This is a genomic window from Curtobacterium sp. 458 (genome assembly GCF_030406605.1).
Taxonomy (GTDB): Bacteria; Actinomycetota; Actinomycetes; order Actinomycetales; family Microbacteriaceae; genus Curtobacterium.
This window is the reverse complement of record NZ_CP129104.1, coordinates 1,350,053-1,513,404: the sequence shown is the minus strand read 5'-3', so window position 1 is coordinate 1,513,404 and position 163,352 is coordinate 1,350,053. Positions and strand designations below refer to the sequence as shown.

Sequence of the window (163,352 nt, the reverse complement as noted above, 5' to 3'; positions counted from 1 at the left end):
CGCGCCGGACGATCCGAACGGAACGGACGGTCACCATCACGACGCGGACGATCAGCACCACCGCGGAACGAGCGATCACCATCACGCTGCGGCCGATCAGATCCACCACGGTACGGACGATCACCGTCGCGCTGCGGCCGGCCAGCACCGCGCGGACCGTCGCCACGAGGCGGGCGCCCGCTGTCAGCACGATCACCGCGCCATGCCGGACGGTCCCCACGCTGGGAGCCGTCGCGGAACGGACGACCGCCCTCGCGACGAGGACCATCGTCACGCTGGCTACCCTCCCGACGCTCGAAGTCGCGCGGACCGGACGACCAGCGGCCACCCTGGCCGCCGTCTCGACGAGGCCCACGGTCTCCGTCTCGACGCGGCCGATCCGAACGGCCTTCGCCGTCTCGTCGCTGTTCGTCGTCGTTCGCCACCGTCGCTCCTCGTCTGCGCGCCCGGTCTCCCGAGCTGTCGTCCGCTGTGTCGTTGTCATTGGGTGCCGGCCTCGAGCACGACACACGCCCAGTCCATCACGAACCGTGCTGCGCGTCGAGGCGAGCGACCGCCACAAACAGAAATGGCCACCGACCCTCGCGAGCCCTGGGTTTCCCCTGTGCTCGACGGAGGGCCGATGGCCACGTCTTTCTTTCACGTTGAGTCCGGCGGCGTCCTACTCTCCCACAAGGTCCCCCTTGCAGTACCATCGGCGCTGAGAGGCTTAGCTTCCGGGTTCGGAATGTGACCGGGCGTTTCCCTCTCGCTATGACCACCGGAACACTTTCGACCCAATCACTGGGAAATCTCGAAAGCTGTTCCGCGCATGCGCGGTGTTCAGTTTCGTGTTCCCGATCGTCTGTCGGGAACCACAAAGTGGACGCGAGCCCCACACCCGAAAGTGTGGGAAATAGTTGTGTTGTCAAGTCTTCGGCTTATTAGTACCGGTCAGCTCCACGGGTCGTTAGTCCCCGCTTCCACATCCGGCCTATCAACCCAGTAGTCTGCTGGGAGCCTCTCACACTCAAGGTGCATGGAAATCTCATCTCGAAGACGGCTTCCCGCTTAGATGCTTTCAGCGGTTATCCGGTCCGAACGTAGCTAATCAGCGGTGCCCTTGGCAGAACAACTGACACACCAGAGGTTCGTCCATCCCGGTCCTCTCGTACTAGGGATAGATCTTCTCAAATTTCCAACGCGCGCAGCGGATAGGGACCGAACTGTCTCACGACGTTCTAAACCCAGCTCGCGTACCGCTTTAATGGGCGAACAGCCCAACCCTTGGGACCTACTCCAGCCCCAGGATGCGACGAGCCGACATCGAGGTGCCAAACCATGCCGTCGATATGGACTCTTGGGCAAGATCAGCCTGTTATCCCCGAGGTACCTTTTATCCGTTGAGCGACAGCGCTTCCACAAGCCACTGCCGGATCACTAGTCCCGACTTTCGTCCCTGCTCGACCTGTCAGTCTCACAGTCAAGCTCCCTTGTGCACTTACACTCGCCACCTGATTGCCAACCAGGTTGAGGGAACCTTTGGGCGCCTCCGTTACTCTTTGGGAGGCAACCGCCCCAGTTAAACTACCCACCAGGCACTGTCCATGAACCCGATCAGGGTCCTACGTTAGACATCCAGAGTGACCAGAGTGGTATTTCAACAATGACTCCACGAACACTAGCGTGCCCGCTTCACAGTCTCCCACCTATCCTACACAAGCCACACCGAACACCAATACCAAGCTGTAGTAAAGGTCACGGGGTCTTTCCGTCCTGCTGCGCGTAACGAGCATCTTTACTCGTAGTGCAATTTCGCCGAGTTCGCGGTTGAGACAGCTGGGAAGTCGTTACGCCATTCGTGCAGGTCGGAACTTACCCGACAAGGAATTTCGCTACCTTAGGATGGTTATAGTTACCACCGCCGTTTACTGGGGCTTAAATTCAGAGCTTCGCCCAAAGGCTAACCCTTCCTCTTAACCTTCCAGCACCGGGCAGGCGTCAGTCCGTATACATCGTCTTGCGACTTCGCACGGACCTGTGTTTTTAGTAAACAGTCGCTTCCCACTGGTCTCTGCGGCCTTCACCGCTCACGGAGCAAGTCCGGTCACGGTTCCGGCCCCCCTTCTCCCGAAGTTACGGGGGCATTTTGCCGAGTTCCTTAACCACGATTCTCTCGATCTCCTTGGTATTCTCTACCTGACCACCTGAGTCGGTTTCGGGTACGGGCGGCTGCAACCTCGCGTCGATGCTTTTCTCGGCAGCATAGGATCACTGATTTCCCCAAAACGGGTACGCGTCGGATCTCAGGCATACAGACGACGGATTTGCCTATCGTCAGCCCTACATCCTTACACCAGGTTCACCTTACGGATACCATCGCCTGGCTCAGCTACCTTCCTGCGTCACACCTGTTCATACGCTAGCCGCACCAGCATGGGGTCGAGCGTTAGACCGGCCCGCATCACCCCGAAGGGATCCGCTGGTCCGGGTTAGGACTCTTAGCACCACTGGATTAGCTTGGGCGGTTGTTCGCCGGTACGGGAATATCAACCCGTTGTCCATCGACTACGCCTGTCGGCCTCGCCTTAGGTCCCGACTTACCCAGGGCGGATTAACCTGGCCCTGGAACCCTTGGTCTTTCGGAGGACGGGTTTCTCACCCGTCTTTCGCTACTCATGCCTGCATTCTCACTCGTGTAGCGTCCACGGCTGGATTACTCCGCCGCTTCACTCGCCACACGACGCTCTCCTACCACTCCGCACGACTGAACCACGAAGGCTTATCGAGTGTGCGAAATCTACAACTTCGGCGGTGTGCTTGAGCCCCGTTACATTGTCGGCGCGGAATCACTTGACCAGTGAGCTATTACGCACTCTTTCAAGGGTGGCTGCTTCTAAGCCAACCTCCTGGTTGTCTATGCAACTCCACATCCTTTCCCACTTAGCACACGCTTAGGGGCCTTAGTTGGTAGTCTGGGTTGTTTCCCTCTCGACGATGAAGCTTATCCCCCACCGTCTCACTGCTGCGCTCTCACTCACCGGCATTCGGAGTTTGGCTGACGTCAGTAACCTGTTGAGGCCCATCGGCCATCCAGTAGCTCTACCTCCGGCGAGAAACACGCAACGCTGCACCTAAATGCATTTCGGAGAGAACCAGCTATCACGAAGTTTGATTGGCCTTTCACCCCTATCCACAGCTCATCCCCTCCATTTTCAACTGAAGTGGGTTCGGTCCTCCACGACGTCTTACCGTCGCTTCAACCTGGCCATGGATAGATCACTTCGCTTCGGGTCTAGGACATGCGACTCAATCGCCCTATTCAGACTCGCTTTCGCTACGGCTACCCCACACGGGTTAACCTCGCCACATATCGCTAACTCGCAGGCTCATTCTTCAAAAGGCACGCCGTCACCCCTACAAGGAGGCTCCGACGGTTTGTAAGCAAACGGTTTCAGGTACTATTTCACTCCCCTCCCGGGGTACTTTTCACCTTTCCCTCACGGTACTTGTCCGCTATCGGTCATCTGGGAGTATTTAGGCTTATCAGGTGGTCCTGACAGATTCACACGGGATTTCTCGGGCCCCGTGCTACTTGGGATACACATCCGGCCATAACACCATTTCGTCTACGGGGCTGGCACCCACTACGGCCCGGCTTTCAAACCGGTTCGACTATGATGCGCTGTAACCGTCCCAGTCCGGCAGAACTGAGCGACGTGTCCCACAACCCCGACCATGCAACGCCCGCCGGCTATCACACATGATCGGTTTAGCCTCATCCGCTTTCGCTCGCCACTACTCACGGAATCACATGTTGTTTTCTCTTCCTGTGGGTACTGAGATGTTTCACTTCCCCACGTTCCCTCTACCCGCCCTATATATTCAGGCGGGAGTCACCAGGTCGACAAGTCGCCTGGCGGGGTTTCCCCATTCGGAAATCCTCGGCTCACAGCTCGATTATCAGCTCCCCGAGGCTTATCGCAGATTTCTACGTCCTTCTTCGGCTCCAGATGCCAAGGCATCCACCGTTTGCTCTTAGAAACTTGACCACAAAGATTAAAATTGCGATCGACTCGAACAACAACCAACACAAGCCGGTCATCGTCACGAGCGATCTAAGATGCTCGCGTCCACTGTGTAGTTCTCAACATACGATCGGCACCACACTCCCCCAACACTCTCGCGTCAGCTTCATGTGGCCCATCGAAGAACCAGCAACACCCACGACCCGAAGGCCCCGACTGTCACGGCTCAACCCCCGACCAAGCGGCCGGGAAGCCTGGTCCCTCAGGACCCAACAACGTGCACCAGCCACCCCGCCTGCCCACCAACCCGTTCCTGACCAGCCCCGAAGGACCAGCCGTACTGAGATCGGCAGACGCGCCGACGACTGCACTGTCAATGTTCCACCCATGAGCTACCGGCAACCACACTCGGGTTGCATCGGCGCCTGGATCCCTGCGAGCCACGAGGACTGCACGAGACCAGATGCTCCTTAGAAAGGAGGTGATCCAGCCGCACCTTCCGGTACGGCTACCTTGTTACGACTTAGTCCTAATCACCGATCCCACCTTCGACGGCTCCTTCCACAAGGGTTAGGCCACCGGCTTCGGGTGTTACCGACTTTCATGACTTGACGGGCGGTGTGTACAAGGCCCGGGAACGTATTCACCGCAGCGTTGCTGATCTGCGATTACTAGCGACTCCGACTTCATGAGGTCGAGTTGCAGACCTCAATCCGAACTGAGACCGGCTTTTTGGGATTCGCTCCACCTTACGGTATCGCAGCCCTTTGTACCGGCCATTGTAGCATGCGTGAAGCCCAAGACATAAGGGGCATGATGATTTGACGTCATCCCCACCTTCCTCCGAGTTGACCCCGGCAGTCTCCTATGAGTCCCCGCCATAACGCGCTGGCAACATAGAACGAGGGTTGCGCTCGTTGCGGGACTTAACCCAACATCTCACGACACGAGCTGACGACAACCATGCACCACCTGTACACCGACCACAAGGGGGCGACCATCTCTGGCCGTTTCCGGTGTATGTCAAGCCTTGGTAAGGTTCTTCGCGTTGCATCGAATTAATCCGCATGCTCCGCCGCTTGTGCGGGCCCCCGTCAATTCCTTTGAGTTTTAGCCTTGCGGCCGTACTCCCCAGGCGGGGCGCTTAATGCGTTAGCTACGACACAGAAACCGTGGAAAGGTCCCTACATCTAGCGCCCAACGTTTACGGCGTGGACTACCAGGGTATCTAATCCTGTTCGCTCCCCACGCTTTCGCTCCTCAGCGTCAGTTACGGCCCAGAGATCTGCCTTCGCCATCGGTGTTCCTCCTGATATCTGCGCATTCCACCGCTACACCAGGAATTCCAATCTCCCCTACCGCACTCTAGTCTGCCCGTACCCACTGCAAGCCCGAGGTTGAGCCTCGGGATTTCACAGCAGACGCGACAAACCGCCTACGAGCTCTTTACGCCCAATAATTCCGGACAACGCTTGCACCCTACGTATTACCGCGGCTGCTGGCACGTAGTTAGCCGGTGCTTTTTCTGCAGGTACCGTCACTTTCGCTTCTTCCCTACTAAAAGAGGTTTACAACCCGAAGGCCGTCATCCCTCACGCGGCGTTGCTGCATCAGGCTTTCGCCCATTGTGCAATATTCCCCACTGCTGCCTCCCGTAGGAGTCTGGGCCGTGTCTCAGTCCCAGTGTGGCCGGTCACCCTCTCAGGCCGGCTACCCGTCGTCGCCTTGGTGAGCCATTACCTCACCAACAAGCTGATAGGCCGCGAGTCCATCCCCAACCAAAAAATCTTTCCACCACCAGGCCATGCGACCAGTAGTCATATCCAGTATTAGACGTCGTTTCCAACGCTTATCCCAGAGTCAGGGGCAGGTTACTCACGTGTTACTCACCCGTTCGCCACTAATCCACCCAGCAAGCTGGGCTTCATCGTTCGACTTGCATGTGTTAAGCACGCCGCCAGCGTTCGTCCTGAGCCAGGATCAAACTCTCCGTAAAAAATTACCAACCACACCCGAAAGCATGGCCGAGTTGATACTGACAAAAAGAACTGTCAACTGACAATTCTGTCTATCCAAAAGGAATTGTCTCCGAACCGAGCAAGCTCGGCCACGGGGTCAATAAATTGGCATTGACAATGTGCACGCTGTTGAGTTCTCAAGGACCAGACGCACTCCCCACTCGACCCCACGAAGAGGTTTCGCCAGAGAGGCTTTCGATCTTGGTTTGACCACCGGTGTGTCGTCGAACCAGAAGGCCCAGTGGCTCATCCCTGACGGGAGAGAACCGGTGGAGTAGTCATCCTAGGCGTCGAAGCGATCCAGCGCAAGGCCAGTTCTGAACTTCAGTGGAGGATGGTCCCGCTTGAGGCCGGCAGGCTCTGGGCTCTCGCTCCAGCCGCTCCGCCGCACCTTTGGGGTGACGAGTAAGAACTCTACGTGCGGACCGGGGGGAGCGCCAACCGGCCGCACTTCCCGGGCGTGTCGCGTTCTGCAACACCGGCCCCGCAACGCAGCGACGCCCGGCTCCCACAGGGGGAACCGGGCGTCGGCGTGCGCGGGCGATCAGCTGATCGACACACCCGCGAGGGTCTTCTTGCCGCGACGGAGCACGAGCACTCCCCCGCGCAGCGCGAGGTCCGCCACCGGTGCGGTCGGGTCCTCGGCCCGGGCGTTGTTCACGTACACCCCGCCCTGGTCGATCGCTCGCCGGGCCTCGCCGAGGGACTTCACGAGACCGGTCTCGACGAGGGCGCGCGCAACGTCGGCATCGCCGGGCAACGTCGTCGACCCCGGCAGCTCGGCGATCGCGGACCGGAGGGTCTGCTCGTCGAGGGTCGTCAGGTCGCCGTTGCCGAACAGGGCAGCGGCGGCGTCGATCGCGGCCTGGGTCGCCTCGACCCCGTGCACGACCGCGGTCACCTCGAACGCGAGGGTGCGCTGCGCCTCACGGCGGAACGGTTCGTCCGCGACGGCCTGCGCGAGCCGTTCGACCTCGGCCCGCGACAGGAACGTGAACTGCCGGAGGCGCTCGACCACGTCGGCGTCCGAGGTGTTGAGCCAGAACTGGTAGAAGGCGTACGGCGACGTCATCTCCGGGTCGAGCCAGATGGCGTTGCCCTCGCTCTTGCCGAACTTCGTGCCGTCGGAGTTCACGATCAGGGGCGTCCCGAGCGCGTGCACGGCAGCGCCCTCGGTACGCCGGATCAGCTCCGTCCCCGAGGTCAGGTTGCCCCACTGGTCGGAGCCGCCGGTCTGCAGGGTGCACCCGTACTGCCGGAAGAGCTCCCGGTAGTCGAGGCCCTGGAGGATCTGGTAGCTGAACTCGGTGTAGCTGATCCCCGCGTCCGAGTTGAGCCGCGCGGCGACGGCGTCCTTCTTGAGCATCGAGTTGACGCGGAAGTACTTGCCGATGTCCCGTAGGAAGTCGATCGCGGACAGCGGCGCGGTCCAGTCGAGGTTGTTCACCAGGCGGACGCCGTTCTCGCCCTCCGGGCTGAGGAACCGTGACACCTGGGCACGGAGACGGTCGACCCAGTCGGCGACGGTCTCCGGGGTGTTCAGCGTGCGCTCGGCGGTCGGGCGCGGATCGCCGATCAGGCCGGTCGAACCGCCCACGAGCGCGAGCGGCTTGTGCCCCGCCAGCTGGATCCGGCGCAGGGTCAGCAGCTGCAGCAGGTTGCCGCAGTGCAGTGAGGGCGCGGTCGGGTCGAAGCCGCAGTAGTAGGTGATCGGCTCGCCGTCGAGGGCCTCCTTGAGTGCGGTCTCGTCGGTCGAGACGTGCACCAGACCACGCCAGCGCAGTTCGTCCCACACCGAGGCGAAGGTGGGGTCGTTCTGCTGGCGCGTCAGGACATCGAGCGCGGTATCACTGGACACCCGGCCATCGTAGCGGCGGTCACGGACGCGCACGGCAACCGGCCGGGAGGCACGGGTCGCCCCCGCTAGTCGACGGCACCCTTGTGCCGTCGGTACGTCGAGACCGTTGGGTCGCCCGTCAGCCAGAAGCGCCAGGGGAAGCGCACGCCGCCGGCGACGCCGCCGACGCCCGTGCGCGGCCCTCGCGAGATGCGCCGCACGCCTGCGGCGTCCGTCTCCGCCAGGAGTTCCTCGACGACCGCGGCCGGCGGGGCGGAGGCGAGCCGTGCCTCCAGGCCGGGTGCCAGGGTGAGGACGAACGGACCGGACCCGTCCAGGAGCGACGTGCCGTCGTCGGTGCCGAGGACGGCCCCGAGCGCGACGCCGAGGTTCCCGGGTCCGCGCGCCAGAGCCACGTCGGCGGGGCGGAGCCCGCGGCGCTCGCGGGCGGTGGCCAGGCCGTCGATGACCTCGCCGCCACGGAGCAACGAGCCGGCCGACGTGCCCTCGGCGCCGCTGACGACGTTGACGCACGTGTGGATGCCGTACGAGCGGTAGGCGTAGAGCGTGCCCGGCGGGCCGAAGAGGTGGCGGTTGCGCTGGGTCATGCCGCGGTGTCCGTGGGAGCCCGGATCGGTCGGGCCGTGGTATGCCTCCACCTCGCTGATGCGGATCGCGACGCCGCGGCCGGCGATGGTCGCGCTGAGCAGGGCCGGGGCGGAGATCGGAGCGGGCTCGGCGAGCAGTGCCCGCAGCGCGTCGGTCATCGGGTGAAGGGGGCGCCCTCCGCCAGCTCGCGGACGCGCTGGGTCAGGGACGTGAGCTGCTCCGCCACGCGGTCCGGTGCGGTGCCGCCGGCGCCCGTGCGGGAGGCAACGCTGCCCTCGATCGTGAGGACCGAGCGGACCTCGGGCGTGAGGTGCTCCGACACGGACCGGTACTCGTCGTCGGTCGGGTCGTCGAGCTCGATGCCGCGCTCCTCGCAGTGGCGGACGAGGGCGCCGGAGACCTCGTGGGCGTCGCGGAAGGGCACGCCCTGCCGGACGAGCCACTCGGCGACGTCGGTCGCGAGCGAGAAGCCCTGTGGCGCGAGCTCGGCCATCCGCTCGGTGTCGAAGGTCAGCGTCGCGATCATGCCGGTGAACGCCGGGAGCAGGACCTCGAGCTGCTCGACGGAGTCGAACACGGGCTCCTTGTCCTCCTGCAGGTCACGGTTGTACGCGAGCGGCAGGCCCTTGAACGTCGCGAGCAGGCCGGTGAGGTTGCCGAGGAGCCGCCCGGACTTGCCGCGCGCGAGCTCGGCGATGTCCGGGTTCTTCTTCTGCGGCATGATGCTCGACCCCGTCGAGAACGCGTCGTGCAACCGGACGAAGCCGAACTCCTTCGTGTTCCAGAGGATGACCTCCTCCGCCAGGCGCGAGACGTCGATGCCGATCTGGGCGAGGACGAACGCGAACTCCGCCACGACGTCACGGCCGGCGGTCGCGTCGATCGAGTTCTCGGCCGGCCGGGCGAACCCCAGTTCGTGCGCGATCGCCGTCGGGTCGAGTCCGAGCGAGCTGCCGGCGAGGGCACCGGCGCCGTACGGGCTCACGCCCGCGCGGGCCGACCAGTCGCGGAGCCGCTCGAGGTCACGCACGAGCGGCCAGGCGTGCGCGAGCAGGTGGTGCGCGAGGAGCACGGGCTGCGCGTGCTGGAGGTGCGTGCGGCCCGGCATGATCGCACCGGGGTGCTCGTTCGCCTGCTGGCTGAGGGCGTCCACGAGATCGATCACGAGGTGGCCGATGCGCCGGCCGTGGTCGAGCATGTGCATGCGTCCGAGCGTGGCGATCTGGTCGTTGCGGCTCCGGCCGGCGCGGAGCTTCCCGCCGAGTTCCGGACCGAGGTCGGCGATGAGCAGCCGTTCGAGCGCGCCGTGGACGTCCTCGTCGGAGTCGTCCGGCTGCAGCTCACCCGTCGCGTGCGCGTCGGCCAGGCGGTCGAGGCCGGCGAGCATGCGCTCCAGCTCGTCCTCGGTCAGGTAGCCCGCGGCCTGCAGTGCCCGCGCGTGGGCACGGGACCCGGCGATGTCGTAGGGCGCGAGCTGCCAGTCGAAGTGCGTCGACTTCGAGAGGGCGGCCAGCTCGGCGCTCGGGCCGTCCGCGAAGCGGCCGCCCCAGAGGGCGCCGGTGTTGGTGGCGTCGGTCTTGGCGTGCGGGGCTGCGTCGGTCATGTCGTCCTGCGTCGTGTGGGTTCGTTCTGGGTGGTGCGTCCGTGGGAGGCGACCGGCGGGTCGGACGCAGGTCGTGCCTCCGGGCCGGTGGTGGGACGGGGTCGGCCGGCGGTGGGGCGGGACCAGCTGGTCCCGCCCCACCGGGATCGCCTAGTTGGCGGCGTCGCGCCGGGCCGAGATCTTCGACGGCAGCGACCACAGCTCGATGAAGCCCTTCGAGAGGGACTGGTCGAACGTGTCGCCCGTGTCGTAGGTCGCGAGGTCGAAGTCGTAGAGGCTCTGCTCCGACTTCCGGCCCGTGACCGTCGCCCGACCACCGTGCAGCTGCAGGCGGATGTCGCCCGACACGTGCTGCTGGGTGTGGTCGATGAACGCGTCCAGGCTGCGCTTCAGGCCGCCGAACCACAGGCCGTCGTAGACCAGGTCGGCCCACTCCGACTCGATGCCGCGCTTGTAGCGGTTCACGTCGCGCTCGAGGGTCAGGCTCTCGAGCTCCTCGTGCGCGGCGATGAGGGCCATCGCCGCGGGGGCCTCGTAGACCTCGCGCGACTTGATGCCGACGAGGCGGTCCTCGACGACGTCGATGCGGCCGACGCCGTGCTTGCCGGCGAGGGCGTTGAGCTCCTGCACGATGCGGAGGACGCTGAAGCGCTGGCCGTCGATCGCGACCGGCACACCCTGCTCGAACGTGATCGTGACCTCGTCGGCGTCACGCGGGACCGAGGGGTCCTGCGTGTACGAGTAGAGGTCCTCGATGGGGGCGTTCCACGGGTCCTCGAGGAAGCCGGTCTCGACCGCGCGGCCCCAGACGTTCTGGTCGACCGAGTACGGCGACTTCTTCGACTGCTCGATGGGGAGGTTGTGCTCGTTCGCGTAGACGATCGCCTTGTCGCGGGTGAGCGCGAGGTCGCGGACGGGCGCGACGCTCGTCAGGTCGGGCGCGATCGCGGCGACGGCGGCCTCGAAGCGGACCTGGTCGTTGCCCTTGCCGGTGCAGCCGTGCGCGACGCTGTCGGCACCGAGCTGCTTCGCGGTGAGGGCGAGGTGCTTCGCGATGAGCGGGCGGCTCAGCGCGGACACGAGCGGGTAGCGCTTCTGGTAGAGCGCGTTCGCCTTGAGGGCGGGCACGAGGTAGTCGTCGGCGAACTCGTCCTTCGCGTCGACGACGACCGACTCCACCGCGCCGCAGTCGAGCGCGCGCTGACGGATGGCGTCCATGTCCTCGCCGCCCTGGCCGACGTCGACCGCCAGCGCGACGACGTCCTTGCCGGTGGCGTCCTTGAGCCAGCCGATGCCGACGGAGGTGTCGAGGCCTCCGGAGTACGCCAGTACGACGCGGTCTGCCATGTGGTTTCTCCTTGGGGGTGGGGGTGTCAGTTGGTGGGAGCCGCGGCCGGTTCGACCGTGTTCGCGGCCGCGGCCGGTTCGACCGTGTTCGCGGCCGCGGCCGGTTCGGCCGCGTTCGCGGCCAGGAGCCAGGCGAGGAGCGCCTTCTGGGCGTGGAGACGGTTCTCCGCCTCGTCCCAGATGATGCTGCGCGGGCCGTCGATGACCTCCGCCGTGACCTCGAAGCCACGGTCGGCGGGCAGGCAGTGCATGAACACGGCGTCGTCGGCCGCGTGCGCCATCAGCTCGTCGTCCACGCGGTAGCCGGCGAAGGTGTCGAGGCGCGCCTGCTTCTCGTCCTCCTTGCCCATCGAGACCCAGGTGTCGGTGACGACGACGTCTGCACCGGCGACGGCAGCGACCGGGTCGGAGACGACGAGGACGGAGCCGCCCGTGATCGCGGCGCGCTGCTCGGCGTCCGACACGACCGACGCTGCGGGCGCGAAGGACTCCGGCGCGGCCACGCGGACGTGCATGCCCGCGGTCGCCCCGGCCAGCAGGTACGACTGCGCCATGTTGCTCGCGCCGTCACCGACGAACGCCACGGTCTGGCCCGCGAGCGTGCCGCGGTGCTCGCGGATGGTGAGGAGGTCGGCGAGGAGCTGGCAGGGGTGGAAGTCGTCGGACAGGGCGTTCACCACGGGGACACGGGTGCCGTCGGCCATCTCCTCGAGACCCGACTGGGCGTACGTGCGCCAGACGATCGCGGACACCATGCGCTCGAGGACGCGTGCCGTGTCCGACGGGGTCTCCTTGCCGCCGAGCTGGCTGTTCGCCGTCGTGATGACGAGCGGGCTGCCGCCGAGGTCGGAGATGCCCACGTGGAACGACACACGCGTGCGGGTGGAGGACTTGTCGAAGATGACCGCCACGGACTGCGGCCCGGCGAGGGGCTTCGCGGCCCAGCGGTCGGCCTTCATCTGCGCCGCGAGGTCGAGGATCGCGGACTGCTCGGCCTGGCTCAGGTCGTCGTCGCGGAGGAAGTGGCGGGTCATGCGGGGGTCTCCTGGTCGGCGGTGCCCTGCTCGGCCGCGACGGCGGCCAGGCTCTCTCCGAGGATCGACACGAACTCGTCGATCTCGGCGTCGGACACGACGAGCGGCGGCGCGATGCGCAGACTCGACTCGTTCGGGGCGTTGATGATGAGGCCACGGTCGAGCGCGGCCTGGTTGACGGCGGGGCCGACCGGACCGGTCAGCCCGACGCCGATGAGCAGGCCCGTGCCCCGGACCTCCTGCACGAGCGGCGAACCGATCGACGCGATGCCCGCACGGATCCGCTCGCCCTTCGTCACCGCACCGGCGACGAGGTCCGCACGCTCGATCTCCTCGAGCACGGCGTTCGCGACACGGGTGCCGAGCGGGTTGCCGCCGAACGTCGAACCGTGCTGGCCGGCCGAGAAGAGGTCGGACGCCCAGCCGAACGTGACGAGGGCGCCGATCGGGAAGCCGCCGGCGATGCCCTTCGCGATGGTGATCGCGTCGGGGGTGAAGCCGTGCCCCTGGTAGGTGAACCAGTTGCCCGTGCGACCGACACCGGTCTGGATCTCGTCGAGGATGAGCAGCGCGCCGTGCGCCTCGGTCAGGCGGCGTGCCGCGAGCAGGAAGCCCTCGGGCAGGTCCACCACACCGGCCTCGCCCTTGATCGGCTCGAGGATGAGCGCAGCGACGTGGTCGTCGAACGCGGACTCGAGCGCCTCGACGTTGGAGTCGACGTGCTCGACACCCGGGACCATCGGCAGGAAGTCCTGCTGCAGCGCGGGCTTGCCGGTGAGTGCGAGCGCGCCCATGGTCCGGCCGTGGAAGCCCTGCTTCAGTGCGAGGATCCGGGTCTTGCTCCCGTCCGCGCCCTTGTTCAGGCGCGCGAGCTTGAACGCGGCCTCGTTCGCTTCGGCGCCCGAGTTGCCGAAGTACACGCGACCGGCGTCCCCGGCACCCGTGATGCGCTTCAGGCGCTCGGCGAGCTCGAGCTGCGGCGGCGTCGCGAAGTAGTTCGAGACGTGCACGAGCTTCGCGGCCTGGTCGGCGACGGCCTCCACGAGTGCGGGGTGCGCGTGCCCGAGCGAGTTCACCGCGATGCCGGCGAGGAAGTCGAGGTACTCGTTGCCGTCGACGTCCCACACCCGACAGCCCTCGCCACGCTCGAGCATGATCTTCGGCGGGGTCAGGGATCGCATGAGCGACGCCCCGAACCGGTCGTTCCAGGTCTCGGTCTGCGTCTCGGTGCTCACTACTGCTGTCCCTTCTCGGTCGCGCTGGCCACGTGCTGGCCGGTGCTGCTGTCGATCGACGGTGACGCGACGCGTCGGCCGATCTCGGCGTGGGTCATCTGGTTCTCGGTGCGACGGCTCGGGTCCGGGATCACCTCGGTGCCCGCGCCGCGGAGCGTGAAGACCTCGAGCAGGATCGAGTGCGGGATGCGGCCGTCGATGATCGTCGCCCCGCCGACCCCGCCGACCACGGCGTCGAGGCACGCGGTCATCTTCGGGATCATCCCCGACTCGAGCGACGGCAGGAGCTCGCGGAGTTCCTCGACCGCGATGAGGTCGACGACGGAGTCGCGGTCCGGCCAGTTCCGGTACAACCCGGGGACGTCCGTGAGCATCATCAGCTTCGCGGCCTTGAGTGCGATGGCGAGCGCACCAGCGGCGGCGTCCGCGTTCACGTTGAGCGCCTGGTCCGGGTGGGCGTCGTCGATCGCGATGCTCGAGACGACCGGGATCCGGCCGGCCTCGATCGCGGCGAGGACGCCGGACGGGTCGACGTGCGTGATGTCGCCCACGTGGCCGAGGTCGAAGTGCTCGCCGTCGACGACGACGCCCTTCTTCTCGCCCGTGAACAGGGAACCGCCGTCGCCGAACACGCCGACCGCGAGGCCGTCGCCGTGCTCGTTCATGAGCTCGACGATCTCGCGGTTGACCTCGCCGGCCAGGACGTCACGGACGACGGTGATCGCCTCGGTGGTGGTGACGCGGTACCCGCCGCGGAACTCGGACTCGATGCCCTGCTCCTTGAGCGCAGCCGAGATCTGCGGCCCGCCGCCGTGCACGACGACCGGGTGCAACCCCGCGTAGCGCAGGTACACCATGTCCTCGGCGAAGGCCCGCTTGAGGTCCTCGTTGATCATCGCGTTGCCGCCGAACTTGACGACGACGACCTTGCCCGAGAACCGCTTCAGCCAGGGCAGGGACTCGATGAGCGTCGCGGCCTTGACGGCGGCGAGCTCGTGCTCTTCTTCCTTGGTGAGGTCGTGGTCGCTCATCAGCTGGAGTACGCGCTGTTCTCGTGGACGTAGTCGTGCGTCAGGTCGTTCGTCAGGATCGTCGCCGCGTGCGGCCCCACCCCGAGGTCGATGAGCACGTGGGTCTCCCGGCCGATCAGGTCGACGGAGTCGCTCGGCTCGTCCGGCGCGCCCGCGTGGCACACCCGGACACCGTTCATGCTCACGTCGACCGCGTACGGGTCGAAGTCGGCGTCGGTCGTGCCGATGGCCGCGAGCACCCGGCCCCAGTTGGGGTCGTTGCCGAACACGGCAGCCTTGAAGAGGTTGTTCCGCGCGACGCTGCGGCCGACGGTGACGGCGTCGTCCTCGCTCGCGGCGCCGACGACCTCGATCGCGATGTCGTGGCTCGCGCCCTCGGCGTCCTGCTGCAGCTGCTTCGCGAGGTCGGCGCAGACCGCGGTCAGCGCCTCTTGGAAGTCGCCGACCTCCGGGGTGGTCCCGCTCGCCCCGGAGGACATCAGGACCACGGTGTCGTTCGTCGACATGCAGCCGTCCGAGTCGACGCGGTCGAAGGTCACGCGGGTGGCCGCGCGGAGCGCCTGGTCGAGTTCGTCAGCGGGCAGCAGGGCGTCCGTGGTGATGACGACGAGCATCGTCGCGAGGCCGGGCGCGAGCATCCCGGCGCCCTTCGCCATGCCGCCGACGGTCCAGCCGTCCTCGGTCACGACCGACTGCTTCGGCTTCGTGTCGGTCGTCATGATGGCCGTGGCCGCGTCGTGTCCGCCCGTCGGGGACAGCGCCGCGGACGCGAGGTCGACGCCCTTCAGGACGTTGTCACGGAAGGTCTGGTCGCCGACCCCGATGAGGCCGGTCGAGCAGACGACGACGTCCCCTGCGCCGAGGCCCAGGGAACCGGCGACCGCCTCGGCGGTGAGGTGGGTCGTCTGGAAGCCGAACGGACCCGTGAAGCAGTTCGCGCCTCCCGAGTTGAGGACGACCGCCCGGGCGACACCGTCGCCGACCACCTGGCGCGACCAGATGACGGGGTGCGCCTGGGCGCGGTTGCTCGTGAAGACGGCGGCGACCGCCGCCTCGGGGCCGTCGTTGACGACGAGCGCCACGTCCGGCTTGCCGCTCGCCTTGAGACCGGCGGTCACGCCGGCGGCGCGGAAGCCCGCGGCCGCGGTGACGCCCTGTCCGGACGACCCTGCCTGGAGGCCCGGCTCGGTTCCGACAGGCTGACCTGCGTCGTGCTGGTTCGCGTCGGTCACGGTGCGACTCCGTCCACGCTGAGGCCGAGGGTCTCGGGGAAGCCCAGGGCGATGTTGGTGGACTGGACCGCTGCCCCGGCGGTGCCCTTCGCGAGGTTGTCGAGCGCGCTCACCGCGACGACGCGACCGGCTGCTTCGTCGACGGCGATGCCGACGAGGCACGTGTTCGCCCCGATCGTGTCGGCGACCCGCGGGAACTCGCCCTCGGGCAGGAGGTGCACGAACGGCTCGTCGGCGTACGCCTGCTCCCACGCGAGCCGTACGTCACGGGCACTGACCCCGGGCGCGAGCTTCGCCGTCGTCGTCGCGAGGATCCCGCGGGACATCGGGACGAGCACCGGGGTGAACGAGATCGTCACGTCCGAGGCGCCGGCGACCTGCAGGTTCTGCTGGATCTCCGGGATGTGCCGGTGCTTCCCCCCGACCTGGTAGGCGCTCGCGGAGCCCATGATCTCGGAGCCGAGGTACGTCGTCGCGAGCTTCTTGCCGGCACCGCTCGGCCCGACGGCGAGCACCGCGACGATGTCGTCCGACTCGACGAGCCCGGCCTGGATGCCCGGCTGGATCCCGAGCGTCACTGCGGTGACGTTGCACCCCGGGACCGCGATCCGCTTCGTGCCGGCCAGTTCCGTGCGCTGCCGGCCCTGGGAGGCGATGTCGTCCTCGTCGCGCCACTCCTCCGCGGAGCCGGGCGCGGGTGCCGCGTGCAGGAGTTCCGGGAGCCCGTACGTCCACGCACCGAACCAGTCGCCGCCGTAGAAGGCCTCCCACGCCGCCGGGTCCGTCAGCCGGTGGTCAGCGCCGCAGTCGACGACGAGGGTGTCGTCGTCGAGCTCGGCGGTGATCGCCCCGGACTGCCCGTGTGGCAGGGCGAGGAACACCACGTCGTGTCCGCGGAGGTTCTCGGCCGTCGTCTCCGCGAGCGTCAGGTGCGCCAGCGAGCGCAGGTGCGGCTGCGTGGCGATGAGCGGCAGTCCGGCGTTCGAGAACGCGGTCACCGTCCTGACGTCGAACTCGGGATGGGCGGAGAGCACGCGCAGGAGCTCACCGCCCGCGTAGCCGGAGGCTCCCGCCACGGCGACGGATACGGACATGGGATTCCACCTTTGGGTCGGACTGGTCGTCGAGAGAGTCGGAGGCGGCGGCCCCGGGCGGTGATCCTGTGGATCAGTCGCGCAGGGTCGCCCCGAATCGCTCGCCGGCACGTCGGACAGCGCCGTCACGGGCCTCGGAGGCCTCGGCAGCGGTCAGCGTGCGGTCCGTGGCGCGGAAGCGCAGCGCGAACGTCAGGGACTTCTGTCCCTCGCTCACGCCGGTGCCCCGGTAGTCGTCCACGAGCCGAGCATACTCCAACAGCTCCCCGGCACCAGAGCGGACGACGTCGAGGACGTCACCGGCCGGAACGTCCGCGTCGACCACGAGGGAGAGGTCCTGCGTCGCCGCCGGGTAGGACTCGATCGGGGCGACCGACACGAGCTCCGGGGCCGTCGCGACCAGGGCGTCGAGGTCGAGCTCGAGCACGGCGACCACGCGGGGCAGCACCGCGGCCTCGCTCAGCTCCGGCAGCAACTCGCCAGCGATGCCCACGACGGAGTCGCCGACGAGGAGCGACGCCGCGCGCCCCGGGTGCAGCGACGGGTGGGTCGACTGCGCCACGGTCAGGTCGACGCCGACGGCCCAGGCGACCTCGCGTGCCGCGTCGAGCGCATCTGCGATCCCGTACGGCTCCGCTGCGGTGCCCGGCTGCTTCGGGACCCGGTTGCCCGTGAGGAGCGCGGAGACGTGGAACGGCTGCGCCGGCAGGGACGCGTCGAGGGCGGCGAGGGTCTCGCGGTCCGGCAGCGCGGCGCCCGCGGGGACGTCGACGGTGCCGAGCTCGTGCCCGTCCGTCGGGAGGAAGACCCGGGAGGTCTCGTACACCGCGACGTCGACGAGTCCGCGAGACACGTTGCGCCGTGCGACGTCGACGAGCGCCGGCAGACCGCTGCGACGGAGTCGGTTCTGCTCGCTGTCGAGGGCGTTGGCGAGCACGACGCTCGGGCCGCCGTCGCCGTCGATGCCCGGGTAGGCGTCCTGCGTGGCGGCCGAGACGAACGGTGCGGTGACGACCTCGACCAGGCCGGCGGCGGCCAGGGCGTTCGCGACCCGGCGACGAGCCTGCTGGTGGCCGGTGAGTCCGCGGCCGGGCGGGGCGACGGGCAGGACGCTCGGGATGCGGCCGTAGCCGACGATCCGGGCGATCTCCTCGACCAGGGTGGTGTCGTCGCCGAGGTCCGGGCGCCAGGTGGGCGGCGTGACCGCGAGCAGATCGCCGTCGACCTCGACCGTGGCGCCGATCGCACGCAGGGTGTCGATGACCTCGGCGTCGGTGTACTCCACGCCGATCAGCTCGGCCGGGCGCCCGATCCGCATCGCGATGGTCGGTCGGGGCGTCGTGTCGACGAGGGTCGAGCCGAGCGGGTCCGCGCTGCCCCCGGCGAGCTCGACGAGGAGGTCCACGGCGCGGTTCGCGGCCGCCTCGGACACGAGCGGGTCGACGCCGCGCTCGAAGCGCCGGGACGCCTCGCTCGGGAGCTTGTGGCGACGAGCGGTCCGGGCGATCGACACCTGGTCGAACACGGCAGCCTCGAGGAGGACGTCGGTGGTCGTGTCGGAGATCTCCGTCCGGGTACCGCCCATGACGCCGGCGAGCCCGACCGGACCGTCGCCGTCGGTGATGACGAGGTCCTCCGGGTCGAGCTTCCGCGTGACGTCGTCGAGCGTGACGAGGGTCTCCCCCGCGTGCGCACGCCGGACGCCGAGCCCGCCGACGACCTTCGCGAGGTCGTACCCGTGCAGCGGCTGGCCGAGCTCGAACATCACGTAGTTCGTGACGTCGACCGGCAGAGAGATCGAGCGGACGCCGGCGAGTGCCAGGCGCGACACCATCCACGCCGGTGTCTTCACGGTCGGGTCGATGCCGCGGACGACCCGGGTCACGAAGGTCGTCGCGCCCTGACGGCCACGGATCGGCGCCTGGTCGTCGATGGCCACCGGGAAGCCCTCGGCGGAGCGGGGCGTCACGCGGTCGACCGGGTCGTGGAACGAGGCCCCGGTGGCGTGCGCGTACTCGCGGGCGACTCCGCGCATGCTCATGGCGTAGCCGCGGTCCGGGGTGACGTTGATCTCGACCGCGGCGTCGTCGAGGCCGAGCAGGGCGATGGCGTCCGCTCCGACCTCGGGCTCCATCCCGAGGTCGGCGAAGCGCAGGATGCCGTCGTGCTCGTCGCCGAGGCCGAGCTCACGCGCCGAGGCGATCATGCCGTCGGACACGTGGCCGTACGTCTTGCGGGCGGCGATCGGGAACGGGCCGGGCAGCACGGCGCCGGGCAGCGTCACGACGACGAGGTCACCGGCGACGAAGTTGTGCGCGCCGCAGACGATGCCGCGGGGCTCCGGCTCGCCGACGTCCACCTGGCACCAGTTGATCGTCTTGCCGTTCTTCTGCGGCTCCGGCTCGAGCGACAGCACCCGGCCGACCACGATCGGGCCGGTCAGGTCGTAGGTGTGGACGTCCTCTTCCTCGAAGCCCACCGACACGAGCGCCGCGTGGACGTGCTCGAGGGTGGCGTCTTCGGGGAGGTCGACCGACTCACCGAGCCAACGGAGTGGGACGCGCATCAGACCACCGTTCCGAACTGCTGCGAGAAGCGGATGTCGCCCTCGAGGAAGTCACGCATGTCGTTCAGGCCGTTGCGGAACTGCAGCGTCCGCTCGATGCCCATGCCGAACGCGAAGCCCTGGTACTCGTCCGGGTCGATGCCGGCGGCGCGCAGGACGTTCGGGTTGACCATGCCGCAGCCGCCCCACTCGACCCACCGGGCGCCACCCTTGGCGTTCGGCTGCCAGACGTCCATCTCGGCGCTCGGCTCGGTGAACGGGAAGTAGTTCGGGCGGAGACGGATCTGCGCCTCGGCGCCGAACATCTGCCGGGCGAAGTGCTCGAGCGTGCCGCGCAGGTGCGCCATCGTCAGGCCCTTGTCGATCGCGATGCCCTCGACCTGGGTGAAGACCGGCAGGTGCGTGGCGTCGAGCTCGTCGGCCCGGTACACGCGCCCGGGCGCGATGACGTACAGCGGCAGGTCTCGGGAGAGCAGGGAGCGGACCTGCACGGGCGACGTGTGCGTCCGCATGAGCAGGTGCCGTTCGACGGGCTCGACGAAGACGGTGTCGGCCATCGCTCGGGCCGGGTGGTCCTGGTCGAAGTTCAGCGCGTCGAAGTTGAACCACTCGTGCTCGAGCTCGGGGCCCTCCGCGACCTCCCACCCCATGCCGACGAAGATGTCCGCGACGGCGTCGTTCAGGAGCGACAGCGGATGACGCGACCCCGGTGTGCGACGCGACGGCAGGGCCGTGACGTCGACCCGCTCGGACTCGAGCCGTGCGCGCTCCTCGGCCTCGGCCAGGATGGACTCCTGCTCGGCGACGGCCTGGTTGACGCGGCCGCGGGCCTGGCCGACGAGCTTGCCCGCCGCGGCCTTCTGCTCCGGCGGCACACTGCGCATCGACGCGTTCATCCGCGCCAACGGCGACTGCTCACCGGTGTGCTCGGCCCTGGCCTGCTTCAGCTCGGCGACGGTCGTCGTGGCCCGGACGGCCGCGAGGGCGGCGTCCACGGCGGCGCTGACGGCCGGTTCGCTGATCTCGAGGTGTTCTGACACGAGGCCCAAGCCTACCGGCCGATGGGATACCGCCGTCCTGTACCTGTCGGACGGTGGAGGGAGACGACGCGTCAGCCGGCTGTGGAGGAAGCAGCCGCGGCCCGCTGCGCGAACGCGCTCTCGTACAGGCACACCGAGGCCGCCGTGGCGAGGTTCATCGACTCCGCCTGCCCGTAGATCGGCACCTTGACGGCACGGTCGACGAGCGCGAGGTCCTCGTCGGTCAGCCCGCGGGCCTCGTTGCCGAAGACCCACGCTGTCGGTCCGTCGAGCATCCCGTCGGCACGGACCTCCGGGAGGTCGTCGCCCGAGACGTCCGCCGCGAGCACCGTGTAGCCGAGGGCCTTCGCCCGCCCGACCGCGTCGGCGAGCGTCACACCGACCGAGACCGGCACGTGGAACAGCGAGCCCGTGGTCGAGCGGACGACCTTCGGGTTGTACGGGTCCACCGAGCGCCCGGTGAGGACGACCGCGTCGGCGCCGGCGGAGTCGGCGGCGCGGATGATCGTGCCGGCGTTGCCGGGGTCCCGCACCTGCTCGAGGATCGCGACCAGTCCGGGGAGGGAGCCCTCCGTCGCGGAGGCGCCACGGGCCTCCAGGCCGTCCGTCGGGTCGACGGGGGCCACGTCGACGGAGGCCGGATCCGGGAAGACCGACCGCACCGACGTCGGGAACTGCTGGCAGACGGCGACGACGCCCTGCGGCGTGACCGTGTCGGCCATGGTGTCGAGCACCTGCTCGGTCACGAACCAGGTGTCGACCGGCGCGTCGTCGAGCGCGTAGCGCGCGGCCGCGGTCGGCGTCACGTAGAGCTCGCGGAGGAGCTCCGGGCGGTACTCGAGCGCCTCCCGGACGGCCTGCGGCCCCTCGAGCAGGAACAGGCCCGTGTCGGCGCGGACGTCCTTCTTGGCGAGGGCGGCCACGGCGCGGACACGGCCGGCCTTCGGGTTCTCGAAGAGATCACTCACGGGCACCAGTCTAGGAACGCACGAAGCCCCCGCTCCGCGGACGGAACGGGGGCTTCGTGGTGCGGCTGGCGTGACTACGCGGCCTTCGGGGCCGAGGTGTCGGCCGGCAGGGCCTTCTTCGCGGTCTCGACGAGCGCCGCGAACGTGTCGGGGTTGTTCACCGCGAGGTCCGCGAGGATGCGACGGTCGACCTCGACGCCGGCCAGGTTCAGACCCTGGATGAGGCGGTTGTAGGTCAGGCCGTTCGCACGCGACGCAGCGTTGATGCGCTGGATCCAGAGGCGACGGAACTCGCCCTTCTTGGCGTGACGGTCGCGGTACGCGTAGACGAGGGAGTGGGTGACCTGCTCCTTGGCCTTGCGGTACAGACGCGAACGCTGACCGCGGTAGCCCTCGGCGCGCTCGAGAACGACGCGGCGCTTCTTGGCGGCGTTGACCGCTCTCTTTACTCGTGCCATTGATCTATTCCTTTACGTTCCGCCGGCTCAGTGGCCGAGAAGCTTCTTGACGTTCTTCGCGTCGGCCTTCGCGAGGACCTGGTCCTCGTTGAGGCGGGCCTTGCGCTTGGCGCTCTTGACCTCGAGGTTGTGACGCATACCGGCCTGCTGCTTCATGATCTTGCCGCTGCCGGTGACCTTGAAGCGCTTCTTCGACCCGGAGTGGGTCTTCTGCTTGGGCATGGAGTGCCTTTCCGTGGGATGGGTGTGGGGAGCCGCGTCGTCGCGGGTTCGGTCGGGGAGACCTACTCGGCCGGAGCGGCCTGCTGCTCGGAAGCGGCGGGGGACTCCTCGCCGTTCTTCGCGGCGTGCTCCGACGCGCGACGCTCGGCCTTCTGTGCAGCACGCTTGGCGTTCTGCTCGCCCTTGACGTCGGACTTGTTCTTCAGCGGAGCGATGATCATCGTCATGTTGCGGCCGTCCTGGGTCGGACGCGACTCGACGACACCGAACTCGGCGATCTCCTCGGCGAACCGCTGCAGGAGGCGGACGCCCTGCTCCGGGCGCGACTGCTCGCGACCGCGGAAGAGGATCATGGCCTTCACCTTGTCGCCACCGAGGAGGAAGCCCTCGGCGCGCTTGCGCTTGGTCTCGTAGTCGTGCTTGTCGATCTTCAGGCGGAACCGGACCTCCTTCAGGTCCGTGTTCACCTGGTTGCGACGCGCTTCCTTGGCCTTCTGCGCAGCCTCGTACTTGAACTTGCCGTAGTCCATGATCTTGGCCACGGGCGGCTTCGAGTTCGGGGCGACCTCGACCAGATCCAGTTCGGCTTCCTGCGCGAGACGCAGGGCCATGGCGATCGGGACAACGCCGACCTGCTCACCCTGGGGGCCGACGAGTCGGACCTCGGGAACGCGGATTCGGTCGTTGGTGCGGGGATCGGTGATGCGGAGCTCCTTCAATCAGGTGGTTGGCCGTCCGGGGCTGTTGCCCTGGACGACGGCACGAGAGAGGAGGTCTGACGCACGGATCGGAACCCGTTGCACCGCCCGACGTCGTCCCTTGCGGGAGGACCTGCCGTGCTCGTGGTGCTGAGCCCGGCGGAGCGATGGGGACCCGGTAGCCTGGTGGTGCACAGCCGCGGGTGGGAGAGACTCCTCTTTCGCAAGACGCCGTTCGAGCCCCCGAGGGCGCACGGACAGCATCTGCCGCGACAGAGTCTAGCAGAGGAGCACCGTGACCGACACCCCGCCGAACGAGCCCACCGGAGCCGACGAGGCGCGTGACATCGCGGAGGTGCCGGCGGTCGAGCTCATCAACACCGTCGCGGTGCACCTGCTCAGCGCCGCGGCCGTGAAGGTCGGGCTGGCCGACGACCCGCAGGAGCAGACCGACCTCGACGAGGCGCGGAAGCTCATCACCGCCCTCGCCGGTCTGGTCACCGCCGCCGCGACGGAGATCGGCGACCACCACGCCCGTCCGCTGCGCGACGGGCTCCGCTCGGTGCAGCTCGCGTTCCGCGAGGCCTCCTCGATCCCGGACGCTCCGGGCAAGGGCCCCGGCGAGAAGTACACCGGCCCCGTCAACTGACGTGACCGGATGACGGCCTGGAGGCCCGTGGCGGCGTCGCCACGGGCCTCCAGGCCGTCAGGTGGGCGCGTCAGCCAGCGCTGCGCGCGCGGACCCGTCAGCCAGCGCTGTGCGCGCGGACCCGTCAGCCAGCGCTGCGCGCGGCCAGCCGCGCGACGGCCGCGAGGGGGATGCCGACCCAGTCCGGCCGGTTGCGGCTCTCGTAGACGACCTCGTAGACGGCCTTGTCGAGCTCGAAGGCGTCGAGGACCTCGCGGTGTGCGCGGAGGTCGCCGCCGGTCCCTTGCTCGTAGCCGGTGAGGAACGCGCTCCGGGCCTCGTGTGCCCAGTCGCCGGTGTCCACCGGGTCGGCATCACGGGCGAGTGCTCCCGCCACGTAGTCGAACGACCGCAGCATGCCCGCGACGTCGCGCAGCGGGACGTCGGGCACCGAGCGCTCGGTGAGCGGACGGAGCGGTTCACCCTCGAAGTCGAGGAACACCCACCCCCGCTCCCCCGGCACCGCGAGCACCTGGCCGAGGTGCAGGTCTCCGTGGACCCGCTGGAGGTCCGGCCACGACGCCTCGGCTGCCCGTGCGTACACGGCACGCACGGCGTCGGCGTGCTCGGCGACCGCCGGCGCCTCGCGTTCGGCCGCGGCGAGGCGGGCGTGCATCGTGGCCAGGGCGTCACGGCGGCGGTCGTCCGTCGCGGGCGTGGTCGGCAGGACCTCCGCGAGCGTGCGGTGCACCTCGGCGAGCGCCGCGCCGAGCCGTGCCGCGTCGTCGGCGAAGGCGACACCGGCGCGGGCGTCGTCGAGCGCCACACGCCAGGCGTCGCGGGTACCGGGGAGGAACTCCTGCGCGACGGCGAGGTGGCCGGTGGCGGTGCCGTCCGGTCGCCCGGTGTCGGGCCAGCTGCGGCGGAGCGCGCCGTAGACCGCCGGCACCCGGGTGCTGCCGGCCGCGGAGAGGGCGAGCTGCGTGGTGACGTCGGGGTTGTCGCCGTGGTGCAGGACGCGGAACACCTTGACGATGACCTGCTCGCCGGCCTCGGTGTCGCAGATCACGGAGGTGTTCGACTGCTCGCCGGACAGCACGCGCGCGGCGGTCACGGTGCCGATCGGGCGGAGCGACTCGGGGTCCGCGTCGATCCGGGCTGCGAGGCCCCTGACCCACTCGAGGTCGGTCGTGGCGTCGGTGAGGGCGCCGTCGCGGACGACGACGGGCGCCTGGTAGAGGACGGCACCGGTCGCGGCGTCGTCGAGGACCAGCCGGGTGTCGTCGTCGGTCGACAGCGTGCGGAGCGTCGGGCCGGCGCCTCCCTTGGCGGCGTACCAGCGCTGTGCGGCGATCCACGGGGCGAGGTCGTGGTCGGCGGGAGCGTCGCTCATGCCGCGGAGGCTACGCGCTCGGCGCTGAGGAGGTGGGGGACGCGGGTGCTCGCGGTGCTCGCGGTGCTCGCGGTGCTCGCGGTGCTCGCGGTGCTCGCGGTGCGAGGATGACTGGGTGCCGCACTACCTCGAGGACCTCGCCGCCGGACAGACCTTCACCACCCCGGGTCGGACGATCACGGAGGCCGACGTCGTGTCGTTCGCCTCGTGGACGAACGACAACAACCAGGTGCACACCGACGTCGAGTTCGCGGCACGCACCCGCTACGGCCAGCGCGTCGTGCACGGACTGCTCGGGACGTCGCTCTGCCTCGGCCTCATCGCGCGGACTGGGGTCTTCGAGGGTTCGGCCGTGGCGCTGCTCGGCATCGACCAGTGGCGGTTCACCGCTCCGGTGTTCATCGGCGACACCGTGACGTGCACGGTGGAGATCCTCTCGACGCGGCTGACGAGTTCGGGGACGACGGGCGTCGTCGAGCGCGCGGTGTCGCTCCGCAACCAGCACGGCGAGGTCGTCCAGCAGGGCCGGATGGACGTCATGGTGCTGACACGGGACGCCGCGATCGCGTGACGAGCGACATGGGGCCCGTCCGTTGCCACACCTCTTTACAACGATGTACGAACGGGTCCAGCATGGACGCATGAGCACGCTCGCCGGCAACGACGCCGCCCCCACTGCCCTCCCCGTCGCGACCGAGCAGGACGGGACGTACCCGCGGCCGCAGCTCCTCCGCCCCGCCTGGGCCGACCTCGACGGCACGTGGTCGTTCCGCAACGACGGGGACGACGCCGCCTGGCGTTCGGGCTTCCCGGACGCCCGGGACATCACTGTGCCGTTCCCGCCGGAGTCGGTCGCGTCCGGGATCGACGAACCGGGCTTCCACCCCGTGGTCTGGTACTCCCGGCAGCTCACCGCAGCCGACCTCGCCGCCGCCGGGTACTCGTCCGCGCAGCCCCGTCTGGTCCTGCACTTCGGAGCCGTCGACCACCGTGCGCGCGTCTGGGTCGACGGGCAGTTCGCCGGCGAGCACGAGGGCGGTCACACGCCCTTCGCGTTCGACGTCACCGACGTGCTGACGGCGGACCCCGACGCCGTGCACACCCTCGTCGTCCGTGCCGAGGACGACCCGCTCGACCTGACGCAGCCCCGTGGCAAGCAGGACTGGCACGAGGAGCCGCACGCGATCTGGTACCGCCGGACCACCGGCATCTGGCAGACCGTGTGGCTCGAGGCCGTGCCGACCGTGTCGATCGCGGCGCTGCGCTGGACGAACGTCGACCACGCCACGGTCCGACTCTCCGTCCGGCTCGCCGGCACCCGTCCCGGCGGCGAGCGCCTCCGCGTCGAGGCGTGGTGGGCCGACGAGCACCTCGCGACCGTCGAGTCCGCGTTGGGCGACGTCGCCTGGTCGAGCGCGATCGACACCGAGTTCGACGTCGTCGTGCCGCTCCCCCGGCAGACGAACGGCCAGGCCGAGGACGAGCTCGTCTGGACGCCCGAGACGCCACGGCTCGTCGACGCGACCGTCACCCTGCTCGACGCAGGCGGCACGGCGACCGACGCGGTCGCGAGCTACTTCGGTGTCCGCACCACCTCCATCGGCCAGGGCGCCTTCCTGCTCAACGGGCACTCGTACGACGTCCGCAGCGTCCTGAACCAGGGCTACTGGCCGGACTCGCACCTCGCCGCCCCGTCCCGCGAGGCCCTCCGGCGCGAGGTCGAGCTCATCAAGGAGCTGGGCTTCAACGCCGCGCGGAACCACCAGAAGGTCGAGGACCCGCGCTTCCTCTGGTGGGCCGACAAGCTCGGACTGCTCGTCTGGGGCGAGCTGCCCGGCGCCTACGCGTTCTCCCCCACGGCGGTGCAGCGGTTGATGCGGGAGTGGATGGACGCCGTCGAGCGCGACGCCTCGCACCCGTCGATCGTGACCTGGGTCCCCGCGAACGAGAGCTGGGGCGTGCAGCACATCGCGGACGACCCGGCTCAGCAGGCGTACGCGCGTGCGCTCGCGGACGTCGCCCGGGCGCTCGACCCCACCCGCCCGGTGATCTCGAACGACGGCTGGGAGCACCCGGCGTCGGACATCCTCTCGGTCCACGACTACGAGGGCGACGGCGCCGTACTGGCCCGCACGTACGCGGACGACGCGGCCCGCACGGCCCTGCTGCGCGGCATGGGTCCGGCCGACCGGCAGATCCTCGTCGGCGGTGCGGTCGACGAGGGGCAGCCCGTGATGCTCACCGAGTTCGGTGGCGTGAACTACCAGCCCGGCGTCCAGCGCGAGGACGGCTGGGGGTACACCTCGGCGTCCGACGGGGACGACTGGATCACGCGCATCACCGGCCTGTACGACGCGATCCGGGCGAGCACGTTCCTCGCCGGCTCCTGCTACACCCAGCTCACCGACACGATGCAGGAGACGAACGGGCTGCTCAACGCCGACCGCACGCCGAAGGTCCCGATCGAGCAGATCCGCCGAGCCGTCACCGGACGCTGACGCGCACCAGCAGGCGGACGGCCGCGTCCGCCTGCTGGTGGCCGACGCTGCTGCGCAGCGTGCGAGGATCGTGCGGTGACCGACGTGGCGGAGACGACCCGTGCCTCCCGGCTGGGTTCCGTCCTGGAGGCGCGCCACAGCGGGTGGTCCGCTCCACTGGTCCTGTGGCTGGCTTCACGGGCGTTCAGCACGCTGCTGCTCGGCTCGCTCTACTGGGTCGCGACCGCGGCCGGGTGGCCGTTCGCGTCGTACCGACGCGACCCGTCGTTCTTCACGTTCTCCGGGTCGTGGGACGCGTCCTTCTACCGGATCATCGCCGAGCGGGGGTACCCGACGGCGATCCCGGTGGACGACGCCGGGCACGTGCTGCCGAACGCGTGGGCGTTCCTGCCGGTGTTCCCGTGGCTCGCCCGCACGGTGGCGCCCGTCGTCGGCGGGTCGTTCTGGGTCGTGGGTGTGCTCGTGGCGACCCTCGCCGGCGCCGGTGCCTGCATGATGCTGTACCGCGTGGTGCGGGCGGTCCGCGGCGACCGGGCCGCGCGGTGGGCGACCGCCCTCTTCGCCTTCGGTCCGACCGGGTTCCTGCTCCAGGTGGCCTACGCGGAGAGTCTGTTCCTCCTGCTGTTGTTCGCCGCGCTGCTCGCGCTCGTGCGCCGACGGTACTGGTGGATCGCGCCCCTCGGGATCGTCGCCGCGTTCACGAAGCCGGGCGTGCTCGCCCTCGCCGTGGCGCTCGCGGTGCACCTCGTCGTGCGGTGGGTGCAGGACGGGCGGGGGTTCCGGTGGCGGGAGCGCGTCGTGGTGGTCGTGTCGGGACTGCTCGTCGCGACCGCGGGGCTCGCGTGGCCGGTGATCGCCTCCGCCGTGACCGGCCGACCGGACGCGTACCTCGACACCGAGCTGTCGTGGTGGGTCGGGTTCGTCGGGCGGCAGCACTTCGCGCCGCTCACACCGTGGTTCACGATGGCGGGCACGTGGCTCGGGCCGGCGGGCATCGTCCTCGTGCTCGTCGTGCTGGCCGCTGCCGTGTGGTTCTGGTGCCGTCGGGACGTCCGGGCCGTGGGCACCGACGTGTGGTCGTTCACGGCCGCGTACGTGCTCTACCTCGTCGCGGTGTTCCTGCCGCAGCAATCACTGCCCCGGCTGCTCATGCCGACGGCGCCGTTGCTCGGGTCGGACGTGTTCGTCGGGACACGGCGCCGTGCTGTGGCGTGGCTCGTGGTCGGCATGTGCCTGCAGCCCGTGGCGGTCGTGCTCCTGTGGTTCCTCGGGTACCCGTAGGCGCGGGCGGCGCGTAGCGCCGGCGCCGGTGGCGGTGGCGGTGGCGGTGCCGGTGCCGGTTGCGTTCGCACAACCGAAGTCATGCCGAACCACGGGCGTCCGCGGCGCGAACCGCCTTTGGTTGTGCGATCGCAGAACGCGCCACCGCGGCCGCGCCACCGCGCCTGCGCCACCGTGCCCGCGGCTACGCGTCGAACGTGTGGAACCAGGCCTTGCCGCCGGGGTGCTGCACCGTGATCATCTCGTCGAGGTCGCGGTAGGGGCCGTCCTGGTTGTGGCTCGCGGACTTGATGCGCACGGTGCCGTCCGGCTCGGTGAAGACCTCGGACACGATCGTGGTGTGGTCGGGCGAGTCGTTGTCGTTCCAGTCGAAGAACACGATGTCGCCGACCTTCACCTTGTCCCGCTCGTCGATCGACCGCTTCGTCAGGCCGAACTCGGCCGCGTGCTCGCTGAGCCACGGGTCCATCGCCGGGCAGTACGTCCACGTGGGCGAGTGCGCGGCGCCGGCGTCGCGGTTGTACCAGTCGTCGCGCTGCTCCCACCCGCGGGCGATCAGGGTCTGACTGACGTAGTTCGCGCAGTCCCCGCCGATCGGGTTCATCGTCCCGTACTCGGCGAGGTTGTAGTCCTTCCAGTACCGCATCGCGTAGGCGAGCTGTCGGTCCGTCGCGGTGAGTGCTGCGTACGCCAGCGACGTCGTCGCGACGGCATCGGCGGCGTCCGGCGTCGGGGCCGCGGTCGGCGTCGGCGCGGCGGTCGCGGAGTCCTGCGTCGCACCGGACTGGCCGTCGTTCGCGCTGCTGCCGTTGCCGTCGGAGGACTGGTTCGCCGAGGGCGACGGCTCGACGGTCTCGGTGAAGAGCGCGACGTCGGCATCGCCGGCGGTGTACATCGCCTGGTGCGGGACCGTGAAGGTGACCTTCCCCGCGGTGGCCCGGACGTCGCGAGCAGCGATACCGCCGACCGTCACGCCCTTGACGACGTCGAGCCCGGTCCCGTGGACGGTGACGGTCACCCCGCCCGCGAGCGGGACCTGCGCGGGCTCGAGCTTCGAGGCGACCGGCTTCGCGGTCGACGAGCCGGTCGTCGGCGCCGACCCGGTCGCGCCCGGCTGCTTCGTCGCCGAGGCCTTCCCCCCGCCGTCCGACGAGCACGCGGCGACCGCGAGACCGACACCGGCGACACCGGCGAGCGAGAACAGGGTGCGGCGCGTGTAGGAGGCAGTCATGACCTCACCAGGGTAGGCGACGACCCCGACGGACGGCCCGGTGCCGCGCGCGACCGGCGGCGAACCGGCATGATCGACCCGCAGCCACCGAACGAGAGGACCCCTCCGCATGCCTGAGAGCCACGACTTCTTCGTCGCCGCCGACCCGGTGACCGCACGTGCCCGCGCACGCGACGCCCTCGTCCACGAGGGCTACACGGTCGACGACGCCGACCAGGGTGGTCTCCGCGCCACCCGCGGCAGCCTCGGACTCACGCTCCTCGTCGGCTCCCTGGCGAACGACCGCACGTTCCACACCCGCCTCGACGTACAGGTCATGGTGACGCAGGACGGCCGGACCGTCGTCCGGCGGCTCCGCGGCTCCGGCCGGTCGATGGTGAAGGGCGGCGCGATCGGGATGGCGCGCGGCAACCGGGCGTTCGAGGAGGCCGCGAACGCGATCCACGCCGTGTTCGCGCAGGCGGGCGTCCTCACGGCGAGCGTCCCCGGCTGACGTCGGGGCGACGGACGGGAGGCACGGCGCGGGTCCGCACCGTGCCCGGCGTCCGTCAGTGCGTCAGCGACACGACCAGTCGCGGTCGATCTGCGACGCCCCGAACGCGGTGACGTACTGGGTCATCGCGACCGTCCCGCCGGCGAAGCCGGCGCTCGAACACGCCGACTGCGCCTGGTCGAGCCGTGCAGGCCCGATGGCGAGCCAGCTCGGGAGACCGCGTGCGGAGCTCGTCGACGGGACCGAACCCATGATCTCCCCGAAGTGGCTGGCGGTGGAGTAGATGCCGACGTTCGTCACGCGCGCATCACGGAGTGCGGCGATCATGCCCTCGAGGGCGGCCAGGTTGTACGTCGTCGTCCTCGTGTGGGACAGCCCGGTCTCGACGTCGAGCCACCACCGGAACTGCGCCGCGTTCGAGACGCCCCGCTTGGTCGATGCCTCGTACGCCCGAGCGAACCCGTACACGTAGGAGCACGCGGTCGTCGTCACGTACTTCGACTGCGGGACACCGCTGGCCTGTGCCCGGCACACCCCGTACGACTTCGGTGTCGGGACGACCTTGCCGTCGTCGAGCGTGTTCGACATCGGCCACTTCGATGCGAGCGTCGCACCCGGGTTCGTGAAGAGCGAGTAGAGCTGCGTCTTCGGCTGCGCCGTTCCCCCCTTCGAACCGGCCGCCCACGCGAGTTGCTGCTGCAGGCAGGGGTTGGTCGTGTTGGCCAGGCTCGCGTTGACGCCGACGATCGCGAACGACTGATCCGTGGGGATGGTCTTCCCGCACTGCGGGTACGACACGTCGACACCGGTCCCCGATCCCGTGCTCCCGTCGATGAAGTACCCGACGACGTCCACGTAGGCGGTCGCCGTCCCCGCCGACACCTTCGCCGACACCTTCCCGCCGGACGCCAGCGGCGCGATGAGCGCGTTGCCGATGGTCTGCCCCTTCGCGTACACCTGCGTCGGCACACTCGAGGCGAGCCCGGCACCGACGACGCGCAGTGACCCGCCGACGCTGCCCTTGCCGACCTTCGCGTTGATGACCGCTGCGACGGCGTTCCGCGGGACGCCGGCCGTCCCGGCGACGGTGACGTTCTTCGCGGTCGTCCCCGCCGCGACGGTGGCGGCGCGGACCGGGGCCGAGGGGACGAACACCGCCCCCGAGGTCGACGGCGAGTAGTACCCGACGACGTCTGCGAGGGCACGCGCGCTCCCCGACGACACCCGCGCCTGCACCGCACCGCCGGAGAGCCGCACCGTGACGGTGTTCGCGACCGTGACGCCCTTCTGGTAGGTCACCGACGCGATGCCGGCGGCGCTGCCCGCGGGCGTGAGGCGGAGCGTGCCCGCGGCGGCCGGGCGCGAGACGTCCGCCTGGAGCACGACGGCCGTGGCGTTCGACGGCACACCTGCCTTCCCGGCCACGACGATCCGGGTCGCCCCGGTGCCGACGGTGCCCGTGAGGACGTTCGTCGGCGCGAGCGGGGTGTAGGTCGACCCGCCGCTGCTCGAGCCGTACCAGCCCGCGACGTCGAGGGCGACGGTCGCGGTGCCGGACGACACCTTCACCTGGGCCTTCCCGCCGACGAGTCCGACGGTGGTGGTACCGGAGATCGATTGCTTCGGGCCGAAGTTCTGGATCGACGGGCTCGCTCCGCTGCCGCCGGGCGCGACGCTCACGTACCCGGACGCGGTCGGTCCGCTGACGGTCGCGGTGAGGACCACCGCGGTCGCGGAGGACGGGATGCCGTTCCGACCGCCGAGCGTGACGCTGGTCGGCGAGGTCCCGACCTTGCCGGACCATGCGCGAGCGGAGGTCACCGGGGTGAACCGTCCGTCGACCGGTGCGGCGGCGGACGCGGTCGGAGCCGGTCCGGCCATGACGCTCCCGGCGATGACCGCGGCGACCGCCCCGATCGCGACGACGACGTTCCTGATGTGCATGTTCCCCCCTCGGCGCTGCAGTGCGCCCCGCGAGTCTAGGGCGACCGGGGCCGACGACACAGCACTGCCGAGGAGAACCTCAGGCAACGACGAAGGGCCACCCGATCGGGTGGCCCTTCGTGTACCTGGTGGAGCTAAGGGGATTCGAACCCCTGACCTTCTCATTGCGAACGAGACGCGCTACCAACTGCGCCATAGCCCCAAGGACTCGTCAACCCTAGCACCACGGTCCGCGTGAACCGAAATCGACCGACCGTGTCCGGGCGTGCCGTGGCAGGGATCAGACCGCGCGGCGTCGACGCATGATGGCGTCGAGGTCGGCCTGCTGGTAGACGTCCTCGTCGATGACGCCCATGCCGGCCCACCGGCTCGGCGGCGCGGGCTCGACGGGCGTCTCGACGGCGGGCTCGGCCGACGCCGAGGACGAGGACGAGACAGCAGACGCGGACGCGGGAGCACGGAGTCCGAGTCGCTCGGCGAGCCGGCCCTGGTCGTGCGAGGACAGCGACGCGGCCGCCTCCTCGACGTCGGGCCGCATGCGCGAGACCGTCGCGAGCGACGGGTCGGTGGCACCGGCCCGGATCGCCGCGGCCTCGGCATCGGCCTCGGCCTTCGCCTCGGCGACGCGCTCCTTGAGCCGCGCAGCGAGTTCGGCGGACGACTCCGGCGAGGCCTTCGGCGCGACGGGACGCTCAACGTAGAGCGGCTTCGGCACGTGGTTCGGGGTCCAGCTCCGGTCGCGCACGGGTTCGGCGGGCGCCTCCGTCGGCAGCGGCGGCGCCGGGTCCGTCCACGCGGTGGTCGGCCGGGAGGCACGGGTCGCGTCCGTCGCGGCGGCTGCGGCACGCGCCTTCCGCGCCTGGGCGACCTGGTGCAGCTGCGCGAGGACCGCGACGGCCCCACCGGCGGCCACGAGCCCGGCGACGGCGATCAGCCAGAGTGCGGGTGCGGCGACGAGGACCACGACGGCGACGACGAGTCCGATCGTGCCGAAGAGCGTCGCGCCGAGCCGGGAGCGACGCATCCGCATCGCCGTCAGGGCCGGCACGTTCGAGGCGCGTTCGAGCACGGGCGCCTGTTCCGCGAGACGGCGGGTGATCTCCCGCTGACGGGCGGCCTCGTGCGCCCGGACGATGGCGGTGCGCTTCGCCTCCTCAGAGCGGGCGACGCGCTGCGCCTCGGCGAGGGACTTCGCGTTCATCTCGACGCGGACCTCGTCGGGGAGCTCGGCGGTCTGCGCGAGGATGCGGAGCGTCTGCTGGAGTCGGATCGCGTTGCGCTCGGTCGCGAGGTACTGGCGCCGCGCTGCCCACGAGGGCACGAGGTAGACGATCCAGAGGACGGCTGCCAGGAGCAGCACGATGCCGCCGCCCCAGGAGCCGATACCTGCCATGCGCCAACGGTAGGGGCGGGGTCGCACGCGGAGCGTGATTGCCGGACGCGTGTTGCGCGTGTCGCGACGGATTCCGTCGGGGCCGAGCCGTGCCTCCAGGCAGGCCGCGTCAGAGGCGGGGCGTCGTGTGGATCGGCAACGCCGCTTCGTCGCGGGCCGACAGGGGCACGCTGCCGGCACCCGGCGGTACCCGGCCCTGGACCCAGCGCTCGAGGACGCCCTCGCGGACCTCCTCGGCGACGAGGGCGAAGCAGAAGTGGTCGCGCCAGTCGCCGTTGATGTGGATGTAGCGGCGGCGGAGCCCCTCGTACCGGAAGCCGAGCTTCTCGACGACGCGGAGGCTCGGCGCGTTCTCCGGACGGATGCAGATCTCGATGCGGTGCACGCCGACCGACCGGAAGCAGTGGTCCACGGCGAGGGCGACCGAGATCGGGGTGACGTTGTGCCCGGCGGCGTCCTCGACGACCCAGTAGCCGATCGAGGCACTCGCGAGTGACCCGTAGGTGATGCCGGACACGTTGAGCTGGCCGACGAACCGGCCGTCGAGCTCCATCGCGAACGGCAGCCCGAGGCCCGCACGTGCATTGGCCTGCAGCGCGCGGATGCTGCCACGGACGTCGGTGGAGACGTGGCCGGAGGGGTTGGTGGCCTCCCACGTCCGCAGCCAACCGCGGTTCGAGGCGAGGGCGACGTCGAGGTCACGGCTGTCCCGGAGCCGGAGCGGCCGGATGGTGACCCGCCCGTGGGACAGGGTCGGGATCGTCGTCATCGCTGTGGTTCCTCCGGATGCGTCGAACGGGCCCGGGGGAACTCCCCCGGACCCGTTCGACGACGGGTCGGCTATTCGCCCGCGTTGAACTCCTTGAGCCAGGACTTGAGGTCCGGCCCGAGGTCTTCGCGGTCCGAGGCGAGCTGCACGATCGCCTTGATGTAGTCGAGTTTGTCACCGGTGTCGTACCGACGTCCACGGAACACGACGCCGTACACGCCACCCGTCCACTCCTCGGCGCCGGCCATCTTCATGAGGGCGTCGGTGAGCTGGATCTCGCCACCCTTGCCGGGCTCCTGCTTCTCGAGGACGTCGAAGACCTCGGGGCGGATGACGTAGCGGCCGATGATGGCGAGGTTCGACGGGGCTTCGCCCTGCGCGGGCTTCTCGACCAGGCCGGTGATCTTCACGACGTCGTCGACGTCGGTCTCCTCGACCGTCGCGATGCCGTACATGTGCGTCTGCGACTCGGGGACCTCGAGGAGGGCGACGATCGTGGCGTTCTTCTGGCCCTGGACCTCGATCATGCGCTTGAGCAGCGGGTCGCGGGCGTCGATGATGTCGTCGCCGAGCAGGACCGCGAAGGGCTCCCGGCCGACGTGCATCTTCGCGCGGAGCACCGCGTGACCGAGGCCGAGCGGGTCGCCCTGGCGGACGTAGTGCATGTCGGCGAGGTCCGTGGACTGGTTCACCTTCTGCAGCTTCTCGTGGTCGCCCTTCTTCTTCAGGGTCTCCTCGAGCTCGGCGACGTGGTCGAAGTGGTTCTCGAGCGCGTTCTTGTTGCGGCCCGTGATCATCAGGACGTCGGTGAGCCCGGCGTCGACGGCCTCCTCCACCACGTACTGGATGGCCGGCTTGTCGACGACCGGGAGCATCTCCTTCGGCATCGCCTTGGTGGCGGGGAGGAAGCGCGTGCCCAGGCCGGCGGCGGGGATCACGGCTTTCGAAATCTGGAAGCCCATGCCTGTGAACGTACCGGACCAGTCCTGGAGGGCACATGTCGTCGCTGTGGAGGACACGGCTTCGCGCGGGCCGCGGCGGGAAGCCGCAAGAGCGGCCTCGGTAGACTCCCGGGCATGATCCCCGACCGAGGTGTCGAGAAGCGTGCGTTGCGGGCGGAGCTCCGGCAGCGGCGACGCACCAGGACCACCACCGAACGCGACGCCGACGCGGCAGCCCTGACCGAGACCCTGCAGCGGTTCGTCGAGGAGCGCCAGGTCGAGTCGCTCGCGCTGTACCTCTCCGCGCCCGACGAGCCCGACGTCCGGCCGTTCCTCGACTGGGCGCACGCGCGGGGCATCCGCGTCCTGCTGCCGATCACCCGCGAGGACGGGCTCCTCGACTGGGCGGTCGGCGACGGCGAGTCGGAGCACGAGGGGCTGTTCGGGATGCCGGAGGTCGTCGGCGAGGTCCTCTCCCCGCTCGCGCTCGGCGACGTCGACGCGATCCTCACCCCGGCCGCCGCGGTCGGACACGACGGGATCCGGATGGGCTGGGGCCGCGGCTACTACGACAAGACCCTCGGGTCCATGGCGAACCGTCCGCCCGTCTATGCTGTGATCTTCGACGCGGAGTACCTCGACGAGGTCCCGCGCGAGGCCCACGACGAACCCGTCGACGGCATCATCACGCCGTCGCGCATCATCACCTTCCGGAGCTAGCGTGCCCACCTACTCGTACCGGTGCACCGAGTGCGACAACGCCTTCGACGTCAAGCAGTCCTTCACGGACGCCGCCCTGACCGAGTGCCCCGTCTGCGGTGGTGCACTCCGCAAGGTGTTCTCGCCGGTCGGTGTGACGTTCAACGGCGGCGGGTTCTACCGGACGGACTCGCGGGCGAAGCCGGCCGGCGGCGGCTCGTCGTCCGGCGCGTCGTCGACTGACAGCGGTTCGTCGTCGAGCGCTCCAGCGAAGTCGGAGCCGAAGAAGACCGAGTCGAAGAAGCCGGCCGCGCCCAGCGCCTCCTGACCTGCGGGCGGGCGCCTCGGTACGGTGGGGGCTCCTCGACCGGAAGGAGGCCCGCGTGAAGGGCTTCAAGGAGTTCCTGCTCCGCGGCAACGTCATCGACCTGGCCGTCGCAGTCGTCATCGGTGCGGCGTTCACCGCGATCGTCACCGTGATCGTGAGCGCGCTCATCAATCCGCTCATCGGTGCGGTCTTCAACGCGTCCTCGCTCGACAACGCGCTCGTCCTGCAGATCCCGACGACGGGGAAGGACCCCGCGGAGCTCAAGTTCGGTGCGGTCCTCGGGGCGATCATCAACTTCGTCATCGTCGCCGCGGTCGTGTACTTCGCGCTCGTGCTGCCGGTGAGCCACCTCAAGAAGGTCGCGTTCGAGCGCGTCAAGAAGAACGAGGAACAGACGCCGCAGGACGTCCCGCCGACGGACGTCGAGGTGCTGCTGGAGATCCGCGACCTGCTCCGTTCCCAGAACGGCGCCGCACTGCCGGCCGGAGGCGGAGCGCACGTGGCACCGTCGGACGCGCCCGAAGGCCCGGGCATCGGCGGATCGACGAAGCTCTAGTCGCGGCGAGGCTCCCACGGAACCTGGTTCCGGACACAGCACCACGCTTTTCCGCAGTGCTGTGTCCGGAACCAGGTTCCCCCGGGGCGCTCAGGCCGCGGCGGCCACCGCGCGGCGCTTGCGGACCATCGCCACGGCGTACTGCGCACCGGCGAGCACGTGCCCGGCGGTGCCGAGGTACACGAACACGAGGGCGACGATCCGGACCCACGGCGCGTTCTCGTCCACGGTGTGCACGGCGGAGAAGAGCAGCACCGGCAGGCCGACGAACAGCAGGGCCGAGCGGATCTTGCCCGTCCAGGTGACGTCGAGGTCCGGGTTGCCGTGGAACAGCACGCTCGAGAGCACGGCGAGCACCAGGTCGACCGCGACGACGACGATCACGACGAACAGGGGCAGCAGCCCGACCAGCACGAGCGAGAGCACGATGGCGATGATCGCGAGGCGGTCGGCGACGGGGTCGATGGCCTTGCCGAGCTTCGAGCCCTGGTCGAAGCGGCGCGCGATGAAGCCGTCGGCCCAGTCGCTGACGCCGATCACGACGAGTGACACGAGCGCCCACCCCGGGTGCCGGGCGACGACGAGCCCCACGAACACCGGGATCAGCAGGAGCCGGAACAGCGTGATGAGGTTCGGCCACGTCTGCCAGTCGGGGCGCTGTCGCGCGGTCTCAGTCATCGCCTCCAAGGCTACCCGGCCTCACCAGTGCGGCGGGACGTCGCGTCGGAGCTGGTCGTCGTTCTCACCGTCGCGGTGCCGCGCCGGCTCCGGCGGGGCGGCCGGCTCGTAGCCCGGCACCGGCTGGGTGGTGACGCGCCTGCGGCGGCGGGTCGCGCCTCCCGGCCGGTCCTCCGTGTCGCGTTCCGGGGACGCTGACCGGTCGGGAGGCACAGCCGTCGACGCGTCGTCGGCTCGCGCCCACGTGCCCACCAGCTGGTCCGTCTCCGGCGTGACCGGACCGGCGGGGCGGGAGGCCCGCCGGGACGGGCTCACCGGCGGGCGGGGCCCGCCGTGAGCACGCCGGGATCGAGATCCGACGTGTTCACCGGCGGGCGGGGATCGGCGGGATGGAGATCTCCTGGGTCGCGCCGCGGTCGACGCCGAGCACCGAGGCCACCGTGTTCGCGACGCGGTCCGGGTCGGAGAACAGCTGGAACGCGTGCACGCGCACGTAGTGCCACCCGAGCCGACGGAGCACCTCGGGCCGGAGCCGCAGCGACTCGCGCAGGGACCCCTTCACGAGCGACGCGTCGGTCTCGATCGTGACGCACACCCCGCCGTGCGCCGCGACGAGCCCGAGCTTGCCGCGGTGTCCGAGCGCGACCGGGATGCCGCGCATCTCGAGTCGGCGGGCGAGGTCGACGAGCAGCGGGTCGGAGTCGTCCGGCACGTACTCGGCGCTCGTGCGGGCGCGGACCTCGGCGAGGATCTCCGCGAGCGCGACGGTGCCGTGACCCATCCGCTCGGCCTCGATGTCGGACGGCTGGAAGCACGTGACGATGACCATCGAGCGGCGGGCACGGGTCATCGCGACCGCGAGCAGGCGCTCCCCGCCCGGCTTGCCGAGCGGACCGAAGTCGCGGAGGACCCGGCCGTGCGGCGTCCGGCCGTAGCCGATCGAGAAGATGACGCGGTCGCGGCTCTGGGCCACCGACTGCTCGAGCGTGGCGACGATGAACGGCTCGGCACGGTCGCCGATGACGAACTCGGTGAGGTCCTTGTGCCCCTGCGCCGCGGTGAGCACGGCCTGCTCGACGCGGACCGCGTGCTTGGCGGAGGCCGTGATGACCATGAGCGACTCGGTCGGACGGGTGCGGGCGTGCTCCATGACGAGCCGCACGACACGGTCCACCTCGGCGTCGACGCTCTCGACCGCTCCGGAGTCGGGGTCCGGCACGGCCTTGCCGTCACTGACGTAGTCGAGTGCGATCGACCCGTGGCCGAGGAACGATCCGGCCCACGGCAGCGACTCGATCCGGCCGCCGTAGAAGCGTCGGTTGACCAGTTCCGCGAGGTCCTCGCCGCCGGCCCGGTACGAGCGGGTGAGCGAGAGCGTCGGGAGGAGCGTCGAGAGCTTCGCGAGCGCGGAGTCGGCGTGGAAGGCGTCGAGCGTCTGCTCGTCGACCTGCAGTGCCCGGTGGTCGGGGTCGACGGCGATGCGGTACGGCGACGGCGTCTGCGTCACCGGGTCGCCGAACACGACGGTCTGGCGGGCACGGCGGACGGCACCGACGGTCTCCGCGATCGTGACGGCACCGGCGTCGACGAGGATCACCGTGTCGAACGGCATCGTGTCCGCGATCTCGGACACCTCGTACGGGCTCGCGAGCCACACGGGCGCGATCGACCGGGACAGGTGCGGTGCGGAGTCCTGCAGCAGACGCGAGGTGATCGCGCCCTCCTTGAGCTGCGTCTTCAGCGCCGTGGCCTCGTCCGGCCAGTCGACGAGCCCGACCTTCCAGTTCTCGGCGAGCTGCCACGCGAGGCCCTGGGACACCCCGGCCGCGTGCGCGTCGTCGACGAGCCGGAAGTCGGCCTCGACCCGGTCGAGCATGTCGGTGTTCGCCCCGAGGAGCGCCCGGTCGGACTCGAGCATCGACTCGAGGGCGGACTGCCACCACGCGAGTTCGAGCTCCGCGGGGACCTGCGTGTCCGGGACGTGCCGGTTCGCGAGGTCGGTGATGAGCGGCTCGAGCTGCAGGTCGCGCAGGGTCTGCATGAGCTCCGTGCGCTCCTGCAGATTGTGCAGGACGTCGGAGTCCTCGGCGAGCCGGGCGATCGTCGGGACGAGCTGGTCGACGGGAAGGTTCGCGAGCTGGTCCTCGCGTGCGGCGCGACCGAGCGGCTCGTCGAGGCGCGCGAGGTCCTCGACGACGTTCGAGAACAGCACCTGGACGTCCGCGATGCCCGTGGGCACCTCGGGGTTCACGCCGGCGGCGACGTACCGCTGCCAGAGCACACGCTGCTGCTGCACGCGGGTCAGTGCCTCGTGCAGGTCGGACACGTGCACGCCGGGGCGGACGTACTCGCGGGCGAGCTTCTTCAGTCGGCGACGGTTGGTCGACGACATCGGTGCGCCCTCGCCCCGGGGAGCGGTCGCGGCGACGAGCTCGGACACCGAACGGTCGAAGACCACGGGCAGGAAGCGGTCGAGCGTGTCCCGGATCTCGGTGAGCAGGCGGAGGTAGATCCCGAGCTCGTTGATCGTCGTGAACTGCCGCATGTGCGTGGTCGCGACGAGGTCGTGCGCGCGGCGGAGCAGCGCGGGCAGCCCGTCGGCGTCGAGGTCCTTCGCGGTCTTGTGCGCCCGCTGCGCGCCGTCGCTGGTGGAGAACTTCGCGCCGTACCAGGGCGAGTCGTCGGGGCCGTAGCGGAACTCGCCGAGGTTGGCCGCGCTGACCATCGTCTCGGCGACCCGGGAGCGCCCCTCGACCATCGACGCGACCGACGACTGCGAGAGCCGTGCGGTCGTCGACGGCGGGACGGGCAGCAGCGAGAGCCGGGAGAGCTCGACGAGGCAGTCGAGCACGGAGACGCCGAACGACGGGTCCACGCGCGTCAGTGCACCGCGGTAGTCGATGAGCACCTTCCGGAGCCGGACGAGCGCGTCGTCGACCTCGCGGAGGTTCGGACGCTTCGCCTTCTCGTTGCGGGCGATCGCGCGGACGACGTCGCGGCGGAGCGTCGACGGCGTGACCGCGACCCCGGGCAGGTGCACCTCGCCGAAGCGGGCGGCGATGCCACGGAGGGTCGCACGCCGGGGGCTCACCACGAGGACGCGCTTGTTCGCCGCGACGAGACCGCCGAGGGCGTTGACGATCGTCTGCGTGCCGCCGGTGCCCGGGAGGGTCTTCACCACGATCGAGTTGCCGGCCGTGATCTGCGCGATCACGTTCTCCTGCTCGTCGTCCGCGTCGAGGAGCAGCGTGTCGGTCTCCGGGCTGCGCTCGTCGGACGGCGTCTGCTCGACGGGCCGGTAGGACTGCTCGACCTGCCACTTCGCGCTCGGGTTGCCGGCGAGGGCGTCGAGCACGGGGTGCGAGAGGTCGCCGGTGTCCTCGACCATGCCGGTCGCGACCTCGGCGAACGTCGAGACGACGAGGCGCGCGTGCACCGAGAAGCCGGGGATGTGCGCGGTGAGCCCGCGGAGCCGGTCGATCACGGGGTTCGGTGTGAAGGAGCCGTCCTGCTGCGCGAGCGCGACGAACGACTGCGCGTCGAGGATGACGCCGTACTGCTCGTGCAGGGCGTCGGCGAGGCCGGGATTGAGCACGGGCTCGCCGAGCAGGCGCACCTCGAAGTCGCGGCCGTGGCGTCGGATCGCGAGCGGACGCAGCAGCACCGGCCCGCGGAAGTGGTCGTCGCCGTGCTTCCAGTCCGCCATCCCGATGCCGAGCTTGACCGCGTCGATGCCGCGCACCGTCGCGAGTTCGGTGCCCTTCGCCTCGACGTGCGCCGCGGCGATGCGGGCCGCACGGAGCGCGACCTCGTCGCGGATGAGGCTCGACAGCAGCGTCGTCTTGCCGGTGATGAACTGTGCGAGGCCGCCGGGGTGCGTCGTCGAGAGCTCGATGCGGGCACGCGGGTGGTCGGAGAAGCGGGTCAGCGGGCTCGTGCCGCCGACACCGGTGAGCTGCTTCCGCCACGCGTCCCACGCGGGCTCCGCCGCGTTGCCGGCCTGGAGGCGCGGGTCACCCAGGCTGATCGCCTGCGGACTCGTCAGCTGCAGCTCCGGCCGCAGGGTGCGGTCCGTCTCGTCGGTCGCGTCCGCACCACGGTCGGGCGCGCTCGACGGTCGCTGTCCGACCGGGGCATGCGACCCGGTCGGACCCGTCGTCTCGTCCTGCTCCTGCTGTCCGTTCCGGGGGCGCGCGTCGGCACCCTCGACGGGGACGTCGTCGTTCACGTCGTCCTCACCGTCGGTCACCCTGTCCGCTCGCCACACATCGGACACTGTAGGCGGAACCGGACCCGTGCTCCTGCAATGAACCGGAGGTTTCCGGATTCGTCGCCCGTGACACGCGGGCTGGAGGTCACGGTGTGGTACCAACGTGGACATGGCCATCGACGACCGAACCGCTCCGCCCGCCCCGACCCCGTCCCGTCGACGGGCGGTGGCGCCGGACATCTCGCGGTCGTGGCTCCTCGTCTCCGGCAACCACGCCGACCGCTTCGACCGGGCGCAGCGATCCCGCGCCGACCAGATCATCCTCGACATCGAGGACGCCGTCGACCCCGCCGCCAAGCCCGCCGCCCGCTCGACCGTGGCCGCCTGGCTGGCCGGGGGCGGCGAGGCCTGGGTCCGGATCAACGACGTCACCACGGACTTCTGGGCCGACGACGTCGAGGAGCTCCGCGGCCTGCCCGGGCTGCAGGGCGTCATGCTCGCGAAGACGGAGTCACCGGCGCAGGTCACCGACACCTGGCACCGGCTCGGCGGACAGATCCCGGTGGTCGCGCTCGTCGAGTCGGCGCTCGGCATCGAGGAGGCGACGTCGATCGCCCGAGCGCAGGGCGCGTTCCGCCTGGCGTTCGGGTCCGGCGACTACCGACGGGACACCGGGACGAGCGCCGACACGCTCGCGATGGCGTACCCGCGGTCGCGACTCGTCGTGGCGTCACGCGTCGGCGGCCTCCCGGGTCCGATCGACGGCCCCACGGTGGGGTCGGCGCACGCCATCCTCCGCGAACAGTCGCAGATCGCGGTGTCGCTCGGGCTCACCGGCAAGCTCTGCCTCGACACCGAGCAGCTGCCCGTCATCAACGAGGTGATCTCGCCGACGCCGACCGACGTCGCGTGGGCGCAGGACTTCCTCGACGACTTCGAGGCCCGCGGCCGCGTCATCCGCGACGGCTCGGACCTGCCGCGCCTCGGCCGGGCGCAGAAGATCCAGAAGCTCGCCCAGGCGTTCGGCGTGGAGGCACGGTAGGACTGGTGCCATGACCTGGTCGAACGTCCCCGGCGGGCAGCCCACCTCCTCCTCCGGCGACGAGCAGCGTGCCGCGGCGTGGGAGCGCGGCGGCACGACGCTGTTCCCGGCCGGACGGGTCGCGGACCGGGTGACGACGATCCTGCTCCTCGCGTTCGGCGCGGTGATGACCGTCGTCACGGCGGTCGTCGGCGTCGTCGCGGTGATCTCGGCGACCGCGACCTGCGACGCCGCCACGGGCTGCTCCCCCGGCGGGTACCTCGGCGGCACCGCGATCGCGGTCGGTGGGGCGTTCGTCGTCGGCGTCGTGACCGTCGTCCTGGCGATCGGGGCGTGGCTGCGCCGCCGGACCTCCTGGTGGATCGCGGCCGTGGGCTTCGTCCTCGCGGTGGCGTGCATCACGTGGGGCGGCGTCGTGTTCGCGCAGGCCGCCGACCACGGCACGGCGTCGTCGTCGGTCGGGACCGCCTGACGGACCGGACCCGGCACGCCGGAGCCGCACCGGGCCTCCCGGCGGTCGTCCGCGGGACGGGCGTAGCGTCCGCGGCATGGTGACCACACGGCGGACCACGGTGGCGGTGGTGGGAGGCGGCCCGGCCGGCGTCGTCCTCGGGTTGCTGCTGGCGCGAGCGGGCATCGCCGTCGAGGTCGTCGAGCGGCACGACGACTTCAACCGCGACTTCCGCGGCGACACCGTGCACGCCTCGACGGTCCGGCTCCTCGACGAGCTGGGTCTCGGCGAGGCGTTCCGGTCCCTGCCGCAGTCGCGTCTCGACGACTTCTCGCTGCCGATGCCCGACGGCTCCCGGCTGCTGCTCGGCGACTTCTCGCGGCTCGCGCCGCCGTACGACCACGTCGCGATGGTGCCGCAGTGGGACCTCCTCGACATGCTCGTCACCGCTGCCCGCGCAGAGCCGTCCTCCACCATCACGATGGGGACGGCCGCGACCGGGGTGATCGTGGAGAACGGGGTCGTCACGGGCGTGCACCTCACTCCCCGCAGCGGCCCCGGCGAGCGCACCGAGCTGCGGGCGGACGTGGTGGTGGCGTGCGACGGCCGTGGCTCGACGGTCCGGGACGCCGCCGGGTTCCGACCGGTGTCGTCGTCCGTGCCGTTCGACACGTGGTGGTTCCGGCTCCCGCGGCGCGACGGCGACACGGCGAGCGCCCTCGTGCCGGCGTTCTCCGAGGCGGACGTCCTGCTCTCGTTCCCCCGCCCGGACTACCACCAGGTCGCGTACTTCGCGCCGAAGGGGTCGGACGCGCGGCTCCGCGCCGAGGGCGTCGAGGCGTTCCGTGCCCGGGTCGCGCGTCTGCGGCCGGACTTCGCGGAGCGGGTCGGGGCGATCGGCTCGATGGACGAGGTGCACGTGCTCGACGTCCGGATGGACCGGCTGCGGCGGTGGTGGCGGTCGGGGCTGCTCTGCATCGGCGACGCCGCGCACGCGATGTCCCCGGCGGGCGGGGTCGGCATCAACCTCGCCGTGCAGGACGCCGTGGCCACGGCGACCGTGCTCGCTCCGGCGCTCCGGGCGGGCCGTTCCGGGGCGGGACTGGACCGGGACCTCGCACGGGTGCAGCGTCGTCGGACGCCGCCCGCGGTGGTCGTGCAGGCGGCGCAGTCGGTGCTGCACCGGGTCGTGTTCGAGCGGGCGTTCGCGGGACGGCTCGGGGACGGGCCGCCGCTGCTGCCCGTGCTCCTCGCCCGGTACGTGCCGCCGGTGCGTGGACTCTACGCACGCGGAGTCGCCTTCGGGCCGCTGCCGGAGCACGCGCCGGCGTGGGCGCGGCGGTAGCCGAGGCGCGGCGGTGCCGGACGGGCGCTCGTGAGGCTGCGGAACGACGTCGGCGCCGTCGCACGACAACGACGGTGTCGTTCCGCCGCGCATGTCGGACGGGAGGCGCGTGGCGGCGCCGCACCGCGCCTCCCGTCCGGAGGTGGGGCGGACCGCACCCGTCGGCTCACGAGCCGCTCGAGAGGTCGTAGAGGGTGACCCCGTCGACGGTCGTCGACGCGAAGTGCGAGGTCACCCACGAGGTGATCTGCTCGGCCGCGTCGCTACCGGAGCTGCTGCTCCCACCGGTCCCGGACCCGGCGATGAACCAGTGCACCTCGCCAGCCGCGACGAGCGCCTCGAACCGCGCAAGGGTCGGTGCAGGATCCGTCCCGTTGTACCCGCCGATCGCCATCACCGGGTCGCCGGTCGCGAGCTGGTACGTCGCGGCGCTGTTCGAGCCCACGGTCGCTGCTGCCCAGGTGAAGTCGTCGGCGTCCTCGGACAGGGCCGACACGACGTCGCCGGACACGTCGGTCGACCCGCCGTTGAGCGACGATCCGCCTCCGCCACCGGCGCCACCGGTCGGACCGTCGGTCCCGGTCGGCGCCTGGCCGCCCTGCGCCGTCGTCCCGCCGTCCGCCGAGCCGTTCTGACCGCTCTGGCCGCTCTGGCTGCTCTGGCCGCTCTGGCTGCTCTGGCTGCTCTGGCCGGCGGGATTCCCCGGGCCACCGGGTCCGGTCTGCCCGCCGCCGTTCACCTGGCCGCCGGTGCCGCCCCGGCCCCCTGCACCACCGGGTCCTCCGGGTCCGCCCTGACCCGACCCGCTGACCTGCGGACCTGCTGACGGCAGCGCGCCGGTGTGACCGACCGTGGTCGTCTGCACCGAGAAGGCCGTCGGCCCGAGCAGGGCCGCGACGAGCACGGCGGCGATGGTCGTGCCCGTGAGGAGCCGGCCACGCGGCGGCAGGAGCGCGAGGACCGTGCCGGCGATCGTGGCGGCGAGCACGACCCATCGGATCCAGGGTTGCCACGACGACACCTCGGAGAGGAGGACGAACCCCCAGACGCCGGAGAGCACCACGACCGAGGCGCTGACGACCCGCCAGGCAACGGCTCGTCGGCGCTGCCACAGGAGTCCGGCTCCGATGCCGACCAGACCCGCGATGTACGGAGCGAGGGCGACCGTGTAGTACGGGTGGAAGATCCCGCCCATGAAGCTGAACACCAGGCCGGTGACCAGCAGCGAGCCACCGAGCACGAGGACCGTCGCGAGCCGCGGGTCACTTCGACGGCGCAGCCCCACGGCCACGAGGGCGACGACGAGGAGGGCGAGTGCCGTGGGCAGGAGCCAGGCGACCTGGGTGGCGAACTCCGAGCCGAACAGGCGGGTGAGGCCGGTCGAGCCCCAGGACCCGGCACCCGTCGTCCCACCCGGCACGACACTGCCGGTCTCGTCGCCGGTGACCCGCCCGAGACCGTTGTAGCCGAAGGTGAGCTCCAGGAAGCTGTTCGTCTGGGACCCGCCGATGTACGGCCGTGACGAGGCCGGGACGAGCTCCACGATCGCGACCCACCACCCCGCCGACACGACGACCGCGGCGGCCGCGGCGAGCAGGTGCCCGATGCGCCGCAGCAGTGGACGCTGCGACGCGACGAGGTAGACCCCGACCAGCGGGGGCAGGACGAGGAACGCCTGCAGCTGCTTCGTCAGGAACGCCAGCCCGATCAGCACCCCGGCCCACACCACCCACCGCATCCGACCGGACTCGACACCGCGCAGCGTCAGCGCGATCGAGCCCACCGTGAGGAGCACGAGCAGGGCGTCCGGGTTGTCGTAGCGGAACATCAGGGTCGCGACGGGAGTCGTCGCGAGGACCGCGCCGGCCACGAGCGCCGCGCCGCCCGAGAAGCGGCGGCGGACGATCCCGTGCAGGATCGCCACCGAGGCGACACCCATCAGCGCCTGCGGCACGAGGATCGCCCACGAGTTCAGACCGAAGAGCCGCACCGAGGTACCGATCACCCACAGGAACGCCGGGGGTTTGTCCACCGTGATGGCGTTCGCCGCGTCCGAGGAACCGTAGAAGAAGGCCTCCCAGCTCTGGCTCCCTGCCTGCACTGCCGCCGAGTAGAACGCGTTCGCCCACCCGTTGACGCCGAGGTTCGTGATGTAGAGGACGCCGGTCACGAGGAGGAGCCCGAGGAACGCCGGACGTTCCCACGCTGCGGTGCCCGCTCGACCGCGGACGAGGCGGTGCAGCCCGGCCCGGATCGCCGAGGCGGGAAGCGCGGACGCAGGGGCGTGTGGTGATCGAGTGGTCATGGATCCAGCGTGCGAGCGGAGCATGCACGGACTCGATGTCCCGGCTGTGGCGGCCCTAAGCGAGGTGCGGCGTGGAAGTCGCGGCCGCGCCGCTCCACCGTTGCACTGCTGGGCGCGACGCGGGCCTCGCGGAGCATGCTGGGGCGATGAAGCAACGAGTCATCGGAGACGTGTCCGTCAGCGCGATCGGTCTCGGCGGCATGCCGATGTCCATCGAGGGCCGACCGGACGAACGGCGCTCGGTCGCCACCATCCACGCCGCACTCGAGGCGGGCGTCACGCTCATCGACACCGCCGATGCGTACCACCTCGCCGCCCACGACGAGGTCGGGCACAACGAATCACTCATCGCCAAGGCCGTCCGGGAGTTCTCCGGCGCCACCGACGACGTCCTCATCGCGACGAAGGGCGGCCACCTCCGTCCGGAGCCCGGCCCGTGGGCGCAGAACGGGCACCCGGAGTACCTCAAGGAGGCGGCGAAGGCGTCCGCGAAGCGGCTCGGTGTCGAGGCGATCGGGCTCTACCAGTTCCACCGGCCGGACCCCGCGGTGCCCTACGCCGAGTCGATCGGGGCCCTCGCGGAACTGCTCGACGAGGGTGTCATCCGGATGGCGGGCATCTCGAACGCCGACCCGGAGCAGATCCGCACGGCGAACGAGGTCCTCGACGGGCGACTGGCCTCGGTGCAGAACCAGTACTCGCCGCGGTTCCGGTCGAGCGAGCCGGAACTCGAGCTCTGCGACGAGCTCGGCATCGCGTTCCTGCCGTGGAGCCCGCTCGGCGGCATCACGAACGCGGCCGACCTCGGGACCGCGTACGAGGACTTCGCGTACGTCGCCCGTGACCGCGGGGTCAGCCCGCAGGTCGTGGCGCTGGCGTGGGAGCTGGCGAAGAGCGACGTCGTCGTCCCGATCCCTGGAGCCTCACGGCCGCAGTCGATCCTCGACTCGGTCACGGCCGTGTCGGTGAAGCTGCGCCCGGAGGAAGTGGCGCGACTCGACGCGTCGCAGGCCGCCGCCTGACACCCTCCGACGCGATGCGCCCGCGCTCCTCACCGGGAGCGCGGGCGCATCGCGTGTGCGGTCGTCCGGTCAGGACGGGCAGTCCGCCGACAGGTCCTTCAGCGTGGCCTGCACCTTCTCCTGCGCGGCGACGGCCTCGGACGAGGTCTGCGACCCCGAGTCCTGGACCGTCTTCACGTAGTCCTTCGCGGCCGAGCTGAACGCCTCGAAGTCCTGCTTGACCTCGTCGTTGGTGACCTTCGGCACGACGGCGTCGAGGCGCGAGGTGAGCCCCTCCACGACCTTCGCGCGGTCCTCGGCGCTGGTCGCGCCGGCCGCGGCCGACGACTGGGACGCGATGTACGACTGCAGCTCGTTCTCGACGAGGGTGCAGGCCTCCTGCTTCGACTGCGCGGGCGCCGCCTGGGTCGGCTTCGTGCTCGCCGCGCTGGACGACTCCGCACCCGAGCCGGCGTCGCCGCCGCCCGAGTCGCCGCCGCCCGAGCAGCCGGCGAGGAGCGTGACGGCGAGGACCGCCGTGGTGATGGTCAGGTACTGCTTGCGCATGGTGGTTCGTCCCCCTTCGATCGCCGCACGCCCCCGTGGGTGCGGGCGAGTCCGAGCGTACCGATCCCACGATGTGCGGTGCCGCGCCGCGAGCCGCGCCGGCTCAGACGGACCGCAGCGGTGCAGCAGCGGCGAGCAGTCCACTGACGAGCGCGTCGATCGCGCCGTCGGCACGGTGGACGTCCTCGTTCCCGACTTCGCGCGCCGCACGGAGCCCGGCGGGCGTCATCAACGACGACCATCGGGTCGTCCGAGCCTCGAGCCCGACCGATCGGTGGTAGTCGTGGTACTTGAACGACGGGGAGCCCGTGCCCGCGGCGCCGAGCGACACGAGTGTCGCCGGTGTCCGCAGCGCGTGCGAGAGGATCACGCCGTGCATCCCCGCGCTCAGGACGTGTTCGGCGGCGCCGATCTCGCGGAGCATCTCGTCGGGAGTCAGGGTCGGGGGGAGGACCCGCACCCCTGTCGACCGGAGCGCACCGATCGCCGACCGGTCCGTGCGGCGAGCGTGCGAGGTGAAGTGCGTGATCAGGACCGTTCCGGAGCGTCGGTCCTGCGGTCGTCCCGGCCGCAGGATCCGCGCGATGAGACCGGGGTCCCCCATCGGCGTCGATGCGTCCAGCCCGAGCGCGCTCCGGGCGAGCGGACCGCGGATCGCGAGGACGCGGTCCCGGAACGTGCTGGCTTCGTCGATGTCGACGTCGGGCGTGTGCAGGCCTGTGCCCCAGATCAGCCCTCGTCCGTTCCTGCTGAGGTAGGGCACCATCGCGCTGCCGATGGCGACGACGTCCTCGCGACCGAGGGGCGCCCACCGCACAGGTCGGCCGAGGACCTCGCGGAGGACCAGGGCGGAGAGCTCGTCGCCGTGGTTCGTGAGCGCCCGCCCTCCCGCGAGACCGAGACGGACCCACGCACCGCCGTGGTCACGCACCTCGTGCGCGAAGACTCGAGGATCGCGGCGGGGTGACCACCAGAACGCGTGGACGGGTCGGGGCACGGTGCCCTCCTCTCGGTCTGTGAAATAAACATATCACGTGCCACGCAACCAGCGCAGCTGCGTCGGTCCGCGTACCGTCGAGGACATGCGAGCGATCAGCCACGACGACGGCACCCTGACCCTGCGCGACCTCCCGGACCCCGAGCCCGGCCCGGGCGAGGTGCTCGTCGAGGTCGCGGCGGCCGGTGTGAACAACGCCGACCGGCAGCAGGTCGCGGGGAACTACCCGCCGCCGGCCGGGGCCTCCCCCGTGCTCGGGCTCGAGGTCTCGGGCACCGTCCGGTCGCTCGGCCCCGACGTCACCGGGTGGTCGGTCGGCGACCGCGTGTGCGCGCTGCTCGCCGGCGGCGGGTACGCGTCGCTCGTGGCCGTCCCGGCGACGCAGCTGCTGCCGGTGCCGGACGCGCTCGACCTCGTGTCCGCTGCCGCGCTCCCCGAGGCCGCCTGCACGGTGTACTCGAACGTGGGGATGCTCGCCGGACTCCGGCCGGGGCAGACCCTCCTCGTGCACGGAGGCACCGGCGGCATGGGGTCGCACGCCGTCGTCTGGGCGACGGCCCTCGGTGCGACGGTGATCACGACGAGCGGGGGTGACCGGAAGGTGCGGGCGTCCCGGGAGCTCGGCGCGGACCTCGCGATCGACCACCGGTCCGAGGACTTCGTCGCGGCCGTCCTCGACTTCACCGACGACCGCGGGGTGGACGTCGTGCTCGACGTGGTCGGGGCGGACTACCTGGCGAAGAACCTCCGGGTGCTCGCGCCGAACGGACACATCGCGGTGATCTCGACGACGAGCGGCCCCAGGGGCGAACTCGACCTCGGCGCGATGATGGCGAAGCGCGCCACGATCAGCGCCACGACGCTGCGCGCCAGACCGCTCGACGAGAAGGCCGCGATCGTCGCCGCGGTCCGCGAGCACGTCTGGCCGTTCGTCGAGGACGGGAGCGTCCGCCCGGTGGTGGACTCGGTGCTGCCACTCACCGAGGCCGGTGAGGCGCACCGACGGATGGCCGACGGCGAGCTCGTCGGGAAGGTCCTGCTGACGCCGTAGCGCGCGAGCCCCGCCGCCGGCCGCGCCGCCCCGCCGAAGTTCGCACCGCACAACCGAAGTCGTCTCGAACCGTGGATTCCCGTGGTTCGAGACGGCTCCGGTTGTGCGCGGACCGTCGACGCCGCACCACGCCCGCGAGTCCGGACCGTGCCGCGCGGCGCGGCGCGGCGCGGCGCGTCAGGCGTGGACGCGGGCCAGGAACTCCACGAGTGCCGGGTGCTCCGGGTGGTCGAGCACGTCGGCCGGAGCTCCCTGCTCGACGACCTCGCCGCGGTGCAGGAACACGATGCGGTCCGCGACCTTCCGCGCGAAGGACATCTCGTGCGTGGTCATCAGGATCGTCGAGCCCTGCCGCTTCAGCTCGGTGACGAGGTCGAGCACCTCGCCCACGAGCATCGGGTCGAGAGCGCTCGTGACCTCGTCGAGCAGGAGCAGTTCAGGGTCGGACGCGATGGCCCGCACGATGGCCACGCGCTGCTGCTGCCCGCCGGACAGCCGGTCCGGGTAGGCACCCGCGAAGTCTGCCAGGCCGATCCGGTCGAGCAGCCGCCGCGCCGTCTCCTCCGCCGTCGCCTTGCCGATGCCGTGCACCTGCCGCGAGGCGAGTGTCACGTTGTCGAGCACGCTCATGTGCGGGAACAGGTTGAACTGCTGGAACACGACGCCGATCCGCGCCCGGGTGGCGTCGACGTCGATCCGCGGGTCAGCGATGTCGGTGCCCTGCAGCAGGACCTCGCCGTCGTCGATGCCCTCGAGCAGGTTCACGGTCTTGAGCAGCGTGGACTTCCCCGAGCCGGACGCCCCGATGACGCAGATGACCTCGTGGCGGTGCACGATGAGGTCGATGCCGCGCAGCACCTCGTGCTCGCCGAACGCCTTGCGGAGGCCGCGCAGTTCCAGGACGGGAGCCGACGTCGGCGGCTCGCGCCGTGCCTCTCCCCGCCGGCTCGGCCGATCTGCCGCTGGCGCGTCAGCTCGGAACCGGCGGCGTGGGCCCTGGCCGTCGACCGGACGGGAGGCACGACCCCTGCCCGCCTCGTTGCCTGCGTTCACACCGTGCCCCCGATCTGCTCGCGCTGCTGCTGCCGCCTGGCGATCGCGTCGGTGACGCGGATCAACGGCAGGCTGATCACCACGAACAGCAGACCGGCGACGAAGTACGGCGTGAAGTTGTAGCTCTCCGCCTGGGCGATCTGGGCCGAGCGCACCGCGTCGACGGCACCGAGGATCGAGACCAGGCCGACGTCCTTCTGCATCGACACGAAGTCGTTCATGAGCGCCGGGGTGACCTTGCGGATCGCCTGCGGCAGCACGACGAGCCGCAGGGTCTTGGCGTGCGAGAGGCCGAGCGACCGGGCGGCGAGGCGCTGCGACGGGTGCACTGCCTCCATGCCGGCGCGGAGCACCTCGGCGATGTACGACGAGTACGTCAGCACGATCGCGATCGTGCCCCAGAACTCGGCGGGGAGTCGGGGGAAGACGCCGAGCCCGGGGATCCCGTAGCCGACGAGGTAGAGCACGATGATGAGCGGCAGGCCACGGAACAGGTCGGTGTACCCGGTCGCGAGCATCCGCAGCGGGAAGAACACCGGGCTGCGGAGGCCCCGGACGACGGCGAGGAGCGTGCCGAACACGGCGACGCCGATCGCGCTGAAGAACAGGATCCGGACGTTCAACCACAGGCCGGCGAGGATCGCGGGGAACGAGTCGACGGCGGTCTGCGGGTCGAAGAACGACTGCTGGACCGCGGCCCACCCGGGGGTGTTCACGACGCCGAAGTACACGACGGCGACGACCACGAGGGTCGACACCACCGACACCGCGATCGACCGGCGTCCGCGCTGCCGACGGTAGAGCCGACGCTCCAGCTCCACCTGGCTCGGCGCGGGTGCGGCGACCGGGGTGCCGGTGCCTGCGGGGGCGGTCACGAGTACTACTTCAGGACGGGCGTGCCGGTCTCCGAGGAGAGCCACTTCGTCTGCAGGCTCTGCAGCGTGCCGTCGTCCTTCAGCGCGGCGAGCGCCTTGTCGACCTTGCTCGTGAGCTCGGAGCCCTTGGGCAGCACGAAACCGAACTGGTCCCCGGCGCCGTCGTCGGGGAACTGTGCCGACACGGTGCCCTTGCCGTCGAGCTGTGCGCCGGCCATGTAGAACGCGGTCGGCAGGTCGGTGACGATGGCGTCGATCTGGCCGGACTTCAGCGCGAGGACCGCGTCGTCGTTCGAGTTGAACACCTGCGGCGTGACGCCGAGGACGTCCTTCACACTCTGGATGCTCGTCGACCCGGTGGCCACGCCGATCGCGTCCTGCTTGAGCGCGCTGATCGTGGTGTCGCCCGCGGCCTTGGAGGACTTCGTCGTCACGACGGCCTGGGTCGTCGTGTAGTACGCGGTGGACATGTCGACGGCCTTCTTGCGCTTGGCGTCGATCGAGAACTGCTGGATGTTGAGGTCCCAGTCCTTCGGACCAGGAGCGATCGCGCTGTCGAAGGTGCTGCGCTTCCAGACGACGTCGGACTTCGCGTAACCCATCTCCTTCGCGACGGCGTACGCGACAGCGGCCTCGAAGCCCTTGCCGGACGCCGGCTTGTTGTCCTCGACCCACGGCGAGTAGGCGGGCTGCCCGGTCGCGATCGTGAGTTTGCCGTCCGTGACGGTCCCGGCGGCGTTGCTGCTGCCGGCCGAGCACGCGGTCAGGGCCAGGGCGGCGACGGCGGCCGTCGCGACGGCGAGGGTGAGGCGGAGGGAACGGGTCACGGGCGGGCCTTCGCTCGAGGGGTGGGGGCGATGCGATCGTACGCGGAACTGGTACACCAGCGCGAGCCGCCGGCGACGCGGACCGTCATGGTCAGCTTCCCGAACGATGCATTCTGGTCGGAGGAATACCGAACGGGAATCGGTGCGAAAGCCGCAACCGAACCTCACGAAACGATCACGACGACATTTCCGGCGCATTCTTCGTGCATGATCGGTCCCGCAGCACGTTGCTCCGGCGGCGGGTGGCGGACAACGGCGTCCGGTGCCCGCCGCCGGCAACGCTGTTCCCCGCCACGATCGGTCGGCTCGGTCCTGCTACTGCTCCTCGGCCAGTCTGAAGTCCTCGAACGAGAAGCCCGGCGACACGAGGCAGCTCAGGAGCACCTCGCCGTCCTGCGGGAGTGTGCGCTGCCAGACACCGCCGCGGACGAAGGCCTGCGCGTCGTTCACCCGGTCACGTCCGGCGTCCGGCCCGAGGGTGATCGTCGCTCCCGGCACCGGTTCGTCACCGTCGCCGCCGAGCTGGAGGTCGACCGAGTCGGGTCCGTGCCACATCCAGATCTCGTCGTTCGCCACCCGGTGCCAGGCCGAGGCCTCGCCGGGCGGGAGCAGGAAGTGGATGAGCGTCGCCGCAGGACGTTCCCCCGCCGGGGTCTGGACGGTCGCGGGCGACGTCCACGTGCGGACGTACCAGCCGCCCTCGGGGTGTGGCTCCATGCCGAGGGCGACGGCGCGCTTCGGGACGTCGAGCCACTCGACGAGCTCGCCGGAGACGGTGCGGCGGGCTGCCATGCCGGGTCGGGGTGCGGTCTCGGTCATGCGGGTTCCTCCTGGTGGGCCGACGACGGGTGGGTCTGCGACGGGTGCGACGACGACGGGTGGGCCGACGACGACGGGTGGGTCTGCGAGGGGTGGGTCTGCGACGGGCGGGTGGGCGGCGGGGTCAGCTGCGGTCCGGCGTGCCCGACGAGTGCGCCGTCGACCGCACGCACCACGCCCCGGACGACGGTCGCGACGGCGCGCCCGGCACCGTCCTCCACGAGCTCGGCGAGTGCGTCCGGGATGGTGCGCGCGTCGACGTCGAACACCGCGAGGTCCGCTCGGGCCCCGACGGCGAGGTGCCCGATCCGGTCCGGACCGACGGCCAGCCCCATCGCGTGCGCGCCGCCGAGGGTCGCCGCGGCGAGCAGCCGCTCGTGCAGGTCGTGCCCGCGGTACCCCTGGGCGCGGGCGATCCGGTGCAGCGCGGTGACGTCAGCCATCAGGTCGAGGGACGGCGACGACGACAGCGAGTCGGTGCCGATCGCGATCGGGCTGCCTTCGCGCAGGTAGTCGGCGACGGGCGGCGGGTCGAGCCCGATCACGGCGTTCGACCGGGGGCAGAGTGCGACGGCCGTGCCCCGGGCCCGGAGCAGCGCCCGGTCGGCGGCCGTCATGTAGACGCCGTGCGCGACGTGGCAGTCCGGACCGAGCACACCGAGGCGATCGACGAAGGAGGTCGCGCTGGCGCCGAACCCGAGGGCCCGCATCGCACGGAACGAGGGCACGTTCGCGAGGTGCCAGTCCGCGCCGTGCCCGACGCCGACGACCCCGTCGAGTCCCGGGACCGGTTCGATCGCCGTGCGCTCCCCCTCGAAGGCCGCCTCGCCGAGGTGCAGGTGCAGGCGGAGTCCGCGTTGCCGGACGATGTCGGGGAGCTCGAGCAGCGGACCGACGTCGAGCGAGTACGGCGCGTGCGGCGACAGTCCGGCGCCCGGGGTGGTGGGGATCCGGGCGAGTTCGGCGAGCACCTGGTCGCGGCCGTGCTCCTGCCATGCCGCGTTCTCCCAGTCCATCACCTCCCAGTAGGCGATGCCGCCGAGCCCGGCGTCCTCGAGTGCGGTCGCCGCCTCGATGTCGGTGACGACGTCCGCGACGCTCGTCGCCCCGGCCAGGAGCGACGCCCGAGCCCCGTCTGCGGCCTCGGCCCGCCAGTCGTGCGGCACCGCGTACTCCGCGTTGAACGCGGCCGCCCAGTCCTCGAATCCCGCGTACTGCCGTCGCCCGACACCGGACATGCCGGTGTACTGCAGGTGCGTGTGCGCGTTGACGAGCCCGGGCAGGAGCGCGCCTCGCCACCGGCGCTCGGTGGTCGGCACGCCGCTCGCGGCGAGCTGGTCGACGACCCACGAGCGGTCCCCCACGTGCAGGATGCGGTCGCCCTGCACGGCGACCGCACCGTCGGCGATGGGCGGCGCGGTCATCGGGACGACGACCCGTGCGGAGTGGACGACGACGCTCACGACGGGTCCCCGAAACGGTGGGTCCGGACGTCGGGCTCGCGGTCCGCCGGATGCTCACCCATCCGGCCGGGAGGCGCGGGTCGGGTCCCGAACGCGGCGAGCGCCGTCCGGGCGGTCGCCTCGTCCACCGCGGGGTCGATCGGCACGACCGAGCGGTCGAGCTCGTCACCGCGCTCCAGGAGCATGCGGACGGCGCCGAGCTGTGCGGCGAAGGACAGGTCCATGATCTCGACGGGGTTGCCCTCGGCGGCCGTCACGTTGATGCACCCGCCGCGGTCGAGCACCACGACGTGGTGGCCGTCCGGGAACGTGAACCGTTCGACGTCGGGCACCTCGGTCGTGGGGGTGGCACCGGCGGCGAGGGCGTCCGTGACGGCGACCTCCTGGTCGACCCCGCCCGCGACCGACACGACCGCGCCCGCTGCCGTCGCCCGGAGGACCTCGAGCGAGAGCGTGTCGCGGACCCCGGTGGCACTCACGACGAGGTCGGCGTCCCGGACGGCGTCGGCGAGCGGAGCGACCACGTGCCCGGCGAAGGCGGCCTGCAGGGCTCGGACCGGGTCGGTCTCGGCGACCACGACGACGAAGCCGAGCGCGCGGAGCACCATCGCGACCCCCTCGCCGACCGGACCGAACCCGGCGACGACGGCCGTGCCTCCCGGGCGGACCCGGTGCGCGCCGGACGGGAGCCGGTCGACCAGGTCGAGCGTCGCGGACACCGTCGACTGCCCGGTGCCGTACCGGTTGTCGAAGAAGGTCTTGGTGCGGGCGTCGTTGACGGCGACCACCGGGATGCCCAGGGTGCCGCGCTCGGCCATGGTGCGGAGCGGCCGGAGTCCGCTCGTGGTCTCCTCGGCCGCGCCGAGCATCACGGGGAGCAGGTCCGGCCGTTCCTGGTGGAGCAGGCGGATGACGTGCGCGCCGTCGTCGAGGACGATGTGCGGCGCCGTGTCGAGCATCGCGAGGGCGAGCGTCTTCTGCTCGACGAGCGACACACCTGCGCGGGCGAACACGGGGAGCCCGGCGGCGCGGAGGACCTCGGCCACGGCGTCGTCGGTCTCGTCGGCGTGGGCGTACACGACGACCTCGGCGCCGGCGTCCCGGAGGAGCAGCGCGAGCACCGCGGTCTTCGGCTCGAGCACCATGGCGACGGCGACGCGGGTGCCGCGCAGCAGCCCTCCGTCCCCGAGCTCGCGCGCCACCGTCCGGGACACCGGCATCCAGCGCCGGGCCCACCGGATGCGGGCCTCGGCGGCCGGGTCGGTCTCGGGGTCGCGGCCGGTCGAGACGAGGAAGACGTCGTCCGACAGCGAGGGGACGCCGAGGACGCCCGGTCGGACGGGGGCGACCGGTCCGAAGGCGTCCTCGTCCACCGCGGGGAGGTACCTCCCGGCGTCGACCACGACGAGCGCGGCGCCGCGGGGACGGTCGGCCTCGCGCTCGACCGCGGGCGTCGTCTCGGCGGGGTCGCCGAGGCACCAGAGCTGGTCGACGGGTTCCTGTTCACCCGCCGGCCGCGCGCCGAGCCCGGTCAGGACCGCGCCGAGGGCCGCGACGTCGGTGGGGTCGCCGCCGACGATGCGGAAGCGCCGCGCGGCGACGAGGAGGTTCGTGGCGGCGGCGAACCGGCGGACGGCTGCGGAGGCCCAGGCGGCCCGGGCGGGGTCGGGTCGCTGCGGCATGGGGACATCGTAGGGCGCGCGGGTGTCGCGCCGGTGCCCGGTGTCAGTGCGCGTGCGGGGGCGGGGTGCGGGTCCAGTCGGACGCGCCCGGTCCCGACGGACCCGACAGCCACGTCGGCGCAGCCGCAGCGTCGGACCGGTCCGACGCTGCGGCCAACGCTCGGTCCTGCCGACGGTGCCGGACGAGCACGGTCACGAGGACCGCCACCCCGATCGCGGTGACGATCGCGAGTCCCACGACGTACAGCGTCGTCGAGAGCGTCGCCACGTCGGCCGGCACGTACCGGCCCCGCGCGGCGGAGAACGGCGTGCCGGTGAACACGAACGCGAGGAGCGTCGCGAGGGTCGAGTTGCTGTCCCACAGCCCGTGGAGCAGCGACACCCCGACGTACGCGACGACGATGCTCCACGACCAGCGGAGCCGGGCCCCACCGCGCGCGGCCCCGAAGAGCACGGCGCCGAGGACCGCGGTCCACAGCACGTGTCCGACCGGGGACAGGATCGCCCGGACGACCTCGGTCTGCAGGAGCGACACGAGGTCGATCCCCCGCGCGGTGATCGCCGCGTTGAACGCGTACCCGGCGGACTCGAACGCCGCGAAGCCCGCGCCGACCGTGGCGCCGAGGAGCGCACCCTGCCGCGCCGTCTTCGGCCGGACCCGCCAGGCGACGACCACGAGCAGCACGCCCTTGACGAACTCCTCGACGAACCCGACCGCGATGTACAGGAGCGCGTCCTGCCGGAGGTTCGCCTCGAGGAGCGACGCCCCGAGGACGCCGAGGATCCCGCCGACGAAGAACGCCGTGACGAGCTGCATCGTGCTGATCGTCCCGGTGACCCGCTCGATGACGAAGAGCACGACGGTGAAGGGGACGAGGAAGCTGCCGAGCAGGATGATCGTCGGCACGAGGTTCGTGTTGCGCGTCAGCACCGTGACGACGATCGTGACGACCCACAGCAGGAAGCCCGCGAGCAGGGTCTTCCACCACCAGCCGTGGCGGTGGTGGGGGTGGACCACGTCGACGGGGAGGCTCATGCTCCGATCGTGCTCCCGTCCGACGGAGCGTGTCCCGGTGTGCGCGGGAATGCACTGCGGCCGTCGAGCGTCGTACCCCACATGGCTGAAGCGACGTTCGACAAGGTGACCATGTTCGGCGCGGACTGGTGCCGCGACTGCCGGCGCTCCAAGGCGCTGCTCGACGGGCTCGGGATCGACTACGACTACGTGGACGTGGAGGCGGACCTGACCGCTGCCGACCGCGCCGAGGCGATCAGCGGGCGGAAGAACATCCCCGTCGTGGTGCTGCCGAACGGCAAGCACTTCGTGGAGCCGTCGGACGCCGAGCTCCGGGGTGAGCTGGAGGCCTCCGGGCTGGTCTGACCGCCCTCGCGAGGGCTCCCTGGGAGGACGCCGAGCGAGCGGGGAGTTGTCTCTGGTGCTGGTCGCACCCGGTACCCGCCGAGTGGACCGACCCCCACACAAGGAGGCACACCGTGTTCGGTCTCATCGTCAGCCTGATCATCATCGGACTCATCGCCGGCGCGATCGCGCGCCTGGTCATCCCCGGCAAGCAGAACATCGGCATCCTGATGACGATCGTCCTCGGGATCGTCGGCTCGTTCGTCGGCGGTTTCCTCGGCTACCTGATCTTCAACCACGACGGGAACGACGGGTTCTTCCAGCCCGCCGGCATCATCGGGTCGATCATCGGGGCCATCATCGTGCTGTTCATCTACACGCGGTTCGCCGGGCGCGGAGCGCGTACCCGCTGACGCGGGAACCGGACGGGAGGCACGGTGCGCGTCGGACGCGCACCGTGCCTCCCGTCTGTTCCCCGGCCGTCAATCCGAGGCAGCGAGCCGCCCCATCTCGGCCACCACGTCACGGAGCCGCGTCGCGAGCTCCGCTCGCGACGACACTACGTACCGGTGCGTCGCCTCGATCACCGCAGCCATGACGAGCGTGACGGCCGTCCGCGCGGTGTCCGCACCGGCCCGTTCGGCGGCGACCTCGGCGACCCGGGCGCGGGTCTCCGACATCCACTGGAGCATCGTCGGGACCATCTCCGGCCGGGCCTGGACGAGCTGCTTCATCCGGCGGCGGTCCTGCGGCAGGGTGACCGTCCGCGCGACGAGGTCGCAGCAGTCCGCGACGAGCGGGCCCGTCCCCGCGAGGAACGCCGCGCGGGCGTCCTCCGGGACCGTCGACGGGCCGAGTCCGAGTGCGGCGTCGCCCTTCGACGGGAAGTAGTTGAAGAACGTGCGGCTCGAGACGCCCGCGGCCGCACAGATCTCCTCGACGGTGACCCCTGCCAGCCCGTGTTGGGTCACGAGCTCGAGCGCGGCACCGTGGATGGCGGCGCGGGTCTGCTGCTTCTTCCGCTCGCGCAGGCCGCACGCGCCGGCGTCCGCTCCGGAGCCGTCCGCGGTCGTGCGGACGGCTCCGGTCGGGTCAGGCGTCCGTACGGTCGCGCTGGACACTGATCGACCCGGTGGTCGGTGCCGTGGGCGAACCCATGGTGTCGGCTGCACGGACCGCCTGGACCTCCAGGTCGTCAGCGGTGCCGGCGGAGTCGGCCTGTTCCTGGAGCGCCGAGCTCTTCCGGAGCGGCGGCGCCTTGAAGAACCAGCTCAGCACGAACGCGAGCAGGATCACGGCGAACCCGACCCAGTACACGGTCACGGCCGAGGCGTTGAACCCGGTCATGAACGGACGGGTGAGTGCCGGGTCCGCACCGTTGAGGTACGACGTGTCGCTCGTCTCGGAACTGCTGCTCGAGCCGCTCGACGACGCCTGGTCCTCGATGGTGCTCGACAGCTTCGGGGTGACCTGGTCGACCCAGTACGAGCGCTGCGAGGCGTCCGCCCAGTCGACGGAGACGGTGCCGTCCTGGACGCTGGCGTGTGCCTTGTCCGCGACCGCGGCGAGGGCCTGCTGCTCGGCGGCCGGGGTGGCCGCGGCGACCTGCTGGTCGATCACGGTCTGCGCCGCCGCTGCGGGCACAGCTCCGGCCGCGACCTGCTGCTGCACGGCCGCCGTCACCTGCTTCGTGACCGCGGCGTCGGCTGCGCTCTTCGCCTGGGTCGATGCGGAGTCGAGCTGCTGCTGCACGTTCTCCTGGAGCGGCTCGACGATCGGGTTCCAGATCTGGTCCATCACGCCCTGGTTCGCCTTCGCCGAGGCGACCGTCGGGTTCAGGGCTGTGTCGAGCGCGGAGGACAGGTTCGACCGGTCCGCCGTGGCGTGCAGGATGTTCGTCGGCATGATCGAGAACAGCACGGAGAGCAGGACCGCGGTGCCGAGCGTGCCACCGATCTGGCGGAAGAACGTCGCCGAGGAGGTCGCCACGCCCATGTCCCGCGGCTGCACCGAGTTCTGCGACGCCAGGGTGATGCTCTGCATGAGCTGGCCGAGACCGAGCCCGATGAGGAACATGCCGATCATGAGGAACCAGAGCGGCTTGTCGATCGTCATGAAGGTCAGCACGACGTACCCGACCGAGACGAGCGCGGTACCGATGACGGGGAAGATCCGGTAGCGGCCGGTCTTCGCGACGATCTGGCCGGAGGCGATCGAGGCGATCATGAGCCCGCCGATCATCGGGAGCGTGGCGAAGCCGGACTCGGTCGGGGTGAGGCCGGTCACGATCTGCAGGTACAGCGGGATGGTGAGCATCGCCCCGAACATCGCGAACCCGACGAGGAAACCGAGGCCGGTCGCCATCGAGAAGACACCGGAGCGGAAGAGCTTGAGCGGGATGATCGCGTCGTCCTTCATGAGCGACTCGATCACCAGGAACGCCACGAGCCCGAGCGCACCGATCACGTAGCAGGCGATGGCGGCCGCGGAGCCCCAGCCCCACGTGCGGCCCTGTTCGGCGACGAGCAGCAGCGGCACGAGCGTCACGATGACCGAGGTGGCGCCCCACCAGTCGATACGCGGCTTCGCCTTGGCGTCGCCGAACTTCGGGAGGTGCAGGAACGCGATCACCATGATGAGCGCGCCGATGCCGATCGGGACGTTCACGAGGAAGACCCAGCGCCAGCCGGTGATCCAGAGGATCTCGTTCGCGCCCGAGAACAGCCCGCCGATGAGCGGTCCGATGACGCTCGAGATGCCGAACACCGCGAGGAAGTAGCCCTGGTACTTCGCGCGCTCACGCGGAGCGAGGATGTCACCCATGATCGCGAGGGGCAGCGACATCAGCGCACCCGCACCGATGCCCTGGAACGCCCGGAAGGCCGCGAGCATGATCATCGACGTCGAGAGAGTCGAGAGCAGCGACCCGAGGATGAACACCGCGATGCCGAAGATGTAGAGCGGCCGGCGGCCGAACACGTCGGAGAGCTTGCCGTAGATCGGCGTCGTGATCGTCGACGCGATGAGGTAGGCGGTCGTGACCCAGGCCTGCTGGTCGAGGCCGTGCAGGTCGTCACCGATCGTGCGGATCGCCGTCCCGACGATCGTCTGGTCGAGCGACGACAGGAACATGCCGGCCATCAGGCCGTAGATGACGAGGAGGATCTGCCGGTGCGACATGATCGGCTCCGCCGGCGTGGCCGCCGGAGCCGACGATCGCCCGCGCTGCACCTCGACCGGTGCGGTGGCAGTGGACATCTGGTTCCCAACTCTCAAACTTGCAGACCGCGCAACTTTACATCAGAGGCATCGTTGCTGGCAATGCATGTTTGCCATCCTGCACTTTTCGTGAACGGCTTCTCAGGTAGCGTGGCCGGATGGGGCGGACGAGCTGGACCGGAGTACCGACGACGCTGCGGGCACGGATCGAGGCGGCCCTCGGCAGTCCGGTCGTCCAGGCGGTGTCGCAACCCTCGGGGTGGTCGCCCGGGAGCGCTGACCGCGTCGTCACGGCTGACGGCCACCGCGCCTTCGTGAAGAGCGTCGCCCGGTCCCGCAACGGCGACAGCGCCGACATGCACCGCCGCGAGGCGCGGGTGATGGCGGCGATCCCACCCGAGGTGCAGGCACCACGGTTGATCGCCGCGTTCGACGAGGTGCACGACGGCGACGACTGGGTCGCGCTCGTGCTCGACGACGTCGACGGCCGACACCCGGGTGGCGACGGCCGCGGTGCTGACACGGCCGCCGTCCTCGACGCCCTCGACACGCTGCCGCTCGCCTCCGGGACGCTGACGGGCCTCCCCCGCATCGCCGACGACCTCCGCGACGAGTTCGCCGCATGGGACCGGATGCTCGTCACCGGGCTGGCCCCGGAGGTCCCGGAGGACGTCGCCGCCGTGGCGGACCTCCTCGCGGCGACGGCGCGCGGTGCCGACCGGCTCGTCGACGGTGACCACCTCGTGCACGCCGACTGCCGGGCCGACAACCTGCTGGTGGACGCGGACGGCCTGGTGTGGGTCGTCGACTGGCCCTGGGCGTCCGTCGGGGCGCACTGGCTCGACCCGCTCACCTACCTCCTCGACACCCTGGTCCGCGGTGAGGACGACGACGTCGACCAGCACCTCGCCGAACACCCGGTCTTCGCCGGGCTGGACGGGTCGACGGTCGACGCCGTGCTCGCGGCGCTCGCAGGGCTGTTCCTCGAGAAGGCGGCGCAGCCGGCACCACCCGCGATGCCGACGATCCGCGACTTCCAGCGGAGCGAGGGCACGGCCGCGGCACGCTGGGTGCTCCGCCGCCGGGCCGTGACCCCGCGCTGACCCGAGGGGGGCGCCCGCGTCCAGGGTCGGCGGAACGCGGAGCGTACCGTCCACGCCATGACCGAAGAGCACGCACACCACCGTCCCGAGGACGACGCCGCGCGCCTCGGGCTCGTCGTCGTCGGCGAGGCCGCCGCACTGCACGCGGGAGACGACGCATCACTCGACGCGAGCGAGCAGAACATCCGCGACACCGTCGACGACCTGGTCGACGAACCCCTGACCGACCGGCAGGAGGAGGTCGTCGAACGCCTCGCCTCGGCGGGCGGCACCCTGACCGCCGGGCTGAGCGGCGCACTGGCCGCGCAGACGGACCGGAGCGTCGACGACGTCCTCGGGGGTGCCGCGCGCAGCGTCGTGTGGCAGCAGCGGCTGTCGCAGGAGCGCGAGGACGCCGGCCGACAGCACGACCGCTCCGACGATGACGGGCGCCGCGAGGACGGTCGCGGCGAGGACTGACCCCGCCGCGCCCGTCGTCGGCCCTTACTCGGCGTCGGCGGCCGCGGTCTCCTGCTCGCGTGCCACCGCGCGCGCTGCGGCCTGACCCGTCGTCGTGCTCTTCACGATGTCGCTCAGCGTGAAGCCGGCGGTCGTCCCGAGGAGTGCGTCGACCTCGCTGAACTGGCTCACGACGCTCTTCGAGAGCGAGCCGGCGCCGTCCGACGACACCACCGTCAGCTTGTCGATGTTGCCCATCGGCGCTGCGAGCTCGCGCGCGATGCTCGGGAGCGTCTCGATCGCCTTGACGCGCAGCACCGCCTCGGAGTGCTGCGCGAGCGCGTCGGCCTGCGCCTTGGTCGCGTCGGCCTCGGCCTGGCCCTTGGCCCGGATCGCGTCGGCCGCTGCCTCGCCCTCGGCGCGCGAGGCGTCGGCGGCGAGCTTGCGGGCCTCGGACTCCGCCTGAGCCTCCGCGGCGACGGCCTCGGCGGAGATGCGACGGGCCTCGGCCTGTGCACGGGCCGTCTCGACCTGGGCACCGGCGGCGGCTTCGGCCTCGAGCCGGGTCTTGCGGGCGTTCGCCTCGGCCACGGCGGTGACCTCGGACTCGAGCTCGGCGCGACGGAGCTCGGCTCGCTTCTGCGCCGTCAGCTGCTCCTGCTCCACGACGCCCTGCGCGGCGCGGGCGTGAGCGAGCGGTCCCGCCGCAGCGGCCTCGGCCGAGGCCCGGTCGGAGTCGAGCTGGAGCGCGGCTCGGCGGATCGCGAGGGCGTTCTCGGCCTCGGCGATCGCCTGGTCCGCGCGGGCACGGGCCTCACGGGCTTCGCGGTCGGCCTGCGCCTCGGCGTTCTCGGCCTCGAGCCGGACACGGGCGCGCTCGGCACGACCGAGGTCGCTGATGTACTCGTTGCGGTCCGAGATGCCCTTGATCTCGAACGAGTCGACGTCGAGGCCCTGGCTGTGCAGGGCGTCCTTCGCGACGTCGAGGACCGCGACCGTCAGCTGGTCGCGGTTGCGGATGATCGTCGAGACGTCGGTCGCGCCGATCGAGGCGCGGAGCGAACCCGACAGGACCTCGCGCGCGAAGTCGTCGATCTTCTTCTCCTGACCGAGGAAACGCTGCGCCGCGGCACGGATGGAGGCGTCCGCCTCGCCCACCTTGACGAGCGCCACCGCCTCGACGTCGATCGTGACGCCGCGGGAGTCCTGCGCGTTGACGTTGATGTCGATCGCCCGCGAGCTCAGCGACAGCTTCGCGACCCGCTCGAAGAACGGGCGGACGAGCACGCCGGCGCCGAGGACGACCTTGATGCCGGACTCGACGGTCTCGGTGCCGTCGGCGTTCTTCACCTTGCGCGACCGCTTGCCGGTGATGATGAGCGCCTCGTCCGCACCGGCGTTGCGGTAGACGAGCTTGGCGTAGACGAGCACGATCACCGCGAGGACGATCACGCCCACGATGACCAGCGGAACGGCGCCGAGTGCGAACAGGACTTCCATGTCTCCCCCTCACGGAAGCCGCCGTCCGGCGGGCGCCGAACCGGGATTCCGCATGTGTTGTTCTGTTCGCTCCAGCCTACCGGGCCGCGCCGACGGACGGGAGGCGCGGTGCGAGCCCGCACCGCGCCTCCCGTCCGTCGGGTGGTGGCGACTACCGCGCGTCGACGGTCGCGCGCCACCAGTCGTCGAAGGGGGTCGCCGGGACGGCGCGCTTGTGCGCGGTCGCGCGGTAGCGCGACTCGATCGCCTCCGCGACCTCGTCCGGCACGTCGTGCCCCTGCAGGTACGCGTCGATCTCCGCGTAGGTGAGCCCGAGGTTCGCCTCGTCGGTCTGTCCGGGCAGGTCGTCGAGCAGGTCCGCGGTCGGTGCCTTCTCGTACAGGCGGGCGGGGGCTCCGAGGAACTCGAGGAGCTGGCGACCCTGGCTCTTCGTCAGGCCGGTCAGCGGGGTGAGGTCCACACCGCCGTCGCCGTACTTCGTGAAGAACCCGGTCACGGCCTCGGCCGCGTGGTCGGTCCCCACGACGAGGAGCCCGCGCTGCCCGGCGACGGCGTACTGGGCGACCATGCGCATCCGGGCCTTCACGTTGCCCTTGACGAAGTCGCTCAGCTCGACGCCGGAGGCAAGGGTGTCCTGGACGACCCCGTCGACACCGTGCTCGATGTTGACCGTGATGCCGGGCTCGGCGCCGATGAACCGCAGGGCGAGCTGCGCGTCCTCTTCGTCGGCCTGCACACGGTACGGCATGCGCACTGTGGTGAAGCTGACGTCGTGGCCCTCGGACCGGAGGGACTCGACGGCGAGCTGCGAGAGCTTGCCGGCGAGGGTGGAGTCCTGTCCGCCGCTGATCGCGAGGAGGTACCCCTTCGCGCCGGTGGTCAGCAGGTAGTCGCGCAGGAACCCGACCCGACGGTCGATCTCCTGCTGCGGGTCGATGGTCGGCTGGACGTCGAGGTCCGCCGCGATCTGGGCTTGGAGTTCACGCACGGAGCCAGTATCCCCCCGTGCGGGCCTCAGCGGACAGGTGTCGCCCGGTCGGGGCGGATGGTGTTGTCGTGGTCGGCACCGATCGCGCACGTGCAGACGACCGACAGGGTCTCGGACGGCGCGTGGGTCAGCCGGAAGCGTTCGACGTGGGGCGGCCCCACGTGGCGGTCGAGCGGGTGGGTGTCGTGGTCGTGCACGGTGCTCCTCATCGGTGGGACGGCGTCGTGCGGCAGGGAGGGTGCCCGCCGATGGTGACGCCGGTGCGGTGGTGACCCGATCACCACCGCACCGGCGTGGGAGGCCGCGACCCGAACGCGCCACCTCCCGGGAGTGCGCGGGTGCCGGCTACCCTGACCGGCACCCGCGCGGGTCACGCGTCGTCTACGCCGTGCGGCGGAGGCGACGAGCGAGGAGCGTGCCGCCACCGGCGGCGAGGAGCAGGCCGGCGATCAGCATGATCGGCAGGAGCTCGGCGCCGGTGTAGGCGAGCGAGCCGCCACCACCGCCGGCACCCGGGCCGACGCCTGCGCCGGGCCCGTCACCGCCCGGACCGCCCGGCGTGCCGGGGGTGCCCGGCTCGGTCGGGTCGGTCGGGTCGGTCGGGTCGACCGGCGCCGCAGCCACGACGAAGGTCACCGAGTCGGGGTCGCTCACGAGCGTGCCGATGGTCTCGACCGCGACGGCCTCGTGGTCACCGACGGCGACGTCCGGGAACGTCACGGTCCAGGTGCCGTCCTCGTCGGTGACCGTGGACTGCGTGCCGTCCTCGTCACCGTCGAGCGTCACGTCGACGTCCGAGCCCGGCTCCGCGGTGCCGCTGACCGGCACGTCCGTGGTGTCGTCCTCGGTCGGCACGGTGGTCTCGGTGCCGTCCTCCGGGTCGGTGATGGCGATGCCGGCGAAGGCGTCGGCCTGCACGGTCGCGGTCGCGATGTCGACCGTCGCCGCGTCGACCGCGGGGAGCAGTTCGATGCGGACGGCACGGACCGTGGTGGCGCCGGTGGCGTCACCGTCCGGGTCGCTGAACGCCGGGGCGGTCTGCGAGTTGATCGTGATCGACACCAACTCGTTGAGTGCGTCGAGCACCGGGTCGAGGGCCGTGACCACGTCCTCGAGCGTGTCGACGAGCGTGTCGACGGTGTCGGACACGAAGTCCTCGGTCACGATGCCGCCGACCGCGGTGGTCAGCGCGGGCAGGAGCGCCGTGTCGACGACTGCCTCGAGACCGGCCGTGAGACCGAGGTCGTCGAGGAGCGCGAGTGCCCCGGTTCCGGTGAGGGTGACCTCGGGGTCGGTCGTCGAGGTGCCGAGGAGCTGGCCGAGGGTCGTGTCGACGGAGATGTCGAGGCCGGCGTCCGCGACGAGGACCGTGGCGTCCGTGCTGACGTCCACGTTCACGGTGGCGACGTCGAGCGCGTCCTGGAGCGCGTCGGTCAGCAGCGCCGGCACCTGGTTCGTCAGGATGTCGGCGATCGCCTCCTCGATCTGCGCGTTGATCGTGTCGCTCGCGAGCAGTCGCGTGTTCGGCGCGAGGTCGTTGAGCGTGTAGAGGTCGTCGAGGTCGATCGAGACCGTGCCGGTCGACAGGTCGATCGTGACGGCGCCCGAGGTGAGCGGGGACGCGGTGATCGACGAGACGGCGGCCGCGAGGTCGACGTCCGCGGTCACGGTGGCCGTGGTGTCACCGACCGCGATGCCCGGGACGGTGTTCAGGACGTCGGTGAGGTCGTCCGTGACCGCGCCGGTCAGCGCCGTCGTGACCCCGCCCGCGCCGAGCGCCGTGTTGAGGGTCGTGCTCGTGGTGCCGAGCGTCGTGTTCAGCTGCCCGACGAGCGCGGCGACCGCCGGGCTCACGACGGACACGTCCGCGCTGGCCACCTGGTAGTCGGTGCTGACGTCGGCACCCTCGAAGGTGCGGGTCGCCTCGGCCCGCGCGGAGAGCGCCCCGAGGTCGACCGATGCGTCGCTGATGACCCCGTCGAGGTCGAGTCCGGCGAGCAGCGGCTGCAGGTCGATGCTCGCGCCGTCGCTGCCGGGAGCGCCGACCTGGATCGCGCCGTCGCCCGTGACCGCCCCGGCCGCGGCGACTGCCCCGGTGGTGGAGGTCGAGGAGTACTGACCCGCGACCCCGACGTCCACGAGGCCGTTGGCCCCGAGGAGCTGGATGCCGCCGGGGACCTGCACACCGAGGCTGTCGAGGACGGTGAGGTCGAGCGGGTTCGACCCGCCGTCGGCGGCGCCGCCGGGAGCGGTCGCGCCGTACGACCCGGCGAGTGCCGCGATCGTGTCGAGGTCGACGGTGCCGCTGCCCGCGAGCAGGCGGCCCTCGGCCTGGGTGACGTCGGTGGCGGCCGCGTTCGCGGGGAGCGCCGCACCGCCGATGATGACCGCGGCCACGGTGGCCGTGGCGCCCGCGCGCAGCGCGAAGCGTGTTGCTGTGGATGGCATTGTGCCTCTTCCTCCGGCGGATCCCTCCGCCGCTGATCCATCCCCGGGGTGGTTGGTCCGGGGATCCGACGAGACCGCTGGTGGGGCGGTCCCGGAGTCACGTGTGCGCGTCGAGCTGCGCGCGGACGGGCTTCAGCGGATCGCGTCACCCCCGTGGATGAAGGGTGGGACGCCGGCGCTCACGCAGGACTGCACGCGTCGTGCGGTCGCGGAGTCGTTCCGGTCCATCCCTGATCCCCCTCGGGTGTGCACGGCATCGCCGTCGTGCTGAGGACTGCACGCGGGTGGTTGACCCGCGCTCCCTGAACAACCTACAAGGAAGCGCCCACACTCTGGCGATACCCCCGTTCGGGGGAGTCCGAGCAACCGTTGACAGTTAGAAGTCAAACAGTTAGAGTTCTGAACATGACGCAGCAGGCACCGCAGTTCGACACGCCGCTCCAGCTCATGCGCTGGATCGGGTGGGCGCAGCGCAAGGCCGCCGAGGAGTGGGTCCGCGACCGCGACCTCACGCAGGAGCAGTCCTTCGTGCTCGGGTACCTGCAGCGTTCGCCCGGCGCGATCCAGCGTGAACTCGCCGAGGTCACCCGGACGAGCGCCGCCAGCGTCTCGAGCCTCCTGCAGGGGCTCGAACGGCGCGGGCTCGTCGAGCGTCGTCCGGACGCCGACAACGCCCGCACCAAACGGGTCCACGCCACCGAGGCGGGAACCGCCCTCATCGCCGGGTTCGAGGACGCCATGTACGCCCTCGACGACGAGATCCTCGCACCGCTGACCCTCGGCGAACGCGCCACCCTGCACGACCTCCTGCGCAAGGTGACCGCAGCCCTCCCGGAGCCCACCCGGTAACGCACCACGCGCCTCCCGGCCGGAGGGCACGCACCACAGCGACGGCGTCCGCCGGCCGCTCTCCCCGTCGCGCCACGACCACGGTCGCCGCGACTCCGCACGCCGTGCCGACGACCGTCGGCGCGCGCTCCGCCCTGCCCAGAAGGAGGCAGCCATGAGCACCACCACCCTCGACCACGGCGACCGCGTCGCCGACCGGAACCGCTGGTACCTGTCCGCGGCCCCCATCGCCCGCGCCCTCGTGCACCTCTGCGTGCCGATGGCTGCCGCGATGGTCGTCAGCGCCGTCTACAACGTCATCAACGCGGGCTTCATCGGCTCGCAGCACGACACCTCGCTGCTCGCCGCGATCACCTTCGGCACCCCGCTCCTCGGCCTGGTCATGGCCGTCGGTGGCGTGTTCGGCGTCGGCGGCAGCGCGCTGATGTCCCGGATGCTCGGCGCCTCCGAGCACGAGCCGGACCGAGCGCAGGACATCAAGCACGTCGCGGCGTTCTCGCTCTGGGGCGCCGTGGTGACCGGAGCCGTGCTCGGCGGCGTCGGACTCCTGCTGCTGCACCCACTCGTCGCCCTGCTCGGTGCCGACGCCCGAGCCGTCCCCGCGACGAGCGCCTACGTCGCCGTGATGCTTGCGTTCGTGCCGGTCCTCGCCGCGTCCTTCGCGCTCGAGCAGATCGTCCGCTCCGAGGGCGCCGCGCGGCAGGCGATGGTCGGGCTCGTGCTGTCGACCCTCGGCAACCTGGTGTTCGACGTGCTCTTCATCCTCGTGCTGCACTGGGGCGTGGCCGGCGCGGCACTCGCGGTCGGTCTCGGCAACCTGGTCGCGATCGGGTACTGGGTGGTCTGGCTGCAGCGGCACAGCGCGAACGTCAGCTTCGCTCCGCGGTGGATCACGCTGCGCGGCGACGTGGTGCGGCCGGTCCTCGGCGTCGGCGCGGGCGAACTGCTGCAGGCCGCGTTCCTCATCGTCACGACGCTCGTCCTGAACAACCTCGCGAGCGCCTACGGCGACGACCCGCTCGCCGCCATGGGCGTCGCGGTCCGCATCGCCCAGGTCCCGGAGTTCCTCGTCATGGGGGTCACGATCGGCGTGCTCCCGCTCCTCGCGTACGCGTTCGGCAAGGGCGATGCGGCCCGACTGCGCTCGGCCCTCCGCGCGGCGGCCATGACGGTGGGAGCGATCGTGCTCGTGTTCTCCGGCACCGTGTTCGTGTTCCGCGAGCAGGTCTTCACGGTCTTCTCGGGTGACCACGCCGTGCTCGCGATCGGCGTGACGATCCTCACGGCGCAGCTGGTCGCGACGATCGTCAACGGGTTCACCGGCCTGCTGACGTCGCTGTTCCAGGCGACCGGGATGGTCGTCCCCGCCATGACGCTCTCCCTGGCGCAGGGCGTGCTGTTCATCCCGATCGTGTTCGTCGGGAACCTGTGGTTCGGGCTCGCCGGGATCATCTGGGCGCTCACCGTGACCGAGGTCCTCGTGTTCGCCGCGGCGCTCGTGCTGTGGGCGGTGTCGCGGGCGCGGATCGCCCGAGGCCTCGCCGAGGGGTCGCCGGAACGCGCGGAGGCGGCGCTCGTCGAGTCGGCCGCCTGAGCGGCTAGTCAGCCGGACCATCGGACGGGAGGCCCGTGGCGGCGCCGCCACGGGCCTCCCGTCCGGTGGTCCCCGATTCAGGCGCGGGGCGCTCCGCCGTTGCGACGGTGGTCCCCACTCGGGGCGCGGGGCGCTCCGCCGTCGTGCAGCTGCGCTCAGCGCAGCGGCGGGAGGGTCGCGACCGAGACGCCGACCGCAGAGGCCACCTCGCGGACGCGCTGGTCGAGTTCCTCGCCGCGCAGGTGCTTCGGGAACCCGAACACCACGCGGTACGCCGGCACGTCGATCCACACCGGTGCTTTCGGGTCACCCGCGAGGACCCGGATCGCGTCGACCCGTCCGAAGGCGTAGCGACCGACGGCCTTCGCGTCGCCGCTCGCCACCGAGACGACCGCGGCGCGGGGGATGCCGACGAGGAGCGTCGGGGTCGAGCCACCCGAGTAGAGGCCGATGCCGTTGCCGTCCGCGACGAGGGTGCCGTACCCGCGCCGGGGTACCGACTCCCGGGGCAGGCCGAGGGCACCCGCCGCCCAGTCGATCTGCTTGCCGAGGTCGCGGCTGACCCGCACCGGGACCAGGCGGGCACCGGGGTGGCGGGCGGCGAGGGCGCGTTCACGGCGCCGGGTGTGCGCGTGGTAGGCGAGGTTGATCACCTCGACGATCACGAAGGCCAGCGCCGCGATCCCGAGGAGGCTCAGGACGATGTCCTCGGTGGACATGCCCTCCTGGTGCTCCCGGTACGCGAGCAGGCCGAAGCGCAGCACAAGGTACCCGCCCAGCACGAGCAGTCCGATCGCGCCCCCGCTGCGGCGTCCGTTGTTCCCCATCGCGCCAGACTAGGGCGACCGGCGCACGCGGCCGCGGTTGCTGCGCACTCCCTCAGTCGCCGCGGACGCGCAGCCCGTCGAGCAGGACACGCACCATCGGGTTCGGCGAGCCGTCGGCTGCGGGTGCCCGGTGGCTGAGGTCGCCGATCGCCTGCAGGAGCTCCACGGCGTCGACGTCGGTGCGGACCTCCCCCGTGGCGATCGCCGCGTCGAGGAGCTCGCGCACGACGTGCCCGAGCCGGTCCACGAAGTACCCCGGCAGCGCGTCGAACGCCGGGTCGCCCGAGTGCAGTGCCGCGGACAGGCCCTGCTTCGTCGCGACGAACCGGGTGAACCGGGTGACCCAGCGGTCGAGGGCCTCCCCCGGCGGGTACTCGGCCCGCAGACGGTCGGCCTCGGCGGCGGTGTCGTCGATCTCCGACGTGAAGACGGCGGCGACGAGGTCCGCGCGCTGCGGGAAGTGCCGGTAGAGCGTGCCGACACCCACGCCGGCCTCGGTAGCGACCTCGCGCACGGGGGCGTCGACCCCGGACCGGGCGAACACCGTCCGGGCTGCCTGCAGGATCGCGTCGACGTTCTGGCGGGCGTCGGCGCGCAGGCGACGCGGTTCGGCGGAAGGCACAACTCACCCCTTGCGTAAGCGGAACAATGTTCCGTATGGTGATCGACATCAGCGGAACGTTGTTCCGGATACGAGACTACAGGAGACCGCCATGCAGTACCGCACCCTCGGACGCACCGGCATCAAGGTGACGCCCTACGCGCTCGGCGCGATGATGCTCGGCCAGTTCGGCAACCCCGACCGCACCGAGGGCATCCGGATCATCCACCGGGCGCTCGACGCCGGCATCAACTTCATCGACACGGCGGACCGCTACGGCGACTCGGAGGAGGTCGTCGGCGAAGCGCTGGCCGGACGACGCGACCAGGTCGTCCTCGCCACGAAGTTCCACGGTCCGGTCGACGACGACGTGAACCACCGTGGAGCGTCTCGGCGGTGGATCGTCGAGGCGGTCGAGCGGTCGCTCCGGAACCTGCGCACCGACCACATCGACCTCTACCAGCTGCACCGCCCGGACCCCGACACGGACATCGACGAGACCCTCTCGGCGCTCACCGACCTCGTCCGGCAGGGCAAGGTCCGCGCGATCGGCAGCTCGTCGATGCGCGGCTCGGAGATCGTCGAGGCGCAGTGGGTGTCCGAGCGCCGCGGGTTCGAGCGGTTCCGCACCGAGCAGCCGAACTACTCGATCCTCGACCGGGAGATCGAGCGCGAGGTCCTGCCCGTCGCGCAGCGGTACGGTATGGGGACGCTCGTCTACAGCCCCCTCGCGGGCGGCTCACTGACCGGGCGGTACCGTGCCGGGCAGTCGAACGACGAGTTCCGGGCGAGCACCGGCATGCGGCACTTCCGCGACGAACGACGACTCGCCGCGATCGAGCAGCTCATCGCGCTCGCCGACGAGACCGGGATCCGGCTCACGCACCTCGCGATGGCGTTCACGATCGCGCACCCGGGCGTGACGTCGGCGATCGCCGGGCCCCGCACGATGGAGCAGCTCGAGGACACCCTGGCCGGGGTGGACGTGGTGCTCTCCGACGAGGTCCTCGACCGGATCGACGCGATCGTCCCGCCGGCCGAGAGCATCGGCGCGATGGACATGGTGTACCGCGGGCCCGAGGTCGGCTCCCCGGCGATGCGCCGCCGCCCCGAGGACGAGCGGGCCGCTGCCTGACGGCGCTGGTGCTCGGTGCTTGGTGCTTGGTGCCCCTGGAGGGACTCGAACCCCCAACCGTTTCCTTAGGACGGAACTGCTCTTCCATTGAGCTACAGAGGCTGGCTGGACCACTCTAGCGGGCGCGACCAGGTGACGGACGGGAGGCGCGGTGCCAGCGGGCACCGCGCCTCCCGTCCGCTCCTGGCTGCGACAGCAGCGCCGCTACGCGGCGACCAGGTACTCGTCCCAGTCCGCCTGCGGACGCTCGATCCCGCGCACGACCCACGAGGCGCCGTGGGGCGCCCTCGGGCGGAAGCGCAGCCGCCACCCCATCTCCTGCGGAGTGCGGTCACCCTTGGTGTTGTTGCACGCCAGGCAGCAGGCGACGAGGTTCTCCCACGAGTCCTGCCCGCCGCGGGACTTCGGCTGGACGTGGTCGATCGTGGTGGCGTGCCGGTCGCAGTAGGCGCAGCGGTTGCCGTCGCGACGGAGGACGCCGCGGCGGGAGACGGGCACGAGTCTGGAGTGCGGGATGCGCACGTACCGGGTGAGGATGATGACGGACGGACGGTCGTACGTCGACGTCGACCCGGTCACCGGGTGGTCGAGGTCGGCGGCGACGATGGCGGCCTTCTGGTTCATGACCAGCACGAGGGCCCGTCGGAACGAGATCACCGCGAGGGGCTCGTAACCGGCGTTGAGGACGAGAGTGCGCATGGTTTCCCTTCCGACGTGCCTGGACGGCTTCCAGGCGGTGCGGGTGCGCCGGACCAGGGCGTCGCGCAGGTGACCGTCGCTCGCGCGCACGGCCCCGGAACCACGAAGAGCACCACCCGGATGGGCAGTGCTCTCGTCATGACGGGGCGTGCTCGTGCACGCAGGCGGTGGTCGACCATATGTCGACGTGCGCGCGCCGACCCATGGTGCGGGTCGTGCGGAACGCTGACATGAGGTCTCCCTGCTCGCAGCCGAAGGGCCGGTGCAGCGTCAGGATACGTCGGAAACCGGCCCGGCACGAGGGTGTGCGGGCCGGTTCCGGCGATGTTCACGGGTTCGACGCGTCCGCGTCGACCGGAGGGAGGGCTCCGGGTCAGATCCCGAAGCGGACGATGTGGTAGTCGCTGGTCCAGATCGGACGGATCGACACGGAGCCGCCGGGCTTCGGCGCGTCCATGATCATGCCGTTGCCCATGTAGAAGCCGTCGTGCGCCTCGTTGTTGAAGATGACGACGTCGCCGGGCTGTGCCTCGGACTCCGGGATCGTGGTGCCGGCCTGGTCCTGCAGGGGCACGGAGTGCGCGAGGTTGATGCCGTACTGCGCGTACACGAACATCACGTAGCCCGAGCAGTCGAACCCGGACGGATCCGCGCCGCCGAACACGTACGGCGTGCCGATGTACTGCTTCGCGGTCGCGACGACGGCGGGCAGTGAGAACGGGGTGTTCGCGGCCGTCGAGGTCGCGACGTAGTCGGCGGCGCTCGGGCCCGAGTACGAGGCGTACTGCGTGGCGGTCGCCGCGCGGGCCTTCTCGGTCGCGGCGGCCTGCTTCGCGGCAGCTGCCGCGGCCTTCGCCTCGGCCTGCTGCGCGGCCTCGGCGTCGAGCGTCGACTGGGCCGTCGCACCGTAGCCGTCGCGGCTGGTGCCGGCGAGGGCGACCGCGTCGGACACGGAGAAGTTCTGCTCGCCGGTCGTGCGGAGCTGGCGCTGGGCGGCGGCAGCGGCGTCCGAGGGCTGCTGGGTCGACGCGAACGCTGCCGGGACCGCCATCGTGCCGAACATGCCGGCGGCGACGGTCAGGACGAGGGGCGCGAGGAACCGGCGCTTGCGGGCGGACGAGCTGGCCTTCGCCTGCTCGGCGCGCTGGGCGGCCTGTGCGGCACGGCGCCCACCGGCGAGCGGTGCGGTCTTCACGGGCTGCGGGGCGGCAGCGCGCGCGGTGCGTCGGGTGGGGAGGGCCGTGGGGGCGTCGGCGGTGTTCGTCGGGTTCGCGGTCTGGTCGTCCGCGGCGGAACCGTTCAGCGTCAAGGGTGGGATCTCCGGCGCCTCGTCACCACGGCCCGGGGCATCGCGACGAGCTGGGGACTCGCCTGACCTGGGCCGTGGAACCCCATCCGTTCGTCATCGTTTCCGATCGAGGCAGGAGACGGGTTCGAGACGTCCTGCCACGGGTTCCCGGGTTCGGTGTCGGCCCGGGGACTCGCACGAGTGTACGTGGCCGTCGTTACCTTGTCGAGATGAAACGGGGACTTTGTAACAGAACGGTAAAGGCGAGCGGACGTCAGGCGTCGCCGCGTTCGATGTACACGTGCTGTGCGACCTCGCTCGGGAGCTCGATGCCCGAGTCCTCGCCGTCGACCCGCACCGCGACGTAGGCGCCCGCGCGCTGCACGCTCGCGACCCGACCGGGCATGACCCCGGCGGTCCGCAGCTGGTGGAGGAGCTCGGGTTCGAACTGCACCGGCTCACCCAGGCGGCGGATCGTGCCCGTCGCGACGGCGTCGGTGCCCTCGGTCGCGGTGACGATGTTCTGCACGCCGTCGAGGAAGCCGCCGGCGTCCGGCCCGCCGATCTCGGCCAGCCCCGGGATCGGGTTGCCGTACGGCGACTCCGTCGGGTTGCCGAGCATCTCGAGCAGCCGGACCTCGACCTGCTCGCTCATCACGTGCTCCCAGCGGCAGGCCTCGTCGTGGACGAACGCCCAGTCGAGCCCGATGACGTCGGAGAGCAGCCGCTCGGCGAGACGGTGCTTGCGCATGACGTGGGTCGCTCGGGAACGCCCCTCGGTCGTGAGCTCGAGGTGGCGGTCGCCGGACACGACGACGAGGCCGTCACGTTCCATGCGGGCGATGGTCTGCGAGACCGTGGGACCCGAGTGACCGAGGCGCTCCGAGATGCGGGCGCGCAGCGGGATGATCGCTTCTTCCTCGAGGTCGAGGATCGTGCGCAGGTACATCTCCGTGGTGTCGACGAGATCGGTCACGGTCCGCCTCTCTGGTCTCAGGTCCCGCCACCCTACTTGTTCGTGGTGACACTGAAGGACCAACACTTGCAAGGGTCAAGGAATGCCCTGGGATACCGCGCCGGTAGGATCGCTCCATGGCAGACATCGTCATCCCGTCCGACCTCCTCCCGACCGACGGACGCTTCGGCTGTGGCCCGTCCAAGATCCGTGGCGCGCAGCTCGAGTCCCTCGTGACGCGCGGGGCGACGATCCTCGGCACCTCCCACCGGCAGAAGCCCGTGAAGGACCTCGTCGGCAGCGTCCGACAGGGCATCGCCGACCTGTTCCAGGTGCCGGACGGCTACGAGGTCGTGCTCGGCAACGGCGGTTCGACCGCGTTCTGGGACGCCGCCGCCTTCGGGCTCGTCGAGCGCCGCGCCGAGAACCTGTCCTTCGGCGAGTTCGGCTCGAAGTTCGCCAAGGCCGTCGCCGCACCGTGGCTCGAGGCGCCGCACGTCATCGAGGCCCCGGGCGGTTCGCTCGCCGCCCTCGAACCGGTCGAGGGCGTCGACGTCTACGCCTACCCGCACAACGAGACCTCGACCGGCGTCATGGCCCCGGTGGTCCGCGCGCAGGGTGACGACGGCGCGCTCACCGTGGTGGACGCCACGAGCGCTGCCGGCGGTGCCGCCTTCGACGTGGCCGCGACCGACGTCTACTACTTCGCGCCCCAGAAGAACTTCGCGTCCGACGGCGGGCTGTGGCTCGCGCTGTTCTCCCCCGCCGCGATCGAGCGGGTTGAGCGCATCGCCGCCTCGGGCCGCTACGTCCCGGAGTTCCTGTCCCTGAAGAACGCGGTCGACAACTCGCGGCTCGACCAGACGCTGAACACCCCGGCACTCGCGACCCTGCTCCTCCTCGACGACCAGGTCCGCTGGATCAACGAGTCGGGCGGCATCGCGTGGGCCGACGCCCGCACGAAGCAGTCCTCCGGGACGATCTACGACTGGGCAGCGTCGGTCGACTTCGCGACGCCGTTCGTGGCGGAGCCGTCGCACCGGTCGCAGGTGGTCGCGACGATCGACCTCGACGACGCGATCGACGCCAAGGCCGTGGCCGCGACGCTCCGCGCGAACGGCATCGTCGACACCGAGCCGTACCGGAAGCTCGGCCGCAACCAGCTCCGGATCGCGACCTTCACGGCGATCGAGCCGGCGGACGTCGCGCAGCTCACCAAGGCGATCGAGTACGTGGTGGGCGAGCTGTCGCGCTGACGCGCTGACGACACACTGGAGGCGCGGTGCCAGCTGGCACCGCGCCTCCCGTTCGTTGCCGGTCGCGTCGCGGACGACGCGCGTCGCGTCAGGACCGGTGGTGGTCCGGGTCGACCTCGCTCACGTCGAGACGGTCGACCTCGAGGTCGTCGTCCGGGTCGACGGGGCGGACGCGCTGCGCGCGTCGCCGGCGTGCGCGCGGCGGCGCGACCGGCTCCGGCTCGGTGTCGTCCTCGTCCGACTCGTCGTCGTCGGAGTCCGCCGCGTCGTCGAGCTCGTCGACGTCCACGCCGTCGAGGTCGTCGTCGTCCGACTCGCTCAGGTCGTCCTCGTCGGTGTCGAAGTCGTCGTCGTCGTCGTCGTCCGATTCATCGTCGTCGGCCTCGTCGTCGTCCGGGTCGTCGTAGTCGGCGTCCTCGTCGTCGTCCGACTCGTCGTCGTCCTCGTCGGACTCGTCGTCGTCCCCGTGGCCGTCCTCGCCCTCCTGCGCGGCGCGGTACTCCGCGAGTCGCTCGGACCAGGGCACCCACTCGGGCGCGACGAGCGAGCCGTCGCCGGGCATGAGCTCGACCTCGAGCACGGTCGGCTCGTCGTCGCCGATCTTCGCGACCGACACCGTCCACCGCCAGCCGGGGTACCCCGGCATCCGGTTGGCGAAGCGGAGCGAGACGACGTCGTCGCCCTCGTCCACGGCGTCGACGAAGGCGCCGACGGTCGAGTCCGGCGTGACCTCGAGCAGGGCGGTGCGCGCGAGGCGCTCGTACTCGTGCGTGGGCATCAGGCGTCCAACTGGTCGGCGACGTGGCGGAGGATCGCGGCGAGGCGCTCCCCGTTCTTCGGGTAACGGCCGTGGCGGAGGTCGCCGCTGATGCGGTCGAGCTCCTTCACGAGGTCCTCGACGATCACGGCCATGTCGTCGGCCGAGCGACGGGACATCTTCGACAGCGACGGCTGCGGGTCGAGGAACCGCACGCTGAGCGCCTGCGACCCCTTCTTGCCCTGGACCACGCCGTACTCGAGTCGCGAACCGGCCTTCACCGTGGTGACGCCGTCCGGCAGCGAGGAGGCGTGCAGGAACACCTGGTCGCCGTCGTCGCCGGTGATGAACCCGAACCCCTTCTGGTCGTCGTAGAACTTGACCTTGCCGGTGGGCATGCGTGGACTCCTCGTGGTCGTGGAACGGCCGTGGTGCGTCGGATATCCTGGGTCGATGGCCAAGCCGACCCGATCCACCGGGACCCCCCGCGACGCAGCGGAGTCCTCGGTGACGTTCAATCGTACCGAACGCGTGCTCGGGTTCATGGTCGGCGGGATCTTCATCGCCGCCTTCCTGTGCCTCGTCGCGGTGATCGTGATGTGGCTGACGGCTCCTGCTGCCGGAGGGTCGATGCCGTGGCCGGTCGTCATGGCGATCCCGCTCGTCGGACTCCCGATCGGCATGCTGCTCCTGTTCGTGCTCCTCGGCGTCGTCTGGACACGCCGGGCCCGCGAGAACCGGACGTCTCACTGAGGACCCGGACCCGGCATCGAGCGGACGGACGATGACGACCACCGCCGACCTCGCCGCCCGACTCCGGGCGATGCCCGACGACGCCCTTGAGCGCCTCGTCGTCGCCCGCCGGCTGCCCGCCGCGTCGCTCGCCGAGAGCGGGCCGCAGCACATCGCGGACTTCTTCGACCTGGCCGAGGCGCTCCGCACGGACGACGCGGTCGACGCCGCGATCGAGCACCTGCCGCGGGCGGCACTCCTCGCCCTCCGCGACGGCGGCGCCACGGACTCGCTGGCGCCTGCGGTCGCGCTCGGCCTCGCCGACACGGACGGCGGCGTCGACGACGCGGTGTCCGCCCGCCTGGCCGCCCACCCGGACCTGGCGGTCGCGGTGGACCAGCCGGGAGGCCCGGCACCAGCCCGCCACGCCGCCCCCGTCGACGACGACACGGCCCGGGCGACGGGCGCCGAGCACGCGTTCGGCACCATGACCGTGCTCGCCGAGCTGCTCCGGGCCGTCGACGCCGGCGAGGTGCGCGAGCTCGTGAAGGGCGGCATCGGCACCCCACTCGCCCGGACGCTCGGCGACCGGCTGGGCACCGACCCCGAGGTCGTCCCCGACCGCCTCAGCCTGCTGCGCCGGACCGGCCTGGCGTCGCTCGAGCGCGGCACGTGGAACGTCTCGGACGATGGTGACGCATGGCTCCTCGCGCCGTGGGCCGAGCGGTGGACCACCCTCACGGGCGCTTGGCGGGACGCGCTCGACCCCGCCGTGCGCGAGGTGCTCGACCTCGCGGGCGCCGACTGGCACGACCTCGTCGCGACGGGGCGCTGGGCGTACCCGGCCGGTGCACGGTGGCTCGACGCCGAACTCCTGACGGTCGCGGGCACGGGGAGTGCGCTCGGCCTCGTGGTCGACGGCGCCCTCACCACCACGGGTGCCGCCCTGCTCGCCGGCGCCACGGACGCGGCCGACCGTGCCGCCGCGGACCTCCCCGACACCGTGCCGGGCGTGTACCTCCAGCACGACCTCACCGTCATCGCGCCCGGGCCGCTCGCCCCGGCGGACGACGCCGAACTCCGTGCCGTCGCGACGCTCGAGGCCCCGGGCCTCGCAGCGCGGTACCGCGTGTCGGAGGAGTCGCTCGCCCGGGCCTTCCGGTCCGGACTCGACCGCGACGCGGTGCTCGGGCGGTTCGAACGGCTCTCGGTGTCGGGCGTGCCCCAACCGCTCGCCTACCTCGTCGACCAGGTCGCCGAGCGCGACGGCAGCATCGTGGTCGACCTCGGTCCGGGCGGCGTCGGCTCGGTCGTCCGGGGCACGGCCGACCAGCTCGACCTGATCGGCGTGGACGCCGAGCTCCGGCAGGTGTCGTGGGAGCGGCCGGACCTCACCACGCTGACCACCCGCTACCCGGCGCAGGTCGTGCACACCGCGCTGCGCGACGCGCGGTACCCGGCCGTGCTGACGACCGCAGCCCAGGCGACCGTGGAGGCCGCGCCTCCCGTCCGCCGCGCAGCGGGACGCGACCCGCAGGAGGCCGCCCGTGCACTCGTGGAGCGCCTCCGGTTGACGACTGAGCGGGCGGAGGGCGAGCCGGAGCAGGAGTGGCTCGGCCGGCAGATCGACCTCGCCGTGCGCGGACGCACGCCGATCCGGCTCACGGTGCGCATGCCGGACGGCTCGGAGCGACCGTTCTCGATCGTCCCGACCTCGGTCGCGGCCGGTCGCGTCCGCGGCAAGGACACGGCGGTGGACGTCGAGCGGACCCTCCCGCTCTCCCTCGTCGTGGCTGTGGAGAGCGACGCCTGATCCACACCCCGGCCCGTGCGCAGGCGGAGCGCCTAGGCTGATCGGTCATGAACGGACCGCTGATCGTGCAGAGCGACCGCACGGTGCTGCTCGAGGTGGCACACCCCGACGCCGAGGACGCGCGCCACGAACTGGCGGTGTTCGCGGAGCTCGAACGTGCCCCGGAGCACGTGCACACCTACCGCATCACGCGGCTCGGTCTGTGGAACGCCCGGGCCGCCGGGCACGATGCCGAGGCGATGATCGACACGCTCGAGCGGTTCGCGAAGTTCCCCGTCCCGCAGAGCGTCACGGTCGACGTCCGCGACACGGTGTCCCGCTACGGCCGGCTCGTCATCCGGCGCGAGGAACGGCCGGACGCACCCGCGATCGCGAACTCCCCCGGCGAAGAACTCGAGCGCCAGCCGATGCTGCTCCTCACCGCAACCGACCCGACGATCCTCGCCGAGGTCACCCGGTCGAAGCGCATCAAGCCGCTCCTGGGCGACCAGCGCTCCCCGGAGGAGATCGAGCTCCAGCCGTGGGCCCGCGGACAGGTCAAGCAGGAGCTCGTGAAGCTCGGCTGGCCGGCGGAGGACCTCGCGGGCTACACGCCGGGTCAGCCGCACGCGATCGACCTCGCGACCGCCGACTGGCACCTCCGGCCGTACCAGGAGCAGGCCGTCGACACCTTCTTCGCGCAGGGCTCGGGCGTCGTCGTGCTCCCCTGTGGTGCCGGCAAGACGCTCGTCGGTGCCGGAGCGATGGCGACCGTCAAGGCGACCACACTCATCCTCGTCACGAACACCGTCTCCGCGCGGCAGTGGCGTGACGAGCTGCTGCGGCGGACCAGCCTGACCGAGGACGAGATCGGCGAGTACTCCGGCTCCGTGAAGGAGATCCGCCCGGTCACGATCGCGACGTACCAGATCCTCACCGCGCGGCGGAAGGGCGAGTACACGCACCTGTCGCTCCTCGACGCGCTCGACTGGGGGCTCATCGTCTACGACGAGGTCCACCTCCTGCCGGCGCCGGTGTTCAAGCTCACGGCCGACCTGCAGGCGCGTCGCCGCCTCGGCCTGACCGCGACGCTCGTGCGCGAGGACGGGCGCGAGGGCGACGTGTTCTCGCTCATCGGGCCGAAGCGCTACGACGCCCCGTGGAAGGAGATCGAGGCGCAGGGCTACATCTCGCCGGCGTCCTGCTACGAGGTCCGCATCGACCTGCCCCACGGCGATCGGCTCGAGTACGCGGCGTCCGGCGACGACGAGCGCTACCGCCTCGCCGCGACGACGCCCGCGAAGACCCCGGTCGTGCGAGAGCTCATCGAGAAGCACCGGGGCGAGCAGATCCTCGTCATCGGGCAGTACATCGACCAGCTCGACGACCTCGCTGCGTCGCTGGACGCCGCCGAGATCACGGGAGCGACGCCCGTCGACGAGCGTGAGCGACTCTTCCAGGCCTTCCGCACGGGCGCGATCGACGTGCTCGTGGTGTCCAAGGTCGCGAACTTCTCGGTCGACCTGCCCGACGCGACCGTGGCGATCCAGGTCTCGGGCTCGTTCGGCTCCCGGCAGGAAGAAGCGCAGCGCCTCGGACGGCTCCTCCGCCCGAACAAGGACGGCCTGCCGGCCTCGTTCTACACCCTCGTCACGCGGGACACCGTCGACCAGGACTTCGCGCAGAACCGGCAGCGGTTCCTCGCCGAGCAGGGCTACTCGTACACCATCCTCGACGCCGACCAGGTGGCGGCCGCCGCGTAGCGGCCTCCTTGCGGGGGTTCCCGAAGGGCGGCCTGGAGGCGCGGTGCCAGCCCGCACCGCGCCTCCAGGCCGTCCCGTGCTCACGCACGCACCGCTCACAGGAAAGCCACAAGGAACAGTCAGAAGATGGGCGCATGAGCGATGGCCCCAAGATCCTGATCGTCGACGACGAACCGAACATCCGCGACCTGCTGACGACCTCCCTGCGCTTCGCCGGTTTCGCCGTGCGTGCCGTGGGCAACGGCGCGCAGGCCATCTCCGCCGTGCTCGAGGAAGAGCCGGACCTCATCATCCTCGACGTCATGCTCCCCGACATGAACGGCTTCGGCGTCACCAAGCGCCTCCGGTCCTCGGGCTACACGTCGCCCATCCTGTTCCTCACCGCCAAGGACGACACCGAGGACAAGATCACCGGCCTCACCGTCGGCGGCGACGACTACGTCACCAAGCCGTTCTCGCTCGACGAGATCGTCGCCCGCATCAAGGCCATCCTTCGTCGCACCATGAACGACGAAGAGGACGCCATCATCCGTGCCGGCGAACTGACGATGGACCAGGACACCCACGAGGTCACCATCGGCGACGCGCAGATCGAGCTCTCCCCGACCGAGTTCAAGCTGCTCCGCTACCTCATGCTCAACCCGAACCGGGTGCTCTCCAAGGCGCAGATCCTCGACCACGTGTGGGAGTACGACTTCAACGGCGACGCGGGCATCGTGGAGTCGTACATCTCGTACCTCCGCCGCAAGCTCGACCAGTACTCGGCCGAGCCGGTCATCCAGACCAAGCGCGGCTTCGGCTACATGCTCAAGGCGGCGAAGGCCTCCTAGACGCAGGTCTTCACGGCGGCCGTCCGGTTTCACCGGGCGGTCGCTGTCTATCGTTGGGGCAGCATGCACACGCGAATGAGCCGCTGGTGGGACGGGATCTCCCTGCGCACCAAGATCACCGGGATCACGGTGCTCCTGGTCGCGCTCGGCCTGCTCGTCGCCGGGCTCGGCACGATGACCGTGCTGTCGACCTACCTGCTCACCCAGCTCGACGACACCGTGAAGCAGACGACGGAGCAGCTCGAGGGCCAGAACATCAGCGACGGCAAGCAGTACTGCGAACTGTCGGTCGTGCTGTCGCAGCGTGCCTACGTCGCCGCCTACAACGCCGACGGCGACCAGATCTGCCAGACGAAGACCAGCAGCCGGCCCGACATCCGGATGCTCGACTTCGCGCAGGCCTCGCAGAGCACGCAGCGGTTCTCGCTCTACGACAGCGCACACGACCACGAGTGGCGCGCGCAGGTCATCCCCGCCGCGCTGCAGAACCGGTCTGACGGCACCACCGAGACCGGGTACGTGCTCGTCGCGGTCTCGAGCGCCGACAACGACCAGACGATCCTCCGCTTCACCGTCATCTTCCTGTTCTTCGGCATCTCGGTGATGCTGCTCGGCGCCATGCTGACCAGGCTCCTCGTGACGGCGACCTTCGACCCCTTGCGCGACGTCGAGGACACCGCTGCGCGCTTCGCCGCCGGGGACTTCAACCAGCGACTCGAGGCGGACACCCCGAACACCGAGGTCGGGCGCCTCAACCGCTCCCTCAACGCCATGCTCGAGCGCATCGACACCGCGTTCGAGGACCGGGAGCGCACGATCGACCAGATGCGCCGGTTCGTCGGTGACGCCTCCCACGAACTCCGGACGCCGCTCGTCTCACTCCGCGGGTACGCCGAGCTGTACCGCATGGGTGCCCTCCGCAAGGAAGAGGACGTCGCCCAGGCCATGGAGCGCATCGAGAAGGAAGCCCAGCGCATGGGGCTCCTCGTGCAGGACCTGCTCCAGCTCGCCCGCATCGACGAGTCGAAGCCGCTCGAGCTCGGCCCGGTCGACCTCGTGTCGATCGCCCGCGACTCCGCGCTCGACACCATGGCGTCCAACCCCGACCGCGAGATCCAGGTGCTCGTCGAGGACAGCGTCACCGGCGAGAGCGTCCCGCAGGCCGTCCGCCCGGCGATGTCCGAGACCGGCGAGGTCCCCGCGTCGCCGACGTCCGCCTCCGCCAACACGACGGGACCGATCGCGTTCTCGCGCCAGACGATCGCCCGGCTCCGTGCCCGTCGCAACCGTGCGATGAGCCTCGACGCCGCGCCGACCGACGAGACCACCCCGCTGCCCACGGTCGTGCTGCCGAAGCGCCCGCCGATCGTCCTCGCCGAGGAGAACAAGATCCGGCAGGTCGTGACGAACCTGATGGGCAACGCGATGCGCTTCACGCCGTCCGACGACCCCATCGAGATCGGCATCGGCGTCGACGAGGAGCGCGGGCTCGCGAACATCGACGTCATCGACCACGGTGAGGGCATCCCGCCGCAGCTCCGCGACAAGATCTTCCAGCGGTTCTGGCGTGCGGACACCTCGCGGGCACGCGACACCGGCGGCTCCGGGCTGGGGCTCGCGATCGTGTCGGGCATCGTGCAGGCACACCACGGGTCGGTCGAGGTGTTCGACACCGAGGGCGGCGGAGCGACCTTCCGCGTGTGGCTCCCCCTGCTCCCCCGCGACTGGGTGCCCCCGGCCCCCGAGGCCGCCCCCGCCCCCTGACCCGCGCGCTCCCGCCCGACGCGCGGTCGCCCCGCCGTGCCGAGGTCACAACACCCCGCAGGCTCACGTCGAGTGGTCACGACGTGTCGTTCTGCCCCGGCCGGAGCGACAAGTCGTGACCGTCCCCCTGCTGGCGTCCGGGGTGTCGTGACCGGCACGGACGAGCGCTCCCCACCCCACACCCTCAAAAGACCACGCCCCTCGCGAGGAACGCCTGCCGCAGTCGTTCGAACAACACTGCAGGCCGAGCGGCGTCCGCGGCCGTCGCGTGGATGACCTTCCAGTCGTTCACGACGAACCCGTTGTCCCGCCGCTGGTCGTGCCGGAAGACGTCACGCTCGCGATGGTGCTCGCCGTCGTACTCGAGCGCAATCCGGAGTCGCGGCCAGGCGAGGTCGACCCTCCCGAGGAACACGCCCTCCCCGTCCCACACCTCGACGTTGAGTTCCGGCTCGGGGAAGCCAGCTTCGACGACAGCGAGGCGCATCCAGGTCTCCATCGGAGACTCAGATCCGATACGGACCCGATCGACAGCGCTCCGGGCGGCGACGGCGTGGGGGCTGCCCGGTCGGATTGCCCGCCGGAGGTCGTCGATCGTGGCCAGTCCCGCTCGCCCGACCAGGTGGTCACCGACCGCGATCAGCGCAGTGCGGTCCAGCAGCCCGGCGCACTCGAACCACGCAGCGGCCGGAGAGCTCAACCGGCGACCGTTCAGGACACGGACGTCCGCCGACACGGCGCGATGCGAGATGACTCCCGGACGCCGCATCCGGAGGGTACCGACGGTCGTCACGTGGACTCGGTGGTCGTCCTGCTCCGCACGGGGCAGCGGCGCACCCCACAGCCGTGCCGCCGTCAGGTGGCTGAAGTGCTGATCGTCACGCATGACGACCGCGATGGCGGACGCGAGATCGTCGAAGCCTGCTGGTGCGCGAACACCGCGCGTCGGCGTCGCGAGGTCCGATCGTCGGAGTCGTTCCCGGTTCACTCCCGCCGCGAGGGCGTCATCGGTACGGAACACAGTCGCCTCGAAGTCGGGCGGGAGTCGCCGAGCACTACGCATCCACCGATGCTGACGGCGCGGCCTCGCTCAGCAGGCGCCAGCCGCTCCGCCTGTGGAGGCAGTCAGATGATCGCAGCCTGTGCAGGAGCCGCGGCCGCGCTCTGACTGCCAGCGGCGGTGATCAAGGGGCACGACTCCCCGTGTCCCCAGCCACTGGCGGTCACGAGAGGTCGCTGCAACCCGACGACACTGACACTTCGTGACCGCTCGCGACAGGACGACGGGGTGTCGTGACCGCACGCGGAAGCCGGCCCGCGCGCGAAGCGCCCCGCACGCGGATGGGCCCCGCACGCGCAGCGTGCGGGGCCCTTCCGGCTACCGGGACTAGAAGTCCATGCCACCCGTGGGGTCGCCGGCCGGCATGGCCGGGGCCTTCTCGGGCTTGTCGGCGACGACGGCCTCGGTCGTGAGGAACAGACCGGCGATCGACGCAGCGTTCTGCAGCGCCGAGCGCGTGACCTTGGCCGGGTCGATGATGCCCGCGGCCACGAGGTCGACGTACTCGCCGGTCGCGGCGTTGAGGCCGTGACCCGACTCGAGCTCGCGGACCTTCGCGGCGACGACGCCCGGCTCGAGACCGGCGTTCAGCGCGATCTGCTTGAGCGGCGCGTCGATGGCGACGCGGACGATGTTCGCACCGGTTGCCTCGTCACCCTCGAGGGAGAGCGACTCGAGCGCGACGGACGCCTGGATGAGCGCGACGCCACCACCGGCGACGATGCCCTCCTCGACGGCAGCCTTCGCGTTGCGGACGGCGTCCTCGATGCGGTGCTTGCGCTCCTTGAGCTCGACCTCGGTCGCGGCACCGGCCTTGATGACGGCCACGCCACCGGCGAGCTTCGCGAGGCGCTCCTGGAGCTTCTCGCGGTCGTAGTCGGAGTCGGTCGCCTCGATCTCGGAGCGGATCTGACGGACGCGGCCCGCGATCTGCTCGTCGTCGCCGGCGCCCTCGATGATCGTGGTCTCGTCCTTGGTGATGATCACCTTGCGGGCCTTGCCCAGCAGGTCGAGCGTCGCGTTCTCGAGCTTGAGGCCGACCTCTTCCGAGATGACCTGGCCGCCGGTGAGGATCGCGATGTCCTGCAGCATGGCCTTGCGGCGGTCGCCGAAGCCCGGGGCCTTGACGGCGACGGACTTGAAGATGCCACGGATCTTGTTCACGACGAGGGTCGCGAGGGCTTCCCCGTCGACGTCCTCGGCGATGATGAGGAGCTGCTTGCCCGCCTGGATCACCTTGTCGACGACCGGGAGCAGGTCCTTGATGTTGGAGATCTTCGAATTGACGATGAGGATGTACGGGTCCTCGAAGACGGCTTCCTGGCGCTCCGGGTCCGTGACGAAGTACTGCGACAGGTAGCCCTTGTCGAAGCGCATGCCCTCGGTGAGCTCGAGCTCGGTGCCGAAGGTGTTCGACTCCTCGACGGTGACGACGCCTTCCTTGCCGACCTTGTCGATCGCCTCGGCGATGAGCTCACCGATGGTGGTGTCGGCGGCCGAGATCGACGCGGTCGCGGCGATCTGGTCCTTGGTCTCGATGTCCTTCGCGTTGGCGAGGAGCTGGTCGGAGACGGCGGCGACGGCCTTCTCGATGCCGCGCTTGAGCGACACGGGGTCGGCACCGGCGGCGACGTTGCGGAGGCCCTCGCGGACGAGCGCCTGGGCGAGCACGGTCGCGGTGGTCGTACCGTCACCGGCGACGTCGTCGGTCTTCTTCGCGACCTCCTTGACGAGCTCGGCGCCGATCTTCTCGTACGGGTCGTCGAGCTCGATCTCCTTGGCGATGGAGACACCGTCGTTCGTGATCGTGGGGGCGCCCCACTTCTTCTCGAGGACGACGTTGCGGCCGCGCGGGCCGAGCGTCACCTTCACGGCGTCGGCCAGGGTGTTCAGGCCGCGCTCGAGGCCACGACGGGCCTCCTCGTCGAAAGCAATGATCTTAGCCATGTGAGTTTCTCGTCCCTCCCGGACGTCGTCATGGGGGTCGTGCTGGCACTCAACGTGAGCGAGTGCCAACGCCGATTCTGGCACTCGCAGGGTGCGAGTGCAACACAGCAGGGAGGCACGGGTCGACTTCCCAGGTCGGGTCCGCTGCGAGCGCACCGGCACGAGCACCACCGACGCACTGCGGGCGCGCACCGGCACGAGCACCACCGACCCACCGCGGGCGCGCCCCCGCGGACACGACGAACGCGCCGCCCCCGAGGGGACGGCGCGTTCCGGTGTGGTTCGGTGACTCAGGCGGGGCGGACCGCCTCGGCCTGCGGACCCTTCGCGCCGGTGCCGACGTCGAACGTGACCGCCTGCCCCTCCTCGAGGACCTTGTAGCCCGACATGTCGATGGCCGAGTAGTGCACGAACACGTCCTGGCCACCCCCATCGACGGTGATGAAGCCGAAGCCCTTCTCGGCGTTGAACCACTTGACCGTTCCGTTGGCCATGATTGTTGCTCCCTGCGGTGGTGCTGCTGCGATCGACGGCGCCGTCGGTGCGACACCTGGCAGTGACTCTTGCGCACGGAGGTCGATCCGACAAGAGGTGTGACGTCGTTTCACGTCCATTCCGTGCAATCGCAACGCGCCGGAAACACGTTCGTCACGAAAACGCACGGAATGCGCTCGGGAATGCCCCTCAACCGGTGTAGTCGGACCCCAGGACGACGCTGACGTCGGCGTTCGGGAAGGCCGTCGACTGCTGCACGGCGGTGGTGCCGAGCGACTTCGCGATGCCCTGCGCGACCGCAGCCGACTCGGCCGAGCGGTAGTACACGATCGTCTGCGTGGTCCCGGTCGTGCCGGCGTCGCCCGTCGAGGTGATCTTCCACCCCGCCCCGGTCAGCGCCGTGCTGGCACGGCCGGCGAGCCCGGTCGTCGTGGTGCCGTTCAGCACGACGACGCTCGTGGTGCCCTGCTGCGCCGGGGTCGCGGCGGACGCACCCGCTCCGGAGCCCGACGACGCGGACGGCGTCGAGGACGGAGACGGCTTCGCGGTCGCGGACGCCGAGGCCGAGGGGGTCGGGGACGAGGCGCCCCCGCCGGAGTCGTTGCCGTCCGAGAGGCCGGTGGTCGCCAGCCCGAGCCCGAGGACGCCGAGGCCGACGAGGACTCCGGTGGCGAGGGCTGCCCATGCGAACACGATCCAGCCGCGGCCCCGACGCTGGGGGCCGCGGTGCGCACCGACGCGCGGGCCGTCGGTGGCGTCGTCGAACCGGTCTCGGGGGAATCTCTCGGTCATCGGTCCTCTTCACGGGGTTCTGGTGCGGCTCCGGGGAGCGCGAAGCTGCGCCCCGCCCGCGCCGTGACGCGGGCGTGCCGGAGTCGTTGCAGTCGGGTGACGAGCTGCGGGTCGTACGCGAGCGCCGCCGGGGAGTCGATCACGCGGTCGAGCACCTGGTAGTACCGGGCCGGCGACATGTCGAACTCGACGCGGATCTCCGCCTCCTTCGTGCGGTCGTGCCGCGCCCGGTCGTGCTCGAAGGCGAGCACGTGCAGGTCGAGCTCGCTGAGCGCGTCTGCGGGGGTGGTGGTCACGACGGTCCGATCACGAGGTGGTGGCGCGAGGCGGGTGGTACGGGTCTCGCACATCGTAGGGGTGCCGCGTCGCCGGACCCTGGCACGCCGCTGGACTGTCGCGAAGCCGGTCACAGGTCCCGGATCCACCGCACCCGGGTCCCGAACGGGTCGCACACCGCGACCGCGACCCCGTCGAGCGAGACGGTCGCGAACGCGTCCGGGTCGTCCCGGTCGACGTCGGCGGGCAGGGTCGCCGCGACACCGTCGAGGATGCCGGTCCGCTCGAGGGCGACCCAGTGCACGCCGCGCTCCGCGAGACGGTCGACGACCCTCTGCCGGTCCGCACCCGGCACGTACACGAGCGTCCCCGTCGTCAGGACCACCGGCTCGCAGCCGTCCGGCAGGTGGTCGAGTGCGCGATCGAGGTCACCTGGAAGGGTCCCCCGCAGTCGGACGGGAGGCACGGCGAGCGCCGCGGACGCCGCCGCACGCATCAGGGCGGTCCGGTCCGTCGCCTCCGGCGGGACCGCTTCGACGAGACGGTCGAACGCCCCTGTCTCGGCCAGGTCGATCGGGTTCGGGTCGAGGGTCACGCGGGCGGCGACGGCGATCGGGCGCGCTGCCGGAGCGGGTACGGCACCGCGGGCCTCGGCGACGAGGTGGAGCACGGGACCGTCGGGGGTCGCGGTGTGCATCCGGACGCGCTCCGACCCGTGCTCGACCAGGGTGAGGTCGAGTGTGACGCGGTCCGGGATCGAGCAGAGCCCCGCCGCGGCTCCCGCGTCGACGAGGCCGAGCGGCTGCGACGACCTCGCGGCGAGCGCCGCGAACAGCGGGACGACCGGCGCGGCCCGGCGCGGGTCGTTTGCCTGCACCGTGGCGGACGGGAGGCGCGCTGCCAGGGCGAGCCGTGCCTCCCGGTCGAGTGCGCGGAGCGCGTCGGGGTCCCGCGGGTCCGCGCCCAGCCGCCGGGCGACCGCGAAGACCAGCTCGGGCTGTCGGCGCTGCTCCGGGACCGAGTCGAGGAGCGCGACGAGCTCGTCGTCGAGCGACCGTGCCCACGCGGCGTAGGACGGGGAGACCCCTTCGATGCGGTCGGCGTAGGCGCGGTAGCGGTCCCGCGTCGTCACGGGCGGTGCATCCCGACGTGGGCGATGCCGGCCTCCACGTACGGCTCCCCGAAGCGGACGAAGCCGTGCCGTTCGTAGAGCCCGGCGACGTACTCCTGCGCGTGCAGGACGAACGGCTCGTGCCCGTGCTCCGCGAGGACCGCCGCGACCAGCCGCCCCGCGATGCCCCGCCCGCGGTGTCGGGGGTCGGTGGCGACCCGGCCGATCACCCACTCCGGCGGGGTGGCGCCGGCCGGGTGGGCCTCGTCCGGAGCGGGTCGGACGAGGCGCAGGTACCCGACGGCTTCGGCGTCCGTTCCGAACCACCAGTGCTCGGTGTCCACATGGCGGTCGCGGCCGTCGAAGTCCTCGGCGGTGACCCGCTGCTCGAGGGCGAAGACGCGGTTCCGGAGCACCACGATGCCGTACAGTTCGTCCGTCGTCAGACGGTCCCAGCGGGCGCGGTGCACGGAATGTTCGGACATCGGCGCGAGTTTACTGAAGGTGGCCGTCCAGCAGCGGCCGAGAGCAGGAGGAAGCAATGGCATACAACGTCGACAAGTCCGACGCCCAGTGGCGCGAGGAGCTCTCCCCGGACCAGTACGCCGTCCTGCGCCAGGCCGGTACCGAGCGCCCGTGGACGGGTGAGCTCCTGGACGAGGAGCGTGCCGGCGTCTACACGTGTGCGGCGTGCGGTGCGGAGCTGTTCAAGAGCGGCACGAAGTTCGACTCCGGCTGTGGCTGGCCGTCGTTCTACGAGTCGGTCCGTCCGGACGCCGTGCAGCTCATCGAGGACAACTCCCTCGGCATGCAGCGCACCGAGGTCCGTTGCGCGAACTGCGGCGGCCACCTGGGGCACGTGTTCCCGGACGGCTTCGGGACCCCGACGGGTGACCGCTACTGCATGAACTCGATCTCGCTGAACTTCTCGGCGTCCGAGTGAGCGCGGACGCGTCCCGGTAGAGTGGGCGCGTCAGCCGGCATGGCGCAATTGGTAGCGCACCGTACTTGTAATACGGGGGTTGCGGGTTCGAGTCCCGCTGCCGGCCCGGATCCCCAGGGGAAGACGGAGGCCCGGGCGACTTGATCGCCCGGGCCTCCGGCGTACGTGGAACACGGATCAGGGGGTGTTCCTCATCGCTCGACGCGGTAACCAGCCGGTCGTGAGAAGAGGATGACACCGCATCGAAACCGAAGTCCACACGTCCGTGCCGATTGCGCGGCTTTCCGCATGGACGTCGCAGCGCGTGGTCAGCGGCCTCCCGTGATGTTGCGGTTCCGCTGCGCCACACCTGCGGTTCCGTACGGGTAGTCGTCGATGCGGGGAGCGCTCGCCTCCGTGAGCGACCGCAGCTCGGCCTCGTCGAGCACGAGGTCGGCGGCGCCGAGGTTGTCCTCGAGCTGCGACACCGTGCGGGCACCGAGGATGACGCTCGTCACTGCGGGCTGCGCGAGGAGCCAGGCGAGCGCGACCTGGGACTTAGACGCCCCGTGCGCGTCGGCGACGACGGACACCGCGTCGAGCACCGCCCAGGTCCGCTCGTCGCCGTTGCGGGCCTCCCACGCCTCCATGCCGCGCTGCGGGTTCTCGCCGAGACGGGTGGCGCCGGTGGGGGCCTCGTCGCGCTGGTACTTCCCGGAGAGCCAACCGCCGGCGAGGGGCGACCAGGGCAGCAGACCGATGCCGGCGTCGAGGCAGGCCGGGACGACCTCGTGCTCGATGTCGCGGACGAGGAGGTTGTACTGCGGCTGCAGCGTGACCGGCGGCGCCCAGCCGTGGCCCTTCGCCTCGTAGACCGCCTTGGTGATCTGGTACCCGAGGTAGTTCGAGAACCCGTAGGAGACGATCTTGCCGGCCGAGACGGCGTCGTCGAGGAAGCGCAGGGTCTCCTCGATCGGGGTGAGGGCGTCCCAGGCGTGCATCTGGTACAGGTCGATCGTCTCGACGCCGAGCCGTTCCAGCGAGGCGTCGAGCGCGCGGGAGAGATGGCGACGGGAGAGCCCGACGTCGTTCGGCCCGTCGCCCTGGGGGAAGCGGCCCTTGGTGGCGAGGACGACCTGCTGCGCCTCGGTGGGGTGGGACTTGAGCCAGCGGCCGATGATCCGCTCGGACTCGTTGCCGGAGTACACGTCGGCGGTGTCGACGAGCGTGCCGCCGGCTGCGACGAACGTGTCGAGCATCTGGTGGGAGGTGGGTTCGTCGGCTTCGCTGCCGAACGTCATGGTGCCGAGGGTCAGCGTCGACACCGATGTCCCGCTGTTGCCGAGGAGTCTGTAGTCCATGGCCGGGACGGTACGCCGGGACCCCTCCGGCAACGAGGACCTGCGAGTACCTGTCAGCGCCCGACGGACAGGTCGCCGGGACGTGCCGTGCCGTCCGCGGCCGCCGCGGTCAGCCCCGCAGGAACGCGATCGCCGCCTGACGGAACGCCCGGGAAGTGGGAGCGTTGAAGTGGTTCCGCCCCGGGATCTCGAAGAACCCGGCGTCCGGTGCCGCCGCGGCGAGCCGCACCGCGCTGTCCTTGATGCCGTCCTCGCTCCCGGCCGCCATGAGGAGCGGCTGCGCCGGCGCGTTCTCCGGCGTCGGGTCGATGCTGTCCCGCATCCCCTCGACCATCGCGACGAGCGCCCGGAGGTCGTTGCCCTCGACGTTCCCGGCCATCGTGAGGTACCCGTTCGTCACCCGGTCCTCGATGGGCGTGCCGTCCGCGAGGTACGCCTTCGCCTGGTCCACGGCGACGCGTCGCATCGGGTCGGCGTCCGGGATCCCGCCGAGGACGGCCCGCGACACCCGGTCGGGCAGCTGTTCGGCGGCGTGCCAGCCGACACGCGCGCCGAGCGAGTAGCCGAGGTACGCGACGTCGTCGAGCAGGTAGGTGTCGATCACACTGACGACGTCCGCGACGAGGAGCTCCATCGAGTACGCGGACGGGTCGTGCGGCTTCGCGGAGGCGCCGTGCCCGCGCTGGTCGAGCGCGACGACGCGGTACCCGGCGCGGAGCAGGTCGCGCGTCCACCCGGAGGCGTGCCAGTTGAGCAGTGCGCCGGAGGCGAAGCCGTGTACCGCGACGACGACGGGTGCGTCCGGGTCGCCGAAGTCGTAGGTCGCGATCGGGAGGCCGTCCGGGGACATCACGGCTCGGGGACGGGGCGCTTCGGGGACGAGTGACATGGCGACCCCAGGCTAGCGGGGCACTGTGGTCGCCATGGACGGGTACGGAGCGGATCAGATCCGGGCGGCGGAGCGGCCGCACCTCGACGCGGGTGAACCCCTCATGCAGCGTGCGGCCGAGGGGCTCGCGCGGGTCGTGTCGGACCTCCTCGACGACCCGGCCGTCCGGCCGGGCGACGGGCCGGGGTCCGTCCTGCTGCTGGTGGGCAGCGGCGACAACGGCGGTGACGCCCTGTTCGCGGGTGCGCGGCTGGCGACGGCCGGGAGGCACGTGTCGGTGCTGCGCGTCGGGTCACGTGTCCACGAGGCGGGCCTGGCAGCGGCGCTGGAGGCCGGGGCGCGCCTCCTGGACGGTCCGGCCGCACCAGCGACGGGCGGGACCGACGCGGGTGCGGCCGACATCCTGCGTGCCGCGGTACCCGACGAGGGCGACCGCCTGGCGGCCGTCGCCGCGGAGGCGGCGTCGGATGCGGACCTCGTGCTCGACGCCATCCTCGGCATCGGGGCCAGCGGTCCCTTGCGATCCCCCGCGCGCGAGGTCGTCGACGCGCTGCGGGAGCTCGCCCGCGACCAGCGGGCTCCGTTCGTCGTCGCGGTCGACGTGCCGAGCGGGATCGACGTCGACACGGGCGGGGTCGCCGACGACCGCGTGCTGCACGCCGACGTCACGGTGACGTTCGGCGGGGTGAAGGCGGGGCTCCTGGTCGGGCCGGCTGCGACGCTCGCCGGGCGCATCGAACTCGTGGACGTCGGGATCGGCGCGGACCTCGCAGCCGTGGAGCCGCTGGTCCGCACCTGATCCCCGGGGTCGGTACCGCCGGTCTCAGTGGTGCCGGTAGAGCTCCGGCTCGGGCAGGCCGTGGTCGGCGCGGATGCTGCGCGCGATGCCCTCGATCGCGACGAGCGCGTCGACGACCATCTCCGCCGTGACCGGGAACGGCATGTTGTGGATGGTCTCGCCGGCCTCGGTCGCGGCCTCGGCGACCGCGCGGAGCTCGTCGGTGTCGTCGACCGTGAGGCCGATCTCGGTGAGGGTGTTCGGCAGCCCGACCTTCGTGGTGAACACGACGAAGTCCTCGATCTCCTGCGCGGGGGCACCCTCGAGGACGAGCTGCGCCACGGTGCCGACGTTGACCTTCTGCCCGTGCGCGAGTCCGTGCGTCTGGGGGGCCGCGGTCAGGCCGTTGTGGATCGCGTGCGCCGCGGCGAGCCCGCCCGACTCGAAGCCGAGGCCGGAGAGGAGCGTGTTCGCCTCGACGACCTTCTCGAGCGCGGGTGTGACGACATGGGCACGGACCGCCTCGATGGCCTGCAGGGCGTTGTCGTGCAGCAGCCGCCAGGAGAGCTCGGCGAGGGCGACGCCGGTCTCGGTCTGGAGCCCGCCCGCCATCGTGTCCGCGTTCGCACGCTTCGCGGCGCGGGCCTCGACCCAGGTCGCGAGCGCGTCGCCGATGCCGGCGACGAGGAACTGCACCGGCGCGTGCGCGACGAGGTTCGTGTCGATGAGCACGAGGTCGGGGTTGTGCGGGAAGAAGCGGTACTCGATGAACTCGCCCTCCTCCGAGTAGATGACGGCGAGGGCCGAGGTGGGGGCGTCCGTGCTCGCCGCGGTCGGGACGCTGACCCAACGGATCTCGGTGAGGTGACCGGCGGCCTTGGCGGCGTCGATCGCACTCCCGCCGCCCACACCGACGACGACGTCGATGTCGTGCTCGCGGATGGCCTCGACGAGGGCGTCGACCGCCGACGGCGTGGCGAAGCGGCCGAACCCGACCCGCTCGACGGGGAGCCCCGCGGCGTCGAACGCGGTGCGCACGGCGTCCTCGACGATCCCCCACACGACGTCGTCGGCGACGATGAGCGGGCGCTTGCCGATCGGCTCCACGAACTCGCCGATCCGGGTGATGGCGTCCTTGCCCTGCACGTAGCGCGCGGGGCTCATGACGGTGCTGACGGGAGTGGCCATGGTGCTGCGTCCTTCCTCGGTGCGACGCCCCGCGATCTGTGCGACACGTGTCGACTGCGGGGCGCTGCCGACGCTACGCGGCCTGCCTCCGCGCGCTGTGACGTGGAGCACGCCCGGTCCGTACATTCGGGGCATGACGTTCAACGACGACTCGCAGCTCTCCGGCGGGAAGGTGAAGCGCCGCGGGCGCACGGCCGCGATCGGCGGCGGCGCCGTGGGCGGCCTCGCGCTCCTCGTCTACATCGTCTCGGCGGTCTCCGGGGTCGACCTCACGGGCGTGCTCGGCGGTGGCGGTGGCCTCACCACGATCCAGCAGGGCGGGGACACCGTCGACGCGGCACCGGAGTGTCGGACCGGACGCGACGCGAACACCTCGGTCGACTGCCGGATGGAGGGCGCTGCCGAATCGCTCGACGCCTACTGGTCCGCCGAGGCACCGCGGCTCGGCATCTCGTACACGACGCCGACCTTCTACCTGTTCCAGGACTCGACGGACACGGGCTGCGGGACGGCGTCGTCGGCGACGGGGCCGTTCTACTGTCCGCCGGACCGGGCGCTCTACGTCGACACGTCCTTCTACGACGAGCTGCAGTCCCGGTACGGCTCGTCCGGGGGTCCGCTCGCGCAGATGTACGTCGTCGCGCACGAGTGGGGCCACCACGTCCAGCAGCTGCAGGGCACGTTCGCCGACACGGACCGCTCGGGCACGGGCGCCTCGTCGGGTAGTGTCCGCGTCGAGCTGCAGGCCGACTGCTACGCCGGCGCGTGGGTCGGCGACGCCGCGACGACGAAGGACGCCGACGGGCGCACGTTCTTCGAGCCGATCACCCGCGCGCAGATCGACGACGCGCTGTCGGCCGCGAGCGCGGTCGGCGACGACAGCATCCAGCGACGCTCCACGGGTTCGGTCGACCCGGACTCGTTCACCCACGGGTCGAGCGAACAGCGGCAGCGCTGGTTCCTCCGCGGCTACCAGCAGGGCGCGACGTCCTGCGACACGTTCAGCGTGCCGGGCAACGCCCTGTAGCGGACCGCGCGTCAGCCGGCGGAGGGCGTGGCCGACGGCGTCCGGGTGGGCGTGGCCGAGGGAGTCGTCGTCGGGGTGGGCGTCGGCGTCGAGTCGGTCGAGCCGGCCGCGCTCAGCACGAACGTGCGGAAGTCGTCGTTCGTGATCGGAGCGGTGAGCTCGTACTGCTGCCCGTTGACGAGGACGAGCGGCGTCCCCGGGAACGACGTGAGGTCGCTGCCCGGGATCTTGCCGTCGGTGACGTCGTTCGTGCGCTCGGTCACCCACCGCGCGTAGGTCTGGTCCTCGATGCAGTCCGCGATCGCGCGCTGGCCGCGCATCCCGTCGACGCTCCGGACGACGCTGACGAGGTCGGCGTCGCTGAGTCCTGCGGTGCCCTCCTGCGGCTGCTCGGCGAACAGGGCCTTGTTGAAGGCGAAGAACTGGTCGGGCGAGCGGTCCGCGACGCACGCGGCGGCGTTCGCGGCTCGGAGCGAGTACTTCGTGCCCTGTGAGCGGTTCGCGAGGATCGCGACGGGGTGGATGTCGACCGTCGCCGCTCCGGACTCGACGAGGCCCTCGATGTAGTCGCCGTTGGCCTTCTCGAACTGGCCGCACGTCGGGCAGAGGTAGTCGATGTAGGTCGTGATGTGCACGGTGCCCGCGCCGTCCGAGGCCGAGGCCGACGGGGTCGAGCCGGCCGTCTGCGCCTCGAGGCCCTCGCCGATCGTGATGCCGCCCTGCGACATGTTCGACGGGCCGGGGCCGGCGGGCTGTGCGGACTGGACGAGCACGAGGGTCACGACCGTCGCCGCGGCGAGGAGCACGACGCCGATGCCGATCTGGATGCCGAGCCGGGCACCGCGCTGGCGACGCTTCTGCTGGGTCCGGTGCTTCTGCGCGCGCTGCCGGGCGGCTTCTCGACGCTCGTTCCGCTCGGCGCGACCGGCAGCTGCCCGCTCGGCACGGGCGTCACCCTCGGGGCGGTTGGTCATCGGTGTGTCGTCCTCCTGATCGGGTGTCCGCGCGCACCGTGCCCCCACTCGGCGGACGGACCCGGCGATTGTAGTGGGCCGCTCTGGGAACCACCCAACCAGCCGAGAGGCACTGGCGCTCCTCGGGGAAGTCGTGTTGTATGAGCATCGATGGTCGACGGCGACCATCCGGGGCCCCCACGGGCAACCGCTTCACTACGGATCGTCCGGCACGTACCTGCCGGTGAAGGAAGGATCGAACGCTCATGGCGTCCGTCACCTACGACAAGGCAACCCGTCTCTACCCCGGAGGCACCCGCCCCGCGGTCGACTCCCTCGACCTGGACGTCGCCGACGGCGAGTTCCTCGTCCTCGTCGGCCCCTCGGGCTGCGGCAAGTCGACCTCGCTCCGCATGCTCGCGGGTCTCGAAGAGGTCAATTCCGGTGCGATCCGCATCGGCGAGCGCGACGTCACCGACGTCCCGCCGAAGGACCGCGACATCGCGATGGTGTTCCAGAACTACGCGCTGTACCCGCACATGACCGTCGCCGAGAACATGGGCTTCGCGCTCAAGATCGCCGGCGTCGGCAAGGAAGAGCGTGCGCAGCGCGTGCAGGAGGCCGCGAAGCTCCTCGACCTCGAGCAGTACCTCGGCCGCAAGCCGAAGGCCCTCTCGGGTGGTCAGCGTCAGCGCGTCGCGATGGGCCGCGCGATCGTCCGTCAGCCGCAGGTGTTCCTCATGGACGAGCCGCTGTCGAACCTCGACGCCAAGCTCCGCGTCCAGACCCGCACCCAGATCGCCTCGCTCCAGCGCCGCCTCGGTGTCACCACGGTCTACGTCACGCACGACCAGACCGAGGCCCTCACCATGGGCGACCGCATCGCGGTGCTCAAGGACGGCATCCTCCAGCAGGTCGGCTCCCCGCGTGACCTGTACGAGAAGCCGAACAACGTGTTCGTCGCCGGCTTCATCGGCTCGCCGGCCATGAACCTCCTCCCGGCCGACGTCGTCGAGGGTGGCATCAAGTTCGGCACGCTGAACCACGCCATCGACCGCGACACCCTGTCGAACGCCCGCTCCGGCAACATCACGGTCGGCATCCGCCCCGAGGACGTCATCGTGTCGACCTCGGGCGAGGGCCTGCCGGTCACGGTGGACGTCGTCGAGGAGCTCGGCGCCGACGGCTACCTCTACGGTCACGCCGACGTGAACGGCCAGCGCACCGACATCGTCGCCCGCGTCGACGGCCGTTCGCACCCGTCGATCGGTGACACGATCGTGATCTCGCCGAAGCAGGGTCACGTGCACGCCTTCGACACCGAGTCGGGCGACCGTCTCGACGACAAGGCCGTCGTCAGCGCGTAACGCTGGAACAGCCGAACAGGAGGCGCGGTGCCAGCTGGCACCGCGCCTCCTGTCTGTCAGACTGCCGGGACGACACCGGCCACCGCACCACCAGGAGCCAACCGTGCCCGACTCCCTGTCCATCACCGCAGCCACCGTCGACCCCGGCCTGCTCGACCTGCCGTGGGACCAGCCGCTCGAGGACTGGCCGGACGACGTGATCGTCGCGCTGCCGAAGGGCATCTCGCGGCACCTCGTGCGCTTCGTGCACCTGAGCGGGTACGTCGCCGCGGTGAAGGAGACCGGCGAAGAGGTGGCGCGCGCCGAGTACGAGATGCTCCGGACCCTGCAGCGCATGGACGTGCCGTGCGTGGACCCGGTCGCGGTCATCACGAACCGCGTCAACGCCGACGGTGAGCCGTTGCACCCCGTCCTCGTCACCCGGCACCTGCGCTTCTCGCTCCCGTACCGCGCGCTCTACTCGCAGACCCTCCGCCCCGAGACCGCGACCCGCCTCGTCGACGCCCTCGCCCTGCTGCTCGTCCGACTGCACGTCATCGGCTTCTACTGGGGCGACGTGTCGCTCTCGAACACCCTCTTCCGTCGCGACGCGGGGGCCTTCGCCGCCTACCTCGTCGACGCCGAGACCGGGAAGCTCTACCCCGGCGGGCTCTCGAACGGGCAGCGCGAGAACGACCTCGAGGTCGCCCGGGTGAACATCGCCGGTGAGCTGCTCGACCTCGAGGCCGGTGGGCGCCTCGACGAGAACGCCGACCCCGTCGACGTGTCGAACCGGATCGTCGCCCAGTACCGCATCCTCTGGAAGGAACTCACGGGCACCGAGCAGTTCGACATCAAGGAGCGGTGGCGCATCAACGACCGGGTCGAGCGGCTGAACGCGCTCGGCTTCGACATCGAGGAGCTCTCGATCCACACGACCGAGGGCGGCTCGCAGGTGCGGATCCAGCCGAAGGTCGTGGACGCCGGACACCACCAGCGCCGACTGCTGCGCCTGACCGGGCTCGACGCGGGCGAGAACCAGGCCCGACGGCTCCTCAACGACCTCGACGCCTACCGCGCGCGGAACGGCCGAGAGGCCCTCGACGAGGAGATGGTCGCGCACGAGTGGGTGTCGCGGGTCTTCGAGCCCGTCGTCCGGTCGATCCCGCGCGACCTCCGCGGACGCCTCGAGCCGGCCGAGGTGTTCCACGAGCTGCTCGAGCACCGCTGGTTCATGTCGCAGGCCGAGGAGCGTGCGGTCTCGCTGCCCGAGGCCACGACCGCGTACATCAACGACGTGCTCCGGCACCGGCGGGACGAGCGGCTCCTCATCAACCCGCCGACGTCCTCGATGACGCTGCCGATCCCGGTGGTCGGGGACGAGGACGCTGACGTCGACGAGGACGTCGAGGACTGGCGCGCGGGCGTCTGACGCGTTCTCCGCTCGGTCACGACACCCCGCCGGGTGGGCACCGACTGGTCACAGACCGTCGCCGACGGTGTCGCGTACCGACGACTCGTGACCACACGACGCCCACCAGCTGACGTGTCCTGACCCTTCAGACCGGCCTCTTCCCGCGCCAGGAGCAGCAATGGTCGCCTCCCCGTCGGGGAGGCGACCATCCCTGCTCGCGGAGAGCGCGCGCTCGGCTACGCGGCGCGACGGCGCCGGGCGACCTCCCACAGGGTGACGCTCGCCGCGATGCCCGCGTTGAGCGACTCCGTCGCCGACGAGATCGGGATCGACACGATGGCGTCGCAGGTCTCGGTGACGAGGCGCGACAGGCCCTTGCCCTCCGAGCCGACGACGATCACGATCGGGCGGTCGGCGAGCTCGAGGCCGTCGAGCTCCACGTCACCGTCGCCGTCGAGCCCGAGGACGAACAGCCCCATCGACTTGAGCGACTTGAGGGTCTGCGTCAGGTTCGGCGCCATCGCGACCGGGGTGCGGGCGGCGGCACCAGCGGAGGTCTTCCACGCCGACGCGGTCACACCCACCGAGCGACGCTGCGGCACGATGACGCCGTGCCCGCCGAAGGCCGCGGTCGACCGGATGATCGCCCCGAGGTTGCGCGGGTCGGTGATGCCGTCGAGCGCGACCATGAGCGGGACCTCGTCCTTGGCGAACGCCCGCTCGACGATGTCCTCGGACACGGCGTACTCGTACGCGGGGACCTTGAGCGCGACGCCCTGGTGGACGCTGTCGTGCCCGGTGATGCGGTCGAGCTCGGGGCGCATCAGTTCGATGATCGGCACACCGCGGTGGTTGGCGAGCGCAAGGATCTCCTTGACGCGGTCGTCGACCTCGATGCGGGACGCGACGTAGAGCGTGGTCGAGGGCGTCTTGGTGCGCAGGGCCTCGAGCACGGAGTTCCGACCGGTGACGAGCTCGGAGTCGTCGCTCTTGCGCTGCGGCGGACGCCCGGACCGCTGCTGCGGAGCGCTCGAGGCACCGTGACGACCACGGGCGGCGTCGAGCCGCTCCTTCGCCGCCTTCCGCTTGCCGGCGGGGTGGTACGGGCGGTCCTCGGCCTTCGGCGTCGGCTTGCGTCCCTCGAGCGCCTGTGCGCCCTGGCCGCCGGAGCCGACCTGCTTGTTGCCCTTGCGGCCCGACCGGACGGCGCCCGGACGGCCCTTCTTGCTCCCGGAAACGTTCTTCATGCTCAGCTCCTGTTCGGCACGGCCGTGGTCAGGCGATGCTCCAGCGTGTACCCGCTGCGGTGTCCTCGATGGTGATGCCCGCGGCGGCGAGGTCGTCACGCACGCGGTCGGCCGTCGCGAAGTCCCGTGCGGCCCGGGCGTCGGCACGCTCCTGCACGAGGCGTTCGACGAGGGCTGCGAGCGGGGCGGCCGAGGTGTCCTGACCGCCGCTCGACCAGTGGGCCGCTCGCGGGTCGATGCCGAGCACCTCCACCATCGCGGCCACCTGATGGTACGCGAGACCGAGCGCGTCCGCATCGTCGGCGTCGAGAGCGGCGTTCCCGGCACGGACCGTCTCGTGCAGCACCCCGAGGGCCTGCGGCACCGAGAGGTCGTCGTCCATCGCCTCGGCGAAGGCGTCCGGCACGCCCGGAGCGTCGTGGAGCTGCACGCCCTCGAGGCGCGGAGCAGCGCGGGACAGGAAGCCGGCGATGCGGTCGTACGCGGCCTCGGCCTCGGCGAGCGAGCCGTCGTGGTGGTCGATCGACGAGCGGTAGTGCGCGGCGCCGAGGAAGTAGCGGACGACCTCGGGACGCGCGGCGGCGAGGAAGTCGGCGGCGAAGATCGAGTTGCCGAGCGACTTCGACATCTTCTGGCCCTCGACGGTCACGAGACCGTTGTGCAGCCAGTACGTCGCGAACGGGTCCCCCGCGGCCGTCGACTGCGCGAGCTCGTTCTCGTGGTGCGGGAAGCGGAGGTCGAGTCCGCCGCCGTGGATGTCGAACGCCGGGCCGAGGTACCGCCGGCTCATCGCCGAGCACTCGATGTGCCAGCCCGGACGGCCGGGACCCCAGGGGCTGTCCCACACCGCGGTGTCGGGCTCGCCGTCCTTCCGGCCCTTCCAGAGCGCGAAGTCCCGGGGGTCGCGCTTGCCACGGGGATCGGCGTCGGCGGCGTCGACCATGTCCTCGCGACGCTGCCGGGTGAGCGCGCCGTACGACGCCCAGCTGCCGGTGTCGAAGTAGACGTCGCCCGAGCCGTCCTGCGCGGCGTACGCGTGCCCGCGCTCGATGAGTCGCTCGATGATCTCGTGCATCTGCGGCACGCTCGCCGTCGCCCGCGGCTCGTACGTCGGCGGGAGGATGCCGAGCGCACGGTACGCCGCGGTGAACTCGAGCTCGACGCGGTAGGCGCGGGCGAACCACTCCTCGTCGGTGCCGGCCGCGAGGTCGAGCACCTTGTCGTCGATGTCCGTGACGTTCCGGACGAGCGTCACCCGGTAGCCGCGGTACGTGAGCCACCGACGCCAGATGTCGTAGACGAGCGCGGAGCGGAGGTGCCCGATGTGCGGCGACGACTGCACCGTGGGGCCACAGACGTAGACGCTCACGTGTCCGTCGACCAGGGGCACGAGGTCGACGACGGCGGCGGCGCGGGAGTCGTGGAGGCGAACGGTCACGCCCCAAGCCTAGGACGCCGGTCTGTCGCGGTCCGTCAGGCCTGCCGGACGACGGCGGTCGCGATCGCCGCGAGCCCCTCGCCCCGACCGGTGAAGCCGAGACCGTCCGTGGTCGTGCCGGACACCGCGACGGGGGCACCCACGACGGCCGCGAGCGCGTCCTGCATCTCCGCACGCCTGGGACCGATCCGCGGTCGGTTGCCGATCACCTGGACCGTGATCGCCGACGGTGCCAACCCCACGGACGCGAGGAGCTCGACCGCACCCCGCACGAAGACGTCCCCGGTGGCTCCGGCGTACCGCGGATCGGACGTGCCGAAGCGTCCGCCGATGTCCCCGAGGCCGCCGGCCGAGAGCAGCGCGTCGCACACCGCGTGCGCGACCGCGTCGCCGTCGCTGTGTCCGGAGAGGCCCGGTTCCCCCGGGAAGTCGAGCAACCCGACCCGGCACGGCGCGGCCGCGTCGAACGCGTGCACGTCGACCCCGAGGCCGATCCGGACGCCCGCCTGCTCGGCACCCGCACGTGCCCGGACGACCGACTCGGCGCGACCGAGGTCCCACGCCGTGGTGATCTTGAAGGCGTCGGCATCACCCGGGACGAACCGGACCGTGCGTCCGGCTGCCTGGAAGACGCCCGCGTCGTCGGTCTCGGAGCGCTCGGACACCGCGTAGGCCTGGCGGAGTGCCGCGAGCGGGAAGCCCTGCGGCGTCTGGACCCCCACGAGCGCCGACCGGTCGACGGTCTCGAGCACGACGTCGCCGTCCACGCGCTTCACGGTGTCCACGACCGGCAGGGCCGGGACGACCCCGTCGCCCGTCGTCGTCACCGCGTCGAAGACCCGCTCGAACTGCGTGGCCGGGGTCAGGCACCGCGCGGCGTCGTGCACGAGCACGACGTCGACCGAGTCGGGCAGCGCTGCCAGACCGGCCTGGACCGACGCGTGGCGATCGGACCCCCCGGGGACGACCGCGGTGTACGCCACCGCCGTGCCCGCGACCGAGGCGACCAACGCACGACACTCGTCGAGGAGCGCCGCCGGGGCGACCACGACGACGAGCGTCGGGGACGCGAGGGTGAACAGCGGCTCGAGCGCCCGCGTCAGCATCACCTGCCCGGCGACGGGGACGAAGGCCTTGGCGGTGCCGATGCCGAGCCGCGTGCCGGACCCTGCCGCGACGACGACGACCGCCCTGCTCACCCCGGAGGGGAGCAGAGCGGTCGCAGTGGTGTCCAGTGCTTCGGACGCGCTAGGAGGCGAGGACCTCGTCGAGGACGGTCGATGCCTTGTCCTCGTCGGTCTTCTCGGCCAGCGCGAGCTCGGAGATCAGGATCTGCCGGGCCTTCGCGAGCATGCGCTTCTCGCCCGCGGAGAGCCCGCGGTCCTGGTCGCGGCGCCAGAGGTCGCGGACGACCTCGGAGACCTTGATGACGTCGCCTGAGGCGAGCTTCTCGAGGTTCGCCTTGTACCGGCGGGACCAGTTGGTGGGTTCCTCGGTGAACGGTGCCCGGAGGACCTCGAACACCTTGTCGAGCCCTTCCTTGCCGATCACGTCGCGCACGCCGACCAGGTCGACGTTGTCCGCCGGGACCTCGATCGTCAGGTCACCCTGCGTCACACGCAGCTTCAGGTAGACCTTTTCCTCGCCCTTGATGACGCGCGTCTTCACTTCAGAGATGGTTGCCGCCCCGTGATGGGGGTAGACCACGGTCTCGCCGACCTCGAATTGCATGTATCAGGCTCCGTTCCGAGACACCCAGTTTACCACAAGGGGTGTTCGGGTAAGGGTGCCCTGGGCACTCGCCCTCCCAGGTGATCGCTAGGATGGGGTCGGACCGTCCGGTCCCCAAACGTGATCTTCCGGAGGAATCTCTTGCGAGCTCGGGTACTCGTGTCCGTCGCCGTTGCGGCAACCATCGCGCTCGGCGCCACCGGGTGCGAGTTCGTCTCGCCGGTCGGCACTGCCGAGATCCAGCAGGTCACCGACGGCGTGAACGCCAAGACGGGTTCGATCGACATCCGGAACGCCCTGCTCATCTCGGACGACGGCGAGAGCGCCCGCTTCATCGGCACGTTCGTGAACAACTCCGACTCCGACGACGCCACGCTCTCGATCGAGGTCGGCGGCGACACCGAGATGATCGACGTCCCGAAGAACTCCCGGGTCGACCTCGCGGCGTCCGGCTCGGCCGCGACGCCCACCCCGACCAAGGGCACCGAGTCCAACGGCGAGGGGACGCAGGGCTCGACCCCGGCGCCCGGCACCGACGTCGTGTTCGACCAGGCCGACGCGAAGCCCGGTTCGCTCGTCAAGGTCTACTTCTCCTACTCCGGTGCCGAGGGTGTCTCGGTGAACGTGCCTGTCCTGACCACCGCGCAGGAGGAGTACGCGACCCTCGCGCCCACCTCGGCGCCGAGCGAGACGTCGGAGCCCTCCGACGCAGCGACCTCGGGCAGCACCGACGAGCCGTCGGGTGACGCGACCACCGAGGCCCCGATCAACCCGTAGCGCCCAGCGCCCGTCACACAGCGCGACCGCCTGGAGGCGCGGAGCCGGTCCCCGAGACCGGCCCCGCGCCTCCAGTGCGTTGCGACCCGGCCGCGGGGCGGACGCGCGCCCTCCGCGTGACGCGGCGCGCTACGCCTCGATGCGGTAGCCGAGACCGCGGACCGTCACGAGGAGCTCCGGCGCGCTCGGCACCCGCTCGATCTTCGACCGGAGGCGCTTGATGTGCACGTCGAGCGTTTTCGTGTCCCCGAAGTAGTCCGAGCCCCACACGCGGTCGATGAGCTGGCCGCGCGTGAGCACCCGACCGGCGTTGCGGAGCAGCAGCTCGAGGAGCTCGAACTCCTTGAGCGGCATCGGCGTCTCCGAGCCGTCGACGGACACCGTGTGACGCTCGACGTCCATGCGGATGCCGCCGACCTGCAGGATGCCCGAGTCCCCCGGGTCGTCCTCGGTCCGACGACGGAGGACGGCGCGGATGCGGGCGAGGAGCTCCCTCGTCGAGTACGGCTTGGTCACGTAGTCGTCGGCGCCCAGCTCGAGCCCGACGACGATGTCCACCTCGGAGTCCTTCGCCGTCAGCATGATGATGGGTGCGTTCGAGCGGGTGCGGATCTGTCGGCAGACCTCGGTGCCGGAGAGCCCCGGCAGCATGAGGTCGAGCAGCACGAGGTCGGGGTTCTCGGCGTCGAACTTCGACAGCGCGGTCACGCCGTCGGCGGCGACGGAGGTCTCGTACCCCTCGCGCTGCAGCAGGAACTCCAGGGGCTCGCTCAGGGCCGGCTCGTCGTCGACGATGAGGATCTTGGTCACGATGGCTGCTCTTCCAGTTGCTCTTCGAGTGCGGTGGTCAGGTCGGTGTCCGCCTCGGGCAGGCGGATGGTGAAGGTCGAGCCCTTGCCGGGCTGCGACCAGACGCGCACGTCGCCGCCGTGGTTGCCGACGACGTGCTTGACGATGGCGAGACCGAGCCCGGTGCCGCCGGTGGCCCGCGACCGCGCGGGGTCGACGCGGTAGAACCGTTCGAACACGCGGTCGAGGTCGGCCTCGGGGATGCCGACGCCCTGGTCGGTGACGGCGATCTCGACGAAGCCCTTCGTGCTCCGGACACCGACGCCGACGCGGGTGTGGTCCGGCGAGTACTTGACGGCGTTGGCGATGAGGTTCGACACCGCCACCTGCAGGAGTCCGGGGTCGCCCATCACGCGGAGCTTCGTCTTCTTCGCGCGGACGATGTCGATGTCCCGGGCGCGGGCCACGACCTCGTTGGCGTCGACGGCCGCCTGCACGATGCGGTCGATCGACGTCTCCTCGCTGGACTCCAGCGCGTCGACCGACTGCAGGCGGGACAGCTCGATGATGTCCTTCGTGAGCGCGCCGAGCCGCTCGGACTCGGTGACGAGCTGCGCGGCGAACTTCCGCACGTGCTCCGGTTCGTCCGCGGCGGCCACGAGGGTCTCGGACAGCAGGCCGATGGCGCCGATCGGGGTCTTCAGCTCGTGCGAGATGTTGGCGACGAAGTCCCGCCGGACCTCGTCGATGCGCCGGCTCTCGGTGAGGTCGTCGGCGGTGACGAGCACGTACCGGTTGCCGAGCTGCGCCGCCCGGAAGCTCAGGTAGCCGATCAGCTCACCGTGCCGACCGCGGGGCAGCTCCATGTCCTCGGAGCCCATCTCCCCGCTCGCGCGCACCCGGTCCACGAGGTCCCGGAGTTCCTTGTGCACGAGCCGTCGGCGCACGACCAACCCGACCGTGAGCGCCTGCGGCGAGGCCGCCACGACGGTGTTCGAGGGGTCGACGACCACGGCGGGGTTGTGCATCGTGGCGATCACCGCGGCGACGCCGTCCGGCAGCGTCCGTTCCGCGACGTCGGCTGCACGGGCCGTGCGCTCGGCGGTGATGATCAGCACCACGACGCCCGCGCCGAAGACCCCGCCGAGGAGCATCGACAGTGGCACGAGCCACGCGTTGTCCATGCCGTCAGTGTAGGGATGGTCATGCCCGGTTCGGACGCCGTTCACCCCGGTTCCGCACGGTTCCGGCCCCGTTCGGTCAGACGTTCAACCGCGCGTCACCGTCCGTTCACCTGGGATGACGACACTCGTCCGGTACCGCAACGAGAGGCACATCCCCCATGCGCGAAGTGTTCCAGCAGGAACTCCAGGACGTCCAGGAGCGACTGACCGAGATCGCCGGGCTCGTCGAGTCCGCCATCACCCGGGCCACCCAGGCCTTCAGCGAGTCCGACGTCGCGCTGGCCGAGGAGGTCATCGCCGACGACGCCAAGATCGACGAGGCCGCGAACAGCCTCGACGAGGTCGCGATCGACATCCTCGCCCGCCAGGCGCCCGTGGCCCGCGACCTCCGCGTCGTCGTCACCGCGCTCCGGGTCAGCTCCTCGCTCGAGCGCATGGGCGACATGGCCGAGCACATCGCGCAGCTCGCGCGGCAGCGCTTCCCCGAGAAGGTCGTGCCGAAGGGCCTCCGCGGCACCTTCAAGAAGATGGGCGCGCACGACGTCGCGATGGCGCAGAAACTCACCCGGCTGCTCGCCACCGAGGACATCGCGCTCTCCGCCGAGATCCGCGACGAGGACGACCAGGTCGACGAGCTGCACGCAAGCGTCTTCGACTTCGTGCTCGGCGAGACCTGGAAGGGCAACCCGATCGACACCGTCGACGCGACCCTGGCCTCGCGGTACCACGAGCGCTTCGCCGACCACGCGGTGTCGATCGCGAAGAAGGTCGAGTACCTGGCGACCGGCGACTGGGCCGGCGCAGCGTCGGTGACGACCTCGCCCGCCTGACGGGCGGTTTTGCGGTCTCCCGGCTCTGACGGGAGGATCGTGGCATGGCTCAGGTCGCGATCGTCGTCAACGGCATGCCCGGTTCGGGCAAGAGCACGGTGGGCGCCGCCCTCGCCGAGGTGCTCGGCTGCCCCTTCCTGTCGAAGGACCGCATCAAGGAACCCCTGGCGGACCTCGCCGGTCCGATGATCGCCTCCCGCGACCTCGGCGGGATCGCCATGGACACCATGTGGTCCATGGCACGGGCCGTCGAGAACGGGGTCGTCCTCGACGCCGTCTGGCTCCCGTCACGTGATCGCGACCTCCTGGAGGCCGGACTCGCCTCCGCCGGGTCGCCGCGCGTCGTCGAGGTGTGGTGCGACGTCGACCGGGCCACCGCCGACGAGCGGCTGCGCGAACGCTACGAGCCGGGCACCCTCCCGGTGCGGCACGACGTGCACGGGGACCTCGCCGCGGTGCTCGCGTTCTGGGACGAGCACGAGGCGACGGCCGGCCCGATCGGGCTGCCCGGCGTGCCGGTCGTGCGGGTCGACACCGCGGAGCCCTACGACGTCGGTGCCCTCGTGCAGGAGATCGCGTCGCACTTCGTCTGACGCACGAACGCCCCGCCCGGGTCCGGCGGGGCGTTCGTCGTCGTGCTGGGTGCTACTTCTTGGCGCCCTGGGCGGCGACGGCGGCGGCACCGGCAGCGGCGGCCTCGGGGTCGAGGTAGTACGAGGGCTTCGTCGGACGGAAGTCGTCGTCGAGCTCGTACACGAGCGGGATGCCCGTCGGGATGTTGAGGCCCGCGATGTCGTCGTCGGAGATGCCGTCGAGGTGCTTCACGAGCGCCCGCAGCGAGTTGCCGTGCGCGGTGACGAGCACCGTCTTGCCCTCGCCGAGGTCCTTCGTGATGTCGGACTCCCAGTACGGCAGCAGCCGGTCGATCACGAGCTTGAGCGACTCGGTCTTCGGCAGCTGGTCGCCGAGGCCGGCGTAGCGGCGGTCACCGGCCTGCGACCACTCGGCGTCGTCGGCGATGGGGGGCGGTGGGACGTCGAACGAGCGGCGCCACTCCATGAACTGCTGCTCGCCGTACTCCTCGAGCGTCTGGGCCTTGTCCTTGCCCTGCAGGTCGCCGTAGTGGCGCTCGTTGAGGCGCCAGTCGCGCTTCACCGGGAGCCAGGCGAGGTCGGCCTCGAGCAGGGCGATGTCCGCCGTCTGGATCGCGCGGGTGAGCAGCGAGGTGTACAGGACGTCGGGGACGATGCCCGACTCGGCGATGAGCTCGCCGGCGCGCTTCGCCTCCTTCTCGCCCAGCTCGCTGAGTCGGACGTCGACCCAACCGGTGAACAGGTTCTTCTGGTTCCAGTCACTGTTGCCGTGACGGAGCAGGACGAGCGTGGAGGTCATGCCCCGAGTCTACCGAGCGGGTGCGCCTCGGTAGCCTGGGGTCCATGCCCATCGGGAACGTGACGCGCGGGACGACCGGGTACAACCGGCTCCGCCGCGTCGACCGGTGGATCGCCGCGCTCCCGGTCCTCCGCCGGACGTCCGACCCGCTCGTGGCCGACGTCGGCTACGGCGCCCGACCGACGACGACGCTCGAGATGCGCGACCGGCTCGCCCGTGTCCGGCCGGACGTCGAGGTCACCGGCATCGAGATCGAGCCGGACCGGGTGGCGCTCGCGAACGCCGGCACCCGCGACGGGGTCACGTTCCGGCTCGGCGGGTTCGAGACCCCGACGCCCGGTGGCCGGCGCCCCGCGGTGATCCGGGCGTTCAACGTCCTGCGGCAGTACGACGAGTCCGCCGTCGTCGACTCGTGGCGGATCATGCAGGACCGTCTGCAGCCGGGTGGCGCGCTCGTCGAGGGCACCTGCAACGAGGTCGGCCGGGTGGCGTCGTGGGTGACGCTCGACGACGTCGCTCCGCGGACCTTCACCGTGTCGCTGCGGCTCGCCGGACTCGACGTGCCGAGCGTCGTGGCCGAGCGGCTGCCGAAGGCCCTCATCCACCGGAACGTGCCCGGCGAGCGCGTCCACGGCTTCCTGCGCGACCTCGACCTGGCGTGGGCGGTCGCGGCGCCGCTCGGCACGTACGGCCCTCGGCAGCGGTGGCTCGCGGCCGTCGGCGGCATGCGGGACCGCGGCTGGCCGGTGCTGCACGGGGTCTCGCGCTGGCGCCTCGGCGAGCTCACCGTCCCGTGGGCGTCCGTCGCCCCGGCCGACGCCTGAGGGGTCGGCGAAACGCGCGCGTTCCGGCACTGCACGCCGTGATCGACAGGTGCGACGTCGGAACGCGCGCGTTTCGTGGAGCAGGACGGGGACGGGAACCGCGGGGCTACGAGCGGCGGACCGCTCCGAGGCGGGGCAGCCGCGGCACGTTCGCCGTCGCTCCGGCGCCCGGGGGCACGATCACCTGCTGCGCCGCGGTCACGACCACGTCGTCGGCGCGCAGCGTCAGCGTCGCGTCGGGGTCGAGGGAGCGCTTGACGACCGCGAGCCCGATCGGCCCGAGCTCGTGGTGCACCGCCGAGGCCGAGAGCCGCCCGACCTCCTTCTCGTCGAGCAGCACGGGCGTCCCGGGTGCCGGCAGCACGGCGTCCGAGCCGTCGAGGTGGAGCAGGACCGCACGACGCGGCGGGTGCCCGAGGTTGTGGACCTTGGCGACCGTCTCCTGTCCGCGGTAGCAGCCCTTCGACAGGTGCACGGCGGAGCGGAGCCAGTCGAGCTCGTGCGGGATCGTCCGCTCGTCGACGTCCGACAGCGACGGACGCCAGGCGGCGATCCGCAGGGCCTCGTAGGCGAGGAGTCCAGCGGCGGCGACGTCGGACGCGGCGATCGCGGCCGCGGTACCGGGGGCGACCACGGCGATCCGGAGGGTCCAGTCGGAGGCGGGGTGTGCCTCCAGGGCGGCGTAGCCCCACCCACCCGGCGAGATCTCGGACCACGGGTCGACCCACTCGACCGCGGCGTCCGCGGGGCCGACGGCCCCGGCGAACCGGCCGAGCGTGACGAAGTCCGCCGACCGGTCGGTGACCTCGACACGCAGCATGAAGCGCATCGAGTCGAGCCACCCGGCGAGGGGTGCTGCGTCGTCGGCCTCGGTGAGCAGCCAGGCCGTCTCGCCGTCGTCGACGACACGGGCGGCGTGCTCCACGCGACCCGAGGCGTCGAGCACGAGGGTCTCGGTGGAGACGCCGGGCCGGAGGCCGGTCAGGAGCTGCGAGGTGATCGAGTTGAGCCAGGACAGCCGGTCGGGACCGGTGACCGTGACGACGCCGAGCCCGAGCTCGACGACCGCTCGGCCGCGCTCGAGCAGCCGCTGCTCGCCGAGCGGGTTGCCGTAGTGCACGGCCACCCCTCGGTCGCCCGCGACGAAGCCCGGCCGCGACGCGAACGGTGTCGTCATCAGTCGACCTTCGCGAGCTGCCCCGAGGCGTGCGAGGTGAGCTCCTGCCCGAGCGCCGCGATGTCCCACGCCCAGAAGAGCTTGCCCTCGACCAGACCGTAGAGGCGCGTGGCCGCCGAGTAGTCCTTCGCGTTCGGGGAGCGCATGACGGCGTCGGTCGCGAGGTCGATCCGGCCCTTGAGGACCCGACCGACGTAGAGCTCGTTCACGCCGGTGGGGTGCACGATCGCGGCCTCGATGTCGAAGCCGTCGGTCGCGTTCCGCAGCGTCTCGACGCTCTGGGTCGTGCCGAACGGGGTCGGTCCGTCGCCGAGCAGCATCGCGGGGCCGCGGTCACCGGGCTCGTGCGGCCGGTCGAGTCGCCAGTAGCCCATCTCGGCAGCGAGCGGCGTGTGCGCGTCGTCGAGCAGCCACGTCGTGGACGAGTAGTTGAGGTAGGGCAGACCGTCGTGGCTGAAGCTCACGCGCTGGCCGAAGTCGTACTTCCGCGGTTCGCCGTCGGGGTCGACCGGGTACTCCACGACACCGGTGCCCTCCCACACGCCGACGAGCCAGGAGAGCGGGACGAGTTCGGGCGCGAGACCCTCGGGCAGTTCGATCAACGCTGACCCTTGAACAGCTTCACGATCACGGTCACCGAGACGAACGCGATCGCGAGCGACGCCAGGCCGAGGAGGCCCACGTAGAAGAGCTCGAGCGCAAGCAGCGAATCCATGCTGCGAGTCTACGCGGACCGGCTCAACGCGCCAGGAGCACCACCGCGGTGACGAGGACGACGACGAAGGCCCCGGACGACGCGATGCTGATCCGCTCGACGAGGCCGTCCTTCGTCGCGGTGATGAGCTGGAGCACGAAGCTCACGAGGACGCAGAGCACGAAGACGAGCAGCAGCCACGCGAAGGAGTCCTTCTGCGCGAGCGTGATCACGAGGACGGCACCGACGACCGCGAGCAGCCACACGGGGAGCACGGACGTCAGATTGAGGCGACGCTGGTCGGCGGGCTGCACGGGCTCGGTCACGCGCCCCATCATGACAGGCGCGGCGACGGGCGTCCGTCAGCGCCGACCGCCCGTCCACCCGTCCACCCGTCCACACCGTCCGCTCGGACGGCGGGCCACTTCCCGAGCATCACTAGGATGTGTCCACGACGTCCCCCACGCCCTGGAGGTCCTGTGGCCCAGCTCCTGGTACTCACCTCTGCCGCGCCCGGCGACGTCCTGCCGAGTCTCGGTCTCCTGAGCCACCGGATCCGCCACGTCCCCGCAGAGGCCGCCCAGCTCGTCAACGCACCCCAGAGCGACCTCGTCTTCGTCGATGCCCGCGTCGACCTCGTCGGCGCGAAGGCCCTCTGCAAGATCCTCGTGACGAGCGGTTCGCCGACCCCCATCGTGCTCGTCGTCACCGAGGGCGGTCTGACCGCGGTGAACAGCGAGTGGAACGTCGACGACGTGGTGCTGGAGACGGCCGGTCCGGCAGAGGTCGACGCGCGCATCCGGCTCGCGGCCGGGCGCGCCGCGAAGCAGCCGGCGAGCACGAAGATCCAGGCCTCCGGCGTCGTCATCGACGAGGCCAGCTACTCCGCGAAGGTGCGCGGTCGGCCACTCGACCTCACCTTCAAGGAGTTCGAGCTCCTCCGGTTCTTCGCGACGCACCCCTCCCGCGTGTTCACGCGCGAGCAGCTGCTCAGCGAGGTGTGGGGCTACGACTACTTCGGCGGCACCCGCACGGTCGACGTGCACGTCCGACGACTCCGCGCGAAGCTCGGCGACCTCGAGTCGCTCATCGGCACGGTCCGGAACGTCGGCTACCGCTTCAACGTCTACGAGGACGAGGCCGACCGGCTGGCAGGCCAGTGACCGTCGCGCTCGACGCGTTCACGGTCGCGGGCGAGCCGCGGCCGTTCTCCGACCAGACCCTGGTCGACGTGCGCGCGGATCGCGCGACGGTGCTCGGCGACGAGCAGGGGGTCGCCGTGGTGCGCGACGGTGAGCTCGAGGTCGCGGTCCGCCTGGAGGCCCGTGGCCGCGGACTCGGGACGGCCCTGGTCACGCAGGCGCTCGCCCTGGGCGGCGGGGCCGCCGCGGGGTCCGGGTCGGCGCCTCGGCTCGCGGAGGCGCCTCGGCTCGCGTGGGCGCACGGGGACCATCCGGCGGCGCGGGCACTCGCGGCGCGGTTCGGCTGGACGACCGTCCGCACGCTCCTGCAGCTCCGCGCGCCGATCCCGTCGGAGGCTCCCGGGCCCGCGGTGCCGGACGGTTGGTCGCTCGCGGCGTTCCGCTCGGGCGACCCGGACGACGAGACCGCCTGGCTCGACCTCAACGCCGCCGCGTTCGCGCACCACCCCGAGCAGGGCCGGATGACGCTCGAGGACCTCCGCGCGCGGGAAGCCGACCCGTGGTTCTCCGGCGACGACCTGCTGCTGCTGCGGGACGACCAGGGACGGCTCGCGGCGTCGTGCTGGATCAAGGTCGAGGACGGCGTCGGGGAGTTCTACGCCGTGGCCGTCCGCCCCGACCTGCAAGGCCGAGGGCTCGGTGGCGTGCTCATGCGTGCCGGCTGGGGGCGTCTGGTCGGGCGGGGGCTCGACGCGGCGGCGCTGTACGTCGAGGGCGACAACGAACCGGCGCTCGCGCTCTACCGCCGGTCGGGGTTCACGCAGCACGCGATCGACGTGCAGTACGCCGCTCCCTGATCCCTGCACGGTGGGTCCGTTCACGCGGCGTTTCCACAGCCGTTACGTGCGGCCCTCGTCGCGGAGGCCGCGGGTGGCAGGATGTGGGCATGGACACCGAACCGCAGCTCGACGGCGACTCCGTCGCACCGGACCTCGACGACTTCGACGAGGTCGTCGAGGTGGAGCACGAGTCGCTGCCCTCGGACCGCTACTTCGACCGTGAGCTCAGCTGGCTCCGGTTCAACCAGCGCGTGCTCGAGCTCGGCGAGGACCGCACGCAGCCCCTGCTGGAGCGGGCGAACTTCCTGGCCATCTTCGCGTCCAACCTCGACGAGTTCTTCATGGTCCGGGTCGCCGGCCTCAAGCGACGCATCGACACCGGGATCGCCGTCCCGACCAACGTCGGCCGTGCGCCGAGCGACGTCCTGCGGGACATCGCCCGCAAGGCGCACGAGCTGCAGGACCGCCACGCGCACGCGTTCATCGACTCGCTCAAGCCGGACCTCGACGCCGCGGGGCTGCACATCGAGCACTGGTCCGACCTCGACGAGGCCGACCGCCTCCGGATGCGCGAGTACTTCAACGAGCAGATCTTCCCGGTGCTCATGCCGCTCGCGGTCGACCCGGCGCACCCGTTCCCGTACATCTCCGGGCTGTCGCTCAACCTCGCGGTGCGGGTGCGGAACCCGAAGTCGCAGCGGCAGGAGTTCGCGCGCCTCAAGGTGCCGCAGAACTTCTCCCGGTTCATCGCACTGCCCGACGACGGGTCCGGGCGCCAGCGGTACATCCCGCTCGAAGACCTCATCGCGAACCACCTCGACGACCTCTTCCCGGGGATGGAGGTGCTCGAGCACCACGTGTTCCGGGTCACCCGCAACGAGGACGTCGAGATCGAGGAGGACGAGGCCGAGAACCTCATCCAGGCCCTCGAGCGCGAGCTCCTCCGCCGTCGGTTCGGCCCGCCGATCCGGCTCGAGATCACCGAGGACATGGACCCGGTGACCCTCGACCTGCTCGTCCGCGAGCTCGACATCACCGAACAAGAGGTCTACCGCCTGCCGTCGCCGCTCGACCTCGGCGGCCTGTTCGAGATCGCGAAGATCGCGCGCCCGGACCTCCACTACCCGAAGCACGTGCCGACGACTCCGGTGCAGTTCCAGCCGGGCGAGCCGAACACCAAGCCCGACCTCTTCGGTGCGATCAAGGCACGGGACGTCCTCGTGCACCACCCGTACGAGTCCTTCGCGACGAGCGTCCAGGCGTTCCTCGAGCAGGCCGCGGCGGACCCGAACGTCCTCGCCATCAAGCAGACGCTGTACCGCACCTCGGGCGACAGCCCCATCGTCGAAGCCCTCATCGACGCGGCCGCAGCGGGCAAGCAGGTCCTCGCGCTCGTCGAGATCAAGGCGCGCTTCGACGAACAGAACAACATCACGTGGGCGCGGAAGCTCGAGAAGGCCGGCGTCCACGTCGTCTACGGCCTCGTCGGGCTGAAGACGCACTCGAAGCTCGTGCTCGTCATCCGGCAGGAGGGCGGGACGCTCAAGCACTACAGCCACATCGGCACGGGCAACTACAACCCGAAGACCTCGCGCATCTACGAGGACATGGGCCTGTTCACGTCGGACGACACCGTGGGCAAGGACCTCACCCGTCTGTTCAACGAGCTGTCCGGCTACGCGATCGAGAAGAAGTTCAAGCGGCTCCTCGTCGCCCCGCTGCACCTCCGCAAGGGGCTCATCAAGCGCATCCAGGCCGAGGCCGACAACGCCAGGGCCGGCAAGCCGTCGGGCATCCGCATCAAGGTGAACTCGATGGTGGACGAGCAGATCATCGACGCGCTCTACCTCGCGAGCCAGGCCGGTGTGCCGGTCGACGTGTGGGTGCGTGGGATCTGCTCGCTCAAGCCGGGGATGGAGGGCGTCAGCGAGACGATCCGCGTCCGCAGCGTCGTCGGGCGCTACCTCGAGCACTCGCGGGCGTTCGCGTTCCACAACGACGGCGACCCGGTGGTCTTCATCGGCTCGGCGGACATGATGCACCGGAACCTCGACCGTCGCGTCGAGGCCCTCGTGCGGCTGTCCGACCCGGCACACGTGACCGAGGTGCAGGACATGTTCGACCTCGCGATGGCCGACGAGACGAGTTCCTGGCACCTGGAGTCCGACGGCGAGTGGACGCGCCACTCGACCGACGCTGACGGGCGCCCGCTGCAGGACGTGCAGAATGTCCTCATGCGCAAGATCTCGGCCCGGAAGCGCTCGACTCGGTGAGCGGCGGTCCCACCGGTCCCGTCGTCGCGGCAGGAGCCGTCGTCTGGCGCGAGCAGGACGGACGGCCGCTGGTGCTGCTGATCCACCGCGGTCACCACAACGACGTCTCCTTCCCGAAGGGCAAGGTGGACCCGGGCGAGAGCGTCCCGACGACCGCCGTCCGCGAGATCGACGAGGAGACCGGCTACCGGGTGCACCTCGGCGCTCCGCTGGGCACCGCCGAGTACGTGCTGCCGAACGGTCGCGACAAGGTCGTGCACTACTGGTCCGCGCGGGTGTCGAACAAGGAGTTCGAGCGCGCCGGCAGGTTCCACCCCAACGACGAAGTCGCCTCGGTCGAGTGGGTGTCGATCGACGACGCCCGCGGCCGGCTCACCTACGACCGGGACGTCGAGATCCTCGACCGCTTCGCCGACCGCGCCGCCGCCGGTGAGCACAAGACGTTCGCGCTCATCGCACTCCGGCACGCCAAGACGGTCCCCGGTTCCGACTGGGACGGTCCGGACGCCACCCGGCCGCTGCTGCCCGTCGGCCGCTCGCAGGCGAAGGCCGTCGCCGCGCCGGTCGCGGCGTTCGGCCCGAAGAAGATCGTGTCGAGCACGGCGGCACGGTGCCTCGCGACCGTCGAGCCGCTCTCCGCACGGACGAAGGTCGGCGTGCAGTCGACACCGGACATCAGCCAGGACGCCCACGACCGCGGCGCCGCGAACGTCAAGGGCGTCGTGCTGCGGCGGATCGACAAGGCGAAGTCGACCGTCCTGTGCTCGCACGGTCCGGTGCTCCCGGACATCATCGCCCGCATCGCCGGTGCGACCGCGGACGGCAGCCGCCACTTCGACCTCCGCCGTGCGGCGATGCTGTCCGTCGGCGACTTCGCCGTGATGCACATCGCCGACGGCAAGCTCGTCGCCGTCGAGACGCACCGCAACACCATCGCCTCGTAGGACCCCGGTCCGAGCCGCACCGACCGGCCGCGTCGCCACCGACGCGGGCGCGGCTGCGGCGATCCGTGCCTCCAGGCCGGTCCCGGAGGCCGCTCCGACACGGCACCGGCGGCCGGGCGGCGCCCATGCGAACGCATGCGCCGCGCCTGGGCGCGGTGACCCGATCCTGCACCCCACCGCGGGTGCGTGTCCGCGTGCCGCGAGCGGGGCAAGGCCTCGTTCACCTGCCGTTCACCCGGGGGCACCTCCCGGGTCATCTGTCGTCCCTACAGTCGCTCCCGGGTCAGCACCGGCCCGCGGGACCAGCAGCGGTCCCACCTGCACTGACATTCCCGAAGGGACCCCTGTGAACATCAAGCGAATCGGCACGGTCGCGGCGATCGCGGTCGTCGGCGCCGTCGCGCTGTCCTCCTGCGCCTCGAACGAAGGCGGCGCGGGCGCTGGCGCCTCCGCCTCGTCGAGCTCGGGCACGGACTACTCGAAGCTCTCCGGCACGCTGACCGGCTCGGGCTCGTCCGCGCAGCAGACCGCACAGGCCACCTGGACCGCCGGGTTCCAGAACGTCGCCTCCGGCGTCACGGTCAACTACTCGCCCGACGGTTCGGGCGCCGGCCGCAAGAACTTCATCTCGGGTGCGGCGGACTTCGCCGGCTCCGACGCCGCGCTCTCCGACGAGGAGCTCTCGGGCACGTTCGCGAACTGCGCCGCGGACTCGAAGGCCATCGACATCCCGGTCTACATCTCCCCGATCGCGATCGCGTACAAGGTCGACGGCGTCAAGGACCTCACCCTCGACGCGAAGACCATCGCGGGCATCTTCTCCGGCAAGATCACCAAGTGGAACGACTCGGAGATCAAGGACCTGAACAAGGACGCCTCGCTCCCCGACGCGAACATCACCGTCGTGCACCGCTCGGACGACTCGGGCACCACCGAGAACTTCTCCGAGTACCTCGACGCGAACGCGAAGGACGTCTGGGGCAAGGAGCCGAGCCAGACCTTCCCGTACCAGGTCGGTGACGCCGCCGCGAAGACCTCGGGTGTCGCGTCCTCGATGGCCAGCGCCTCGAACGCCATCACCTACATCGACGACTCCGGCGCCGGTGACCTCGACAAGGCGAAGCTCATGGTCGGCGACAAGGCCACCGAGATCTCGGCCGACGGTGCCGCCACCGTCGTCGCGGACTCCAAGACCGTCGAGGGCCGCGCGGACAACGACCTCGCGATCGACATCAACCGCACCGACACGGCCGACAACGCGTGGCCGCTCGTCCTCGTCTCCTACGCCATCGCGTGCCAGGAGTACAAGGACTCGGCCAAGGGTGAGCTCGTGAAGGGCTACCTCGACTACGTCGTGTCGAAGGACGCGCAGGACGCCGCCGCGAAGGAGGCCAAGTCGGCGGCCCTGTCGAGCGACCTCTCGGAGAAGGCCGCCAAGGCCGTCGCCTCCATCAAGTAACGCCCTCTGAGCGCCCGGACGCCGGTCCCACCCAACACGACCGGCGTCCGGGCACTCGCCCGTCACGGCACCACCTCCCACCTCCCCGTTCCCCGCCACGGGTGAACCTCCGACAGGAGTCGCATGACGACCGCACCGGCCCGCGAAGGGGCCACCGTCATCCCGAAGCCGAAGGCCGTCGTCCGCGTCGGCGACCGCGTCTTCTCCGCCGCCTCGGTCATCTCCGGCGGCCTCATCCTCTTCGTCCTCGTGCTCGTCGCGGCGTTCCTCGTCTGGCAGAGCACCCCGGCGCTGGTCGCCAAGGCCGGCACCCTGCCGAACGACTCGGCGAACTTCTGGGACTACGTCGGACCGCTCGTCTTCGGCACGGTCTGGTCGGCGCTCATCGCGCTCGTGATCTCCGTCCCGCTCGCGCTCGGGATCGCGCTCTTCATCTCCCACTACGCACCGCGTCGCCTCGCGCCGGTGCTCGGCTACGTCATCGACCTGCTGGCCGCGGTGCCGTCGGTCGTCTACGGCCTGTGGGGCATCGTCGTCCTCGCGCCGTTCGTGAAGCCCTTCTACGCGTTCCTCAACGAGTACCTCGGCTGGTTCCCGCTGTTCTCCGGTCAGGTCACGGGCACCGGCCGCACGATCCTGACCGCCTCGATCGTCCTCGCGGTGATGGCGATCCCGATCATGACCGCCGTGATGCGCGAGATCTTCCTGCAGGCACCGACCCTCAACGAAGAGGCAGCGCTGGCCCTCGGCGCCACCCGCTGGGAGATGATCCGCCTGTCGGTGCTCCCGTTCGCGAAGTCGGGCATCGTCTCCGCGATCATGCTCGGCCTCGGTCGAGCGCTCGGGGAGACGATGGCCGTCGCGCTCGTGCTCTCGGTGTCGACCAACGTCACGTTCCAGGTGCTCACGTCGCTGAACCCGTCGACGATCGCCGCGAACATCGCACTGCAGTTCGCCGAGGCCTCCGGCACCGCCCTGAACGCCCTCGTCGCGTCCGGTCTGGTCCTCTTCGTCATCACCCTGGTCATCAACATGCTCGCGCGGTACATCGTCCGCAAGCGAGTGAGCTGAGAGGTACGACCCGATGTCCCTCGCCCTCCGTCAGTCCGGCATGGCCGGCAACGTCTACGCCAACGGCAAGCTGCACAAGTCGGTGCCGTGGCTGCTCCTCATCGGCTCGTGGGTCGCCCTGATCGCCGTGTTCGCCCTGCTCAACGCCGGCGGCGCGGTCAAGGACTTCAACGTCGTCGCGGCGCTGTTCCTCGGCACGGTCCTGTTCGACGTCCTCATCGTCGTCGTGTCCCGCATCGTCGAGGGCGGGCGCAAGGCCGTCGACCGTCTGGTGACCTCCCTGGTCGTCACCGCGTTCGTGATCGCCGTCCTGCCGCTCGTGTCGCTCCTCTGGACCGTCCTCGCCGACGGGCTCGCCCGGTTCGACGCGCAGTTCTTCTCGTACTCGATGCGCGGCGTCATCTCCGAGGGCGGCGGCGCGGTCCACGCCCTCGTCGGCACGCTCGAGATCACGCTGTTCGCGGCGCTCATCTCGGTGCCGATCGGCCTGCTCACCTCGATCTACCTCGTCGAGTACGGCAAGGGCGCGCTCGCGAAGGGCATCACGTTCTTCGTGGACGTCATGACGGGCATCCCCTCGATCGTCGCCGGCCTCTTCGCCTACTCGCTCTTCGCGCTCTTCCTCGGCCCGGGTGCCCGCTTCGGCCTGGTCGGCTCGATCGCCCTGAGCGTGCTGATGATCCCGATCGTCGTGCGCTCCACCGAGGAGGTCCTGAAGATCGTCCCGATGGAGCTCCGCGAGGCCTCGTACGCGCTCGGCGTGCCGAAGTGGCTGACGATCGTGAAGGTCGTGCTCCCCACGTCGCTCGCCGGCATCACGACCGGTGTCATGCTCTCGATCGCCCGCGTCATCGGCGAGACCGCACCGCTGCTCGTCACCGCCGGGTTCACCGCGTCGATGAACTACGACCTGTTCAAGGACCCGATGATGACCCTGCCGGTGTTCGCGTACACGCAGTACTCGCAGCAGGGCGCCAACCCGGTGCCGTTCGTCGACCGGGCGTGGACGGCCGCGCTGCTCCTCATCCTCATCGTGATGGCGCTCAACCTCCTCGCGCGCTTCATCACCCGCCTCTTCGCCCCCAAGCTCCCCCGCTAGCCCCCGGAAGGTCCACAGTGTCCAAGCGCATCGAGGTCGACGGCCTCAACGTCTACTACTCGAAGTTCAAGGCGGTCGAGGGTGTCGACATCACGATCGAACCCCGCACCGTGACCGCGTTCATCGGCCCGTCCGGCTGCGGCAAGTCCACGTTCCTCCGCACCCTGAACCGCATGCACGAGGTCATCCCCGGCGCCTGGGTCGAGGGCTCGGTCAAGGTCGACGGCGACGACCTCTACGGCGCGGGCGTCGACCCGGTGCTCGTCCGTCGCCAGGTCGGCATGGTGTTCCAGCGCCCGAACCCGTTCCCCACGATGTCGATCAAGGACAACGTGCTCGCCGGGGTGAAGCTCAACAACAAGCGCATCTCGAAGTCCGAGGCCGACGACATCGTCGAGCGCTCCCTGCAGGGCGCGAACCTCTGGAACGAGGTCAAGGACCGCCTCGAGAAGCCCGGCATGGGCCTGTCGGGCGGGCAGCAGCAGCGACTCTGCATCGCCCGGGCGATCGCCGTGCAGCCCGACGTGCTCCTCATGGACGAGCCCTGCTCGGCGCTCGACCCGATCTCGACCCTCGCCATCGAGGACCTCATCGAGGAGCTGAAGAAGGAGTACACGATCGTCATCGTGACCCACAACATGCAGCAGGCATCGCGGGTGTCGGACAAGACGGCGTTCTTCAACATCGCCGGTACCGGGCACCCCGGCAAGCTCATCGAGTACGACGACACCGCGACGATCTTCTCGAACCCGTCCGTCCAGGCCACCGAGGACTACGTCTCCGGCCGCTTCGGATGATCCGCTGACGCGGCCGCACATCTTTCGCGTCGTGCGCACTCGGCCCCGTCGGACCTCGGTCCGGCGGGGCCGTCGGCGGCCCGGGGCGCTGCCCTGGTCGCGCGGTCGCCGTCCCGCCGTGGTCGGCCGGCGCGCTGTGGTCTGGACGCCGCGCTGCGGTCAGGAGGGGCGGACGGGAGGCACGGGTCGCGTCCGGCGCACCCACCTGGGTCCCGCGGGTGGTCGCCCTGGCCCGCGGTGCCGGACCTGGCACGGGTCGGCCGGCTCCGTGCGCGTGCAGGGATCGACGAAGCACTCGTCGATCGACGAGTGCTTCGTCGCAGTCACGACGCGGCAGCGCATGCGCGTACACGGGACGACGAAGCACGTGTCGATCGACACGTGCCTCGTCGGGACGCGCGCGTTTCGCGGAGGGAGGGAGGGAGGGGGAAGCCCGCTACGCGTCGAGCGGGACCGCGGCGATCGGGGTCGTCGTCGGCTGCTTCGACCCGCCCGCCGGCTCGACCGTGATGCCCACGGTGACGCCGTCCCGGACCTTGCCGGACAGCACCGCGGAGTGCACCCCGTCGGCGTACTGGTCCATCAGCCCAGCGGACGTGATCGATCCGCCGGCAGCCTTCGAGTCGATGTACCAGAGCTCGTAGGTCTTGCCCTTCGGTGCCGCCTCGACGCCGTCGAGGATGACCGCCGACTTGCCGAGGTCCTGCGACCAGACGACCGTGGCCGTCCCGCCGCCCTGCACGGGAGTCGAGCTCCGCTGGAAGTCGGACGCCGCGTAGATCCCGTCGAGGACGCTGGTGCTCTGCGAGGTCCCCGGCCGCGACTCGTCGCCCGGGTTCAGCACACCGCCGACGCCGAGCCCGACGCCGAGGAACACCACCGCGACGGCGGCAGCGGCGGACAGGGCGGCTGCCGGACGCTGGAACCACCGGCGGCGAGCCGCGGTCTCCGCCGGACCCGACACCGAGGCGGACGCGGGCGACGGGGCGGAGGCGGGTCGCGCCTCCAGGCCGGCGTCGGACGACGCAGGATCGGACGCCGCAGCGGCGGACGCGGCAGGAACGGAAGCAGCAGGAGCCAGCGGAGCCGCCTGCGGCGTGTTCTGGATCTGCGCCATGAGCGACGCCTTGAGTGACGCCGGCGGCTCGATCGGGGCGGTCGAGTACGCGAGCTGCAGCGCGGTCTCGCGCAGCGAGTCGGTCTCGGACCGGAGTTCGGGGGAGGACGCGAGGGCGACCTCCACCTGGGTGCGCTCGTCGTCGGACAGCGCATCGAGGGCGTACGAGCCGGTCAGCGTGGACGGGTCGTCGTGTCGTTCGGTCATGAGGTCACCCCCATCTCGTCTCGGAGTCGGATCATCCCGTCACGGAGACGGGTCTTGACGGTGCCGATCGGGACACCCAGTTGTTCGGCCATCTCGCTGTGCGAGAAGCCTCCGTAGTACGCGAGCTGCACCGCCTGGCGCTGGAACTCGGTGAGCTTCGCCAACGCTCGGCTCACCCGCTCGTGCTCGATGCGGATCTCCACCGACTCCGACACCTGGTCGAACCCTGCCTCGAAGTCGCGGATGCCGATGCGGGTGTCGCGGTCGTGCGAGGCCTGCGATGCCCGGATCCGGTCGACCGCTCTGCGGTGCGCCATCGTGAGCACCCAGCTCGCCGCGGAGCCCCGCACCTGGTCGAACCGTGCGGCCTGCTGCCAGACCTCGAGGAAGACCTCTTGGGTGACCTCTTCGGACTGCGCACGGTCCTTCAGCAACCGGGTCACGAGGCCGAGCACCCGCCCGGACAGTTCGTCGTACAGGTCGGAGAAGGCCGCCTGGTCGCCGTTCGCAACCCTGGTGAGGAGTTCATCGGGCGACGGCGGCGCCGGCTCGGCAGAGCCCCAGCGCTTCGTGTCGCGTTCCACGAGAGCAAGCATCGCAGGTTTCCCCCCTCTCTGTGCGTGGGGTGCTGCGGGTGTCCAGGACTCACGCAGCTCTTCGGGTGTGGTGGTGCTCGTTCTGAGCGAGGGGCCCGCGTGACCCGCAGGGAATTGACCGACTGGTGTCGGACCGGGTCGCACGGGACCCCTCGCCGTGGTGAGGTCAGGGCCTCGCCACGGTGATGATTCGGTGCCCTCGTCCGGTCGGATTGGAGGACTGCTCGGGCACCTCCGCGGGCGCGCCCGGACGGATCCGTGTCCTCCCTGCGAGAACGGATTCGACGCGTCCAGGGGTCGTTTCGTAGAGTGGTCGTCGCCGGGCCGCAGCAAGCCCCGGGCTCCAAATATCGCCGCTTCGAGCGGCCTCGCGCCGAGAGGCGCTTCTGCGGCTCGGCTTCATCCTCTCCACTGGCTCTGGTCGGCCTGGAGGCGCGGGTCGCCTCGGTCGGCTGGCTCCCGCCCGGCGGGTCGACCGTCAGTCGAGGCTGTCGCGGCGCCAGAGCGCCGCCGCCTCCGTCAGGTCGGCCGCGAGCTCGGTGAGCCGGAGCGCCCGGGTCGTCAGCTCGCTCGCGCGGTCCGCAGCGGTGAGGTCGGACTCGTCCGCCACCGCCGTCGCACCGGCCGCCGTGAGCCGGCAGAACGCAGCGCCGCGGTCGAGCGCCACCGCGAGGTCGCCGGTGTACAGGCCGTGCAGGATGCGGTCCGCGAGGGTCAGGATCTCCGCGGGCCCCGTCGGCTGCTCGGCGCCGGCGACCGCCTGGTCGATCGTGCCGATCCGTTCCGTGCCACGGGCGAAGAGGTACGCGATCTCCTCCGGCGCCTGACGGATGACCGTCCGGACGAGGTAGATCCGCCAGAGCGCCCCCGGCAGCGTGTGCGCCCCCACCCGCGCCCAGAGCTCGGCGATCGCGTCGATGCCGTGCACGTCCGTGTAGGTCACGAGGCGCTCCACGACCGCCGGGTCCGGATCTTGGCGCACGCGGTGCAGCAGGGCGTTCGCGGTCTCGTGCGCGACGCGGTTCACCACCGCCGGGTCCTCCCCGCCCTGGATCGCGGCGAACTCGGCATCGGTGAAGTGGACGGGACGGTGGTGATCGCGAGGCACCGCGACAGTGTAGGCGCGGCCACCGACGCAGCACGTCCCCCGTTCGCCGAGAACGCAACGGGCCGCTCGCGCGTACGGTTGTCCGGCAGGGAGGCACCCCTCCCGGACGTGAAGGAGAGGACCCTCATGAACGCCCTGCTCATCATCCTGGCCGTCATCGCGGTCATCCTGCTGTTCGTCGGTGGCTTCGCCGCCAGCCTGAAGTTCCTGCTGTGGGTCGGCATCGTGCTGCTCGTCATCGCGCTCGTCATGTGGCTGCTGCGGACCCTGACCGGACGCCGGAGCTGACGCGCTCGTTTCTCGACCGGAGGCCCTCACCCGCTAGCCTTGCGGGTGAGGGCCTCTAGCTCAGTTGGTAGAGCACCGGACTTTTAATCCGAGGGTCGTGGGTTCGAGCCCCACGGGGCCCACCTCAGAAGCGATCGGGGTACAAACCCTCCACAGCTGACTCTTGTCCGTTCCACGGCACAGTTCAGTCCGCGTTCAGCGAGCTGTTGGGTGGGCGCCGATAGTGTCGTTCCCGGATCCGAGCACCGGGTCCTGCACGACAGCACCACCAGCGAACGAACGGGGTACACCGTGATCGAGCCCATCGAAGCCACGCACACCAGCGCCGACGGCGCGCGCCGCATCGTCGAGCTCGCAGCAGCCACCCACACGACCATGAGCGACGAACTGCTCCTCGACACGCTCCGCCGCAACGCGAAGGTGTCGACGCGCCACATCCGCGAGGACTTCGTCGAGGTCGCCACCGCCACCACCGTCCTCGGCTACGTGTGCCGACAGCGCTCCGAGTACATCGCCCTCCGCGGCGACGACCCGGCCTGGGCGCAGGAGGTCGGCCGGTACGGCACCGAGGCCCTCGCGGTCGAGGCGCTCCGCATGCGCCGCGCCTGACCTGCCGCAGAACACACGAAGGCCGCCCCGATCGGGGCGGCCTTCGTCGTGCGGCAGGGCAGAGGTGCGGCTCAGGACCAGACGCGGCGGATGCCCCAGGTGCCGGTCCAGGTCTCGTCGGGCTCGAGCCAGCGCAGGCCCTCCCCCGAGTTGAGCGCGTTCGCGGGCGCGGTCATCGGCTCGACGGCCACGGCCAGACCGGTGCCGTCGCCCCGGGGGAACGTCCGGGAGGTGAACACCTGCACGTACGGGAACGACTCGTCCTGCCAGAGCTCGACGCCGTCGCCCTCCGGGCCGTGCAGCGTCGTGCGCCGGACGCCGTGCTCGTCGGCCGCGATGTCCGTGTAGGCGGTGTCGAGGTCCGAGTCGCCCGCGCGACGCCCGGCGCGGAGGTCGGAATCGGTGCCGGTGACGTCGAACGACCCGTCGGGCACCTTCTGCTCGTTCGTCGAGAAGGCCGTGGCGCCGTCGAGCGTCACGACGAGGTCCTCGGCGGGGGTGTCGCCGGCGCGGAGGTACGGGTGCGCGCCGACGGCGAAGGGCGCCCGGACGCCGGAGCGGTTCGTGATCGTGTGGGTGACGCGGATGCCGTCGTCGACGAGTTCGTGGTGCACACGGGTCTCGAGGGTGAACGGCCAGCCGTGCTGCGGGTGGATCGTGGCCTCCTGCTCGATCGACGACTCCGTCTGCGTCACGGTCCGGTACGGCGCGAAGCGGAGCAGCCCGTGCGAGGCGTTGCCGTACTTCGGCTCGGAGACGTCGAGCTGCTGGACGGCGCCGTCGAGTTCCCACCGACCGCCGGCGACCCGGTTCGGCCACGGCACGAGCACGATGCCGTCGGCTCCCGGCGGGGCCTGGTCCGCACCGAACGGCTCGGTGAGGTCGAACCCGGCGACGCGGAGCTCGCGGATGCCCGCGGCGACCTCGGTCACGACGGCCTCGACGACGCCGTCCGGTCCGGCGTGGCGGAGGTGGTACTGGCCTCCGGTGGGGGCTGCTGCGGTCATGGCGGGCTGGTCCTTCCTGGGAACGCGGGTGGAACCCGTACTGCGGTGCTTCAGCGCTCGTCGGCGACGACGACCTCGACCCCGGCCGCGCGCACGGCGTCGACCAGGTCCGCCGGGGCCTCGGCCGTCACGACGACGTCGACGTCCTCGAGCGCACGGACGACCCCGATGTGGGCCCGGCCGAACTTCGACCCGTCCGCGACCACGACCGTACGCCGTGCCGTCGCGGCGAGCATCCGCTTCGTCTCGGTCTCGGGGAGGTTGACGTTCGTCAGGCCGTGCTCGACGTCGACGCCCGTGCCGCCGAGGAACGCGACGTCGGCGGCGATCATCGGGACCACGGTGTTGTTGAACGGTGCGACGAGCGAGTGCTGCAGCGGTCGGAGCGTCCCGCCGGTGACGATGACGGTGAAGCGCGGGACGGCGGGTTCGAGGGCGAGTGCCGTCGTCAGGGAGTTCGTCACCACGGTCACGTCGACCAGGTCCGTCCGTGCCACCAGGGCGGACGCCACCGCTGCGGGTGTGGTGCCGACGTCGAGCACGACGCACTCGCCGGAGCGCACGAGCGCGGCCGCGGAGCGGCCGATCGCTGCCTTCGCGACCTGGTGCTCGACCGCGGTCTCCTCGAGCGGGCGCTCGCCCGAACCGGCCACGAGACGGACCGCACCGCCGTGCACCCGCCGGATCCGTGCCTCCAGGTCGAGGGTGGCGAGGTCCTGTCGGACCGTCACCTCGCTCGTGCCGAGGGCCGCTGCCAGGGCGGCCGTCCGGACGAGCCCGGGTGCCCCCTCGACGATGGCGACGATGCGGTCCTGGCGGAGGGGCGCCGGGAGCGCGCCGTCGAGGAAGAGGTCGTCGTCGGTCACGTGCTCAGTTTCGTCCGCTTCCGTCTGCTTTCGCAACACTTCGGATCACGCTAGGCTGCTCCGGTGATCACCAAGCGCGCGACGAAGCTCGCGGACGGCCGCGACCTCTTCTACTTCGACGACGCCGACTCGACCCTGCCCGCCGAGCGGAGCATCGACCAGCGCGTCCTCGACCCCCGGCCGGACACGGCCCGGATGCGTCAGGACGTCCTCACGGGCGAGTGGGTGTCGATCGCGGCGAGCCGGCAGAACCGCGTGTTCCTGCCGCCGGCCGACCAGGACCCGCTGGCGCCGCAGAGCCCGGCGAACCCCTCCGAGATCCCGAGCGTGTACGACGTCGCGGTGTTCGAGAACCGTTCGCCGTCGTTCGGGCCGATGCTCGCCGGGCCGGGCGGCGCCGAGGACGCCCCGCCGTCGCTCGACGCCCTGACCGAGGTCGGGCTCAACCGCCAGTTCCGCAGCGTCGGACGCTGCGAGGTCGTGTGCTTCTCCCCCGCCACCGAGGGCTCCTACGCGTCGATCTCCGAGTCGCGTGCCCGCACCGTGGTCGAGGCGTGGGCGGACCGAACCGCAGCACTGTCCGAGCTGCCCGGCATCCAACAGGTGTTCCCGTTCGAGAACCGGGGCGAGGCGATCGGCGTCACGCTGCACCACCCGCACGGGCAGATCTACGCCTACCCGTACGTCACGCCGCGCACCCAGCGACTCCTGGCCTCGATCGAGCGCTTCGGGCCGGACCTGTTCGAGCAGCACCTCGCGAACGAGCGGGCGTCCGACCGGGTCGTCCTCGCCGGCGAGCACTTCACCGCCTTCGTGCCGTTCGCGGCGCGCTGGCCGATCGAGATCCACATGCTCCCGCACCGCCACGTGCCCGACTTCGCCGGGCTCACCGACGCCGAGAAGGACGAGCTGGCGCACATGCACCTCCGGCTGACGCGCGGGATCGACGAGCTCTACGGTGACCCCACGCCGTACATCGCCGCCTGGCACCAGGCCCCGGTGCACACCGGCCGCGACACCGTGCGGCTCATGCTGCAGATCACGTCCCCGCGCCGCGCGGCGGACAAGCTCAAGTTCCTGGCCGGCAGCGAGGCCGCCATGGGCGCCTGGATCGGGGACCTCGTGCCCGAGAAGGCGGCCGAGTTCATCCGAGGAGGGATCGAGCGCGCATGACGTTCCAGCAGGTCTACGGGTACGAGCCCACGGTGCGGTACTCCGCCCCCGGCCGGGTCAACCTCATCGGTGAGCACACCGACTACAACGACGGGTACGTGCTGCCCTTCGCGATCGATCGCCGGACCGTGGCGTCGATCGGGCAGCGGGACGACCGCGTGCTGCGGGTCGCGTCGGCGTTCGACCCGTCGTCGGTCGTCGAGCTGACCCTCGACGAGCTGTCGCCCGACCGCATGGAGGGCTGGTCGGCCTACGTGTTCGGCATCGCCTGGGCGCTCCGCGAGCACGCCGGTGCCGACCTGTCGGACAAGTCCGGCTTCGACGTGTTCATCGAGTCCGACGTCCCGGTCGGCGCCGGACTGTCGTCGAGCGCCGCGATCGAGTGCGGCGTGGCCCTCGCGTTCAACGACCTCTGGGAGCTCGGGCTCGACCGCAAGACGCTCGCGCGCGTCGGGCAGTACTCCGAGAACCACGCCGTGGGCGCCCCCACCGGGATCATGGACCAGTCCGCGTCGCTGCTCGGTGAGCAGGACGCGGTCGTGTTCCTCGACTGCCGGACGCTCGACACGGTCGTGGTCGACCTGGCGCTCGAGGCGAACGGGCTCGAGGTGCTCGTCGTCGACACCCGCGTGGAGCACGCCCACGCCACGGGCGGCTACAAGGCGCGTCGCGACTCCTGCGAGCGCGGTGCCGCGGTGATGGGCGTCGAGGCGCTCCGCGACCTGTCGGTGGACGACCTCCCGCGCGCCCAGGAGCTGCTGGACGACGAGACCTTCCGCCGCGTCCGTCACGTCGTGACCGAGGACCAGCGGGTCCTCGACACGGTGCGCACCCTCCGCGAGGACGGCCCGCGGGCGATCGGTGCGCTGCTCGTGGCGTCGCACGAGTCCATGCGCGACGACTTCGAGATCTCGGTGCCCGAGCTCGACCTGGCGGTCGCCACCGCGATGGAGCACGGCGCGGTGGGCGCTCGGATGACCGGTGGCGGGTTCGGCGGTGCGGCGATCGCGTTGGTCGACCGGGAGGCCCGTGGCGCGATCGCGGACGCGGTCACGTCCGCCTTCGCGGCGGCCGGGTACCGCGAGCCCACCGTGTTCACCGTGCACGCCGCGCAGGGCGCCCGGCGCGACTGACGCGCGCTGCGCTGCTGCGCTGCTGCGCTGCTGCGCTGCTGCGCCGGGCGCTACCGAACCTCGAAAGCGACATCGAACCAGTGCCACGTGGCGGTTCGACGTCGCTTTCGTGGTTCGACGTGCGGAAGGCGGCGTGTGGCGGCCGGCGCGCGCGTCAGCCCGTGTAGTCGGCGTAGCGGGACACGACGTGCACGTTCCCGAAGACGAACGGGTGCGGATCGCCGTGTTCGACGGCCCACTGCACCCAGGTCATCTCGACCGGGATCAGCAGCCACACGAGCACGGTCGTGCCGACGACCCCGGCCAGCGCGAGTCCCATGACGGTGTGCTCGTCGAAGCGGACGGCTCCGCGGCGCGCGATCGCCACGACGGACCCGACGACCGCGAACCCGATCGTGGTGAGCGTCCACGCGACCCACGGGCTGCTCGTGATCGTCGTCTGCGTGCCGGCGTGCGAGAACCCGGTCGACCAGGTCGCACCGAAGTGCTGCACGACGAGCGCGAGCAGCACGATCAGCACCATCCACCGGGCGTCCTTCGTGAGCTGCGACGGCTCGGGGCGCGCTCGCAGCACCGGCTCCGTCAGCGTTCGGTCATCCCCCATGCGGCGACCGTAGCACCAGGCGCGCGATCCGGCGGAGGTGATCCGTGCCTCCAGTCCGGGGCTGGACGCGACCGGAACGCGGAAGCGACAGATCCCCGTGGGTGGGCCAGGGAGATCTGTCGCTCTCGCGAGGGTGACCGTCAGCGCAGGTGGCGCTCGGCCGCTTCGACGACGTTCTTCATGAGCATCGCGCGGGTCATCGGCCCGACGCCGCCCGGCGTCGGCGACAGGAACCCCGCGACCGATGCGACCGCAGGGTCGACGTCGCCGCGGAGCTTCGCCTTGCCGGTCTCCTCGTCGACGATGCGGCTGATGCCGACGTCGATGACCGCCGCACCGGGCTTGACCCAGTCCGGCTGGACGAGCCCGGCCACACCGGCCGCGGCGACGATGATGTCGGCACGGCGGCACTCGGCCGCGACGTCCTCGGTGAGCGAGTGCGTCAGGGTGGCGGTGGCCTCGAGCCGCGTGAGGAGCAGGCCGAGCGGCCGACCGACCGTGAGCCCCTGCCCGATGATCGTGACGTGCTGGCCCCTGATCGGGACCTCGTACGCCTCGAGCATCGCGACGATCCCGCGCGGGGTGCACGGCAGCGGAGCGTCGATCGTGCCCGCACCACCGGGGACGGCGAGGACGAGCTCGCCGAGGTTGGTCGGGTGCAGGCCGTCGGCGTCCTTCGCCGGGTTCATCAGCTCGAGCATGGGGATCGGGTCGATGCCCTGCGGCAGTGGGAGCTGCACGATGAAGGCGGTGACCCGGGGGTCGTCGTTCATCTGCAGGATCGCCGCGCGGATGTCGGCGGCACTCGCCGTCTCGGGCAGGTCGATGCGGACCGAGTCGAGCCCGATCTGCGCCGAGTCCTTGTGCTTGCCGGCGACGTAGGACACCGAGCCCGGGTTCTGCCCGACCATGATCGTGCCGAGGCCGGGCCGGAACCCGTGGTCGTGCAGACGGTCGATTCGGAGCTTCAGGTCGTCGAGGGTGCGGGCGGCGAGGGCGGTGCCGTCGATGCGGACGGCAGAGCCCTCACCGTCCCAGAGCGCCCGCGGCAGATCGGCCACGGCGGCGCTCACGCGTAGAGCGGGAACGCGTCGGCCAGCGCCTTCACCCGGGCCGAGAGCGCCTCGATGTCCGGGTTCGGCATGAGCGTCAGCGCGATGATGTCGGCGACCTCGGTGAACTCGGCGTCGCCGAAGCCACGGGTCGCCAGCGCCGGGGTGCCGATGCGGACACCGGAGGTGACCATCGGCGGGCGCGGGTCGAACGGCACGGAGTTGCGGTTCACGGTGATGCCGACCTGGTGCAGGAGGTCCTCGGCCTGCTTGCCGTCGACCTCGGACTCGCGGAGGTCGACGAGCACCAGGTGCACGTCGGTGCCGCCCGTGAGGACGTCGATGCCGGCGGCCTTCGCGTCGGCCTGCGTGAGGCGGTCCGCCAGCAGACGAGCGCCGCGGAGCGTGCGCTCCTGGCGGTCCTTGAACTCCGGCTGGCCGGCGAGGAGGAACGCGGTGGCCTTGGCGGCGATCACGTGCATGAGCGGGCCGCCCTGCTGCCCCGGGAAGACCGCGGAGTTCAGCTTCTTGAAGAGCGACTCCTCGTTGGACAGGATGATGCCCGAGCGCGGACCGGCGAGGGTCTTGTGCACGGTCGAGGACACGACGTGGGCGTGAGGCAACGGCGACGGGTGCAGGCCCGCGGCGACGAGCCCGGCGAAGTGCGCCATGTCCACCCAGAGCGTCGCGCCGACCTCGTCCGCGATCTCGCGGAACTTCGCGAAGTCGAGCTGGCGCGGGTACGCCGACCAGCCGGCGATGAGGACCTTGGGCTGGTGCTCGATCGCCTTCGCGCGGATGTCGTCGTAGTCGACCTCGAAGGTCTCCGGGTCGACGCCGTAGGACACCGCGTTGTAGATGCGGCCGGAGAAGTTGAGCTTCATGCCGTGGGTCAAGTGGCCGCCGTGGGCGAGCTCGAGGCCCAGGATGGTGTCGCCGGCGGACGCGATGGCGTGCAGGACCGCGGCGTTCGCGCTCGCGCCGGAGTGCGGCTGGACGTTCGCGTAGGCGGCGCCGAAGAGGGCCTTCGCCCGGTCGATGGCGAGCTGCTCGGCGACGTCGACGAACTCGCAGCCGCCGTAGTAGCGCTTGCCCGGGTAGCCCTCGGCGTACTTGTTCGTGAGGACGGAGCCCTGCGACTCGAGGACGGCACGCGGCACGAAGTTCTCGGACGCGATCATCTCGAGGGTGTCGCGCTGGCGGCCGAGCTCGTTCTGCAGGACGGCGGCGATCTCGGGGTCGACCTCGGCGAGCGGGGCGTTGAAGGTCGACTGCACGGTGGCAGGCGTCAGATCGGTGATGGACACGGGACTCCTCGTTGTCTGTTCCGTCGCGCACACGCACGACGAGGTGGACGGGTGGGCGCGGCCCAGGCGTACGGCCGCGCACCGTGTCAGGTGTCGCTCCCCGATGGTGACCCATCCAACGCCAGTCGCGACCCCCCGATCGTACCGAGCGCACCGGTTCGTGTCACCCTGGTGGCATGACCCTGCTCAGCCCCGACGTCGACGAGCGGACGACGACCCGCTCCGACACGCCCTGGGTGACCGTGGTCTGGGACGACCCGGTCAACCTGATGTCGTACGTCACCTACGTCTTCCAGTCCTACTTCGGCTTCGGGCGGGCGAAGGCGGAGCGGCTCATGCACCAGGTGAACGACGACGGGCGGGCGATCGTGGCGACCGGGGCGCGCGAGGCGATGGAGGCCCACGTCGAGGCGATGCACGGGTACGGCCTGCAGGCGACGGTCGACCGGGCGCCGACCCCGTGATCCCCTTCGTCCGCCGTGCCGACGGCGTCCACCTCGGCCTGTCCTCCGGCGAGCGCGACGTCCTGACGTCGCTGACCGAGCAGCTCCAGCAGGTGCTCGCGGGCGACCTGTCCGCGGACCCCGTGGCCACGCGCATGTTCCCCGACGCGTACCCGGACGACGACGCGGCGAGCGCCGAGTTCCGCCGGTGGACGCAGTCCGACCTGCTGACGCAGAAGACGTCGAACGCGGCGGTCGTGCACGAGTGGCTGATCGGGGTGCGCGAGGGCGGGTTCTCCCCCGAGGACGAGCAGGCGTGGTTGCGGTGTCTCACGGACCTGCGGCTGACGATCGCGGAGCGCCTCGGCATCACGGACGCCGCGAGCGAGGAGGCGTCGTACCGCGCGGAGGCCGGGGTCGGCCTGCGGGACGTCTACGACTGGGTCGGGTACGTGCAGGAGCACCTAGTCGGCACGATCACCGCTCCGTGAGCCTCAGGCAGCGGCACGGGGACCGAGCAGTTCGTCGCGGTGCCGGCGAGCCCAGTCCGCGAGCGAGTGGGGAGGCTCCCCGGTGATGCGCTCGACTTCGTCGGTGAACGCGTCCACGCCGTCGAGGCCCCGTCGCGCGACCCGACCGAACTGCTGGCGGAGGCCCTCGGCCTGCCAGGCGTCGACCCCGCTCGCGCGGAGCACGGTCCGGAACACCCGGCTCGGCAGGTGGAGGTAGCGGACCGGGCGCCCGAGCCCGGCTGCGAGCCCGCGTGCGACACCACGGCCGTCGAGGAGTTCGGGGCCGGTGAGCACGGGCTCGGCACCGCTGTGCTCCCCACGGAGCAGGACGGTCGCGGCGACGGCGGCGATGTCGGCCGTGTCGATCCACCCGATGACGCCGCGGCCCATCGTCTGCGGGAAGATCCCCCGTCGGATCACCGGCCCGGACGCCATGAGGTTCGTCATGAACCCGGACGGATGGAGGATCGTCCGCTCGAGCCCACTCGCCCGGACGGCCTCGTCCACCTGCCAGATGGCGGCGGCCCACGGCATCGGCGAGTGCTCGGCCGCGTCCCCGCCGGACAGGTGGACGACCGCGCGGACCCCGGCCGCGCGGGCTGCGTCGACGGCGGTCCGCCCGTGCTCGGCCTGCCGTGGCGTCGCGGCCGTGACGAGGAAGAGCTGGTCGACCCCGTCGAGCGCCGCGGTCACGGCCGCGCGGTCACCGAGGTCGGCGAGGCGCGCGTCGGCGCCCTGTGAGGTGAACGTGTCCACCTGTTCCGGGCGGCGCACGATCACCCGGACGCGGGCTCCCGCGCCGAGGAGCCGCTCGACGGTCTGACCGCCGACGTCCCCCGTGGCCCCGGTCACGGCGATGACGCCGTCGTTGTGCTGCATCATGGTCCGCCGTGGTATCAGTTTCCTGATACTGAACGGTACGCCGGTAGCCTGGGGTCGTGTCCCGGGAGTTCTCAGCAACGCGCGACGACGTCGACGCGATCGCCGCGTGGACGGTGATCCGCGCTGCCCGTACGCTCGCCAGGCGCCTCGGTGACGTGCTCGCGCCACTGGGGCTCAGCCCCGTCGAGTTCGGGGCGCTCGTGCAGCTGGCGGCCGGTGAGCAGCTCACCCAGGCGGAACTGGCCCGCGCGGTGGGCATCCGCCCACAGAGCGCCACCACCCTCGTCGGGGCACTCGCGGACCGCGGGCTGCTCGACCGGGGCTCCGAGCGCGGACGCGGACGGCCGTCGCGGATCACCCTGACGAGCGCCGGCCGGGCACTGCTCGCCGAGGCGTTCCCGGTCGTGCTCGCGAGCAACTCGTGGTTCGCTGACGACGGGGTACCCCTCTCCGCGATCCTCTCGCCGTTCGTCGGGGACGCCACGAGCCCGACGGACGCCGTGCCCTGATCGACAGGAAGCCTTGCCAGTTTTCCTGTCGAAGTAGTACCGTGGTGGAATGACTTCCGATGGTGCACCCGATCTCGCCAGCGCGCTGCTGACGATCCACGGCCGTATCCGCCGGACCCTGCTCACGGGCAAGTCCGACGAGGTCACCGCATCGCAGACCGCGGCGCTCGGACGCCTCCTCCGGTACGGCGAGAGCACGGTCGCCGACCTCGCCCGCGCCGAGGGTGTCCGCCCGCAGTCGATGGGCGCGACCGTCCAGGCACTCGTCGACCTCGGGTACGTCGAGCGCCGACAGGACCCCACCGACGGCCGACGGACCCTCGTCCGTGCGACCCCGGCGGGCGCAGCCGCACGCGAGGACGCGTGGTCGGCCCGCAGCCGGGTGCTCGCGGACCGCCTGGCCGCGCTCACCGCGGAGGACCGCGCGACCGTGGCCCGCTCGCTGCAGATCCTCGAACCGCTGGTCGAGCCGTGACCGCGACCGCACCCGTCCCCACGCCAGCTCCGACCGGGGAGCACGGCGGCAGCGGCTTCGGCCCGAAGCTCCTCGTCCCCGTGCTCGTCGGGCCGCTCCTCAACCCGATCAACACGACGATGGTGTCGGTCGCCCTCGCACCGATCTCCCGCGATCTCGGGATCGGTGCCGCGCAGGCGATCTGGCTCGTCGCGGCGCTGTACCTCGCGAGCGCCGTCGCCCAGCCGACGATGGGCAAGCTCGCGGACCGGTTCGGCCCGAAGAAGGTGTTCCTCTCCGGTCTCGTGATCGTCGGCGTCGCCGGGGTCGTGCCCGAGTTCCTCACCGGGTTCGGCGGTGCGGTGACGGCCCGTGTGCTCATCGGGATCGGCACGTCGTCGGCCTACCCGGCGGCGCTCACGACGCTCCGACAGCACTCGGCGCGGATCGGCAAGCCCACGCCCCCGCTCGTCCTCGGCGCGCTCTCGATCACGTCGCTCGTGTCCGCCGCAGCCGGGCCGCCGCTCGGCGGAGCGCTCATCGCGGCCTTCGGCTGGCACGCGATCTTCCTCGTCAACGTGCCGCTCGCGGTGTTCGGCATCGTGGTGTCGCTGCTGTGGCTGCCGTCCGACCGGCTGCGTCCGCAGAACGACGACGACCCGCCGGTGCTGCAGGCGCTCGACCCGGTCGGGATGCTCCTCATGACCGGGACCGTGTCGGCACTCCTGGTGTTCCTGCTCGACCTCTCGGCCGGGCTCTGGTGGCTGCTCGGGACCGCGGTCGTGCTGCTCGTCGCGCTCGTGCTGTGGGAACTGCGCGCCGTGAAGCCGTTCGTCGACGTGCGGCTGCTCGCCCGCAACGGCGCGCTGTCCCGGACGTACGTGCGGCTGTTCCTCGTGTACCTGCTCGCGTACACGATGACGTACGGCTTCTCGCAGTGGGTGCAGGACGTCGCCGGGTACTCGAGCGACGCCGCCGGGTACATCCAGCTGCCCGCGGCGATCGTCGCCGGCATCGCCTCGTTCCTGGTCGCGCGGAAGACGGCCGTCCGTGGGCCGCTCATCGCCGCGGCCGTCGTGCCGATCGTCGGCGGGCTGCTCCTGCTCCTGCTCGATTCGGGGTCCCCCGTGGCCCTGCTCGTGCTCACGCCGGCGCTGTTCGGCGTCCCGCAGGCCTTCGCGTCGGTGTCGAACCAGGCTGCGCTGTACCGGGTCGTGCCCGCGGAGTACATCGGCACCGCGGCCGGGCTCTCGCGGACGAGCGTGTACATCGGCGCGATCGGAGCGTCCTCGCTCATCGGCGGCGTGTTCGGGACGGCCCCTACCACGCCGGACCTGCACGTGCTCGCGTGGGTGATCGTCGGCGTCGCCGTCGCCGCGAGCGTCCTGACGATCGCGGACCGCGCGCTCGCCCGGCCGCAGGCCCGCTGATCGAGCCGGTCCGCAGCCGCGCGCGCACGCGGGCGCCGCCGGCGCCGCACAACCAAAGACGCAGCGAACCGCGTCGATTCGCGGTTCGCTGCGTTTTTTGGTTGTGCGCCGGGGCGGCGCCCCGTCGTCGGCAGTGCGCCCGGGCGGCGCCCCCGGCGCTGATGCAACCGCCTCGCGAGCGCGGGCCGACGGACGGAGGCGACCGGTGCCTCCAGGCCGACCGCTGGGACACAGGGCGACCCGCCGGAACGGCCCACGTCCACGACCACGACCAGCGCGCGGCAGCACGCCCGGTACCCTGATCCGGTGACCGACCCGACGCCCGCGACCACCGCGACGACGCCCACGCACTGGACCCTCACGCTCGTCTGCGACGACCGCCCCGGGATCGTGCACGCCGTGTCCGGAGCCGTCGTCGCCGCGCAGGGCAACATCACCGAGTCGCAGCAGTTCTCCAGCGCGGACACGAACACGTTCTTCATGCGCCTCCAGGTCATGGCACCGGTCGACCGCGAGGCCTTCGAGGAGGCCCTCGCCCCCGTCGTCCAGCGCTACGACGCCCGCGTCCAGCTCGACGTCGTCGGCCGGCCGCTCCGCACGCTCGTCCTCGTGTCGAAGGCCGGGCACTGCCTCAACGACCTGCTCTACCGGCAGCGCGGCGGCCAGCTCCCGATCGAGGTACCGCTCGTGCTGTCGAACCACGCCGACCTGCAGGAGCTGGCGTCGTTCTACTCCGTGCCGTTCGAGCACCGGCCGGTGACCGACGCGGAGAGCAAGCACGACATGGAGCAGCGGATCCTCGAGGCCGTGGACGAGCACGACATCGAGCTCGTCGTCCTCGCCCGGTACATGCAGATCCTGTCGCCGGGGCTCTGCGCGGCGCTCGAGGGACGCGCGGTGAACATCCACCACTCGTTCCTGCCCGGCTTCAAGGGCGCGAACCCGTACCGGCAGGCGCACGCCCGCGGGGTGAAGCTCATCGGGGCGACGGCGCACTTCGTCACGAGTGACCTCGACGAGGGGCCGATCATCGAGCAGAACGTCGTCCGTGTGGACCACACGAAGGACCCCGGCGAGCTCGTGTCGATCGGGCAGGACGAGGAGTCCCGCACGCTCACCCAGGCCGTCCGGTGGATCGCCGAGGACCGCGTGCTCCTCGACGGCGCCCGCACCATCATCTTCAAGTAGGAACCGTGTCCGCACCGCAGAGCCCCGTCGACTGGTCCGAGACCCCCGATCCGCACGCCGTCCAGCCTCGCCGCTTCGGGGCGTGGGACGTGCTGCGCGCGGTGATGTGCGCGTTCGGGCTGTACTCGCTCGGGTACTGGGGCTACCTCGCCTGGCCGTACCCGCTGCCGGCGGTGTTCTTCATCGTCGGCGCACCGCTCTTCGCCGCGGTCGTCTGGTTCTTCTTCCGCTCGCCGCGCTCGCCGATCGAGACGGACATCGTCGGCAAGACGATCGTCGAGGTCGCACTCGTCGTCGCCGCCGGCGCCGCCTGGGTGTCGATCGGGCACCCGGTCGTGGGGCTCGTGTTCGTGGTCGTCGCGGCGCTCTCCGGCGTGGCGCAGTTCCGTCGGGAGACGCGGTGACCGGCATCGCCGACGGGTCCGCCGGGTCCGTCGGCGCTTCCGCCGTGAACGGTTCCGCTGTCGTGGGATCCGGCGTCGGCGGGCGCGGCCTGGAGGCGCGGCGCACGCTGGTCCGGTCGGCCCGCGTCGTCGACGCCGGCGGCTCCACGGCCGACGGGTGGGTCCTCCTCGACGGCGACGTCATCCGCGCGGTCGGCTCCGGCCCCGAGGCCCCCACGGCGGACGAGGTCGTCGACCTGGGCGACGCCGTCCTGGTGCCCGGGTTCGTCGACCTGCACGGGCACGGTGGTGGCGGTGCAGCCTACGAGGACGACTCCTTCGCGGCCGCGCTCGCGGTGCACCGGAGGCACGGCACGACCCGGTCGGTCCTGTCGCTCGTCGCGAACCCACTGCCCTCCCTCGTCGGCTCGCTCGCCCAGGTCCGTTCGGTGATGGCCACGGATCCCCTGGTGCTCGGTGTGCACCTGGAGGGGCCGTTCCTGTCGCCGCAGAACAAGGGCGCCCACAACCCGGACTTCCTGGTCGACCCGAGCCCGGACGCCGTCGACGCCCTGCTCGAGGCAGGCTCCGGGGTGATCCGCCAGGTGACGATCGCCCCGGAGCTCCCGGGAGCGACCCGCGCCATCGAACGCTTCGTCGCGGCGGGCGTGGTCGTCGCGGTCGGCCACACGGTGTGCTCGTACGACCAGGCGCGGGCCGCGTTCGACGCCGGCGCGACCCTGCTCACGCACGCGTGCAACGCCATGCCGGGGATCCACCACCGCGCGCCGGGCCCGATCCCCGCCGCGGTGGCCGACGACCGGGTCACACTCGAACTCATCCTCGACGGCGTGCACGTGCACCCGTCGGTGGCGAGGATGCTGCTGGCCGCAGCGCCGGACCGCGTCGCGCTCGTCACCGACGCGATGGGGGCCGCCGGAGCCGCGGACGGCTCCTACACGCTCGGGTCGCTCGCCGTGACCGTCTCGGAGGGGGTCGCCCTCGTCGCAGGGACCGACACGATCGCCGGGTCGACGCTCACGCAGGACCAGGCACTCCGCAACGCGGTCACGCTCGCGGACCGGCCACTGCCCGACGCCGTGGGCGCGCTCACCTCGGTGCCGGCTCGGGCGCTCGGGCTCGGCGACCACCTCGGCCGGATCGCCCCCGGGTACGCCGCCGACCTCGTCGCGCTGACGCCGTCGCTCGAGGTGACACGGGTGTGGGGCGCCGGGCGCGCGATCGGCTGACCGGCCGGTCTGTCACACGGAGGCCCTCCCGGACACTCACTGTTCGGAGGCAATCGTGAACACACCAAGGGGGCCGGGCACCGTCCCGGACACAGCACTCGTCGCCGCCGTCGCGACGGGCGACGGCGAGGCGTACACCGCGCTGCTCGACCGGCACTCGCGGGCGGTCTTCCGCTACGCGTGGGGGCTCGCCGACGAACGGTCGGACGTCGACGACATCGTCCAGGAGACGTTCCTCGTCGCGTGGCGCCGGCGGAAGGACATCGGAGTCGTCGGTGCGTCTGCACTGCCGTGGCTGCTGACCACGACGCGGTTCGTGGCGATGAACGCGAACCGGCAGCGACGGTCCACCCGCACCGACGAGGTCGACGAGCACAGCGGCGCGTCCGAGGCCTGGTACCGCCAGGTCGCACACGACGAGGCCGTCCAGCAGCTGCGGTGGGTCCGCGCGGAGATCGCCGCGCTCGACTCACCCGACCGGGAACTCTGCGAGCTCTGCCTGCTCCAGGGCCGGTCCTACGACGAGGCCGCCGCGATGCTCGGCCTCACCACCACGAACGCGCGCAAGCGCATCCAACGGTCCCGCGCGAAGCTGAGGTCGAGCCGCGCGCTGCACGAGATGGAGCAGACACTGTGATCACCGCACCGCCGCCCGAGGGCGCCGCCCTCGACGAAGCCATCCGTCCGATCCGACGTGCGGTGCTCGACCGCACCGTCCACCGTCGTCGTCGCCGCTCCCGCTGGACCCTCGGAACGGTCGGGTCCGTCGCAGCGGTCACCGCCCTCGCGACCGTGATCGTCGGTGGGAACCTCACCGGCACCACGGACCGCGTACCCGTCGTGGGGTCGCACCCGCAGGCAGCCACCGCCGCCGAGGTCCTGCACAAGGCCGCCGACGAGACCGTCCTGGCGAGCGACCCGACCGTCGGGCCCGGCCAGTACCTCGAGGTGTCGACGAAACGGGAGAGTCAGGGGTTCTTCGGTGACGCGAACGAGTACTCCGCGCTCGTGCCGTACACGGTCACCGTCTACCGACCCGCTGACGTGTCTGCCGAGTGGACGCTCGTGCGCACGTCCGGCGAACCGACGCGGTTCTTCCCTGCCGCGTCCGCGACCGAGGCGGCCGCGGAGTGGAAGCGCGAAGGGTCGCCGTACCCGACCGAGACGCTGCACGGAGCAGGCGGCCGCTTCGAGGGGTACTCGGACTGGACGCCGGCGCACCTGGCCGAGATGCCGCGGGACCCGGACGAGCTGTACACGTGGGTGTCGGAGCACGCCACCGGTTCCGTGAGCCACGAGGAGGCGATGACGACGCTGATCTCCGACGACCTCGCCACCGGGCTCGTGCCTGCGGACCTCCGCAGCGCGATGTACGAGGTGCTCGCGAAGATCCCCGGGACGACGATCACCCACGACGCGGTGACGCTCGACGGGCGCACCGGGACGGCGATCGGCCGGGACGAGCCGAACCGGGACGGGGAGCACTCGGAGATCGTGATCGACCCCGACACCGGTGCGTACCTCGGGTCGCGGACGTTGACCGGCTCGGCGAGCCGGGTACTCCCGAAGGGGGCGGTGCTCGACTCGTCCGCGGTGACGACGTCCGTGGTGGACAGCGTCCCCGCGGACTGAGCGCCGAGCGCGGGAGCGGCGTCCGGGTCCTCCCGGGCGCCGCTCCCGCGCATCCTGGACACGCCGCACGGTAGGTTGCGGGAGTGGGTTCCCTGCAGGACGTCTACGACGACGAGGACGCCGGTCTCGACCGTGACGGTCGGCTGCGTGCCGTGCAGGCCGCGCTCCTCCCCAGGACGACCGCGACGGTCCCCGGATGGACGGCGGCACACGTCTGGCGGGCCGCGTCCGACGTGTCCGGCGACCTCGCGGACGTCTCGGTCGGGCCGGACGGGCGCACCGCGACGATCACGCTCGGGGACGTCATGGGCAAGGGCGTCCCCGCCGGGCTCCTGGCCGCGCACCTGCTCGGCACGATCGACGCCCTGGCCCGCGAGGCACCGGCCGTCACCGTCGAGGGCGCCGAGAACGCCGTGCGCTCCCGCCTGGAACGGGCGGCTGCGTTCGCGACCCTGTTCCACGCCCGGATCCGACTGCACGACGGCTCGGTCGAGTTCATCGATGCCGGGCACGGCTTCGCAGCGGTCGCCCACGCGGGAGGCGAGACCGTGCGCATCCCGTCGGTGGACCTTCCCGTCGGCCTGCAGCCCCGGGGGTTCGCGCGACTGCCCCGGCACCTCGACCTCAGCCCGGGCGACGTCCTCGTCGTCGCGTCCGACGGCATCCTCGAACTCCCGGACGCGAGCTTCGGCACACTGACCGACCTCGCGGCACGGCTCGCGCACGAGCGGTCGTTGGCCCAGGGGCTGCGGGCCTTCCTCCGCACCGTCCCGGAGACCATCAGCGACGACCTCACCATCGTCGCGATCCGCCGAGACCCCGTCCGTGCCCAGGCACCGACCGACCCCTCGACCACCGACGGAGAGCTCGACCGATGACCCTCTCGACACTCGTCTTCACGGCTGCCCGGACGGGGCGCCTCAGCCACGACGACCTCGTCCGTCTGCTGCCGGTCGAGCGGGCCAGGAACGCCGAGCTCGGGATCACCGGTGTCCTCGCGCTCGACGACGCGAACGTCCTCGGCGTCGTCGAGGGGCCGGACGACGTGGTGCGAGCGCGGGTGCACGAGGTCGCGTCCGATCCGGCGAACGTCGACGTCCAGGTCCTCCTCGACGACCCCATCGAGGAGCGGACGTTCCCCGACTGGTCGATGGCGTTCCGCACGGACGACCCGGCCGTGCGGTCGATGGACGGCTTCGAGGACCTCTTCGCCGAGGACCGCGCGCCCGACCCCGCGGCCGACACCTCGCGGTCGCGGGCATTGCTCGAGTGGTTCCGACGGACGCCGCCGGAACAGCTCTCGACCCGCCGGTCGACCGCGCCCGTCCGCGACCGCGTGCTCCGGGCATCGATCGACGTGCTTCGCGACGTCGGTCCCACCCGTTCGTCCCTCGACGCCGTCGCCGAGCGGGCGGGGCTCCCGCGCGACACCGTGACCGCGAACTTCCCGACGATGCCGGCGCTCCTCGCCGCCACGCTCGCGACCTGGCTCGACCACGTGACCGCGCCGCTGGCACCCGTCGCACGCGCGGAGGGCACGGTGCCGTGGCTGCGCGCGCTGGTCGTCGCGTTCGCCGCTGAGCCAGCACTCGACCGGCTCATCGTCGCGGCGCTCGCCCCGGCCGCCGATCCCGGGGAACCAGCCGGGGGCGACTTCCTGGTCAGCTACCGCGCCTTCCGCGACGGCATCCGGCTCGCACTCGAGCAGGACGTCGCGGTCGGCCGTCTCCCGGCGACCCTCGACCCGGGCGTCGGAGCGCAGCAGCTCCTGGCCCTGTTCGACGGGCTGCGTATCCAGAACCTCTTCGACCCGGAGCCGGACGTCGCGGAGACGTTCGCCCGTGCCGCCGACCGACTCCGACGAGGGTGGGCAGCGTCGTGAGGAACCGGGGCATCTCCGTCGAGGCCGTGATCGCGGCGGACATCGAGCGGGTGTGGGCGGCGACGCAGGACCCGACCCAGCACGTGCGGTGGGACGTCCGGTTCTCGGAGATCCTGCCCGAACGTGACGCCGACCAGGACGCCGTGCGGTTCACCTACGTCCGACGGTCCCCCGTGCACGACGTCCACGGCACCGGTGTGAGCATCGGCGAGCGCCGACGTCCCGACGGCACCAGGACCTCCGCGCTCCGGTTCTCGACCCCGGACCCGCTGTCGCCGATCCGCTCCGGCCGTGGCTACTGGCGGTACGTCCCCACCGACGACGGCCGCACGCGGTTCATCACCGGCTACGACTACGACAGCGGCTGGGGTCCGCTCGACCTCGTCGTCCGCCCGCTCCTCGGGTGGGCGACCGCCTGGAGCTTCGATCGGCTCCGCGTCTGGCTGGAGGGTGGTGGCGAACCGGAGGCCTGGCCGCTCACCTCGGTCCTGCAGCCCTGGCGCCGGGGCCGGCCCCGTGCCTCCAGGACGCTCCGCGCACCCGCTGGCGGGTCCCGACGAGCCGACCACCTGCACGACGCGCCTGCCACGTTGGCAGCGCTCCCCGACCCGGAAGGCAACCCGTGACCTCCGTGTTCGAAGCGGCGCTAGGTGCCGACTTCCAGCGGCTCCACCCCATGATGCAGCGCCGGTTCGGCGTCGGGCTCGACGCGGCCGAGGCGTGCACGGGGCGCGGCGTGATGGCATCGATCCGTCGCGGACCGTGGTGGACCGTGCCGTTCCTGCAGATCGGGCGGCTGCGGAACATCCTCGTGCCCGACGTCGGGACGGACGTGCCGTTCACGATCGAGAACTACCCGTACCGTGACCGCTACGGCCGCGAGACGGTGACGTTCGTGCGGACCTACACGACGAAGCCCGGACGGACCGCTCGCTTCGACGCGACGATGGTGCTCGTGGACGGACGGGTGCTCGACTACCTCGGATCGCACCAGCACCTGGCGGTGGACCTCGACCTCTCGGTCGACGAGCGCGGCGGTCTCGTCCTGCGGTCCGACGCGCAGCGCTTCTACGAGGGGCCGATCGCCTTCCGCTTCCCGATGCTCTTCAGCGGGCGGGCGACCCTGCACGAGTGGTGGTCGGACGAGGACGAGGCGTTCCACGTCGACCTCGAGGTGCACAACCGCGTGTTCGGGTTCCTCTTCGGGTACCGCGGCACGTTCACGTGCGAGTGGTCGCCGGCGACGGACGCCCCGGAGCGGTTGAAGCCGGTGCGGACCGAGCTCCGGACCTGACCGGGCCCATCGCGGCTGTGGTGGGTGCACGATGAACTGTATGGGCGTCGATGCCGTCGCAGCCGCGCTGGTCGAGCGCGCCCGGGCGGTCGGGCAGGCCGTGGTGCGCACTGACGCGGCCACCCCGGTCGCCGAGCTCCGCACCGCCGTCCGACGGACCGCGCGAGCGCGAGGCGCCTCCGTCCGGACCGGCATGGTCGATGACGTGCTCGCCGTCGTCCGTGCGGACGCCCCGCTGTGGGACGCTTCGACGGCCGAGATGCGGCGCGTGCTCACGGCACCCGACGAGCCCGGCGTCGTCGGCTGACCGTCAGACGGACGCCGCGGTCCCGCGCACCTTCCCCACGACGACGTCCACGATGCCCGCCACGAGCGCGGCGGCGACGAACACGAGCGCGACCCCGAGGCCGAGCGGCAGCCCCTGCCCGTAGTCGCCCTTCGAACTGGCGAGTGCCGAGTAGAAGACGCTGCCGACCGCCGCGATGCCGATGGCCGAGCCGACGCGGGCGCCGACCTGGATGAGACCACCGGCGGAGCCGCCCTGCTGGACCGGCACCTCGGACAGTGTGAGGGTCTGGTTCGGGGAGATCGTGAGGCCGGACCCGACACCCGCGACGAGCAGCGGCACGACGAGCCACCAGCCGAGGTCGGAGCGGTAGTGGTTCGCGACGACCCAGATCACGCCGCCGAGCCCGAGCAGCACGAGGACGGTGCCGACGACGATGAGCTGCCGCCCGAAGCGGTGCACGATCCGGCCACCGATCGTCGACGCGATGCCGGACCCGATCGCGAACGGCACCGATGACAGGCCGGCGAGCAGGGCGGAGTACCCCAGGCCGGACTGGAGGGCCAGCGTCAGGACGAAGAAGAGCGGGGTGAACCCGGCGAAGTACAGCGTCGCGAGACCGACGCCGAGCGAGAACGACCGGCGGCGGAACAGGGCGAGGTCGATGACCGGCTCCTTGCTCTTGCCGTAGTGCCGCTCCCACAGCACGAAGAGCACGGCGAACACGACCGCGACGACCACGAGCCAGTACTTCGCGTTGCCCTTCCACACCTCGGACTGCACGAACGGCAGCAGGAGCGCGACCACGGCGGCTCCGAGCAGCACGATCCCGATCGGGTCGAAGTCGTGCTTCCGGCCACGCTCGGCCGTCGCCGCCGCGGGGAGGTACCGGAAGGCCAGGAGGATCGTGACGAGCCCGACGGGCAGGTTCACGAAGAACACGAACCGCCACCCGTTCTCGGTGCCGAACGCCGTGATGAGCAGCCCTCCGACGAGGGGGCCGATCGCGGTGGCGATGCCCACGGTGGCGCCGAAGAGCCCGAACGCCGTACCACGCTCCTTGCCGCGGAACAGCTGCTGGATGAGGGCGGTGACCTGCGGCGTGAGCAGGCCGCCCGCGAAGCCCTGCACGAGCCGCGCGATCACGAGCACGAGTCCGTTCGGTGCGAAGCCGCAGAGGGCGCTCGCGAGCGTGAACAGCCCGACGCCGATGACGAACATGCGTCGGCGGCCGGAGGCGTCGCCGAGTCGGCCGCCGGGCACGAGCAGGAGTCCGAACGCGAGGGCGTAGCCGGAGAGGATCCACTGCACGGCCTCGGGGGTGGCACCGGGCAGGCCGGACGAGATCGACTGCAGCGCGACGTTGACGATCGACACGTCGAGGAGCACGATGCCACCGCCGAGGAGGCAGATGACGAGGGCCTTCCAGCGGTTCGGGTCCGGCTGATCACCGCCCCTGTCGCCGCCGGCGTCCCGGCCGGCGGGCGACGCGGGAGCGGCCGACCGGGCCGGAGGCGCGGACGAGGGGGTCGACGGCGCAGCGGGCGTCTCGACGGCCGCCGCGTGGTGCGCGGCGTGGTGTGCGACGGTGGGAGCCGCATCGGGCTCGACGGGTTTGCGGTGTTCGGCAGCCATGACACCGCCACGGTAGGCGCGGCGGGCGCGGCGGCTCGCAGCGTGCGGGACCTGCGCGTACCCCGACGGCGTGACGCTGCGAGGATGTCTGCATGAGCGTCATGGTCTCCGCGTTCGACGCGCACCACACCCGCACGAGCGAGAAGTACACGGCCTTCCCGCCGGAGGTCCTCCCGATGTTCGTCGCCGAGATGGACTCGGTGCTCGCCGAACCGGTCCGGGACGCGCTCGTCGCGGCGGTCACGAACGGCGACACCGGCTACGTGGGACACGGCCGAGCGCTGCCCGAGGCGTTCGCCGACTTCGCAGCCGACCGGTGGTCGTGGCGCGTCGACCCCGACCTCGTCCGGACGACCACGGACGTGTCGGTCGCCGCGGTGGAGACGCTCCGACGGATCATCGAACCGGGCGATCGTGTCGTCATCATGCCGCCCGTGTACCCGCCGTTCTGGGACTACGTGACCGAGGCCGGCGGAACCACGGCCGAGGTCCCCCTGCTGCCGCCGGCGGAGGGAGCGGGTGACACCACCGGCGCGACCACGGCCGACTGGCGGATGGACCTCGACGGCGTCCGCGCGGCCCTCGCGGACGGCGTCCGGACGATCCTGCTCTGCAACCCGCACAACCCCCTCGGCCTCGTGCACCCCCGAGACGAGCTCGCAGCCCTGGCCCGCCTCGCCGCGGAGTACGACGCCGTGGTGGTGTCCGACGAGATCCACGCGCCGCTGACCCACGCCGACGCGGTCTTCACGCCGTTCCTCGACTCGTGCCCGGAAGCCGCCGACCTCGGCGTCGCCCTGACCAGCGCGAGCAAGGCGTGGAACCTCGCCGGGACGAAGTGCGCGCTCATGGTCGGGGCGTCGGAGCGAGCGCGGACGTGGTTCGACGGCATGCCGACCGAGGTCGTCGAACGCACCGGGATCCTCGGATACACCGCGAGCGTGGCGGCGTTCCGCGCGGGCGGGCCGTGGCTCGCGTCGCTGCTCACCGAGCTCACCGTGAACCGGCGGACACTGGCCGAACGGCTCGACGAGGTGCTGCCCGGCGCGCGGTACCGGCAGCCGCAGGCGTCCTACCTCGCCTGGATCGACCTCGGCGCACTGCCGTTCGGCGACGACCCCGCTGCGGTCCTGCTGGACCGGTCGGAGGTCGCGCTGTCACGCGGGCTCGACTTCGGCAGGCAGGGAGCAGGACACGTGCGCCTGAACTTCGGCTGCTCCGCCGAGACGCTCGACGAAGCACTCCGGCGGCTCAGCGCGGTGCGCTGAGCCGAGCCCGAGCCACCGCGAGCCGGGTCACTCGAACCGCTGCCACTCCGGCTTGTTGTCGTACGTGTACCGGTAGTAGTCCGCGAGCCGGAGTCCGGCGGCGGCTTCCTCGTCGACGACGACGGTCGCGTGCTGGTGCAGCTGCAGCGCCGACCCGGGCACGAACGACGACAGCGGCCCCTCGACCGCGGCGGCGACGGCGTCCGCCTTCGCCGAGCCCTGCGCGACGAGGACGAGCTCGCCGGCCTCGAGGATCGTCCCGAGGCCCTGGGTCATGCAGTGCGTCGGCACCTGGTCCGGGGAGTCGAAGAACCGGGCGTTCGCCTCGCGCGTGGACGGTGCGAGGGTCTTGATGCGCGTGCGGGACGCGAACGACGACGTCGGCTCGTTGAAGCCGATGTGCCCGTTGGCCCCGATGCCGAGGATCTGCACGTCGACCCCGCCCGCGGCGCGGATCGCGGCGTCGTACTCCTTCGCGGCGAACTCGAGGTCGGCGGCGCGGCCGTCCGGCACACGGACCCGCGTCGGCTCGAAGCCGAGTGGGCCGACGACGTCACGGGCGATGACGGAAGCGTAGGACTCCGGGTGCTCGAGCGGGATCCCGACGTACTCGTCGAGGGCGAACCCGCGGGCCTCGGCGAACGAGATCTCGCCGGCCTCGACGCGCCGCTGCAGGTCGGCGTAGATGCCCTGCGGGCTGGACCCGGTCGCGAGACCGATGACGGCGGACGGCTTCTTCGCGACGACGGACGCGATCTTGGCCGCGGCGACGCGACCGACCTCCGCCGGCGTGGGCAGGATGATGATCTCCACGGTCTCACCCTACTGGTCATGACCAGTCCGCGACAGGGTGTGCCGTAGCGTGGGTGCGTGCCGACCCCCGACTTCGTCCTGTCCCTCCGCGAGCGCATCGGGAACCACCCGCTCTGGCTCACCGGCGTCACCGCCGTGGTCACGCGCGGATTGGGTGCGGACCGCGAGCTCCTGGTCGTCCGACGGGCCGACACGGGTGCGTACACGCCGGTGACCGGCATCGTCGACCCCGGTGAGGAACCGGCCGTGGCCGCGGCACGCGAGGTCCTCGAGGAAGCCGACGTCGTCGCGGAGGCCGAGCGGCTCGCCTGGGTGCAGGTGCTCCCGGAGATGACGTACCCGAACGGTGACCGGGCGCAGTACCTCGACCTCGTGTTCGCGTTCCGCTACGTCTCGGGCACGCCCTTCCCCGCGGACGGCGAGAACACCGAGGCGTTCTGGGCGCGGCTCGACGCCCTCCCGCCCATGTCGGCGGACATGCGCGCCCGCGTCGACGCCGCGCTGGCGGACGAGGTGGCGACGCGCTTCCAGCGCTGACGGGCGGACGGGAGGCGCGTTGCGGGGTCGCACCGCGCCTCCCGTCCGGTGCTCAGTGCGTGGGCGCGGTGCGCTTCCCCACGGGCGCGACCGCGACCGGTGCGCCGGTCAGGCGCACGGCGACCGGGTCGCCGGCCGCGCGCCGGTCACCGACCTCGTGCTGGACGGTGACGATGGTGTCGTCGTCGAGGCGGACGGTCGTGCGGCGGATCGACCCGAGGAAGCTCGACGAGACGACCGTGCCGGTGATGCCCTCCGCGGCGAAGGTCACGTCCTCGGGGCGGACGTAGGCGACCACCGGGCCGTCCGCCGCCGTGCGGTCGATCGCCGGCACCGTGAAGCCGTACACGAACACGTCGCCGCCGCGGAGGTCGCCGTGCATCCGGTTCGACTGCCCGACGAAGTCCGCCGTGAACGCCGAGGCCGGAGCGCGGTAGAGCTCCTCGGGGGTGCCGACCTGCTCGATGTCCCCGGCCCGCATGACCGCGATCCGGTCGGAGACGGCGAGCGCCTCCTCCTGGTCGTGGGTGACGAAGACGGTCGTGATGCCGAGGTCGCTCTGGATGCGGCGGATCTCGTCGCGGAGCGAGACCCGGACCTTGGCGTCGAGCGCGGAGAGCGGTTCGTCGAGCAGGAGTACCCGGGGGCGGGTGACGAGAGCCCGGGCGAGGGCGACCCGCTGCTGCTGCCCGCCCGAGAGCTGGTGCGGGTACCGGTCGGCGAACTCGGCGAGGTGGACCATGTCGAGCGCCTCGATGACGCGCTCGCGACGGGCGGCTACCGGGACCTTCCGCATCTCGAGGCCGAACGCGACGTTCTGCCGCACCGTCATGTGCGGGAACAGCGAGTACTGCTGGAACACCATGCCGATGTCGCGGCGGTTGACCGGCACGCTGCTGACGTCCGAGCCGTCGATGCGGATGGTGCCGGCGTCGACGGCCTCGAGGCCCGCGAGTGCCCGGAGGGCCGTGGTCTTGCCGCAGCCGGACGGCCCGAGGAGCGAGACGAACTCGCCGGGCTCGATCCGGAGCGACAGTCCGGCGAGGGCCCGGTGGGCGCCGTAGTGCTTCTCGACGCCGACGAGCTCGACCGTGGCGGGTGCGACGGGGGCGGTGGTGGTCATGCGGACTCCTTCGGGCCGCGCCGGCGGTGCGCGCCGACCCGGCCGATGACGACGAGCAGCACGAACCCGAAGAGGAGTGCTGCGAGCGAGAAGATCGCGGCGACGTACGGGTCGGTCGACTGCACGAGCAGCAGCGCCGTCTGGAACGTCGTGCGGGAGAGGAACGAGGCGAGGGTGTACTCGCCGAGGACGACCGTGATCGTGAGGAAGCACGCGGCGGTGATCCCGCGTCGGAGGTTCGGCAGGAGGACGCGCCACGTCACGGTCCACCACGAGGCGCCGAGCGACCGGGCGGCCTCGGACAGGACGGCGACGTCCATCGCCGTCAGCGCGGCCGCGATGGGGCGGAACGCGAACGGCAGCGACACGATGCCGATCGCGAACGCGAGCGTCCAGGCGCCGGACCCGAACACCTGCGACACCACCTGGTACACGGGGATGAACCCGACGACGAGCACCACCACGGGGACCGTGATCGGCACGATGCACACGAACTCGAGCACCCGACGGAGCCTCGGGTAGCGGAGTGCGGTGATGATCTGCGCGGGCAGGAGCACCAGGAGCACGATCGCCACCGTGATGACGGCGATGAGCAGCGAGGCGCCGAGGCCCTCGAACACCGGCTGGTAGGTCGCGGCGTTCACCGGGTCGGTGAGCGCCGTGTAGTGGTCGAGGGTCAGGCCGCCGTCGGTGCCCTGGCGGAACGTGAACTGCAGGAGCGCGACGAGGGGGAGGGCGAAGACGAGGCCGACCACGACCAGCACGATCGCGGCGGTGACCCGGGACGGGGCCGGGCCGAACCGGCGGGGGCGACCCGTGCCTCTCCCCACCGGCTCGGCCGGTCCGCCGCTGGCGCGTCGCCCCGGGACCGGCGGCGTGGGCCCAGATCGGGTCCGCGGAGCGGTGCCCGCGGTCACCGCTGCCACCTCGCGGCCCGTCGCTGCAGGAGCGAGTAGGCGCCCATCACGACCGCCATCACGATCACCATGCCGAGGGCGAGCACCCCGGCGACGTTCTGGAGGCCGATGATCGTCTCGCTGGTGAGCTGCGCGCGGATCGTCAGCGGGACGATGCCGCCCTGCGAGATGAGCGCCGCGGCGGTCGCGAACGAGGAGAACGCGTTCGCGAAGAGGAGCAGCAGCGACCCCCAGAACGCCGGCGCGAGGACGGGCAGGGCGATGCGCCGCCAGTACGTCGCGCGGGAGGCGCCGAGGGTGGCGGCGGCCTCGCCCCACTGCGTCTTCACGCCCTCGAGGGCGGGCATGAACGTGAGGACCATGAGCGGCACCTGGAAGTAGACGTAGGGCAGGACGAGCCCGGGGACCGTGTAGAGGAAGGCACCGCCCGCGTTGAGGTCGACGCCGAAGGTCGACACCAGCCAGGTCGTCACGAGTCCCTGCACCCCGATCGTGGCGATGAACGCGAAGGCGAGCATGACGCCGCCGAACTGGGCGAGCACGCTCGCCGCGGCGTCGATCACGGAGCGGACCATGCCGTCGGGCCGGAGCGCGGACAGCGCCCAGCACACGACCGCGCCGATCACCGCGCCGACCACGGCGGAGACGGCGGAGAGGCCGAAGGACGCTCCGAAGGCGCGGAGCACGGTGGGGTCGGCGAACGCGGCGAGGTTCGCGAACGTGAACGCGCCGTCGCCGGTGGAGAAACCGCTGCCCACCGCGATGACGGCGGGGACGGCGAGGAACAGGAGCACGTACGCGGCGAACGGGGTGAGGCCGAGCCACGCGACGCCGCCGCGGCGCCGGACACGGGGTCCGGCGCCGCGGCGGGCGGTGGCATCGGCGGCTGCGGTGGTCCCGCTGGCCACCGCCGGCGCCGCGCTGGTGGCGGCCGGCCCGGCGGTGACGGGAGCGGACGGCGCCGCGGTGCCGGGGGCGGCGGGCACCCCTGGGGCCGATGCGGTGGTCATGCCGGTCAGGAGCCCATCGTGGCGGACCACTTGGCGGACAGGACCTTCGCGGCGGCCGTGACCTGGTCGTCCGTCAGCTCGACGTAGTCCTTCGGCATGCCGCCGGCGGCCTCGAGGGCGTCCTGGTCGACCTTGCCCGACTTCTCGAGCGCGGCGAGGGTGGACGGGAACGCGCCGGCCTGCAGGTAGAGGTTCTGCACGTCGGGGCTCGCGATGTACTCCTGCCAGAGGCGCGCGGCCGCGGGGTGCGGGGCGTCCTTGTTGATCGCCTGCGAGTAGTACGAGCCGAGCGCCCGCCCCTCGGGGACGACGGTCTTCCAGTTCTTGTTCCCCGACGACCCGGCGGCCGGTCCCCAGGCGAGGTTGTTGTAGGACCACTGGATGACGACGGGGGTCTCGCCCGAGGCGACCGTCGCCTGCGAGGGCAGGACGTTCTGGAAGTTGCCGGCCTGCTTGAGCTTGCCGAAGTACTCGACGCCCTTCGTGATGTCGTCCGCCGAGCCGCCGTTCTCGAGGGCCGCGAGGTACACCGCGCTCGCGGCCTGGTTCGCCTGCGTCGGGTCACCCGCGATCGAGACCTTGCCCTTGTACTCGGAGCCGAGCAGGTCGTTCAGGTCCTTGGGGGCGGTCTTCACCTTCGACGAGTCGTAGCCGATCGACATCAGGCCGGTGTAGTCGCGCGTCCACTTGCCGTCCGCGTCCTTGAGCGTGTCCGGGATGTCCGACCAGTTCGCGACCTTGTAGTCGGTGAGCAGGCCGAGGTTCTGCTGCATGACGGCGTTGCCGAGGTCGAGCACGTCCGGTGCGGTGGACTGGCCCTTCTGCGACTTCACCGCGGCGACCTCGTCGGCGCTCGAGCCGTTCGGGTTCGCGGAGTTGACCTTGATGCCGTACTGCTTCGTGAAGCCGTCGATGATCTTGCCGTAGTTCGCCCACGACGGCGGCAGCGCGATGACGTTGAGCTGGCCCTCGGCCTTGGCGGCCTTCACGAGGGCGTCCATGCCGCCGGCGGACTCGGCGCTCGTCGCGGTCTTCCAGTCGGAGTCGTCCTTCGTGGACGCGCTGCTCGTCGCCGAGCAACCGGCGAGGGTGACGATGGCGGCTGCCGCGAGGGCGATGCCGGCGAGGGTGCGCTTGTGCTGCACGGGGTGTGCCTTCCGGGTCGGGGATCCGTTCCGCACGACTGTGCGACTCGGTCGGTGACGAGGATGGCCGGGGCCGGTTTCCGGCCCGGATCGGCACGGTGAACGGGGATCGAACAGTTGCTCCCGCGACGGTGCCCTTGCGGTGGTCACGCGCCGGTGGTTCGCTGTCCCCGTGCAGTTCACGACGACGGTCCTGCTGGCCCGGAAGACGGCCACCGGACTCCCGGTCCCGCCCGAGGTCATCGACGCGCTCGGCGCCGGGAAGCGCCCGCCGGTGGTCGTCACACTGAACGGCGGCTACACGTACCGGTCCACGGTCGGGGTCATGGGTGCGCAGTCGCTCGTCCCGCTGTCGGCAGAGCACCGCGAGGCCGCCGGGGTCGCCGCGGGTGACACGGTCGAGGTCACGATCGACGTCGACACCCTGCCCCGGACCGTCGACGTGCCGGACGACCTCGGTGCGGCACTCGACGCGGCCGGGGTGCGCGCGGCCTTCGAGACGCTCTCGAACTCACGGCAGCGCGCCCTCGTCGACCCGGTGCTCCAGGCGAAGGCGCCCGAGACGCGGGCGCGCCGGGTGGAGAAGGCGGTCGAGTCCCTGCGCGGGTAGCAGCGCGGTCGCGGACGCGGTCGCGGCTGGTCGTTCCGGGCGTGCCTGGTCGTTCCGGGCGTGCCTGGTCGTTCTTTCCCGCCAGGAATGCCCGGTTCCACCAGTCACGCCAACCGCGATGGGAAAGAACGAGCGGTTGCCGGACGTCCCGGCGACGGGGCCGCAGGTGTGTCAGGCGCCGAGTTCGACCAGCACGTGCGGGATCTCCGCGACGAGCTCGCTCGCGACGTAGCCGAGCGGCCCGACCTGCACGGCCAGGCGGTCCCCCGCGGCGGCGTGCACGTACGACGACCACGCGACCGCCTGCGCCGGGTCGGCTCCCCGCGCCAGCAGCCCGACGATCGCGCCCGAGAGCACGTCTCCGCTGCCGCTCGTCCCGAGACCGCCGGATCCGGTCCCCTTGAGCCACGTCCGGCCGCCGGGGGTCGCGATCGCGTCGCCGAGGGCCACCACGGCTCCGAAGCGCTCCGCGATCTCGACGGCGTCGGCCACGGTGTCATCGCCGCAGCTGCGGCCGAGCAGTCGTTCGGCCTCCCCGGAGTTCGGCGTCATCACGAGACGCCCGCGCAGTGGTTCGAGTTCCTGTCGGAGGTCCGCCGCGACGCCCAGTGCGAAGGCGTCGAGGACCACGAGGGTGTCCGGGCCGACGGTCCGCGCGAGCGAGGCCACGAGGTCGCGCGTTCCCTCGGGCTCGTCCAGTCCGGGTCCGACGAGCACCGCGTCCGCGGACGCCGCCGCGTCAGCGATGCCCTCGCCGGCCCCGACCGCGACGTGGCCGTCGGGGTCCTCGTCGAGGGGCTCGACGCCGGACTCGGGCACGGCCACCGCAACCTGGGATGCGACGCTCCGCGCCACCGCGAGGGTGAGCCGGCCGGCACCGACCCGGAGTGCGGCGAGCGCCGACAGGACCGCTGCGCCGGGCGTCCGTGCGGCGCCTCCGACCACGAGGACCTGCCCGCGCCCGTACTTGCCGGCGCCCGGCTCGGGGAGCGCCCAGTCGCGGAGGAAGTTCGGGGTGATGGGGTCAGCGGACACGGGCGTCGTCCTTCCGGCCGCCGTGCTCGGTGACCTCGTCATCGTCGAGGTGGCCGACCGAGGAGAACTCCTCGAGCGACCACGGGGAACCGACGGCGTCGCGTCGGAGTCGGGTGAGGGAGGCGTTCGCGACCGTGTGGGTCCGGGCGAAGTCCATGAGCGCGGGCTCGTCGAGGTCGACGCAGACCGCGACGGCCAGCATGACCACGGCGTCGTGCGCGGCGATCACGAGCCGCTCGGGTCCGTCCAGCCGGTCGACGTCGGCCAGGACCGACCGCAGTCGGAGCATGACGTCCGCCCAGGACTCCCCGCCGGCCGGCCGGTGGTAGTACTTCCCGAGCCACTCGCGTCGCCGTTCCTCGTCGGGGTACCGGTTGCGGACGCCCTGCCGGGTGAGCAGGTCGAGCACGCCGAGTTCGCGGTCACGCAGCCGTTCGTCGGTGCGGCGCTGGGGTTCGGCGAGCGAACCGTGCTCGAGCGCGATCGCGATGGTCTGCTGCGCGCGGCGGTACGGCGACACCCAGAGCGCGACGGGGACGTCGTCGAGCGCGCGATCGGCGAGCTCGGTGCCGAGGGCACGGGACTGCCGTTCCCCGAGCGTGCTCAGCGGGACGTCCGCGTCCCGGTGCCCGGCGTCGATGACGTCCGCTCCCTCGGCCTCGGCGCGGGCGGCGGCGACGTTCGCCTCCGATTCCCCGTGGCGGACGAGCCAGATCTCCGTGACGGCCATGCGCGCGACGGTAGTGACGGCTCCCTGTGCCGCTTCACCGTCTCACGTCGCGAGCGCTCCGGACCGGGCGGAGGAGGCACGGCAGACCTGCGATGCGGAGGCGGCGGGTCAGCGTGTCGAGATCGAAGAGGTCGCGCCACTCCAGCCGGATGATCGTGCGGACGGCCGAGGCGGTGAGCAGGGCCTCGTGACGGCGCTTCTCGTCGACGACCACCTGCTCCTGCGTGCGGCCGTTCCGGTACCGCGCCTGCGTGTACTTCGCGAGGCCGTCGACCTCGATCACGACGCCCTGCTCGGGGAACCAGAAGTCGACCTCGTACCGACGGCCTGCGACGACGAACGGCTGCTGGAGGACCGGGGCGGGGAGTCCGAGTTCCCGGAACACCACTCGCGCGAGGGACTCAGCGGGGGAACCGGAGCGGGCATCCGCGAACTCGATGACGGACGTGGCGAGGACGCGGCTCCGTGCCGTCGACCCCACCGCGGCGCAGATCGCGGCGCGAGGGCAACCGCCCCCGGAGTGCCGCGTCGGCGACGACGACACCGGAGCGGAAGTCGCCGGCGAGCGCGATGTCCGCGACGGTCCGCGGTAGCGTCGTCGTGTGGATGCCCCGGACCTCGATCCGATCGGCGTCGGTCACGGCGCGCGAGTGCAACACCAGCGCCGAGGTCCGTCCGCGGTACATCGACGTCGGCACCGTGGCGTGCACCGGGACGTCCCAGCCGTGGAGCGCCGGCAGGCCGTGGATCGCTGCCGCTGAATCGTGCGACGCCGTTGCGCGGACTCCGATGCGACCGAGCCTGGCGTACACGCGTGTGACGTAGCGCTGTCGCGGGCCCGCAGCGTCCCATCGTGCCCCGTGCACGAAGGCGTTGGGGCCGACGCGGACGAGTCGGTCCGGGCCGTGCGCGCTGGTTCGTCGGCGCAGGGTGGTGGCATCGGCACCGGCCTCGTGCATGGCCGAAGCTCGGAGGATCGGCAGCGGTTCGTTCATGCACGGCAGATTGCCCACGCGACCCGCGCACAGCGGTGCCGTCCACGAGATCTGTGGACGGGCCTCCCGGACCGAACGTTGTGGAGGAAGAGCGTTCCTTCCCAAAGCGTCCGCGATGCCTGATCTTTCCGGGCGTACCTGGTCGGAAGTTCCGGCCAGGTACGCCCGGATCGACCACCCACGCCCGGAACGACCAGCCCAGCCCAGCCCAGCCCCGCCCGACCAGCCCCGCCCGCCCCGCCCAGCTCCGCCCCGCTCGCGCACGCAGCGCGGCGCCGGGGGAGCGCACCCGAGCTCCCCCGACGCCGCAGCCTCTCCGCCGGACCCGCTGCCTCGGGCCCGGCTCGTCCTCCGCTAGGCCCGTCGGACCCGCAGCGTGACGATCTCGAACGGGCGCAGGGTGAGCACGACCGGCTCCCCGGCACCCCAGGACGACGACTCCACCGGCCGCTCGAGCAGGTCGACCGCGGAGACGGACGCCACGTCGAACCCGAACGAGACCCCGACGTCGGACGCCCGACCGCCCGAGGCCTCGTAGAGCCGGACGACGACGTCGCCCGAGCGGTCCTCGGCGAGCTTGACGGCCTCGACGAACACCTGCGGGGACGACACCGTCACGAGCGGGTCGACCACGGCCGACCCCGGCACCGACCGCACCGGCAGGTTCAGCCGGTAGCCGGAGTCCGCCGCGTCGAGCGCGGTCGCCCCGACCCGCAGCACCGTGCGGAACACGTGGTGCCCCTGGTCGGCGTCCGGGTCCGGGAACGTGGGTGCGCGCAGCAGCGACTCACGGACGAGGGTCGTGGTGCCGCCGTCGGCACGGGTCGACCGGGTGATGTCGTGCCCGTAGGTCGAGTCGTTCGCGACCGCGACCCCGAACCCGGCCTCGGCGACGTGCACCCACCGGTGGGCGCTCGTCTCGAAGCGGGCCGAGTCCCAGGAGGTGTTCTGGTGGGTCGGCCGGTCAATGTGCCCGAACTGGATCTCGCTCGACGCGACGGACGCCCGGACGTCGAGCGGGAACGCCAGCTTGAGGAGCTTCTGGTGCTCGTGCCACTCGACCTCGGTCTCGATCCGCAGTTCAGGGGCACCCTCGACGGCGGAGTAGCGCGTCGTGATCGTCGACGACCCGAACGACCGCTGCACGACCACGGTGTCACCGTCGACGGTGACGTCCGAGGCGTCGAGCACGGTGCCGTTGCGCTGGTAGGCGCGGTCGATGTCCCACGCCTCCCACTGGTTCGGGGTGTCGCGGAACACGGTGTACTCCGCGCCGGCGGACCCCGGTGCGATCGCGTCGCGGCCGGTGGCGTTCGCCACGAGCGACAGGACGTGGCCGGCCGCGTCGACGGTCGCGGTGACGATGCCGGTGTCGAACACGAGGTGGTCGCCGTGTCGGACGGGAGGCACGGCTCGCTCCCCGTCGGTCGGCGAACCTCCCAGGGCGGTCACCCCGCCCGCCGCCACGGGCGAGGCGTTGAACCGGACGAGCTGCCCGCCGGCAGCCGTGGCGTCGGCAGCGCCCTCGCCGGCGGTGGAGGGGCTCGGTGCGTCGAGCAGTCCGGCGCCGTGGCCGCCGACCGCGGCCGAGGCGGCTCCGACCCCGGCGAGCGCCTCGGCCCCACCGTTCGCGAGCGCGGTGGTCGCCGTGCCGATGAGGCCTTCGAGGACCTCGGCGACCCGGGCGTAGTTCTCCTCGGCGACCTCGTAGACCCAGGCGATCGACGAGCCGGGGAGGATGTCGTGGAACTGCTGGAGCAGGACGGTGTGCCAGGCCTCCTCGAGTTCCTCGTACGGGTAGTCGAGGCCGTGGCGGACGGCGGCCGTGGCGGCCCAGAGCTCGGCCTCGCGGAGCAGGTGCTCCGAGCGGCGGTTGCCCTGCTTCGTCCGGATCTGCGACGTGTAGGTGCCGCGGTGGAACTCGAGGTACATCTCCCCCGACCACACGGCGGGTTCGGGCAGGACGCGCTCGAGCTCCTCGAAGACGTCCGCGGGCGTGCCGAGCGTGACCCGGGGCGAGCCGTCGAGGTCGTGCTGGCGTCGGGCCGCGGCGACCATCTCGCGCGTGGGTCCACCACCGCCGTCGCCGAAGCCGTAGAGCAGCATCGAGGTGTTGGCGACGCCCCGCTCCTTGTTCTGCCGCTCGCCACGGTGCAGGTCGGCGGGTGAGACGTCCGAGTTGTACGTGTCGGCCGGGGGCAGGTGCGTGAGGACGCGGGAGCCGTCGATGCCCTCCCAGTGGAAGGACGTGTGCGGGATGACGTTCGTCTCGTTCCACGACGGCTTCTGCGTGACGAACCACTTCGAGCCGGCGGCGCGGACGATCTGCGGCAGCGCACCCGAGTAGCCGAACGAGTCCGGCAGCCAGGCCTCGGGGGTGTCGATGCCGAACTCCTCGAGGAACAGCCGCTTGCCCGCGACGAACTGCCGCGCGAGGGCCTCACCGCCGGGGAGGTTGGTGTCGGACTCGACCCACATGCCGCCGACCGGGATCCAGCGCCCCTCGGCGACCCGCTGCTTGATGCGCTCCCAGATCGACGGGTAGCCGTCCCGGATCCAGGCGTACTGCTGCGCCGACGAGCACGCGAAGGTGAAGTCCGGGTCGCGGTCCATGAGGTCGAGCACGTTCGAGAACGTGCGCGCGCACTTCCGGATCGTCTCGCGGACGGGCCAGAGCCACGCGGAGTCGATGTGCGCGTGGCCGACGGCGATCGCGCGCTGCGCGGACCCGGAGGCGCGCACGGCGAGGAGGGGCGCGAGGACCGCACGGGCGTCGGCAGCGGTACCGGCGACGTCGTCGGGGTCGAGGGCGTCGGCGGCGCGTTCGAGGCCGCGGAGGAGGTCCGCGCCGCGGGTGCCGTCGGTGGGCAGCTCCCCCATGAGTCCGCGGAGCACCCAGAAGTCCTGCTGGAGCTCCCAGACGGTGTCGTCGCGCTCGACGAGTTCGATCCGGCGGACGCGGTAGATCGGGTCGGAGCCGGCGGTGGACTTCGAGCCGAGCGGCGTCGCGCCCTGGAAGGAGTCGCCGCCGATGTCCGGGTTGGCGGCGGCCTCGACGTAGACCTCGAAGGACTCGCCGGGGCCGATCTCGAGCGGGACGGTGTCGTTGTGCGGCTCGATGCCCTTGATCGTCGTGCCGTCCGGACGCCACGCGAGCCCCTCGGCCTGGAAACCGGGGTTCCGCTTCGTGAAGCCGAGGTCGACGAGGAGTTCGGCGGTGGTGCCGGGTGCGGTGCCGAAGTCGGCCGGGACGGTGCCGCGGATCCGGAACCACGTCGTGCCCCAGGGCTTCCCGCCCCAGGAGCCGCCGTCGAACGGGGTGTACTCGGCGGCGACGGCGGTGGCGAACGGCACCGGTTCGTCTGGTACCTGCCAGGCGTCGATCGTGACGGGGGCCGAGCGGCGGTGCACGGCGGGGTCGATGCGGTCGCGGACCAGCCGGGCGATCCGGGCGTGGACGAGCGGTTCGCCGGAGTGCATGGAGGAGGTTCCTTCCGGCTCAGCCCTTGATGCCGCCGGCGAGGGCGTTGCCGCCGCCGAGGCCTCGGGACACGAGCACGTAGAGGGCGATGACCGGCACGGAGTACACGATCGAGAACGCGGCGAGCTGCCCGTAGGCGACGGCGCCGTTCTGGCCGAAGAAGTTGAAGATGCTCACCGCGGCGGGCACCTTGTCGGGCGAGAGGAGCAGCACGAAGGGGACGAAGAAGTTCCCCCAGGCCTGGATGAACACGAAGATGAACACCACGGCGATGCCCGGGCGCATGAGCGGGATCACGATGCGCCACAGCGTGGTGAGCATCGAGGCGCCGTCGGTCCAGGCCGCTTCCTCGAGCGACACCGGGACCGAGTCCATGAAGTTCTTCGCCATCCAGATCGCCATCGGCAGGCTTGTCGCGGCGAGGAAGAAGATGCAGCCCCACACGTTGTCGATGAGGTTGAGCGACACGAACAGCGCGTAGACGGGGACCATCATCGCGGTGATCGGCAGGCCGGTGCCGAACAGGATGCTGTAGAGGAACGGCTTGTTGACGCGCATCTTGTACCGGGACAGCGGGTACGCGGCGAGGATCGCGACGACGACCGTGACGACCGCGGTGCCACCGGAGAGCAGCAGGCTGTTGCCGAGCGGGATGAACGACAGGTCCGGCGTGAGCACCTTCGCGAAGTTGTCGAGCGTGAACTGCGTCGGCATCTTCACGGACAGCGACGCCTGCGTGTCGAGCGACGCGAGCACGAGCCACAGCAGCGGCACGGCGAAGCAGACGGCGATGACGAGCAGCACGACGTTCGACACCCAGCGCATCGTGCGGCCGCGCGGGGAGGTCATGTGGAGGGCGCCGGGGGCGGTCACCGCGCGGGTGGCGTTCGCGACCGGGCGGTCAGCGGTGAGGGCCATGGTCAGTCCACCTCCGGCTTCAGTGCCTTGATGTAGATGATCGAGAAGACCGCGCCGACGATGAGCAGGATCGTCGCGATCGCCGTCCCGAAGCCGAGCTGCGAGAACTTGAACGCCTCCTGGTACGCCAGGATCGGCAACGTCGACGAGTTCGTGCCGGGCCCGCCGCCCGTCATCACGAAGATGAGCGTGAAGACCGACAGCGTCTGCAGCGTCGTGAGCATGAGGTTCGTCGAGATCGAGCGGCGGATCACGGGGATCGTGATGTAGACGAGGCGCTGCCAGCCGGCGGCCCCGTCGACCTCGGCCGACTCGGTGATCTCCTCGGGGACCTCCTGCACGGCGGCGGAGTAGACGAGCATCGAGAACGCGGTGCCGCGCCAGATGTTCGCGAGGATCACGGAGAGCATCGGCAGCGTGTAGAGCCAGTTCGGCCCGGTGATGCCGAAGATCTTCAGGAACTCGTTGAGCGTGCCCTGGTCGTTGAAGAACGCGTACGCGGCGAACGAGGCGACGATCTCGGGCAGCACCCACGCGGCGACGACGAACGTGCCGACGATCGACCGGACGACCTTGTTCGCGCTGCGCATGAGGAGCGCGAGCCCGAGGCCGAGCACGTTCTGCCCGACGACGGCGGAGGCGAGGAGGAAGACGACGGTGAGGATGACGGACTTCGGGAAGTCCGGGTCCTGGAACAGCTCGACGTAGTTCTTCAGCCCGACGAACTGCTGGTCGGAGGCGCCGACGCCGGTGAGCGCCGAGTTGGTGAACGACCCGTAGAACGACGAGATGACGGGGCCGAGCAGGAAGATGACGAGGAGGACGACGGCGGGCAGGAGGGGGACGGCCCGTCCGACGTTCCGCAGCGGCTTCCGCTTGCGCGGTGCCGGCGGGTCGGTGCGCTGCGGCGCACCGGGCGCCGACAGGGTCGGCGCGAGGGGGGTGCTGGACACGGTGGGTTGCCTTCCGGGTGCGGAGAGGGTTCCGAAGGTGGGGAGGGTCGGACGGGAGGCACGGCGCACGACGCGAGCCGTGCCTCCCGTCCGTCAGGTGGTGACGTCCGTCAGGTGGTGACGTCCGTCAGGACGAGCCGTCCGTCAGCCGGCGGAGACGGTGTTGTCCTTGCCGACGACCTGCTCGACCGCCTGGTCGTACGCGGCGGCGGCCTGCTTCGGGCTCTGCTGCCCGGTCATGACCGACTCCATCGCGACCTGGATGGCGTTCGAGACCTGCGAGTAGT

General features: G+C 71.2%; 156 protein-coding genes, 4 tRNA genes, 3 rRNA genes and 1 riboswitch (1 of these 164 cut by a window edge). Of the genes, 67 read left to right on the top strand and 96 right to left on the bottom strand.

All coding sequences use genetic code 11. The features are described 5' to 3' along the window. The 19 genes from QPJ90_RS07510 to infC form a co-directional block, all read right to left on the bottom strand. A partial coding sequence (locus QPJ90_RS07510; RefSeq protein WP_290133800.1) for a hypothetical protein occupies window positions 1–274 on the bottom strand: 274 nt, incomplete at its 3' end. Window positions 275–648: 374 nt separating this feature from the next. Then, window positions 649–765, bottom strand: a 5S ribosomal RNA gene (gene rrf, locus QPJ90_RS07505). 138 nt (window positions 766–903) lie between these two features. Continuing rightward, window positions 904–4,031 (bottom strand): 23S ribosomal RNA (locus QPJ90_RS07500). Window positions 4,032–4,481: 450 nt separating this feature from the next. After that, a 16S ribosomal RNA gene (locus QPJ90_RS07495) occupies window positions 4,482–6,003 on the bottom strand. The 16S, 23S and 5S rRNA genes sit together here, the layout of an rRNA operon. Before the next feature lie 566 nt (window positions 6,004–6,569). After that, window positions 6,570–7,883, bottom strand: coding sequence for a tyrosine--tRNA ligase (gene tyrS / locus QPJ90_RS07490; protein ID WP_290133799.1), 1,314 nt, complete (start codon window positions 7,881–7,883; stop codon window positions 6,570–6,572). Between the two features lie 65 nt (window positions 7,884–7,948). Next, a complete protein-coding gene (locus tag QPJ90_RS07485; RefSeq protein ID WP_290133798.1) occupies window positions 7,949–8,629 on the bottom strand; it encodes a DNA-3-methyladenine glycosylase in 681 nt (226 codons plus the stop codon). Beyond that, window positions 8,626–10,074, bottom strand: coding sequence for an argininosuccinate lyase (argH, locus tag QPJ90_RS07480; protein WP_290133797.1), 1,449 nt, complete (start codon window positions 10,072–10,074; stop codon window positions 8,626–8,628). Before argH ends, QPJ90_RS07485 begins: the two co-directional genes overlap by 4 nt. 150 nt (window positions 10,075–10,224) lie before the next feature. Further along, the gene (locus QPJ90_RS07475; protein ID WP_058726105.1) at window positions 10,225–11,421 is read right to left on the bottom strand and encodes an argininosuccinate synthase; all 1,197 of its coding nucleotides are present in this window, start codon (window positions 11,419–11,421) and stop codon (window positions 10,225–10,227) included. A 26-nt stretch (window positions 11,422–11,447) separates the two neighbouring features. After that, window positions 11,448–12,455 (bottom strand): ornithine carbamoyltransferase, encoded by a 1,008-nt coding sequence (gene argF, locus QPJ90_RS07470; RefSeq protein WP_290133796.1) that lies wholly within the window; start codon window positions 12,453–12,455, stop codon window positions 11,448–11,450. Next, complete coding sequence (locus QPJ90_RS07465) at window positions 12,452–13,690, bottom strand: acetylornithine transaminase (RefSeq protein WP_290133795.1); 1,239 nt, start codon at window positions 13,688–13,690, stop codon at window positions 12,452–12,454. The genes argF and QPJ90_RS07465 overlap by 4 nt, the downstream gene beginning before the upstream one ends. After that, a complete protein-coding gene (argB, locus tag QPJ90_RS07460; RefSeq protein WP_290133794.1) occupies window positions 13,690–14,721 on the bottom strand; it encodes an acetylglutamate kinase in 1,032 nt (343 codons plus the stop codon). The genes QPJ90_RS07465 and argB overlap by 1 nt, the downstream gene beginning before the upstream one ends. Beyond that, window positions 14,721–15,953: a bifunctional glutamate N-acetyltransferase/amino-acid acetyltransferase ArgJ gene (gene argJ / locus QPJ90_RS07455; protein WP_290133793.1), complete on the bottom strand. Its 1,233-nt coding sequence runs from the start codon at window positions 15,951–15,953 to the stop codon at window positions 14,721–14,723. The genes argB and argJ overlap by 1 nt, the downstream gene beginning before the upstream one ends. Next, window positions 15,950–17,047: an NAGSA dehydrogenase family protein gene (locus QPJ90_RS07450; RefSeq protein WP_290133792.1), complete on the bottom strand. Its 1,098-nt coding sequence runs from the start codon at window positions 17,045–17,047 to the stop codon at window positions 15,950–15,952. The genes argJ and QPJ90_RS07450 overlap by 4 nt, the downstream gene beginning before the upstream one ends. Window positions 17,048–17,120: 73 nt before the next feature. Continuing rightward, on the bottom strand, window positions 17,121–19,613 hold the full coding sequence (pheT, locus tag QPJ90_RS07445; RefSeq protein WP_290133791.1) for a phenylalanine--tRNA ligase subunit beta: 2,493 nt from the start codon (window positions 19,611–19,613) through the stop codon (window positions 17,121–17,123). Further along, window positions 19,613–20,653: a phenylalanine--tRNA ligase subunit alpha gene (gene pheS / locus QPJ90_RS07440; protein ID WP_290133790.1), complete on the bottom strand. Its 1,041-nt coding sequence runs from the start codon at window positions 20,651–20,653 to the stop codon at window positions 19,613–19,615. The genes pheT and pheS overlap by 1 nt, the downstream gene beginning before the upstream one ends. A 71-nt stretch (window positions 20,654–20,724) precedes the next feature. Then, complete coding sequence (locus QPJ90_RS07435; protein WP_290133789.1) at window positions 20,725–21,621, bottom strand: RNA methyltransferase; 897 nt, start codon at window positions 21,619–21,621, stop codon at window positions 20,725–20,727. 74 nt (window positions 21,622–21,695) lie between these two features. Further along, a complete protein-coding gene (rplT, locus tag QPJ90_RS07430; protein ID WP_058726112.1) occupies window positions 21,696–22,079 on the bottom strand; it encodes a 50S ribosomal protein L20 in 384 nt (127 codons plus the stop codon). 27 nt (window positions 22,080–22,106) lie between these two features. After that, window positions 22,107–22,301: a 50S ribosomal protein L35 gene (rpmI, locus tag QPJ90_RS07425; protein WP_022903519.1), complete on the bottom strand. Its 195-nt coding sequence runs from the start codon at window positions 22,299–22,301 to the stop codon at window positions 22,107–22,109. Between the two features lie 62 nt (window positions 22,302–22,363). Further along, the gene (infC, locus tag QPJ90_RS07420) at window positions 22,364–23,020 is read right to left on the bottom strand and encodes a translation initiation factor IF-3 (protein WP_290133788.1); all 657 of its coding nucleotides are present in this window, start codon (window positions 23,018–23,020) and stop codon (window positions 22,364–22,366) included. A 274-nt stretch (window positions 23,021–23,294) separates the two neighbouring features. Here infC and QPJ90_RS07415 point away from each other — a divergent pair, with 274 nt between their 5' ends. Next, window positions 23,295–23,648, top strand: coding sequence for a DUF1844 domain-containing protein (locus QPJ90_RS07415; RefSeq protein ID WP_058726113.1), 354 nt, complete (start codon window positions 23,295–23,297; stop codon window positions 23,646–23,648). 124 nt (window positions 23,649–23,772) lie between these two features. Here QPJ90_RS07415 and QPJ90_RS07410 read toward each other — a convergent pair whose 3' ends face one another. Then, the gene (locus QPJ90_RS07410) at window positions 23,773–25,020 is read right to left on the bottom strand and encodes a phosphotransferase (RefSeq protein WP_290133787.1); all 1,248 of its coding nucleotides are present in this window, start codon (window positions 25,018–25,020) and stop codon (window positions 23,773–23,775) included. 115 nt (window positions 25,021–25,135) lie between these two features. Between QPJ90_RS07410 and QPJ90_RS07405 the strand changes: the two genes are divergently transcribed. The 3 genes from QPJ90_RS07405 to QPJ90_RS07395 all read left to right on the top strand — a co-directional run bounded on the left by QPJ90_RS07405 (window position 25,136) and on the right by QPJ90_RS07395 (window position 28,799). Continuing rightward, window positions 25,136–25,591, top strand: coding sequence for a MaoC/PaaZ C-terminal domain-containing protein (locus QPJ90_RS07405; protein WP_290133786.1), 456 nt, complete (start codon window positions 25,136–25,138; stop codon window positions 25,589–25,591). 70 nt (window positions 25,592–25,661) lie between these two features. Beyond that, window positions 25,662–27,518 carry a glycoside hydrolase family 2 TIM barrel-domain containing protein gene (locus QPJ90_RS07400; RefSeq protein WP_290133785.1) on the top strand — a complete coding sequence of 619 codons (1,857 nt, stop codon included), beginning with the start codon at window positions 25,662–25,664 and terminating at the stop codon, window positions 27,516–27,518. Window positions 27,519–27,593: 75 nt separating this feature from the next. Continuing rightward, window positions 27,594–28,799 carry a hypothetical protein gene (locus QPJ90_RS07395; protein WP_290133784.1) on the top strand — a complete coding sequence of 402 codons (1,206 nt, stop codon included), beginning with the start codon at window positions 27,594–27,596 and terminating at the stop codon, window positions 28,797–28,799. Between the two features lie 184 nt (window positions 28,800–28,983). Here QPJ90_RS07395 and QPJ90_RS07390 read toward each other — a convergent pair whose 3' ends face one another. Beyond that, window positions 28,984–30,030, bottom strand: a complete 1,047-nt coding sequence (locus tag QPJ90_RS07390; protein WP_290133783.1) for an amidase domain-containing protein — start codon at window positions 30,028–30,030, stop codon at window positions 28,984–28,986. A 109-nt stretch (window positions 30,031–30,139) separates the two neighbouring features. Between QPJ90_RS07390 and QPJ90_RS07385 the strand changes: the two genes are divergently transcribed. Continuing rightward, window positions 30,140–30,523, top strand: coding sequence for a hypothetical protein (locus QPJ90_RS07385; RefSeq protein WP_290133782.1), 384 nt, complete (start codon window positions 30,140–30,142; stop codon window positions 30,521–30,523). A gap of 63 nt (window positions 30,524–30,586) precedes the next feature. Here the strand turns inward: QPJ90_RS07385 and QPJ90_RS07380 are convergent, their stop codons facing one another. The 5 genes from QPJ90_RS07380 to galU all read right to left on the bottom strand — a co-directional run bounded on the left by QPJ90_RS07380 (window position 30,587) and on the right by galU (window position 35,591). Further along, window positions 30,587–32,467 carry a hypothetical protein gene (locus QPJ90_RS07380; protein WP_290133781.1) on the bottom strand — a complete coding sequence of 627 codons (1,881 nt, stop codon included), beginning with the start codon at window positions 32,465–32,467 and terminating at the stop codon, window positions 30,587–30,589. Between the two features lie 126 nt (window positions 32,468–32,593). Continuing rightward, window positions 32,594–32,669 (bottom strand) — tRNA-Ala (locus tag QPJ90_RS07375). A gap of 78 nt (window positions 32,670–32,747) precedes the next feature. Next, window positions 32,748–33,860, bottom strand: coding sequence for a hypothetical protein (locus QPJ90_RS07370; protein ID WP_290133780.1), 1,113 nt, complete (start codon window positions 33,858–33,860; stop codon window positions 32,748–32,750). A 109-nt stretch (window positions 33,861–33,969) separates the two neighbouring features. Further along, window positions 33,970–34,629, bottom strand: a complete 660-nt coding sequence (locus QPJ90_RS07365; protein ID WP_290133779.1) for a GNAT family protein — start codon at window positions 34,627–34,629, stop codon at window positions 33,970–33,972. A 71-nt stretch (window positions 34,630–34,700) separates the two neighbouring features. After that, the gene (gene galU / locus QPJ90_RS07360; protein WP_290133778.1) at window positions 34,701–35,591 is read right to left on the bottom strand and encodes a UTP--glucose-1-phosphate uridylyltransferase GalU; all 891 of its coding nucleotides are present in this window, start codon (window positions 35,589–35,591) and stop codon (window positions 34,701–34,703) included. Window positions 35,592–35,705: 114 nt separating this feature from the next. Here galU and QPJ90_RS07355 point away from each other — a divergent pair, with 114 nt between their 5' ends. Genes QPJ90_RS07355 through mscL form a run of 3 tightly spaced genes read left to right on the top strand, consistent with a single transcriptional unit; the run spans window position 35,706 to window position 37,153 of the window. Then, window positions 35,706–36,290: a 5-formyltetrahydrofolate cyclo-ligase gene (locus QPJ90_RS07355; RefSeq protein WP_290133777.1), complete on the top strand. Its 585-nt coding sequence runs from the start codon at window positions 35,706–35,708 to the stop codon at window positions 36,288–36,290. A 1-nt stretch (window position 36,291) separates the two neighbouring features. Beyond that, window positions 36,292–36,597 carry an FmdB family zinc ribbon protein gene (locus tag QPJ90_RS07350; RefSeq protein WP_290133776.1) on the top strand — a complete coding sequence of 102 codons (306 nt, stop codon included), beginning with the start codon at window positions 36,292–36,294 and terminating at the stop codon, window positions 36,595–36,597. Between the two features lie 55 nt (window positions 36,598–36,652). Next, the gene (mscL, locus tag QPJ90_RS07345) at window positions 36,653–37,153 is read left to right on the top strand and encodes a large conductance mechanosensitive channel protein MscL (protein ID WP_290133775.1); all 501 of its coding nucleotides are present in this window, start codon (window positions 36,653–36,655) and stop codon (window positions 37,151–37,153) included. A gap of 90 nt (window positions 37,154–37,243) precedes the next feature. Here mscL and QPJ90_RS07340 read toward each other — a convergent pair whose 3' ends face one another. Together QPJ90_RS07340 and QPJ90_RS07335 are read right to left on the bottom strand one after the other, a co-directional pair. Continuing rightward, entirely contained in the window at window positions 37,244–37,831 is a 588-nt protein-coding gene (locus tag QPJ90_RS07340; RefSeq protein WP_290133774.1) for a CDP-alcohol phosphatidyltransferase family protein, read from the bottom strand. A 364-nt stretch (window positions 37,832–38,195) separates the two neighbouring features. Next, the gene (locus tag QPJ90_RS07335; protein ID WP_290133773.1) at window positions 38,196–42,080 is read right to left on the bottom strand and encodes an AAA family ATPase; all 3,885 of its coding nucleotides are present in this window, start codon (window positions 42,078–42,080) and stop codon (window positions 38,196–38,198) included. Window positions 42,081–42,210: 130 nt separating this feature from the next. On the opposite strand from QPJ90_RS07335, the gene QPJ90_RS07330 reads away from it, so the two are divergent. From QPJ90_RS07330 to QPJ90_RS07320, 3 genes are all read left to right on the top strand, one after another. Then, on the top strand, window positions 42,211–43,083 hold the full coding sequence (locus tag QPJ90_RS07330) for a CoA ester lyase (RefSeq protein WP_290133772.1): 873 nt from the start codon (window positions 42,211–42,213) through the stop codon (window positions 43,081–43,083). Window positions 43,084–43,093: 10 nt separating this feature from the next. Beyond that, window positions 43,094–43,555 carry a DUF6264 family protein gene (locus QPJ90_RS07325; protein ID WP_354670494.1) on the top strand — a complete coding sequence of 154 codons (462 nt, stop codon included), beginning with the start codon at window positions 43,094–43,096 and terminating at the stop codon, window positions 43,553–43,555. A gap of 76 nt (window positions 43,556–43,631) precedes the next feature. Continuing rightward, on the top strand, window positions 43,632–44,879 hold the full coding sequence (locus QPJ90_RS07320) for an FAD-dependent oxidoreductase (protein ID WP_290133771.1): 1,248 nt from the start codon (window positions 43,632–43,634) through the stop codon (window positions 44,877–44,879). Between the two features lie 166 nt (window positions 44,880–45,045). On the opposite strand, the gene QPJ90_RS07315 is transcribed toward QPJ90_RS07320, so the two are convergent. Beyond that, window positions 45,046–47,184 carry a glycosyltransferase family 39 protein gene (locus QPJ90_RS07315; protein WP_290133770.1) on the bottom strand — a complete coding sequence of 713 codons (2,139 nt, stop codon included), beginning with the start codon at window positions 47,182–47,184 and terminating at the stop codon, window positions 45,046–45,048. A gap of 146 nt (window positions 47,185–47,330) precedes the next feature. On the opposite strand from QPJ90_RS07315, the gene QPJ90_RS07310 reads away from it, so the two are divergent. Beyond that, the gene (locus QPJ90_RS07310; protein ID WP_290133769.1) at window positions 47,331–48,206 is read left to right on the top strand and encodes an aldo/keto reductase; all 876 of its coding nucleotides are present in this window, start codon (window positions 47,331–47,333) and stop codon (window positions 48,204–48,206) included. A 69-nt stretch (window positions 48,207–48,275) separates the two neighbouring features. Here QPJ90_RS07310 and QPJ90_RS07305 read toward each other — a convergent pair whose 3' ends face one another. Both QPJ90_RS07305 and QPJ90_RS07300 read right to left on the bottom strand, forming a co-directional pair. Continuing rightward, complete coding sequence (locus QPJ90_RS07305) at window positions 48,276–48,752, bottom strand: hypothetical protein (protein WP_290133768.1); 477 nt, start codon at window positions 48,750–48,752, stop codon at window positions 48,276–48,278. A gap of 103 nt (window positions 48,753–48,855) precedes the next feature. Further along, window positions 48,856–49,749 carry a hypothetical protein gene (locus QPJ90_RS07300; protein ID WP_290133767.1) on the bottom strand — a complete coding sequence of 298 codons (894 nt, stop codon included), beginning with the start codon at window positions 49,747–49,749 and terminating at the stop codon, window positions 48,856–48,858. Window positions 49,750–49,834: 85 nt separating this feature from the next. On the opposite strand from QPJ90_RS07300, the gene QPJ90_RS07295 reads away from it, so the two are divergent. Next, entirely contained in the window at window positions 49,835–50,800 is a 966-nt protein-coding gene (locus tag QPJ90_RS07295; RefSeq protein ID WP_290133766.1) for an NAD(P)H-quinone oxidoreductase, read from the top strand. A gap of 177 nt (window positions 50,801–50,977) precedes the next feature. On the opposite strand, the gene QPJ90_RS07290 is transcribed toward QPJ90_RS07295, so the two are convergent. The 7 genes from QPJ90_RS07290 to QPJ90_RS07260 form a co-directional block, all read right to left on the bottom strand. Further along, a complete protein-coding gene (locus QPJ90_RS07290; RefSeq protein ID WP_290133765.1) occupies window positions 50,978–51,658 on the bottom strand; it encodes an amino acid ABC transporter ATP-binding protein in 681 nt (226 codons plus the stop codon). 191 nt (window positions 51,659–51,849) lie between these two features. Continuing rightward, complete coding sequence (locus tag QPJ90_RS07285) at window positions 51,850–52,728, bottom strand: amino acid ABC transporter permease (RefSeq protein ID WP_290133764.1); 879 nt, start codon at window positions 52,726–52,728, stop codon at window positions 51,850–51,852. Between the two features lie 5 nt (window positions 52,729–52,733). Further along, window positions 52,734–53,555, bottom strand: coding sequence for an ABC transporter substrate-binding protein (locus QPJ90_RS07280; protein ID WP_290133763.1), 822 nt, complete (start codon window positions 53,553–53,555; stop codon window positions 52,734–52,736). Window positions 53,556–53,870: 315 nt separating this feature from the next. Beyond that, window positions 53,871–54,374 (bottom strand): cupin domain-containing protein, encoded by a 504-nt coding sequence (locus QPJ90_RS07275; protein WP_290133762.1) that lies wholly within the window; start codon window positions 54,372–54,374, stop codon window positions 53,871–53,873. Beyond that, window positions 54,371–55,837, bottom strand: a complete 1,467-nt coding sequence (locus QPJ90_RS07270; RefSeq protein ID WP_354670493.1) for an amidohydrolase family protein — start codon at window positions 55,835–55,837, stop codon at window positions 54,371–54,373. The genes QPJ90_RS07275 and QPJ90_RS07270 overlap by 4 nt, the downstream gene beginning before the upstream one ends. Next, complete coding sequence (locus QPJ90_RS07265; RefSeq protein WP_290133761.1) at window positions 55,834–57,519, bottom strand: adenosylhomocysteinase; 1,686 nt, start codon at window positions 57,517–57,519, stop codon at window positions 55,834–55,836. The genes QPJ90_RS07270 and QPJ90_RS07265 overlap by 4 nt, the downstream gene beginning before the upstream one ends. A 43-nt stretch (window positions 57,520–57,562) precedes the next feature. Next, on the bottom strand, window positions 57,563–58,555 hold the full coding sequence (locus QPJ90_RS07260; RefSeq protein ID WP_290133760.1) for a PrsW family glutamic-type intramembrane protease: 993 nt from the start codon (window positions 58,553–58,555) through the stop codon (window positions 57,563–57,565). 81 nt (window positions 58,556–58,636) lie between these two features. On the opposite strand from QPJ90_RS07260, the gene QPJ90_RS07255 reads away from it, so the two are divergent. Then, on the top strand, window positions 58,637–58,900 hold the full coding sequence (locus tag QPJ90_RS07255) for a glutaredoxin family protein (protein WP_290133759.1): 264 nt from the start codon (window positions 58,637–58,639) through the stop codon (window positions 58,898–58,900). Window positions 58,901–59,013: 113 nt separating this feature from the next. Beyond that, complete coding sequence (locus tag QPJ90_RS07250) at window positions 59,014–59,292, top strand: GlsB/YeaQ/YmgE family stress response membrane protein (RefSeq protein ID WP_290133758.1); 279 nt, start codon at window positions 59,014–59,016, stop codon at window positions 59,290–59,292. Window positions 59,293–59,361: 69 nt separating this feature from the next. On the opposite strand, the gene QPJ90_RS07245 is transcribed toward QPJ90_RS07250, so the two are convergent. Together QPJ90_RS07245 and QPJ90_RS07240 are read right to left on the bottom strand one after the other, a co-directional pair. Further along, on the bottom strand, window positions 59,362–60,000 hold the full coding sequence (locus tag QPJ90_RS07245; RefSeq protein WP_290133757.1) for a TetR family transcriptional regulator: 639 nt from the start codon (window positions 59,998–60,000) through the stop codon (window positions 59,362–59,364). Beyond that, window positions 59,972–62,137 (bottom strand): MDR family MFS transporter, encoded by a 2,166-nt coding sequence (locus QPJ90_RS07240; protein ID WP_290133756.1) that lies wholly within the window; start codon window positions 62,135–62,137, stop codon window positions 59,972–59,974. Before QPJ90_RS07240 ends, QPJ90_RS07245 begins: the two co-directional genes overlap by 29 nt. Before the next feature lie 119 nt (window positions 62,138–62,256). Here QPJ90_RS07240 and QPJ90_RS07235 point away from each other — a divergent pair, with 119 nt between their 5' ends. Continuing rightward, window positions 62,257–63,201, top strand: coding sequence for a phosphotransferase (locus QPJ90_RS07235; protein ID WP_290133755.1), 945 nt, complete (start codon window positions 62,257–62,259; stop codon window positions 63,199–63,201). A gap of 57 nt (window positions 63,202–63,258) precedes the next feature. Next, window positions 63,259–63,660 (top strand): hypothetical protein, encoded by a 402-nt coding sequence (locus tag QPJ90_RS07230; RefSeq protein ID WP_290133754.1) that lies wholly within the window; start codon window positions 63,259–63,261, stop codon window positions 63,658–63,660. A 24-nt stretch (window positions 63,661–63,684) separates the two neighbouring features. Here QPJ90_RS07230 and QPJ90_RS07225 read toward each other — a convergent pair whose 3' ends face one another. The 4 genes from QPJ90_RS07225 to QPJ90_RS07210 form a co-directional block, all read right to left on the bottom strand. Continuing rightward, the gene (locus QPJ90_RS07225) at window positions 63,685–65,139 is read right to left on the bottom strand and encodes a flotillin family protein (RefSeq protein ID WP_290133753.1); all 1,455 of its coding nucleotides are present in this window, start codon (window positions 65,137–65,139) and stop codon (window positions 63,685–63,687) included. Window positions 65,140–65,290: 151 nt separating this feature from the next. After that, window positions 65,291–66,127 (bottom strand): ammonia-dependent NAD(+) synthetase, encoded by an 837-nt coding sequence (nadE, locus tag QPJ90_RS07220; protein ID WP_290133752.1) that lies wholly within the window; start codon window positions 66,125–66,127, stop codon window positions 65,291–65,293. A gap of 26 nt (window positions 66,128–66,153) precedes the next feature. Next, a complete protein-coding gene (locus QPJ90_RS07215; RefSeq protein ID WP_290133751.1) occupies window positions 66,154–66,324 on the bottom strand; it encodes a hypothetical protein in 171 nt (56 codons plus the stop codon). Window positions 66,325–66,508: 184 nt separating this feature from the next. Next, window positions 66,509–68,575 carry a choice-of-anchor G family protein gene (locus tag QPJ90_RS07210; protein WP_290133750.1) on the bottom strand — a complete coding sequence of 689 codons (2,067 nt, stop codon included), beginning with the start codon at window positions 68,573–68,575 and terminating at the stop codon, window positions 66,509–66,511. Window positions 68,576–68,980: 405 nt separating this feature from the next. On the opposite strand from QPJ90_RS07210, the gene QPJ90_RS07205 reads away from it, so the two are divergent. Beyond that, a complete protein-coding gene (locus QPJ90_RS07205) occupies window positions 68,981–69,424 on the top strand; it encodes a MarR family transcriptional regulator (protein ID WP_290133749.1) in 444 nt (147 codons plus the stop codon). 154 nt (window positions 69,425–69,578) lie between these two features. Further along, window positions 69,579–71,018: an MATE family efflux transporter gene (locus tag QPJ90_RS07200; RefSeq protein WP_290133748.1), complete on the top strand. Its 1,440-nt coding sequence runs from the start codon at window positions 69,579–69,581 to the stop codon at window positions 71,016–71,018. A gap of 155 nt (window positions 71,019–71,173) precedes the next feature. Here QPJ90_RS07200 and QPJ90_RS07195 read toward each other — a convergent pair whose 3' ends face one another. Next, a complete protein-coding gene (locus QPJ90_RS07195) occupies window positions 71,174–71,845 on the bottom strand; it encodes a hypothetical protein (RefSeq protein ID WP_290133747.1) in 672 nt (223 codons plus the stop codon). A gap of 52 nt (window positions 71,846–71,897) precedes the next feature. Further along, the gene (locus tag QPJ90_RS07190; protein ID WP_290133746.1) at window positions 71,898–72,467 is read right to left on the bottom strand and encodes a TetR/AcrR family transcriptional regulator; all 570 of its coding nucleotides are present in this window, start codon (window positions 72,465–72,467) and stop codon (window positions 71,898–71,900) included. Window positions 72,468–72,558: 91 nt separating this feature from the next. Between QPJ90_RS07190 and QPJ90_RS07185 the strand changes: the two genes are divergently transcribed. Beyond that, the gene (locus tag QPJ90_RS07185) at window positions 72,559–73,581 is read left to right on the top strand and encodes an aldo/keto reductase (protein ID WP_290133745.1); all 1,023 of its coding nucleotides are present in this window, start codon (window positions 72,559–72,561) and stop codon (window positions 73,579–73,581) included. A 27-nt stretch (window positions 73,582–73,608) separates the two neighbouring features. Here the strand turns inward: QPJ90_RS07185 and QPJ90_RS07180 are convergent. From QPJ90_RS07180 to QPJ90_RS07165, 4 genes are all read right to left on the bottom strand, one after another. Continuing rightward, window positions 73,609–73,683 (bottom strand) — tRNA-Arg (locus QPJ90_RS07180). Between the two features lie 102 nt (window positions 73,684–73,785). Further along, complete coding sequence (locus tag QPJ90_RS07175) at window positions 73,786–74,280, bottom strand: HNH endonuclease (RefSeq protein WP_290133744.1); 495 nt, start codon at window positions 74,278–74,280, stop codon at window positions 73,786–73,788. Between the two features lie 373 nt (window positions 74,281–74,653). Then, entirely contained in the window at window positions 74,654–75,589 is a 936-nt protein-coding gene (locus QPJ90_RS07170; protein WP_290133743.1) for a C40 family peptidase, read from the bottom strand. Window positions 75,590–75,842: 253 nt separating this feature from the next. Next, the gene (locus QPJ90_RS07165) at window positions 75,843–76,544 is read right to left on the bottom strand and encodes a metal-dependent transcriptional regulator (protein WP_290133742.1); all 702 of its coding nucleotides are present in this window, start codon (window positions 76,542–76,544) and stop codon (window positions 75,843–75,845) included. Window positions 76,545–76,660: 116 nt separating this feature from the next. On the opposite strand from QPJ90_RS07165, the gene serC reads away from it, so the two are divergent. Then, window positions 76,661–77,779, top strand: a complete 1,119-nt coding sequence (gene serC / locus QPJ90_RS07160; RefSeq protein ID WP_290133741.1) for a phosphoserine transaminase — start codon at window positions 76,661–76,663, stop codon at window positions 77,777–77,779. A gap of 88 nt (window positions 77,780–77,867) precedes the next feature. Here the strand turns inward: serC and QPJ90_RS07155 are convergent, their stop codons facing one another. Both QPJ90_RS07155 and QPJ90_RS07150 read right to left on the bottom strand, forming a co-directional pair. Then, complete coding sequence (locus tag QPJ90_RS07155; protein ID WP_290133740.1) at window positions 77,868–78,557, bottom strand: DUF3027 domain-containing protein; 690 nt, start codon at window positions 78,555–78,557, stop codon at window positions 77,868–77,870. Further along, a complete protein-coding gene (locus QPJ90_RS07150; RefSeq protein ID WP_290133739.1) occupies window positions 78,557–78,934 on the bottom strand; it encodes a cold shock domain-containing protein in 378 nt (125 codons plus the stop codon). Before QPJ90_RS07150 ends, QPJ90_RS07155 begins: the two co-directional genes overlap by 1 nt. 55 nt (window positions 78,935–78,989) lie before the next feature. Here QPJ90_RS07150 and QPJ90_RS07145 point away from each other — a divergent pair, with 55 nt between their 5' ends. The 5 genes from QPJ90_RS07145 (at window position 78,990) to QPJ90_RS07125 (ending at window position 85,417) form a co-directional block, all read left to right on the top strand. Then, entirely contained in the window at window positions 78,990–79,289 is a 300-nt protein-coding gene (locus tag QPJ90_RS07145) for a hypothetical protein (protein WP_290133738.1), read from the top strand. Window positions 79,290–79,320: 31 nt separating this feature from the next. Then, window positions 79,321–81,081, top strand: coding sequence for a helicase-associated domain-containing protein (locus tag QPJ90_RS07140; protein ID WP_290133737.1), 1,761 nt, complete (start codon window positions 79,321–79,323; stop codon window positions 81,079–81,081). 47 nt (window positions 81,082–81,128) lie between these two features. Next, the gene (locus QPJ90_RS07135) at window positions 81,129–82,823 is read left to right on the top strand and encodes a DNA repair helicase XPB (RefSeq protein WP_290133736.1); all 1,695 of its coding nucleotides are present in this window, start codon (window positions 81,129–81,131) and stop codon (window positions 82,821–82,823) included. A 134-nt stretch (window positions 82,824–82,957) separates the two neighbouring features. Next, complete coding sequence (locus QPJ90_RS07130; protein WP_022903465.1) at window positions 82,958–83,653, top strand: response regulator transcription factor; 696 nt, start codon at window positions 82,958–82,960, stop codon at window positions 83,651–83,653. Window positions 83,654–83,716: 63 nt separating this feature from the next. Then, window positions 83,717–85,417, top strand: coding sequence for a HAMP domain-containing sensor histidine kinase (locus QPJ90_RS07125; RefSeq protein ID WP_290133735.1), 1,701 nt, complete (start codon window positions 83,717–83,719; stop codon window positions 85,415–85,417). Window positions 85,418–85,601: 184 nt separating this feature from the next. Here QPJ90_RS07125 and QPJ90_RS07120 read toward each other — a convergent pair whose 3' ends face one another. The 7 genes from QPJ90_RS07120 to QPJ90_RS07090 all read right to left on the bottom strand — a co-directional run bounded on the left by QPJ90_RS07120 (window position 85,602) and on the right by QPJ90_RS07090 (window position 91,583). Then, window positions 85,602–86,303: a hypothetical protein gene (locus QPJ90_RS07120; RefSeq protein WP_290133734.1), complete on the bottom strand. Its 702-nt coding sequence runs from the start codon at window positions 86,301–86,303 to the stop codon at window positions 85,602–85,604. A gap of 501 nt (window positions 86,304–86,804) precedes the next feature. Further along, complete coding sequence (gene groL, locus QPJ90_RS07115; protein ID WP_290133733.1) at window positions 86,805–88,424, bottom strand: chaperonin GroEL; 1,620 nt, start codon at window positions 88,422–88,424, stop codon at window positions 86,805–86,807. Window positions 88,425–88,714: 290 nt separating this feature from the next. Further along, window positions 88,715–88,918 (bottom strand): cold-shock protein, encoded by a 204-nt coding sequence (locus QPJ90_RS07110; protein ID WP_058726184.1) that lies wholly within the window; start codon window positions 88,916–88,918, stop codon window positions 88,715–88,717. A 190-nt stretch (window positions 88,919–89,108) separates the two neighbouring features. Beyond that, complete coding sequence (locus tag QPJ90_RS07105; protein WP_290133732.1) at window positions 89,109–89,711, bottom strand: LytR C-terminal domain-containing protein; 603 nt, start codon at window positions 89,709–89,711, stop codon at window positions 89,109–89,111. Next, window positions 89,708–90,007, bottom strand: coding sequence for a DUF3263 domain-containing protein (locus QPJ90_RS07100; protein ID WP_290133731.1), 300 nt, complete (start codon window positions 90,005–90,007; stop codon window positions 89,708–89,710). Before QPJ90_RS07100 ends, QPJ90_RS07105 begins: the two co-directional genes overlap by 4 nt. Before the next feature lie 110 nt (window positions 90,008–90,117). Further along, window positions 90,118–91,119, bottom strand: a complete 1,002-nt coding sequence (locus QPJ90_RS07095) for a DUF2332 family protein (RefSeq protein WP_290133730.1) — start codon at window positions 91,117–91,119, stop codon at window positions 90,118–90,120. Then, window positions 91,116–91,583, bottom strand: a complete 468-nt coding sequence (locus QPJ90_RS07090) for a GNAT family N-acetyltransferase (protein ID WP_290133729.1) — start codon at window positions 91,581–91,583, stop codon at window positions 91,116–91,118. Before QPJ90_RS07090 ends, QPJ90_RS07095 begins: the two co-directional genes overlap by 4 nt. Window positions 91,584–91,639: 56 nt before the next feature. Here QPJ90_RS07090 and msrB point away from each other — a divergent pair, with 56 nt between their 5' ends. Both msrB and QPJ90_RS07080 read left to right on the top strand, forming a co-directional pair. Continuing rightward, the gene (msrB, locus tag QPJ90_RS07085; protein ID WP_290133728.1) at window positions 91,640–92,041 is read left to right on the top strand and encodes a peptide-methionine (R)-S-oxide reductase MsrB; all 402 of its coding nucleotides are present in this window, start codon (window positions 91,640–91,642) and stop codon (window positions 92,039–92,041) included. Window positions 92,042–92,074: 33 nt separating this feature from the next. Then, a tRNA-Thr gene (locus tag QPJ90_RS07080) sits at window positions 92,075–92,147 on the top strand. Window positions 92,148–92,349: 202 nt separating this feature from the next. Here the strand turns inward: QPJ90_RS07080 and QPJ90_RS07075 are convergent. Both QPJ90_RS07075 and QPJ90_RS07070 read right to left on the bottom strand, forming a co-directional pair. Continuing rightward, entirely contained in the window at window positions 92,350–93,381 is a 1,032-nt protein-coding gene (locus QPJ90_RS07075) for an aldo/keto reductase (protein WP_290133727.1), read from the bottom strand. Between the two features lie 109 nt (window positions 93,382–93,490). Next, entirely contained in the window at window positions 93,491–94,270 is a 780-nt protein-coding gene (locus QPJ90_RS07070; RefSeq protein WP_290133726.1) for an alpha/beta hydrolase, read from the bottom strand. 34 nt (window positions 94,271–94,304) lie between these two features. On the opposite strand from QPJ90_RS07070, the gene QPJ90_RS07065 reads away from it, so the two are divergent. Then, entirely contained in the window at window positions 94,305–95,069 is a 765-nt protein-coding gene (locus QPJ90_RS07065; RefSeq protein WP_290133725.1) for an NAD(P)H-hydrate epimerase, read from the top strand. Window positions 95,070–95,093: 24 nt separating this feature from the next. Here QPJ90_RS07065 and QPJ90_RS07060 read toward each other — a convergent pair whose 3' ends face one another. Continuing rightward, window positions 95,094–96,236: a glycerol dehydrogenase gene (locus tag QPJ90_RS07060; RefSeq protein WP_290133724.1), complete on the bottom strand. Its 1,143-nt coding sequence runs from the start codon at window positions 96,234–96,236 to the stop codon at window positions 95,094–95,096. A 133-nt stretch (window positions 96,237–96,369) separates the two neighbouring features. On the opposite strand from QPJ90_RS07060, the gene QPJ90_RS07055 reads away from it, so the two are divergent. Continuing rightward, window positions 96,370–97,263 carry a neutral zinc metallopeptidase gene (locus QPJ90_RS07055; RefSeq protein ID WP_290133723.1) on the top strand — a complete coding sequence of 298 codons (894 nt, stop codon included), beginning with the start codon at window positions 96,370–96,372 and terminating at the stop codon, window positions 97,261–97,263. A gap of 11 nt (window positions 97,264–97,274) precedes the next feature. Here the strand turns inward: QPJ90_RS07055 and QPJ90_RS07050 are convergent, their stop codons facing one another. After that, a complete protein-coding gene (locus tag QPJ90_RS07050) occupies window positions 97,275–98,237 on the bottom strand; it encodes a thioredoxin domain-containing protein (protein ID WP_290133722.1) in 963 nt (320 codons plus the stop codon). Between the two features lie 245 nt (window positions 98,238–98,482). Here QPJ90_RS07050 and ugpC point away from each other — a divergent pair, with 245 nt between their 5' ends. After that, complete coding sequence (gene ugpC, locus QPJ90_RS07045) at window positions 98,483–99,583, top strand: sn-glycerol-3-phosphate ABC transporter ATP-binding protein UgpC (protein ID WP_290133721.1); 1,101 nt, start codon at window positions 98,483–98,485, stop codon at window positions 99,581–99,583. 103 nt (window positions 99,584–99,686) lie between these two features. Further along, window positions 99,687–100,994, top strand: a complete 1,308-nt coding sequence (locus QPJ90_RS07040; protein WP_290133720.1) for a DUF4032 domain-containing protein — start codon at window positions 99,687–99,689, stop codon at window positions 100,992–100,994. A 218-nt stretch (window positions 100,995–101,212) separates the two neighbouring features. Here the strand turns inward: QPJ90_RS07040 and rlmB are convergent, their stop codons facing one another. From rlmB to QPJ90_RS07020, 4 genes are read right to left on the bottom strand one after another with little or no spacing between them, the layout of a single operon-like run. Then, entirely contained in the window at window positions 101,213–102,223 is a 1,011-nt protein-coding gene (gene rlmB / locus QPJ90_RS07035; protein ID WP_290133719.1) for a 23S rRNA (guanosine(2251)-2'-O)-methyltransferase RlmB, read from the bottom strand. A gap of 28 nt (window positions 102,224–102,251) precedes the next feature. Further along, entirely contained in the window at window positions 102,252–103,661 is a 1,410-nt protein-coding gene (gene cysS, locus QPJ90_RS07030) for a cysteine--tRNA ligase (RefSeq protein ID WP_290133718.1), read from the bottom strand. Window positions 103,662–103,696: 35 nt separating this feature from the next. Continuing rightward, a complete protein-coding gene (gene ispD / locus QPJ90_RS07025; protein WP_290133717.1) occupies window positions 103,697–104,860 on the bottom strand; it encodes a 2-C-methyl-D-erythritol 4-phosphate cytidylyltransferase in 1,164 nt (387 codons plus the stop codon). 49 nt (window positions 104,861–104,909) lie between these two features. Further along, window positions 104,910–105,392, bottom strand: a complete 483-nt coding sequence (locus QPJ90_RS07020) for a CarD family transcriptional regulator (RefSeq protein ID WP_017888066.1) — start codon at window positions 105,390–105,392, stop codon at window positions 104,910–104,912. A 159-nt stretch (window positions 105,393–105,551) separates the two neighbouring features. Here QPJ90_RS07020 and QPJ90_RS07015 point away from each other — a divergent pair, with 159 nt between their 5' ends. After that, window positions 105,552–106,169 carry a hypothetical protein gene (locus tag QPJ90_RS07015; RefSeq protein ID WP_290133716.1) on the top strand — a complete coding sequence of 206 codons (618 nt, stop codon included), beginning with the start codon at window positions 105,552–105,554 and terminating at the stop codon, window positions 106,167–106,169. Window positions 106,170–106,298: 129 nt separating this feature from the next. On the opposite strand, the gene QPJ90_RS07010 is transcribed toward QPJ90_RS07015, so the two are convergent. Together QPJ90_RS07010 and QPJ90_RS07005 are read right to left on the bottom strand one after the other, a co-directional pair. After that, on the bottom strand, window positions 106,299–106,979 hold the full coding sequence (locus QPJ90_RS07010; protein WP_290133715.1) for a response regulator transcription factor: 681 nt from the start codon (window positions 106,977–106,979) through the stop codon (window positions 106,299–106,301). Beyond that, complete coding sequence (locus QPJ90_RS07005; protein WP_290133714.1) at window positions 106,976–108,142, bottom strand: ATP-binding protein; 1,167 nt, start codon at window positions 108,140–108,142, stop codon at window positions 106,976–106,978. The genes QPJ90_RS07010 and QPJ90_RS07005 overlap by 4 nt, the downstream gene beginning before the upstream one ends. 158 nt (window positions 108,143–108,300) lie before the next feature. Between QPJ90_RS07005 and phoU the strand changes: the two genes are divergently transcribed. Both phoU and QPJ90_RS06995 read left to right on the top strand, forming a co-directional pair. Continuing rightward, window positions 108,301–108,972 carry a phosphate signaling complex protein PhoU gene (gene phoU, locus QPJ90_RS07000; protein ID WP_290133713.1) on the top strand — a complete coding sequence of 224 codons (672 nt, stop codon included), beginning with the start codon at window positions 108,301–108,303 and terminating at the stop codon, window positions 108,970–108,972. A 44-nt stretch (window positions 108,973–109,016) separates the two neighbouring features. Continuing rightward, a complete protein-coding gene (locus QPJ90_RS06995; protein WP_290133712.1) occupies window positions 109,017–109,565 on the top strand; it encodes an ATP-binding protein in 549 nt (182 codons plus the stop codon). A 52-nt stretch (window positions 109,566–109,617) separates the two neighbouring features. Here the strand turns inward: QPJ90_RS06995 and QPJ90_RS06990 are convergent, their stop codons facing one another. Continuing rightward, entirely contained in the window at window positions 109,618–110,364 is a 747-nt protein-coding gene (locus QPJ90_RS06990; RefSeq protein WP_290133711.1) for a phosphoglyceromutase, read from the bottom strand. A 44-nt stretch (window positions 110,365–110,408) separates the two neighbouring features. On the opposite strand from QPJ90_RS06990, the gene QPJ90_RS06985 reads away from it, so the two are divergent. After that, on the top strand, window positions 110,409–111,188 hold the full coding sequence (locus tag QPJ90_RS06985) for a class I SAM-dependent methyltransferase (RefSeq protein WP_290133710.1): 780 nt from the start codon (window positions 110,409–110,411) through the stop codon (window positions 111,186–111,188). Between the two features lie 106 nt (window positions 111,189–111,294). On the opposite strand, the gene QPJ90_RS06980 is transcribed toward QPJ90_RS06985, so the two are convergent. From QPJ90_RS06980 to QPJ90_RS06970, 3 genes are all read right to left on the bottom strand, one after another. After that, the gene (locus QPJ90_RS06980) at window positions 111,295–112,365 is read right to left on the bottom strand and encodes a folate-binding protein (protein WP_290133709.1); all 1,071 of its coding nucleotides are present in this window, start codon (window positions 112,363–112,365) and stop codon (window positions 111,295–111,297) included. Continuing rightward, window positions 112,365–112,967 carry an FABP family protein gene (locus tag QPJ90_RS06975; RefSeq protein WP_290133708.1) on the bottom strand — a complete coding sequence of 201 codons (603 nt, stop codon included), beginning with the start codon at window positions 112,965–112,967 and terminating at the stop codon, window positions 112,365–112,367. The genes QPJ90_RS06980 and QPJ90_RS06975 overlap by 1 nt, the downstream gene beginning before the upstream one ends. Window positions 112,968–113,103: 136 nt before the next feature. Beyond that, window positions 113,104–113,385, bottom strand: a complete 282-nt coding sequence (locus QPJ90_RS06970; RefSeq protein ID WP_290133707.1) for a hypothetical protein — start codon at window positions 113,383–113,385, stop codon at window positions 113,104–113,106. A 153-nt stretch (window positions 113,386–113,538) separates the two neighbouring features. Here QPJ90_RS06970 and QPJ90_RS06965 point away from each other — a divergent pair, with 153 nt between their 5' ends. The 8 genes from QPJ90_RS06965 to pstB all read left to right on the top strand — a co-directional run bounded on the left by QPJ90_RS06965 (window position 113,539) and on the right by pstB (window position 122,683). Next, entirely contained in the window at window positions 113,539–114,222 is a 684-nt protein-coding gene (locus tag QPJ90_RS06965) for a response regulator transcription factor (protein WP_058726157.1), read from the top strand. After that, window positions 114,219–115,058, top strand: coding sequence for a mycothiol synthase (gene mshD / locus QPJ90_RS06960; RefSeq protein WP_290133706.1), 840 nt, complete (start codon window positions 114,219–114,221; stop codon window positions 115,056–115,058). Before QPJ90_RS06965 ends, mshD begins: the two co-directional genes overlap by 4 nt. Before the next feature lie 89 nt (window positions 115,059–115,147). Then, a complete protein-coding gene (locus tag QPJ90_RS06955; protein WP_290133705.1) occupies window positions 115,148–117,313 on the top strand; it encodes an RNA degradosome polyphosphate kinase in 2,166 nt (721 codons plus the stop codon). Next, window positions 117,310–118,257, top strand: a complete 948-nt coding sequence (locus tag QPJ90_RS06950; RefSeq protein ID WP_290133704.1) for an NUDIX domain-containing protein — start codon at window positions 117,310–117,312, stop codon at window positions 118,255–118,257. The genes QPJ90_RS06955 and QPJ90_RS06950 overlap by 4 nt, the downstream gene beginning before the upstream one ends. A 346-nt stretch (window positions 118,258–118,603) precedes the next feature. Continuing rightward, window positions 118,604–119,716, top strand: coding sequence for a phosphate ABC transporter substrate-binding protein PstS (locus QPJ90_RS06945; protein WP_290133703.1), 1,113 nt, complete (start codon window positions 118,604–118,606; stop codon window positions 119,714–119,716). A 123-nt stretch (window positions 119,717–119,839) separates the two neighbouring features. After that, window positions 119,840–120,787 (top strand): phosphate ABC transporter permease subunit PstC, encoded by a 948-nt coding sequence (pstC, locus tag QPJ90_RS06940; RefSeq protein WP_290133702.1) that lies wholly within the window; start codon window positions 119,840–119,842, stop codon window positions 120,785–120,787. A 13-nt stretch (window positions 120,788–120,800) separates the two neighbouring features. Further along, window positions 120,801–121,886, top strand: coding sequence for a phosphate ABC transporter permease PstA (gene pstA / locus QPJ90_RS06935; protein WP_290133701.1), 1,086 nt, complete (start codon window positions 120,801–120,803; stop codon window positions 121,884–121,886). A 17-nt stretch (window positions 121,887–121,903) separates the two neighbouring features. Continuing rightward, window positions 121,904–122,683 (top strand): phosphate ABC transporter ATP-binding protein PstB, encoded by a 780-nt coding sequence (pstB, locus tag QPJ90_RS06930; protein ID WP_290133700.1) that lies wholly within the window; start codon window positions 121,904–121,906, stop codon window positions 122,681–122,683. A gap of 436 nt (window positions 122,684–123,119) precedes the next feature. On the opposite strand, the gene QPJ90_RS06925 is transcribed toward pstB, so the two are convergent. From QPJ90_RS06925 to QPJ90_RS06915, 3 genes are all read right to left on the bottom strand, one after another. After that, window positions 123,120–124,007: an anti-sigma factor gene (locus tag QPJ90_RS06925; RefSeq protein ID WP_290133699.1), complete on the bottom strand. Its 888-nt coding sequence runs from the start codon at window positions 124,005–124,007 to the stop codon at window positions 123,120–123,122. Next, window positions 124,004–124,603 (bottom strand): sigma-70 family RNA polymerase sigma factor, encoded by a 600-nt coding sequence (locus QPJ90_RS06920; protein WP_290133698.1) that lies wholly within the window; start codon window positions 124,601–124,603, stop codon window positions 124,004–124,006. Before QPJ90_RS06920 ends, QPJ90_RS06925 begins: the two co-directional genes overlap by 4 nt. 478 nt (window positions 124,604–125,081) lie before the next feature. Further along, entirely contained in the window at window positions 125,082–125,711 is a 630-nt protein-coding gene (locus tag QPJ90_RS06915; RefSeq protein WP_290133697.1) for a DNA-directed RNA polymerase subunit beta, read from the bottom strand. A 108-nt stretch (window positions 125,712–125,819) separates the two neighbouring features. Here QPJ90_RS06915 and QPJ90_RS06910 point away from each other — a divergent pair, with 108 nt between their 5' ends. The 3 genes from QPJ90_RS06910 to QPJ90_RS06900 all read left to right on the top strand — a co-directional run bounded on the left by QPJ90_RS06910 (window position 125,820) and on the right by QPJ90_RS06900 (window position 126,608). Then, complete coding sequence (locus tag QPJ90_RS06910; RefSeq protein ID WP_290134279.1) at window positions 125,820–125,999, top strand: hypothetical protein; 180 nt, start codon at window positions 125,820–125,822, stop codon at window positions 125,997–125,999. A gap of 49 nt (window positions 126,000–126,048) precedes the next feature. Next, a tRNA-Lys gene (locus QPJ90_RS06905) sits at window positions 126,049–126,121 on the top strand. A gap of 169 nt (window positions 126,122–126,290) precedes the next feature. After that, window positions 126,291–126,608, top strand: a complete 318-nt coding sequence (locus tag QPJ90_RS06900; protein ID WP_290133696.1) for a hypothetical protein — start codon at window positions 126,291–126,293, stop codon at window positions 126,606–126,608. A 71-nt stretch (window positions 126,609–126,679) separates the two neighbouring features. Here the strand turns inward: QPJ90_RS06900 and QPJ90_RS06895 are convergent, their stop codons facing one another. Then, window positions 126,680–127,615: an aldose 1-epimerase family protein gene (locus tag QPJ90_RS06895; RefSeq protein ID WP_290133695.1), complete on the bottom strand. Its 936-nt coding sequence runs from the start codon at window positions 127,613–127,615 to the stop codon at window positions 126,680–126,682. 50 nt (window positions 127,616–127,665) lie between these two features. After that, window positions 127,666–128,481, bottom strand: a complete 816-nt coding sequence (locus tag QPJ90_RS06890; RefSeq protein WP_290133694.1) for a DeoR/GlpR family DNA-binding transcription regulator — start codon at window positions 128,479–128,481, stop codon at window positions 127,666–127,668. Between the two features lie 63 nt (window positions 128,482–128,544). Here QPJ90_RS06890 and galT point away from each other — a divergent pair, with 63 nt between their 5' ends. Continuing rightward, window positions 128,545–129,654, top strand: a complete 1,110-nt coding sequence (galT, locus tag QPJ90_RS06885; protein ID WP_290133693.1) for a galactose-1-phosphate uridylyltransferase — start codon at window positions 128,545–128,547, stop codon at window positions 129,652–129,654. Next, window positions 129,651–130,787, top strand: coding sequence for a galactokinase (gene galK / locus QPJ90_RS06880; RefSeq protein WP_290133692.1), 1,137 nt, complete (start codon window positions 129,651–129,653; stop codon window positions 130,785–130,787). The genes galT and galK overlap by 4 nt, the downstream gene beginning before the upstream one ends. A gap of 154 nt (window positions 130,788–130,941) precedes the next feature. Here galK and QPJ90_RS06875 read toward each other — a convergent pair whose 3' ends face one another. The 3 genes from QPJ90_RS06875 to glyA all read right to left on the bottom strand — a co-directional run bounded on the left by QPJ90_RS06875 (window position 130,942) and on the right by glyA (window position 133,744). Beyond that, on the bottom strand, window positions 130,942–131,391 hold the full coding sequence (locus tag QPJ90_RS06875; protein ID WP_290133691.1) for a hypothetical protein: 450 nt from the start codon (window positions 131,389–131,391) through the stop codon (window positions 130,942–130,944). Window positions 131,392–131,531: 140 nt separating this feature from the next. Continuing rightward, window positions 131,532–132,464 carry a tetrahydrofolate dehydrogenase/cyclohydrolase catalytic domain-containing protein gene (locus QPJ90_RS06870; protein WP_290133690.1) on the bottom strand — a complete coding sequence of 311 codons (933 nt, stop codon included), beginning with the start codon at window positions 132,462–132,464 and terminating at the stop codon, window positions 131,532–131,534. Beyond that, window positions 132,461–133,744, bottom strand: coding sequence for a serine hydroxymethyltransferase (gene glyA, locus QPJ90_RS06865; RefSeq protein WP_290134184.1), 1,284 nt, complete (start codon window positions 133,742–133,744; stop codon window positions 132,461–132,463). The genes QPJ90_RS06870 and glyA overlap by 4 nt, the downstream gene beginning before the upstream one ends. Window positions 133,745–133,803: 59 nt before the next feature. Continuing rightward, window positions 133,804–133,889, bottom strand: a riboswitch (ZMP/ZTP riboswitch). 37 nt (window positions 133,890–133,926) lie between these two features. Between glyA and clpS the strand changes: the two genes are divergently transcribed. Beyond that, window positions 133,927–134,214 (top strand): ATP-dependent Clp protease adapter ClpS, encoded by a 288-nt coding sequence (gene clpS, locus QPJ90_RS06860; protein ID WP_290133689.1) that lies wholly within the window; start codon window positions 133,927–133,929, stop codon window positions 134,212–134,214. Then, on the top strand, window positions 134,211–134,684 hold the full coding sequence (locus QPJ90_RS06855; protein ID WP_290133688.1) for a DUF2017 family protein: 474 nt from the start codon (window positions 134,211–134,213) through the stop codon (window positions 134,682–134,684). Before clpS ends, QPJ90_RS06855 begins: the two co-directional genes overlap by 4 nt. A gap of 3 nt (window positions 134,685–134,687) precedes the next feature. Here QPJ90_RS06855 and QPJ90_RS06850 read toward each other — a convergent pair whose 3' ends face one another. Then, entirely contained in the window at window positions 134,688–135,587 is a 900-nt protein-coding gene (locus tag QPJ90_RS06850; protein WP_290133687.1) for an NmrA family NAD(P)-binding protein, read from the bottom strand. A gap of 56 nt (window positions 135,588–135,643) precedes the next feature. Between QPJ90_RS06850 and QPJ90_RS06845 the strand changes: the two genes are divergently transcribed. The 13 genes from QPJ90_RS06845 (at window position 135,644) to QPJ90_RS06785 (ending at window position 145,916) form a co-directional block, all read left to right on the top strand. Then, on the top strand, window positions 135,644–136,096 hold the full coding sequence (locus QPJ90_RS06845; RefSeq protein WP_290133686.1) for a MarR family transcriptional regulator: 453 nt from the start codon (window positions 135,644–135,646) through the stop codon (window positions 136,094–136,096). A 49-nt stretch (window positions 136,097–136,145) separates the two neighbouring features. Continuing rightward, entirely contained in the window at window positions 136,146–136,571 is a 426-nt protein-coding gene (locus QPJ90_RS06840; protein WP_290133685.1) for a MarR family transcriptional regulator, read from the top strand. Next, the gene (locus QPJ90_RS06835) at window positions 136,568–137,980 is read left to right on the top strand and encodes an MFS transporter (RefSeq protein WP_290133684.1); all 1,413 of its coding nucleotides are present in this window, start codon (window positions 136,568–136,570) and stop codon (window positions 137,978–137,980) included. The genes QPJ90_RS06840 and QPJ90_RS06835 overlap by 4 nt, the downstream gene beginning before the upstream one ends. 306 nt (window positions 137,981–138,286) lie before the next feature. Then, window positions 138,287–139,168: a formyltetrahydrofolate deformylase gene (purU, locus tag QPJ90_RS06830; protein WP_290133683.1), complete on the top strand. Its 882-nt coding sequence runs from the start codon at window positions 138,287–138,289 to the stop codon at window positions 139,166–139,168. A 5-nt stretch (window positions 139,169–139,173) separates the two neighbouring features. Beyond that, complete coding sequence (locus QPJ90_RS06825) at window positions 139,174–139,572, top strand: YrdB family protein (protein WP_290133682.1); 399 nt, start codon at window positions 139,174–139,176, stop codon at window positions 139,570–139,572. Beyond that, window positions 139,569–140,801 carry an N-acetylglucosamine-6-phosphate deacetylase gene (gene nagA / locus QPJ90_RS06820; protein WP_290133681.1) on the top strand — a complete coding sequence of 411 codons (1,233 nt, stop codon included), beginning with the start codon at window positions 139,569–139,571 and terminating at the stop codon, window positions 140,799–140,801. The genes QPJ90_RS06825 and nagA overlap by 4 nt, the downstream gene beginning before the upstream one ends. 55 nt (window positions 140,802–140,856) lie before the next feature. Then, window positions 140,857–141,438, top strand: coding sequence for a sigma-70 family RNA polymerase sigma factor (locus QPJ90_RS06815; RefSeq protein WP_058726132.1), 582 nt, complete (start codon window positions 140,857–140,859; stop codon window positions 141,436–141,438). Then, entirely contained in the window at window positions 141,435–142,433 is a 999-nt protein-coding gene (locus QPJ90_RS06810) for a CU044_5270 family protein (protein ID WP_290133680.1), read from the top strand. The genes QPJ90_RS06815 and QPJ90_RS06810 overlap by 4 nt, the downstream gene beginning before the upstream one ends. Window positions 142,434–142,516: 83 nt before the next feature. Next, window positions 142,517–143,311, top strand: coding sequence for a SpoIIE family protein phosphatase (locus QPJ90_RS06805; protein WP_290133679.1), 795 nt, complete (start codon window positions 142,517–142,519; stop codon window positions 143,309–143,311). Continuing rightward, window positions 143,308–144,315, top strand: a complete 1,008-nt coding sequence (locus tag QPJ90_RS06800) for a BLUF domain-containing protein (protein WP_290133678.1) — start codon at window positions 143,308–143,310, stop codon at window positions 144,313–144,315. Before QPJ90_RS06805 ends, QPJ90_RS06800 begins: the two co-directional genes overlap by 4 nt. Beyond that, window positions 144,312–144,941, top strand: coding sequence for an SRPBCC family protein (locus QPJ90_RS06795; RefSeq protein ID WP_290133677.1), 630 nt, complete (start codon window positions 144,312–144,314; stop codon window positions 144,939–144,941). The genes QPJ90_RS06800 and QPJ90_RS06795 overlap by 4 nt, the downstream gene beginning before the upstream one ends. Next, the gene (locus tag QPJ90_RS06790; protein WP_290133676.1) at window positions 144,938–145,609 is read left to right on the top strand and encodes a DUF4166 domain-containing protein; all 672 of its coding nucleotides are present in this window, start codon (window positions 144,938–144,940) and stop codon (window positions 145,607–145,609) included. Before QPJ90_RS06795 ends, QPJ90_RS06790 begins: the two co-directional genes overlap by 4 nt. Window positions 145,610–145,649: 40 nt before the next feature. Further along, on the top strand, window positions 145,650–145,916 hold the full coding sequence (locus QPJ90_RS06785) for a hypothetical protein (RefSeq protein WP_290133675.1): 267 nt from the start codon (window positions 145,650–145,652) through the stop codon (window positions 145,914–145,916). 3 nt (window positions 145,917–145,919) lie between these two features. Here QPJ90_RS06785 and QPJ90_RS06780 read toward each other — a convergent pair whose 3' ends face one another. After that, window positions 145,920–147,530 (bottom strand): MFS transporter, encoded by a 1,611-nt coding sequence (locus QPJ90_RS06780; protein ID WP_290133674.1) that lies wholly within the window; start codon window positions 147,528–147,530, stop codon window positions 145,920–145,922. Between the two features lie 92 nt (window positions 147,531–147,622). Between QPJ90_RS06780 and QPJ90_RS06775 the strand changes: the two genes are divergently transcribed. Next, the gene (locus tag QPJ90_RS06775; protein ID WP_290133673.1) at window positions 147,623–148,798 is read left to right on the top strand and encodes an aminotransferase class I/II-fold pyridoxal phosphate-dependent enzyme; all 1,176 of its coding nucleotides are present in this window, start codon (window positions 147,623–147,625) and stop codon (window positions 148,796–148,798) included. A 27-nt stretch (window positions 148,799–148,825) separates the two neighbouring features. Here the strand turns inward: QPJ90_RS06775 and nagB are convergent, their stop codons facing one another. After that, window positions 148,826–149,611, bottom strand: a complete 786-nt coding sequence (gene nagB / locus QPJ90_RS06770) for a glucosamine-6-phosphate deaminase (RefSeq protein ID WP_290133672.1) — start codon at window positions 149,609–149,611, stop codon at window positions 148,826–148,828. Between the two features lie 57 nt (window positions 149,612–149,668). Between nagB and QPJ90_RS06765 the strand changes: the two genes are divergently transcribed. Continuing rightward, entirely contained in the window at window positions 149,669–150,148 is a 480-nt protein-coding gene (locus QPJ90_RS06765) for an NUDIX domain-containing protein (RefSeq protein ID WP_290133671.1), read from the top strand. Between the two features lie 52 nt (window positions 150,149–150,200). Here QPJ90_RS06765 and QPJ90_RS06760 read toward each other — a convergent pair whose 3' ends face one another. From QPJ90_RS06760 to QPJ90_RS06745, 4 genes are all read right to left on the bottom strand, one after another. Further along, on the bottom strand, window positions 150,201–151,271 hold the full coding sequence (locus QPJ90_RS06760) for an ABC transporter ATP-binding protein (RefSeq protein ID WP_290133670.1): 1,071 nt from the start codon (window positions 151,269–151,271) through the stop codon (window positions 150,201–150,203). Further along, on the bottom strand, window positions 151,268–152,101 hold the full coding sequence (locus QPJ90_RS06755) for an ABC transporter permease subunit (protein WP_290133669.1): 834 nt from the start codon (window positions 152,099–152,101) through the stop codon (window positions 151,268–151,270). Before QPJ90_RS06755 ends, QPJ90_RS06760 begins: the two co-directional genes overlap by 4 nt. An 83-nt stretch (window positions 152,102–152,184) precedes the next feature. After that, entirely contained in the window at window positions 152,185–153,198 is a 1,014-nt protein-coding gene (locus QPJ90_RS06750) for an ABC transporter permease subunit (RefSeq protein WP_290133668.1), read from the bottom strand. A 5-nt stretch (window positions 153,199–153,203) separates the two neighbouring features. Next, the gene (locus QPJ90_RS06745) at window positions 153,204–154,343 is read right to left on the bottom strand and encodes an ABC transporter substrate-binding protein (protein ID WP_290133667.1); all 1,140 of its coding nucleotides are present in this window, start codon (window positions 154,341–154,343) and stop codon (window positions 153,204–153,206) included. A 172-nt stretch (window positions 154,344–154,515) separates the two neighbouring features. Here QPJ90_RS06745 and QPJ90_RS06740 point away from each other — a divergent pair, with 172 nt between their 5' ends. Then, window positions 154,516–154,953, top strand: coding sequence for a YdeI/OmpD-associated family protein (locus tag QPJ90_RS06740; protein WP_290133666.1), 438 nt, complete (start codon window positions 154,516–154,518; stop codon window positions 154,951–154,953). Window positions 154,954–155,124: 171 nt separating this feature from the next. On the opposite strand, the gene QPJ90_RS06735 is transcribed toward QPJ90_RS06740, so the two are convergent. From QPJ90_RS06735 to QPJ90_RS06700, 8 genes are all read right to left on the bottom strand, one after another. Continuing rightward, window positions 155,125–155,988 carry an NAD(P)H-hydrate dehydratase gene (locus tag QPJ90_RS06735; protein ID WP_290133665.1) on the bottom strand — a complete coding sequence of 288 codons (864 nt, stop codon included), beginning with the start codon at window positions 155,986–155,988 and terminating at the stop codon, window positions 155,125–155,127. After that, a complete protein-coding gene (locus QPJ90_RS06730) occupies window positions 155,978–156,718 on the bottom strand; it encodes a histidine phosphatase family protein (RefSeq protein WP_290133664.1) in 741 nt (246 codons plus the stop codon). The genes QPJ90_RS06735 and QPJ90_RS06730 overlap by 11 nt, the downstream gene beginning before the upstream one ends. Before the next feature lie 34 nt (window positions 156,719–156,752). Further along, window positions 156,753–157,106, bottom strand: a complete 354-nt coding sequence (locus QPJ90_RS06725) for a hypothetical protein (RefSeq protein WP_290133663.1) — start codon at window positions 157,104–157,106, stop codon at window positions 156,753–156,755. A gap of 13 nt (window positions 157,107–157,119) precedes the next feature. After that, window positions 157,120–157,713, bottom strand: coding sequence for a hypothetical protein (locus tag QPJ90_RS06720; protein WP_290133662.1), 594 nt, complete (start codon window positions 157,711–157,713; stop codon window positions 157,120–157,122). Window positions 157,714–158,067: 354 nt separating this feature from the next. Then, window positions 158,068–161,193: a glycoside hydrolase family 38 C-terminal domain-containing protein gene (locus tag QPJ90_RS06715; RefSeq protein WP_290133661.1), complete on the bottom strand. Its 3,126-nt coding sequence runs from the start codon at window positions 161,191–161,193 to the stop codon at window positions 158,068–158,070. Window positions 161,194–161,212: 19 nt separating this feature from the next. Beyond that, window positions 161,213–162,112, bottom strand: coding sequence for a carbohydrate ABC transporter permease (locus tag QPJ90_RS06710; RefSeq protein ID WP_290133660.1), 900 nt, complete (start codon window positions 162,110–162,112; stop codon window positions 161,213–161,215). 2 nt (window positions 162,113–162,114) lie between these two features. After that, on the bottom strand, window positions 162,115–162,978 hold the full coding sequence (locus tag QPJ90_RS06705; RefSeq protein WP_290134182.1) for a sugar ABC transporter permease: 864 nt from the start codon (window positions 162,976–162,978) through the stop codon (window positions 162,115–162,117). Between the two features lie 231 nt (window positions 162,979–163,209). After that, window positions 163,210–163,352: the final stretch of an extracellular solute-binding protein gene (locus QPJ90_RS06700; protein ID WP_290133659.1), read on the bottom strand. It continues 1,219 nt past the right edge of the window; the window shows 143 of its 1,362 coding nt (coding positions 1,220–1,362); its start codon lies beyond the right edge, outside the window; it ends in the stop codon at window positions 163,210–163,212.

What these genes read in the sequence shown, in the direction of transcription:
- QPJ90_RS07485 (WP_290133798.1), bottom strand. Translation starts at nt 8,629, where the DNA reads ATGACCGACGCGCTGCGGGCACTGCTCGCCGAGCCCGCTCCGATCTCC.
- argH (WP_290133797.1), bottom strand. Translation starts at nt 10,074, where the DNA reads ATGACCGACGCAGCCCCGCACGCCAAGACCGACGCCACCAACACCGGC.
- QPJ90_RS07475 (WP_058726105.1), bottom strand. Translation starts at nt 11,421, where the DNA reads ATGGCAGACCGCGTCGTACTGGCGTACTCCGGAGGCCTCGACACCTCC.
- argF (WP_290133796.1), bottom strand. Translation starts at nt 12,455, where the DNA reads ATGACCCGCCACTTCCTCCGCGACGACGACCTGAGCCAGGCCGAGCAG.
- argB (WP_290133794.1), bottom strand. Translation starts at nt 14,721, where the DNA reads ATGAGCGACCACGACCTCACCAAGGAAGAAGAGCACGAGCTCGCCGCC.
- QPJ90_RS07450 (WP_290133792.1), bottom strand. Translation starts at nt 17,047, where the DNA reads ATGTCCGTATCCGTCGCCGTGGCGGGAGCCTCCGGCTACGCGGGCGGT.
- pheT (WP_290133791.1), bottom strand. Translation starts at nt 19,613, where the DNA reads ATGCGCGTCCCACTCCGTTGGCTCGGTGAGTCGGTCGACCTCCCCGAA.
- rplT (WP_058726112.1), bottom strand. Translation starts at nt 22,079, where the DNA reads ATGGCACGAGTAAAGAGAGCGGTCAACGCCGCCAAGAAGCGCCGCGTC.
- rpmI (WP_022903519.1), bottom strand. Translation starts at nt 22,301, where the DNA reads ATGCCCAAGCAGAAGACCCACTCCGGGTCGAAGAAGCGCTTCAAGGTC.
- QPJ90_RS07410 (WP_290133787.1), bottom strand. Translation starts at nt 25,020, where the DNA reads ATGAGCGACGCTCCCGCCGACCACGACCTCGCCCCGTGGATCGCCGCA.
- QPJ90_RS07400 (WP_290133785.1), top strand. Translation starts at nt 25,662, where the DNA reads ATGAGCACGCTCGCCGGCAACGACGCCGCCCCCACTGCCCTCCCCGTC.
- QPJ90_RS07390 (WP_290133783.1), bottom strand. Translation starts at nt 30,030, where the DNA reads ATGACTGCCTCCTACACGCGCCGCACCCTGTTCTCGCTCGCCGGTGTC.
- QPJ90_RS07385 (WP_290133782.1), top strand. Translation starts at nt 30,140, where the DNA reads ATGCCTGAGAGCCACGACTTCTTCGTCGCCGCCGACCCGGTGACCGCA.
- QPJ90_RS07380 (WP_290133781.1), bottom strand. Translation starts at nt 32,467, where the DNA reads ATGCACATCAGGAACGTCGTCGTCGCGATCGGGGCGGTCGCCGCGGTC.
- QPJ90_RS07370 (WP_290133780.1), bottom strand. Translation starts at nt 33,860, where the DNA reads ATGGCAGGTATCGGCTCCTGGGGCGGCGGCATCGTGCTGCTCCTGGCA.
- QPJ90_RS07365 (WP_290133779.1), bottom strand. Translation starts at nt 34,629, where the DNA reads ATGACGACGATCCCGACCCTGTCCCACGGGCGGGTCACCATCCGGCCG.
- galU (WP_290133778.1), bottom strand. Translation starts at nt 35,591, where the DNA reads ATGGGCTTCCAGATTTCGAAAGCCGTGATCCCCGCCGCCGGCCTGGGC.
- QPJ90_RS07355 (WP_290133777.1), top strand. Translation starts at nt 35,706, where the DNA reads ATGATCCCCGACCGAGGTGTCGAGAAGCGTGCGTTGCGGGCGGAGCTC.
- QPJ90_RS07340 (WP_290133774.1), bottom strand. Translation starts at nt 37,831, where the DNA reads ATGACTGAGACCGCGCGACAGCGCCCCGACTGGCAGACGTGGCCGAAC.
- QPJ90_RS07330 (WP_290133772.1), top strand. Translation starts at nt 42,211, where the DNA reads ATGGCCATCGACGACCGAACCGCTCCGCCCGCCCCGACCCCGTCCCGT.
- QPJ90_RS07325 (WP_354670494.1), top strand. Translation starts at nt 43,094, where the DNA reads ATGACCTGGTCGAACGTCCCCGGCGGGCAGCCCACCTCCTCCTCCGGC.
- QPJ90_RS07320 (WP_290133771.1), top strand. Translation starts at nt 43,632, where the DNA reads ATGGTGACCACACGGCGGACCACGGTGGCGGTGGTGGGAGGCGGCCCG.
- QPJ90_RS07315 (WP_290133770.1), bottom strand. Translation starts at nt 47,184, where the DNA reads ATGACCACTCGATCACCACACGCCCCTGCGTCCGCGCTTCCCGCCTCG.
- QPJ90_RS07310 (WP_290133769.1), top strand. Translation starts at nt 47,331, where the DNA reads ATGAAGCAACGAGTCATCGGAGACGTGTCCGTCAGCGCGATCGGTCTC.
- QPJ90_RS07305 (WP_290133768.1), bottom strand. Translation starts at nt 48,752, where the DNA reads ATGCGCAAGCAGTACCTGACCATCACCACGGCGGTCCTCGCCGTCACG.
- QPJ90_RS07295 (WP_290133766.1), top strand. Translation starts at nt 49,835, where the DNA reads ATGCGAGCGATCAGCCACGACGACGGCACCCTGACCCTGCGCGACCTC.
- QPJ90_RS07275 (WP_290133762.1), bottom strand. Translation starts at nt 54,374, where the DNA reads ATGACCGAGACCGCACCCCGACCCGGCATGGCAGCCCGCCGCACCGTC.
- QPJ90_RS07265 (WP_290133761.1), bottom strand. Translation starts at nt 57,519, where the DNA reads ATGCCGCAGCGACCCGACCCCGCCCGGGCCGCCTGGGCCTCCGCAGCC.
- QPJ90_RS07260 (WP_290133760.1), bottom strand. Translation starts at nt 58,555, where the DNA reads ATGAGCCTCCCCGTCGACGTGGTCCACCCCCACCACCGCCACGGCTGG.
- QPJ90_RS07255 (WP_290133759.1), top strand. Translation starts at nt 58,637, where the DNA reads ATGGCTGAAGCGACGTTCGACAAGGTGACCATGTTCGGCGCGGACTGG.
- QPJ90_RS07240 (WP_290133756.1), bottom strand. Translation starts at nt 62,137, where the DNA reads ATGTCCACTGCCACCGCACCGGTCGAGGTGCAGCGCGGGCGATCGTCG.
- QPJ90_RS07235 (WP_290133755.1), top strand. Translation starts at nt 62,257, where the DNA reads ATGGGGCGGACGAGCTGGACCGGAGTACCGACGACGCTGCGGGCACGG.
- QPJ90_RS07230 (WP_290133754.1), top strand. Translation starts at nt 63,259, where the DNA reads ATGACCGAAGAGCACGCACACCACCGTCCCGAGGACGACGCCGCGCGC.
- QPJ90_RS07225 (WP_290133753.1), bottom strand. Translation starts at nt 65,139, where the DNA reads ATGGAAGTCCTGTTCGCACTCGGCGCCGTTCCGCTGGTCATCGTGGGC.
- QPJ90_RS07210 (WP_290133750.1), bottom strand. Translation starts at nt 68,575, where the DNA reads ATGCCATCCACAGCAACACGCTTCGCGCTGCGCGCGGGCGCCACGGCC.
- QPJ90_RS07205 (WP_290133749.1), top strand. Translation starts at nt 68,981, where the DNA reads ATGACGCAGCAGGCACCGCAGTTCGACACGCCGCTCCAGCTCATGCGC.
- QPJ90_RS07200 (WP_290133748.1), top strand. Translation starts at nt 69,579, where the DNA reads ATGAGCACCACCACCCTCGACCACGGCGACCGCGTCGCCGACCGGAAC.
- QPJ90_RS07195 (WP_290133747.1), bottom strand. Translation starts at nt 71,845, where the DNA reads ATGGGGAACAACGGACGCCGCAGCGGGGGCGCGATCGGACTGCTCGTG.
- QPJ90_RS07185 (WP_290133745.1), top strand. Translation starts at nt 72,559, where the DNA reads ATGCAGTACCGCACCCTCGGACGCACCGGCATCAAGGTGACGCCCTAC.
- QPJ90_RS07175 (WP_290133744.1), bottom strand. Translation starts at nt 74,280, where the DNA reads ATGCGCACTCTCGTCCTCAACGCCGGTTACGAGCCCCTCGCGGTGATC.
- serC (WP_290133741.1), top strand. Translation starts at nt 76,661, where the DNA reads ATGGCAGACATCGTCATCCCGTCCGACCTCCTCCCGACCGACGGACGC.
- QPJ90_RS07155 (WP_290133740.1), bottom strand. Translation starts at nt 78,557, where the DNA reads ATGCCCACGCACGAGTACGAGCGCCTCGCGCGCACCGCCCTGCTCGAG.
- QPJ90_RS07150 (WP_290133739.1), bottom strand. Translation starts at nt 78,934, where the DNA reads ATGCCCACCGGCAAGGTCAAGTTCTACGACGACCAGAAGGGGTTCGGG.
- QPJ90_RS07145 (WP_290133738.1), top strand. Translation starts at nt 78,990, where the DNA reads ATGGCCAAGCCGACCCGATCCACCGGGACCCCCCGCGACGCAGCGGAG.
- QPJ90_RS07140 (WP_290133737.1), top strand. Translation starts at nt 79,321, where the DNA reads ATGACGACCACCGCCGACCTCGCCGCCCGACTCCGGGCGATGCCCGAC.
- QPJ90_RS07135 (WP_290133736.1), top strand. Translation starts at nt 81,129, where the DNA reads ATGAACGGACCGCTGATCGTGCAGAGCGACCGCACGGTGCTGCTCGAG.
- QPJ90_RS07130 (WP_022903465.1), top strand. Translation starts at nt 82,958, where the DNA reads ATGAGCGATGGCCCCAAGATCCTGATCGTCGACGACGAACCGAACATC.
- QPJ90_RS07125 (WP_290133735.1), top strand. Translation starts at nt 83,717, where the DNA reads ATGCACACGCGAATGAGCCGCTGGTGGGACGGGATCTCCCTGCGCACC.
- QPJ90_RS07120 (WP_290133734.1), bottom strand. Translation starts at nt 86,303, where the DNA reads ATGCGTGACGATCAGCACTTCAGCCACCTGACGGCGGCACGGCTGTGG.
- groL (WP_290133733.1), bottom strand. Translation starts at nt 88,424, where the DNA reads ATGGCTAAGATCATTGCTTTCGACGAGGAGGCCCGTCGTGGCCTCGAG.
- QPJ90_RS07110 (WP_058726184.1), bottom strand. Translation starts at nt 88,918, where the DNA reads ATGGCCAACGGAACGGTCAAGTGGTTCAACGCCGAGAAGGGCTTCGGC.
- QPJ90_RS07105 (WP_290133732.1), bottom strand. Translation starts at nt 89,711, where the DNA reads ATGACCGAGAGATTCCCCCGAGACCGGTTCGACGACGCCACCGACGGC.
- QPJ90_RS07090 (WP_290133729.1), bottom strand. Translation starts at nt 91,583, where the DNA reads ATGTCCGAACATTCCGTGCACCGCGCCCGCTGGGACCGTCTGACGACG.
- msrB (WP_290133728.1), top strand. Translation starts at nt 91,640, where the DNA reads ATGGCATACAACGTCGACAAGTCCGACGCCCAGTGGCGCGAGGAGCTC.
- QPJ90_RS07075 (WP_290133727.1), bottom strand. Translation starts at nt 93,381, where the DNA reads ATGGACTACAGACTCCTCGGCAACAGCGGGACATCGGTGTCGACGCTG.
- QPJ90_RS07070 (WP_290133726.1), bottom strand. Translation starts at nt 94,270, where the DNA reads ATGTCACTCGTCCCCGAAGCGCCCCGTCCCCGAGCCGTGATGTCCCCG.
- QPJ90_RS07065 (WP_290133725.1), top strand. Translation starts at nt 94,305, where the DNA reads ATGGACGGGTACGGAGCGGATCAGATCCGGGCGGCGGAGCGGCCGCAC.
- QPJ90_RS07060 (WP_290133724.1), bottom strand. Translation starts at nt 96,236, where the DNA reads ATGGCCACTCCCGTCAGCACCGTCATGAGCCCCGCGCGCTACGTGCAG.
- QPJ90_RS07055 (WP_290133723.1), top strand. Translation starts at nt 96,370, where the DNA reads ATGACGTTCAACGACGACTCGCAGCTCTCCGGCGGGAAGGTGAAGCGC.
- QPJ90_RS07050 (WP_290133722.1), bottom strand. Translation starts at nt 98,237, where the DNA reads ATGACCAACCGCCCCGAGGGTGACGCCCGTGCCGAGCGGGCAGCTGCC.
- ugpC (WP_290133721.1), top strand. Translation starts at nt 98,483, where the DNA reads ATGGCGTCCGTCACCTACGACAAGGCAACCCGTCTCTACCCCGGAGGC.
- rlmB (WP_290133719.1), bottom strand. Translation starts at nt 102,223, where the DNA reads ATGAAGAACGTTTCCGGGAGCAAGAAGGGCCGTCCGGGCGCCGTCCGG.
- QPJ90_RS07020 (WP_017888066.1), bottom strand. Translation starts at nt 105,392, where the DNA reads ATGCAATTCGAGGTCGGCGAGACCGTGGTCTACCCCCATCACGGGGCG.
- QPJ90_RS07005 (WP_290133714.1), bottom strand. Translation starts at nt 108,142, where the DNA reads ATGGACAACGCGTGGCTCGTGCCACTGTCGATGCTCCTCGGCGGGGTC.
- phoU (WP_290133713.1), top strand. Translation starts at nt 108,301, where the DNA reads ATGCGCGAAGTGTTCCAGCAGGAACTCCAGGACGTCCAGGAGCGACTG.
- QPJ90_RS06995 (WP_290133712.1), top strand. Translation starts at nt 109,017, where the DNA reads ATGGCTCAGGTCGCGATCGTCGTCAACGGCATGCCCGGTTCGGGCAAG.
- QPJ90_RS06990 (WP_290133711.1), bottom strand. Translation starts at nt 110,364, where the DNA reads ATGACCTCCACGCTCGTCCTGCTCCGTCACGGCAACAGTGACTGGAAC.
- QPJ90_RS06985 (WP_290133710.1), top strand. Translation starts at nt 110,409, where the DNA reads ATGCCCATCGGGAACGTGACGCGCGGGACGACCGGGTACAACCGGCTC.
- QPJ90_RS06980 (WP_290133709.1), bottom strand. Translation starts at nt 112,365, where the DNA reads ATGACGACACCGTTCGCGTCGCGGCCGGGCTTCGTCGCGGGCGACCGA.
- QPJ90_RS06955 (WP_290133705.1), top strand. Translation starts at nt 115,148, where the DNA reads ATGGACACCGAACCGCAGCTCGACGGCGACTCCGTCGCACCGGACCTC.
- pstC (WP_290133702.1), top strand. Translation starts at nt 119,840, where the DNA reads ATGACGACCGCACCGGCCCGCGAAGGGGCCACCGTCATCCCGAAGCCG.
- pstA (WP_290133701.1), top strand. Translation starts at nt 120,801, where the DNA reads ATGTCCCTCGCCCTCCGTCAGTCCGGCATGGCCGGCAACGTCTACGCC.
- QPJ90_RS06925 (WP_290133699.1), bottom strand. Translation starts at nt 124,007, where the DNA reads ATGACCGAACGACACGACGACCCGTCCACGCTGACCGGCTCGTACGCC.
- QPJ90_RS06920 (WP_290133698.1), bottom strand. Translation starts at nt 124,603, where the DNA reads ATGCTTGCTCTCGTGGAACGCGACACGAAGCGCTGGGGCTCTGCCGAG.
- QPJ90_RS06895 (WP_290133695.1), bottom strand. Translation starts at nt 127,615, where the DNA reads ATGACCGCAGCAGCCCCCACCGGAGGCCAGTACCACCTCCGCCACGCC.
- galK (WP_290133692.1), top strand. Translation starts at nt 129,651, where the DNA reads ATGACGTTCCAGCAGGTCTACGGGTACGAGCCCACGGTGCGGTACTCC.
- QPJ90_RS06875 (WP_290133691.1), bottom strand. Translation starts at nt 131,391, where the DNA reads ATGGGGGATGACCGAACGCTGACGGAGCCGGTGCTGCGAGCGCGCCCC.
- clpS (WP_290133689.1), top strand. Translation starts at nt 133,927, where the DNA reads ATGACCCTGCTCAGCCCCGACGTCGACGAGCGGACGACGACCCGCTCC.
- QPJ90_RS06850 (WP_290133687.1), bottom strand. Translation starts at nt 135,587, where the DNA reads ATGATGCAGCACAACGACGGCGTCATCGCCGTGACCGGGGCCACGGGG.
- QPJ90_RS06840 (WP_290133685.1), top strand. Translation starts at nt 136,146, where the DNA reads ATGACTTCCGATGGTGCACCCGATCTCGCCAGCGCGCTGCTGACGATC.
- QPJ90_RS06800 (WP_290133678.1), top strand. Translation starts at nt 143,308, where the DNA reads ATGACCCTCTCGACACTCGTCTTCACGGCTGCCCGGACGGGGCGCCTC.
- QPJ90_RS06785 (WP_290133675.1), top strand. Translation starts at nt 145,650, where the DNA reads ATGGGCGTCGATGCCGTCGCAGCCGCGCTGGTCGAGCGCGCCCGGGCG.
- QPJ90_RS06780 (WP_290133674.1), bottom strand. Translation starts at nt 147,530, where the DNA reads ATGGCTGCCGAACACCGCAAACCCGTCGAGCCCGATGCGGCTCCCACC.
- QPJ90_RS06775 (WP_290133673.1), top strand. Translation starts at nt 147,623, where the DNA reads ATGAGCGTCATGGTCTCCGCGTTCGACGCGCACCACACCCGCACGAGC.
- QPJ90_RS06760 (WP_290133670.1), bottom strand. Translation starts at nt 151,271, where the DNA reads ATGACCACCACCGCCCCCGTCGCACCCGCCACGGTCGAGCTCGTCGGC.
- QPJ90_RS06750 (WP_290133668.1), bottom strand. Translation starts at nt 153,198, where the DNA reads ATGACCACCGCATCGGCCCCAGGGGTGCCCGCCGCCCCCGGCACCGCG.
- QPJ90_RS06730 (WP_290133664.1), bottom strand. Translation starts at nt 156,718, where the DNA reads ATGGCCGTCACGGAGATCTGGCTCGTCCGCCACGGGGAATCGGAGGCG.
- QPJ90_RS06720 (WP_290133662.1), bottom strand. Translation starts at nt 157,713, where the DNA reads ATGAACGAACCGCTGCCGATCCTCCGAGCTTCGGCCATGCACGAGGCC.
- QPJ90_RS06715 (WP_290133661.1), bottom strand. Translation starts at nt 161,193, where the DNA reads ATGCACTCCGGCGAACCGCTCGTCCACGCCCGGATCGCCCGGCTGGTC.
- QPJ90_RS06710 (WP_290133660.1), bottom strand. Translation starts at nt 162,112, where the DNA reads ATGGCCCTCACCGCTGACCGCCCGGTCGCGAACGCCACCCGCGCGGTG.